206 protein-coding genes and 2 pseudogenes (2 of these 208 running past the window's edge) are annotated in these 230,082 nt (G+C 63.7%); 104 read left to right on the top strand and 104 right to left on the bottom strand.

The genetic code is table 11. From position 1 onward, the window contains the following. The 4 genes from AWB70_RS14205 to AWB70_RS14190 form a co-directional block, all read left to right on the top strand. A protein-coding gene (locus AWB70_RS14205) for an SDR family NAD(P)-dependent oxidoreductase (protein ID WP_053571471.1) crosses the window boundary here: on the top strand, window positions 1–522 show its 3' portion. The gene continues 318 nt to the left of window position 1, outside the view; 522 of the gene's 840 nt are visible here — the last part of the coding sequence; the start codon falls outside the window, past its left edge; it ends in the stop codon at window positions 520–522. Window positions 523–542: 20 nt separating this feature from the next. Further along, window positions 543–2,288: an FAD-dependent oxidoreductase gene (locus AWB70_RS14200; protein ID WP_053571472.1), complete on the top strand. Its 1,746-nt coding sequence runs from the start codon at window positions 543–545 to the stop codon at window positions 2,286–2,288. After that, a complete protein-coding gene (locus tag AWB70_RS14195) occupies window positions 2,285–2,620 on the top strand; it encodes an NIPSNAP family protein (protein ID WP_053571473.1) in 336 nt (111 codons plus the stop codon). Before AWB70_RS14200 ends, AWB70_RS14195 begins: the two co-directional genes overlap by 4 nt. A 66-nt stretch (window positions 2,621–2,686) precedes the next feature. Next, window positions 2,687–4,069, top strand: coding sequence for an MFS transporter (locus AWB70_RS14190; RefSeq protein WP_053571474.1), 1,383 nt, complete (start codon window positions 2,687–2,689; stop codon window positions 4,067–4,069). On the opposite strand, the gene AWB70_RS14185 is transcribed toward AWB70_RS14190, so the two are convergent. From AWB70_RS14185 to AWB70_RS14165, 5 genes are all read right to left on the bottom strand, one after another. Next, window positions 4,070–4,567, bottom strand: a complete 498-nt coding sequence (locus AWB70_RS14185; protein WP_053571475.1) for an Ohr family peroxiredoxin — start codon at window positions 4,565–4,567, stop codon at window positions 4,070–4,072. Between the two features lie 140 nt (window positions 4,568–4,707). After that, entirely contained in the window at window positions 4,708–5,715 is a 1,008-nt protein-coding gene (locus tag AWB70_RS14180; protein WP_053571476.1) for a LysR family transcriptional regulator, read from the bottom strand. Between the two features lie 73 nt (window positions 5,716–5,788). After that, window positions 5,789–6,199 carry a cupin domain-containing protein gene (locus tag AWB70_RS14175; RefSeq protein WP_014252507.1) on the bottom strand — a complete coding sequence of 137 codons (411 nt, stop codon included), beginning with the start codon at window positions 6,197–6,199 and terminating at the stop codon, window positions 5,789–5,791. A 39-nt stretch (window positions 6,200–6,238) separates the two neighbouring features. Then, a complete protein-coding gene (locus AWB70_RS14170) occupies window positions 6,239–6,718 on the bottom strand; it encodes a carboxymuconolactone decarboxylase family protein (protein WP_053571477.1) in 480 nt (159 codons plus the stop codon). A 119-nt stretch (window positions 6,719–6,837) separates the two neighbouring features. Continuing rightward, window positions 6,838–7,722, bottom strand: a complete 885-nt coding sequence (locus AWB70_RS14165) for an RNA polymerase sigma-70 factor (RefSeq protein WP_053571478.1) — start codon at window positions 7,720–7,722, stop codon at window positions 6,838–6,840. A 191-nt stretch (window positions 7,723–7,913) separates the two neighbouring features. Here AWB70_RS14165 and AWB70_RS14160 point away from each other — a divergent pair, with 191 nt between their 5' ends. Then, window positions 7,914–9,203: an MFS transporter gene (locus AWB70_RS14160; protein WP_053571479.1), complete on the top strand. Its 1,290-nt coding sequence runs from the start codon at window positions 7,914–7,916 to the stop codon at window positions 9,201–9,203. On the opposite strand, the gene AWB70_RS14155 is transcribed toward AWB70_RS14160, so the two are convergent. Further along, on the bottom strand, window positions 9,154–10,206 hold the full coding sequence (locus AWB70_RS14155) for an AraC family transcriptional regulator (RefSeq protein WP_053571480.1): 1,053 nt from the start codon (window positions 10,204–10,206) through the stop codon (window positions 9,154–9,156). The genes AWB70_RS14160 and AWB70_RS14155 overlap by 50 nt on opposite strands. A 271-nt stretch (window positions 10,207–10,477) precedes the next feature. Between AWB70_RS14155 and AWB70_RS14150 the strand changes: the two genes are divergently transcribed. Next, window positions 10,478–10,768 carry a hypothetical protein gene (locus tag AWB70_RS14150; protein WP_050878621.1) on the top strand — a complete coding sequence of 97 codons (291 nt, stop codon included), beginning with the start codon at window positions 10,478–10,480 and terminating at the stop codon, window positions 10,766–10,768. Window positions 10,769–11,019: 251 nt separating this feature from the next. Here the strand turns inward: AWB70_RS14150 and AWB70_RS14140 are convergent, their stop codons facing one another. Continuing rightward, a complete protein-coding gene (locus AWB70_RS14140) occupies window positions 11,020–12,174 on the bottom strand; it encodes an aldose epimerase family protein (protein ID WP_053571481.1) in 1,155 nt (384 codons plus the stop codon). 137 nt (window positions 12,175–12,311) lie between these two features. Between AWB70_RS14140 and AWB70_RS38270 the strand changes: the two genes are divergently transcribed. The 8 genes from AWB70_RS38270 to AWB70_RS14100 all read left to right on the top strand — a co-directional run bounded on the left by AWB70_RS38270 (window position 12,312) and on the right by AWB70_RS14100 (window position 20,937). Continuing rightward, window positions 12,312–12,497, top strand: coding sequence for a hypothetical protein (locus tag AWB70_RS38270; protein WP_041733430.1), 186 nt, complete (start codon window positions 12,312–12,314; stop codon window positions 12,495–12,497). Window positions 12,498–12,685: 188 nt separating this feature from the next. Then, window positions 12,686–15,310 (top strand): PAS domain-containing hybrid sensor histidine kinase/response regulator, encoded by a 2,625-nt coding sequence (locus AWB70_RS14130; protein ID WP_053571482.1) that lies wholly within the window; start codon window positions 12,686–12,688, stop codon window positions 15,308–15,310. Between the two features lie 48 nt (window positions 15,311–15,358). Continuing rightward, window positions 15,359–15,946 carry a peroxidase-related enzyme gene (locus tag AWB70_RS14125; RefSeq protein WP_053571483.1) on the top strand — a complete coding sequence of 196 codons (588 nt, stop codon included), beginning with the start codon at window positions 15,359–15,361 and terminating at the stop codon, window positions 15,944–15,946. A gap of 6 nt (window positions 15,947–15,952) precedes the next feature. After that, window positions 15,953–16,846: a LysR substrate-binding domain-containing protein gene (locus AWB70_RS14120; protein WP_053571484.1), complete on the top strand. Its 894-nt coding sequence runs from the start codon at window positions 15,953–15,955 to the stop codon at window positions 16,844–16,846. A 92-nt stretch (window positions 16,847–16,938) separates the two neighbouring features. Then, window positions 16,939–17,688 (top strand): SDR family NAD(P)-dependent oxidoreductase, encoded by a 750-nt coding sequence (locus tag AWB70_RS14115; RefSeq protein ID WP_053571485.1) that lies wholly within the window; start codon window positions 16,939–16,941, stop codon window positions 17,686–17,688. Window positions 17,689–17,756: 68 nt separating this feature from the next. Further along, window positions 17,757–19,085 carry an MFS transporter gene (locus tag AWB70_RS14110; RefSeq protein WP_014252519.1) on the top strand — a complete coding sequence of 443 codons (1,329 nt, stop codon included), beginning with the start codon at window positions 17,757–17,759 and terminating at the stop codon, window positions 19,083–19,085. Between the two features lie 29 nt (window positions 19,086–19,114). Next, window positions 19,115–19,957: a transketolase gene (locus tag AWB70_RS14105; protein ID WP_053571486.1), complete on the top strand. Its 843-nt coding sequence runs from the start codon at window positions 19,115–19,117 to the stop codon at window positions 19,955–19,957. Then, window positions 19,954–20,937, top strand: coding sequence for a transketolase family protein (locus AWB70_RS14100; protein ID WP_053571487.1), 984 nt, complete (start codon window positions 19,954–19,956; stop codon window positions 20,935–20,937). Before AWB70_RS14105 ends, AWB70_RS14100 begins: the two co-directional genes overlap by 4 nt. A 52-nt stretch (window positions 20,938–20,989) precedes the next feature. On the opposite strand, the gene AWB70_RS14095 is transcribed toward AWB70_RS14100, so the two are convergent. From AWB70_RS14095 to AWB70_RS14040, 12 genes are all read right to left on the bottom strand, one after another. Continuing rightward, window positions 20,990–21,565 carry a DUF2894 domain-containing protein gene (locus AWB70_RS14095; RefSeq protein WP_053571488.1) on the bottom strand — a complete coding sequence of 192 codons (576 nt, stop codon included), beginning with the start codon at window positions 21,563–21,565 and terminating at the stop codon, window positions 20,990–20,992. Next, a complete protein-coding gene (locus AWB70_RS14090) occupies window positions 21,558–22,205 on the bottom strand; it encodes an OmpA family protein (RefSeq protein WP_053571489.1) in 648 nt (215 codons plus the stop codon). The genes AWB70_RS14095 and AWB70_RS14090 overlap by 8 nt, the downstream gene beginning before the upstream one ends. Then, window positions 22,202–24,415 (bottom strand): DUF802 domain-containing protein, encoded by a 2,214-nt coding sequence (locus AWB70_RS14085; RefSeq protein ID WP_053571490.1) that lies wholly within the window; start codon window positions 24,413–24,415, stop codon window positions 22,202–22,204. The genes AWB70_RS14090 and AWB70_RS14085 overlap by 4 nt, the downstream gene beginning before the upstream one ends. Window positions 24,416–24,425: 10 nt before the next feature. Continuing rightward, window positions 24,426–25,121, bottom strand: a complete 696-nt coding sequence (locus tag AWB70_RS14080) for a DUF3348 domain-containing protein (protein WP_053571491.1) — start codon at window positions 25,119–25,121, stop codon at window positions 24,426–24,428. 76 nt (window positions 25,122–25,197) lie between these two features. Further along, window positions 25,198–26,283 (bottom strand): linear amide C-N hydrolase, encoded by a 1,086-nt coding sequence (locus AWB70_RS14075; protein WP_041733432.1) that lies wholly within the window; start codon window positions 26,281–26,283, stop codon window positions 25,198–25,200. Between the two features lie 165 nt (window positions 26,284–26,448). Beyond that, complete coding sequence (locus AWB70_RS14070; RefSeq protein WP_053571492.1) at window positions 26,449–27,912, bottom strand: alkaline phosphatase family protein; 1,464 nt, start codon at window positions 27,910–27,912, stop codon at window positions 26,449–26,451. Between the two features lie 152 nt (window positions 27,913–28,064). After that, the gene (locus AWB70_RS14065; protein ID WP_014252528.1) at window positions 28,065–28,436 is read right to left on the bottom strand and encodes a GFA family protein; all 372 of its coding nucleotides are present in this window, start codon (window positions 28,434–28,436) and stop codon (window positions 28,065–28,067) included. 28 nt (window positions 28,437–28,464) lie between these two features. Then, on the bottom strand, window positions 28,465–28,857 hold the full coding sequence (locus tag AWB70_RS14060) for a tautomerase family protein (RefSeq protein WP_053571493.1): 393 nt from the start codon (window positions 28,855–28,857) through the stop codon (window positions 28,465–28,467). 114 nt (window positions 28,858–28,971) lie between these two features. Continuing rightward, window positions 28,972–30,138: an ABC transporter permease gene (locus AWB70_RS14055; RefSeq protein ID WP_053571494.1), complete on the bottom strand. Its 1,167-nt coding sequence runs from the start codon at window positions 30,136–30,138 to the stop codon at window positions 28,972–28,974. A 9-nt stretch (window positions 30,139–30,147) separates the two neighbouring features. Then, the gene (locus AWB70_RS14050; protein WP_053571495.1) at window positions 30,148–31,302 is read right to left on the bottom strand and encodes an ABC transporter permease; all 1,155 of its coding nucleotides are present in this window, start codon (window positions 31,300–31,302) and stop codon (window positions 30,148–30,150) included. A gap of 6 nt (window positions 31,303–31,308) precedes the next feature. Continuing rightward, on the bottom strand, window positions 31,309–32,001 hold the full coding sequence (locus AWB70_RS14045) for an ABC transporter ATP-binding protein (protein ID WP_014252532.1): 693 nt from the start codon (window positions 31,999–32,001) through the stop codon (window positions 31,309–31,311). 1 nt (window position 32,002) lies between these two features. Continuing rightward, window positions 32,003–33,157, bottom strand: a complete 1,155-nt coding sequence (locus AWB70_RS14040; RefSeq protein ID WP_235516589.1) for an efflux RND transporter periplasmic adaptor subunit — start codon at window positions 33,155–33,157, stop codon at window positions 32,003–32,005. 351 nt (window positions 33,158–33,508) lie between these two features. Between AWB70_RS14040 and AWB70_RS14035 the strand changes: the two genes are divergently transcribed. From AWB70_RS14035 to AWB70_RS13965, 13 genes are all read left to right on the top strand, one after another. Continuing rightward, window positions 33,509–34,408 carry a DUF3800 domain-containing protein gene (locus AWB70_RS14035; RefSeq protein WP_053571497.1) on the top strand — a complete coding sequence of 300 codons (900 nt, stop codon included), beginning with the start codon at window positions 33,509–33,511 and terminating at the stop codon, window positions 34,406–34,408. 129 nt (window positions 34,409–34,537) lie between these two features. Beyond that, a complete protein-coding gene (locus AWB70_RS14030) occupies window positions 34,538–35,623 on the top strand; it encodes a tartrate dehydrogenase (RefSeq protein WP_053571498.1) in 1,086 nt (361 codons plus the stop codon). Between the two features lie 128 nt (window positions 35,624–35,751). Then, window positions 35,752–37,071, top strand: a complete 1,320-nt coding sequence (locus tag AWB70_RS14025) for an MFS transporter (protein ID WP_374730237.1) — start codon at window positions 35,752–35,754, stop codon at window positions 37,069–37,071. 174 nt (window positions 37,072–37,245) lie between these two features. Next, on the top strand, window positions 37,246–38,001 hold the full coding sequence (locus AWB70_RS14020) for a hypothetical protein (protein WP_235024244.1): 756 nt from the start codon (window positions 37,246–37,248) through the stop codon (window positions 37,999–38,001). A 425-nt stretch (window positions 38,002–38,426) separates the two neighbouring features. Beyond that, window positions 38,427–40,007 (top strand): sensor domain-containing diguanylate cyclase, encoded by a 1,581-nt coding sequence (locus tag AWB70_RS14015; protein WP_235024243.1) that lies wholly within the window; start codon window positions 38,427–38,429, stop codon window positions 40,005–40,007. A gap of 79 nt (window positions 40,008–40,086) precedes the next feature. Further along, on the top strand, window positions 40,087–40,731 hold the full coding sequence (locus AWB70_RS14010) for a LysE family translocator (protein ID WP_053571500.1): 645 nt from the start codon (window positions 40,087–40,089) through the stop codon (window positions 40,729–40,731). A 174-nt stretch (window positions 40,732–40,905) separates the two neighbouring features. Further along, window positions 40,906–42,849 carry a sigma-54-dependent Fis family transcriptional regulator gene (locus AWB70_RS14005; protein ID WP_053571501.1) on the top strand — a complete coding sequence of 648 codons (1,944 nt, stop codon included), beginning with the start codon at window positions 40,906–40,908 and terminating at the stop codon, window positions 42,847–42,849. 204 nt (window positions 42,850–43,053) lie between these two features. Further along, window positions 43,054–43,128, top strand: coding sequence for a pyrroloquinoline quinone precursor peptide PqqA (gene pqqA / locus AWB70_RS13995; protein WP_008347847.1), 75 nt, complete (start codon window positions 43,054–43,056; stop codon window positions 43,126–43,128). Between the two features lie 69 nt (window positions 43,129–43,197). After that, the gene (gene pqqD, locus AWB70_RS13990; protein WP_053571502.1) at window positions 43,198–43,479 is read left to right on the top strand and encodes a pyrroloquinoline quinone biosynthesis peptide chaperone PqqD; all 282 of its coding nucleotides are present in this window, start codon (window positions 43,198–43,200) and stop codon (window positions 43,477–43,479) included. A gap of 240 nt (window positions 43,480–43,719) precedes the next feature. Continuing rightward, the gene (locus AWB70_RS13980; RefSeq protein ID WP_053571503.1) at window positions 43,720–45,459 is read left to right on the top strand and encodes a methanol/ethanol family PQQ-dependent dehydrogenase; all 1,740 of its coding nucleotides are present in this window, start codon (window positions 43,720–43,722) and stop codon (window positions 45,457–45,459) included. 73 nt (window positions 45,460–45,532) lie between these two features. After that, window positions 45,533–46,750, top strand: coding sequence for a c-type cytochrome (locus AWB70_RS13975; RefSeq protein WP_053572092.1), 1,218 nt, complete (start codon window positions 45,533–45,535; stop codon window positions 46,748–46,750). Window positions 46,751–46,878: 128 nt separating this feature from the next. Next, a complete protein-coding gene (locus tag AWB70_RS13970; RefSeq protein ID WP_014252544.1) occupies window positions 46,879–47,064 on the top strand; it encodes a hypothetical protein in 186 nt (61 codons plus the stop codon). Between the two features lie 166 nt (window positions 47,065–47,230). Beyond that, a complete protein-coding gene (locus AWB70_RS13965) occupies window positions 47,231–48,280 on the top strand; it encodes an FUSC family protein (protein ID WP_053571504.1) in 1,050 nt (349 codons plus the stop codon). On the opposite strand, the gene AWB70_RS13960 is transcribed toward AWB70_RS13965, so the two are convergent. The 7 genes from AWB70_RS13960 to AWB70_RS13930 all read right to left on the bottom strand — a co-directional run bounded on the left by AWB70_RS13960 (window position 48,277) and on the right by AWB70_RS13930 (window position 58,233). Then, window positions 48,277–49,425: a DSD1 family PLP-dependent enzyme gene (locus AWB70_RS13960; RefSeq protein ID WP_053571505.1), complete on the bottom strand. Its 1,149-nt coding sequence runs from the start codon at window positions 49,423–49,425 to the stop codon at window positions 48,277–48,279. The genes AWB70_RS13965 and AWB70_RS13960 overlap by 4 nt on opposite strands. A 100-nt stretch (window positions 49,426–49,525) precedes the next feature. Continuing rightward, on the bottom strand, window positions 49,526–50,758 hold the full coding sequence (locus tag AWB70_RS13955) for a CaiB/BaiF CoA transferase family protein (protein ID WP_053571506.1): 1,233 nt from the start codon (window positions 50,756–50,758) through the stop codon (window positions 49,526–49,528). 1 nt (window position 50,759) lies between these two features. After that, entirely contained in the window at window positions 50,760–51,569 is an 810-nt protein-coding gene (locus AWB70_RS13950) for an enoyl-CoA hydratase/isomerase family protein (RefSeq protein WP_200826414.1), read from the bottom strand. 58 nt (window positions 51,570–51,627) lie between these two features. Next, window positions 51,628–52,929, bottom strand: a complete 1,302-nt coding sequence (locus tag AWB70_RS13945; protein WP_053572094.1) for an MFS transporter — start codon at window positions 52,927–52,929, stop codon at window positions 51,628–51,630. A gap of 256 nt (window positions 52,930–53,185) precedes the next feature. Continuing rightward, the gene (locus AWB70_RS13940; RefSeq protein WP_053571507.1) at window positions 53,186–56,224 is read right to left on the bottom strand and encodes an FAD-binding and (Fe-S)-binding domain-containing protein; all 3,039 of its coding nucleotides are present in this window, start codon (window positions 56,222–56,224) and stop codon (window positions 53,186–53,188) included. Window positions 56,225–56,251: 27 nt separating this feature from the next. Beyond that, entirely contained in the window at window positions 56,252–57,016 is a 765-nt protein-coding gene (locus tag AWB70_RS13935) for a 2-keto-4-pentenoate hydratase (protein WP_053571508.1), read from the bottom strand. Further along, window positions 57,013–58,233, bottom strand: a complete 1,221-nt coding sequence (locus AWB70_RS13930; protein ID WP_053571509.1) for a pyridoxal-phosphate-dependent aminotransferase family protein — start codon at window positions 58,231–58,233, stop codon at window positions 57,013–57,015. Before AWB70_RS13930 ends, AWB70_RS13935 begins: the two co-directional genes overlap by 4 nt. Before the next feature lie 163 nt (window positions 58,234–58,396). On the opposite strand from AWB70_RS13930, the gene AWB70_RS13925 reads away from it, so the two are divergent. Together AWB70_RS13925 and AWB70_RS13920 are read left to right on the top strand one after the other, a co-directional pair. Continuing rightward, window positions 58,397–59,158, top strand: coding sequence for a GntR family transcriptional regulator (locus AWB70_RS13925; protein ID WP_014252553.1), 762 nt, complete (start codon window positions 58,397–58,399; stop codon window positions 59,156–59,158). Between the two features lie 58 nt (window positions 59,159–59,216). Next, complete coding sequence (locus tag AWB70_RS13920) at window positions 59,217–59,579, top strand: hypothetical protein (RefSeq protein WP_014252554.1); 363 nt, start codon at window positions 59,217–59,219, stop codon at window positions 59,577–59,579. A gap of 14 nt (window positions 59,580–59,593) precedes the next feature. Here AWB70_RS13920 and AWB70_RS39010 read toward each other — a convergent pair whose 3' ends face one another. Then, window positions 59,594–59,761, bottom strand: coding sequence for a hypothetical protein (locus AWB70_RS39010; protein WP_167351018.1), 168 nt, complete (start codon window positions 59,759–59,761; stop codon window positions 59,594–59,596). Window positions 59,762–59,908: 147 nt separating this feature from the next. Here AWB70_RS39010 and AWB70_RS13915 point away from each other — a divergent pair, with 147 nt between their 5' ends. Then, window positions 59,909–60,832 (top strand): DNA-3-methyladenine glycosylase family protein, encoded by a 924-nt coding sequence (locus AWB70_RS13915; RefSeq protein ID WP_053571510.1) that lies wholly within the window; start codon window positions 59,909–59,911, stop codon window positions 60,830–60,832. 68 nt (window positions 60,833–60,900) lie between these two features. Here the strand turns inward: AWB70_RS13915 and AWB70_RS13910 are convergent, their stop codons facing one another. Then, window positions 60,901–62,049 (bottom strand): peptidyl-alpha-hydroxyglycine alpha-amidating lyase family protein, encoded by a 1,149-nt coding sequence (locus AWB70_RS13910; protein WP_053571511.1) that lies wholly within the window; start codon window positions 62,047–62,049, stop codon window positions 60,901–60,903. Window positions 62,050–62,188: 139 nt separating this feature from the next. On the opposite strand from AWB70_RS13910, the gene AWB70_RS13905 reads away from it, so the two are divergent. Both AWB70_RS13905 and AWB70_RS13900 read left to right on the top strand, forming a co-directional pair. Further along, a complete protein-coding gene (locus AWB70_RS13905; RefSeq protein ID WP_053571512.1) occupies window positions 62,189–62,605 on the top strand; it encodes a hypothetical protein in 417 nt (138 codons plus the stop codon). 57 nt (window positions 62,606–62,662) lie between these two features. Next, window positions 62,663–63,202 carry a TetR/AcrR family transcriptional regulator gene (locus AWB70_RS13900; protein WP_045461165.1) on the top strand — a complete coding sequence of 180 codons (540 nt, stop codon included), beginning with the start codon at window positions 62,663–62,665 and terminating at the stop codon, window positions 63,200–63,202. 6 nt (window positions 63,203–63,208) lie between these two features. Here the strand turns inward: AWB70_RS13900 and AWB70_RS13895 are convergent, their stop codons facing one another. Further along, window positions 63,209–64,162 (bottom strand): D-2-hydroxyacid dehydrogenase family protein, encoded by a 954-nt coding sequence (locus AWB70_RS13895; RefSeq protein WP_053572095.1) that lies wholly within the window; start codon window positions 64,160–64,162, stop codon window positions 63,209–63,211. A gap of 248 nt (window positions 64,163–64,410) precedes the next feature. On the opposite strand from AWB70_RS13895, the gene AWB70_RS13890 reads away from it, so the two are divergent. The 3 genes from AWB70_RS13890 to AWB70_RS13880 all read left to right on the top strand — a co-directional run bounded on the left by AWB70_RS13890 (window position 64,411) and on the right by AWB70_RS13880 (window position 68,619). Further along, window positions 64,411–65,520 (top strand): hypothetical protein, encoded by a 1,110-nt coding sequence (locus AWB70_RS13890; protein WP_053571513.1) that lies wholly within the window; start codon window positions 64,411–64,413, stop codon window positions 65,518–65,520. Between the two features lie 177 nt (window positions 65,521–65,697). Next, entirely contained in the window at window positions 65,698–67,038 is a 1,341-nt protein-coding gene (locus AWB70_RS13885) for a TAXI family TRAP transporter solute-binding subunit (RefSeq protein ID WP_374730236.1), read from the top strand. Window positions 67,039–67,065: 27 nt separating this feature from the next. Continuing rightward, window positions 67,066–68,619 (top strand): phospholipase D family protein, encoded by a 1,554-nt coding sequence (locus AWB70_RS13880; RefSeq protein WP_053571514.1) that lies wholly within the window; start codon window positions 67,066–67,068, stop codon window positions 68,617–68,619. 30 nt (window positions 68,620–68,649) lie between these two features. On the opposite strand, the gene AWB70_RS13875 is transcribed toward AWB70_RS13880, so the two are convergent. The 5 genes from AWB70_RS13875 to AWB70_RS13855 all read right to left on the bottom strand — a co-directional run bounded on the left by AWB70_RS13875 (window position 68,650) and on the right by AWB70_RS13855 (window position 77,723). Further along, window positions 68,650–69,627 carry an aldo/keto reductase gene (locus tag AWB70_RS13875; protein WP_014252563.1) on the bottom strand — a complete coding sequence of 326 codons (978 nt, stop codon included), beginning with the start codon at window positions 69,625–69,627 and terminating at the stop codon, window positions 68,650–68,652. Window positions 69,628–69,741: 114 nt separating this feature from the next. Further along, window positions 69,742–70,650 carry a DUF7164 domain-containing protein gene (locus tag AWB70_RS13870; protein WP_053571515.1) on the bottom strand — a complete coding sequence of 303 codons (909 nt, stop codon included), beginning with the start codon at window positions 70,648–70,650 and terminating at the stop codon, window positions 69,742–69,744. Between the two features lie 93 nt (window positions 70,651–70,743). After that, window positions 70,744–71,640, bottom strand: coding sequence for a transglutaminase family protein (locus AWB70_RS13865; RefSeq protein WP_053571516.1), 897 nt, complete (start codon window positions 71,638–71,640; stop codon window positions 70,744–70,746). 10 nt (window positions 71,641–71,650) lie between these two features. Continuing rightward, window positions 71,651–74,275, bottom strand: a complete 2,625-nt coding sequence (locus tag AWB70_RS13860; protein ID WP_053571517.1) for a circularly permuted type 2 ATP-grasp protein — start codon at window positions 74,273–74,275, stop codon at window positions 71,651–71,653. Window positions 74,276–74,312: 37 nt separating this feature from the next. Beyond that, window positions 74,313–77,723 (bottom strand): transglutaminase family protein, encoded by a 3,411-nt coding sequence (locus tag AWB70_RS13855; RefSeq protein WP_053571518.1) that lies wholly within the window; start codon window positions 77,721–77,723, stop codon window positions 74,313–74,315. Between the two features lie 107 nt (window positions 77,724–77,830). On the opposite strand from AWB70_RS13855, the gene AWB70_RS13850 reads away from it, so the two are divergent. Beyond that, entirely contained in the window at window positions 77,831–78,901 is a 1,071-nt protein-coding gene (locus AWB70_RS13850; protein WP_053572096.1) for a zinc-binding metallopeptidase family protein, read from the top strand. A gap of 10 nt (window positions 78,902–78,911) precedes the next feature. On the opposite strand, the gene AWB70_RS13845 is transcribed toward AWB70_RS13850, so the two are convergent. Continuing rightward, the gene (locus tag AWB70_RS13845) at window positions 78,912–79,934 is read right to left on the bottom strand and encodes an alpha-E domain-containing protein (protein ID WP_053571519.1); all 1,023 of its coding nucleotides are present in this window, start codon (window positions 79,932–79,934) and stop codon (window positions 78,912–78,914) included. 51 nt (window positions 79,935–79,985) lie between these two features. Further along, window positions 79,986–81,458 (bottom strand): circularly permuted type 2 ATP-grasp protein, encoded by a 1,473-nt coding sequence (locus AWB70_RS13840; RefSeq protein ID WP_014252570.1) that lies wholly within the window; start codon window positions 81,456–81,458, stop codon window positions 79,986–79,988. A 299-nt stretch (window positions 81,459–81,757) separates the two neighbouring features. Between AWB70_RS13840 and AWB70_RS13835 the strand changes: the two genes are divergently transcribed. From AWB70_RS13835 to AWB70_RS13820, 4 genes and pseudogenes are all read left to right on the top strand, one after another. Then, entirely contained in the window at window positions 81,758–82,465 is a 708-nt protein-coding gene (locus tag AWB70_RS13835) for a YceH family protein (protein ID WP_014252571.1), read from the top strand. Between the two features lie 3 nt (window positions 82,466–82,468). After that, a pseudogene (mnmC2, locus tag AWB70_RS13830) lies at window positions 82,469–83,179 on the top strand (tRNA (5-methylaminomethyl-2-thiouridine)(34)-methyltransferase MnmC2); the annotation flags it as partial. A gap of 20 nt (window positions 83,180–83,199) precedes the next feature. Then, window positions 83,200–84,135 carry an LLM class oxidoreductase gene (locus tag AWB70_RS13825; protein ID WP_053571521.1) on the top strand — a complete coding sequence of 312 codons (936 nt, stop codon included), beginning with the start codon at window positions 83,200–83,202 and terminating at the stop codon, window positions 84,133–84,135. 39 nt (window positions 84,136–84,174) lie between these two features. Further along, entirely contained in the window at window positions 84,175–85,635 is a 1,461-nt protein-coding gene (locus AWB70_RS13820; protein WP_053571522.1) for an amidase, read from the top strand. Between the two features lie 19 nt (window positions 85,636–85,654). On the opposite strand, the gene AWB70_RS13815 is transcribed toward AWB70_RS13820, so the two are convergent. After that, the gene (locus AWB70_RS13815) at window positions 85,655–86,233 is read right to left on the bottom strand and encodes an H-NS histone family protein (protein ID WP_235024242.1); all 579 of its coding nucleotides are present in this window, start codon (window positions 86,231–86,233) and stop codon (window positions 85,655–85,657) included. Between the two features lie 253 nt (window positions 86,234–86,486). Further along, window positions 86,487–86,927: a DUF3331 domain-containing protein gene (locus tag AWB70_RS13810; protein WP_235024241.1), complete on the bottom strand. Its 441-nt coding sequence runs from the start codon at window positions 86,925–86,927 to the stop codon at window positions 86,487–86,489. A 303-nt stretch (window positions 86,928–87,230) separates the two neighbouring features. Here AWB70_RS13810 and AWB70_RS13805 point away from each other — a divergent pair, with 303 nt between their 5' ends. Continuing rightward, window positions 87,231–87,641, top strand: a complete 411-nt coding sequence (locus AWB70_RS13805; protein ID WP_235024240.1) for a DUF1488 family protein — start codon at window positions 87,231–87,233, stop codon at window positions 87,639–87,641. Window positions 87,642–87,672: 31 nt separating this feature from the next. On the opposite strand, the pseudogene AWB70_RS13800 reads toward AWB70_RS13805, so the two are convergent. The 4 genes and pseudogenes from AWB70_RS13800 to AWB70_RS13785 form a co-directional block, all read right to left on the bottom strand. Further along, window positions 87,673–88,955: pseudogene (locus AWB70_RS13800) on the bottom strand (c-type cytochrome). Between the two features lie 10 nt (window positions 88,956–88,965). Next, entirely contained in the window at window positions 88,966–91,200 is a 2,235-nt protein-coding gene (locus AWB70_RS13795) for a xanthine dehydrogenase family protein molybdopterin-binding subunit (RefSeq protein ID WP_053571525.1), read from the bottom strand. Window position 91,201: 1 nt separating this feature from the next. After that, a complete protein-coding gene (locus AWB70_RS13790; protein WP_014252580.1) occupies window positions 91,202–91,657 on the bottom strand; it encodes a (2Fe-2S)-binding protein in 456 nt (151 codons plus the stop codon). A 254-nt stretch (window positions 91,658–91,911) separates the two neighbouring features. Continuing rightward, complete coding sequence (locus AWB70_RS13785; RefSeq protein WP_053571526.1) at window positions 91,912–92,778, bottom strand: LysR family transcriptional regulator; 867 nt, start codon at window positions 92,776–92,778, stop codon at window positions 91,912–91,914. 101 nt (window positions 92,779–92,879) lie between these two features. On the opposite strand from AWB70_RS13785, the gene AWB70_RS13780 reads away from it, so the two are divergent. Further along, window positions 92,880–93,896, top strand: coding sequence for a zinc-dependent alcohol dehydrogenase family protein (locus AWB70_RS13780; RefSeq protein ID WP_053571527.1), 1,017 nt, complete (start codon window positions 92,880–92,882; stop codon window positions 93,894–93,896). Between the two features lie 4 nt (window positions 93,897–93,900). Here AWB70_RS13780 and AWB70_RS13775 read toward each other — a convergent pair whose 3' ends face one another. From AWB70_RS13775 to AWB70_RS13745, 7 genes are all read right to left on the bottom strand, one after another. Further along, the gene (locus AWB70_RS13775; protein ID WP_053571528.1) at window positions 93,901–94,428 is read right to left on the bottom strand and encodes a chromate transporter; all 528 of its coding nucleotides are present in this window, start codon (window positions 94,426–94,428) and stop codon (window positions 93,901–93,903) included. A gap of 4 nt (window positions 94,429–94,432) precedes the next feature. Beyond that, a complete protein-coding gene (locus AWB70_RS13770; protein ID WP_053571529.1) occupies window positions 94,433–95,041 on the bottom strand; it encodes a chromate transporter in 609 nt (202 codons plus the stop codon). A gap of 30 nt (window positions 95,042–95,071) precedes the next feature. Then, window positions 95,072–96,058, bottom strand: coding sequence for an ABC transporter substrate-binding protein (locus AWB70_RS13765; RefSeq protein WP_085952690.1), 987 nt, complete (start codon window positions 96,056–96,058; stop codon window positions 95,072–95,074). A 35-nt stretch (window positions 96,059–96,093) separates the two neighbouring features. Next, entirely contained in the window at window positions 96,094–96,807 is a 714-nt protein-coding gene (locus AWB70_RS13760) for a class II aldolase/adducin family protein (RefSeq protein WP_053571530.1), read from the bottom strand. 31 nt (window positions 96,808–96,838) lie between these two features. Further along, on the bottom strand, window positions 96,839–97,912 hold the full coding sequence (locus AWB70_RS13755; protein ID WP_053571531.1) for a Bug family tripartite tricarboxylate transporter substrate binding protein: 1,074 nt from the start codon (window positions 97,910–97,912) through the stop codon (window positions 96,839–96,841). A 74-nt stretch (window positions 97,913–97,986) separates the two neighbouring features. After that, entirely contained in the window at window positions 97,987–100,197 is a 2,211-nt protein-coding gene (locus tag AWB70_RS13750; protein ID WP_053571532.1) for a tripartite tricarboxylate transporter permease, read from the bottom strand. Window positions 100,198–100,364: 167 nt separating this feature from the next. After that, entirely contained in the window at window positions 100,365–101,603 is a 1,239-nt protein-coding gene (locus AWB70_RS13745) for an aromatic ring-hydroxylating dioxygenase subunit alpha (protein ID WP_045461213.1), read from the bottom strand. A gap of 297 nt (window positions 101,604–101,900) precedes the next feature. Here AWB70_RS13745 and AWB70_RS13740 point away from each other — a divergent pair, with 297 nt between their 5' ends. The 4 genes from AWB70_RS13740 (at window position 101,901) to AWB70_RS13725 (ending at window position 105,902) form a co-directional block, all read left to right on the top strand. Then, on the top strand, window positions 101,901–102,455 hold the full coding sequence (locus AWB70_RS13740) for a MarR family winged helix-turn-helix transcriptional regulator (protein ID WP_053571533.1): 555 nt from the start codon (window positions 101,901–101,903) through the stop codon (window positions 102,453–102,455). Further along, on the top strand, window positions 102,452–103,624 hold the full coding sequence (locus AWB70_RS13735; protein WP_053571534.1) for a Gfo/Idh/MocA family protein: 1,173 nt from the start codon (window positions 102,452–102,454) through the stop codon (window positions 103,622–103,624). Before AWB70_RS13740 ends, AWB70_RS13735 begins: the two co-directional genes overlap by 4 nt. A 41-nt stretch (window positions 103,625–103,665) precedes the next feature. Continuing rightward, window positions 103,666–104,640, top strand: coding sequence for a PDR/VanB family oxidoreductase (locus tag AWB70_RS13730; RefSeq protein WP_235024239.1), 975 nt, complete (start codon window positions 103,666–103,668; stop codon window positions 104,638–104,640). A gap of 137 nt (window positions 104,641–104,777) precedes the next feature. Then, window positions 104,778–105,902 (top strand): VIT1/CCC1 transporter family protein, encoded by a 1,125-nt coding sequence (locus tag AWB70_RS13725; RefSeq protein ID WP_045461225.1) that lies wholly within the window; start codon window positions 104,778–104,780, stop codon window positions 105,900–105,902. Window positions 105,903–105,948: 46 nt separating this feature from the next. Here the strand turns inward: AWB70_RS13725 and AWB70_RS13720 are convergent, their stop codons facing one another. From AWB70_RS13720 to AWB70_RS13710, 3 genes are read right to left on the bottom strand one after another with little or no spacing between them, the layout of a single operon-like run. After that, window positions 105,949–106,941 carry a 4,5-dihydroxyphthalate decarboxylase gene (locus AWB70_RS13720; RefSeq protein WP_053571536.1) on the bottom strand — a complete coding sequence of 331 codons (993 nt, stop codon included), beginning with the start codon at window positions 106,939–106,941 and terminating at the stop codon, window positions 105,949–105,951. Between the two features lie 59 nt (window positions 106,942–107,000). Next, window positions 107,001–108,041, bottom strand: coding sequence for a 2Fe-2S iron-sulfur cluster-binding protein (locus AWB70_RS13715; RefSeq protein WP_053571537.1), 1,041 nt, complete (start codon window positions 108,039–108,041; stop codon window positions 107,001–107,003). 26 nt (window positions 108,042–108,067) lie between these two features. Then, window positions 108,068–108,886, bottom strand: coding sequence for an IclR family transcriptional regulator (locus AWB70_RS13710; protein ID WP_082378219.1), 819 nt, complete (start codon window positions 108,884–108,886; stop codon window positions 108,068–108,070). A gap of 493 nt (window positions 108,887–109,379) precedes the next feature. On the opposite strand from AWB70_RS13710, the gene AWB70_RS13705 reads away from it, so the two are divergent. The 6 genes from AWB70_RS13705 (at window position 109,380) to AWB70_RS13680 (ending at window position 115,102) form a co-directional block, all read left to right on the top strand. Then, on the top strand, window positions 109,380–110,516 hold the full coding sequence (locus AWB70_RS13705; protein ID WP_053571538.1) for a porin: 1,137 nt from the start codon (window positions 109,380–109,382) through the stop codon (window positions 110,514–110,516). A 212-nt stretch (window positions 110,517–110,728) separates the two neighbouring features. Next, entirely contained in the window at window positions 110,729–111,763 is a 1,035-nt protein-coding gene (locus AWB70_RS13700; protein ID WP_052485884.1) for an ABC transporter substrate-binding protein, read from the top strand. Window positions 111,764–111,772: 9 nt separating this feature from the next. Then, window positions 111,773–112,600, top strand: a complete 828-nt coding sequence (locus AWB70_RS13695; protein WP_014252599.1) for an ABC transporter ATP-binding protein — start codon at window positions 111,773–111,775, stop codon at window positions 112,598–112,600. Beyond that, a complete protein-coding gene (locus AWB70_RS13690) occupies window positions 112,597–113,430 on the top strand; it encodes an ABC transporter permease (RefSeq protein ID WP_143281638.1) in 834 nt (277 codons plus the stop codon). Before AWB70_RS13695 ends, AWB70_RS13690 begins: the two co-directional genes overlap by 4 nt. A 25-nt stretch (window positions 113,431–113,455) precedes the next feature. Further along, window positions 113,456–114,166 carry a class II aldolase/adducin family protein gene (locus tag AWB70_RS13685; protein ID WP_053571539.1) on the top strand — a complete coding sequence of 237 codons (711 nt, stop codon included), beginning with the start codon at window positions 113,456–113,458 and terminating at the stop codon, window positions 114,164–114,166. Between the two features lie 9 nt (window positions 114,167–114,175). After that, entirely contained in the window at window positions 114,176–115,102 is a 927-nt protein-coding gene (locus AWB70_RS13680; protein ID WP_053571540.1) for a CobW family GTP-binding protein, read from the top strand. Between the two features lie 23 nt (window positions 115,103–115,125). Here the strand turns inward: AWB70_RS13680 and AWB70_RS13675 are convergent, their stop codons facing one another. After that, window positions 115,126–115,452 carry a non-heme iron oxygenase ferredoxin subunit gene (locus tag AWB70_RS13675; protein WP_014252603.1) on the bottom strand — a complete coding sequence of 109 codons (327 nt, stop codon included), beginning with the start codon at window positions 115,450–115,452 and terminating at the stop codon, window positions 115,126–115,128. Window positions 115,453–115,622: 170 nt separating this feature from the next. On the opposite strand from AWB70_RS13675, the gene AWB70_RS13670 reads away from it, so the two are divergent. From AWB70_RS13670 to AWB70_RS13655, 4 genes are all read left to right on the top strand, one after another. Further along, the gene (locus tag AWB70_RS13670; RefSeq protein WP_045461245.1) at window positions 115,623–116,909 is read left to right on the top strand and encodes an aromatic ring-hydroxylating dioxygenase subunit alpha; all 1,287 of its coding nucleotides are present in this window, start codon (window positions 115,623–115,625) and stop codon (window positions 116,907–116,909) included. Between the two features lie 43 nt (window positions 116,910–116,952). Beyond that, entirely contained in the window at window positions 116,953–118,089 is a 1,137-nt protein-coding gene (locus tag AWB70_RS13665) for a zinc-dependent alcohol dehydrogenase (protein ID WP_053571541.1), read from the top strand. A gap of 149 nt (window positions 118,090–118,238) precedes the next feature. After that, window positions 118,239–118,580 (top strand): hypothetical protein, encoded by a 342-nt coding sequence (locus AWB70_RS13660; RefSeq protein WP_235024238.1) that lies wholly within the window; start codon window positions 118,239–118,241, stop codon window positions 118,578–118,580. A 47-nt stretch (window positions 118,581–118,627) separates the two neighbouring features. Further along, on the top strand, window positions 118,628–119,896 hold the full coding sequence (locus tag AWB70_RS13655; protein ID WP_053571542.1) for an MFS transporter: 1,269 nt from the start codon (window positions 118,628–118,630) through the stop codon (window positions 119,894–119,896). 611 nt (window positions 119,897–120,507) lie between these two features. Here the strand turns inward: AWB70_RS13655 and AWB70_RS13650 are convergent. After that, window positions 120,508–121,473: a PDR/VanB family oxidoreductase gene (locus AWB70_RS13650; protein WP_053571543.1), complete on the bottom strand. Its 966-nt coding sequence runs from the start codon at window positions 121,471–121,473 to the stop codon at window positions 120,508–120,510. A 42-nt stretch (window positions 121,474–121,515) separates the two neighbouring features. Further along, complete coding sequence (locus tag AWB70_RS13645; protein ID WP_053571544.1) at window positions 121,516–122,313, bottom strand: IclR family transcriptional regulator; 798 nt, start codon at window positions 122,311–122,313, stop codon at window positions 121,516–121,518. A 136-nt stretch (window positions 122,314–122,449) separates the two neighbouring features. On the opposite strand from AWB70_RS13645, the gene AWB70_RS13640 reads away from it, so the two are divergent. The 4 genes from AWB70_RS13640 to AWB70_RS13625 are packed head-to-tail and all read left to right on the top strand — an operon-like array spanning window position 122,450 to window position 126,385. After that, complete coding sequence (locus AWB70_RS13640) at window positions 122,450–123,793, top strand: Rieske 2Fe-2S domain-containing protein (protein ID WP_053571545.1); 1,344 nt, start codon at window positions 122,450–122,452, stop codon at window positions 123,791–123,793. A 21-nt stretch (window positions 123,794–123,814) separates the two neighbouring features. Further along, on the top strand, window positions 123,815–124,837 hold the full coding sequence (locus AWB70_RS13635) for an aldo/keto reductase (RefSeq protein ID WP_053571546.1): 1,023 nt from the start codon (window positions 123,815–123,817) through the stop codon (window positions 124,835–124,837). A gap of 53 nt (window positions 124,838–124,890) precedes the next feature. Beyond that, window positions 124,891–125,970 (top strand): ABC transporter substrate-binding protein, encoded by a 1,080-nt coding sequence (locus AWB70_RS13630; RefSeq protein ID WP_053571547.1) that lies wholly within the window; start codon window positions 124,891–124,893, stop codon window positions 125,968–125,970. Between the two features lie 49 nt (window positions 125,971–126,019). Then, window positions 126,020–126,385, top strand: a complete 366-nt coding sequence (locus tag AWB70_RS13625; protein ID WP_053571548.1) for a VOC family protein — start codon at window positions 126,020–126,022, stop codon at window positions 126,383–126,385. Between the two features lie 12 nt (window positions 126,386–126,397). On the opposite strand, the gene AWB70_RS13620 is transcribed toward AWB70_RS13625, so the two are convergent. The 7 genes from AWB70_RS13620 to AWB70_RS13590 are packed head-to-tail and all read right to left on the bottom strand — an operon-like array spanning window position 126,398 to window position 133,538. Beyond that, window positions 126,398–127,471: an alcohol dehydrogenase catalytic domain-containing protein gene (locus tag AWB70_RS13620; protein ID WP_053571549.1), complete on the bottom strand. Its 1,074-nt coding sequence runs from the start codon at window positions 127,469–127,471 to the stop codon at window positions 126,398–126,400. A 33-nt stretch (window positions 127,472–127,504) separates the two neighbouring features. Beyond that, a complete protein-coding gene (locus AWB70_RS13615; RefSeq protein ID WP_014252615.1) occupies window positions 127,505–128,542 on the bottom strand; it encodes an NAD(P)-dependent alcohol dehydrogenase in 1,038 nt (345 codons plus the stop codon). A 31-nt stretch (window positions 128,543–128,573) separates the two neighbouring features. Next, complete coding sequence (locus tag AWB70_RS13610; protein WP_053571550.1) at window positions 128,574–129,317, bottom strand: SDR family oxidoreductase; 744 nt, start codon at window positions 129,315–129,317, stop codon at window positions 128,574–128,576. Between the two features lie 10 nt (window positions 129,318–129,327). Then, the gene (locus AWB70_RS13605) at window positions 129,328–130,308 is read right to left on the bottom strand and encodes a sugar-binding transcriptional regulator (protein WP_014252617.1); all 981 of its coding nucleotides are present in this window, start codon (window positions 130,306–130,308) and stop codon (window positions 129,328–129,330) included. 32 nt (window positions 130,309–130,340) lie between these two features. Further along, a complete protein-coding gene (locus tag AWB70_RS13600; RefSeq protein WP_014252618.1) occupies window positions 130,341–131,192 on the bottom strand; it encodes a carbohydrate ABC transporter permease in 852 nt (283 codons plus the stop codon). 11 nt (window positions 131,193–131,203) lie between these two features. Beyond that, on the bottom strand, window positions 131,204–132,133 hold the full coding sequence (locus tag AWB70_RS13595) for a carbohydrate ABC transporter permease (protein WP_041733453.1): 930 nt from the start codon (window positions 132,131–132,133) through the stop codon (window positions 131,204–131,206). 34 nt (window positions 132,134–132,167) lie between these two features. Beyond that, the gene (locus AWB70_RS13590) at window positions 132,168–133,538 is read right to left on the bottom strand and encodes an ABC transporter substrate-binding protein (RefSeq protein WP_041733455.1); all 1,371 of its coding nucleotides are present in this window, start codon (window positions 133,536–133,538) and stop codon (window positions 132,168–132,170) included. Between the two features lie 180 nt (window positions 133,539–133,718). Between AWB70_RS13590 and AWB70_RS13585 the strand changes: the two genes are divergently transcribed. Together AWB70_RS13585 and AWB70_RS13580 are read left to right on the top strand one after the other, a co-directional pair. Further along, window positions 133,719–134,840, top strand: a complete 1,122-nt coding sequence (locus tag AWB70_RS13585; RefSeq protein WP_014252621.1) for an ABC transporter ATP-binding protein — start codon at window positions 133,719–133,721, stop codon at window positions 134,838–134,840. A gap of 348 nt (window positions 134,841–135,188) precedes the next feature. After that, window positions 135,189–136,073, top strand: coding sequence for an EAL domain-containing protein (locus AWB70_RS13580; RefSeq protein ID WP_053571551.1), 885 nt, complete (start codon window positions 135,189–135,191; stop codon window positions 136,071–136,073). A gap of 88 nt (window positions 136,074–136,161) precedes the next feature. Here AWB70_RS13580 and AWB70_RS13575 read toward each other — a convergent pair whose 3' ends face one another. The 3 genes from AWB70_RS13575 to AWB70_RS13565 form a co-directional block, all read right to left on the bottom strand. Continuing rightward, window positions 136,162–138,069: a M60 family metallopeptidase gene (locus tag AWB70_RS13575; RefSeq protein WP_053571552.1), complete on the bottom strand. Its 1,908-nt coding sequence runs from the start codon at window positions 138,067–138,069 to the stop codon at window positions 136,162–136,164. 189 nt (window positions 138,070–138,258) lie between these two features. Continuing rightward, complete coding sequence (locus AWB70_RS13570; RefSeq protein WP_053571553.1) at window positions 138,259–138,546, bottom strand: DUF4148 domain-containing protein; 288 nt, start codon at window positions 138,544–138,546, stop codon at window positions 138,259–138,261. A 106-nt stretch (window positions 138,547–138,652) separates the two neighbouring features. Next, the gene (locus tag AWB70_RS13565; protein WP_014252624.1) at window positions 138,653–139,096 is read right to left on the bottom strand and encodes a MarR family winged helix-turn-helix transcriptional regulator; all 444 of its coding nucleotides are present in this window, start codon (window positions 139,094–139,096) and stop codon (window positions 138,653–138,655) included. 103 nt (window positions 139,097–139,199) lie between these two features. Between AWB70_RS13565 and AWB70_RS13560 the strand changes: the two genes are divergently transcribed. Continuing rightward, window positions 139,200–140,741 (top strand): DHA2 family efflux MFS transporter permease subunit, encoded by a 1,542-nt coding sequence (locus tag AWB70_RS13560; RefSeq protein WP_045461275.1) that lies wholly within the window; start codon window positions 139,200–139,202, stop codon window positions 140,739–140,741. A gap of 124 nt (window positions 140,742–140,865) precedes the next feature. Here AWB70_RS13560 and AWB70_RS13555 read toward each other — a convergent pair whose 3' ends face one another. Both AWB70_RS13555 and AWB70_RS13550 read right to left on the bottom strand, forming a co-directional pair. Continuing rightward, entirely contained in the window at window positions 140,866–141,216 is a 351-nt protein-coding gene (locus AWB70_RS13555; RefSeq protein WP_053572099.1) for a BON domain-containing protein, read from the bottom strand. A 33-nt stretch (window positions 141,217–141,249) separates the two neighbouring features. Next, window positions 141,250–142,371 carry a porin gene (locus AWB70_RS13550; protein WP_053571554.1) on the bottom strand — a complete coding sequence of 374 codons (1,122 nt, stop codon included), beginning with the start codon at window positions 142,369–142,371 and terminating at the stop codon, window positions 141,250–141,252. A gap of 292 nt (window positions 142,372–142,663) precedes the next feature. Here AWB70_RS13550 and AWB70_RS13545 point away from each other — a divergent pair, with 292 nt between their 5' ends. From AWB70_RS13545 to AWB70_RS13470, 16 genes are all read left to right on the top strand, one after another. Then, window positions 142,664–145,495 (top strand): LuxR C-terminal-related transcriptional regulator, encoded by a 2,832-nt coding sequence (locus tag AWB70_RS13545; protein ID WP_053572100.1) that lies wholly within the window; start codon window positions 142,664–142,666, stop codon window positions 145,493–145,495. A 287-nt stretch (window positions 145,496–145,782) separates the two neighbouring features. Continuing rightward, window positions 145,783–146,922 carry an acyl-CoA dehydrogenase family protein gene (locus AWB70_RS13540; protein ID WP_014252631.1) on the top strand — a complete coding sequence of 380 codons (1,140 nt, stop codon included), beginning with the start codon at window positions 145,783–145,785 and terminating at the stop codon, window positions 146,920–146,922. A 39-nt stretch (window positions 146,923–146,961) separates the two neighbouring features. Continuing rightward, entirely contained in the window at window positions 146,962–148,146 is a 1,185-nt protein-coding gene (locus AWB70_RS13535) for a lipid-transfer protein (protein WP_045461279.1), read from the top strand. A 5-nt stretch (window positions 148,147–148,151) separates the two neighbouring features. Then, the gene (locus AWB70_RS13530) at window positions 148,152–148,586 is read left to right on the top strand and encodes a MaoC family dehydratase N-terminal domain-containing protein (protein WP_045461281.1); all 435 of its coding nucleotides are present in this window, start codon (window positions 148,152–148,154) and stop codon (window positions 148,584–148,586) included. 14 nt (window positions 148,587–148,600) lie between these two features. Then, window positions 148,601–149,017: a MaoC family dehydratase gene (locus AWB70_RS13525; RefSeq protein ID WP_014252634.1), complete on the top strand. Its 417-nt coding sequence runs from the start codon at window positions 148,601–148,603 to the stop codon at window positions 149,015–149,017. A gap of 33 nt (window positions 149,018–149,050) precedes the next feature. Further along, the gene (locus AWB70_RS13520; protein ID WP_053571555.1) at window positions 149,051–149,872 is read left to right on the top strand and encodes an SDR family NAD(P)-dependent oxidoreductase; all 822 of its coding nucleotides are present in this window, start codon (window positions 149,051–149,053) and stop codon (window positions 149,870–149,872) included. 139 nt (window positions 149,873–150,011) lie between these two features. Continuing rightward, entirely contained in the window at window positions 150,012–151,565 is a 1,554-nt protein-coding gene (locus AWB70_RS13515; RefSeq protein WP_045462357.1) for an acyl-CoA synthetase, read from the top strand. A 58-nt stretch (window positions 151,566–151,623) separates the two neighbouring features. Beyond that, a complete protein-coding gene (locus tag AWB70_RS13510) occupies window positions 151,624–152,397 on the top strand; it encodes an enoyl-CoA hydratase-related protein (protein ID WP_053571556.1) in 774 nt (257 codons plus the stop codon). A 121-nt stretch (window positions 152,398–152,518) separates the two neighbouring features. Beyond that, window positions 152,519–153,028, top strand: coding sequence for a 2,4'-dihydroxyacetophenone dioxygenase family protein (locus tag AWB70_RS13505; protein WP_014252638.1), 510 nt, complete (start codon window positions 152,519–152,521; stop codon window positions 153,026–153,028). 37 nt (window positions 153,029–153,065) lie between these two features. Further along, the gene (locus AWB70_RS13500; protein ID WP_060854097.1) at window positions 153,066–153,749 is read left to right on the top strand and encodes an SDR family NAD(P)-dependent oxidoreductase; all 684 of its coding nucleotides are present in this window, start codon (window positions 153,066–153,068) and stop codon (window positions 153,747–153,749) included. Window positions 153,750–153,789: 40 nt separating this feature from the next. Next, window positions 153,790–154,827 carry an alcohol dehydrogenase catalytic domain-containing protein gene (locus AWB70_RS13495; RefSeq protein WP_053572101.1) on the top strand — a complete coding sequence of 346 codons (1,038 nt, stop codon included), beginning with the start codon at window positions 153,790–153,792 and terminating at the stop codon, window positions 154,825–154,827. A gap of 67 nt (window positions 154,828–154,894) precedes the next feature. Then, complete coding sequence (locus AWB70_RS13490; protein WP_053571558.1) at window positions 154,895–156,199, top strand: MFS transporter; 1,305 nt, start codon at window positions 154,895–154,897, stop codon at window positions 156,197–156,199. A gap of 45 nt (window positions 156,200–156,244) precedes the next feature. Beyond that, window positions 156,245–157,936 carry an alkyl sulfatase dimerization domain-containing protein gene (locus AWB70_RS13485; protein ID WP_053571559.1) on the top strand — a complete coding sequence of 564 codons (1,692 nt, stop codon included), beginning with the start codon at window positions 156,245–156,247 and terminating at the stop codon, window positions 157,934–157,936. Window positions 157,937–157,949: 13 nt separating this feature from the next. Next, window positions 157,950–158,705, top strand: a complete 756-nt coding sequence (locus AWB70_RS13480; RefSeq protein ID WP_053572102.1) for an SDR family oxidoreductase — start codon at window positions 157,950–157,952, stop codon at window positions 158,703–158,705. Between the two features lie 50 nt (window positions 158,706–158,755). Next, the gene (locus AWB70_RS13475) at window positions 158,756–160,501 is read left to right on the top strand and encodes an alkyl sulfatase dimerization domain-containing protein (protein ID WP_053571560.1); all 1,746 of its coding nucleotides are present in this window, start codon (window positions 158,756–158,758) and stop codon (window positions 160,499–160,501) included. Between the two features lie 11 nt (window positions 160,502–160,512). Continuing rightward, entirely contained in the window at window positions 160,513–161,397 is an 885-nt protein-coding gene (locus tag AWB70_RS13470) for an alpha/beta fold hydrolase (RefSeq protein ID WP_053571561.1), read from the top strand. Window positions 161,398–161,467: 70 nt separating this feature from the next. Here the strand turns inward: AWB70_RS13470 and AWB70_RS13465 are convergent, their stop codons facing one another. The 10 genes from AWB70_RS13465 to AWB70_RS13420 all read right to left on the bottom strand — a co-directional run bounded on the left by AWB70_RS13465 (window position 161,468) and on the right by AWB70_RS13420 (window position 172,631). Then, window positions 161,468–162,589 carry an acyl-CoA dehydrogenase family protein gene (locus tag AWB70_RS13465; RefSeq protein ID WP_053571562.1) on the bottom strand — a complete coding sequence of 374 codons (1,122 nt, stop codon included), beginning with the start codon at window positions 162,587–162,589 and terminating at the stop codon, window positions 161,468–161,470. A gap of 9 nt (window positions 162,590–162,598) precedes the next feature. Then, a complete protein-coding gene (locus tag AWB70_RS13460; RefSeq protein WP_053571563.1) occupies window positions 162,599–163,792 on the bottom strand; it encodes an acyl-CoA dehydrogenase family protein in 1,194 nt (397 codons plus the stop codon). 16 nt (window positions 163,793–163,808) lie between these two features. Beyond that, on the bottom strand, window positions 163,809–164,603 hold the full coding sequence (locus AWB70_RS13455; protein WP_053571564.1) for a citryl-CoA lyase: 795 nt from the start codon (window positions 164,601–164,603) through the stop codon (window positions 163,809–163,811). Window positions 164,604–164,617: 14 nt separating this feature from the next. Then, window positions 164,618–165,130: a MaoC family dehydratase gene (locus AWB70_RS13450; RefSeq protein WP_053571565.1), complete on the bottom strand. Its 513-nt coding sequence runs from the start codon at window positions 165,128–165,130 to the stop codon at window positions 164,618–164,620. Between the two features lie 9 nt (window positions 165,131–165,139). Then, window positions 165,140–166,288: an acyl-CoA dehydrogenase family protein gene (locus AWB70_RS13445; protein ID WP_053571566.1), complete on the bottom strand. Its 1,149-nt coding sequence runs from the start codon at window positions 166,286–166,288 to the stop codon at window positions 165,140–165,142. Window positions 166,289–166,309: 21 nt separating this feature from the next. Beyond that, a complete protein-coding gene (gene fabG, locus AWB70_RS13440) occupies window positions 166,310–167,062 on the bottom strand; it encodes a 3-oxoacyl-ACP reductase FabG (protein ID WP_053571567.1) in 753 nt (250 codons plus the stop codon). A 180-nt stretch (window positions 167,063–167,242) separates the two neighbouring features. Continuing rightward, window positions 167,243–169,321 (bottom strand): putative bifunctional diguanylate cyclase/phosphodiesterase, encoded by a 2,079-nt coding sequence (locus tag AWB70_RS13435; RefSeq protein ID WP_053571568.1) that lies wholly within the window; start codon window positions 169,319–169,321, stop codon window positions 167,243–167,245. Window positions 169,322–169,427: 106 nt separating this feature from the next. Next, a complete protein-coding gene (gene cls, locus AWB70_RS13430) occupies window positions 169,428–170,699 on the bottom strand; it encodes a cardiolipin synthase (protein WP_053571569.1) in 1,272 nt (423 codons plus the stop codon). An 87-nt stretch (window positions 170,700–170,786) separates the two neighbouring features. Beyond that, window positions 170,787–171,590 (bottom strand): DUF4410 domain-containing protein, encoded by an 804-nt coding sequence (locus tag AWB70_RS13425; protein ID WP_053571570.1) that lies wholly within the window; start codon window positions 171,588–171,590, stop codon window positions 170,787–170,789. Between the two features lie 183 nt (window positions 171,591–171,773). Then, the gene (locus AWB70_RS13420; protein WP_053571571.1) at window positions 171,774–172,631 is read right to left on the bottom strand and encodes a hypothetical protein; all 858 of its coding nucleotides are present in this window, start codon (window positions 172,629–172,631) and stop codon (window positions 171,774–171,776) included. A gap of 212 nt (window positions 172,632–172,843) precedes the next feature. Here AWB70_RS13420 and AWB70_RS13415 point away from each other — a divergent pair, with 212 nt between their 5' ends. Continuing rightward, complete coding sequence (locus tag AWB70_RS13415) at window positions 172,844–173,632, top strand: SDR family NAD(P)-dependent oxidoreductase (RefSeq protein WP_053571572.1); 789 nt, start codon at window positions 172,844–172,846, stop codon at window positions 173,630–173,632. A gap of 21 nt (window positions 173,633–173,653) precedes the next feature. Here the strand turns inward: AWB70_RS13415 and AWB70_RS13410 are convergent, their stop codons facing one another. After that, entirely contained in the window at window positions 173,654–175,078 is a 1,425-nt protein-coding gene (locus tag AWB70_RS13410) for a UdgX family uracil-DNA binding protein (RefSeq protein ID WP_053571573.1), read from the bottom strand. Continuing rightward, window positions 175,078–176,289, bottom strand: a complete 1,212-nt coding sequence (locus AWB70_RS13405; RefSeq protein ID WP_053571574.1) for a putative DNA modification/repair radical SAM protein — start codon at window positions 176,287–176,289, stop codon at window positions 175,078–175,080. The genes AWB70_RS13410 and AWB70_RS13405 overlap by 1 nt, the downstream gene beginning before the upstream one ends. Before the next feature lie 104 nt (window positions 176,290–176,393). Here AWB70_RS13405 and AWB70_RS13400 point away from each other — a divergent pair, with 104 nt between their 5' ends. The 3 genes from AWB70_RS13400 (at window position 176,394) to AWB70_RS13390 (ending at window position 177,657) form a co-directional block, all read left to right on the top strand. Then, window positions 176,394–176,615 (top strand): hypothetical protein, encoded by a 222-nt coding sequence (locus AWB70_RS13400; protein ID WP_053571575.1) that lies wholly within the window; start codon window positions 176,394–176,396, stop codon window positions 176,613–176,615. A 118-nt stretch (window positions 176,616–176,733) separates the two neighbouring features. Beyond that, entirely contained in the window at window positions 176,734–177,054 is a 321-nt protein-coding gene (locus AWB70_RS13395) for a hypothetical protein (protein WP_041733940.1), read from the top strand. A 291-nt stretch (window positions 177,055–177,345) separates the two neighbouring features. Next, window positions 177,346–177,657 (top strand): hypothetical protein, encoded by a 312-nt coding sequence (locus AWB70_RS13390; RefSeq protein ID WP_235024236.1) that lies wholly within the window; start codon window positions 177,346–177,348, stop codon window positions 177,655–177,657. Between the two features lie 121 nt (window positions 177,658–177,778). On the opposite strand, the gene AWB70_RS13385 is transcribed toward AWB70_RS13390, so the two are convergent. The 3 genes from AWB70_RS13385 to AWB70_RS13375 form a co-directional block, all read right to left on the bottom strand. Next, complete coding sequence (locus AWB70_RS13385; protein ID WP_053571577.1) at window positions 177,779–179,200, bottom strand: MFS transporter; 1,422 nt, start codon at window positions 179,198–179,200, stop codon at window positions 177,779–177,781. 213 nt (window positions 179,201–179,413) lie between these two features. Further along, entirely contained in the window at window positions 179,414–179,668 is a 255-nt protein-coding gene (locus tag AWB70_RS13380) for a DUF6723 family protein (RefSeq protein ID WP_053571578.1), read from the bottom strand. Between the two features lie 222 nt (window positions 179,669–179,890). Further along, entirely contained in the window at window positions 179,891–180,868 is a 978-nt protein-coding gene (locus AWB70_RS13375) for a tetratricopeptide repeat protein (RefSeq protein ID WP_075644309.1), read from the bottom strand. A 471-nt stretch (window positions 180,869–181,339) separates the two neighbouring features. On the opposite strand from AWB70_RS13375, the gene AWB70_RS13370 reads away from it, so the two are divergent. Beyond that, window positions 181,340–186,193, top strand: a complete 4,854-nt coding sequence (locus tag AWB70_RS13370) for a response regulator (RefSeq protein WP_053571580.1) — start codon at window positions 181,340–181,342, stop codon at window positions 186,191–186,193. Between the two features lie 657 nt (window positions 186,194–186,850). Here AWB70_RS13370 and AWB70_RS13365 read toward each other — a convergent pair. Next, entirely contained in the window at window positions 186,851–187,969 is a 1,119-nt protein-coding gene (locus AWB70_RS13365) for a 3-deoxy-7-phosphoheptulonate synthase (protein ID WP_053571581.1), read from the bottom strand. Between the two features lie 167 nt (window positions 187,970–188,136). Here AWB70_RS13365 and AWB70_RS13360 point away from each other — a divergent pair, with 167 nt between their 5' ends. Together AWB70_RS13360 and AWB70_RS13355 are read left to right on the top strand one after the other, a co-directional pair. Next, on the top strand, window positions 188,137–188,811 hold the full coding sequence (locus AWB70_RS13360) for an HAD family hydrolase (RefSeq protein ID WP_014252666.1): 675 nt from the start codon (window positions 188,137–188,139) through the stop codon (window positions 188,809–188,811). Further along, a complete protein-coding gene (locus tag AWB70_RS13355) occupies window positions 188,789–189,850 on the top strand; it encodes an aldose epimerase family protein (protein ID WP_053571582.1) in 1,062 nt (353 codons plus the stop codon). Before AWB70_RS13360 ends, AWB70_RS13355 begins: the two co-directional genes overlap by 23 nt. A gap of 7 nt (window positions 189,851–189,857) precedes the next feature. Here the strand turns inward: AWB70_RS13355 and AWB70_RS13350 are convergent, their stop codons facing one another. The 6 genes from AWB70_RS13350 to AWB70_RS13325 all read right to left on the bottom strand — a co-directional run bounded on the left by AWB70_RS13350 (window position 189,858) and on the right by AWB70_RS13325 (window position 196,896). Continuing rightward, window positions 189,858–190,994 carry a porin gene (locus AWB70_RS13350; RefSeq protein WP_053571583.1) on the bottom strand — a complete coding sequence of 379 codons (1,137 nt, stop codon included), beginning with the start codon at window positions 190,992–190,994 and terminating at the stop codon, window positions 189,858–189,860. Window positions 190,995–191,214: 220 nt separating this feature from the next. Then, complete coding sequence (locus tag AWB70_RS13345; RefSeq protein WP_053571584.1) at window positions 191,215–192,723, bottom strand: ATP-binding cassette domain-containing protein; 1,509 nt, start codon at window positions 192,721–192,723, stop codon at window positions 191,215–191,217. Beyond that, window positions 192,720–193,646, bottom strand: a complete 927-nt coding sequence (locus AWB70_RS13340; RefSeq protein ID WP_053571585.1) for a branched-chain amino acid ABC transporter permease — start codon at window positions 193,644–193,646, stop codon at window positions 192,720–192,722. The genes AWB70_RS13345 and AWB70_RS13340 overlap by 4 nt, the downstream gene beginning before the upstream one ends. A gap of 2 nt (window positions 193,647–193,648) precedes the next feature. Further along, window positions 193,649–194,524, bottom strand: coding sequence for a branched-chain amino acid ABC transporter permease (locus tag AWB70_RS13335; protein ID WP_053571586.1), 876 nt, complete (start codon window positions 194,522–194,524; stop codon window positions 193,649–193,651). 46 nt (window positions 194,525–194,570) lie between these two features. Continuing rightward, a complete protein-coding gene (locus tag AWB70_RS13330) occupies window positions 194,571–195,836 on the bottom strand; it encodes an ABC transporter substrate-binding protein (RefSeq protein ID WP_014252672.1) in 1,266 nt (421 codons plus the stop codon). A gap of 163 nt (window positions 195,837–195,999) precedes the next feature. Further along, window positions 196,000–196,896 carry a LysR family transcriptional regulator gene (locus AWB70_RS13325; RefSeq protein WP_053571587.1) on the bottom strand — a complete coding sequence of 299 codons (897 nt, stop codon included), beginning with the start codon at window positions 196,894–196,896 and terminating at the stop codon, window positions 196,000–196,002. Between the two features lie 91 nt (window positions 196,897–196,987). Between AWB70_RS13325 and AWB70_RS13320 the strand changes: the two genes are divergently transcribed. The 5 genes from AWB70_RS13320 to AWB70_RS13300 all read left to right on the top strand — a co-directional run bounded on the left by AWB70_RS13320 (window position 196,988) and on the right by AWB70_RS13300 (window position 201,680). Beyond that, window positions 196,988–197,764: an NAD(P)H-dependent oxidoreductase gene (locus AWB70_RS13320; RefSeq protein WP_053571588.1), complete on the top strand. Its 777-nt coding sequence runs from the start codon at window positions 196,988–196,990 to the stop codon at window positions 197,762–197,764. 59 nt (window positions 197,765–197,823) lie between these two features. Continuing rightward, entirely contained in the window at window positions 197,824–198,450 is a 627-nt protein-coding gene (locus AWB70_RS13315) for a glutathione S-transferase family protein (protein WP_053571589.1), read from the top strand. Between the two features lie 14 nt (window positions 198,451–198,464). Continuing rightward, window positions 198,465–199,100 (top strand): glutathione S-transferase family protein, encoded by a 636-nt coding sequence (locus tag AWB70_RS13310; RefSeq protein WP_014252676.1) that lies wholly within the window; start codon window positions 198,465–198,467, stop codon window positions 199,098–199,100. Between the two features lie 143 nt (window positions 199,101–199,243). After that, window positions 199,244–200,887, top strand: a complete 1,644-nt coding sequence (locus AWB70_RS13305; protein ID WP_053571590.1) for an acyl-CoA synthetase — start codon at window positions 199,244–199,246, stop codon at window positions 200,885–200,887. A 13-nt stretch (window positions 200,888–200,900) separates the two neighbouring features. Beyond that, a complete protein-coding gene (locus AWB70_RS13300) occupies window positions 200,901–201,680 on the top strand; it encodes an enoyl-CoA hydratase (protein ID WP_053571591.1) in 780 nt (259 codons plus the stop codon). Window positions 201,681–201,683: 3 nt separating this feature from the next. Here the strand turns inward: AWB70_RS13300 and AWB70_RS13295 are convergent, their stop codons facing one another. After that, the gene (locus AWB70_RS13295; protein WP_014252679.1) at window positions 201,684–202,073 is read right to left on the bottom strand and encodes a DUF779 domain-containing protein; all 390 of its coding nucleotides are present in this window, start codon (window positions 202,071–202,073) and stop codon (window positions 201,684–201,686) included. Between the two features lie 68 nt (window positions 202,074–202,141). Beyond that, window positions 202,142–203,662 (bottom strand): aldehyde dehydrogenase, encoded by a 1,521-nt coding sequence (gene adh / locus AWB70_RS13290; protein WP_053571592.1) that lies wholly within the window; start codon window positions 203,660–203,662, stop codon window positions 202,142–202,144. A 212-nt stretch (window positions 203,663–203,874) separates the two neighbouring features. Between adh and AWB70_RS38265 the strand changes: the two genes are divergently transcribed. The 4 genes from AWB70_RS38265 (at window position 203,875) to AWB70_RS13275 (ending at window position 206,574) form a co-directional block, all read left to right on the top strand. Next, window positions 203,875–204,156 carry a hypothetical protein gene (locus AWB70_RS38265; RefSeq protein WP_143281637.1) on the top strand — a complete coding sequence of 94 codons (282 nt, stop codon included), beginning with the start codon at window positions 203,875–203,877 and terminating at the stop codon, window positions 204,154–204,156. 45 nt (window positions 204,157–204,201) lie between these two features. Continuing rightward, the gene (locus AWB70_RS13285) at window positions 204,202–205,599 is read left to right on the top strand and encodes an L-lactate MFS transporter (protein WP_014252681.1); all 1,398 of its coding nucleotides are present in this window, start codon (window positions 204,202–204,204) and stop codon (window positions 205,597–205,599) included. Window positions 205,600–205,615: 16 nt separating this feature from the next. Then, entirely contained in the window at window positions 205,616–205,744 is a 129-nt protein-coding gene (locus AWB70_RS13280) for an MFS transporter small subunit (RefSeq protein WP_014252682.1), read from the top strand. A gap of 524 nt (window positions 205,745–206,268) precedes the next feature. After that, complete coding sequence (locus AWB70_RS13275) at window positions 206,269–206,574, top strand: high-potential iron-sulfur protein (RefSeq protein ID WP_053571593.1); 306 nt, start codon at window positions 206,269–206,271, stop codon at window positions 206,572–206,574. Between the two features lie 7 nt (window positions 206,575–206,581). On the opposite strand, the gene AWB70_RS13270 is transcribed toward AWB70_RS13275, so the two are convergent. Then, window positions 206,582–207,088 carry a DUF4019 domain-containing protein gene (locus AWB70_RS13270; protein WP_053571594.1) on the bottom strand — a complete coding sequence of 169 codons (507 nt, stop codon included), beginning with the start codon at window positions 207,086–207,088 and terminating at the stop codon, window positions 206,582–206,584. Window positions 207,089–207,304: 216 nt separating this feature from the next. Here AWB70_RS13270 and AWB70_RS13265 point away from each other — a divergent pair, with 216 nt between their 5' ends. Beyond that, a complete protein-coding gene (locus AWB70_RS13265; protein ID WP_053572104.1) occupies window positions 207,305–208,177 on the top strand; it encodes an endonuclease/exonuclease/phosphatase family protein in 873 nt (290 codons plus the stop codon). Here AWB70_RS13265 and AWB70_RS13260 read toward each other — a convergent pair. The 3 genes from AWB70_RS13260 to AWB70_RS13250 all read right to left on the bottom strand — a co-directional run bounded on the left by AWB70_RS13260 (window position 208,174) and on the right by AWB70_RS13250 (window position 211,433). After that, window positions 208,174–209,238, bottom strand: a complete 1,065-nt coding sequence (locus tag AWB70_RS13260) for a M14 family metallopeptidase (protein WP_053571595.1) — start codon at window positions 209,236–209,238, stop codon at window positions 208,174–208,176. The two genes, AWB70_RS13265 and AWB70_RS13260, sit on opposite strands and share 4 nt — an antisense overlap. A 9-nt stretch (window positions 209,239–209,247) precedes the next feature. After that, window positions 209,248–210,441 carry a M20 aminoacylase family protein gene (locus AWB70_RS13255; RefSeq protein ID WP_053571596.1) on the bottom strand — a complete coding sequence of 398 codons (1,194 nt, stop codon included), beginning with the start codon at window positions 210,439–210,441 and terminating at the stop codon, window positions 209,248–209,250. 95 nt (window positions 210,442–210,536) lie between these two features. Beyond that, a complete protein-coding gene (locus tag AWB70_RS13250) occupies window positions 210,537–211,433 on the bottom strand; it encodes a LysR substrate-binding domain-containing protein (RefSeq protein WP_014252690.1) in 897 nt (298 codons plus the stop codon). Between the two features lie 170 nt (window positions 211,434–211,603). On the opposite strand from AWB70_RS13250, the gene AWB70_RS13245 reads away from it, so the two are divergent. From AWB70_RS13245 to AWB70_RS13210, 8 genes are all read left to right on the top strand, one after another. Continuing rightward, window positions 211,604–212,920 (top strand): MFS transporter, encoded by a 1,317-nt coding sequence (locus AWB70_RS13245; RefSeq protein ID WP_045461411.1) that lies wholly within the window; start codon window positions 211,604–211,606, stop codon window positions 212,918–212,920. A 542-nt stretch (window positions 212,921–213,462) separates the two neighbouring features. Further along, a complete protein-coding gene (locus AWB70_RS13240; RefSeq protein WP_014252692.1) occupies window positions 213,463–214,026 on the top strand; it encodes a (2Fe-2S)-binding protein in 564 nt (187 codons plus the stop codon). Window positions 214,027–214,037: 11 nt separating this feature from the next. Continuing rightward, window positions 214,038–215,042, top strand: coding sequence for an FAD binding domain-containing protein (locus tag AWB70_RS13235; protein WP_053571597.1), 1,005 nt, complete (start codon window positions 214,038–214,040; stop codon window positions 215,040–215,042). A 20-nt stretch (window positions 215,043–215,062) separates the two neighbouring features. Then, window positions 215,063–217,291 (top strand): xanthine dehydrogenase family protein molybdopterin-binding subunit, encoded by a 2,229-nt coding sequence (locus AWB70_RS13230; RefSeq protein ID WP_053571598.1) that lies wholly within the window; start codon window positions 215,063–215,065, stop codon window positions 217,289–217,291. Between the two features lie 157 nt (window positions 217,292–217,448). Next, a complete protein-coding gene (locus AWB70_RS13225) occupies window positions 217,449–218,162 on the top strand; it encodes a UPF0149 family protein (protein ID WP_053571599.1) in 714 nt (237 codons plus the stop codon). A gap of 129 nt (window positions 218,163–218,291) precedes the next feature. Next, on the top strand, window positions 218,292–218,534 hold the full coding sequence (locus AWB70_RS13220) for a nucleotidyltransferase family protein (protein WP_374730235.1): 243 nt from the start codon (window positions 218,292–218,294) through the stop codon (window positions 218,532–218,534). A gap of 3 nt (window positions 218,535–218,537) precedes the next feature. Continuing rightward, window positions 218,538–218,735 carry a HepT-like ribonuclease domain-containing protein gene (locus AWB70_RS13215; RefSeq protein ID WP_268760629.1) on the top strand — a complete coding sequence of 66 codons (198 nt, stop codon included), beginning with the start codon at window positions 218,538–218,540 and terminating at the stop codon, window positions 218,733–218,735. A 137-nt stretch (window positions 218,736–218,872) separates the two neighbouring features. Next, complete coding sequence (locus AWB70_RS13210) at window positions 218,873–221,050, top strand: malate synthase G (RefSeq protein WP_053571600.1); 2,178 nt, start codon at window positions 218,873–218,875, stop codon at window positions 221,048–221,050. 19 nt (window positions 221,051–221,069) lie between these two features. Here the strand turns inward: AWB70_RS13210 and AWB70_RS13205 are convergent, their stop codons facing one another. The 9 genes from AWB70_RS13205 to AWB70_RS13165 all read right to left on the bottom strand — a co-directional run. Next, the gene (locus AWB70_RS13205; RefSeq protein WP_041733945.1) at window positions 221,070–221,255 is read right to left on the bottom strand and encodes a 4-oxalocrotonate tautomerase; all 186 of its coding nucleotides are present in this window, start codon (window positions 221,253–221,255) and stop codon (window positions 221,070–221,072) included. Window positions 221,256–221,280: 25 nt separating this feature from the next. Then, a complete protein-coding gene (locus tag AWB70_RS13200; protein ID WP_053571601.1) occupies window positions 221,281–222,057 on the bottom strand; it encodes a class II aldolase/adducin family protein in 777 nt (258 codons plus the stop codon). After that, on the bottom strand, window positions 222,035–222,958 hold the full coding sequence (locus AWB70_RS13195; RefSeq protein ID WP_053571602.1) for an urea transporter: 924 nt from the start codon (window positions 222,956–222,958) through the stop codon (window positions 222,035–222,037). Before AWB70_RS13195 ends, AWB70_RS13200 begins: the two co-directional genes overlap by 23 nt. Window positions 222,959–223,090: 132 nt before the next feature. Continuing rightward, window positions 223,091–223,297 carry a hypothetical protein gene (locus AWB70_RS13190; RefSeq protein ID WP_041733470.1) on the bottom strand — a complete coding sequence of 69 codons (207 nt, stop codon included), beginning with the start codon at window positions 223,295–223,297 and terminating at the stop codon, window positions 223,091–223,093. Window positions 223,298–223,434: 137 nt separating this feature from the next. Continuing rightward, a complete protein-coding gene (gene gbd / locus AWB70_RS13185; RefSeq protein ID WP_053571603.1) occupies window positions 223,435–224,574 on the bottom strand; it encodes a 4-hydroxybutyrate dehydrogenase in 1,140 nt (379 codons plus the stop codon). A gap of 119 nt (window positions 224,575–224,693) precedes the next feature. Next, entirely contained in the window at window positions 224,694–225,605 is a 912-nt protein-coding gene (locus AWB70_RS13180) for a GNAT family N-acetyltransferase (RefSeq protein WP_053571604.1), read from the bottom strand. A 652-nt stretch (window positions 225,606–226,257) separates the two neighbouring features. Beyond that, window positions 226,258–227,091 (bottom strand): formyl transferase, encoded by an 834-nt coding sequence (locus AWB70_RS13175; RefSeq protein ID WP_053571605.1) that lies wholly within the window; start codon window positions 227,089–227,091, stop codon window positions 226,258–226,260. 19 nt (window positions 227,092–227,110) lie between these two features. Continuing rightward, window positions 227,111–229,297 (bottom strand): TonB-dependent siderophore receptor, encoded by a 2,187-nt coding sequence (locus tag AWB70_RS13170; protein ID WP_053571606.1) that lies wholly within the window; start codon window positions 229,295–229,297, stop codon window positions 227,111–227,113. A 49-nt stretch (window positions 229,298–229,346) separates the two neighbouring features. Continuing rightward, window positions 229,347–230,082: the 3' portion of a lysine N(6)-hydroxylase/L-ornithine N(5)-oxygenase family protein gene (locus AWB70_RS13165; protein WP_053571607.1), read on the bottom strand. Its footprint extends 626 nt past the window's final position; the window shows 736 of its 1,362 coding nt (coding positions 627–1,362); the start codon falls outside the window, past its right edge; it ends in the stop codon at window positions 229,347–229,349.

The following is a 230,082-nucleotide window of genomic DNA, read 5'->3' as shown; positions in this document are numbered from 1 at the left end:
CTGAGAGCGGGCGGCATCGAAGATATCGGACTCGATGCGTGGAACGCGATGCTCGCCGTCAATCTCACGGGCTATATGTTATGCGCGCAGGCATTCGGGCGCCGCATGCTCGCTCGCGGCGCGGGCAGCATCGTGCATATCGCATCGGTCGCGGCGCATCATCCGCAGACATGGAGTGGCGCCTATAGCCCGAGCAAGGCCGGCATCGCCATGCTTTCGCGTCAGATTGCCGCCGAATGGGGCGCGCGCGGCGTACGCAGCAACGCGATATGCCCCGGCATGATCCGCACGCCGCTCTCGAAAGCGTTCTATGAACAAGGCGATGTCGAAACGCGCCGCAGCGCAATGACCGCGAGCCGGCGCATCGGCGAACCGCGCAATATCGCGGAAGTCGTCGCCTTTCTCGCGAGCCATCGCGCGGCTTATGTGAACGGCGCAGAGCTTGCCGTGGACGGCGGCTTCGAATGCATGCTGATGGATCTCGTTCCGCGTCCGGGCTTCGAAGCCGCGCGCACTGTCTGAATCAATCGGAGGACAACATCATGACTACCGTAACGCGGTCGTCCGATCTCGCTTGCGACGTGCTCGTAATCGGCTCGGGCGCAGGCGGCCTCTCGACGGCCATTACAGCGAAGAAGCAAGGGCTCGACGTGATCGTCGTCGAGAAAGAAGACTACTTCGGCGGCACGACCGCGTTCTCGGGCGGCGTGCTGTGGATACCCGGCAATCGCCACGCGAAGGAAGCGGGCGTTCACGATACCCGCGAGGCGGCCGTGCGCTATCTGCGCGGCGAAACCGGCGCGATGTACGACGCGGCCGCCGTCGATGCATTTCTCGACAACGGCCCGCGCATGATCGATTTCTTCGAGCGCGAGACATCGGTGAAGTTCTTGCCGACGCTCTATCCCGACTATCATCCCGATGCGCCGGGTGGCGTGGACGTGGGGCGCTCCGTCGTCGCGAAGCCGTTCGATGCGCGTGAACTGGGCCGCGATATCGCGCGGCTGCGTCCGCCGCTCAAGACGATCACGTTCATCGGCATGATGTTCAATTCGTCGAGCGCCGATCTCAAGCATTTCTTCAACGCGACGAAATCGCTCGCGTCCGCGTGGTATGTCGCCAGGCGTCTTGCGAGTCATATCGGCGAACTCGCGCTTTATCGACGCGGCGTGCAGATCACGAGCGGCAACGCGCTTGCGGCGCGTCTCGCCAAGTCCGCCATCGATCTCGGCATTTCGATTCACACGCGAACCGGTGCGAAGGAACTCGTCACGGTGAAGGGCCGCGTGACCGGGGCCATCGTGATCGCCGATGGCCGCGAGATGCGCATTGCCGCGCGACGTGGCGTCGTGCTCGCTTGCGGCGGCTTCTCGCACGATATCGCCCGCGTTGCGAAGGCTTATCCCCATGTGCGGCGCGGCGGCGAACACGTATCGCCCGTGCCCGCGGGCAATACCGGCGATGGCGCGCGCATGGCCGAACGCGTGGGCGGACGTGTCGATATCCGCTATCCGCAGGCCGCCGCGTGGATGCCGGTCTCGCGCGTGCCGTTGAAAGACGGCCAATACGGCGTGTTTCCTCATTTGCTCGATCGCTACAAGCCCGGCGTGATCGGCGTGACACGCGGCGGCGTGCGCTTCACGAACGAATCGAATTCTTATCACGATGTCGGCGCGGCGATGATCGAAGCCTGCCGCGATGAAAAAGAAACGGCCATGTGGCTGATCTGCGATCACGCGACGATTCGCAAGTACGGTCTCGGCTTTGCGAAGCCCGCGCCGATGCCGCTCGGGCCGCATCTGAAAAGCGGTTACCTCGTCAAAGGCCGCACGCTGTCGGATCTCGCGATGCGCACGGGCATCGACGCCAACGCGCTGGAACCCACCGTGCGCGAGTACAACCGAGATGCGACTCAAGGCAAGGACAGCGCATTCGGCCGCGGCGCGACCTCGTTCAATCGCTATCTCGGCGATCCCGCGCACGAACCGAATCCTTGCGTCGCACCGCTTGGCGAAGGCCCCTATTACGCCCTCAAACTCGTGATGGGCGATCTCGGCACCTTCGACGGCATCGCGACGAATCCGTACGGCCAGGTTCTGCAAGGCAGCGAGCCGATTGCCGGCCTCTATGCCGTCGGCAACGATCGCGCGAGCGTCATGGGCGGCAACTATCCAGGAGCTGGCATTACGCTCGGCCCGATCATGACATTCGGCTATCTCACCGGATTGCATCTCGCAGGCCGAAGCGATGCCCGCGTCACCACGAACGAACTGAGGAGCGCGGCATGAGCAAGCCTTTCATCGATCACCGCATCTATACGATCAAGCCGCGCGGCATGGCCGAATTCATCGATGCATTCGATCGCCTCGCCATGCCGATCCAGCTCAAGTATCTCGGCGCGCCCGTCGGCTTTTATATGAGCGATATCGGCGCGTTGAATCAGGTCGTGCATCTCTGGGGCTACGAAAGCATCGCGGATTACGACCAGCGTCGCACCGCGCGCGACAACGATCCCGAATGGCCCGCCTATCTGCACGCCTCGGCGCATCTCATCGTCGCGCAGGAGAGCCGCATCATCCGGCGCGTGGAATTCAGAAGCCTTTCGCCTGCCGTGCGTTGAAGCGCAGGGCATAGCGGCACGAAGAAAGCCGCCATCGTTCTTATCAATCAATGGAGACATACCGGCATGGAGAAGACCATACGGACCATCGAGGTCCAGAGCTTCATCGACGGCGAGCGCTTCTCGCCGTATCAATGGATCATCCTGATCCTGTGCTTTCTGGTCGTGGCCGCCGATGGCTTCGATACCGCGGCGATCGGCTTCATCGCGCCGTCACTGACGAGCGACTGGGGCATCGCGCGCGCCGCATTGGGACCGGTGATGAGCGCGGCGCTCGTCGGGCTCGGCATCGGCGCGCTCGCGGCGGGACCGGCCGCCGATCGCATCGGACGTAAAGCCGTGCTCGTGCTTTCCGTGTTCTTCTTCGGCGTGTGGAGTCTCGCCTCGGCGCAGGCAACATCGGTCGAAGCGCTGACCGCGTGGCGTTTTCTCACGGGCTTAGGGCTGGGCGCCGCCATGCCCAATGCAGTCACGCTGATGTCGGAATACGCGCCCGCGCGCAGCCGCGCGGTCGCCGTCAACACGATGTTCTGCGGCTTTTCCGTAGGCCTTTCGCTCGGCGGTTTATGCGCGGCATGGCTTATTCCGCATTTCGGCTGGCAGAGCGTGCTAGTTGCAGGCGGCGTCGGTCCGATCGTGCTGACGGCGCTGCTGATCTTCATGCTGCCCGAGTCCGCGCAATTCATGGTCGTGAGAAAGCGCCCCGCGGAAAAGATCGCGCGTGTCTTGCGGCGCATCTCGAACGACGCGCGTCTCGCGCAAGGCGCATCCATCGCGTTCACCACGGCCGATACGCGCTCGGAAGGTGCGGACAAGTCTTCGCTCGCGCTCATCGTTTCGCGGCCCTATCGCTTCGGCACGTCGATGTTATGGCTCGCCTATTTCATGGGCCTGATGATCTTCTATCTGCTGACGAACTGGTTGCCGACGCTGTTCAAGGACGCGGGCTTTTCCGCCGAACGCGCGGCGCTCACGACATCGCTCTTTCCGCTCGGCGGCATTCTGGGCAACCTGTGTCTCGGCTGGGTGATGGACAAGGCCAACCCGCGGCGCGTGAATGCCTGCGCCTACGTGCTCGCCGCGGCGCTCGTGCTCACGATCGGGCGCGGCGTGGCGGATCAGTTCTGGCTCGCCGTGCTGATCTTCCTGACGGGCACCGCGGTAACGAGCGCGGTCACGTCGATGTCATCGCTCGCCGCATCGTTCTATCCCACGCAGAGCCGCGCGACGGGCGTCGCCTGGATGCTCGGCATCGGGCGCATGGGCGCGGTCGCGGGCGCGATGACGGGCGGCCTGCTCATGAGCATGGGCATGCAGTTCGGCGCGGTCTTCACGCTGCTCGCGATTCCCGCGTTCGTCGCCGCGTTCGCGCTCGGTGCATTGAGCCGGCGCGATGCATCGGCGCAGGCGCACACGCTCGATCAGGCCGCGCGCGTGCCGATCGAATGATCAGGGCATGTCGAGCGCGACGATGTTGACGATGCCCTTGCGCGTCATCTTCGTGTACGGGCAGAAGCGTTCCGTGTTGCGCACGAGCTCCTCCGCCACCGCGCGTTCGACGCCTTGCATCTGCACGCGCGTGTGCGCGGTGAGCAGGAAGAGCCCATCCATCGGATCGCGCGCGAATTCGATCGTGACGGAGACGCTCGCCGCCTCCACGACGATCCCCGCGCGCGCCGCCAGCAACACCAGCGCGCCATGAAAACACGCGGCATAGCCCGCCGCGAACAACTGTTCCGGATTGGTGCCGCCGCCAGGGCCGCCGAGCGCCTGCGGCATGCGCAGTTCGAGATCGAGGTTGCCGTCATCGGAGCGGGCTACGCCCGAAGCGCGGCCATGCCCCGCATCGCCGCCCGTGACGGTGACGGTCGTCGCATACAGCGGTTGGACCTCGTCGCCTCGATAGGCGTCGAGCAGGCTGACGGGCGGCGGTTCGAGTGGCTCCATGACGACCTCTTGTGCGAGCGATGACAGCGATGATCGCTCAGTGCGTCGCTCGTGTCTGCTCGTGGCTTGCATCGTAGGCGTGCGCGCATGCCTGCGGTAGCGTCGCGAGCGGACACGCCGTGTTGCCTTCGATGCATCAATCAACCCACCGGCGTCAGCGCCGGCGCGCTGGCGTTCGTGATCGTCGTGGTGAAGCAATGCAGATCGAGCGCGCGCGTCGCTTCCGTCATGTAATCGACGAAGACGCGCACACGCGCGGGCAACTGCTTGCGGCTGAGGTAGCAGAGATAGTGGCCGCCGTCCTCGGGCGCATATTGCGCGAGACACATCGCGAGCCGCCCCGCCTTCACGGCATCGCACACGAGATACGCGGGCAGTTGCGCGATGCCCTGCCCGTCGAGCACCGCCTGCAGCATCAGATCGATATCGTTGAACGTTTGCCGCGCGGCGGGCGAGCGGGTCTGCACCAGGCCATCGACCTTGAATTCCCACTCCGCGACGCGCCCGCTCGACGTGCGCAGATTGATGCAGCGATGCCCGTCCAGATCGTCGATACGGCGCGGCAGACCATGCTCGCGCGCATAGCGCGGCGAGGCGCACACGATCATCTGCATCGGGATCAATTGCTTCGCGACGACTTCGCTGTCTTCCATATGACCGTCGCGAAACGCGACATCGACGCGCTCCGCCGTGAAATCGCACGCCCGGTCGCTCAGCAGCAATTCGAGCGCGATGTCGGGATACTTCGCGTTGAAGGCCGAGAGCAGCGGCGCGACGACCTTGCGGCCGAAGCCCGGCGTCGACGCAATGCGCAAGTGTCCGCGTGGCGGCCCGTGGCGCAACTCGCGCATATCTTCGAGCGCCTGCACGATGCGTTCCACGCCCGGCTGGCAATTCTTGTAGAAGAGCTCGCCCTCGCGCGTCAGCGACGTGCTGCGCGTGGTGCGAAGAAAAAGCCGCGCGTCGAGCTGCGCTTCGAGCTTCTGCACGTTGCGGCTGACGGCGGAACGGCCGATGCCGAGGCGATCGCTCGCTTTCGCGAAGCTGCCTTCGTTGGCGACGGCCAGGAACGACACCACGCCCGCATAGCTGGTCGCGAAGCTATAGGCGAGCGAATCGTCGGAATGGAACGCAAGGTCTGATGGCATGGCGGCACGAAACGTAGTGGCTCTGATCCACTAGACGTTCGTGCCGCACGGTTTGTGACGCGCCACGCGCGATTTATTGTTGCACCGGCTTCAGCACGGGCGCGCCCGTGTCCTTCAGGAGCAGCACGATGAACTTCGCGCGTTTCGTCTTGCTCGCGTTGCGGCCCACCGTGTGCACATCGTCAGGGCCTTCGTAGAAGGTGTCGCCCGGCTTGAGCGTCACGGTCTTGCCGCCGTTGAGCTGCATGATGATGGTGCCTTCGAGCACGTAGACATAGGTGTGCGCGTCGTGACGATGCACAGGGTCCACCGCGCCCGGCGGATATTCCACGCTGATCATCAGCGCTTCCTTGCCGGGGTACTCGGGAAGCGGCTTCGTCATGAGCTCCTTGACGATGGCCTCCGGCGCGGCATGCGCCGTATTCGCGACGAATGCCGCACATCCGACGACGAGCGCCAGTCCCACGCGTTTGATGCTGTGCATGATCGGTCCTCCGTTGAGCGAATGACGGCGCGAAGGCGCTTACGACAGATTGGCCTTGTCCAGCCCGAAGACCTTGTCGGACGAGCCCGGCACCGTCTGGAACGCGACATTCGCGCGATTCCATCCGTTGATTTCGATGATGATGTAAGTCAGGTCCGACAACTCCTTCTCCTGAAACTGCTCGCGCACGCGTGCGTACAGTTCGTCGGGCACGCCGTGCTCGGGCAAGCGCGTCAGCACTTCCGTCCACGCCAGCGCGGCGCGCTCGCGCGGCGAGAACAGCGTCGATTCACGCCAGATCGCGACATGATGCGTGCGCAACTCGCGCTCGCCGTGGATCTTCGCTTCCTTCACGTGCATATCGACGCAGAAGGCGCAGCCATTCATTTGCGACGCGCGCAGCGTCACGAGGTCGCGTGTCGACTGCTCGATCGAGCACTCCTTCACCGCCAGGCTGAATTCATAGAACTTCTTGAACAGTTCGGGCGATTTTTGAACATAGTTGATTCGCTGCGTCATGATGGCTCCATGCGTGGTGGGTGTTCGGCATGGATGTCATCGTAGGTTTGGATGCGTTCTCCCGGTAGCCTCGCGAACGTGCGCACGCTGTTGCCTCGCACGCATCAATCGCCGGCGATTCATGATCCGCCGCCATGAATGGCCGCGATGCGCCGGAGCTTGTCCGGGTTGCGCTGCACCTGAACGCGCACGATGCGCTCGTCTTCGATATCGAACGTCTGCGCGGATTCGAGCTTGTCCTCAATGAAGCGCAAGAGCGCCCATTGATCATTGAGCATGACGAGCTCGAAACGCACGCCCTTTCCGTAGCGCAGGAACGCCGCGTAGAAAAGCTGCGCGATGCGCCTGCCGCCGAGAAGCGGTTTCGGGAAGCTGGGCACGCGCCCGCCGCCGTCGCCCACGAGCGTCGCTTCATCCGCGAGCAACGCGTTGATCGTGGCGAAATCGCCGGCCTCGATCGCGCGCGCGAAAGTATGCAACAAGCGCCGATAGACCTCGCGCGGCACCGAGCGGCGCGGACGTTGCTCGCGCAATTGCGCTTTTGCGCGGCTCACGAGCTGGCGGCACGCGGCCTCCGACTTGCCGATGATATCGGCGACTTCCGGATAATCCGCATCGAAGACTTCGCGCAGCAGAAACGCCGCGCGCGCCTCGGGCGTCAGGCGTTCGAGCAGCATCAGGAACGCGACGGAGACATCGTCCGCATGCTCGGTGACTTCCTCGGGCGTGGCGGGCGGCTCGGTGATCTGCGGCTCGGGCAGCCAGATGCCGGCGTAGTGTTCGCGCTGCGTTTTCGCGGCGCGCAGGCGGTCGATCGAATGGCGCGTGGTCACAGCGACGAGCCACGCCTCGGCGTTTTCGATCGCATCGCGCGCCGCCGCATGCCAGCGCAGCCAGACGTCCTGCACGATGTCTTCGGCTTCCGCAACCGAACCGAGCATGCGATACGCGATGCCCTGCAAGCGCGGGCGCAAACGGTCGAATTCGCGCGTGGCGTCATCCATGAAGACGAGTCCTCGTTCGTATGCGGGTTGGTAAGCCATCGATCCGAAGGGTCCACGAAAGGTGAACGTATATTACGCGCGCACGCGCGCGCGTGTATCGGTGGATGATCGCGACGAAACGCCAAAAGATCTGCACAATGCGGCCGTTAATATCGATAGCCAGGCTCAGATGCTTCAATCCTCGTTCATTCATGACTAAAAGTGATCCTCGAAACGCGTCGCCGAATCTGACGCGCATCATCGTGGCGACGGTCATCAGCAACGGCTTCGTCGCTTACGACTTCACCGTGTACGGCTTTTCCGCGGCGATCATCGGCCGGCTGTTCTTCCCCGCGCACGACGGCGCTTCGTCGCTGCTGCTTTCGCTCGCGACATTCGGCGCGGGTTTCGTGATGCGGCCGCTCGGCGCGGTGCTGATCGGCCGATACGCCGACCGGCGCGGCCGCGAGGCCGGCATGCGGCTGTCCATCGCCGCGATGGCCGCGGGCACCTGGCTCATCGCATGTCTGCCCACGCATGCGCAGATCGGCGCGAGCGCCACCGTGCTGATCGTGCTGGCGCGCCTGCTGCAAGGGCTCGCGGCGGGCGGCGAGATCGGCCCGGCGTCGGCGTTGCTGATGGAGTCCGTGCCTTACGAGCGGCGCTGCTTCATCGTCAGCTGGCGCGGCGCGAGCCAGGGCGCGGCGGCCTGCGTGGCGGCCCTTGTCGGCGCCTGCACGGCCGCGCTGCTCTCGCCCGCCGAACTCGCGCAATGGGGATGGCGCGTGCCCTTCGTCATCGGCGGCTTGATCGCGCCGCTCGGCTGGTTCCTGCGGCGCATGCCCGGCGAAGCGCAGGCTTCGAAAGCGCGCCTCCCGCGCGCGCCGCTTGCCATCGTGCTGCGCGAGCACGCGCGGCCACTCGTCTGCGGCATTCTGATGATGGCCGCGCCTTCGTCGAGCATCTACATCGCCGTGCTCTACATGCCGAGCTATCTGACGCACACGCTGCATCGGCCCGCGACGATCAGCCTGACGATCGCGTCGCTCTCCGGTCTCGTGATTCTCGTCGTCACGCCGCTCGTCGCGCTCGCGGCGGACCGGCTGAGGAGCCGCAAGACGCTGCAATACGCGTCGCTCGCGGCGGCGCTCGCCACGGTTTATCCCGCCTTTCACGCCCTCACGCAAGGCGCGCCCGACGACCTCGCGCTCGTCATCATCCTGCTCTATGTCGCGCTCGCGCTCAACAATGCGGGCGCGGGCTCGGTGCTCATGCTCGAAGCCTTTCCGAAGCACCGGCGCGCGGCGAGCCTCGCCGTGATCTACACATTCGGCGTCGTTATTTTCGGGGGCTTTTCTCCGCTCGCGGTCGTATGGCTCATCGGCGCGACCGGCGACGCGATGACGCCCGCGTGGTATCTGCTGGCGGCCAACTGCGTCACGCTCCTCGCGCTCAGCCGCTTTCCCGAACGCCCCGCGAGTGCGCGGCGCGCGAGCGCGTGAGGGGATCGTCCTGCGCGGCGCGCAGCAGTTCGAGCGCGCGCAGACGCATTTCCAGCGGACTCACGTCGAAGGCGCGGCGAAACGCGCGCGTGAAATCCGACGCGCTCTTGAAGCCGAGACCGAACGCGATATCCGCAATCTGCAGATTCGGAAAGCGCGCGATTTCATCGGCGGCCTCACGCAAGCGGCGATGCCGGATGTAGGCGGCGAGGCCGCCCTCCTGCTCGAACCATCGATAGATCGTCGCGCGCTTCAGGGCGAGCGCTTCGACGATCTTCGTCGGCGTGAGATCGGTCTCGTGCAGATGGGTCTCGACATATCGCTTCACCTGGCCCTTCACCGCCGTCTGTAACGCCGCGCGCGATTCGTGCAAGGCGTGCGGCCGGTCCGCGAACGCGGCGAGCAGGAGTTGCGCGCCGGCGTCGAACGCATCGATCGCATCGGGGCGTGCGAGCGCGGGCAAGGCGCGCGCGGTCGCATCGAAATGCTCGAACAGGAATCGCGCGAGCGGCGCGTCCTCAGGCACGACGCGCCCGTGCAACGCATCGCAATCGTCGACATGCGCGGCGACGATCGCGCGCGGCAGGAACATCGTCAACACGTGGCACGCCGGGCGCTCGACGACGAAGCGCTGATTCAGATCGAACGCGATGATGCCCCGCACCGAACCGCGCGCACTGCGCTTGACGCTCAGGCCGCTGACATGGCCCGTCTCGCCTTGCATGTAGACGTGAAACGCGAAATCGCGGCGCGTATCGGTCGAAACGCGCGCGATCGACCTTTCGAGCACGAGCGCTTCGGTGCGCGCCTCGGTGAAGACGAGCCCGCCCGCCGCATAAAGGTCGATGCTGCCCGCAAAGCCCCGCGCGATCTGATCCTTCGCCGGCAGGACATCCACGACATGCCCGACCCGGTCGCGCCATGCGAGCAGTTGCCGCTCGCGGGCAAACGCTTGCGTCGAAAAACGCGTGAACAGAACAGGCGGGTCGGAATCGGCGGGCATGGCGTCGGCGATGTATCGGTTCGTCCTTCGGGTGGATCGCGGCGCACGATATGTGCCGGCAAATGAGACGCATGGTAAAGCGTATTCGGCATGCCGGTATATCTTGGAGACAGGGAGCAGCGCGTGCCGCGTGGCGGACGTCAGGTCGGCGATTCCTGCCGTCAGGCTGCCGGCACGGCGCTGCCTCCTGCTTTTCTGTGGCTTACGGCCGCTTCACATCAAGAGCACAGCCACAGGCAACGCAAAAAAACACGACGTCGGGGCGTCACACATGGGAAAGTCGAAAGTCTTGCAAGTCGCGCGCACCGCGCAGGCGGCGCTCAAGCCGGCCCGCATGGCCGATGCGCAACTGGATCATCTCGAGCACATGATCCGCTCGCTCGCGCTATCGGGCGCGCCGGGAACATTCGCGTATCTGGATCGCGGTTACTGGAAAAAGCGGCTTGCCGCGCTTGGCGACGAAAGCGATCTCGTATCGACACAGCGTGCGCGCGTGCTGCGGCTGCTCGACCTTCTCGCGCAGGATCACGCGGACGCCGGCCCGAACAAGGCCGCCGCGTAATCCCCAACCGCCTGCATGCGAAATGCAAAGTACAAGTCGGCATTCTGCATGCTGTATTTTGCATTCAAGCCAATCCCGACCGAGGGCAGCCTGAGAGAGCACGATCGGCCGTGCGGTTTTGCGCCCGCCGCGTCGTGAAATGCGATTAGACGCGGCTTCGCGTCCCGCACCTGTTTCTCGCGCAACGCGTGAGGCCATGTGCGGGACGCGAAAGCTTCGCGCCCGCCCATCCACGAGTCCGCTTCAAAAGCTCACCGCACGCCGATCTTCCAGACCGTGACTTCGTGAAACTCGTCGCCGGGCCTGAGTTCGGTCGAGGGAAACGCCGGATGATTCGGCGAATCGGGGAAATGCTGGGTTTCGAGCGCGAAGCCATCGGTTTGCCGGTACGCCGTGCCCGACGCGCCGATCACGCTGCCATCGAGACCATTGCCCGTGTAGAACTGCAGGCCGGGCTGGGTCGTGTAGACATCCAGCACGCGTCCGCTCGACGGATCGTAGGCGCGCGCCGCAAAGGTCGCCTCGCCATTGTGCTGGCCATTCTTGTTGAGCTTCCAGTTGTGGTCGTAGCCGTGCGCGAAACGCATCTGCTGGTTCGACGACCGCAGCCGTGCGCCGATCGGCGTCAGCGCGCGCAGATCCAGCGGCGTGTTCTCGACACTCGCGATCTCGCCCGTCGGAATCGAATCGGGACGCGTCGGCGTATAGCCCGATCCCGCGATCATCACGAGTTGTCCTTCGACACTGCCGCTGCCCTCGCCCGCGAGATTGAAGTAGCTGTGATTCGTGAGGTTCACGACCGTCGGCTTATCCGTCTTCGCGCGGTAGTCGATGCGCACTTCGTTGTCGTCCGTGAGCGTGTACGTGACATCGACGGTCAGCGTGCCGGGAAAGCCGTTTTCGCCGTCCTTGCTCACATAACGAAGCTGCACGCCCGCGCCCTGTGTACCCTGAAACGTCCTGACCACGGTCCAGACTTTTTCGTCGAAACCGTGCGGGCCGCCGTGCAGCGTGTTCGGCGGCTCGTTGACGGGCAACTTGTAGGTGTGTCCATCGAGGTCGAAGCGTCCGTCGGCGATGCGGTTCGCATAGCGCCCGACCAAGCCGCCGAAATGAATCTTGCCGTTGTACTTCTCATAGTCGCCAAGCGAGCCGAAGCCCAGCACGATATCCGCGCGACGTCCGCGCCGGTCCGGCACATCGAGCCGCGTGACGATGCCGCCATACGTGATGCAGTTCATCGTCACGCCGCGCGCATTCGAGAGCGTGTATTGCACGACGGCCTGCCCTTGCTGCGTCGCGCCATACGGCGCGGAAGCAATCGACGCCGCCGCTGCGCGCAACGGCATCCACATTGCCGAGGCTAAAGCCGCGGAAACGATGAGCGCCTTGTTCGTGTTTGCCATACGCGATTTCAAAAGCTATCCGTCGCAGCATCGATAACATCGGGAAGGCGTTGCAGCATCGGCTATGCCTGATCGCGGACCGGGCACGTCCGATGCGAATCCCTATTTCATCGATGACGACTACCAGGAGCCTTGTCATGAGCGAACCCACCGATCGCGCGACGCCGCCGAAGCAGACGCCCGAGGACCCGAACGTTGCGGACCGGCGATTATCCGACGAGCAAAAGCGCGCCATGACGGACGAGCCCGCGCCGCCCGAGCGCCAGGACGAAAGCAAGGTGGGCGAGTTGCCGGATCCGAAAGACGTTGGCGAAGCGGGCTGATCGTAGAAGACAAAACAGCACGCGCGCAATTCATTAGAAGAATCGCGATTCGCGGCGCACGACGCGAATCGCGATGCCGTATCGCGGTTTTATAGATGCACTTTGTTGTATGGTATCCCTAAGCTATCGCAGCCGACGATGCCGCGCCGGGCGACGCGTCTCGCCCGCATAAGGAAGCAAGGACGCTCATGCACGATCCCGCCCATTTCCTGCCATCGTTCGTGTGGCGCGCGGCGCGCGACGGCGTGATTCAGTATGCGAACCCTTGGGCGTGCCGCTATCTCGGCGTCCCTTTTCCCGAGCTCGTCGGCCAGCACTGGAAAGCTTTTGTCCACCCCGACGATATTCAGCCTGTTCTCGACGCATTGCGCCAGATGAGCGGCGGCACGCTGCTGCGCAATGTCGATGTGCGCCTGCTGCGCAACGATGCCGCATTCCGCTGGCATACGCTGCATCTACAGGCACGGCGCGACGAAGAAGGCAACATCGCCGATACGGTCGGCGTCGCAATCGATATCCACGAGTGCCGTCACGCATGGGAGATGTACGAGGCGAGCGAGCGGCGTCTGCAGGCGGCTTTCGCGGGCGCACGCATGGGCGCGTGGGAATGGGACATGAAAACGCGCGTCGTGCGCATGACCGCGCAGACCGCCGCGCTCTATTCCTTTGCATCGGGCACCGAAGCCGTGCTGCTCTCGGAGCTATGGGACCGCGTCGCGCCGGAATATCGCGAGCCGTTTCAACGCAAGCTCACCGAGGCATTGCGCGATGGCGGTCCGTTCGAATTCGATTTCGTGCTCGAAGGCGATCAGGGCACACGCCGCTGGCTGCGCATGCGCGGGCATCCCGAGTTCGACCGGCATGGCGTGCTCACGCGCGTCTATGGCGTGAGCTTCGATATCAGCGCGCAACGGGCCGACGAAGAGCGTTTGAGCCTTTCTGAACGGCGTTATCGCGCGCTGGTCGAGACGACGGGCGCGCTCGTCTGGTCCGCCAATGCGAACGGCGAGATCCTTCCTTCGGGCGGCGAATGGGAGCAGTTCACGGGCACGCCGGCCGACGTGTTATCCGGGTGGGGCTGGCTCGACTACATCCATCCCGACGATCGCGAGCGCACCCATCAGGCATGGCTCGAGGCATTGCGCGAAGGCACTGCGCGCACGCTCACCTTTCGCATGTACCGGCGCGATGGCGTCTATCGCAGGGTCGAGGCGCATGCCGCGCCGCTCTACGACGACAAGGGCTGCCTGCAGGAATGGTTCGGCACGACGACCGATGTGACGCCGCGCTATGAAGCCCAGGCCGCGATCGAAGCGCGCAGCCTGCGCCTGACCGTTGCGATGCAGGCCGCGAACATTCACATCGCATCGCTCGAACTCGCTACATGGACGCTCTCGCTCGAAACCGGCGGCGAGCGTCAGATTGCCGAGACGCTCAGCTATGAAGCGGCGCTCGCGCGCGTGCATCCCGACGACAGCGCGACGCTCGACCGCTACGTGCGCAGCCTCGCGCATGGCGACGACCCGGATGGGCACTTCGAATTCCGCGTGCGCAACCGGCATGGCGAGCAGTGGATGCAAGGCAGCGCCCTGCTTCAGCGCAACAAGGAAGGCGAACCGTTGCGCATCATCGGCAGCGTGATCGATATCACCGAGCGCAAGCACATGGAACTCGTGCTGCGCGAAGCGGGACGCCGCAAGGACGAGTTCCTCGCCATGCTCGCGCACGAGCTGCGCAATCCGCTCGCGCCGCTGCGCACGGCCATTGCGCTATTGCAGAAGGACCGGGAGCAGAAGGATGGGGACGGCGAGACGCAACTGCGTGAGCTCATCGATCTGATGCGCAGACAAGTGGAGCACATGACGCGCATCGTCGACGACCTGCTCGAAGTGTCGCGCATCACGCAGGGACGCATTGCGCTGCAACTGGAACCGATACTCGTCGGCACGGCGGTCTATCACGCGGTCGAAGCAATCGCGGGCATGGTCGAATCACGCTCGCAGAACATCCAGGTCGATGTATCCGATGCGACCACCTGGGTCTGCGGCGATCCCACGCGGCTCTCGCAGATCCTCGTGAACGTGCTCAACAACGCGAGCAAGTACACGCCGGAGGAAGGCCGCATCACCGTGAGCGTGCAGGCGGACGACGGATGGGTTTCGATCGTCATCGCCGATACGGGCACCGGCATTTCCGCGGACCTGCTGCCGAAAGTCTTCGAGCTCTTCTCGCAAGGCGAGCGCACGCTCGACCGCTCGAACGGCGGCCTGGGCATCGGGCTTTCGCTCGTGAAAAAGCTCGTGGAAATGCACAAAGGCACGATCACCGTGCAAAGCGCCGGGCCCGGTCTCGGCACGACCGTGACCGTACGCTTGCCGCGTCTGCATCATCATGAACGGCATTCGGCGCTCGCGCTGTCGGAGACGAGCCTGCGCGAGGCGCGCACGGCGCTGCGCATTCTCGTCGTGGACGATAACCGCGACGCCGCCGATTCGCTCGCGATGCTGTGCGAGTCGGAAGGCCATGTGGCGCGCGTCGCGTATTCGTCGGCCGAAGCGCTGGAGTCCGCGCCTTTGCTGAAACCGGATGTGGCGCTGCTCGATATCGGCCTGCCGGATATCGACGGCTACGAACTGGCGCGGCGACTGCGCCGCAAGGGCGATACCACGCCGCTATTGATCGCGATCACCGGCTACGGACAAGCCGAAGACCGCTTGCGCGCGCAATCGGCGGGCTTCGATTATCACTTCGTGAAGCCGGTGAATGTGGACAGCCTGCTCAAGCTCTTATCGTCGCTGACGGTCACGCGCTGAACGCCGGCGCTCTACAATGAGCGTTCGATCAACGCCTTCGAGGACGTCATGACGCAACCGCCCATCAGCCGCTATCCCGTTCCCGATCCGCAAGACTGGCCCGACGATATCCGCGCGCGCATTCTCGAGGTGCAGGAAAAGGCGGGCTTCGTGCCGAACGTGTTTCTCACGCTGGCGCATCGGCCCGACGAGTTCCGCGCGTTCTTCGCCTATCACGATGCGCTGATGCTGAAAGACGGCGGCCTCTCCAAAGGGGAGCGCGAGATGATCGTCGTCGCGACGAGCGCGGTGAACGGTTGCCTGTATTGCGTCGTCGCGCACGGGGCCATTTTGCGGATCTACGAAAAGCATGCGCTAATCGCGGATCAGGTGGCGGTGAATCATCGCAAGGCGGATATCACGGCGCGTCAGAAGGCCATGCTCGACTTCGCGCTGAAGGTATGCCGCGACTCGGGCGCCGTGAACGACGACGATTTCGCCGCGCTGCATGCGCATGGTTTCAGCGATGAAGACGTGTGGGATATCGCGGCGATCACGGCGTTCTTCGGGCTCTCGAACCGCATGGCGAATGTGATCTCGATGCGCCCGAACGACGAGTTCTTCCTGATGGGGCGCGTGCCGAAGGCGCCGAAGTAAGCATCCATGCGCCTTCCCCCGCTGAAATCCATCATCGCGTTCGAAAGCGTCGCGCGCACCAAGAGCGTCAATCGCGCCGCCGACGAACTCGGCCTCACGCCTTCCGCGGTCAGTCATCAACTGGCGAATCTGGAAAGCATCGTGGGGCGCCCGCTGTTCACGCGGCTCGGCCGCGGCCTGGTGCTCACGCCGACCGGCACGCAATATCTCTCCGATGTCACCGGCGCGCTCGCCGAACTGAATCGCGCGACCGAGCGCGCATCGAGCGAAACATCGATCGAAATACTGCGGATTCATTCGAGCCCGAGCTTCGGCCTCATGTGGCTGCTGCCGCGTCTCGCCGCGTTTCAGGAAGCGAACGGCGACATTCAGATGAACCTCGCCTGCTCGTATGAAGACGTGTCGTTCACCTCGGGCTATTACGACATCGACGTGCGTCACGGCTATGCGCACTGGACCGATGTCGAAGTCAAAACGCTGCGTCACGAAACCATCGCGCCGCTCGCCTCGCGCGCGTATCTGGAGCGGTGTCCCGTGTCCGCGCCGGAGGATCTTCTCGAACGCCGCCTGATCTTTTCCGAATCGCCGCTCGTTCAATGGCAGCAATGGTTCGGCAAATTCGGCGTGGCCGTGAAGCGCAAGGCATTCGACTTTGCATTCGACCGCTCGTACATGTCGCTCGAAGCGGCGGCGCTCGGTCACGGCATCGCGCTCGAAAGCACGATGCTCGCCTCGGTGCATCTGGAACGCGGTTCGCTGGTGCCGGTATTCGGCAAGGACTACGCGGTCGAAGTCGGCGCGCATCATCTGGTTTACCCGAGCCAGAACGCGGGATTGCCGCGCGTGGCGAAGTTTCTCGCGTGGATGGACCGGCAAATCGAGCGCCGCGCCGATACCTGAAAATTTCTCAGCAATAGTTGAACCAAACTGCGTTGATCGTCAGGTCAAAGGCGAAGACACTGCCACTACACCAGACACCAACGGAGACAACGATGTTGCTCGAGAATCAGGTAGTGATCGTCACGGGCGCAGCTTCGGCGCGCGGCATCGGCAAGGCAACGGCAAAAGCGCTTGCCGCCCAGGGCGCGCGCATCGTCGTGCTGGACCTGAAGCAAGCGGACGCGCAAGCCGCCGCGAACGATCTGGGCGAAGGCCATCTCGGTCTAGCCTGCGACGTGACCGATAAAGCCGCATGCGTCGCCGCCGCTCACGCGACGATCGAACAGTACGGGCGCATCGATGCGCTCATCAACAATGCGGGCATCACGCAGCCCATCAAGACGCTGGAAATCGGCGCGGATAACTTCGATGCCGTCATCGGCGTGAATCTGCGCGGCACGCTGTATATGTCGCAGGCGGTCATTCCGCAGATGAAAAAGCAAAAGCGCGGCAGCATCGTGTGCATGTCGTCGGTGTCGGCGCAGCGCGGCGGCGGGATTTTCGGCGGGCCGCATTACAGCGCAGCCAAGGCCGGCGTACTCGGTCTCGCCAAAGCCATGGCGCGTGAATTCGGCGGCGACGGCATCCGCGTCAATTCCATCACGCCGGGTCTGATTCAAACCGATATCACCGGCGACAAGCTCACGCCCGAGATGCGCGCGGACATCATCAAGGGCATTCCGCTCGCCCGGCTCGGCGATGCCGCGGATATCGCCAATGCATGCCTCTTCCTTTCGAGCGAGCTGTCGTCGTATCTCACCGGCGTCACGCTCGACGTCAACGGCGGCATGTTGATTCACTGATCGCAGCACCGAGGCGCACTCGGAAAACCGGGGCGCCGCACCATCGACATGGCAGGAGACAAGCAATCATGAAATCCAAGTTGGCCGCATCGACGGCAACGGCCGAGTTCGCCTCGTCCGCGGAAGCTACGAGCTTCGAATCGAAGACCTATGCCAAGGTCGGACGCCGGCTCATTCCCTTTCTGATGCTGTGCTATCTCGGCGCGTATCTCGACCGCGTGAATGTCGGCTTCGCCAAGCTGCAGATGCTCAACGATCTGCGCTTCTCCGAAACCGTCTACGGCATCGGCGCAGGCATCTTCTTTCTCGGCTACTTCCTGTTCGAAGTGCCCAGCAACGTGATCCTGCATAAAGTCGGCGCACGCAACTGGCTCGCACGCATCATGCTCACGTGGGCCGTGATCTCGGCGAGCTTCGTGTTCGTCAAGTCGCCCACGATGTTCTATGTGCTGCGCTTTCTGCTCGGCGTCGCCGAAGCGGGCTTCGCGCCCGGCGTGATTCTCTATCTCACGTACTGGTTTCCCGCCGCGCGCCGCGCCAAAGCGCTTTCGCTCTTCTTCATGGCGATTCCGCTCGCGGGCATCGTCGGCGGGCCGCTTTCCGGCTACATCATGCATGCGTTCCAGAACGTGCACGGGCTCGCCGGATGGAAGTGGCTCTTCATGCTCGAAGCCTTGCCCTCGCTCTTTCTCGGCGTCGCGATCCTGTTCTATCTCGACAATGGCATCGCGGGTGCGAAGTGGCTCACCGATGCGGAAAAGGCGCTGCTCGCCCGCAACGTCGAGAAAGACAACGCGCAGACGGTCGAACACGTATCGATCCGTTCGTTCATCGGCGATCGTCGTCTGTGGCTGATGGCCGCGATCTACTTCTGCGTCGTGCTGGGTCAATATGGCCTGACCTTCTGGCTGCCGACGATCATCCGCCGCACTGGTGTAGCGGACCCGCTGTGGGTCGGCATTCTCACCGCGATTCCGTATCTCTGCGCCATCGTCGCCCTGCCGCTGATCGGCGCAAGCGCGGACAAGCGCCGCGAACGCCGCCTTCATCTCGCGATTCCGATGCTCATCTCCGCAGCCGGCTTCGCCACCTTGCCGATGCTCGGCAGCGTGGGCGCCTCGATTGTCTGCGTGAGCGTCGCGGCGGCGGGCATTCTCGCGTCGTCGTCGCAATTCTGGTCGTTGCCTACCGCGGTGCTCGGCGGCATGTCGGCGGCGGCGGGCATCGCGGCGGTGAACTGCTTCGCCAATCTCGCGGGCTTCTTCTCGCCGGCGATCGTCGGCTGGCTCAATGACTTCACGGGCAAATCGACCGCGGGTCTGATCTTCATCTCGCTGGCCGTCGTACTGGGTGCGGCGCTCGTGTTCTTCGTACCGGCCAAGACGGTCAATCGCTGAATCCAATCCACTACTCAAGGAGACAACACATGAGTACTCCCGTCATCGAGGAGGTGACGCTCGCCGAGCGCGCCTACCGCATTCGCCGCAACGCGCTTCTGATGGGCGAAGTGCAAGGCCAGGGCTATATCGGCCAGGCGCTCGATATCGCCGACGTGCTGGCCGTCGCGTACTTCGGCGCGATGAACTACCGCCCCGACGATCCCGAATGGGAAGAACGCGACCGCTTCCTGCTCTCGAACGGCCACTACGCAATCGCGCTGTACGCCGCGCTCTTCGAAGCCGGCATCCTGCCGCAGGAAGAACTCGAAACCTACGGCAGCGACGACAGCCGCCTGCCCATGTCCGGCATGGCGAGCTACACGCCCGGCATGGAAATGTCCGGCGGCTCGCTGGGGCAAGGTCTCACGATTGCGGTCGGCCGCTGTCTCGGCCTCAAGCGCAAGGGTTCGAAGTCCTTCGTCTACACGCTCTTCTCCGATGGCGAGCTCGACGAAGGCTCGATCTGGGAAGGCCTCATGTCGGCGGCGCACTGGAAGCTCGATAACCTCATCGCGATGATCGACGTGAACAATCAGCAAGCCGATGGCCCTTCGACGCAGATCATGGCGTTCGAGCCGCTCGTCGAGAAACTCGAAGCCTTCGGCTGGTACACGCAGCGCGTGAACGGCAACGATATCGACGCCGTGAAGCAGGCCTTCGACAACGCGCGCAATCTGAAGGAAGCGAAGCCGCGCATCATCGTGTGCGATACGAAGATGGGCTGCGGCGTGCCCTTCCTCGAACAGCGCGAGAAAAACCATTTCATCCGCGTCGATGCCCACGAATGGCAACTGGCGCTCGAAGCACTCGAAGCAGGGAGACAAGCATGAGCACGCGCCTCAAGACATCGGCGATGATCGCATCGATCGCAAGCGAAGGACAGGTCACGCGTTCCGCGCCGTTCGGCCATGCACTGGTCGAGCTTGCGCGTAAGAAGAGCAACGTCATCGGCATGACGGCCGATCTCGGCAAGTACACGGACCTGCATATCTTCGCGAAGGAATTTCCCGAGCGTTACTATCAGATGGGCATGGCCGAGCAATTGCTGATGGGCGCGGCCGCGGGCTTCGCGCATGAAGGCGCGCAACCGTTCGTTACGACCTATGCGGTGTTCGCGACGCGACGCGCGTACGACTTCATCCATCAGACGATCGCCGAAGACAATCTCGATGTGAAGATCGTCGCGGCGTTGCCCGGGCTCACGACCGGTTATGGCCCGAGCCATCAGGCCGCGGAAGACCTCGCGCTGATGCGCGCGATGCCGAACATGACGGTGATCGATCCGTGCGATGCGCTCGATATCGAGCAGATGGTGCCCGCGATTGCCGCGCATAAGGGCCCGGTGTATGCGCGCCTGTTGCGCGGCAACGTGCCCGCCGTGCTCGACGAATACGACTACCAGTTCGAACTCGGCCGGGCAAAGCTGCTGCGCGACGGCCGCGACGTGCTCATCATTTCATCCGGAATCCTGACGATGCGCGCGCTCGAAACCGCCAAGGCGCTGCAGGCCGATAACGTCGATGTCGCCGTGCTGCACGCACCGACGATCAAGCCGCTCGATACCGAAACGATCATCCGCGAGGCGAAGCGTTCGGGCCGTCTCGTCGTGGTGGCGGAAAATCATACGACGATCGGCGGGCTGGGTGAAGCAGTCGCGACCGCGCTGCTGACGGCGGGCGTCACGCCGACGTATCGCCAGATTGCACTGCCGGATGCCTTCCTCGATGCGGGCGCCCTGCCCACCTTGCACGATCGCTATGGCATTTCGACGAACGTGATGGCGAGCACGATCAAAGGCTGGCTGGCGTAATAACGCCACTGCGCCGTTGCGCCGCGCGATGGCACGCATCGCGCGGCGCGTTCTATTTCTTTCTGCGTCCGCCCTTCTTCGCGTTCGACGCCTCTTTCGATACGGCCGTGACGGGACCGTTCATCGCTTCCATCCATGAAAGCGCATCGATGTACGAGAGGAATTGCTGAAGATACGCCGGCGATAGCTCGCGCATGAGCGAGAGCGAACGATGCACGAGACTGCTGGAATTGAGCGGGCCCGCGTTCTTCGGCACCTGCGCGAACGAATCGCGCCACTGCTTCTCCGCGCTGACCTTCGACCACACCGCGCGAAAGTAATCGAGCAATTCCGCATGCGCCGCCGGGTTCATCGCCGATTGCTTCGCGATGTCGTCGACGAGTGCGGCAAGCGGACCGCGCGGCACCTCTTTAGTCGCGATAGGCACGTTCATCGCATCGATATCGCGCCGGTACGCATCGAGCAATTGCGCGATCCGTTCGTCGATCATGCGACGCGCTTCGCCTTCATGCGCCGCCGCGCGCCGGTCCAGCGCATCGATGAGATGAAAGCGCACGGGATTCGCGCGATCGTCGCCGTTCGCGCGCCACGCGTCGAGCATCGCGCGCGCGGATGCCGCGTTATTCATGAGCCTTCGCGACGCCGTTCGTCGGCCGCGGCACGGCCGAAATCTCGACGCGCCGGTTCTTCGCGCGCCCTTCTTCGTCCGCGTTGGAACTCACGGGCTGCTCGGAGCCGAAGGCCGCCGCGAACACCGATGGCGACGGCACGCCCGCATCGATCAGCGCGCGCGTCACCGTCAATGCGCGTTTCGCGGAGAGCTCCCAGTTGTCCGCGAAACGGCGGTTGTTCTCGTGGACCTGCTGATCGTCCGCGAAACCGCTCACCATGAGAATCTCTTCATGCGCGCGAAGATACGTGGACAGCGGTCCGGCCAGGCTCTTCAGCACGTCGCGGCCCTGCGGCTGCAACTGATCGGAATTGAGCGCGAAGAGCACGTTGCCGCTGATGCCGATGCGCCCGTTGACGAGCGTCACGCGTCCCGATGCGAGCGGCCCCGCGAGCGCCTGTTCGAGCGTCTGACGGCGCTGCGTTTCTTCCTGCCGGTGCTTCACTTCTTCGTCGAGCTTGGTCTCGAGCTGCAACTGCACGCCGATGACGCCGACGAGGATCAGCACGAACGCGCCCAGCAGCACCGACATCAGATCGGCGAATGCGGCCCAGATCGGTGCGGCGTATTCGGTGCCGCCGTCGATGTCCTCGTTCATGCCGCCCGTGCTCCGGCCACGCGCTGACCCGCGAGATGCTGCAAGTCCTCGACGATCTGCTTCTGCGACAGCATGCTCAGATCGATGACTTCCTTCGCCTGCGCGACGTAATACGCGAGTTGCTCATCGCTGCGTGCAAGCGATTTGCCGAGCGCGCTTTCGATGCGCTCCAGATGCGCGACGAGCTTGTCGTTCGATTCACCGAAGGCCTGCACCGCCGCGCCAAACGCATCCGACAGGCTCGCCGTTTCGACCGCGCTCGCCGTCACCTGCGCGGCCATCGCGTTGAGCTTGCCGGCTTCGGATTCGACCGTGCCCGTGAACTGAGTGCCGACACGTTCGAGCACGGTCGAGGAAGATTCGACCAGTGCGTCGATGGCGGCACGCTGCTCGTTCGATGCGTGATTCACCGCATCGAGCAGGGTTTCGACCGTCGCCAGCAGACGACTGCGTTCTTCGAGCATCGCGGTATCGCGCACCATCGAATCGGAGAGCTTCTGACGCATTTCGGCGACGACTTCGGCCGCCGCTTTCGGCGCCTCCGACGCAGCCTGCACGAGACGCCCGATCTCCGCCATGGTCGCGCTCGCGTGCGCCTGCGATTGCGCGGACATGTCGCGCGCGGTTTGCGCGAGCGCGTCGCAGATCTCTTTCTGACGATCCGCCGTCGCCGCGCTCGCTGCCTGCCAGTGCTCGCGCAGCGACGCGGCCATCGTGTCGAGCGTATCGCTCCATGCATCGAGACGCGCTTCGCTGCGCTGATCGACCGATTGCACGAGCGCTGCCGCGTGTTCTTCGAAGCTCGCCACCGCCGCCGTCAGTGCACCTTGGTTCTGCGCGGCTGTCTGCTCGCTGGCGCGCACGTGCTGGGCGAGCGCATCGGTCCAGGCGTGCGACATGCTGCCCGTCGCCGCTTCGAGACGGCTCGAGACGCCATCGATCAGGCCGGAAGAACGCGCATCGAAAGTCTGCGCGAAGCGATCCAGCGACGCCTCCATGCGCACGACGAGCGCATCGTTCGATTGCCCGTGTTTCGCAACCGACGACTCCAGCCCGCTCGACACGCGCTCCATCTGCGCGGACACGCCATCGACGAGACTCGCCGCACGCTGATCGAAGGCCTGCGCGAAACGATCGAGCGATGCGCCCATCTCGCCGGCGAGCGCCGCGTTCGACTGCGCATGCTCCGCAACCGATGCGTTCCAGATCTCCGCGACCTTCGCCGAAGACGCCTCGAATCCGCTCGACAGCCCTTCGAGTTGTTGCGTGACCGCCTGTTCGACGTTGCCGTGCAAAGCGCTGACTTCGCGCGCGATGCCGTCCATCGTCGTCTGCATGATGGGCTGGAGCGCGGCGCTCGCGGCCCGCGCGCTGTCCGCGACGCTCTGCTTCAGGGACAACTCGACCGAGGTCGCGAGCCGCCGGTAAGCCGTCTCCGTCTTCGCGTGGAACGCATCCTGATTCGCGAGTTGCCGCTCGTTCGCGGCAAGGCTTTGCTGCTCGATCGCGAGCGTCATCGACTGAAGGCGATCGACGAGCTTGGGCATCAGTTCCGTCTGGAGCCGAAGCATCTTGAACGTCTCTTCGCGCTGATGCGCCTGCGTGAAGACACGCAGCGTGCCCGCGATTTTCGCGTCGAGTTGCTGCGTTACATGCAGACGGTCGCGCCGGCACAAGGTGGACAAGAGGCCGAGCATCGCGGAGCCCGCGACGCCCGCGATCGACGTGCCGAACGCGAAGCCGAGACCCGTGACCGGCGCGGCGAGCGATGCGCGGATCGCCGTGAGGTCCGATGCGCTCTGCAGCGCGGTGCCCGTGCCGCGCAAGGTCGCGACCATGCCGAGCAGCGTGCCGAGCATGCCCAGCAACACCAGCAGGCCGACGAGATACGGCGCGAGCGCCGGACCGGGCAAGGCCGCGCGTTCGCCTTCGATTCGCAGGCGCACCGCATTGCGCAGGCTCGGATGCAGCGTATCGAGCCACACGGCGAGGCTGCGCGGCGCGCTCGCGAGTTGCGCGATGGCCTGCTCCAGCGTGCCGGTGATCTGGTGAAAGCGGCGCAGTTCGGCCGCGCCCGCGAGATAGCATGCGGCGATCACGACGCTGACGGCGAACGCGACCGCATTCGAGCCGATATAAGCGATACCGATGCCGCAGATCGCGGCGAGACCAATCGAGAAGACGGCGATGTTCAATAGATTTCGGGGCATAGCGAGCCAGTTAGCGGGTGCGAAGAGCCGCGAGCAAGCCTTCGATCGGTTGAAAACGAACATCCAGTTCGGCGAGCACGACGCTTTGCAGATCCTTGCGGAACACGTCGAGCCACGCGCCGGGCGCGGATGTCTCCGCTGAAGCGTGCGCGTGCTTCAGGCGCTCGAAATGCTTGCCGAGCAGCGCGGGCACATTCGCGAGCAGAGCACGCTCGCGCGCGCTCAGTGCCTGTTCCATCACGGCATCGACGACGGCGAGACGCGCCATCTCGGGCGATCTCGCCGCGAGCATCGATCTGAGACGCGTGCGCAGCGCGCCGATATCGGTGTCCATGGCTTGCTGCAGGGACACATAGCGCTGACGGAAGTCCGCGAAATCGGCGTCAGGCTGATCCGCTGCCGGCTGCACGGCGGCGCGATGCCTGCGGCGCGCGGCCGCATCTTCGCGCGCGAGCGCGCCGGCGAGCGATGTCCGCACGCGCGCGCACTCGTCTTCCACGTTGCGCGCGGCGGATCGCGCGCCGGAGACGGCGGGCGGATCGGTCGCGAGCGCGGTCGAGAGCGCGATCGCATCGGTCCAGCCGAGCCATTGGCTCAGACGGTCCGACAGCGATTGAGCGGGTTCTTGTACGTCGAGATCGGCAAAATGTGCCAGCAGGCGAACGAGCGCCGGGCCGCTGAATGCCGTGCGCTTCGAGCCTTGCACAGGTTCCCCGGGGGCAAAAGCTCGCTATTTTACCTGCGCGGGCGAGGTCGATGCCCCGTTTCGTTTCGATAGCCCTTCAAGGCGCCTTCGCGGGCATGAACGCGAACGCGGGCGTGGCGACGAAATTGCCCGCTGTTTCGCCGGAAAAAACCTGCCCCGCATCGATCGTGAGCTTCATCACCGGCGCGCCCGGATTCAGGTTGAGCTTCTTGAGCGAGACCCAGAACGTATCGGGCCGCGTCGCCGAATCGAAGTAATAGATCATGTTCTGCTGATCCGAGACCGTGCGCCATATCGTCGAAGAAAGATTCGGCTGCTCCGGCGTGCTGATGCCAAGCGGCACGCTCACCGACCGCATCACGCTCATCACGCTCGCCACGGCCTGAAACGAATACGAGCCCTGCGGCACGCCCGCCATGTAGTTCGGATCGGCCTGCTTCGGGATGGCGTCGAGCAGAAAGGACGCGCGCACGAAGCGGTCCGCCGCGCGGTTCGTGCCCGGCAGGAAGCCCAGGCCGCCGACGCTCTTCCAGTACGTATCGATCGCGAGTTGCTCGTCGTAGATGGGCGAGTTCGTCATGACCTTGTACTTCTTGCCCTGATGGATGATCAGCTTGCCGTTGATGTATTCGAAGATCGCGGAATCGCCGCGCGCATCCGACAAGGACAGGTGAATGGTCAGCGGCTTGCCGTTGGGCAGCGGCGGCGCGATGATCTGGAACGGCTCGCGCGACATCACGTAGACCGCTTGCCCGACGGTCGCGAAGTTATCGAGCGCGTATTGCGCCCACAGGCTGATCGACATCGGATCGCGCTTGGGATCGGGCTTGCCGTAGTCGGTCTCCGCGAGATAAAGCGCATTGGCGACGAGCCCGCGTTCGTTCATGCCGTCCACCGTGCCGATCTCATAGCCCGATACCACGACACTGCCGTACTTCGACTTCCACTTGATCGAGCGCGGGCCCGCGTTACCGTCGCGATCGATCCCCGCGGGCATCACCCAGAGATTCGAGCGCATGTCTTCGGACCAGTCCATCGTGCGGCCCGTTATCACGAGGCCCTTGTCGCCGACGTACAGCGCGCGCGTGCAAGCGAGCGCGAGCGACGTCGAGAGCAGTGCGAGGGCGACGATGCATGCGAGCTTTCGGGCCAGTCGGGTCATGTCATGTTTCCTCATCGTGTATCGCGACGCCTTCGTGTCTTCGTGTCTCTGGACGCGAAGGCCCCCTCACCAATAGGGCAATGCCGCGGCTTTGTAAAGGCGCGCGGCGCGTCTAATGCGGGGCTTTATTTCCAATCGCCGATGTGAGAGGGAGCGCGCGCCGTGTCAGGAAGGAAAGCCCAGCACGGTCGCCTTGGCGCGCAGATCGGTGAAGCGCCCGCCCGGCGTCGGCGTTTGCGACGCGCCTTCGGCAGCCTTCGCGGTCCGCGATTTGTCGATGGCGCCGAGGCCCGTTCCGACCGAGGGCGTGTTCGAGCATTCGAGACCGAACGGACCCGGCGGCACCGCGAGCGCGGGCGCATCGGCGCGCGGCGCAGCGCTCAGATCGAGCGCATAGGCCATGTTGAACGTGGTCGGATCGCTTGCCCGCACGCCCAGCGGATCGAGCCCGAAGCGCCATGCGAGCAGTTGATGGATCGAGCTCGGATCGAACGGATAGCGCGCCACGTTATTCGCCGGCACGCGTGGGCCTAGCAGCATGCAGGGCACGCGAAAGCCGAGACGCCCGTCGTTGCCGAGCTTCTGTTCCGCCGCCGAAAGCGACTTGACCGGCGGCGCGACGTGCTCGAAGAAGCCGCCCCACTCGTCGTAGACGACGATCAAGAGCGTCGTGCTCCAGTTCGGGCTCGTGCGCAGCGCTTCGTAGATCTGCCCGAGCAGCGCCTGGCCGTTGCGCACGTCGGCATGCGGATGATCGTCGTTGGACGTGCCGTTCGCTTCGCCGCCGAAACTCGGATCGACCATGCAGAAGGACGGCAGATTGCCGCCGGCCGCATCGGAAAGAAAATCGGAAAAGAGCTTCGAGCGGCCCACATAACGCGTGCCGTACAGCGCGGTGAACGGCACGTCGTGAAAGTAGTATTTCGACGAGATGTTCTTCGCATCGAGCCGGTCCCAGATCGTCGAGAGCGACGAGGTATCGATCGTGTCGCTCAGGCGGTCCGTCTCGCCGCTATGCAGATAGATGCGGTTCGGAAACGTGTCCGCGAGAATCCCGCTCATGTAGTAATCGCAGACGGTGTATTGCGCGACCGCCTGCCGATAGAACTCGAGATCGCTGTCCGTGAAATAGCCGATGGGCAAGAGGTCGCCGCGCGTCTTGTTCGTGTCGGGCGTGAGCAGAAAGCCGTTCATCGCGCCATTGGCGAGATGCGCGCGGCCCGCGTCGTACTGGTGATCGGGGTCCGCGAACTGACAGCCCTGAAAGCCGTAGGCGGCGTTGGCCGAAAGCACGAAAGTCGGATGCGTCTCGCCGAAGGCATCCGTGTACTGCCGGCCCGTCTGCCCGCCTTCCGCGCCCGGCACCCAGCCGAGCATGTGATCGAACGAGCGGTTCTCCATCGTCACGAGCACGATGTGGTCGATGCCCGAGGTCGCCGGCGCGGGCAATGCGGGGCGCGGCAGGTTCGCGCGATCGGGCGGAATATTGCCGATGGGGCTCGTCGGCGTGACGGTGCCGGAGTCGTCGTCGCTGCCGCCGCCGCACGCGGACAGCATGGCCGTGCTGGCGAGCGCGGCGAGAAGACGCCGGCGCACCGCATCGGGTTCGTTCGAGGAATGTCGGGCCATGCCGGCGCTCCGTGTGAGTGTTGTTGTCGAACGCCGTTCGTCGGCCAACGGTTGCGCTTCGGAACGCGAAGGCGAACGGCTTGGGGGTGCCGGGACATAGCACATCGCGTTCCCGGCCCCGCATTCCGTTTATTTCTCACACAGCGGCGGCGCTATTCATCCGTCACGACGGAACTGCTTGCGCCATCCGCGACGGACGACGCGAGCGCATAGGCGTTCACGCCTTCGATGCAGCCGAGGTTCACGCGCCACTCCTGCGGATTCGAACGCGTCTGGTGGAACGTGTAAATTCCACAGTGCTTGCAGAAGAAATGTTTCGCCACGCGCGTGTTGAACTGATAGAGCACGAGCGCGTCCTCGCCCGACAGAATGCGCAGCCTGTCTCGCGTGAACGGCGGCGACATCACCGCGCCGCGCCGCCGGCACAAGCTGCAATTGCAGCGCTTCGCGGGTTCGGCCGGCGTATCGGCTTCGAACGTGACTGTGCCGCAATGGCACGCACCTTTCAGGGTCGTCGGGTTCATCGTGGCTTTGTCTCCCTCCTGATTGTGTTCAGCCCGCGTCCTCCACGTACTGCGCGATGCCGCGGCCGAACGACCAGTCTTCTCGTCGATTCGGCGCCAGCGCGATCATCACGTCGTCGGGTCGCAGGCCGGGCGATGCCTCGAGCTTCGCGACCAGCGTCTTGTAGAACGCCTTCTTGGTCGCGAGGTCGCGCCAGTCGCTCGCGGTGATGTGGATGAACACGAGATCGTCGCTTCGTTCCACGCCGAGATAGGCTGGATCGTAGATGAAATCGTCGCGCTCGCGCTGTTCGATCAACTGGAAACGATCGTCGGCGGGGACTTTGAACGCTTCGACGAGCGCTTCGTGAACGCTGTTGGAAATGGCGCGGATGTGATCGCGCGGCTTGCCTTTGATGAGCGAGATTCTGACGAGCGGCATGATGCGTTTCCTTCCAGAATGAAGTTCGGGTCAGGCAACTCTACGCCGCGCCGCCCCTTCCGAATATTTGAAAGTTCGGCACGAACGATTCCAGAAAATCGAACCGTTGCGGCGTCAACGCGCGCGCAAGGCGTCGACGATATTCATCCGCGAAGCCCGCAGCGCCGGCAGAAAGCCGCCGACCAGGCCCATGACGAGCGAAAAGGCGAGTGTCCGTGCGATCACCGAAGGCGTCAGAATAAATCGGAACGAAAGATCCGCGAAGGTCTGAAAATTGGTCGTGGAAAACGACGCGAACTGCATGAGCGCGGCACAGCCGAGCCCCGCGATGCCGCCGACGAGGCCGAGCAGCAAGGCTTCGAGCAGAAACGCCCCGAGCACGTCGAAGCGCTTGAAGCCGAGCGCCCGCAAGGTCCCGATCTCCGCGACGCGATTCGCCACCGACGCGTACATCGTGATCATCGCGCCGATCATCGCCGCGATCGAGAAGATGGTCGAGAGCGTGATGCCGAGAATATTGATGAACGAGGACAGCGCCTTCGACTGATCGCCGTAAAAGACCTGTTCGCGCTTCGCCTCGTCGGCGAGACGCGGGTCCACGTCGATATCGGCGCGAAAGCGCTCGAACGCGTCGCTGCGCGCAAGGCGCACGACCATCGACGAATAACTGGTGCGCCGGAACGATTGCATCAACTGATCGACATCGCCCCAGATCTCCGAATCGAAACCGCTGCCGCCTGCGTCGAAGTGGCCCACCACGGTCCAGTCGCGCTGCGCGAAACGCAGGTGATCGCCGATGCGCGTGCCGCCAAATCCCTTCGCGATGCTGCTGCCGACGATGATCTCCGACGATCCGCTCCTGAACATGCGACCCGCCGTGAGTTGCACTTGCGGACGCAATTGCACGCCCATCGGCGAGACGCCGCGTATCACCACGTTCGCGGGCGTGTTCGTGCCGAGCTTGGTGAGCGAGATCAGCACGACGGTTTCCTTCGAGGCGAGCGGCGCGCCGTCGCCGTTCATCGCGACCGATGGATGCATCTCCATCACATTGGCCTGATTGCGGTCGATGGCGCTTTGAATCTCGGTCTCCGCGCCCTTGCGGATCACGACGACGTTATCGCGCTCGCCCGTCGAAACGAGCGTTTTCTTCAGACCCGCATCGAGCATCAGCACGGTCGCGAACACGAACACGACGAGCGCGAGCCCGCCCGCGGTGAGCATCGTCGTGAGGCGGCGCGCCCAGAGATTGCGTGCGACGTAGGAAACGGGAATCGCCATCGCGTGCCCTCAGCCGATCGCCCGCAGGCCTTCGACGATGCGCACGCGGCTCGCCTGCACCGCCGGCACGATCGCCGCCGCGAGCGCCACGACGAACGCGCATGCGGCCTGCAGCAGCATCGTCTCGTGCGACACCATGAAGACCGGGAACACGCCGCCCGTCGCGCGCTTGAAGACTTCGGCCATCGGCGGGGTGGCGAGAATGCCGATGCCGCCGCCGATCGCGCAGATCGCGAGCGATTCGCCGAACACGAGCGCGCACAGAAACGCCGGGCCGAAGCCGAGCGCCTTCAGCGTGGCGTATTCGGTGATGCGCTCGCGCGCGCTCATCGCCATCGCGTTCGCCATCACCGCCATGATGATCAGGATAACGACATAAGAGACGACGCGTATCGCCGCGATAATCTGATTCGACATCGCGACGAAGCCGAGTTGAAACGCCTGCTCGGTCTCGGTCAGCGTTTCGGCGAGCGAGTTCTTGAAGACGCCATCGATATTGCGCGAGACCGCGGCCGCTTCGTCCGGGTCCTTGATGCCGACCACATACACGCCGACCTGATCGACATTGCGTTTCGTTGATTTTCGAATGGTCTCGTTCAGGTAATCGTAGTGAAAAATCAGTTGCCGCGTAATGGTCGATTCATCGCGGCCTTCCATGATGCCGCGCACGACGAAGTCCCACGTGCCTGGGTAGATCGTGCCTTTGAGCGGAATGACGTCGCCGACCTTGAAGCCGTACTGATCCGCGAGTTGCCGCCCGATCAGGCAGCCTTTCCGGTCCCGTTGATAATCAGAACGCGCCTTTTCGGAAACGATGAACTCGGGATACAGATCGAGATAGTTGTCCGACACGGCGAACTGCGCGAAGAAGTTCTTCGGATCGCGATAAACGCCGCCGAACCAGTTCGAGCGCGCGACGAGCGTCACGCCATCGACGCCGCGTATGCGGTTCTCGTAGGCGAGCGGCAAGGGAAACACGAGCGAGATCGCATTGCGCGTGACGAGCCGCGCGTTCGACGCCGCCGCCGCGCCCGCGTACCACGCATCCACGACCGTATGCAGCAGGCCGTAGGCGAGCACGGCGACGGTGAGACCGAACACCGTCAGCGTGGTGCGCAGCTTGTGACGCAGCGCGTTGCGCAGGATCAGCTTGAGCACGGTCATAGTGGCTTAGCGCGGCGTTCCATCGATCAGTTCGCCCTTCTCCAGATGCACGAGCGCCTTCGCCGCGCCCGCCGCGTGCGCGTCGTGCGTGACCATGATGATGGTCTTGCCGAGCTTGTCGTTCAGGCGCTGCAGCATCGCGAGGACATCGGCGGCGGAATTGCGGTCGAGGTCGCCCGTGGGCTCGTCGGCGACGATTAGCGTCGGGTCCGTAATGAGCGCCCGCGCGATCGCCACGCGCTGCTGCTGCCCGCCCGACAGCTCCGACGGAAAGTGGCTCATGCGATCGGCCATGTTGACCATGTCGAGCACCATCGCGACACGTTCCTTGCGCTCGTGGCGCGTGAGGCGCGTGAGCATCAGCGGCAGCTCGACGTTCTCGAACGCGGACAGCACCGGCATCAGGTTATAGAACTGGAAGATGAAGCCGACGTGCGCCGCGCGCCAGTCCGCGAGCGCCGCTTCGGGCAGGCGCGTGATATCCAGCCCGCCCACGAGCAACTCGCCGCTGTCGGGCCGGTCGATGCCCGCGATCAGGTTCAGCAGCGTGCTCTTGCCGGAACCGGACGGCCCCATCAGCGCGACGAAATCGCCTTGTGCGATGGACAACGTGATGTCGGTCAGCACCGGCACCGTCTGCACCCCGCGCCGATACGACTTCGCCACGTGGCTGATCTGAACGAGAGGCGGCGTGCTCACGCTATTTCTTCGCCACGGTGACGCTGGCGCCGTCCTTGATCTTGTCGCCGGGCGACAGCACCAGAATGTCGCCAGGTTTCACGCCCTGCACCGCGAGCAGATCGCCGATGCGCTCGCCCGTCGTCACGGGCGTTTCGCGCGCGGTGTCGTGATCGATGACATAGACCACTTTCCTGCCGCCGCGCGTGACGACCGCCGAAGGCTGCACGGCCACGACCGCCTTTTTTTCCTCGGGCGGCACGGGCTTCGAGAGGAAGGCGACTTTCGCGGACATGTCGGGCAGCACGCGCGCGTCGCGATCGACGAAGCGCACTTTCACGAGCACGGTGGCTTTCGAGCGATCGACCGTCGGCACGATGCGCGACACGCGGCCCGCGAAGCGCGCATCGGGCAGTGCGTCGAGCTGAATCTCGCACGGCTGGTCCACGGCGATGCGCGAGATGTTCGACTCGGCGACATCGGCTTCGACTTCGAGCGTTTTCATGTCGGCGATCGTGACGACCGCCCCCTTGCTGTCCGATGCCGACGAGAACGGCGTGATGTTATCGCCCACGTTCGCGTGCTTCACTAGCACGACGCCGTCGAAAGGCGCGCGGATCACGGTCTGATCGACGGCCACTTGCGCGGCCTGAGCGTTGGCCTGCGCGGAGGCGATCGCGGCTTCGTCGCTGTTGATGGAGGCCTTGGCCTTGTCGAAGCGGGCGAGCGCCGCGTCGAATTGGGTCGCCGGAATCGCGCCCTGCGGAGCGAGGATTCTGAACCGCTTGAGATCGACTTCCGCGTTCTTCAGCTCGGCGCGCTGCAGTTCGAGATTCGCCCGCGCGACCTTCACCTGCGCTCGCGCCTGCGCGAGCGAGGCGGCGACGTCGTCGCTCTCGAGCCGCGCGATGATCTGCCCTTCCTTCACCACCGAGCCTTCCAGCACACCGAGCCATTCGACGCGCCCCTGTCCTTTCGACGCCACCGCCGCCTTGCGCTGCGGCACGACGTAGCCGGTCGCGTTCAGGAGCGTATAGCTTTGCGATGGATAGACGGACGTGACGGTCGCCGTTTCCACCGCCTGCGGGCCGGTCATGCGCAACGCCACGGCGAGGAGCGCGAGCAGGAGCGCCACGATGACGGCGTAGCGAAGCCAGTTTCGCCGGCGCCTTGGCATGGCGGCGGACGGTCCCCGGTCGATTTTGAGTTTGTCCAGATCGTGTTCAGCCAATTTTTGGGCTTGCGCCGCGGGAGGTTCCGCGATTCGGGTAGGGGTGAAAGGATCGTCAGTATAGCGCCGGAGTTTGAGCGCGGAATATGCGGTCGCTGGCCATTTGGACGATGCTCCCGTTACTGGAAATCAGACAAGCCGGCGTTGACAATGCAATTCAGCGGCAACTAGTATTTCAAGCACGTTTCGGCAACAACGAGACGATCGTCGAACGGGGATCCACCGCGCGACAAATACGGTCCAGGACCGCCAAACAGCCGCTCCAGCGGCTGTTTTCATTTCCAGGGAAGAAAACGCGTGTCGTACATCTGCTATATCGACGAAGCAGGGTGCAGTACAGCCCTGCCCCACCGGAACACCGACATCCAGCCGCTTCTCGCGATCGCCGGGCTGATCGTGCATCGGGAAGCGGTCGCGACACTGACGCGCGAATTCCTGAAAATCAAGCGCACCTATTTTCCCGGCGCGCTCTCATCGAATCATCCGCTCGATGACGTGCGGCAGGAAATCAAAGGTTCGGATCTTCGCAGCGCCATCCGAAAACGCGGACATCGGGCAACGACTCAACTGCGATTCATTGACGATACGCTGGCTCTCCTGGAGCATCTCGAGTGTCGAGTGCTTGCGACGATCTGGATCAAGGGAATTGGCGCCCCTTTCAAGGCGCGTGAAATCTATACCCAATCGGTTCAGCACGCATGCCGCGCATTTCAGTCCTTTCTCGCTGATAAACGCGCAAGCGGCATGGTGATCGCAGACTTCCGCACGACTCAATTGAACGATCAGGTCGCTCATTCGATTTTCACGCAGAAGTATCGTGCGCGAGGCGACCCGTTCGATCGTCTGATCGAATTGCCGACCTTCGCTGTCAGCAACAACCACGTAGGACTTCAGTTGACCGACGTTCTGTGCAGCGCGCTTTTGTTTCCGATGGCCTCATCCGTCTATTGCTTCGGGCATGTCGTTGGACAGCATGTCAACGGACGCGACCTGTTGATTCGGCGACGCTACACGAAGCACCTCAAGCGTCTGCAATTTCGCGCCGATGCGCGCTGGAGCATCCGGGTCGTCGATCGGCACTCCCGGCGCTCGTCGGCCGATCTGTTCGTCGTTCCGCCCGTGCAGACGCGCGTCGAAAGCGATGTGATCAGACTGGAAAAAGCCGACTTCCTGCACGAAATTGCAAGTCCGGGATGAACATCTCGCTCAGCTCACTTGTGAATCAAAGTTAAAGATGCTTTGAGTTCCGCGCCGGTCACAACGCCGCCAGTTGGGTACAGTGGGATCACACCGCGGCACACCCCAAACATCGACGGAGACGCCCCCATGAAGACGTATCGCATCGCAACCATTCCCGGCGACGGCATCGGCAAGGAAGTCGTGCCCGCTGGCCAGCAAGTCCTCGAAGCGATTGCACGCAGCACGCAAAATTTTGAATTCCAATTCGAGAATTTCGACTGGGGCGCGGACTATTACCGCCGGCACGGCGTGATGATGCCCGCCGATGGCCTCGATGCGATCCGCGACAAGGACGCGATTCTCTTCGGCTCGGCCGGCGACCCGGACGTTCCCGATCACATCACGCTGTGGGGACTGCGCCTGAAGATCTGCCAGGGCCTCGACCAGTACGCCAACGTGCGCCCGACGCGCATCCTGCCGGGCATCGACGCGCCGCTCAAGCGCTGCAAGCCCGAAGACCTGAACTGGGTGATCGTCCGCGAGAACTCGGAAGGCGAATACTCCGGCGTCGGCGGGCGCGTGCATCAGGGCCATCCGATCGAGGCCGCGACCGACGTGTCGATCATGACGCGCGCCGGTGTCGAACGCATTATGCGTTTTGCATTCAAACTCGCGCAGTCGCGTCCGCGCAAGCTGCTGACCGTCATCACGAAGAGCAACGCGCAGCGTCACGCGATGGTCATGTGGGACGAAGTCGCGCTGGCGATCTCGAAGGAATTTCCGGACGTGAAGTGGGACAAGGAACTCGTCGATGCCGCCACCGCGCGCATGGTCAACCGCCCCGCCACGCTCGACACCATCGTCGCGACGAACCTGCACGCCGATATCCTCAGCGATCTGGCCGCCGCGCTCGCGGGCAGTCTCGGCATCGCGCCGACGGGCAACATCGATCCCGAACGCCGCTATCCATCGATGTTCGAGCCGATCCACGGTTCCGCGTTCGACATCATGGGCAAAGGGCTCGCGAATCCGATCGGCACCTTCTGGTCGGTCGTGATGCTGCTCGAACATCTCGGCGAGTTCGACGCCGCAAAGCGCGTCATGGCCGCGGTCGAAGCGGTCACCGCCGATCCCGCGCTGCATACCGGCGATCTCGGCGGCAAGGCGACGACCGCGCAAGTGACGGCCGCCGTGTGCGCATACGTCGAGCGCGTGGAAGCCGCCGCGGCTTAAAGATCGAGCGAGTTTCATCCGAGTTAAACGCGACTGACCCGCGACGCCATGCACGTCGCGGGCGGCGGGGACGCCTGCGCGCCCTTTCAATCGAGAGCGCAACGCTCTGCCTCCCGAGGAGGAGACACATGCAATCCAGCATCGAATCCAGTGTCGAAGCGCGCGTCTCGCGCAAGCTCGCATGGCGCATCATTCCGTTCGTGATGCTGCTCTACTTCATCAGCTTTCTCGACCGCGTCAACGTGGGCTTCGCCGCGATGACGATGAACAAGGCCATCGGGCTTTCGCCCACCGCGTTCGGGCTTGGCGGCGGGTTGTTCTTCATCGGCTATTTTCTGTTCGAGGTGCCGTCGAACCTGATCCTGCACAAAGTGGGCGCGCGCATCTGGATCGCGCGCGTGATGGTGACGTGGGGCATCGTGTCGGTGGCCTCCGCGTTCGTCACGGGACCGACGAGCTTCTACGTGCTGCGCTTTCTCCTCGGCGTCGCCGAAGCGGGCTTCTTTCCCGGCGTGATTTTGTATCTCAGCCTGTGGTTTCCCGCGAAGCAACGCGCGGTGGCGGCCGCGTGGTTCATGGCCGCCGCGCCGATCTCGACCGCGATCGGCTCGCCGCTCTCCGGCGCGATCATGCAACTGCCGCCGATGTTCGGTCTCGCCGACTGGCAGATCCTCTACGTCATCGAGGCGCTGCCGGCGATCGTGCTCGGCTTCGTCGTGCTCAAGTTCCTCACCGATACGCCTTCGAAAGCGCACTGGCTCGCCAGCGATGAGCGCGAATGGCTCATCGCGAAGCTGAAGAGCGAAGCCGATGCAAAGCAGTCTCACGCGCGTCACACCGCGGGTGCATGGAACGCGCTGCGCGATCCGCGCGTGCTCGCCCTCGCACTGATCTACTTCGGCACGTCGGCGGGTCTCTACACGCTGGGCTTGTGGGCGCCGCTCATCATTCGCCAGTTCGGCTTCAGCGCGCTGGAGACGGGTCTCATCACCGGCATTCCGAGCGTGGTCGCCGTCGTCGCGATGATTCTCTGGGCGAAGCATTCGGACCGCACGCAGGAACGCACGTGGCACGTCGTGATTCCCTGCGCGCTGGCTTGCGTCGGCTTCATCTTCGCGGGTCAGGCGAGCACGGCGCTCTTCGTGATTCTCGCGCTCGTGGTGGTGAACGTGGGCATCAGCGCGGCGAAGGCGCCGCTCTGGGCGATGCCGAGCATGTTTCTCTCGGGCGCGGGCGCCGCGGCGGGCATCGCGATGATCAATTCGATCGGCAACCTCGGCGGCTTCGTGGGCCCGTTCGCGATCGGCTGGCTCAAGAACAGCACCGGCAGCTATGCGGCCGGCCTGTATGTGGTCGGCGCGACGCTCGCGATGTCCGCGGTCATCACGCTTCTCTTGAGCCGCAAGACCAGGAACGAGGACGCGCATGCGGTGACGGCAAAGACGTAATGGCCATCGAGATTGAATTCATCATCACGCATGCAATATGCCAATTTGCCCGCTTCGTTTTAAGATAGCCGCTTCATCGTGACCCCGCTCGATGCGCGAGGAGTGGCAGTGTTCTTATTGAAACGTGGGCATGGCGCGGTATTTTGTGTGGCCATTGCCTTGTCATGCGGCAGCGTGTCCGCTCTGGCCGCCACGGCATCCGCGGGCGATGCAACAAGCGGCGCATCGGTGCCGAGCATCCTTTCAGCCGTCTCGCTTGCGCCGAACTTTATGGGCGACGATCCCGAGCATGTCCGCGACGCGCTCGCGGGCCATCCGTCGCCTGGACAACCGTCGTCGATCACAAGCCGCGTGCGGGCGTTTCTGTCGCATCCGTTCCGCAAGACGCCGCAAGGCGCGTCCGGCGCCGCGGGCGCGAGCCAGGCCCGCGCGCAAGCGGAGCGCACCTTCGCGTTCGTCATTCCGGTTTCATACGGCGTGCGCTATCTGTCGAAGAAGAAGGTGCTCACGGTGAACGTGTCGCTGGCCGCGCCGGACCATCCGGACGCCATCCTGCTCAAGCAGACGGTGCAGGGACAAAGCGGCCGCAAGCTCGTCGTTGCACCCGAGGCGAAGGAGAAGGGATTCGTCCAGACCTTCGACGTCATCCAGTTGCAGCCGCAAAGCGGCATCAAGACGACTGTGCGCGGCCGCATGACGCTGCCTACTTTCGACCGCGAGCGTGGCACCGGCGACTTCGCCATCGTGCTGATCTGCACGCTCGCGCCGCCCTATCTGATGGATGACATCGAGCACAGCGCGCCCACCGACGAAGAGCCGACCGACATCACGCGCAGAACTTCGACGCTCAATGGCAACGTCGATGCCGCGTGGCTCATCGACCGCAAGGACGGCTCCATCATCACGAAGCGGCTGCACCTCGTCAAATGACGCGTGCGGAATCGGGTAGACAACTTCGTCTACTTCGGGCGCGACGAGCCGACGCCGCTCGCCGATTCGCGGACGGGCGTGCTAAATCGATGCAACGCGACGGACTACAATCCAAGGGTCTGTTCGCAAATAAAACGTGCATGCGAACGCCCGAAATCGGCTGCAGTGCAAGGAGCGCGGCGCGCCGTTTGGCCTCCCCAAACAAGCGACGCGCGACGCCGCAATGCGGCCGATTTCGGGCGTTCCCCAAATTGGAATTTACAGCTAGGGGTTGCCCCGTAAAGGGCCGCTCGCCGCGTCATGCTCCTCGCGAATACGCCTGTATTGGCTTCGTCGCATTCCTTGCGATCGGCCCTTTACGGGGCAACGCATGCACGTTTTATATGCGAACAGACCCTAGACAAATGGCGCCGCGGAGAACCTGAATGCCCGCCAGATTGAATGCCGTTCGCAAGACCGGACGCGTGGTCAGTCGGCGGCTGTTGCGACGCAACAGCACCGCTGCGATGCGGTTCGCCGAGTCCTTCTCGCGGTTTCCGGTGCTCGCCGGACTTATCGGCACGGCCATCGCCATTTCCATGGCCACGCTGTCATTCGCCGCGCTCTGGCAAGGACGCGCGCAAGCCCTGCAAAACGCGCATCAGGCATCGGCCAATCTGGTCGCCACGCTGAGCGCCGACATCGCACGCAATATCGAAGCGAGCGACCTGTCGTTGCGCACCATCGTAAGCGGCGTGGAGAATCCCGCCGTGATGGCGCTCCCGCCCGACCTTCGCAAGCTCGTCCTGTTCGATGGCGCGACCGGCATGAACTACGTCGGCGGCGCTTTCGTGATGAATCGCGAAGGACGGATCATTCTCGAACGCGATGCTTCGCAGCACGCCGCCCTCGTCTTCAGCGATCGCGATTACTTCAAGGTTCACGCCGAACACCCGGGCGCGGGCCTGTTCATTTCCGGTCCCTACGCGTCGCGGTTGCGCGATGGCACCACCTCGCTGGCGGTGAGCCGGCGCATCGACGGGCCGGACGGCTCGTTCGCGGGCGTCGCCGTCATCGCGCTGAACGTCGATTACTTCGATAGCCTGCTTTCACGCGTGAGCGTCGGCGCTCGCGGCTCCGTGTTCATCGTGCAGCAGGACGGCGTGATGATCGCGCGCAAGCCCGCGTTGCGGCGCGACGAAGCGGGATATGTCGCGAAGTCGCCGAGCTTCGCCGCGATGAGGGACGCAACCTCGGGTTCGTACATCTCCAGCTCGCCGATCGACGGCGTGCGGCGGCTCTATACCTTCCAGCGCGTGCCGGGCACGCATCTGATCGCGGCGGTCGCGCCCGCGGAAAACGACGTGCTCGCGGCATGGCGCCAGCGCAGCCTCCTGATAGGCGGCCTGACGCTGATGTTCGGCGGCGGTTTCATCATCATCTCGTGGCTGCTTGCGATCTCGCTGCGTTCGCGTGGGATCGCGCAGGAAAAACTGCAGCGGCTCGCGGGCACCGATGCGCTCACCGGCCTGTGCAATCGGCGCGCGCTCGATCGCCGGCTCGACGAGGAATGGCGGCGTGCGCGCCGCGCCGATCAGCCGCTCTCCGCGCTGTTCGTCGATGTCGATTACTTCAAGCTCTATAACGATACGTACGGTCACGCGATGGGCGACGATGCGCTCACCGCGGTAGCCGATTGCCTGCAGTCTTCCACGAAGCGTCCTGGCGATATCGTCGCGCGCTACGGCGGCGAGGAATTCGTGGTCGTGCTGCCGGGCACCGCGGCGAACGGCGCGGTCACGTTCGCGGAACGCCTGCGCGGCAGCGTGGAAGGGCTCGCCATTGCGAACAGCGCCGCGCCCAGGGGCGTACTGACCATCAGCATCGGCTGCGCCACCGCCTCGCCGCGTCTGAGCGACAATGCGCTCAAGCTGCTCGATAGCGCCGACACCGCCCTCTATCTCGCCAAACGCGCCGGGCGCAATCGCGCGATCCACGAAAACAGCGTCGCAAGCGGCGGCGCGTAGCGCGCGCGGCATCATGCATTCTGCATGCAATCGCACCTTTGCATGCCACATACAAAACAGGTTCGACGGAGACAAGCCGATGACCGCATCCAACGCCGTGCTCGCCATTCTTTTCTCGCTGCTGCTGGGCGCGATGATCCCCGGTCCGAGTTTCGTGATCGTGGCGCGCAACGCTATCGGCATCTCGCGCGCCGATGGTCTCGCGACCGCGCTCGGGATGGGTGTGGGCGGCATCGTCTTCGGCGGCGTCGCGCTCGCGGGGCTTTATACGCTGCTCGTCGCGGTCGAATGGCTTTACATCGGGCTGAAGGTTGCCGGCGGCCTGTATCTGATCTATATCGCGTCGAAGATCTGGCGCGGCGCCGCGCAGCCGATGTCCATGCCGGCCAGCGACGACGCCCCCATGCCCGCGCGCAGCGCGCGCAAATCGTTCTGGCTCGGTCTCTCGACGCAACTGAGCAATCCGAAGACCGCCATCTGGTACGGCAGCATTTTCGCCGCACTCTTGCCGCACCACCCGCCGCTGTGGTGCTACGTCGTCTTGCCGCCGATGGTCTTCGCCATCGAGACCGGCTGGTACACCATCGTCGCGCTGGGATTCTCCAGCGAGCGCCCGCGCGAGATGTATCTGCGCGCGAAGAAGTGGATCGACCGGATCGCCGCGAGCGTGATCGCCGCGCTCGGCCTGCGCCTCGTGCTCACGGCGGGTAAAACCGGTTTGTGATCCGGCATGCAAAAGGCATAACGCCATTTGGTATTTCGAGTGCAAAGAACCGGTGACGCGGCCTTCCTTTCGTTTCGCTGACGCACTGTCCGCACGCTTCCTCCTTGGCGCAGGACTTGCTTTTGTCCGCCCAGCATCCGGCGATACGACCGGCACTTGCACAAGGAGGAGACGATGCAAGACGATATCCGTGAGATCACGGCTTCCCACGACGACCGGCACAATGCCTGGCTCATTCCGTCGATTCGCAAGGCGCATGAACGCTCGGAGACGTTCGGTCTGAACGCCACGACGCGGCCCGACTACGATGTGCTGACCGAAGGCGAACTCCTGCTCAAGCTCGAACAGAATCGCGTGTTGTGCGCGCACGCGACGCCGGTGATGGAAACGCTGCGCGAACAGATCGTCAACACGCAAAGCATGATCGTGCTGACCGACGCGCAAGGACTCATCCTGCATTCGACGGGCGACGACGACTTCCTCGCGCGCGCTGAAAAGGTCGCGCTGCGAGCCGGCGCAAACTGGGCCGAGGAGCGCCAAGGCACCAACGCGATCGGCACGGCAATCGCGGAACGTTCCGCGACCGTCGTGCATGGCGACCAGCACTATCTCGCCGCGAACCGCTTTCTCACGTGTTCGAGCGTGCCGATCCTCGATCCCTACGGCGACCTCATCGGCGTGCTCGACGTAACGGGCGACCATCGCAGCTACCATCGCCACACGATGGCGCTCGCGCGCATGTCCGTGCAGATGATCGAAAACCACCTGTTTTCCAGCACGTTTCAGGGCATGTTGCAGATCGCGTTTCATGGCCGCGCCGAATTTCTCGGCACACTGATGGAAGGCATCATGGCCTTCACCTGCGACGGGCGCTTTCTTTCGGCCAATCGCAGCGCGCAGTTTCAGTTCGGCCTGCCGCTCTCCGCGCTGCGCGCGCATACGCTCTCGTCGCTGTTCGGGCTGACGAGCGCGCAACTGATCGACCGTTCGCACGCGAGCCGCGCGCCGCATATCACGCTCGACCTGAACAACGGAACCGTCGTGTGTGCGCGGGTGCGCCTCAATCGCACGCCGATCGCCGAGATGAGCTCCGCTCCGGCAACGGTCCGGCCCGCGCCGCGCGCCTCGGCTCCGGTCGATGCATCGTCGAGGCTCGCGTCGCTCGACACGGGCGATCCGAAAGTGGCCGCCGTGATCGGCAAGGTGCGCAAGGTGATCGGCAAGGACATCACGGTGCTCATCACCGGCGAAACGGGCACGGGCAAGGAACTGCTCGCGCAGGCCATCCATAGCGATTCGCCGCGCCGCGCGGGGCCGTTCGTGGCCGTGAATTGCGCATCGATTCCCGAGAACCTGATCGAATCGGAGCTCTTCGGTTACGAGGAAGGCGCGTTCACGGGCGCACGGCGCAAGGGCGCGGCCGGCAAGCTGTTGCAGGCGAACGGCGGCACGCTCTTTCTCGACGAGATCGGCGACATGCCCTATCCGCTGCAAGTGCGCCTCCTGCGCGTGCTGCAGGAACGCGTCGTCGATCCGCTCGGTTCGAGCAAATCGATACCGGTCGATGTCGCCATCATCTGCGCGACGCATCGCAACTTGCGCGACATGATCGAGCAGAACCGCTTTCGCGAAGACCTGTATTACCGGCTGAACGGACTCGTCGTGAAGCTGCCGCCATTGCGCGAGCGCACCGATCTCGCGGCCGTCATCACGAAGATGCTGCACGCCGTGAGCGCCGACGAAGCGTGCGGCATGCGCCTGTCCATCGACGACGAAGTGATGGCGCTCTTCGAGCGTTACGCGTGGCCCGGCAACTTCCGGCAACTATGCAATCTGCTGCGCACCGCCGCCGCAATGGTGGACGGCGACGGCTGCATTCGCCGCGAACATCTTCCCGAAGATTTCTTCGACGAGCCTCGCATCAGCGCGCAAAGCGTGTCCGAAGCATGTGCTTCATCGGCCCTCGGATCAGGACGTCTGGAGGAAGTCACGGCATCGGTGATCGCGGCCGCGCTCGCGCGTCATCGCGGCAATGTCTCCGCCGCCGCGCGCGCATTGGGGATTTCCCGCAACACGATCTATCGAAAGATGCCGGCCTGTTCAGCAATGGAGCAATGAGTTGTTCCATGCGGTGTTCCACTTCGATACACCCTCGTTCCGAAGAGACACAGTGCCGCTATATCGGCTCGACACCATCGAAAAGGAACTGAAAGCGATTAGCGTGTGCACGCGCGGCACCTTCATGGAAGGCATGGAGTTTGCGTTTTCGACGTCCGGTTGCGAAACGGTTCGCGATCTCGCTCGATCATCAAGGAGATGAACATGCAATGGACGACGCCCGCCTTCACCGATCTGCGCTTCGGCTTCGAGATCACGATGTATATCGCCACGCGATGATGCATCGATGAAGGCAAGCCCGGATGCTCCGCGGCTTCCGGGCTTGCGCCCTTTCCTTCCCTCTCACCCATGAACCCCACGACCCCGCATGCGGGCGCACCCTCGCGCCCGCGTTTGCGCGCGCCATTGAAGCTGCACTGGCACGCGGACATGCGCTCGTGCGAGATCGTGCATCCGCGCGGCAGTGTCGAGCTCAACCGCAGCGCGGGCGAAATACTCGCGCGCTGCGACGGCACGCGCGAACTCGACGGCATCATCGGCGAAATCGAAGCGCGCTTTTGCATGTCGGGTCTTGCCGCCGATGTGTATCGCTTCATCGACGAAGCGCGGCGTCTCGGCTGGCTCGACTGATCCCTGCGCTGTCACATCGGGCAACACGCCCAACGTTCCATTGCTCCACGATGCAACACACACGCCTGTGCGCCACAGGCCGCGCGCATGCGTCGCTTCGCGCGTGAGATCCGCACGCAGCAAGGCGCGCCCGCGCGTGCACCGTCAATGGCACATGACTTGCCTCGATGAGGCCGCAACTGCTTCGCATCGCTATCGATATTCGAAAGGCGTCGTACCGACAATACCCAGGAGACAACGATGAAGACTCGCTTCAGTCCGGCCATGCGCATCGCGGCACTCGCAGCAGGCGCCGTCGCGGCGTTCGGCGTGGCGCAGCATCAGGCCATCGCGGCGGGCGGCACGCCGGCGCAGTATCCGGATGTCAGCTATGAACGCCTCACGAGCGCGCAAGACGATCCGGGCTGGCTCACGTACTACCGCACGTATAACGGTCACGCGCATTCGCCGCTCAAGCAGATCGACACGAGCAACGTGAAGGGCCTGAAGCAGGTCTGGAGCTACAAGTTTCCGAAGGAACTTCAGCAAGGCTTCGAAGCGACGCCTATCGTCAACGGACGCTATCTCTTCGTGACCACGCCCAAGGACAACGTCTACGCATTCGATGCCGCAACGGGCAAGCAGCTCTGGAAATACGAGCCGAATCTCGATGCGCGATCGTTCAAGACCGCCTGTTGCGATGTGATCAATCGCGGTGTCGCCTTGTACGGCAAGAACGTCTATGTCGCGATGCTGAACGGTGAAGTGGCCGCGCTCGATGCGCAAACCGGCGCGCTCGTATGGAAGAAAGCGATGTTCGATCCCGGCGTCGGCTATGCGTTCTCGCTTGCGCCGCTCGCGCTCGACGGCGCGCTCGTCGTCGGCAGTTCGGGCGGCGAGTATGGCGCGCGCGGTTTCATCGCGGCACTCGATCCCAACGACGGCAAACTACTGTGGAAACGCTATACCGTGCCCGGCGCGAAGGAACCCGGCGGCAACACCTGGCCCGATGGCATGCAGGAGCATGGCGGCGCGCCCGCATGGCTGACCGGCACCTACGACGCCAAGAGCAGGACGCTCTACTGGGGCGTCGGCAATCCGGGGCCGTGGCTCGCCGATCTGCGGCCCGGCGACAATCTCTATTCCGATTCGCTGCTCGCGCTCGATCCGAAAACGGGCGACCTCAAGTGGCACTATCAATACACGACGCACGACACCTGGGACTACGACGGCGTTAATACGCCGGTTCTCGCGAACATCAAGTATCAGGGCAAGGATTACGACGCGATCATTCACGCGGACCGCAACGGCTTCTTCCATGCGATCGATCGCAGCAACGGCAAGCTGATCTACGCGCGCCCCTTCGTCACGGCGACATCCGTCACCGGCTATACCGACGATGGCAAGCCGATTCAGGACCCCGCCAAGTATCCGAAGACGGGCACCACCATCGAAACATGCCCGAGTTTCCTCGGCGGCAAGAACTGGTGGTCGGTTTCGTACGATCCGGAGACGCATCTCGCGATCGTGCCGGCCTTGCATGCGTGCATGTCGCTGTCGGGCAAATCGGTGACGTACATGGAAGGCCTGCCCTATCTCGGCGAAGGCTTCGAGATCAAGCCCGAGCCCAACAGCAAGGGCTATGGCGAACTGCAGGCGATCGACGTCGATACGGGCAAGAAGGTCTGGAGCCACTGGACCAAACTGCCCTGGAACGGCGGCGTCGCGACGACGGCGGGCGGCCTCGCATTCAGCGGCTCGCTCGACGGCCATCTCTACGCGTTCGATGAAAAGACCGGCAAGGTCTTGTGGCAAAGCCCGAAGCTCGCGAGCGGCATCATCGCGCAGCCTTCGGTCTACGAGATCGACGGCAAGGAATACGTCGCGATTCTCGCGGGCTACGGCGGCGCCAACCCGATCTGGGGCGGACCCATGGCGAAGGCCGCGGACAAGGTGCCGCGCGGCGGCACGCTCTATGTGTTCGCGCTCAATCGCGCCTGACCCATTCGATCGAACCGCGAGCGCGTTGCAGCGCGCGTTCGCGGTGTTCACACACCTCTTCGGACGTATCGACATGAATCATCCATTTCACTCCATTCGCGCGGCGGGCATGCTGGCCGCATGCATCGCGCTCGCGCCCTCGCCCTCCGAAGCCGCCGTGAAAATCTGCACGTTTCCCGGCAGTCCTTCGGCGGCGCTGGATCGCGGTGTCGCGCAAGCCGTCTTCGCGCGGGCCAGAATTGCGGCGACGTTCGTTGCGGACGGCATCGGCGAAGGCGACGACGACGGCGTATCGCTCAAGGAACTCGACAGGACGCTCGCACGCAACTGCGATGTGATCGCGGGCTTTCCGCGCTCCGCCGTCGCCGATGCGGCCGACAGCAGGATGCGCTTCTCACGCGGCTATCTGCGCGCGGGCTATGTGAGCATCGAAGCGCCCGGCGCCGAACTGAAAGCGGCCGCGAAGCGCACCATCGCCGCGACGTATGCGAGCCCGGCGCAATTGATCGCCGTGCAGCAGCAGGACGTGACGCTCGATCTCGAGAACACCTCGGCGGCGACGGTCGAAGCCGTGGCGAACGGACGCGCGCAACGCGCGATCGTCTGGTATCCCGCGGTCGTCGCTTATCGCAACGCGCATCCGGAACGCAGCTTCGCCGTGGCCCCCGCCGATTCGCCGTACGCGGACTGGCAACTGACCTTCGCGTTCGGCGACAAGACGGCGGCCTTGCGCTCGCGCATCGACGATGCGCTCGCGTCCCTGAGCAACGAGGGCCGCCTGCAGGCATTGACGAAGCCATGGAGCTTGCCGGCGCAAACGGCATCGGCCGCGCGCTATCTCGACGCGCCTTCGACCTCATCGTTCAGGCATGCCGGCATCGTCCTCGCGGACATGAACGCCGCGCGCGCGGGCCGCGTCGTGAAGATCGCGAACGAAGGGAGCATCGCGCCGCCATCGTTCGAGCAGGCGCAAACGACGCACGGCAAGACGCTCTATTCGAGCGCGTGCGCGAAGTGCCACGGCGCGCAGCTTCAGGGCGTGACGGCGCCCGCGTTGCAAGGCCCGTCGTTCGCACCGGCATCGAATTCTCATCTCACGGTGGGCGGCATCTTCAACTACATGGCGACCAACATGCCGGCGGATCGTCCGGGCAAGATGAAGGATCAGGATTACGCCGACATCATGGCCTTCCTGCTGCTATCGAACGGCTACAAGCCGGGCGCATCGAAAATGACCGCCGACAGTGCGCGCGCGTCGGCCTTGCCGCTGAATGCCGGGCCGGGCCGCTAAGTGCGTCATGCTTGAATACATCACAACGTGATATATACTGAAAGTGTCGCGCGGGCGGACCGACACGTGCCGCAGCGCGGCGCAATGTGCGAGTCAGCCGGTTTTCGTGCCGGCGGGAGGCCAGCGTCGTGCTTATCAATAACGAGTTCGAAATCGGCTATCTGGTGGTGGTTTTCGCTTTGCTCGGCGTCATCCTGATCGGCGCGCTGCTCACGGCGCTGCATCTGGATCGCTGGCATCCGAAGCTCATCGGCGCGACCCTCGGGGCGTTACTCGGGCTTGCGCTGATCGAAGCGGTGCCGATGCTCACCTGACGACACACCCTGACGTTTCGTCGAAAGCTTCGGTTCGTTGCGATACCAGGGCGGCAGCATGCTCCGCAAGCGGGGGCATGTGCGCCGCCTTGTCTCTCGTTGCCTCGTCGGCCCTTCCGCGGTTCTTCTTCCGTTTCGCCGCGCGCTGCATTGGCATAATGCACGCATGGCAGCGATATCCCCTTCCTCATTCAGCTTGCAGGCCTTCTTCGGCGCGCCCGAAGCAAGACGGCTGCTGCGCACCCTCATGAGTTGCGCGATCAGTTACGGCGCTGCGCGGCTCGCCGCGTTGCCCGAAGGATACTGGGCGCTCATCACGACGCTCGTCGTGGTGACGCAGCCGAGCCTCACGCAAGCGGTCAATACGGCGCGCGACCAGATCATCGGCGCATTCATCGGCGCGGTCGCGGGCGTGCTCGGCATCGTCGCGATGCAGCGCGGCGCGCCGCCGCTTGCCGTCTTCAGCGTCGCGCTGCTGCCGCTCGCCGCGTTGAGCGCCAAGCAGCCCGCGTTCAGGCTCGCCTGCGTGACGCTCGTGATCGTCGTGCTGATTCCCGCGGGACCGGGCTCGCCATTCGAGCGGCCAATGCATCGCGTGCTGGAGATCTTGATCGGCGCGGCGTCGTCGTTCGTCGTGTCGGCGCTGTGGCCGAATCGCGCGCTCGACGCCGCGCATCGCAGCGTCGCGGATACCTTGAGCAGTCTCGGCCGTCTGATCGGGCTGTATCTGTCGGGAGAACCGGACGACGCCCGTGCGCAACACCTCGAAACGCAAAGCACCGACGCGCAACAAGCGCTCGACGACGCGTTGAAGGAAGCCGCGCGCGAACACATCATCGTGCTCGTGCAGAATCGCCGCTCCGACGCCATCGACAAAGCCGCGCCCTTTCTGCGGCGTCTACATAGCGATGCGCTCTTTCTTGCGAAGGCGGTATCGCGTTCGGATCGCGAGGCGTGTGCCGCGCGCCTCGGCGCAACGGGCCGCGAATTGCAGGCCGCGTTCGAGGCGCTTGCGGGCGTGCTTGCGTCGACGCGTCAGGACGATGAGAAGCTTGCGCGCGTGCGTGCTTCCGTGAGCGGGCTCAAGCACATGCTCGCCACGCAGGAACCGACGCACGGTGCGCAGGAAGTGGCGCAGTTCGTCGTCGGTCTGATCGTCGCGGATCTCGATGCGCTGATCGCGACGATCTATCCGCCCAAGGAACGCGCGGCCTAGCGCGAGAGACCGCGCGCATCGATCGGCCAGATGTCCGTCACGCGCTCGCCTCGGTAACACACGTACTCGTCATAGAGATTCACGGTCGGATCGCAATGTCCGGGCGGCAACAGCAGACGCTGGCCGACGAGCGGCGCGAAGTCTTCGCCGGGCGCATGCTGCGCTTGCAGCATGCCGTGCTCGTCGTTCGCGCTGCAGTAGGTCAGCGCGGCCTCGATGGTCGCATCGAGCCATCGCTCGCTGCGCGGCAAGCCTGAATCGACCGCGAGACCTTTCAGGCCGACGTCGCACACGGCCATGCCGGGCCGCGTCGCGCTCATGATCGTCGACAGCACGAAAAGGCTGTGACGCCAGCGCAACTCGCCACCCCAGCCGATGCCGCCGTAGTCGCCGTCCATGAACAGATACGAGCCGGGCTGCAATTCGGTGAAGACGCCGCTCGCCGCATCGAATTCGACCGTGCCGGTGCCGCCGCCCGTCACGATGCCGCATTGCACGCCGCGTGCATCGAGCGCGCGCAGATAGCGTGCGGCAATGTCCGCGGCGCGCTGCGCTTCGAGCTTGCGCGCGCTCCAGTCGGCGACGTGCTGGATGCCGCCGTGATACGCCTGAATGCCCGCGAAGCGCAATGCGCTATGCGCGGCGATGCCGTCGACGAGCGCGAGCAGCGCATCCTCGCTCGTCACGCCGCAGCGATGCTGACCGGCATCGATCTCGGGCAGCACGTCGATCGTCACGCCGGCGCGCGCGGCCGCTTCGCCGAGCGCGCGCACTTGCGGCAACGCATCCACGCACACCGAAAGGCGCACGTGCGATGCGAGTTCGACCGCCATCGCGAGCTTGTCCACGCCGACGAACTCGTTGCTCACATGAATGCTCGCGATGCCCGCCGCCGCGAACGGATACGCCTCCGACAACTTCTGGCAGCACACGCCGACCGCGCCCGCCGCGATCTGACGCTTCGCGATCTCGCTGGACTTGTGCGCCTTCGCATGCGGCCGCAAGGCGACGCCATGCTGTGCGGCGAATCGGGACATGGTCGCGAGATTGGCGTCGAACGCATCGAGATCGAGCGTCAGGGAAGGCGTGGCGACGGATGCGAGGGCGTCGCCCACGCGGGCGGCAGGAGGAGGTGCGAGCGTCATGGCGAGTCGTGGCGTTGAAGTGGGATCAGGCATCGATCATAGCGCCGCTGCATTCTGCATGATGAATGATGCATGCATAAAACCATCGGCTCGCACGGTGTCATGCCGGAACCCCGGTTTCGAGAATCGCGCCTTCGTCCTTGAGCGCCTGGATGCGCGCCTCGTCGAAGCCGTACTCGCCGAGCACCTCGCCTGTGTGCTGTCCAAGAAGCGGCGCGGGACGCGACGCCTTCGTGCATCCCTCGGAGAAATGAATCGGCAAGCCGATGCCGCGCATCGGGCCCGCGAGCGGATGCGCCGTCTCGACGATCATCCCCCGCGCGATGGCCTGCTCATGCGACGACGCCTCGGGCACGCCGAGCACCGCGCCGCTCGGCAGGCCGATTTCGTCGAAGCTCGCCAGCCACTCGCCGGTCGTGCGTTCCGCGAGCCGCGCGCTCAGGATCTCGACGAGCGCCTCGCGATGCTTGAGCCGCCCCGCGTTGGTCTGAAAGCGCGCATCGTCGGCGAGACCGGGAATCTTCAGCACGTCGACGAGACGCTCGTAGTTGCTTTGATTCGCCGCGCCGATATTCACCCAGCCGTCGCGGGTGCGAAACGCCTGATACGGCGCACTCGTCGGATTCGCGGAACCCGCTTTCGGCAGCACGGTGCCATCGGCGAAGTAGTTCGCGAAGGCCCAGTACATCTGCTGCAGGCCCGCTTCGAAGAGCGACGTATCGACCATCTGGCCGAGACCCGTCGCCTGCTTTCGCGCATAGGCCGCACTGATGCCGAGCGCCGCCAGAATGCCCGCGTTGATATCGGTGACGGGCGAGCCCGCCTTGATCGGCGCCTGCCCCGGCTCGCCGGTCATGCTCATGAGGCCGCTGAGCCCTTGCGCGATGAGATCGAAGCCGCCCTTGTCGGCCATCGGCCCGCTGCGGCCATAGCCCGATATCGCGCAATAGATGAGGCCGGGATTCGCCGCCCTGAGCGTGTCGTAGCCCATGCCGAGCTTTTCCATCGTGCCGCGCCGATAGTTTTCGGTCACGACATCCGCGCTCGCGAGCATCTTCCTCAGCACTTCCTTGCCGCCTTCCGTTTTCAGATTCAGCGCGATGCCCCGCTTGTTGCGGTTGACGATCATGAACGAGGCCGACTCGCCGCTCGCGAGAATCGGCGCGAAACGCCTGCAATCGTCGCCATTCGGAATCTTTTCGACCTTGATGACATCCGCGCCCATGTCCGCGAGCATCATCCCGCAGATCGGCCCCGACATGATGTGCGCGAGCTCGATCACCCGCATGCCCGCGAGCGGCCCCGCGCCCGCCGCCAGTTTCGTGTCCGCCATGTCAACGCCCCTTGAATTGCGGTTGGGTCTTGTCGAGAAACGCCTGATAGCCCGTGCGGAAATCCTCGGTGCCGAAACAGGCGAAACCTTCGTCGCGTTCCGCTTCGGTGAGCGGCGCCGCGTCCATCACGCGGCGCACGAACTGCTTGTGCCAGCGCGCGACGAGCGGCGCGCCGTCCGCGATGCGCCGCGCGGTTTCGTAAGCGTGCGCGGTGACGTCCGCGTCAGCGACGATGCGCGTGACGAGCCCTTTCGCAAGCGCTTCCCTGGCGTCGAAAATGCGGCCTTCGAGCAGTATCTCCAGCGCGGCGGCCGGTCCCGCAAGACGCACGAGCCCCTCCATTTCCGCATGCGCCATGACGAGACCGAGATTCTTGATGGGCACGCCGAAGCGGCTCGATTCGCCGCAGATGCGCAGATCGCACATCGCCGCGATTTCGAGGCCGCCGCCCACGCAGATGCCGTGAATCATCGCGACGATCGGATGCCGGCATTCGCGTAATGCATGCAAAGTGCGATGCATGATCGCGCCGTAGCTGCGCGCCTGCTCGACATTGGCGCGATCCGTGCGGAATTCGCCGATGTCGTTGCCCGGCGAGAACGCCTTTTCGCCCGCGCCGCGCAGCACGATGCAGCGCAGCGCATCGTCGCCGGACAGCGTCTCGATGGTTTCGCCCAGCGAGCGCCAGAGATGCTTGGTCATTGCGTTGAGCTTCTCGGGCCGGTCGATGACGACCGTCGCGATATCGCCGTCGCGCTCGGTCAGGATGGATGGTTCCGCCACATCGCCTCCTTGGATTGAATGCTGCATGCGTTATTCGATGCGGTTCATTGCATGCAGAATGCATAGAACCGCTCCGCTGGCAAGGTCACACGAACTTGCGCCCGTGCGCCGGGTCGTCCTTTTCCTTGTCCTTTTCCTCCTCCACCTCGAGCGTGCGATCCGGTCGCATCGTGAACGAGAGGACGATGCCGACGGCCATGAGAATCATCGACACCGTGAAGGGCAGGTTCCAGTTGCCGGTGCGATCGATGAGCCAGCCGCCCAGAACCGGACTGATGATCGCCGCGAGCGCCGAGCCGGAATTCATGATGCCGGCGGCCGTGCCCGCATGCTTCGGCGCGATGTCCATCGGCACGGACCACATCGGACCGATCGTCATCTCGTTGAAGAAGAAGCCGGCGGACAGGCAGACTGCGGCGAGCGTGATGGAGATATTGGAGACCAGCATGATCGGCGCGAGCGACAGCAGCGTCAGCGCCATGCATACGCCCACCATCACGTTGCGCGCGAGGCGCACGTTGCCGCTATTTCTCAGGATGCGGTCCGTCACCGAGCCGCCGAGCCAGTCGCCGAGCACGCCCGCGAAGAACACGCCGGACGCGAACAGCGCCGACTTGCCAAGCTGCATGTGATAACTGTGCAGGAAGTACTGCGGAATCCAGCCGAGAAAGAGCCACAGCACCCAGCCGTAGCAAAAGTACACGGCGGTGACGGGCGCCATTCGGCCGAGCAGCGTGCGCCACGGCACCGGCGCGCGTTGCTTCACGCCCGAGTAGCTCGCGAGCGTCGCGCATTCCGATTCCGTAATGCGCGGATGATCGCGCGGATTGTCGCGGAAGTAGAAGACCCACGCCACCGCCCACAGGAAGCTGATGATGCCCGTGATGATGAACGCGCCACGCCAGCTCGTCGCGACCATGAGCCAGACGATGAGCGGCGGCGCCACCGCATTGCCGATGCGCGATGCCGCATGCGTAATGCCCTGCGCAAAGCCGCGCTGGTCGGCGGGCATCCAGTTGGACATGGCGCGCGTCGCGGTCGGAAAGGTCGCGCCTTCGCCGAGGCCGAGCAGCACGCGCGCGACGATCAGCGAGAAGAAGCCGCCCGCGAGACCGGTCAGCACGGTGGCGCCTGCCCAGATGATCGCGCACAGCGTGAGCGTGCGGCGCGGCCCGAAGCGGTCGCCCACCCATCCGCCGATGATTTGAAACACGAGATACGGATAGGCGAATGCGGAAAACACGAAACCGACCTGCGTGTGCGAAAGACCGAGCTCGGCGCCGAACTGGCTGGCCGCCGTGCTGACATTGACCCGGTCGATATAGGTGATGAAATACATCGCGCATAGCAGCAGCAAAACGCGCGTGGTGGCTCGACGGAACATCATCGTCTCCTGGTGTAGCCGCGTGCGTGCGCCGGACGCCTTCGTCATGCAAAGGCGCCGGGTGACGGCATGCGGAACTTCGCGTGGGGTACGTCGGATGAGCGTTGCTCGAACTGCGTGCTATTTGCTACTGCGTGCGGCGGCGCAGTTTGCGGATGCGTGGTTTGCGCGGTGAAGTCATCGGCTTGTCTCCTGGTCGCGGCTCGTGTGTCCGCTTTAGTGCTTCGGTGAATGAAGGAACGCTGGTTGTCGCTTGCCGTCAATCCTTTGCATCGAGCGCCATGTCGAGCACGCGTGCAACATGCAGCGCTTCTCTTTGCGCGCCGTCCGCGATCTGATGACGGCAACTCGTGCCGTCCGCGACGATCAGCGCATCGTGCGCCGCCCGCACGGCCGGCAGCAGCGACATCTCCGCCATCGCCTGCGATGCGTCGTAATGCTCCGCTTCGTAGCCGAAGCTGCCGGCCATGCCGCAGCACGACGATTCGATCGTCTTCACGTCGAGGCCGGGAATCCAGCCGAGCACTGTCTCGACGGGACGCACGGCATCGAATGCCTTCTGATGGCAGTGTCCGTGCAACATCGCCGTGGGCCGGTCGAGCGCTTTGAGTGCGAGGCGCAAACGCCCCGCCGCTTCTTCGCGCACGAGAAATTCCTCGAACAGGAACGAGGCTTCCGATAACTTCCGGGCGGCGTCGCCATAGCCATATCCGAGAAACTCGTCCCGCAGGGAAAGCAGGCACGACGGCTCCAGTCCGACGATCGACACGCCGCGCTCGACATACGGCAGCAGCGCATCGAGCGCGCGGCGCGCTTCGGCCTTCGCTTCATCCACGAGACCGGCGGAGAGAAACGTGCGGCCGCAACAGAGCGGCCGCTCGCCCGCCTTCACGTTGAGATGAACCGTATAGCCCGCGGCTTCGAGCACGCGTTTGGCCGCGCGTGCATTGTCGGGCTCCATGTAGTTGTTGAAGGTATCGACGAAGAGCAGCACTTCCTTGCTCGCCGATACCGCTCGCGTGCGCTGCGCGCTCTGCAGAAAAGGCTTCGTGAAGCGCGGAAAGGCGCGCTGCGGCGCGAGGCCGATCTTCGTCTTCAGCCAGCGCGCAACGCCCGGCATGCTTTCTTCGACGACGTGCGCGAGCGCCGGCATGCGGCTCGCATACGGCGCATAGCGCGGCAGAAATGCCACCAGCCGGTCGCGCAGGCGCACACCGTGACGCGCTGTCCATGCGGCCCGCGCCTCGATCTTCATGCGGGCCATATCGACGCCAGTGGGACAGTCGCGCTTGCAGCCCTTGCACGATACGCACAGATCGAGCACGTCTTTTACATCGCGGCTTGCCAGGCCGTCATCGCCCAACTGTCCCGACAGAGCCAGCCGCAAGGTATTCGCGCGGCCGCGCGTGAGATGCTGCTCGTCCTTCGTGATGCGATAGCTCGGACACATCGTGCCCGCGTCGAACTTGCGGCAATGGCCGTTGTTGTTGCACATCTCGACCGCTTTCGCGAGCCCGCCGGACAGATCGCCGCCGGAGTTGGCCGGGCCTTCCTCGCCCGTCAGCGGATCGCGTGTGACGTTCCATGCGGACCAGTCGAGATGCGGCGTCAATGCGCGCTCGCGATACGAAGGCGGAAAGCGAAAGTTGGTCGTATCGTCCATCTTCGGCGGCGCGACGATACGGTCCGGGCTCAGGCGGTTCTCGGGATCGAAGAGCTGCTTGATGTCGCGAAACGCCTCGTTGATGCGCGGGCCGTATTGCCACGCCACCCACTCGCCGCGGCACAGGCCGTCGCCATGCTCGCCCGAGAACGCGCCCTTGTATTCGCGCACCATCGCCGCCGCCTCTTCCGCGATCGCGCGCATCTTGACGGCCCCGTCGCGGCGCATGTCGAGAATCGGCCGCACGTGCAGGGTGCCCACGCTCGCATGCGCGTACCACGTGCCTTCCGTTCCGTGCTTCCTGAAGACTTCGGTGAGACGGCTCGTGTATTCGGCGAGATGTTCGAGCGGCACCGCGCAGTCTTCGATGAAGGACACCGGCTTGCCATCGCCCTTCATGCTCATCATGATGTTCAGGCCCGCCTTGCGCACTTCCCACAGGGCCTTTTGCGGACCGGCATCGGGCATCTGCACGACCGCGCCGGGCAAGCCGAGTTCGCTCATCAGTTCCACGAGCTGCGCGAGCTTCGCAATCTGCATGTCGCGATCCGCGCCCGCGAATTCGACGAGCAACACCGCTTGCGGACGGCCGACCAGCGCTTTCTCGATGACGGGCCTGAAAGCCGGATTCGACATCGCCAGATCGATCATCGTGCGATCGACCAGTTCGACCGCGACGGGCCCGAGCTTCACGATGTGCTGCGTCATGTCCATCGCATCGTAGAAGCTCGGGAAGTTCACCACGCCAAGCGTCTTGTGCGTCGGCAAGGGCGCGAGCTTCAATGTCAGTTGACGGCTGAATGCAAGCGTGCCTTCCGATCCGACGAGCAGGTTGGCCAGGTTCGGTTCGCCGTCTGCGCTGAAAGGCAGCGGGCTCTGACAATCGAAGAGATCGAGGTTATAGCCGGCCACGCGCCGCAGCACCTTCGGAATGCGCTCGCGCATCTCCTGTTGCTCGCGCATGGCGATGCTGCGAATGCCATCGACGAGATCGCGCACGCGGGCATCCGCCGTCATGGACGAGAGCGTGCCGAAAGCGGCTTCATGACCGTCGGCGAGGATCGCGTCGATGGCATCGACGTTGTGCACCATGATCCCGTATTCCATCGAGCGCGAGCCGCACGAGTTGTTGCCCGCCATGCCGCCGATGGTGCATTGCGCGCTCGTCGACACATCCACCGGAAACCACAGGCCGTGCGGCTTGAGCCACGCGTTCAGATGATCCAGCACGACGCCCGGCTCGACCGTGACCGTGCGCGCGTCCTTGTCGAAGCGAACGATGTTGTTGAGCCACTTGGTCGTGTCGATGACGAGCGCCTCGCCCGTCGTCTGCCCGCATTGGCTGGTGCCCGCGCCGCGCGCCAGCACGCTCGCGTGGCTGTCGCGCGCGATCTGCAGCGCGACGCGCAAGTCGTCCTGATCCTTTGGCACGACGACGCCCGCCGGCATGATCTGATAGATCGACGCATCGGTGGCGTAGCGTCCGCGCGATGCACGGTCGAACAGCACATCGCCCTTCAGTTCGCGCTGCAAGCGCGCTTGCAGCGGCGTCGGCGCGGAGGCGAGCCGCGCACGCGCGGAAGCGGGCATCAGATGGATCGGCTTGACGAGACGGTCGGTGGGGGAATTGAGCATCGTCGCTTGTGTGGCCTTATGAATGCGTTATGCGAAATGCAATTCGACGGCGGGCAAGCCTTCGATGACGCCGGTCGCCGTGCCGGGTCTGCCGGGAAACGCGAGGCCGGTGTACGAACCCGCCGTGATCACGGTTCCGCGTTCCACGGCGAGGCCGCGCGACACGCTGTGATTCACCGTCCACGCGAGCAGGCGGCGCGGGTCGCCCGCCGGGTTCGCGGGTGCGCCCTGAAAGAGCGGCGCGCCGTCGAACGTGAAGGTCATCGCGGGAGACACGAACGGGAACGCGGCCTCGTAGGGCACGCCCTCACCCACGATCAGCGCGCCGTGGTTCTGCAGGTCCGCGAGCTGCCAGGGCTTCTCGACATCCGGCCACGCGGCGAAACGGCTCGCGACGACTTCGATCGACGCATGCACCGATTCGATCGCGGCCAGCACGTCTTCATCCCGATACGGTCCGCTGCCGGGCTCGAAACGCCGCCCGAGCCTGAATGCCACTTCGAGTTCGAGCCCCGGCTTGCCGAACGCATCCAGCGCGAGACGCGCGCCGGTTTTATGCATGCCATCGGCGGGGAGCGGCGCGCCCTGAATCGGCCCATCGGACGACTTCGCGCCGACTTTCCATCCGCCGATGTCCGCGCGCAGGGATCGCACGGTCGCTTCCTGCGCGGCATAGGCTTCGTCGGCGCTGGCCGGGCGTGCGCCTTCCGGCAGCGTATCGAGCGTTGCGCGATGCGCGCGCGCCTCGACGAACAGCCTCGCAAGCGCGTCGGCGTCGAAGGCCGCGCTCATGCCGCCGCCTTCAGCGCGGGCTTCGCGACATGGCTCGTCAGATAATCCATCGCCGCCGCGACACCGCTGCCCTTCAGTTCGACGCCCGCGAGCTTCAGGCCCATCTCGCAACCAGCGAGCGCGGCCATCAGCGTGAGATCGTTGCAATCGCCCAGATGCCCGATGCGGAACATGCGGCCCTTCGCCTTGCCGAGCCCCGTGCCGAGCGACATGTCGAAGTGTTCGTAGATGAGCTTGCGCACCGCGTCGGCATCCACGCCCTCGGGCATCATCACGCCCGTGAGCACCGGCGAATAGACGGACGGGTCCGCGCATTGAATCTCGAGTCCCCACGCGTTGACCGCCGCCCGGCACGCCGCCGCAAGCCGCTGATGGCGCGCGAACACGTTGTCGAGCCCTTCGCTCAGGATCATGTCGAGCGCTTCGGAAAGCCCGTAAAGCAGGTTGGTATTCGGCGTATAAGGCCAGTAACCCTGCTTGTTCATCTCGATGATGTCGGCCCAGTCCCAGAATGCGCGCGGCAGCTTTGCCTGTTTCGATGCCTCGCGCGCCTTCTCCGAGACCGCGTTGAAGCTGATCCCCGGCGGCAGCATCAGGCCCTTCTGCGAGCCGGAGACGGTCACGTCCACGCCCCATTCGTCATGGCGATAGTCGGCCGAGGCGAGACCGGAGATCGTATCGACCAGCAGCAGCGCGGGATGCTTCGCGGCATCGATGGCGCGCCGCACCGCGGCGATATCGGACGTCACGCCCGTCGACGTTTCGTTATGCACGACGCAAACGGCCTTGATCGCGTGCTGCGTGTCGTCGCGAAGGCGCTTCTCGATCATGTCGGCCTGCACGCCGCGCCGCCAGCCTTCGATGCCCGGCAAGCCCAGAAACTCCGGCTTCAGGCCGAGGTTCTCCGCCATCTTCTTCCACAGCGTCGCGAAGTGGCCGGTCTCGTACATCAGCACCGTGTCGCCGGGGCTCAAGGTATTGCACAGCGCCGCCTCCCATGCCCCCGTGCCCGATGCCGGATAGATGACCACCGGCTGATTCGTCTTGAAGATTTTCTTGATGCCGTCGAGCACTTTCAGGCCCAGCACGCCGAACTCGGGGCCGCGATGATCGATCGTCGGATAACTCATTGCCCGCAGGATGCGATCGGGCACGGGGCTGGGCCCCGGAATCTGCAGAAAGTGACGGCCGGCAGGATGAGAGTCGAGCTTCAGCATAGGTCCGCGTCCTTTAAAATGTAATTTTGCATGCAAAATACAATAACGCAGCAAGCCGGGCACGTAAAGGAATACATAGACCGAATGGCCTAGGGATAACCCGCTGGCGGTTTTTTCCGCTTACGCTGGGCTAAAATTGCCGAAAACGAGTTCGAGGTATTGAATGCAAAATCCCGATTTGCCAGAAACGCATATGTCGTCGGCGCTGCCGAAGGTGGAACGGCTGCGCCTGCACGACACCGTCGTCGATCACTTGCGCGGCTTTATCGTCGAAGGTCTGCTCGCGCCTGGCGTGAAGCTCAACGAGCGCAAGCTGTGCGAGACGCTCGGCATATCGCGCACCCCGCTGCGCGAAGCGCTGAAGGTGCTGGCCGCCGAAGGGTTGATCGAGATTTCGCCGAACCGCGGCGCGTCGGTCTCGCAGATGAGCGAGTTCGACATTCGCGAGATGTTCGAATTGATGAGCGGGCTGGAAGCCTTCTCCGGCGAACTGGCGTGCGAGCGCATCACGCCGCTCGAAATCGCGGAGATCAAGGCGCTGCACTACGCGATGCTCGCCTGCCGCGCGCAGAACGACCTGTCCGGCTACTACAGCCGCAATCAGGCCATTCACGACAAGATCAACGAAGCCGCGCGCAATACGGCCTTGCGTCAGACGTACGTGTCGATCAACCGGCGTCTGATGGCGCTGCGCTTTCGCTCGAACTTTCAGACGCCGAAGTGGGACAGCGCCATTCGCGACCACGAAGAAATGATCGAAGCGCTCGAAACGCGCGATGGACGGCGCATGGGCGACATTCTGCGCAAGCACCTGCTATCCAAGCGCGATGCGGTGCTCGCCGAGCGCACGCTGGCGACGGTCAAGCCCGAAGCGCCCAGAAAGCGCGCGGCGAACAAGCGCCACGGCGTGAGCGATAGCGAATAGAATGCTCGCCCGTTTCCCCTGAAAGTGAGGCTGTCAGAGCCTTCGATCGGGGGAGACAGTGAACAAGATCCGAAGTGCATGCCTCGTGCTCGGCGCGGCCCTCGTCGTCACGGGCTTTTCTTTCTATCACTCGCCGGACTTCGACACGGCGCAGGCCGCCATGGACCGCGCGACCGTCGATTGCCTCACCCGCGGACTCACGCACGGCGAGAAGGTCCGCATCGCCCGGATCACCGAGATGTCGGACAGCGAGATCCTCGATCCCGTCTACGCCGATTTGCTCGCGCGCTGCGTCGTGCGCTCCGACCAATGGGACCGCAGCCCGCAACTCGTCACGAGCGCGCGCCAGATGCTTTCGCATGATCCGGAATTCAGGCAGTTGCTGAACGCGCGCACGATGGAAGTGGCGCAACGCCCCTGACCCGCGCGCGGTGTTCAGGCCGCGAGCCCGCTGCCCGCCGCGGGCTGAGGCTGGCTGCGCGCGCTCGCGGCATGCGCGCTCAATACCGCGAACTCGTGTTGCGTATAGCGCGTGACCGGCGCGACGGCTGCCAGCGCGGCGACGATAACAATGGCGAAGATGCTGATCGAAAAGGCATTCATGTCCGGCTCCTGACTGGTTGGCGGTGACGTTTTGCTGGTTCGTTGCTGCCGATGTGAAGCATTCTGGCCGCCGAGACTTAGCCGGGAATGAGCGCCTGCCAGAGTAAGATCGCATGCAATCGACCACCGCAGTAATCGGCATTCAAAATGCATTCGACATTCGACACCTCGACCGCCACGCTGGAGCTTCCGTTCAAGCGGCCTTTCGACTGGACACGCATGCTGAAATTCATCGGCGGGCGCGCGTCGGCGGGCGTCGAGTCGGTCGAGGACGGCGTGTACCGGCGCGCGATCGCCTGGCGCGGCGACGACGGCGCTGTCGAAGTGCGTCCGCATGCGCGCAGGCAGCGGCTTGTCGTGAGCGTCGAAGGCGCGGCGGCCCGCCATGCGGAAGAACTCGCCACGCCGATCGCGCGCATGTTCGACCTGCATGCCGATCCGCGCGAGATCGCCCGATGCCTCGGCGGCGATCCGCTGCTCGCGCCGCTCGTGGCAGCCGCGCCCGGTTTGCGCGTGCCGGGCGCGTGGTCCGGTTTCGAACTCGTGGTGCGGACCATCGTCGGGCAACAGGTGAGCGTGAAAGGCGCATCGACGATCATGAACCGCATCGTGCAGCGCGCGGGGCGACGGATCGAAGGTCATCCGCACGAAGCCACCGCATGGCGCTTTCCGACGCCCGCCGAGCTCGCCGCCGCCGATCTCGACAAAATCGGCATGCCGACGAAGCGCATCGAGACCGTGCAGCGCTTCGCGCAGGCGGTCGCGACAGGCGCGCTGCCGCTCGATGAACCGGGCGCCGATCCGGACATCCTGAAACGCGACATGCTCGCGATGCCCGGCATCGGACCGTGGACCGTCGGCTATGTGGCGATGCGCGCGCTGCGCGATCCCGACGCGTGGCCCGACGCCGATCTCGTTCTCATGCAGTCCATCGCGCGACACGATCCATCGCTTGGCAAGCCCGCGCAGCAGCGCGCCCACATCGAACGCTGGCGGCCGTGGCGCGCCTATGCGGCGATGCATCTGTGGAACGGCGTCGCGATGGAAACCGGGCTTGCGCGCGGCGGCTGATATGGCGATTGCATGCAGCATCACGCATGCAAAATGCCATCGGCTCGCGGCGAACGGTTAATGCAAACTCACGCGTGCAAGACGAGTTTCTGCACGCGCCAGTTCAGCAACTCGGCAACGTACAAGGTGTTCTCGGACGGACACGCCATTTCATGAATCCATCCGAACTGCTTCGGCTGCTTGCCGGATCGTCCGAGCACGCCGAGCAATTTTCCATCGAGCGATAACTTGTAGATGCGCCCGGGAAACGCATCGGCGGAATACAACACCGGGTTCGGTCCCGGCGATATGCAAATGGCCCACGGCGAACCCGGCGCGAACGTGCCCGCCGCAATCGCCGCTTCATCGGGCATGTTGCCGATTGCCGGCCGCGCATCGGGCGGCACGGGCACGTCGATCGTGAACTGGCGCTGGAAATTGCCTTCGCCGTCGAACACCTGAATGCGGCGATTGCTGCGATCGGCGACATAGACCATGCCGTTCGCATCGACGGCAATGCTATGCGGCGTATGAAACTGCCCCGGCCCCTTGCCGCGCTCGCCCCAGGACTTCAGCCAGTTGCCGTCGCGGTCGACCTTCGCGACGCGCGAGTTGATATAGCCATCACTGATATAGGTGTTGCCCGCCGCATCCCACGCGACATCGGTCACTTGGCGGAAGCGGCCGGGCTCGGATGGCAACGGCGGATTCGGATGTTTGAGCGGCGCGGTCTCTTCGTCCGATGCTTCCTGCTTGCGGCCGAACACCATCGCCACGCGCCCCTCCGGCGTGAACTTGATGATCATGTCCGAGCCCTTGTCGGTGACCCAGACGTTGTCCTGCCGGTCCACCTTGACCGTATGCGCGAACGACCACGCATACAGGTTATGCCCGATCTCGCGCACGAAGCGGCCATTGCGGTCGAATTCGAGCAACTGGGCTGCGGCCGCGCCATAGGCCGGCCCCGTGCTATTGCCGCGCGATAGCACGAAAATATGACCCGCCGAATTCAGCGCGACGCCGGAGCATTCGCCGAAGTACACATCGCGCGGCAGGCGCACCGGATCGGGAACGGAATCGTAGGGGATGGAGGGCACGTCGCCATCGGCGTACGCGAAGCGGGGAGTCAGCGCGAGCGCGGCAGCGCTCTGGCCCGCGAGCGCGAGAAAGGCGCGGCGGCTTGCGCTGCCCGGCGCGGTATCGCAACATGCGCAATACATCGAATGCCGAAGACTCATCGTTACCCTCCGCTTGTTCGTCGCCCGCAATGATGAACGTCGATGGCCGGACTGCTTCGCGATGCGAGAGGAAGTGTAGTGCATGAATCGCCCGATCCGCAGGCGCGCGTTCAATCGCTTTCAACCCTGAAAGGACATCATGACCGACTCGTGGCAATACCAGGTTCGAATCCGGCTCGCGCCCGAGCATGCGGCACTCGCGCGCCATGATCCCGCCCACGAAAAGCTCGCGCCGATCAATGCGCTGCTCATCAGGCACGATGCGCAAATGAAATGTCAGTACGACGCCTTCGCCGATTACGTGGCGCAAGCGGAGCGCGATGGCGTCGAGCACTATCCGCTCTATCGGTGGACACGCGAAACCATCGAAAATCCCGCGAAAAAAGCGAAATATCTCGAAGCGTTCACGCTCTACGTGAATGGCGATGAAGTCTATGACAAGGCGCTCGCCGACGCGCTCGAAGCCGATCTTCGCGCGCTTGCAAGCGAGGCGATCCTGGATATCCGCAAGTACGATACGAACCCCGCGCATAACCCGCAGCCGCCTTCGGGTTGACGACGTGCATCGCTCAGGCTAAGGTTGGTAAATCAACCAAATTGCGGATCACGTCCCGTGCAGGATCGCCGACAAAGCATACTCGACGCCGCGCTCGCCACATTGCGCGAAGAAGGCTATTCGGGCTTCACGCAACCGCGCGTGGCGGCGCGCGCGGGCATGCGTCAAAGCCATCTGACCTACTATTTCCCGACGCGTCTTGCGTTGATCGAAGCCGTCGCGCGCGCCGCGATCGACGGCCAGCTTGCCGCCGTCGATGCCTTCGCGGGCGAAACGTCGCCGAAAATCACGGCCGCATCGATCGCCAACGTCGCGATGCGCCACGAGAACACCCGCGTGCTGATGGCGCTCGCGCAAGCCGCCGACGAGGAGCCGACCATCCGCAATCTCTTTCGCGAACTGGCCGAAGGCGTCGCGGTGCGCATCACGCGCATGCTCGAAGCAATGGGCCTTGCCGTCACGAAAGAGCATGTGTCGATGGTGCACGCGCTCGTCGTCGGGCTCGCGGTCATGGATCTCGCTCTGGGACGCCCAGACGGCAAGCGCCGCGCGAGCACGTCCATCGAGACGCTCTTTTCGCTGCTGCCGCCTGCCTGATGTGATTCAGGCATCGCGCGCGTCCAGCCATTCGACGATATTGCGCACCGTATCGCCATAAAACGTGCGATACAGCTCTTCCGACACATAACCGATATGCGGCGTGGCGAGCACGTTGGGCAGCGAGCGCAGCGCATCGTGGGCGGCGAGCGGTTCTTCGTCGTACACGTCGATGGCCGCGCCCGCGAGCGTGCCCGAGCGCAACGCGGCGACGAGCGCCGCGCTATCGACGATAGGCCCGCGCGAGGTATTCACGAGACGGCTCGTGGGTTTCATCTGCGCGAACTCGCTTGCGCCGACGAGATGATGCGTGCGCTCGCTCAGACGCACGTGAATCGAGAGCACGTCGGAGGTCGCGAAGAGCGTGTCCTTATCCACGAGTTGCGCGCCCTTTTCTTCCGCGCGCTCGCGCGTGAGGTTCTGGCTCCACGCGATCACGTTCATGCGAAACGCGCGGCCGATCGCGCCGACCGCCGAGCCCACGCGCCCGAGACCGAGCAGTCCGAGCGTCTTGCCCGCCAGCTCCGTGCCGACCATGGTCTGCCAGCCGCCGTCCTTGAGCGAGCGGTTTTCGGCGGGCACGTGGCGCATCATCCCGAGAATCAGCGCCCATGTGAACTCGATCGTCGGCGTGGACGCATAGCCCGTGTGGCGCACGTCCACGCCGCGTTCGGCCGCCGCATCGAGATCGATCGATGCGTTCGCCGCGCCCGTCGATGCGATCAGCCTGAGGTTCGGCAGGCGCTCGATGAGGTCGCGCGGGAACGGCGTGCGCTCGCGCATCGCGCAGACGATCTCGAACGGACGCAGGCGTTCGAGCAGCGCGTCGCGCCCGGAAACGTGATCGTTGAATACGGTGATGTCGGCGCGCCCGGCGAGCGGCGACCAGTCGGCCATGGAAAGCGCGACGTTCTGATAGTCGTCGAGGACGGCGACCTTGACCGGAGTGGACGTTGGCATGGTGATGTCGTTTGTTGTGAAGAATGAGGCGAAGCGCAGCCATGAGTGTGACGCAATGCGCCGATTCATGTCGCGACGGTCCGCGGGCGCTCGCGTCGAAATCCCGCAACGCCTTGTGCGGCAAGGCTAAGCGCGCGTGACATGACTTGAAATAAGTTACGGCGGGACTTCACCGGGGGCTTTATTTATAGTCACTTCCGTCGCCACTCGAAACGCAACGTGGCCTAAGGAACCGAGAAGGACATCCCGTGAAAAACGAATCGACTTTCGCTTCAAACGTCCGCGTTGCGTCTTCCTCCGGCGCGAATTCCGGCAAGCGCCGCGCGCGTCATCTGCTCGTGATCGCCGCGGCCGCCGCCCTCACGCTGTGCAGCAGTTCCGCGTTCGCCGGCTGGGCGCGCGGCGGCACGGCCTACACGGGCCGCGGCGAATATCAGGGCGCGCACTTCGGCTCCTGCGGCGGCGGCAGCTGCTCGCATGCGGGCGGCGTCGAAAATCCGTGGGGCCGCGTGGCGACGAATTCGGGCACCGTCACGCGCACCGCGCCGGGCCAGTTCTCCAACTCCGGCACGGCCTACGGCCCGAATGGCCGCTCCGTGCAGCACGCGGGCGACACGAGCTGCGCCAATGGCAGCTGCGCACACACCGGCAGCGCGACCGGCCCGAACGGCAAGACCGCGACCGGCAGCGATACCGTGACGCGCACCGCGCCCGGCCAGTACACGTCGTCGGGCTCGGTGACGGGGCCGAACGGCAACACGTCGACGCACTCAGCAGCGACGAATTGCGGGGGCTACACCTGCAACCGCTCCGGCACGGTCAACACGGCGAACGGCGGCAGCGTGACGCATTCGGGCAGCGCAACCAGCGTGGCGCCGGGCGTCGTGACGACTTCCGGCACCGCGACGGTCACGAACGGCTCGCATAGCACGACGGTCGTCGGCGGCGGCACGGTGACATCGAGCACGACGGTTGCGGTCGCGACGGCGCCGGTCGTCACGGGCACCACGGTGATCGCCGCGCCCGTGATCGTGCCGCCGCCCCCGCCGCCTTCGACGACCGTGGTGGTGACGCCGCCGCCGGCTTCGTCGACGGTCGTGGTGACGCCGCCTCCGCCGCCGCCCGCGAAGACCGTGTATGTCGCGCCGCCTCCGCCGCCGGTCAAGACCGTGTATGTCGCGCCGCCCCCGCCGCCGGTCAAGACCGTGTACGTTGCGCCGCCCCCGCCGCCGGTCAAGACCGTGTACGTCGCCCCGCCCCCGCCGCCGGTCAAGACGGTCTACATCGTGCCGCGCCGCGCGATCTGGATTCCGGGCCATTTCGTCGGCGCGGTATGGGTCCCCGCGCACTGGGCTTGAGCAAACCGCATCGGAACAGCAAGGCCGGCCGCACGCGCGCCGGCCTTGTCGTTTCATCGGCAGACGGCGTTACACTGCGAGTCAACGCGGCTTCCGACACAGGCACGACATGCTCCCTGTCTTTCGCGACGCACAAGCACAAGTAGTGAAAACCGTTCGCTCATGACGAGGCACCGCATGAAGCGCCCGCATCTGCCTCGCGATCATGCCAAGGGTGTCCTGCACGACATCACCTGGACCGCCGGTCCTGTCGTGCTCGTCATTGCGCTAGTCGTCGCGCTCGTCTACTGGCTCGTCGATCCCGCGCCGCCCAAGACCATCACGATGAGCGCGGGTCAGACCGACAGCTCGTTCTATGTCGTCGCGCAGGAATACGCGAAGATCCTCGCGCGCAACGGCATCACGGTGAAGGTGCTGCCTTCGGACGGCTCGGTGCAGAATCTCGAACGTCTGCTCGACCCGAAGCAACACGTCGATCTCGCGCTCGTGCAAGGCGGCATCGCGACCAAAGAGCAGGCGTCGGAGTTGATGTCGCTCGGCAGCGTGTCGTATGTGCCGCTCGTGGTGTTCTATCGCGGCAAGGGGCTGACGCTGCTGTCGCAACTCGAAGGCAAGCGCATCGCGATAGGCCGCGAAGGCAGCGGCACGCGCATGCTGTCGCTCAAGCTGCTGGCGGCGAACGGCATCTATCCTGGCGATGCGACGCAGCTTCTGCCGACCGATGGCCTGCAAGCCGCGACACAGCTCGTCAGCGACGAAGCCGACGCCGTGTTTCTTTCCGGCGATTCGGCCACACGCGGACTCATGCTGCGCCTCTTGCGCGTGCCCGGCATTTCGGTGATGGACTTCAAGGAAGCGCGCGCCTACACGCGCCTTTTCCCCTATCTCGACGAGATCGAATTGCCGCCCGGCGTGCTCGATCTCGGCCGGCGCATTCCGCCCGAGACGGTGCATCTGATCAGCCCGACGGTCGAGCTCGTCGCGCGGCAGAGCCTGCATCCCGCGCTATCCGACCTGCTTATCGAAGCTGCGCAGGAAGTGCATGGCTCGGCCGGCCTGCTGCAGCGCGCGGGGCAATTTCCGAGCCCCGTCGCGCATGAATTTCCGATCAGCGAGGACGCGAGCCGCTATTACCGCTCGGGCAAGAGCTTTCTGTATCGCATGCTGCCGTTCTGGCTCGCGAATATCGCCGATCGCGCGCTCCTGCTGCTGCTGCCTGTCGCCGTGCTGGTCTTTCCGGCGCTGCGTGTCGTGCCCGCGATGTATCGATGGCGCGTGCGTTCGCGCATCTATCGCTATTACGGGGCGCTGATCGCGGTGGAACGCAGCGCCATGCGCATCAAGAACGAGGAGGAGCGGCGCGCGCTGCTCGTCGAGCTCGACTACATCGAGGAATCGCTCGACACGCTGAAGCTGCCGCTCGCCCATGCCGATGCGCTCTATGTCCTGCGCGAGCATGTCAGTTTCGTGCGGGCGCGTCTCGCCGACCCATCGAGGCGCGAACATGGCGTGGCCTGAGTTCGATCCGCCGCGCGGAGACCCACGATGAAACTTCGTAGCTGGCTCATTGCGTTGACGCTGCTGATGACGGCCTGCGCGAGCCTTCCGCCGCAAAGCGCACGCGTGCAGACTCACGCATTAACCGATACGGCGAACACGCGTCTCGGCGCCGCGTTCGCCTCGAGCGAAGCCGCGCATCCCGGCGACAACGCGTTCCACTTGCTCATCGACGGCATGGATGCGCTCATCGCGCGCGTGATCCTGAGCGAGCGCGCGGAGCGCACGCTCGATCTCCAGTACTACATCTGGCATGACGATCTGACGGGCCGCGAGATGGCCGCATCCATCATGCGCGCGGCGGATCGCGGCGTGCGCGTGCGCCTTCTGCTCGACGATCTTGGCACCAACGCCGACGATCAGTTCCTGCTCGCCCTCGCCTCGCATCCGAACGTGCAGGTGCGCCTGTTCAATCCGGTCGCGAACCGCACCTTCAAGCGACTCGGCTCCGCGGTCGAGTTCTTTCGCGTGAACCGGCGCATGCACAACAAGGCGCTCATCGCGGATAACCAGGCGGCGATTCTCGGCGGACGCAATATCGGCGACGAATACTTCGGCGCGTCGAGCACCGTCTCGTTCGGCGATCTCGATGTGCTCGTGCACGGGCCTGTCGTGCGCGAGGTATCGAGCGCCTTCGACCTGTACTGGAACTCGGACGCAGCCTATCCCATCGAGAATCTGATGGGACGCAAGGCCGATCCCGATGCGCTCGCGGGTTATCGCGAGAAGCTCGATGCGTATCTGCTGTCGGAGCAGCATTCGCCTTATGTCGCGCAAGTGCGCGAGCGTCTCGCCACGGTGATTCAGGCGCACGACACCGCCTTCTCGTGGGGCAAGGCGACACTGCTCTACGACGATCCCGCGAAGATCACGCGCGCGCCCGGCGACACGGAAGGGCATCTGATGTCGCAATTCAAGGCCCTGAATCTCGAACCCGATACGGAGCTGCTGATCGTGTCGCCTTACTTCGTGCCGCGCAAGGAAGGCGTGCGATGGCTGCGCTCGATGACATCGCGCGGCGTGCGCGTGACCGTGCTCACGAATTCGCTGGCCGCCACCGATGTCGCCGCCGTGCATGCCGGCTATCAGCGCTATCGCAAGGCGATGCTCGAAGCGGGTGTCACACTGTATGAGCTGAAACCCGTTGCATCCACAAAAGACGATAAAGCCGCGAAGAAGTCCACGTTCGGATCGTCGAAGGCGTCGCTGCATGCGAAGACATATGTCTTCGATCGCAAGCGCATTTTTATCGGCTCGATGAATCTCGATCCGCGCTCGGTGGAATTGAATACGGAGATCGGCGTGTATTGCGAGAGCGAGGCCGCCGCGAGCCAGGTGGCGGACGCTATCGGAAGCAATATCGATCGCATCGCGTGGCGTGTCGAATTGCGCGACGACGGCAATGGCGGCACGCGCATGGTGTGGATCGACACCAATGCGCAAGGCGACACGACCGTGCTCGATAAAGAGCCGGACGTATCGGGGCTGAAGCGCGCGGGAATCTGGATGCTCGGGCTATTGCCGATCGAGTCGCAGTTATGACCCGCGCGCTTGAGTACCGCTATCGCCGCATCACTTGAAGCCCGCGACCGCGTGCGGCACATACGGCGCTTCGAGCTGCGCGATCTCCTCCGCCGTGAGATTCAGCGAAAGCGCCGCGACCGCATCGCTCAGATGATTCGGCTTCGATGCGCCGATGATCGGCGCGGTGACAGGCGTCTTCTGCGCGACCCACGCGAGGGCGACCTGCGCACGCGGCACGCCGCGCGCTTGCGCGACGGCGGCCACGGCTTCGACCACGGCGCGATCCGCGTCGTCGGTGCGATACAGCGTGCTGCCGAAGGCGTCGGACTCCTGCCGTGCGCTCGTCGCATCCCAGTCGCGCGTGAGGCGGCCTCGCGCGAGCGGACTCCACGGCAGCATGCCGATGCCCTGATCCTTGCACAGCGGCGCCATCTCGCGCTCTTCCTCGCGATACAGCAGATTCAAGTGGTTCTGCATCGTCTTGAACTCGGTCCAGCCGTGCGCACGCGATGTGTACAGCGCCTTGCTGAACTGCCACGCATACATCGACGACGCGCCGATATACCGCGCCTTGCCCGCCTTCACGACATCGTGCAGCGCTTCGAGCGTTTCCTCGATCGGCGTCGTGTAGTCCCATCGGTGAATCTGGTAAAGATCGACGTAATCGGTGCCGAGGCGCTTCAGGCTGTTATCGATTTCATTGAAGATCGCCTTGCGCGATAGTCCCGCGCCGTTCGGGCCGGGACGCATGCGATTGAATACCTTGGTCGCGATCACGATATCGTCGCGCTTCGTGAGCTCGCGCAACGCGCGTCCGACGATTTCCTCCGAGGTGCCATCGGAATAGGTATTGGCGGTGTCGAAGAAATTGATGCCCGCTTCGAGTGCCTGCCTGATGAGCGGGCGGCTCTTTTCTTCGTCGAGCGTCCACGGATGCGTGCCGCGATCCGGCGCGCCAAAGGTCATGCAGCCAAGACACAAACGCGATACATCGAGACCGGTCGAACCGAGTTTCACGTATTCCATCGTGCGAATCTCCTTGCAGAATGAAAGGGCATGCGCTCGCGCATGAGCGACGAAACCCTGAACATTACCGCAGGTTCCCGCGGCGTGCATGACGCTCATGCGTGCAACCGGGCGTCAGTGCGGATAACCGGCGCGGCGCTTCACTTCGTCAACGGACACGGCGGCGAGCCAATGGCAGTATTGATTGATGAAGCTCGGATCGAGCGCATCGACGTCGGCGCTGTCATACGCGCCTTTTCGATACTCGCTCTTGGAGAAGAAGTCGTCCGTGTGCACGGCATGGATATGGAACACCAGGTTATCGATTTTCTCCTGGCAAAAGCTCTCGACATCGAGAATGCGCTCGCGGCCTAACCAGATGAAGTCGTTACCCGCCTCCTGCGCGGCTATTTCCGCTGCATACATGCTCGACACGCCGCGAAACCAGCCCGGCCACGTTCCCCAGTTCGCCGGATCATGGCCGAATTCGCGCAGCAGCACCTCGCACCAGTGGATCTGCCGGCGCAGCAAGTGCACGACCAGATGCGCTCGCGCAAGCAGCGAATGCCCGCATCCGAAATGATTGTGATGCGGCACGCCATGGCGCCGGCAGAAATCCACCATCGTCTCGCGGAAATCCGCGCTATGGTGATAGTGCCCGCGCCCATGCACCGGATAGCTCGGGCGAAAATCCACGAGATGCTTCGTGAGAAAAACATCCGCGTCAGTGCGCAAAAGATAGGGATAGCGCAACGCGATCTCATCGATATGCGGCCCCGAGAGGCAGCCGATGGAGTTCATGAAGTGATAGCCTTCGAATGCGCTTCCGGGCGTCGCGAACGGAAGGCACGGCACGCCGACGATGCCCTCTTCATGCAATGGAAGCGCATGCGCGATGGCGGGATGGTGCACGACGATCAAATCCGACGTGGTCCAGTTCCCGCTGTGAATCCAGCTCTTGTAGATCCACTCGAACTCTTGCAGCATGCTCGGATGATTATCGACATAGATCATCACGCCCAGCGTTTTACTGCTTACCGGCATTGGAGAAACCTCGAATAGAATGGGCCACGGTGCCTGCGGCTCATTCTATTCGTGCGGTCATGCCGATCTTTTGCTTTGTGTCATAGCCTGCGCTCAGAGCGTCAGCACATTCACTGCTACATCGACATGATGCGCGCCGCCGCCGAGAATCATCCCGCGCAGCAATGACACATCGCTGTAATCGCGCCCCGTCGCGAGCGTGACATGATCGAGGTCCGCGAGCACGTCGTTGGTCGGATCGAGATCGATCCATCCGCTTTGCGGGCAATGCACCGACACCCACGCATGCGAGGCATCCGCACCGATCAGACGCGCATGGCCCGGCGGCGGATCGTTGCGCAGATAGCCGCTCACATAGCGTGCCGGCAATCCGAGCGCGCGCAGGCAACCGATCATCACCTGCGAGAAATCCTGGCACACGCCATGGCGCAGATCGAACGCGCGCGATGCGGGCGTATCGAACGCGGTGGCCGATGGCCGGTACTCAAAATCCGCGTGAATGCGATGCATCAGATCGATCGCGCCCGCAACGAGCGGCGTGCCCGCGTCGAAGCTCGGCCGCGCGTAATCGCGCAGTTCATGATCGAGCGACACATTGGGCGAGGCATAACAAAACTCGCTTTCCGGATGGAACGATCCGCCCGCGCAATAGCGCAACCGTTGCGCGACTTCTTCCCACGGCGGCGTGGCATCCGCGTCGAGCGAATGCCAGCGCGGCGTCAGACGCACCGTGGTTTCGCTCGTCATCGAAAGGCGTTCGTGCGGTGCATCGAGCGAAAAGTACAGCACGTCGTTGCCGAATGCATCGACACGGCTATGCACGTACGACGGCACCGGCTCGATGCGTTCCGTGTGCGAGATGACCTGCTGCCACGGGCAATGCAGCGGGCGAATGGTCGCGAGATGCTGCGCGATCTCGACCGGCGTCGAATAGCGATAGGTCGTGCGATGCGTGACCGCGAGCACGGTGGCGTTCGCGCCAGGATTCATGACCTCGTCCTCATGGCGTCACCTGCGCGGCCAGTGTATTCGCATGGCTGAAATAGCGCGCGCTGACTTCGTTCGATGCCGCGCTCGCCGATGCAACCAGTCTGTCGCATAGCGCGACCAACGCGTCGTGGCGGCCGTCTTCGCGCACGTCGCAAAGGGCGGCGAGGTCCGGCAATGCATCGGCTTGAACGAGCAGGTCCGCGAAACGCATCGCCTGTGCGCGGCGCGCGCCGCCCGCCGCCGCCGCGATCTCGTCGAGCTTCGTGCGCAGGCGCGCGTACACGCCATACAGCCCGCGCGGGTTGGTTTCATCGACGACGATCAGATCGATGAGCGCCGGCACTTCGAGCCGGCCGGGATAAAGCGATCGATACGTGAGCGTGCTGTCGAAGAGCTGCAACAGCAGATCGAACGCAGCGGGCGAAGCGAGCGTGCCGCGCTCGGCGACGACGCGCAGGAACGTGGCCATCGTCGAGACGCGTTCGATATGCCGCCCGATGAAAATCAGCCGCCATGCTTCGTCGCGCGTCATGCGATCGCCCTGCGCACCGCTGATCGCGCACAGTTGCGTCGCGAGATGTTCGAGCGCGCTTGCAAGCATCAGGCGATCGTAATCGCGGCCGATGCGGACCACGCCTTCCGCTTCGGCATCGGCGAAAGCGACGCGCGCGAGCGCATCGCGGAAGTCGTTGCGCGACGCGAGGATCGTGCGCCAGTGATCGGTCGAGAGCCTGTCGCGTATCTCACCGCTGGCACGCGCCTGATCCGCGAGATTGCTGCCGATGCTCGTCGCCCGGCTCGTTTCCGGCAGCCCCGCGACGAGCGCGCGCTCGAACGCTTGCGGCGTGGCGTGGGCGAGCTTGTCGTCCGGGGCGATCAGTCCGCATTGCGACGCGAGCTCGGTGAGCGTGGGAAAGAGCGCTTCGGCGTCGCTGCCGTCGAGCATGCCGAGCAACAGACGGCACAAGCGCACGTTGTTTTCCGCGCGCTCGCTGTAACGTCCTGCCCAGAAGAGATTTTCCGCGGCGCGGCTCGATACGGTCCGATGCTTGCGCAAATCGCCGGGCTTCATCGGCGCGGGGCGCAACGATACGCTGCCGCCGGGCTGGCTCGACATGACCCATGTATCGACGCTGCTGCCGCCGAACTGCATCGATACCGTCGCGCGCTTGTCGGCGGCGAGGCGAGTAAAGCCGCCGGGCATCACGCTCCAGCTTCCATCGATATTGGCGATCGCATACGCGCGCAGCACGCAGGGCCGCGCGCCGAGCGCGTCGTCATGAAAGCGCGGCGTCGTGGAAAAGGGCAGATTCTCCTGCACCGTGAACACGTCCGGCGCGCGTTCGATGCGTGCTTTCCACGCCGCGAGCCGCTGCACGCCCGCATCGATGCCCGGCGCCTGATCGGCTTGCGCGCCCGGCCACGTGGGCGCAAGGAGCGCGCTGTCGAGACGCTCGAATGCTTCGCTGCGCGCGGCTTCCTCGCCGCACCACCATGTCGGCACGGTCGGCAGTTCGAGCGTTTCATCGAGCAATGCTTTCGCAATGCCCGGCAAGAACGCATTGAGCGCCGGCGATTCGGTGAAGCCCGCGCCCGGCACGTTCGAGACCATCACGTTGCCCGCGCGCATCACCTGCAAAAGACCCGGCACGCCGATGGTCGAATCCGCGCGCAATTCGACGGGATCGCAAAAGGCGTCGTCGAGACGCCGCAAAACCGCATGCACGCGCGACAGACCCGCCAGCGTCTTCAGATACAGCTTGTCGTGACGCACCGTGAGATCCTTGCCTTCGACGAGCGTCACACCGAGATAGCGCGCGAGAAACACATGCTCGAACCACGTTTCGCTGAACGGGCCGGGACTCAGCAACGCAATATGCGGCGCATCGTTCGATGCATCGTCCCGGCCGCCTTCGTCTTCGCGCATCGTCGCGCGCGCGCCTTGCGCGATGGTGGCGATGAGTTGCGAATAGATCGGCGCGAGACGGCTCACGCGCATCGCGCGAAACGGATCGGCGAAGAGGCTCGCGACGATCAGCCGGTTTTCGAGCACATAGCCAAGACCCGAAGGCACTTCCGTGCGATGCGCGATGACCGTCCACGCACCCGATGGCGAACGCGCGAGATCCACCGCGACGATCTGCAGGAAGCTGCCCGTGGAAGGCATGAAGCCCTTCATCGCGCGCAGATAGCCGGGATGCCCGAACACGAGCGCGCCCGGCAACAGACCGCGATGCAATAGGGTCTGCGGACCGTAGACGTCGGCGACGATGGCTTCCATCAGCCGCGCGCGCTGCGCGACGCCGCGCTCGATCGCCGCCCATTCGTGCTCGTCGATGATGAGCGGCAGCAGATCGAGCGACCACGCGCGCGGCTTGCCGTTATCGGCATAGACGTTGTACGTGATGTCGTTGTCGCGTATCTGCTGCGCGACGGCGGCCACGCCATCGCCGAGGCGTGCAATGCCCTGCTCGCCGAGCAGCTCGAAGAAGTGCCGCCAGGGCTCGCGCAACTGGCCCGATGGATCGCGCAGTTCGTCCCAGTGCCCTTCGCGCGCCGGCAGCGTGCGCAGCAACGCGAGCGCATCGATGCGCGCCGCGGCGATGTCGAAAGGCAAGCTCGATTGATAAGCCAAAGTCGTCCCGGTTCTTTATTCGAATGATGATTGCACGTCAACGATAGCGCAGGTCGAGCGTGAACGGAAATTCGAGGCTGCGTTCGCGCGTGGCCGCGTGCATCGTGCCGGGCGTATGACCCGTGGCGAAGAACCGCGCGCGTCTGCGGCTTTCGGCTTCATAGGCGTTGACCGGGAACGTCTGATAGTTGCGGCCGCCCGGATGCGCGACGTGATACTGGCATCCGCCGATCGCGCGCCCCGTCCAGGTATCGACGATATCGAATGTGAGCGGCGCATGCACGTCGATGGTCGGATGCAGCGACGCCGCCTGCGACCACGCGCGAAAGCGCACGCCCGCGACGTATTCGCTCGCGCGTCCTGTCGGCTGCAACGGCAGCGTCTCGCCGTTCACGGTCACGACATGACGATCGCCGTTCAGGCCGAGCACGCGCACTTCCAGACGTTCGACCGACGAATCGACATAGCGCACCGTGCCGCCGGTCGAGCCCTCTTCGCCCATCACATGCCACGGCTCCAGCGCATTGCGGATCGTGAGCGCGATACCGTTCGTGTCGTATGCGCCGACGAGCGGAAAGCGGAACTCGAAATGCGGCGCGAACCAGCTTCGCTCGAACGCGAAGCCCGCGTCGCTCAACTCGGCGAGCACGTCGTCGAAGTCCATCTGCACGAAGGTGCCGAGCATGAAGCGGTCGTGCAGTTCCGTGCCCCAGCGCGTGAGACGCGCGGTGTAGGGCGTCTCCCAGAAACGCGCGACGAGTGCGCGCAACAGCAGTTGTTGCGCGAGACTCATGCGCGCGTGCGGCGGCATCTCGAAGCCGCGCAGTTCGAGCAGGCCGAGGCGCCCTGTCGGGCCATCGGGCGAATACAGCTTGTCGATGCAGAATTCCGCGCGATGCGTGTTGCCCGTCACGTCGATCAGGATGTTGCGCAGAATGCGGTCGATGAGCCACGGCGGCACGCTCGCACTGTTACGTCCGCCGAGCCGGTCGAGCTGGTGCTGCAATTCGGCGAAGGCGATCTCGAGTTCGTAGACCTGGTCGTTGCGCGCTTCGTCGACGCGCGGCGCCTGACTCGTCGGGCCGATGAAAAGCCCCGAAAACAGCATCGACAACGACGGATGGTTATGCCAGTACGCGATCAGGCTCGCGAGCAGATCGGGCCGGCGCAGGAACGGGCTGTCGGCGGGCGTCGCGCCGCCGAGCACGAAGTGATTGCCGCCGCCCGTGCCGGTATGGCGGCCGTCGAGCATGAACTTCTCCGGGCTCAGATACGTCTCGTGCGCCGCGCCGTAGAGAAACTCGGTATGGTCGACGAGTTCGTTCCAGTTCGCCGCCGGATGAATGTTCACCTCGATCACGCCGGGGTCGGGCGTGACCTGCAGCATCTTCAGGCGCGCATCGCGAGGCGGCGGATACCCTTCGACGATCACGGGAATGCCGAGATCGGCCGCGGTCGCTTCCACGGCGGCCAGCAGATCGAGATAGTCGTCGAGCGCGGCGAGCGGCGGCATGAATACGTGCATAAGCTTGTTGCCGTTGCCGAGCCGCTCCAGTGCGTCGGCTTCCGCTTTCGGGCCGGCCGCGCGCGCCGGGTCGCGCGCTTCCACGCACACCGCCGTGCGCAGGGTCTCGGCAGCCGACTCGCCCCGTCGTGGCCTGCGCTTGCGCGATTCGCCGGACGCGTCGGCATTTTGCATGCGTGATTCGATATCCAGATCCGCATATTGCATGCGTAATTCAGTCGCGGTGCGCAATGGCGCCGGCGGCCCGAATGGATCGTGGGCGTACTGCCACGGATAATCGGCCTCCGATACCCACGGCAGCGAGTCGAGCGGCAGGCGATAGCCCATCGGCGAATCGCCCGGAATCAGATACATGCGCTCGTCGCGGAAGAACCACGGTCCGCTCACCCAGCGGCCCGGCTGCGTCGCGTCATCATCCTCGCGCGCGACCGGCAGCGCGTAACCCGTGACGGACGGCAGGCCTGCATCGAACACGCGGTGCAGGCGCGCCCGTTCGAGTTCGTCGTCGAGACGCGAATCGAACGGATCGACGTTCACCGGCAGGCGGCGCTCGCGCCACAGGTAGTACCACGTGTCTTCGTAAGCCGGTTCTATGAATTTTGCATTCAAGGACAGCTTGCCCGCGAGATGGCGAATGAACCGCGCGGCGTCGTCCGACGTATAGGAGGCGGGCTGCCGCTCATCCGCGAAGAGCGACGGATCGTGCCAGCACGGCTCGCCGTCCGCGCGCCAGTACAGAGACAGCGCCCAGCGCGGCAACTGCTCGCCCGGATACCACTTGCCCTGTCCGATATGCAGAAAGCCGTTCGCGCCGTATTGTGAGCGCAATTTGTCCATCAGCGACACGGCGTAGGCGCGCTTGGACGGGCCGAGCGCGTCGGTGTTCCATTCGGGCGCGTCGCGGTCGCGAACCGATACGTAGGTCGGCTCGCCGCCCATCGTCAGGCGCACGTCCGATGCGCTCAGCCGCGCGTCGACTTGCTCGCCCATGCGCAGCACCGCGTTCCAGTCATCCTCGGTGTAGGGTTTCGTCACGCGTGGCGTTTCGAGCACGCGTTCGATGGACATCGTGTGGACGAATTCGACTTCGCACTTCTCGACCGCGCCGGAAACAGGCGCGGCGCTGTCCGGCTCCGGCGTGCACGCGACCGGAATATGTCCCTCGCCCGCGAGCAAACCCGATGTCGGATCGAAACCGATCCAGCCCGCCCCCGGCAGATACACTTCGCACCACGCATGGAGATCGGTGAAGTCCACTTCCGTGCCGCTCGGGCCATCGAGCGATTTGGTATCCGGCGCGAGTTGCAGGAGATAGCCTGACACGAAGCGCGCGGCCAGACCGAGATGACGCAGCGTTTCGACGAGCAGCCAGCCCGAATCGCGGCACGAACCCGCCGCGCTTTCGAGCGTTTCCTCCGGCGTCTGCACGCCCGGCTCCATGCGAATCAGATAGCGAATCTCGCTGGCCAGGCGCTGATTGAGCTCGACGAGAAAATCGATGGTCGTGCGCGGCGTCAGGTCGATACTTTCGACGAATGCGGCAAAACGCGGCGTCGGCTCGCGCTTGACTCTGTACGGCGCGAGATCGTGCAGCAAGTCCGGCGCATACGTGAAGGGAAACTTCTGGGCCGTGGGTTCGAGAAAGAAGTCGAACGGGTTATAGACGGCCATTTCGGCGACGAGATCGATCGTCACCTTGAATTCGCGGGTTTTCTCGGGGAAAACCAGCCGCGCCTGATAGTTCGCGAACGCGTCCTGCTGCCAGTTGATGAAATGATCGCCGGGCTCGACGCGCATCGAATACGAGACGACAGGCGTACGGCAATGCGGCGCGGGCCGCAGACGCACGACTTGCGGCGACAGGCCGACGAGCCGGTCGTATCGATAATGCGTGACATGGTTCAATGCAACACGAATGGACACACCGGACTCCTTTGTTCGAATGACGCCGTGCCTGCGGCATGATGTTTGCGAAGCACGACAGCGCGTGCACGGAACATTCCGCGTTTCTCACCTCTACCGGCCACACGATGAAGACCTTTCACTGCAACCGCTGCAATCAGCTGGTGTTCTTCGAAAACACGCATTGCGAAAAGTGCGGCGCGCGGCTCGGCTATCTGCCCGAAATCAATCAGATCAGCGCGTTCGAGGAAACGGAGGACGGCCGCTGGCGTAGCCTTCATCCGCTCGCGAAAGATTCGCTTCATCGTCCGTGCCACAACTACGCGGTCGAAAACGTATGCAACTGGGTCGTGCCCGCCACCGAGAGCGATGCGCCCGACGCGCTGTGCCGCTCCTGCCAGTTGACGAGCACCATTCCGAACCTCTCGAACCCCGATAACCGCGTCTACTGGTATCGCATCGAATCCGCCAAGCGCCGCCTTCTCTACACCTTCGCCGAACTCGGCCTGCCCGTGGCGTCGCGTCAGGAAGATCCCGAGCGCGGCCTCGAATTCCAGTTTCTCGAAGGCGATGCGCAAGGTCACGGTGTGATGACCGGTCATAACAACGGCATCATCACGTTGAACATCGCCGAAGCCGACGATGCGCATCGCGAGCACACCCGTTCCGCGCTGCACGAGCCGTATCGCACGCTGCTCGGCCATTTCCGTCATGAATCCGGGCACTATTTCTTCGACCGCCTGATTGGCGATACCGCGCGCATCGCGCCGTTTCGCACCGCATTCGGCGACGAACAGGCCGACTATGCCGCCGCGCTCGATCGTCACTACAAGGAAGGCCCGCCCGCTCAATGGGAAGACAATTTCATCAGCGCCTATGCCACGATGCATCCGTGGGAAGACTGGGCGGAAACCTGGGCGCATTACCTGCATATCGTCGATACGCTCGACACCGCGGTTTCGTGCGGCCTCGTGCTCGTGCCCGACAGCCCGCACGAGCCCACGCTCACCGACCAGACGCCCATCGAGGAAACCACGTTCGATAACCTGATGAACCGCTGGTTTCCGCTCACTTATGTGCTCAACAGCCTGAACCGCAGCCTCGGCATGCCGGACGGTTATCCGTTCACGCTCGCGCCCGCCGTCATCGACAAGCTGCGCTTCGTTCATCGCGTCGTCGCGGCGGCTGCCCGGCGTTAAGCGCACGCGTTCAACTTTTGCTTTGCGTCTGAGTTTGCGACTGAGTCTGCGTTTGCGTTTGCGTTTGTTCCGGCGCGGCAGGCGCTTCCGGTGCAATCGGCAAAAGAAACTCGCGGCTCACCAGGCTCGCGAGATCGTTCACGCGCGCGAGGAAATTCACGAGATACGCGTGCAATCCGCCTTTTAGAATGTCGGCGATGCGTCCGTTCCTCAGTTCCGCGCTCAACTGCGCCGCCAAGCGCGCCGCCTCCGTATCGCGCCCCTTCGTCACGTGACCGATCAACTGTTCCACTTCGGCAATGCTGGCCGCAAGCGAACGCGGCCAGTCGCCATAGAGAATCAGCAAGCCCGCGACACGTTCCGGCGTGACGACATCGCGATACACGCGCCGATACACTTCGAAGCCCGATACGGAACCGAGCACCGCGACCCAATGGTGATAATCGAACGGTTGTGCGGAGGTATCGGCGCGTTGCTCCATCATTTCGAACTTCACGTCGAGAATGCGCGCGGTGTTATCCGCGCGCTCGATGAACGTCCCGAGGCGCATGAAGTAGAACGCATCGTCTTTCACGAGCGTGCCGAGCTGCACGCCCCGCGATAGATGCGAGCGGAACTTGACCCATTCGAAAAAGGCGTAAGGCTCGCGTTCGAGAATGCCATCGGCGAGCATGCGCTGACAATCGAGCCACGTCGTGTTGAGCGACTCCCATAGCTCGCTGTTGGTGGAACTGCGCACGGCTCGCGCGTTCTCGCGCGCGGCGCGCAGACAACTGACGATCGACGACGGGTTCGACAGATCGCGCGCCATGAAGTCGATCACTTCGCGGCTTTTCATGCCGTGATGCGCAGCCGAATAGATGCCGCTCAACTCCGATATCGACAGCATGGCGCGCCAGCCCAGCTCGGCGTATTCGTCGGACTGCGGCAAGAGCGAAAGCTGATGGTTCGCATCGAGCATCCGTGCGGTGTTTTCAGCGCGTTCGGTATAGCGCGCCATCCAGAAGAGATGATCCGCGGTACGGCTCAGCATGGGTATTCCCGATTTGTTTGTCGTTGTCGTCAGAGCGGCAAAGAATGTTGTCTAGCGCTCCAGTACCCAAGTATCCTTCGTGCCGCCGCCTTGCGATGAATTCACGACCAGCGATCCTTCCCGCAACGCGACGCGCGTCAGTCCGCCCGGCACCATCCGCACTTCGGTCCCCGACAGCACGAACGGACGCAGATCGATATGACGCGGCGCAATGCCCGCCTCCACATAGGTCGGGCAGGTCGACAGCGCGAGCGTCGGCTGCGCGATGTATTTCTCGGGATGCGCTTCGAGCACCGCGCGGAATTCGGCGATCTGCGCCGCCGTCGACGCGGGGCCGACGAGCATGCCGTAACCGCCCGCGCCATGCGTTTCCTTCACGACGAGCTCGGGCAGATGATCGAGCACATACGCGAGATCGTCGGGCTTGCGGCACATCCATGTCGGCACGTTGTTGAGAATCGGCTCTTCGCCGAGATAGAAACGCACCATGTCGGGCACGTAGGGATAAATGGATTTATCGTCGGCGATACCCGTGCCCACCGCATTGCACAACGCAACATTGCCCGCCCGGTACGCGCCGATCAATCCAGGCACACCGAGCGCCGAATCCGGGCGGAACACGAGCGGATCGAGAAAGTCGTCGTCGATGCGCCGATAGATCACATCGACGCGCTGCGGGCCTTGCGTCGTGCGCATATACACATAGTCGTTCTCGACGAAGAGATCCTGCCCTTCCACGAGTTCGACGCCCATCTGCTGCGCAAGGAACGCATGCTCGAAATACGCCGAGTTATACATGCCGGGCGTCATCACGACGATGGCCGGATTCTCGGCGGCGGCAGGCGCGGCCGCACGCAAGGTATCGAGCAGCAAGTCCGGATAATGCGCGACCGGAGCAACGCGATTGCGCGCGAAGAGATCGGGAAAAAGCCGCATCATCATCTTGCGGTTTTCCAGCATGTACGAAACGCCGGACGGCACGCGCAGGTTATCTTCGAGCACATAGAACTCGCCTTGCCCCGCCCGCACGATATCGATGCCCGCGATATGCGCATAGATATCCCGCGCGACATCGACGCCACGCATCTCCGGACGATACTGCGCGTTGCCGAGGATTTGCGCTTCCGGAATGATGCCCGCCCGGATGATGCTCTGCTCGTGATAAATGTCGTGGATGAAGCGATTGAGCGCATTCACGCGCTGCCGCAGACCGCGTTCCAGCGCGCGCCATTCATCGGCGGGAAAGATGCGCGGAATGACGTCGAAGGGAATCGTGCGCTCGGGAATGATGCCGGGCAGATCGCTCGTGCCATACACCGCGAAAGTAATGCCGACGCGCCGGAAGTTAAGATCCGCCTCGGCGCGCTTGATATCGATCTGTTGATCGTTCTGCGTGGCGAGCCAGATCATGAAGTCGCGGTAATGCGTGCGCGGATTGGCCACGTCACGAAAAGCCGCCGCCGGTACGCCACGCGCTTCAAAATCACTGCGCTCGAACATCTCGTTGAAGAATGCTTGCGTCATAGCCGGTCTTCCATATGAAGTGCATGAGGTGGCGAATTCCATTTCGCTCGTCGTGCTGGTTGCACTCGCAAGACGCTTTGAAGTATCGACTGCATGGCAGCCCAGTGCCGGAAATCAAAAAGCAACTTCAATGCCAATATAACGAAGACGTTTGCGCCGTGGGGCGCACGGTATTTGCACCAAAAACGATCATCCTCCAGACCGAAGCAGCGTTGAGATGCCGCATGACGGTGCGCGAGTTTCAGAACCGCGCCGCCACGCCGGTATCATAGGCGTCTCATCGCACGTTACCGACATCCATGAACACGCCTGCCGAAGCCGCACCCCGTCCTGCCCTGCGCGAACTCACGCCCCTCGAAACTCGCGTGCTCGGCGTGCTCGTCGAAAAACAGCATACCGTGCCGGACACGTATCCTCTTTCGTTGAATTCCCTAACTTCGGGCTGCAATCAGAAGACCGCGCGCGCGCCCGTGATGAACGTCAGCGAAGACGAGGTGCTGACGACCATCGACGGCCTCAAGCGTCTGAGCCTCGTCTTTGAAGGCAGCAGCAGCCGGGTGCCGCGTTTCGAGCATAACGTGAACCGTGTGCTCGGCGTGCCGAGCCAGTCGGTTGCGCTGCTCGCGACGCTCTTTCTGCGCGGTCCGCAAACCGCCGCGGAACTGCGCGCGAACAGCGCGAGACTGCATTCGTTCGCGGACATATCATCGGTCGAAAGCTTTCTCGATGAACTCGCCTCGAATGAGCCGCCGCGCGTCGTGAAGCTGCCGCGCACGCCCGGCGAGCGCGAAAGCCGATGGATGCATCTGCTGTGCGGCGAAGTGAACATCGCCGACATGCCTGTGCGTGAAGCGCAAGGCGGCGAGTCGTATTCGTTATCCGAATTCGAATCGTTGAAGTCGGAGCAAAAGCGCCTCGCTCACGAAGTCGCCCAGTTGCGCGCGATGGTTCAGCGCATGGCAGGCGAACTCGGCATTGAGCTCGATCAGCCTTCGCCCGATGCCTGAATCATGGACGAGCCGCTGATTTCAGCATCGCTCGTCTTTCGCGGCGATGGAACGCCGTACTCGCCGCGTCACGACGATATCTATCACAGTGCGGCGGGCGCGCTGGCCCAGGCGCGCCATGTCTTTATCGAAGGCAACGGCTTGCCTGAACGCTGGCGCGGCAAGTCATGCTTCAGCGTGATCGAGACCGGCTTTGGCATGGGCATCAATTTCCTTGCGACGTGGGCGGCCTGGCGTAACGACGCTTATCGCACGGCGACGCTCGACTTCGTTTCGATAGAGAAGCATCCGTTCAGCGCAAACGATTTGCGCGCGGCGCATGCGGCGATCATCGACGACCGCGCCGTCGCTCCGCTCGCCGATTCGCTGGCCGCGGCATGGCCGCCGCTCGAACCCGGTCTGCACCGGCTTGCATTCGACGCGGGCGCGGTCACCTTGACGCTCGCTTTAGGCGACGCCGCCCAACTCCTGCCGCGGCTGGCCGATCATGGCGTTGCGGCAGACGCCATCTATCTCGACGGTTTCGCGCCGGCGAAGAACCCGGATATGTGGACGCCCGCGATTTTCGCGTCGCTCGCGCGCATCGCGAGACACGATACGACGTTCGCCACCTATACCAGCGCGGGTTCGGTCAAACGCGCGCTCATGCAAAACGGATTCGCCTATCGCAAAGTCGCGGGCTTTGGCGGCAAGCGTGCGATGCTCGTCGGCAAGCGCTCTTTTCACGGTGCGTCATGACCTCAAGCATCGCGAATGCCGTATTCGCGCCCGGCAAGCTCTCGATCGGCATGACATTGCCCATCACGGACGACGAGCAAGGTGTCGTCGATTTCAGCGAGCAGATCGCGCTCGCGCAACTCGCCGACCGGCTCGGCTTTCGCGCGCTCTGGGTGCGCGACGTGCCGCTCAATAGCATCGATTATCCCGATCCGGTCGGGCATCTCGATCCTTGGGTCTTGCTTGGCGCGCTTGCATCGAATACGGAGCACATCGCGCTTATCAGCGGCGCGATCGTGCTGACGCTCAGGCATCCGCTGCATGTCGCCAAGGGCGCGATCTCCGTCGCGACGCTCGCTAAAGAGCGTTTCATTCTCGGCGTTGGTTCGGGCGATCGTCCGCCTGAATATGCCGCATTCGGCCGCGATCCCGATAATCGGCGCGATCTCTACCGGCGACATTGGGAAACGCTCGCCGCAGCCGTCACCGTGCCTTCGCGCGTGATTCCGGATAACGTTCCCGAAGGCGCGCCCGAGTTCTATCTGTTGCCGCGCCCGAATGCATCGATTCCGCTGCTTGCCGTGGGTTCGGGCGGTCAGAGCGTCGACTGGATCGCACGTCATTCGCTCGGCTGGATGACTTATCATCGCGAGCCGCCAGCGCAGCGAGGCCGCCATAGCATGTGGCGCGCGGCGGTGGATCGCGCGGCCTCCGGCGACTTTCGCGCGTTTGGCGTCGCCATGCGGCTCGATCTCGGCGAAGATCCCGACGAGCCCGCAGCCGATATCCCGCTCGGCTATCGCACGGGACGTCGCGGGCTTATCACGGTGTTGCGGGACATGCGCGAAAGCGGCACGCATCACGTCACGCTCAACATAACATCGGAACGCCGGCCGGCGCGCGATATCATCGAAGAAGTCGCGGCTGATGTGCTTCCCGAGTTTCATCGCTGAATCCGCTCGTTCATCGCAACAAGAATTCACGACAAGATCATGACTTCAACTTCCACTCACGATATTGTTTCGCTCGACGCCGTTGCGCTCTCGCAAAGGATTCATGCACGCGAGATTTCCTGCGTCGAAGTGATGAACGCCTATCTCGCGCAAATCGATCGCCTGAACCCCACGGTCAATGCAATCGTCGCGATGCAGGATCGCGATGCGGTGCTTGCACTTGCCAACGAACGCGACGCACAGTTATCCAGAGGCGAAAGCCTGGGTCCTTTGCATGGCTTTCCGCAAGCGCCCAAGGATATCTTGCCGGTCGCCGGCATGGTCACGACCAAAGGCTCGCCCATCTATGCAGGCGAAACCAGTCAGGTCGATGCAGTCGTATTCGAACGCGCGCGCAAGGCGGGTGCAATTTTTATCGGCCGCACGAATTCGCCTGAATTCGGTCTGGGCGGTCACACCTATAACCCGGTTTATGGCACCACGCGCAATGCATTCGACCCGTCGCGCTCGGCGGGCGGCAGCAGCGGCGGCGCGGCGGTGTCCGTCGCGCTGCGCATGCTTCCGTGCGCCGACGGCTCGGACATGATGGGTTCGCTGCGCACGCCCGCCGCATTCAACAATGTCTTCGGCTTTCGCACGACGCCCGGATGCGTGCCCTATGCGCCCAGCGACGATGTGTTCTTCCAGCAATTCAGCGTAGCCGGTCCGATTGCGCGCACCATTCCCGATCTTGGCTTGCTGCTGTCCGTGCAAGCGGGCTTCGATACGCGCGCGCCGCTATCGCGCAGAAGCGATAACCCTGCCGCGTTCGTCGATTCGCTGGAGCGCGCAACACACGATACGCGCGATACGCGCATCGGCTGGCTTGGCGATCTGAATGGACACTTGCCGACCGAAGCCGGTTTGATGGATACGTATGCGTCGGCGCTGCGCCACTTCGAGAGCGCGGGTTGCATCGTCGAGCCTGCGCGTATCGACTTCGATTTCGATGTTCTCTGGGACGCGTGGATGGATCTGCGCAGCCTGACGTTCTCCGGCACGAATGCGCCGCTCTATCGCGACGCTGCAAGGCGCAAGCTGCTAAAGCCCGAAGCAATATGGGAAATAGAACGCGGCCTGAAGTTATCGGGAGAAGATGTATCGCGCGCGGTTCGCGCTCGCGCTGCGTGGTATCAGGCGATCAATGCGCTGTTCGATCGCTTCGATTATCTCGTGATGCCTTCCGCTCAGGTATTTCCATTCGACGCCGCGCTGGATTGGCCTCACGTCGTCGCGGACCGGGAGATGGATACGTACCATCGCTGGATGGAAACCGTGGTTCCGGCTACGATGGCTTCGTTGCCCGCCCTGAGCGCTCCGGCCGGCTTCGGACCGAACGGCCTGCCCGCTGGATTGCAGATCATCGGCCCGACGCAGGACGATCTGGGCGTATTGCAAATCGGGCTCGCCTACGACCGCGCAAGTGGGTATTCGAGCGTGCGCAGTCCGTTGCTTGGCTGACCCATCGCGGTTATCACTATCAGCCCGCAGCGCTCCGGCCGTTCTTGCGCGTGGCTTTCTTGGCCGTCTTGCGGCCGGTTCGCTTGGCTGCCTTCTTGGAAGCTGTGCGGCCGGCCCGCGATGCCGCCGATACGGCGCGTCCCCGCCGGGCACTTTTCCTTGCACTCGAACCCGATGCGGCGCCGTCGATCAAAAACGCGCTGCGGTCAGGCGCATCCTTGATCCATGCGGGCGGGCGCGCATGACCGCTCCACGTCGCGCCCGATACGGGATCGCGATACTTCGGCGGAAGTCTGGATGCCGCCTTTTTCTTTGCACTGGACGCATTCCCTGCGCCTGCCGGACGGCCTCGCTTCTTGCCGGTGCCTGAACCGGCTTTCGCGAGATCGTCTGTCGTAATGCCGAATTCGTCCATCATGGCCCGAATCTTAGCGATAACTTCCCCTGACTTTTTCTCGCGCAATGCGTCCGCACGACGCTGCAATTTCTGAATCTGGCCTTCCAGTTGCGCCAGCGTAGCCATCTTCCCTCCTTTAACGTCCTGCATAACCTGACCTGGCCGCGCAACGAAAGCGCGCGACACGGGCAAGACGTTCATCTAATGAATCATTCGACATTTTATTTCCACCACACGCGCATCTTAGCCGCGCAATACGATGATAAGCACTCTTGTGCAAAGTTTATTTGCCTGCACGGGTAAATTTCCAAAGTGCATATCATCAGCGTCAAAGCGCGCGATTCAAGCGCCGCTTGACGTGATCAGGAAAATGACGCGCACGCGCGATCGGCGCACCGGCGCGTGCGAATGAAAACGCGTGCGTTGCGCACGCGTTACGACACTCCTCAGTCCATCAATCGGAAACGATGTCCGATTCCTCTTCGGCAGGCGTCAACGCAAGCGCGAGAATCATTGCACCGCTATTGAGCGGCACCGAGCTGCCGACTCGCCTTGGCCGATAAACCGGCTGTCCGCGCCTGATGGCCTGCCCGCTCAGCGCACAGGTTCCACGCTTGCGGGCGGTGCAGAGCGCCCACACCTGCTCCGAGTAATTGAACGAGGTGGGATCGTGCCAGGACAAGGCGAGTGTCGAATCGCTCAGCCGCTCCAGCACGCGAATATTGACGCAATGTCCCTCCGCCGCTCCTGTGCATGCGCTCTTGTCGGGCACATTGCGTACGAGCGATCGTGTCATCAACGCAAACTTCTCATTCACTTCCAACGGGCGGCTCGAACGGCTGTCGAGCATGGCCAGGGTACGGCTCCAGGGATCCATCAACGATGGATGCTTCATGTTCCGCTCCTGGTGGCGACAACGCACGCCGCAACAGAAGCCGGGGTGGACGTTGCCGGTGGAGTTCCGGGGAATGCGCCGCACGACCCGCTTCCTGAGCCGGTTTGCCGCGCCGCTTCGGATGATCGTTCCTAGAGTAGTACACCTCAGCATGCTTTTGCTTTCATTTTTTCGTGGACAAGCTAGAACATCGCGTCTGCGCGCCGTCCCGCATAGCCGGTGACGTCATGAATCCGTAAAGGTGCGGAGTCGAACTAATCAGCAGGCAATTAATGCAGATAGCTATGCACGAACGTTCGATTTTTGGCGGGAACCAATGTGGGGCGTGCGCGTGCCCGATTTCGTTTGACCGTTTGCGCACGTTTCGTCCGCATTCGAGGATGCGCGAACTCGCCGATTTCTGACACAATAAAAACCAGTGAACCGCATTTCTCCTGTCGAATCATGACGAGCAAGATCACGATCCATGCCACCATTTCGGCGGACCGCGCGTCCGTCAGCTTCGTTGCGTTCTCCCGCGAGCAGGCGGTTCAGTGCAACATCACACGCAAGGCATTGGAACAGTGCTTCTGGGCGCCCACAGGCGCAAGCGACGAGCGCTTGCTAAAAGCCCTGAGCGATGGCTATGAGCGCATCAGCGCGCGCGTGCACCGAAAGTTTCTTGCGCATCCGTCCAGTTCGGTTCATCTGGACGTCGTCGATTTTGCGTCCTGAAGCCGTACCCGCCTGACCCAAGCGGCGCGTGTTAGCGCGCCGCTTGGGTCGCCTTGCGCAGCTTGGCGACATCCTCGGCCTGTACCGCCGGCGTGTTGTTATTCCACGCGCCGCGAACGAAGGTCAGCACGTCGGCGATCTGCCTGTCGTTCAGCACGGGCGCGTAACGCGGCATCGGATAAGGCGCGGGCACGCCATGCAGCACGAGATCGTCGGTGCCGTTGAGCGTCACGTTGATGAGCGACGATGCATCCTTCTCCAGGACATTCGGATTGCCCGCGAGCGGCGCGAGCATCGGCGCAAAGCCGCGGCCGTCCGCACCGTGGCAATGCATGCAGTAGACGGTATATAAGCGCGCGCCCGAATCCGTTGCCGCCGGGCGCGTCAGCGATACCTTGCTCGCCTTCGCATCATATGAATAAGGCGCGCGGCTATCGCCGCCCGATGCGGGCAAGGACTTGAGATAGCGCGCCATCGCGCCGATATCGGCGTCGCTCAGTTCCTGCGTGCTGTTGTGATGACGCTCGTCATCGAGCCGAACGCCGACGCATGCGCATTCGCGCCGGTCTTGAGGAAGGTCGCGATATCCTGCTCGGACCATCGTCCAAGACCGGTATTGTGTTCACCCGTCAGGTTGGACGCGAACCAGTTATCGAGCAGGCCGCCGGTCAGATAAGCGCCGCTGCTTTCGTCCAGTCCTTTTTCCTGAAACGCGATGCCGCGCGGCGTATGACACGAGCCGCAATGGCCGAGCCCCTGAATCAGATAAGCGCCACGATTCCACGCAACATCTTTTCCGGTTTTGTTCTGATAAATGCCCTTGTCGAGAAAAACCGCATTCCATACCTTCAATGGCCAGCGCATGTTGAGCGGCCATTTCATGTCCGGTTCGCGATTGGCCTGTTTCACCGGCGTCACGCCTTGCATGAAATACGCGTAGAGCGCATGCATGTCTTCGTCGTTGATCTTTGCATACGACGGATACGGCATCGCCGGATAAAGGTTATGGCCATCCTTCGCCACGCCTTCGCGCAAGGCGCGCGCGAATTCTTCTTCCGTATAGCGGCCAATGCCGGTTTCGGGATCCGGCGTGATATTGGTCGTGTAGATCGCGCCCACGGGCGTCATCATCGGCAATCCGCCCGCGAGCGGCTTGCCGCGCGGGGCCGAATGGCAGGCAATGCAATCGCCCGCCTTGGCGAGATACGCGCCGCGCGCGACGAGCGCGTCGTCTGCCGCGCGCGCCGAAGACATCATGCCCAATGCGCCCGACGCACACAGCGCCGCAACGAGAGGCTTGAATGCATTTCTCATGACGGCCTCCTCACGCGCTGCGCAGTTGATCGCCGACGGGCAACTTCCTCAATCGCTTGCCCGTTGCGGCATGGATAGCATTGGTAATGGCGGGTATCAACGCGGCCGTGCCCGGTTCGCCGATACCGCCGGGCGCTTCGGTGCTTTTGACGATATGCACTTCCACCGGCGGCGTTTCGTGAATCCGCAGCATTCGATAATCGGTGAAATTGCTTTGCTCGACGCGCCCGTCCTTGATGGTGATTTCGCTATAGAGCGCCGCCGTCACACCGAATAGAATGCCGCCCTGCACTTGCGCTTCGACCGTATTGGGATTCACGACCATGCCGCAATCCACCGCGCATACGATACGCTTCACCGCGACCGCGCCGTCCTTATCGACCGCCACATCCGCGACGACCGCAAAGAAGCTGCCGAAAGCGTGCATCACCGCAACGCCGCGCCCTTCTCCCTGCGGCATGGATTGCTGCCCCCATCCCGCCGCCTGTGTCGCGACATCGAGCACGTTGAGCGCGCGCGGCGACTTGCCGAGCAGATCGCGCCGGTACTTGACCGGATCGACCTTGGCCTGCACCGCTAGCTCGTCGATGAAGCTCTCGACGACGAAGGTCCCGCGTGTCGGGCCTACGCCGCGCCAGAACGCGGTGGGCACGTTGCGCGGTTCGAGCCGCACGTAATCGATCAACTGATTGGGCAGATCGTAGGGAAGATCGGCTGCAACCTCCACCGCGTCGGGATCGACGCCGTCTTTCACGGCGGGCGGCGCGAAACGCGCGAGGATCGACGACCCGACGATGCGATGCGTCCATGCCACCGGCTTGCCGTTGGCATCGAGTCCCGCCGATATCTTGTCGTAATAGCAAGGGCGATACATGTCGTGCTGAATGTCTTCTTCGCGCGACCACGTCACCTTGACGGGCACGCCGAGCGCCTTGCCGACCTTGAGCGCCTGCGTCGCCATGTCGAATTCGAGCCGCCGCCCGAAGCCGCCGCCAAGCAGATGGTTATGCACGAAGATCTTGTCCGCGGGCAGGCCGGTCGCCTGCATGCCGGCATCGCGAATACGCGTGGGCACTTGCGTGCCGAGCCAGATATCGCAGCCATCGGGCCGCACATGCACGGTGCAGTTGATCGGCTCCATCGTCGCGTGCGCGAGAAACGGCTGGACATAGACCGCATCGACGCGCGTCTTCGCCTTGCCGAACGCGTCATCGACATTGCCTTCCTTGCGCGCGACGGCGCCGCCACGCTGCGACGCATTCGCCATGTCATCGACGAGCTGCTTCGTCGATACGCTGTCGCTCGCGCCTTCGTTCCATTCGATCTTCAAGGCGGCCGCGCCGCGTTTCGCGGCCCAGGTATGATCGCCGATCACCGCGACGCCATTGTCGAATCGCACGACCTGACGCACGCCGGGAATCTTTTTCGCATGGCTGTCATCGACGGATGCGAGCGTGCCGCCGAATACCGGGCAATTGACGATCGCCGCGTACACCATGCCGGGCAGGCGCACGTCGAGACCGAACATCGCCGTGCCATCCACCTTCTCCGGCGAATCCAGCCGCCTGACCGGCGTTCCGACGATCCTGAAGTCCTTCGGGTCCTTGAGCTTGATATCCTGCGGCACCGGCATTTTCGCGGCCGCTTCGGCGAGCTCCCCATAACTCGCGCTGCGATCTCCCGATGCAAGCATGACCTTGCCATCCTGCGCATGACACGACGATGGATCGCATTGCCATTGCTGCGCCGCTGCCGCCACGAGCATCATGCGCGCGGCCGCGCCGGCCTTGCGCATCGGCTCCCATGCATAGCGCACGGAAGTCGAGCCGCCCGTCAACTGACCGCCCAATAGCGGGTCCGTGAAGAGCGCTTCATTGGGCGGCGCATGATCGATCGTGACGTTGTCGAGCGGCACGTTCAATTCTTCGGCGATCAGCATCGGCAGCGCGGTATAGACGCCCTGCCCCATTTCGACTTTCGGCACGATGAGCACGACCTTGCCGCTCTTGTCGATCTGCACGAAGGCATTCGGCGCGAACACGCCTTCTTGCGGCGTCTCGATGCCATCTCCGCCGATCACGGACTTGCCCTTGCCTTGATCCTGACTCGCAGCGGGCAAGCTGAAGCCGATCAGCAAGCCGCCGCCCGCAGCGACGCCCGCCGTCACGCCGAACTTGAGGAAGGCACGGCGCGAAAACCCTGCGCGCGCCGCATGACGCCCCGCTTCGATCAATCCTTGCGACATGTCACGCCTCCTTCGCGGCCTGCTTGATGGCGGCGCGGATGCGGTGATAGGTGCCGCAGCGGCAGATATTGCCCGCCATCGCGGCATCGATATCGGAGTCGTTGGGATCGGGGACGGTCGTGAGCAAAGCGGCTGCGGACATCACTTGTCCGGACTGACAGTAACCGCATTGCACGACATCGAGCTTGCGCCAGGCTTCCTGCACTTTCTTGCCTGCGGGCGTCGCGGCAATGCCTTCGATCGTCGTGACTTTGCGATCGCCGACGGCTGCGATCGGCAATACGCACGAACGGACGGCGGCGCCATCGAGATGCACCGTGCATGCGCCGCATTGCGCGATGCCGCAGCCGAATTTGGTTCCGGTGAGACCGACGATATCGCGCAATACCCAAAGCAGCGGCATGTCGGGCGGCGCATCGACCGTATGGGTCTGGCCATTGATGGAAAGCGTGGTCATGAGCGCTCCGGCTTATAAGTGGTGTCGGCGGATATCGCAAATGGCCGGCTGCGTGGGGACAGTCGGCTTTTAAGGCTTGGGGATTGTAGCGCCGCTTTTAAAATCGAGCTTGAATGGCGATGTTTCAAGAAACGATTTGTTATTGCATTGCCTGAAAGTCCGGCGTGCTTTTTCTCGTTATGCGGCTATTGCCTTTGAAGGCGGGTGAAGAAAAAGACGGTTAGTTGCAACGTAAATGCAAAAGCTATGCGAAGTTATCGCTCGCCGAGGCTCATGGTTTCATCGAGCAATGCGCGCAAGCGGGCGACCCGTTTCAGATCGCGGTGATAACCGAGCCATACGTCGCGTCCCGGCGGCGCTTCGCCGAGATCGAAGCGCACGAGACGCTTATCGGCATCGCCGAGGCGGCATGGCAAGACCGCGAAGCCCGCGCCCAGCGCGCACATCCGCGCTTGCGCTTCGCGGTTATTGCTGCCGAAAACGATGCTCGCCCTGGGCAACATGCGCTTGATCCAGACCACATCCGGCAAATGATCGAACGCGCTATCCATGCTGATCAGCGTCTGCCCTTCTCCATTGCCTATTTCGGGCGAGCCGAGATGCGCGCAGCCGTACAGCGCGTAGTCCATATGCATGAGCTTGCGCTGCACGATGTCCGGCTCGTCGAACGGCGTGATGCGAAAAACCAGATCCGCTTCGCGCCGCGCAAGGTTATAGCGGCGCGCATCGGTAACGAGCTCGATCGATACTTCCGGATGCTTCGCCAGAAAGCGCGCGAAGACCGGCGTGAGCACATGCACCCCAAACCAGTCCGACGACGAAACGCGCAGCGAGCCGGTGAGCTTGGCCTCCTGCCCCGCGAGTGCGCGCGTAAAGCCGAGCGCCTCTTCCTCCATGCGCTCCGCGTGCGAGAGCACGGCCGCGCCTTCGTCGGTGAGCACGAAGCCGTCGCTCGTGCGCTGGAACAGCACATGGCCCAGCGCTTCTTCGAGCGCGCGCAGACGCCGTCCCATGGTCGGCTGCGTCTGGCCGATCATGCGCGCAGCCGCGCCCAATGTCCCGCATCGCGCGATCGCGAGGAACACGCGCACATCGCTCCATTCGAGATTCGACCCATTCATTTTCGTATGACCGTCGTGCGCGTTTGTCGATTTACATGCTTCGCTGCATGGCGGAGTATGAACGTATCGCAAGCAACGTTCAATCTTCTCGGGAGCCTTCAATGTCCACCATGCAAGCACTCGTTCTAAATCGTCATCAGGGTCCGCTCGAGCTCACCGAGCTGAATCGTCCCGAACCCGGGCCCGGCGAAGTACTCGTGCGTATCGCGGCGAGCGGGCTGAATCCGCTCGACATGAAGATTCGCGCGGGCGAAGCGGCTCACGCGAAACATCCGCTTCCGCTCGTGCTTGGCATCGATATGGCGGGCATCGTCGAAGCGGTTGGCGCGGGCGTCGATGCATTCAAGCCGGGCGATGCGGTCTATGGCATGACGGGCGGCGTCGGCGGCATTCAGGGAACGCTCGCGCAATACGCCGCGGTCGATGCAGCGCTGCTCGCGCATAAGCCCGCGAATCTTTCGATGCGCAGCGCGGCCGCCTTGCCGCTTGCGTTCATCACGTCTTATGCGGGCATCGTCGATCGCGCACGGTTGCAGGCGGAACGCACCGTGCTCGTGCAAGGCGGCGCGGGCGGCGTGGGTCATGTCTCCGTGCAACTCGCACGCGCACTCGGCGCGAGCGTATTCGCGACCGCGAGCGAGCGCGATCACGATTACATTCGAAGTTTGGGCGCGACGCCGATCGATTATCGCGCGGCGAACGTCGAGCAATACGTGGCCGCGCATACGGGCGGCGCGGGTTTCGATCTCGTCGTGGATACGGTGGGCGGCCCTTCGCTCGATGCTTCCTTCGCGGCGGTCAGACACTTCGGTCATGTCGTGAGCGCACTGGGATGGGGCACGCATGCGCTTGCGCCGCTGTCGTTTCGCGAGGCCAGCTATTCGGGCGTCTTCACGCTGTATCCGCTGCTGACAGGACAGCATCGCGCGCATCATGGCGAGATGCTGCGCGAAGCAACGCGGCTTGCCGAAGCGGGCGCACTCACGCCACGCATCGATGCGAGACGTTTCGCTCTGCGCGATACAGAGCGGGCTTACGAAGCGCTAGCGGATGGCACGGCGCGCGGCAAGATCGTCGTCGATGTCGATGCAGGTATCGATACCGCGCTCGCCGGATGAAGTCTCAGCCGAACACGCCCGCGAGACCGAGCAACGCGCTTGCGGCGACGAGGTAGATCGGATTGAGCTTGCTGCGATACGCCACCGCCGCGCATACCACCGTGCACAGCGTGCGAGACAGGTTCACATCGGTTTCGCGCGCGAACACATAAGCCGCCGATACGAGCAGCCCGACCGTCACGGGCGCGAGCCCTTTGCGAACCGCGGTCACGATGCGCGAATCCTGCCGCCGCTCCACCCATGCGCTCACGAAATACGCCATCAATGAAGAAGGCAGGATCTTGGCGACGGTCGACACCAATGCGCCGGCGAGTCCCGCCGCCTGAAAGCCGATGAGCGCGACAGCCATGCCGTTCGGCCCCGGCGCGGCCTGCGTGATCGAGAAGAACGTGACGAACTGCTCGCCCGTGACCCAGTGACGCGTATCGACCGCATAGCGCTGGATATCGGCGAGTGTCGCATTCATGCCGCCCACGGCGAGCAGCGACCAGATCGCGCCATGCACGAAGAGATCGGCGAGTGTGCTCCACATCGCGTCACTCCTTGCGCGCGCGGCGCAGCATTGCGATCGTGCCGAGCGGGCCGAGCACGGCAAGCACGATGAGCAAGGGAATCTTCATGATGGCGATGGCGATGAACGTCCCCGCCACGAGCACGATGCTCGCCGCGCCGCGCGGCAGACTCGTCACGAGCTTCAATACCGTCGCAATGACGAGCCCCGTCGCCGCGGGCATGAGACCCGCGAAAAGATGCGCCGTGACGGGCGCATGTCCCCATCGCGCATAGGCGTAGCCGACGCCGATCGTGATGATGGTCGGCGCGAGATACAGCGCGAACACCGCGATCGCCGCGCCCTTTGCGCCATGATATTGCCGCCCGAGCACCGTCGCGATGTTCGCGACGTTCGGCCCCGGCAGCAATTGCGCAAGCGGCAATAACTCGGCGAATTCGCGATTCGTGAGCCAGCCCAGTCTTTCAACCAGCATGCGCCGCGCCCACGGCAACACACCGCCGAAGCCCGTCAGTCCAATGAAAAAGAAAGCTTTGAAAAGCGCGAACGAAGTGGGCGTAGGCGGCGTGCCGATTGGTGTCACTTCGCTAGAAACGGCGGCGGGCGATACCTCGTCGATCGTATGGGCAGTCATCGCGATGCGTGCGGTGTAAGAGAGGCGCGCCTATATCTTGGCCGTTTCGAACGTGGCCGGATGAAAGACCTCTTCGATCGTGAGGCGGCGCTTCGATAAGCCTTGCGAATGATGATGGCGCAGGAAGGTCTCGAGTGTATCGCGGTTCGCCTCGATACCGTACGACCAGTGATCGTCGCCCATCAGTTCGCGCGCGGCTTTCAATTGCTCTTCGACGAAAGGCAGCGTGACCTTGGTCGCCGATGTATCCGAGAGACGCGCGAGCGCCACGCGCTTGGCTTCGGTGAACGCCTTGAGAACCGCGGCCGGCAGCCAGGGATGCGCTGCCACGAGCGTCTTGCGAATGCCCACGACATGCATGATCGGAAACACCCGCGTGCGACGATAATAGTCCTTCGCCGCCGAGGTCGGATCGCGAAACAGCCAGCCGACGTTCGGATTGGTCGCCGCGCAGCCGGGCGGGCGCGGCGCCATGAAGCCGTCGATATCGCCGCGGTCGAGCATCGCCGAAATCGTGTCGTTTTCGGGCGCGGCTTCGAGACGGATATCGGACGGCAGATCGAGTTTGATCTTCTCCGGGCGCCCCGGCTCGTCGATGCCGCCGCGCACCCACTGCACATCGGCCGGCTTCACGCCGAAGTCGTCTTCGAGCACGGCGCGCGCCCATACATTCGCCGTCAGTTGATATTCAGGCAGGCCGATGCGCTTGCCTTTCAAATCCTCCGGCCGCTCGATGCGGTCCCTGCGCACATAGATGGACGTATGGCGAAAGGCGCGAGAAAGAAACACCGGTATCGCAACGTAAGGACACGAACCCTCCGCCGTCTTCACCGCATAGCTGGAAAACGACAGCTCGCTGATATCGAACTCTTCGTGGCGAAAGGCGCGAAAGAACATCTCTTCGGGCGTGAGCGTCATGAAGACGGGCTCGGCGCCGTCGATCTGCACCTGGCCGTCGAGCAGCGGACGCGTTCTGTCGTAGTCGCCCATCGCGACGGAGAGTTTGAGGTTTCCGATCATCGTGTGAATCTCCTGCAGTGTGCGTACATGGATCAGACCAGGGAATGCAACAGGCCGCGGTTGACCTTGCGGCGCAGGAATTCGAAGTTGATTGCGAACTGCTCGGCGCGCGTCACGGCGTCGTGCAGACGCTCCACGTCTTCCGGCGAGAAGGTTTCGCCCGTGCCCCCCGCCGCCTTGGTCAGCAATTGAATGCGGCAGGCATTGTCCAGAAGAAGCGACAGCACGACCGATTCCTCGATCGAGCGCCCCACCACCGCGACGCCGTGATTGCGCATCAGCACGGCCTTGCTCGACCCGAGCGCAAGCGCCACGCCCGCGCCCATCTCCTGCGTGCGGATCAGGTTCATGGTGTCCGTGTAGTACGGCAGGCCATCCGCGAAATGCACGCTCGGCTGGCTGATCATTTCGAGCGGCTGGCCTGTTGCCGAGAGCGCGACCGCATGCGTCGGATGCGCGTGAATCACGCTCGTCACACCGGGCCGCACCCTGAAGATCTCCGAGTGAATGAAGACCTCGCTATGACGGCGTCCGCCGCCGCTCACCTTCTCGCCTTCGAGATTGCAGACGACGATGTTGTCTTCGGTGATCTCGTCGAAGCCGTGGCTATGCGGCTTCATCAGGAAATGCGTGGGATCGCCCGGCACGCGCACGGAAATGTGCCCGCGCGTGAGATCGCCCTGGCCTTCCGCTTCGAGAATGCGGCCGGCATCGATCAGTTTCTGCTTTGCTTCGTTGAGAGTCATGGTGTCGTCCTGCGTTCGAGTAATGAAACGGCTAGTAGCGCCCGCCCACCGCGGCCTTCGCTTTGGAAAGCACATCGGGCGGTGTCTTGTAGAGCTCGTCGAGCAACTGGTCCATGCGCTGCCACGAAACGGGGCGCACTTCGAGGCCCATGCGTTTCGCTTCGGCGAGGAATTGCGGGTCTTTCACGGTCTGCTCGAACGCCTGGCGCAACGCGGCCGTGCGTTCCGGCGGAAGGCCAGGTGGGGCCGCGAAAGGACGCGCGAACACCTGGCTCGCGACGATCACCTTCAGCACCTGGCGGGTCTGATCGTTGGGCGCGAGATCGAGAAGCAGCGGCACGTCGGGCAGTTCGGGATGCTTCTCCAGCGCGACCTGCACGAGGATGTTGATCTTCTTGCCCGAGATCCAGTCGGGATGCCGCGTTTGAATCGTGCTCCACGACACGCCGCATTCACCGTCGATTTCGCCGCGCTCCATCGCCAGCGCGGTTTCGTTGCTGCCCGGATAACCGGTGACGAGCTTCAGTTTCGAGTTGAAGAGATTCTTGATCGTGGAGGCGATCACGTCAGGGTCGGAGCCCGCGCCCTGTCCGCCCATGCGCGCTTCCTTGTCGACGAGATCCTTGAACGTCTTGACCGGCGACGTATTCCACGTCACGCACAGACTCACGTCGCTCGTGATGCTGCCGAGCCACGTGAGCTTGCGCGCATCGAAATTCGCATCGCCGAGAAGCGGCTGTTCGGGCATCGTGCGCCCGAACGTGCCGAAGGTCGCGCCATCTTTCGGCGCGATGCCGTAGAGATAATTCACGGCTTTCAGACTGCCCGCGCCCGGCATGCTTTGCGGCGTGATCGTCGGCTTGCCCGGCAGAAAATTGCCGATGTACTTGCCGAGCAGACGCGCATATGTGTCGTAGCCACCGCCGACGGAATAGCCGATCGTCATCGTGACATTGCGGCCGTTATAGAAGTCCGCTACCGATTCGGCGGCCGCGCGGCTCGCGAGCGGCGCGCACAGCATCATGCCCGCGAACGTGAAAGCCGCCGCGCGTGCAGCCGTTCGAAAGCCCGTGCGCGATGGGAACTGCGAGAGTCGATCGTTCATGGTTTTGTCTCCACCAGTGATGACCGGCTGGCCAAAGCGATCCTGCCGCCGGTGTCTTGTGATTGCATGCGTCATCAGACCAGGCCGCCGAGTTGGCGCAGCGCCGGCCACCAGTCGCCGATCAGCGCTTGCGGCCACGGCGTCGAAAAGATGCGGCCGAATACGAGCCATAAAGCGAGCGTCATCGCGATCGACAACACGGCCGATGTGCGCCAGCGCTCGCCGAACTCGAAGCGCGCGACGAGCAGCATGAAGATCAGCAAGCCAGGCAGCAAGCCGATGACGGCGGCCGTGCCGAGCGCGCCCGCGATCCATCCGAAGAAGCGCACGCCGCGCAGATAGATGGTCCGCGTATCGAGCGACGATGCGAGGCCGTCGTGCAGCGAAGGATCGCCGTGCGCGCCGAACGCTGCGCTTGCCGTCGAGCCCGCATGAGTCTTTGCCATCGCGTTGGTCGCGGTATCGCCCTGGCTTTGCAGTGCGTCGAAGGGCGCGCCCGCGCCGGCCAGCGCAAGCTCGCCCATCGGCGCGGAGGTGTCGAACGAAGGCGATGCTTTCGTTTCGACGCTGACCGCTTCACGCGTGAACAACTGCTCGATCAGCACGATGCAGCAGAACACGAGCGCGGCTGCGGCGCAGGTCATCGGCATGAGGCTCGCGGCAAAGGCCCAGTCGCGCGCGACCGTCATCGCGACGATCACGAGGGCCGTGAGTATCAGCGTGAAGACGATCTGCCAGTCGAAGCCGCGCAGCCGCAGCTTGAACGAAGGCGCGAGCGCTGCGCGCGACGACGCGCCCGAACGCGTGCGCCAGGACTTGCGCAGACCCTTGATCGTGGGGCCGAGCACGACCCACAGCGCGGCAAGCAGAATCACGATCACGACGGGCCGCGTGAACAGGCCGATGCCATAGATCTCGTGAGAGATGAAGTAATAACGCTCGAAGATGCTGCCGAGCACAAGCCCGAGAATGAGCGGCGGACGCGGCCAGTTCAGCCGCTTCATGATCCAGCCGACCGCGCCGAACAGCACGAGCGAGCACAGATCGCCCCAGCTCTGACTCGCATTAAACGAGCCGAGATAGACGATTGCGACGACGAGCGGAATCAGGATGCCGACACGCACCGTCGCGAGCCGCGAAAACAGGCTGCTGCTCGAAAGACAGATCACCGCGCCCATGATGTGCGAGATGGTCAGCGTCCAGATGATCGTGTACGTCACGTCGAGATGCTTGGTCAGCATTTCGGGCCCCGGCGTGAAGCCGTGCATGATGAAGGCCGAGAGCAGCAGCGCCATCGACGCGCCCGCCGGCATGCCGAACGCGACGGTCGGAATCAGATGGCCGCCCTCCTTCGCGTTGTTCGAGCTTTCCGATGCAATGACGCCGCGAATATCGCCCTTGCCGAAGTTCTCCGCGTTCTTCTCGGTGCGAATGGCATGACCGTAGGCCATCCAGTCGATGACCGCCGAACCGATGCCCGGCACCGCGCCGAGCAGCGCGCCCAGACCGCTGCATCGCAGGATGAGCCACCAGTGACGCGCCGCGTCCATCACGCCGTCCCATTGCGTGCTCGCGCGCACGCCGGGCTGCGGTTGCGCACGCGCGATGCCGGTGCGCTCGATCGCCATGTCGGCGAGTTCGGGCAACGCGAAGATGCCGAGCGTGACCGGCACGATCGGCAGATGGTCCCACAGATACAAGGTGCCGAAGGTCCAGCGCAGCGTGCCCGTTTGCGGATCGGAACCGATCAGCGAAAGCATCAGGCCGAACGAGGCCACCGCGAGACCTTTCATCGGCGCCTTGCCCGAGAGGGTCGCGACCATCGAAAGCCCGAAGATGCACATCGCCAGCAATTCCGCCGAGCCGATGTAAAGCACGATCAGGCGCAATACCGGAATCGCGAGCGCGAGCAGCAGCGCGCCGAAGATGCCGCCCGCGAGCGACGACGCGTAGCCCGCGCCGAACGCGCGCCGCGCATGGCCCTGCTTCGCGAGCGGATGCCCGTCGAGCACCGTGGCCGCGGCGCCCACGGTGCCGGGCACGCCGAACAGCACGGCGGGAATGAAGTCGGACACCGTCGTGACCGCGGCCATGCCGAGCAGCAGCGCGAACGCGGTATAGCCGTCGAGGTGATAGGTGAACGGGATGAGCAGCGCGAGCCCGACGATCCCGCCCAGGCCCGGCACGACGCCGAGCGCGAGTCCGAGCAGCACGCCGCCCAGCATGATCCCGAGACGCAGCGGATCGAGGATCAGGGTGAGCGCATGGAGGGCGGCGTCGAGCATCAGCGCGCCTCCGCTTGAGCTTGCAGCGCGGCACGACAGCGGCCGTGACAACGCGATCGGGTGCTTGTGGGTCGCATCTCGAGTCTCCGGTGATCGCCCGGCTGCGTGGCCGGGCGTTTATAGTCGAACCGCCTGTCTTTCTGCTCGCCGCAGCGCGACGTGCGCCGCTATTCGAAGATGCGCACCAGATCCTGCGCGATCGGCGAATACTTCGCGTGCGTGCGCAGCATGAAGCTCGAAAAACCGTCGCTGTTGTGGTGCTTCTTGCGTTCGTTCGGCAAGTCGATGCATGCGTTGCGAACCGGATCGCGCACGAGGCCCATCGGGTCTTCGCCCGCTTCGACCTTCTTCAGCTCGCGGCGCAGCATGCGGCGATAGATCGCGAGGCCCTGATCGGACGCGCCGAGGTTCTCGCGCGTGCGGTCCGCAATCGCGCCCTGCGTGATCCACGCCATCATGTCCTGCCCATCGACGTTATCGACGATGAACTCGCCGTCTTCGTCCCTGAACGGCACGTCGTAGGTATGCAGGCGCTCGGTGAGACGCGCGGGTACGTCGATGCCCTTCGGCGGAAGATAGGCGTTGTACCAGAGGTGCAGCGTATGCTCGTCATCGACCGGCACGCGAATCTGGAACGAGTAGTAGCGCGAAGCCTCGTCGCCATTGCCCACGGCGAGCATGTTCGGGAACACGATCGGATGACCGATGCGCCAGTCGTCCGAGTCTTCCGAATGCCCCGCGAGCAGACGATGCTTCGTCACGCCGAATTCGAATTCGTTGAAGGCGATCTTCTCGTGCTTCGCGCTGATCGCCACCTTCACGCCTTCCTGCTCTTTCTGGAATTCATAGTGATGACCATGCAGCCACTCGGTATGAATCGGATCGACCGAGTTCTCCATGATCTGCAGCCAGTTCACCGGCAAAAGCGCGCGGCCCATCATGCGGATCGCGCCCGGCGCGACGAAGCCGTCGAAGCGCGGCAAGAGCGGACGCGGCTCCGGTCCCATATACGCAAACAGCACGCCGCCGAGCTCTTCGACCGGATACGCATCGGTCGCGACCTTGTCGCGGAACGCGCAGTTGTCCGGCTCGTTGGGCTGATCGAGGCACTTACCCTCTGCGCTAAACTCCCAGCCGTGATACGGGCAACGGATGCCCTGCTCCGTGGGAATGCCGTGCGCGAACGACGCGCGCCGATGCGGACACTGCTCCGCGATCAGGCCGCGCCTTCCCTGCCGGTCCCGAAAGAGCACGAGATCCTCGCCGAGCAGACGCACGCGCTGGGTCCACTTGTCGTCGAGTTCCGATGCCGCCGCGAAGGGTTGCCAGTAACGACGCAACAACTTGCCCATCGGCGTGCCTGGTCCGATGCGCGTCAATGTTTCGTTTTGTTCTGCCGTGAGCATGAATCGATTCCCGTATGTTTGGAGAAAGCCGCCGGAGGCACGCGACGCCGCCGGCCTTGAAATCCATACTATGCTTAGGTACCTAACTTAAAAATCATGGAAAGTACTAAGTGGGATCGCGCACGCCTGAAAAAGCCGTCGCGCGCAATACGGCTCTATATATAGGCGATGTTTTGCGTAATTGACCGTCGCACGGCGGGATCCGGATTCACCCTAACATACGGATCGTTGACAAATTTAACTTAGTTATCTAAGTTTACGAAAAGGCATCCACGCATGCCGGAGACAGGTGAGAGGATGAACAAGAGCGAGCAAAAGATTCCACGCGACCCGCAACCGGGCACGCTCAAGCACTGGCGCGAGGCGCTGCCCGAAGAGCGCATGGCGCATCTCGTCAAGGATGCGGCGCGCGGCTTTTCGCGCTCCTTACAGGCTCGTCTCAAAGAGCATTCGGTGCTCTATGGCCACTGGACGTTTCTGCGCATCCTCTGGCAGACCGACGGCCTCACGCAGCGGCAGTTGAGCGAGCAGGCGGGCGTCGCCGAGCCGACCACGTTTTCCGCATTGAAGACGATGGAGAGTCTCGGCTATCTCACGCGCCAGAAGCTGCCCGACAACCGCAAGCAGGTGCGCGTCTTTCTCACGCCGAAGGGCGTCGCGCTGCGCACCATGCTCGTGCCTTATGCGATCGATGTGAACCGCATCGCGCTCGCGGGCATCACGCAGGAAGACATCGCGGCGACGCGGCGCACGCTCCTCGCGATGATCGAGAACCTGGCCGCCGACGACGTCGCCGCGCCGAAGAACGGCCGCGATCCGGCCAATGGCGAACTCAGCGAGGATTCACTGTGACCAACTCGAACGCCGCAGCGAAGACCGTGCGTATCGGCATCGTCGGCTTCGGCACGGCGGGGCGCGCGTTCGTTCCCGCCATCATCGGGCATCCGGGCTTCGTGTTCGCCGGGTTCGCCGATCCGTCCGCGACGGTGCGCGAGACGGGCGCGCGCGAGTTCGGCGTGACGGCGTATGAGAGCATCGACGCGCTGATCGAACACGGCGCGCTCGATGCGGTCTATGTCGCTTCGCCGACCACGCTGCATCGCGTGCATGTGGAGCTTGCGGCGGGCGCGCGCAAGCATGTGCTCGTCGAAAAGCCGATGGCCGCGAATCTCGACGATGCTCGCGCGATGGTGCACGCCGCCGATGCCGCGGGCGTCGTGCTGCTCGCCGGCCATTCGCACAGCTATGACCAGCCGATTCATGCGATGCGCGCGCTCATCGACTCGGGCGAACTGGGCCGCGTGCGCATGGTGCATACGTGGTGCTTCACCGACTGGATCTACCGCCCTCGCCGCCCGGACGAACTCGATGCATCGCAAGGCGGCGGCGTCACCTTGCGCCAGGGCTCGCATCAGTTCGACATCATTCGCCTGCTCGCGGGCGGCGCGGCGCGCAGCGTGCGCGCGAAGACCTTCGACTGGGACCCGGAGCGACGCGCGATCGGCGCGCACACGGTGTTCATCGAGTTCGACGACGGCGCGGCCGCCACGGCCGTCTATAACGGCTATGGCCGATTCGCGAGCGCGGAGTTGTGCTTCGACATCGGCGAATGGGGGTTTCCAGCGCAATCCCTCGCGCGTGCGAACGTGACAAAACCTGCGAGCCTCGAAGACGAATTGCGCGCGAAAGCCGAGCGCGCGCGCCATGCGATTCCCGCGAGCGCGCCGCATCAACCCTTCTTCGGCCTGACGCTCGTGAGTTGCGAGCGCGGCGAGATGCGCCAGTCGCCGAAGGGGCTATTCGTTTATACGCGCGACGGAAAACGCGAAATCGAACTGCCGACCGACGTTTCGCCGCGCGAACTCGTCATGCGCGAATTCCACGACGCGATCAGCGGACACAAGCGCGCGATTCACGATGGCCGCTGGGGGCTCGCGAATCTCGAAGTCTGCGCGGCGGCGATCGCGTCGTCCGAACGTGGCGAAGAGGTTTATCTGAAGCATCAGGTCGCACTCGCGTGACCGCCTGATTACCTGATCGAACTGTGATGAATACACTTAGCATGCCTGAACAATCGAGTACCACCGATGCGATGCTCGCGCTCACCGTCACGGACAAGCGCGAGATCGCCGAAGATATCTTCCTGTTCGAATTGCGCGACGCCGGCGGCGCCACGCTGCCGCCCTTCACCGCCGGCGCGCATGTGCTCGTGCACACGCCCGCGGGTATCGCGCGGCGTTATTCGCTGTGCAACGATCCCGCCGAACGCGACCGCTATGTGATCGCCGTGAAGCGCGATACCGCGGGCGGTGGCGGCTCGGTCAGCATGGCGCGCGACGTTCACGCCGGTGCGCGGCTCGACGTGTCGGCGCCAATGAACTACTTCGCGCTCGAACACGATGCCTCGCGCTACTTGCTGATCGCGGGTGGAATCGGCATCACGCCAATGCGCGCGATGATGGCGGAACTCGCCGCGCGCCATGCCCATTTCGATGTGATCTATTGCACGCGCTCGCCCGAATCGACGGCATTTCTCGAAGAACTCAAGACCGGCGATTTCGCTGCGCGCATACGCGTGCATCACGATTTCGGCGATCGCGCGCAATCGCTCGCCATCGCGCCGCTCCTGGCCGTTCGTTCCGGCAATACGCATATCTACTGCTGCGGCCCGCGTCCTCTGATGCAGGCAGTGCGCGACGCCGCTTCGCACTGGCCCTCCTCCGCCGTGCATTTCGAGGACTTCGGCACGAGCGCCCATGAAAACGCCGCGGGCGAAAAGCCGTTCACGGTGTGGCTTGCGCGCACGGGCGGATGCGTGAACGTCGCGCCCGGCGAAACCATTCTCGACGCCTTGCGCGCGAACGGCATCGACACGCCAAGTTCATGCGAAGCGGGCACCTGCGGCTCGTGCAAAACGCGTCTGCTCGCGGGCGAAGCGGATCATCGCGATTTCGTGCTTGACGACGACGAGCACGCCTCGGAGATCATGATCTGCGTATCGCGCGCCTGCTCCGACGAACTCGTGCTCGACCTCTGAGCGCGTCTGTCTGAACGATGACGACGATGAGACGCGATTCCATTCTCACTCATCGCGAATCGTGGGGGTATTAGCGCCGTGACATGCGCTTCGTCTTTACTCTTGAAAGTATTAGACGAACGATAAAAGGTGACGTCATGGCGTCCCAGACGGAACTCAGGCGCTTTACTTCCAATCTTGCCGACGAACTCGATAGCGCGGCGCTCTACGATACGCTTGCCCAAGCCGAAAAGCAGGAGGACAAGCGCCGTGTCTACGCGGAACTGGCAGCGGCCGAACGCCGCCATGCCGATATATGGGCCGCGAAACTCAAGGCGAATGGCGTGCCGGTGCGAGCGCATCGGGTCGGTGCAAAAACGCGCATGCTTCGCGCGCTCGCGCGTGCGTTTGGCCCGGACTTCGTGCTGCGCTCCGTCGCCGCGAGCGAAATGGCGGACCGCGACAAATACGCAGGGCAACCCGATGCGGCGCAGATGTCGGCGGAAGAGCGGCATCACGCGGACATCGTGCAGGAAGTGGCGAACCGCAACAAGGGCTTGAGCAAAGGCGGCGCGATTGCGGCGGCGGAGTCGTGGCATCGCGGGGTGGCGTCGGGCAACGACTTGCGCGCCGCCGTGCTCGGCGCGAACGACGGCCTCGTATCGAACTTCTGTCTCATCATGGGCGTCGCGGGCGCGGGCACCGACAGCAAGACGGTCCTGCTCACGGCGTTCGCCGGACTGATAGCGGGCGCGGCGTCGATGGCCCTCGGCGAATGGCTATCCGTCACGAACGCGCGCGAACTTGCGCGCACGCAGATCGCCAAAGAGCGCGACGAACTCGATCACATGCCCGATGCGGAGCGTCACGAACTCGCGCTCATCTATCAGGCCAAAGGCATCGACGCGGCCGAAGCGAGACGCGTTGCCGCGCAGATCATGCGCGACAAGGACAAGGCGCTCGATACGCTCACGCGCGAAGAACTCGGCCTCGATCCGCGCGAGCTGGGCGGCAATCCGTGGACAGCCGCGCTTGCGTCGTTCACGCTGTTCGCCATCGGCGCGATGTTTCCGGCGATTGCGTTTCTATGGGCGAGCGGCGCGCAAGGCATCGCGCAGTGCATCGTGCTGAGCGGCCTCGGGCTCGCGGGCATCGGCGTGTTCACGTCGCTCTTCAACGGCCGCGGCGCGCTCTTTTCCGCCGTGCGCCAAGTGCTGATCGGGATGATCGCCGCGGGCTGCACATTCGGCCTCGGCAAATTGCTGGGCGTATCGCTTTCATGAACGATACGCCGCGCAATCGCACGCGCGGCGCACCGTGTTCAAGCACTCAGATCTTGAACGACTCGAACGTTTCCGGCGCGAAGATTTCTTCCGGTTCGAGCAGGCGTTTCGACAAACCTTGCTCGAACGAATAACGCAGGAACGTGCGCAGATTTTCGCGATTTCGGTCGAGCCCGTACGGCCAGAAATCGTCGCCCATTTCCTTGCGCGTCGCTTCGACATGCGCATTCAGCCACGGCAGCATCGACTTGAGCGCGGCCGTTTCGTTGAGATCCGCATACGTGCGCCGCTGCGATTCGATCAACGCCTTGTAAAGCGATTGCGCGGCCCAGCGATTCGCTTCATAGACCTCGCGCCTGAGCACGACCGTATGCATGATCGGGAACATCTTCGTGTCGCGGAAATACTGGCGCTCCACGTCGATATAGTTTTCGAACAGACGCTTCACGCGACCCTTGCCATTCACATACGACGACGGCATGCGCGCGGTATAGAGCGCATCGATTTCACCGTCGAGCAGCATCTGCGAGAGCGTCTTGTCCGGACCGATCTGTTCGACGCGAATGTTCGAAGGCAGATCGAGCTTCAGTTTCTCGGGGCGATTCGGTTCCTCTTCGCCGCCGGTGTAATACGTGACGCTATCGACGGGCACGCCGTAATGGTCCGACAGAATGCCGCGAATCCACACAGGCGCGGTCATCTGATACTCCGGATTGCCGATGCGTTTGCCGATCAGATCCTGCGGCTTTTCGATGCCCGAATCCGCATTCACATAGATGCACGAGTGACGGAAGAAGCGCGACGGAAACACCGGAATCGCGATGAACGGGCGCGGCTCGCGAAAGCACGACATCGTGTACGACGACAGCGACATCTCCGATGCATCGAACTCGTGATGCCGCAGCATGCGAAAGAACGTCTCTTCCACCGGCATGTTCAGATAGTTGAGATCGATGCCGTCCGGCTGCACGCTGCCGTCCATCAATGCGCGCGTGCGGTCGTAATTCCAGCATCCGAAGGTGAGTCTCAGTTTGGACAAGGTCTGCTCCTGGCAGCGTGGTAGGAATTCATGCGGCGCACTTCAGTGCGATGCGCGGATCAATAGAACTGATCGAAATGCACCTGCTCGAACGGCACCTTCAACGCGACGAGCGCTCGCTGAATCGCTGCGCCCATCGCGGGCGGGCCGGCGAAGTAGATCTCCATGTCGCGCAGGTTCTCGCCGAAAAGCGATTCCGCCACCGTGTGCACGAAGCCGACGTGGCCGTCCCATGCGGTTTCGCTGTCGGGCGCGACATCGGACACGGCGGCCTGGAAATGCAGACGCTCGGCCCATCCCGGCAATGCTTCGAGCATGTCGCGGCCGCAGACGTCGCGCGGCGTGCGGCCGCCATAGAGGAAGTGCAATTTGACGTCGTCGAGCACGGGCTCGGCCGCGACGCCGCGCGCGATCGAGATCATCGGCGCGAGGCCCGAGCCGCCAGCGATGCAGAGAATGTCGCGCTTCACATCGCGGCGCAGATAGGCCATGCCATAAGGCCCGTCGATATCGATGCGCGTGCCGATCTCGATGGAGTCGAAGAGCACGCCCGTGCCCTGCCCGTTCGGCACGCGGCGAATCTGAAAGTGCAGTTCGCGCGGGCCGGCCGTGTCATCGGCGATATTGCTCATGGAGTACGCGCGCGGGCCTTCGACGCCAGGCAGCATCAGAAGCGCATACTGGCCCGGCTCGAAAGGCATGTCGCCCGACAGCGTGAAGCGGAATTCCTCGATGTCATGCGTGATCGCGCGGCGCTCGCTGAGCGTGGCGCTCACGCGGCGCGGCGCGTGCCTCGGTGCGTATTGCGCGGAAGGACGCAGCTTGATCGTGCAATCGCCGCGCGGCGCGCTTTGACAGCCGAGATAACGGCGGCGCTCGCGGTCCTTCGCGGTCCAGCCCGGCGCGTCCGGCCAGGCTACATCGACCTCGCCTTCTATCAGCTCGAACTTGCAGTTGCCACATGCGCCCACGTTGCATTCGTAAGGGAACGCGATGCCCGCGCGCAACGCCGAGCGCAGCATCACATCGCCGCTCGCGCATTCGTACGTTTGATCAGATGCTGCGAGCGTGATGCGATGTGCGTGGCCGTCCGAATGCATGAATCCACCTTGTTTGATGAGTTATTTCATAGCGGCCGGTGGTATCCGAGGGTTGCGGAAATGCCTTCGGCCGCGGTAAGCAAATGCGGCACCGCTGCGCGCAGCGCCTTCTTCGTGAGCCGTTGCGACGGCCCGCCGACACCCACGGCCGCCACCACGTTGCCCGTGATGTCGCGCACGGGCGCGGCGATGCCGCGCATGCCGACCTCCGACTCTTCGTCGTCGATCGAATAGCCGTCGCGCCGCGCCGCTTCCAGCGTCTTCAGGAAGACCTGCGTGTCGGTGTTGGTCTTCGGCGTGCGCGCGGCGAGCCCTTCCTTCAGCACGCGGGAAATCACATCGGGCGTGCGCGACGCGAGCAGCACATGACCTTCGGCGGTGCAGAACGCGGGCTTGCGCACGCCGATATACGACCGCATGCGGATGGCCTGATCGCTCTCGAGATTGAACAGGTACACGATGCTCGTGTCGTCCAGCACGGCGAGATGCACCGTTTCGTCGGTGTGCTCGCGCAGCACGTGCAGAAACGGCACCGCCTGCTTCGCCACGTCGAAGCGCCGCCGCACGAGCGCGCCTAGCGTGAACAACTGGATGCCGAGGCGATAACGCCCGTTGTCCGCGTTCTGCTCCAGCATGCCTTCGGCAAGCAGCGCACTCGCAAGCCGATGCGCGGTGCTCTTCGCGATGCCCATGCGCTTCGCGAGCACGCTGATGCCGATTTCCGGCTCATGCTCCGAAAACACCTTGAGCAACTGGAGCGCCGCTGTCACCGACGAGAGGCGCTGCGGTCCTTCGTCCTTTTCCTGCGTCTTGCCTGCTTCGTTCTGCATGACTTCAGATTTCATCGAAATATACTCCACGAAATACACAAATGGAATAGCGTTCCGTATAAAGGAACGCACAGAATTAGCCCTTCGACTCTCCCTTTGTTGATTGCGGCGCAGCGCGAAAACAACGAATCGTTCGAAATTCGGACGCTTGCGCTCGGCAAGGATGCGGAATAACCCTGACTGGCTTTCGTTCCGCTTGACTTAGGAACCTAAACAAAGGGAAACTCGTTTCGTCCCATTTTAACAGACCATCGTTCTGTATAGCGGAACGAAATTGCACTCTCCCGGTTTTAATCGCCAACGCTGCGGCAGCGCGGCTCCCTCAGTACCGGCGCGGAAGAAACCGAACATTCGTTATAAAAAGACGCGCGAGAAAGCGCGAAAGACGCTCATACGGTTAGGTATCCATATCAATTGGCGTCACTACAACACGACCAGAAGATTCCGCAGCAAAGCATCCCGGTTCGGTTGAAACCGGCATCGTTATGAATCAAGGGACGGAGACCCCATGAAAAAGACAGCGTTGTTTCTCGCACTTCCCATGCTGGCCGGCGCCGGCGTGGCGCACGCCCAGAGTTCGGTCACGTTGTATGGCCTGCTCGACGCCGGTCTGGTCTACATCAATAATCAATCGGGCCACTCCAACATCGAGACGGTGACGGGACAGACGAACGGCAGCCGCTGGGGCTTGCGCGGCGCCGAAGATCTCGGCGGCGGCATGAAGGCGATTTTCACGCTCGAAAACGGCTTCGATACGTCCAACGGCAAGTTGCTGCAAGGCGGACGCGAGTTCGGCCGGCAAGCCTTCGTCGGCCTGGAAAGCCCTTACGGCGCGCTCACGCTCGGCCGCCAATATGATCCGATGACGCAATGGATCGGCGAGATCGCGGCGACGTCGCTGTGGGCATGGGTCGGCACGCACCCCGGCGACTTCGACAACCTGAACTCGAACTTCCGCGTTAACAATTCGCTCAAGTACATGTCGCCGAATATGTACGGGCTGCGCGTGTCCGGCATCTTCGCGCCGGGCGGCGTCGCGGGCAACTTCGGTTCGAACCGCGTCTATACGCTTGCGGCTTCGTATGCATACGGTCCGATCAGCGCAGCGATCGCGTACGACAACGTGAACAACCCGTCCGTGACCGCGTATGACGGCACCGTGAATCCCGGCCAGCCCGGCTACACGTCGCCGGGCAAGAGCCCGGTGTACAGCGGCTATGCATCCGCGAATTCGCTCGAGATCTTCGGCGCGGGCATTGCGTATAACTTCGGCCCCGGCAAGATCGGCTTCGTCTATACGAACACGCGCTTCAACGACATCCTGCGCACGCCGACCACGCCGAATAGCGGCAAGGCCACCTTCAACAGCTATGAAGTCAACGCACGCTGGTTCGTGATTCCGACGCTGCAAATCGCCGCCTCCTTCGACTACACGAAAGCGCAGACCGCGAAATACGAGCAGGTCGATTTCGGACCCGACTACTTCTTCTCGAAGCGCACCGACCTGAACCTCGTCGGCGTATGGCAGCACGCATCGGGCATCGATTCGACCGGCAAGCGCGCCGTCGCCGCGATCGGCTCGCTCGGCCAGTCCTCGACATCGAATCAGGTGGCGGTCAAGCTCTCGCTGCGTCATCGCTTCTGATGGCTTTTACATTGACACCATGATTTCGCGGATGCTAATGTTGTTCCATACAACGACACGTTGTTCCGTATAAAGGAACGACAAGAAAGACGCAGTAGGCAAGACCCTCGGCGCCCCACGCTGCTCCCCTGATCGACGAACTAGGGCACGGCGCGCGGGCGCCGCGGCTCATCAGGTAATGCGCAAAAGAAGTTCGATCAAGGAGACAAGCAGTGAAAGCAGTCAGGCTAGTGGGCGCGGCGCTCGTCGCGTGTGTCGTATCGGGATCGGCGGCCGCGGCCGATCTGACGACGGTGCGCATCGGCATTGCCAACGCGAGCAGCGACGTGGCGTTCTTCATCGCCGAGAAAAAGGGCTATTTCCGTCAGGAAGGTCTCGACGCGAAGTTCATTCCCTTCGACTCCGGCGCGAAGATGGTCGCACCGCTCGGCGCAGGCCAGCTCGATGTCGCGGGCGGCTCACCCTCCGCGGGGCTCTATAACGCGGTGGTGCGCGGCATCGGCATCAAGATCGTGGCGGACAAGGGCTCGACGCCGCCGGGCTATGGGTATCAGCCGCTGCTCGTGCGCGCCGATCTGGTCGCCAACGGCCGCTACAAGTCGCTCGCGGACCTGAAGGGCATGAAGGTCGCGGGCAGCGCGACGGGCAGCGCATCCACCTCGACGATGAACGAGGCGCTCAAGAAAGCCGGCCTCAAAACGAAGGATGTCGAGCGCATCTATCTGTCCTTTCCGCAGCATGTGATGGCGCTGCAGAACAAGGCCGTCGATGCGGCGCTCACGACCGAGCCTTCCGCCACCGAAGCCGTGAAGCGCGGCGCGGCCGTGCGCGTGATCGGCGACGATCAAATCTATCCGAATCATCAGCTCGCCGTCGTGCTGTATTCGACCGGCTTCATCAAGGATCATCCGGACGCGGCCAAGGCTTTCATGCGCGCGTATCTGCGCGCGGTGCGCGACTACAACAACGCGCTTCTGAACGGCAAGATCGCGGGACCGAACGCGCCTGAAGTGATCTCGATCCTCACCGAATACACGCCGATCAAAGACCCGAACGTGTATCGCACGATCGTGCCGCAAGGGACCAGCCCGGACGGCAAGCTCAACGTCGCGAGTCTGGAGAACGATCTCGCGTTCTTCAAGAGCGAAGGCGTGGTGAAGGGCAACGTGACGGTCGCGCAAGTGCTCGACACGTCGTTCGCAGAAAGCGCCGTGAAGGAACTCGGCCCGTACAAACCTCTCAAGTAAGGAGCCGGCATGTCGATTCCCTCGCCTGCCGCAGACGATCCGCCCGTCAAGATCCGCCTGCGCAATCTCACCAAGTCGTTTCAGTCGGGCGGCGGCACCGTGACCGCGCTCGACAACATGTCGCTCGATATTCCGACCGGCTGCTTCTTCATGATCGTCGGGCCGAGCGGATGCGGCAAGTCCACGCTTCTGCGCATGCTCGCGAATCTCGACGAGCCGACGAGCGGCACCGTCGAGATCAGCGCGCCTTCAGAAAAGCGCCCGAGCAATTCGATGGTCTTTCAGGGCGATTCGCTCTTTCCGTGGATGACCGTGTGGGACAACGCCGCTTACGGCCTCAGTCTGCGCGGCGTGCCCAAGGCGCAGATTCGCGAAGTAGTCGGGCATTACCTCAGCCGCACGGGTCTCACGCGCTTTGCGAAGGCATATCCGCATCAACTGTCGGGCGGCATGCGCCAGCGCGTATCGATTGCACGCGCGTTCGCGAACGATCCCGACATTCTCCTGATGGACGAGCCCTTCTCCGCGCTCGACGAGCAGAACAAGGTGCTGCTGCAGGAAGAACTGCTGCGCATCTGGGAAGAAACGCGCAAGACCGTGCTCTTCATCACGCACAGTGTCGATGAAGCGGTGACGCTCGGGGACCGCGTGATGATCATGACGGCGCAGCCGGGCACGGCCAAGCAGATCGTCGATGTGCCTTTCGAGCGTCCGCGCTCCGTGCTCGAACTGCGTTCGCGTCCCGAGTACGGCGAGTTCGTCTATTCGATCTGGGGGCAACTGCGCGAGGAAGTCCAGCGCGCCCGTTCACGCGACCTTGGCGAGATTCACGCATGAAAACAGCACAAAAACTACCCGCCCCGGCGATGCCATACAAGTCCTCTCCTTCCAGGCTCAAGCGCTGGTTCTCGGGCAATAACCGCGACCGCATGATCAGCATCGCCTCGCCGGTCGTGCTTCTGATCGTCTGGCAGATCCTCGCGGAAACGGGCGTGATCGACGAGCGCTTCTTTCCCGCGCCGTCGAAAGTGTTCGGCACGTTCATCGCGCTCATCAACGACGGCTCGCTATGGGACAACACCTGGGCCACGCTGCAGCGTCTCTTCTGGGGCACCCTCGCGGGCGGCATTCCGGCGTTGCTGCTCGGCGTCGCGATCGGTCTTTCGCGTCCGCTGCGCGCCGTGTTCGATCCGCTGATCGCGGCGACGTATCCGGTGCCGAAGAGCGCGATCTTTCCGCTGCTGCTGCTGATCTGCGGCCTCGGCGAAGCATCGAAGATCGTGATGGTCGCGATCGGCGTGTTCTTTCCGGTGCTCATCAACACCGCCACGGGTGTGCTCGAAATCAACAAGATCTATCTCGACGTGGGGCGCAATTTCCGCGCGAGCCGCTGGCAAGTGTTTCGCACCATCGCACTGCCGGGCGCCGTGCCGCACATCATGAGCGGCATCAAGCTCGGCATCGGTCTGGGTCTCATGCTGATCGCAATCGCGGAGATGATCGGCTCGAAGAGCGGCCTCGGCTACATGATCTGGAACGCGTGGGAACTGCTCTCCGTCGAGCAGATGTACGTGGGCCTGCTCGTCATCGCCGCGCTCGGCTACTTCATCTCCGTCGTGCTGACCGAGCTCGAACGCAAGCTGATTCCCTGGAAGTCGTCGCGTTGAACGCGCCTCAACATTACGTCACGTCATGAATTCGACCGTAACGAGTCAAACGCAAAACCATACCGGCCAGAAGCGCATGCTGGCCGATGCCATCCTCATGCTGGAGCGCGCCGAAGTCATCGACTTCAATGGGCATGCAAGCTGGCGCGTGCCCGGCCAGGAACGCATGCTGATCAACTCCGGCGCGTCGGTGCGCAGCGCGCTCACGGCGGCGGATATCGTCATCGTCGATTTCGACGGCAATCTGATCGAAGGCGATGCCGCGCCGCCGATGGAGTTTCATATCCATTCCGAGATCTATCGCAGGCGGCCGGATGTCGGCTCGGTCATTCATGCGCATCCGTTATGGTCCACGCTCTTTTCCATGACGGGCAAGCATGTGTTGCCCGTCATCATGCAGGCGGCCGTGCTCGGCGAAATCCAGCGCTTTCCGAAGACCGCGTCGATCAATCGCAAGGCGCTCGGCGAAGAGCTCGCCGAAGCGCTCGGGCCGCACCGCGTCGCCATGCTGAAGTCGCATGGCTCCGTGATCGCGGCGGCGAGCATCCTGGAAGCGTTCGTGCTGGCGTTCTATCTGGAAGAGAACGCGCACCGGCAATATCTCGCGAGTCAGCTCGGCGAACCTGCCGTGCTCGATGCCGGCCAGATCGAAACGATCCGGCGCAACCTGTGGAAGCCGAATCTGCTGCAGAAGGTCTGGGACTATCACGCGGGCAAGCTCGGCGCGCGCGACTGAGCGGTTCTCATGAATCGCGAACGCATACCGGTCTATGTGATGACCGGTTTTCTCGGCAGCGGGAAGTCCACGCTGCTCGCGCGCTGGCTGAAGGAAGCGCCCTTCTCCGGCGCCGCGCTCATCGTCAATGAAATCGGCGAGGTCGGCATCGATCATGCAACGCTCGGATTCTCGGGCGATGCATCGGTGCTGCTCGCCGATGCGTGCGTCTGCTGCAGCGGCCTGCCCGCGTTGAACGAAGCGCTGGAGCAGTTGTTCTGGGCGCGGCTGCATCGCAGCATCGCGCGCTTCGAGATGGTCGTCATCGAGACGACCGGGCTTGCCGATCCGGGACCGCTCGTGGCTTCGCTCAGCCTCAATCCGTTGGTGAAGGAGCGCTATCGCATCGCGGGCACATTCACGGCCCTCGCCGCGAACCATGCGCTCGATACGCTCTCGCGTTTTGCGGAAGCCAGCGCGCAATTGCGCGGCGCGGATGCGGTGATCGTGACCAAGACGGATCTCGTCGGCACGCGGGAACTCGCGGCGGTGGAAGCGCGATTATCCGGCGCGCGCATCGCGCATTCGGCCCATGCCAGTCTGGCGTTAAGTGATGCGCTCGCGCTGCTTGCCGAACCCGCGCCGCGTGCGGAACGCGCCGTTGCGCCGCCCTCGCCGCCCTTCTCGCGCCCGCGTTCGCACGATGCGATCACGCGCTTCATCGCAATCGAACCAACGTCCGATATCGATGCATTGCATGCACGCGTGAGCGAACTCAAAGAGCGCTATGGCGACGCGCTATTGCGTCTGAAGGGAATCGTGCGGCTGAAGGACTGCGTCGCCGTCGTGCAGTTCGCGCGTGGCGATGCGCGCGCGCAGATCACGGCCGCGCCCGCCGATATGAGCGATGTGAAAAGCGGACTGACCCTGATCGTGAAGCCAGGCGCGGCACGCTGAGCGCGCGCGCCTCGATGGCCGCGTCATTCTCCATCGATCTCGATGGTCACTTCGCCCTCTTCGACATGCGTCTTGTAGGTCTTGAGCGGAATCATGCAGGGCGGCGCAACCACCTCGCCCGTCTTGATGTTGAACGAGCCGTTATGGAAATCGCACTCCACCACGTCGCCGTCGATATAGCCCTCGGACAACGATCCCGGACCGTGCGTGCACGTGTCGTTGGTGACGAAGTATTCGCCCTCGATGTTGAACACGGCAAGCGTCAGACCGTTCTTTTCGATCTTGATGGCCTGACCTTCGGCGACGTCGCCGGCTTTGCAGAGGCGGGCAAAAGCACAAGCTTGATGCATCGGTTCGCTCCTTGTTTCGTTTGACATGGAATGGGTCCAATGATAACTTTGTTCCTGTTTGATGAACAGCGTTCCTTTATACGGAACCCATAAAAGCGACACACTAAACGACGCGAAGGCAAGGTCCACACGAACACGTCGAGAGACGGGAGCACACTGAGGCAAGCACTATGTTGAGAAAAGAGCAAAACGATCTGGTCACGCAAACCGGCCCCGGCGCCCCGATGGGCGAACTGTTCCGCCGCTTCTGGCTGCCCGCGCTGCTGTCCGAGGAACTCGCGGAGCCGGGCGGCGAGCCGGTGCGCCTGCAACTGCTGTCGGAACGCATGCTCGCGTTCCGCGATTCGGAGGGCAAGCTCGGCCTCATCGACGAGTTCTGCGCGCATCGCGGTGTCTCGCTCTGGTTCGGACGCAACGAGGAAGGCGGCATCCGCTGCCCGTATCACGGCTGGAAATACGATGTGAACGGCCAGTGCGTCGACGTGCCGTCGGAACCGGCTGCAAGCGGCTATTGCAACAAGATCAAGCTGAAGTCGTATCCGCTCGTCGAACAGGGCGGCGTGATCTGGGTCTACATGGGGCCGAAGGACGAACAGCCGCCGCTGCCCGCATTCGAGTTCTCGACGGTACCCGCCGGCCAGTCGTTCATGACCAAGCGCCTGCAAGAATGCAACTGGCTGCAGGCGCTCGAAGGCGGCGTCGATTCGAGCCACGTCTCGTTTCTGCATAGCGGGAGCCTCAATACGGACCCGCTTTTCAAGGGCTCGCGCGGCAACCAGTACAACCTGTCCGACCTGAGCCCCGTGTTCGAAGTGGTGGAATCGGACGGCGGTCTTTTCATCGGCGCGCGCCGCAATGCCGAAGACGACCAGTACTACTGGCGCATCACGCCGTGGGTCATGCCCTGCTTCACGATGGTCCCGCCGCGCGGCGATCATCCGGTGCACGGCCACTTCTGGGTGCCCATCGACGACGAAAACTGCTGGGCCTGGAGCTTCGACTACCATCCCACGCGCGATCTCACAGAAGCTGAAGTCCAGGCGATGAAGGACGGCAAGGGCATTCACGTGCGCTACATCCCCGGCACGTATATTCCGCTGCAGAACAAGACCAATAACTATCTAATGGATCGCGCGGCGCAGAAGGCCGGCATCACGTATAGCGGCGTGGAAGGCATTGCGATGCAGGATGCGTCGCTGCAGGAAAGCATGGGCCCGATTCAGGACCGCACGCGCGAGAACCTGGTATCGACGGACAACGGCATCATCATGGTGCGCCATCGCCTGATGAAAGCGGCGCGCGCGCTCGCCGAAAAAGGCATCGCGCCGCCCGGACGCGATCCGGAATCGCAGAAGGTGCGTTCCGTCGCGATCGTTCTGCATCGCGACAAGCCGTTCAAGGAAGGCGCGCACGATGCGCTGCACGCCGAAGCCGGCAAGGCCCACACCACCATCTGACGAGGAGGCGCACGGTTTGTCATGAATCGCGCGCCATTCATGCATGAACGAAGCACATCGACATAGCGAGTCTTCGCGCACGTTCAAGGCCGCGGTTGCGGTCGAACCGTCGCGCACGGAGATCCAGACGTTCGAACGGCCGGCCATCACGGCATCGACGGGCCTGTTGCGCGTCGCGATCACGGGCGTGTGCGGCAGCGATGGCCCCTACTATCGCCAGCTGCCGCAAAGCCGCGGGCCGCTCATTCTCGGGCACGAGACGGTCGGGCATATCGAGGAAGCGGGCGAGCTCGCACGCGCGCGGTGGGGCCTGAAGGAAGGCGATTACGTCGCGCTGGAAGAGTACGTGCCGTGCGGTCATTGCGAATACTGCCTCTCCAACGAGTTCCGTCTTTGCGATGCAACCGACTGGCGTCTCAATGGCTTGCGCTACGGCGCGACCGGCTTGCGCACCGCGCCGAGCTTCTGGGGCGGTTTTAGCCAATATCAATCTTTGCAACTGAACACGGTGTTTCATCGCGTGCCGTCGAACGTTGCGCCGAAACATGCGGCGCTTGCGCTTCCGCTTGGCAACGGCATCGAGTGGGCCTATCTGCAAGGCGGCGCGGGGCCGGGTCAGGCCGTCGTGATTCAGGGGCCGGGACAGCAAGGCCTGTCGTGCGTCGTCGCGGCGCGTGAAGCGGGCGCGGCGAAGATCATCGTGGCGGGGCTTTCGACGCAAACCGACCGCGATCGTCTGGAACTCGCGAAGCGTCTCGGTGCGGATCACACCATCGAAGTCGATCAGGAAGACGTGCTCGAACGCGTCGCCGATCTGACCGGCGGCGCGATGGCCGATCTCGTGATCGATTGCGCATCGGGCGGGCCGGCGACGGTCACGTCCGCCATTCAGCTTGCGCGCAAACGCGGCACGGTCGTGCTCGGCGGCCAGAAGCGCGTGCCGATTCCCGAGTTCAACAGCGACATGATCATCGCGCGCTTTCTCACGGTGAAGGGCATGCGGGGCCACAGCTATCAATCGGTCGAACTTGCGCTGCAACTCATCGCTGCGAATCGCCACGACGTCACGCGAATGAGCACGCACACCTTCGGCCTCGGCGATACCGATCTCGCGCTGCGCACCCTGCACGGCGAAGGCGTCGAAGGCGCGATTCACATGACGATCGACCCATGGAAGTGACCGTGCCCGATCGTCGCGCACCGCCGGAGGTGCGGTACAGAGTACGCGACCCGAATTCCGCGCCGCGCCGTATCAGGGTCATCGCGCTTACCGATGACAATACGGAAGTGAGAAGATGCGCCGAGCACGCGCACGCAGGCGTGCAATTCGTGAGCGCACGCGAACTCGGCGCACTATTGCAGACGGAAGGCTCGGATGCCGCGAGCATTCTGCGCCGCGTCGATGCGAACGCGGCGGCGCTCGATGCGTGGCTCGGCACACCGGATATCGTCGTGATCGCGGGCCGCGAGGGCGACGACGCGCGTGCGGGCGCGATCGCGGCGCAGGCGTATCGAAGCCGCGGCGTGACCGTGTCGGGCGTGGTCGGGCCTTCCGTCGATGAGCGCAAGCACGGCGTCACCGCCGACCTGTTGCGCCCTCATTGCACGATGCTGATTCTTCCGGTGAGCGCGGGCTATCTGGACGATCTGCTCGCGGCGCTCGGCGCATAAATATTCGCATTCGTCCGCCCACACGCGGACAGGCAGGAGACAAGGCTTTGAAGCAAGACATCAATCGATGGTGGACCGTCGTTGGCGGCGCGATCTGCCTTTCCGTGGGCGCGGGCGTGATATCGGCGTTCATGTTCGGCACCTTCATCAAGGCGATTGCGGCGGAGAATGGCTGGAGCCGCGCGCAGGTATCGCTCGGCCTCACCATTTTCGAATTCGCGATGGGCCCCGGCACGATCGTGCTCGGCTCGCTGATCGATCGCTTCGGGGTGCGCCGCCCTACGCTCGTGTTCCTGTTGCTTTTTGCTGGAGCGATTGCGCTCGTCGGCGTGATTCCGGTGTCGCTTGCACTCTTCTGCCTCGTGTTCGTGATGGTTGGCTTCTTTGCGCCGGGCAGCAATGCGTTGCCGTATGCGAAAGTCGTTTGCGCGCGTTTCGATCATCGGCGCGGGCTGGCGCTGGGCCTGACCGTGGGCGGCACGGCTATCGGCGCGATGCTGATGCCGCAATATGCGGGCTATCTATTGCGTCATTTCGGCTGGCGCACGGGTTATCTCGGCGTTGCCGCGTTGATGGTCGTGCTGTCGATTCCGGCGCTGTACTTTCTCGTGAAGATGCCGCCTGGCGTCGATGAAGCGATCTCGCGCCGTGCGCGCGAAGCACGTGCCGATCTGCCTTCGCTCTGGAGCATCTTTCGCCACGATCGCACGTTTCGTTTGCTGGGCATTGCGATCTTCTGCATGTCGGGCGTATTGCTTGCGCTGCTTTCCCAACTCGTACCGATGATGACCGATCGCGGCGAGACCGTGCGCACCGCCGGGACGATGTTATCCGTGGCGGGCCTTGCCTCGGCTGTCGGGCGCCTGTTCGCGGGTTATCTGATGGATCGCATTCATGCGCCTTATGTCGCGGCGATGTCGTTCGGATTGACGCTATGCGGCGTGCTCATTCTCGCCGCGGGCGCGACGGGCGATACGGCGATGATCGCATCGGCGATGATTGGCGTGAGCATTGGCGCGGAAGCGGACATCATTACGTTCATCGTGAGCCGTTACTTCGATCTGCGATTGTTCGGGCGCGTTTGCGGTGGGATGTGGGCGTGTTGGGGCTGGGGGGCGGGGATCATGATTTTCCTGTCGGGGCTTTGTTATGACCTGACGCGGTCTTATCATTTGGCGCTTTGGGTGTTTTCGGGGTTGGTGGCCGTGTCGGTGATTTCTATTGTTCGGCTTGGGCCATATGGGTATCCGGAGCAGGCTGATCCTCGGAAGGCTGTTGCGCATGGTGTTGCTGCTGCGCTCGATAAGTCGGTTTAGGCTCAATTTCGTGGAACTTGCTTTCGTGTTGGTTTATTAGCACTGCCCCTCCCCGGGGCGGGGGTAACTTTCTTTGCTGCTGCAAAGAAAGTTACCAAAGAAAGCAGCTTTCTCACCGCCCGCGGTCACACGCACGTTGGCCATTTTTCTCCTCGGGGATCGGCCCTCGCCTAAGTGTCGCCCTCGAAGGACCCACCGGGCTTGGATCGCGCACGGTCCGTCACATCGCGCCACTTAGTTCATTGGTACAGCCATTTCAAGCTCCGGCCCGCTTTGCGGCCGATGGGTTAATCGGGTATGCGTGGGTTTCCCCTGCATACCCCACGGCAGCGCGTAGCGCTGTGCCGAAGCTATTTCGTGCTGAACCAGCGCGCTAAAGGTTATGGCGAGTCAGACCGTGCGCGATCCAAGCCCGACTGGGTTTATGAGGGCACTCTTTAGGCGAGGGCCGTTCCCCGAGGAGAATAGTGGCCAAACTGCGTGTGACCGCGGGCGGTGACAAAGCTGCTTTCTTTGGTGACTTTCTTTGCAGCAGCAAAGAAAGTTACCCCCGCCCCGGGGAGGGGCAATGCTAATAGACCAACACGAAAGCAAGTTCCACAAAAGAAAACTCAAAAATCAATAACAAGCCTCTGACTCTTCGCCCCAGAACAACAAATCAACATCGTATCCCCCGCGACTTGCTCGCCCTCACTGAGCACACTATCCCGATGATCCGGCGTCCCCTCGATCACATCGACCTGGCAGGCACCGCAAATCCCCTCCTCACAGGAATACGGCGCCGCCACCCCAGCCTCCCGCAAAACTTGAAGAATCGTCTTGCCAGCCGGCACGTCAAACTGCTGCCCTGTGCGATGCAACTGCACGACAAACCCGCCTTCGCATGCAGCAACCGCCCGCGGCGCAAAATACTCCGCATGCACGCATTCCGGATCGACCGATGCCGTCGCAGCTTCATAGCCGGCAAGCATCGGCTGCGGCCCGCAGCAATAAAAATGCGACCCCTCGCGCGCACGGCCGACGATCGCCGCAATATCAAGCACGCGACCTTCATGCTCCGCATCGAAATGCAATACCGCCTGCGGCAACGCACTCAACGTGTCGAGAAACGCAGCGTCGCCACGCTCCCTGCACGCATAGTGCAACTCGAACGAACGATTCAAGCGCATCAAACGCTGCGCCATGCACCAGATCGGCGTAATGCCAATGCCACCCGCAATCAGCACCGTATGCGCAGCCGTCTCGCAGAGCGGAAAGTTATTGCGCGGCCCGCCGATATCGAGCATCTGCCCGACACGCAACTGCTCGTGCATGAATCGCGAACCGCCCCGGCTCGAACGATCGCGCTTGATGCCGATGAGATACGCGCGCTCGTCGCCATCGGCGGTGACGAGCGAGTACTGACGCATGAGGCCGCTCGGCATGTGAACGTCGATATGGGCACCCGGTTCCGCGCGCGGCAAGGCCGCGTTGTCCGGACGGCGGATTTCGTAGACGTTAATATCGTCCGCGGCGTAGCGGATCGCCGTCACGCGCATGTTCACCGGCCCATCGACTGCACTCGTCTGCAAAGACATGAAACCACTCCTCCATACGTGCGGCTTAGTCGCGCCGCGAGTTCAATCTTGATTGGCGCGACGCGTCACGCTCGTGAGCACGCTCTTCATCGGCAGCCGCGGCTTGAGCGCGGCAGCCGTATCGAGCAGCATCTTGCGGAACACCTTCACCTGATCCGTCGTGAAGCGCGTGAGCAAGCCCGATACCGTCAGCGCGCCAAGCAATTCGCCGCGCTCGTTCAAAAGCGGAACCGCGACCGCGGCAAGATCGGGATCGCGATCGCCCTTCGATACGACCCAGCCGCGCGAGCGCACCGGCATGCTCGATTCCTCGCCGCGCGACTGCGGATCGAAAGCCCACAACACGCGGCCCGCCGCGCCGCCCTTGAGCGAATGCCGCGAGCCTTCGTCGAGGTGATGCCGCGCCGAACGCGGCGAATTCACGCGATAAAGACAGATGCGCTCGTCGCCATCCCGCACGTAAAACGATGCGGTCTCGCGGGTGAAAGTCGATAGCTTTTGCAAGGCGGGACGCACCAGGTCTTCGAGACTCACATCGGCCTGGCTCAGTGCGCCGAGGCGCCGCAATTCCGGCCCCAGCGTGAACTGGCCGCTCGCGTCGCGCTCCAGAAAGCGCATATGCACGAGCGATGCGCATAGCCGCAGGATCGTGCTCTTGTAGAAACCGGAGCGCTGCGCGAGCACCGCGAGTGAAAGCGCTTCGCCGGGAAGCCGGAAGCATTGCAGAAGCGCGAGCGAACGTTCGACCGCTTCGACGCGCGGGCGCTTGTCGTCGGCTTCGTGGGTGTCATCGAATGATGCGTCCGTCTGCACTGCCTGCATCGGGTGTTCGAGGTTCATCGCTTCGTCTCCTCAAAAGCTGATTCATGACGCAATTTATAGCCCGCGACCGTGGTTCTGTCCAACAGAATTTGTGCCGCTTGTCAGAACGCCATGCGAACCCTAATCTGCATCCACCTGAACACGGAGACGGAACATGCTGAGTGCAGCGATGAACGAACGACTCACGCGCGTCGGCCCGGGCACGCCGGGCGGCGAACTGATGCGGCGCTACTGGATTCCCATTGCGCCCTATTCGCAGCTCGACGAAGAAAACCCCGTGCACAAGGTGCGCGTGCTCGGCGAGGATCTCGTGCTCTATGAGGACAAAAGCGGCACGCTCGGCCTGATCGGCGATCGTTGCCTGCATCGCAATGTCGATCTGAAGTTCGGTATTCCGGACGAGTGCGGTCTGCGCTGTCCGTATCACGGCTGGCTCTTCAACCAGGAAGGCAAATGCGTCGAGCGGCCGATGGAGGCCACGCCGCGCGGCGAGATCAGGCAGAAGCTGAAGGCGTATCCGGTGCAGGAACTCGGCGGTCTCGTGTTCGCGTATCTCGGCCCGCAGCCCGCGCCCGCGCTGCCTCGCTGGGACCTGTTCGTGTGGCCGAATGCGATTCGCCAGATCGCGATCATGAAGATCGACTGCAACTGGCTGCAATGTCATGAGAACACCGGCGACCCGACGCACAGCGCATGGGCGCACGGTCACATGTTCCAGTACGTGCTGGAAAAGCAGGGACGTTACGAAGAAGCCGCCGCGCGCGCGGAGCACACCTTGCATACGCGGTTGAAAACGGGCATCGGCATCAAGGAGCTGTATGCGAACCCGAGCCAGCACGGCATTTCAAAGGGCGTGCGCTATTCGAAGGATCTCGGCGCGGACGAAGACTACACGCGCGAGCATTCGACGGTGATCTTCCCGTTCTTCACGCAGACGGGCAAGACCGGCGCACCGCGCAGCGAGTATCAGATTCGCGTGCCGATCGACGACGAGCATACGTATCACATCTGCTACCAGGTCTATGCCGCGCCGCCGGGCGTCGAAGCGCCCGCGCAGGACAGCGTGCCGTGGTACGAGCCGCCGCGTCATGACGAGAACGGCAGGCCGATCCTCGATTATGTGCTCGCACAAGACGCGCTCGTCTGGGACGCGCAAGGCGCGATCACCGATCGCTCGCAGGAACTGCTCGGCCGCACCGACATTCCCATCGTGCTGTTGCGCAAGCAGCTCGACGAGCAGATTCGCCGCGTGGAAGAAGGACTGGAGCCGATCAACTTCTGGCGCGATGCGTCGCCGGACATCATCTACGGTTCGGGCGAAGCACCGGATTACAGCAAGCCGCTGCTCAAGCATAACTTTCGCAAGCTCTATCATCGCGGCTTCTTCAATGACGACGCGGACCGCTATGGCCCGATCATCGAAGACGTGAAGGACTTGCATCGCCGCATCGAGGAAGCGGAGATCGCCGCGCGCGAAGCCAGCGCGAGCACGACCTGATCACGCACAGCGAGGCTCGCGATGAAATACAGAAGCATGGGCCGCACCGGTCTGAAGGTGTCCGAGATCGGTTTCGGCTGCGGCGGCAATGCGGGTCTGATGGTGCGCGGCAGCTTCGACGAGCAGTTGCGCATCGTCGAGGCTGCGCTCGAAGCGGGCATTAACTACTTCGATGTCGCGCCCGACTATATCGGCGCCGAAGCGAACCTTGGCCGCGTGCTGCACACCTTGAGCGCGCGGCCGCTCATCAACTCGAAAGTCGAAATACGCGCGGAAAATCTCGACGATATCGCGGGGCATGTCGTGCGTTCGGCGGAATCGAGCCTGAAAGCACTGGGCGTCGATCGTCTGGACGTGTTGCAGATTCACAATGCGCCCGTTGCAGGCGCGCACGCGCCCGTGGACCGCGACTATCACACGCTGGGCGTGCAGCATTTTCTCGGGCCGCGCGGCGCGCTCGAAGGCATGCGTCGTCTCGTCGATGCGGGCAAGGTTGCGCACGTGGGCTTCGTCTGTCGCGGCAACGATGCGCCTCATGTGCGTGAACTGCTCGCAAATTTTCAATTTGGCATGCTAAATGTTCCCTATACGCTGCTCAATCCCAGCGCGGGCATGGTGCTGCCCGCCAACCTCGCCGTCGATAAAGACGGCGGCGCCGTACTCGACGATGCGCGCAAAGCCGGCACGGGCGCGGCGATTTACAGTGTGCTCGCGCGGGGCTTTCTGTCGGATCAAAGTATCGCGGGCGAGGCGCATCATCCGCTTGCACGCGATATTTCCGGTAACGCTTCCGACGCAACCAGGATGCGCGAACGCGCCGCACGCGTAAGCTTCCTCGCGCGCGAATCGGGCATCACGCTCGCCCAGGCCGCGTTTCGCTTCGTGCTCGCGCATCCGGGCGTAACAACAGCGCTCGGCGGATTCTCGTCGATGGAACAATTGAAAGAGCTCTGCGCCGTCTCCGGAATGGGCCCGTTCCCCGACGATCTCAACGCGCGGCTCGAACGCGTATGGCAAAGCAATTTCGCCGAAACGGCGTCATGATGACGAGTGTCTCGCGCCTACAATCAAACCGACGCAAAGGAGATGAGCGCCCCATGTCAACGACGAGAAGAGACGTGATGCGTCTTGCCGGCGCTGCGCTCGCGCTCGGCGCTGCGGGCCTGCCGCTCGCGGCGTGCGCGAAGCAATCGCAGCCGCAGCCGAACCTCGCGCTCGCATCCTACGAAGGCCCGGACCGCGCCGAAAAGATTCTCGCCGCCGCAAAGGAAGAAGGCGAGCTGAACTTCTACACGTCGATCGCACAGCCGGACGTCGCGCCGCTTATCGATCCGTTCGAGGCGCGCTATGGCATCAAGGTGAATATCTGGCGTGCCGGCGACGAGCAAGTGGTGCAGCGTATCGTCGCGGAATCGCAGGGGCATCGCTATATCGTCGATGCGGTGCATACCGGCTCGTCGTATCTCGATGCCTTGCGGCGCGAAAAGCTGCTCACGCCGGTGTCATCGCCGGTGCTCGCGGAACTCGCGCCCCACGTGGTGCCCGTGCATCGGCAATGGGCATCGACGATGCTGTCCGTCTGGGTTCAGGCGTACAACACGCGTCTCATCAAACCCGCCGATCTGCCGAAAAGCTATGACGACCTGCTCGCCTCGCACTGGAAAGGCAAGCTCGGCATCGAAGCAAAAAGCGCCGACTGGTTCGCGACGGTCGCGACGCAGATGGGCCGCGACAAAGGCATCGAATTTTTCCGCACACTCGTCGATACGAATGGCGTGGCCGCGCGCACGGGCAATTCGCTTTTGAATAACCTCGTGGTCGCCGGCGAAGTGCCGCTCGCGCTCGAAGTCTATAACTACATGCCCGCACAGGCGAAGCGCCGAGGCGCGCCAATCGACTGGTTCGTGTTGCAGCCGGCGGCGGCCCGCGCGAACGGCGTCGCGCTGCTCACGCATGCGCCGCATCCGGCCGCCGCGCTGCTGCTCTACGACTATCTGCTTTCCGTCGATGCACAGCGCATTCTCGTCTCGCGCGATTATGTACCGACCAATCGCAATGTCGCTTCGCCGATGCAGGGCGTCAACGTCGCGCTCGTCGATCCCGCCATGACGATGCAGGAGCGCGGCCAGTGGAACAAGATGTTCAATCAGATCTTCCTGCACGCATCGGGGCTTTGAGCGGGCGGGGGCGTTACACTGTGCGCTCCCGTCACGCTGAGCTTTCACGATGAGCCAAATTCTCGCGCTGCGCCCTTTCGTTCCGGCACAAGACTTCGCACTGTCCAAACGCTTTTACGAAGCCCTGGGGTTTCGCATCACGCATCAGGACGACGACATTGCGATGATGAAAGCCGGCAGCTTCAGCTTCATTCTTCAGAATTTCTATGTGAAGGAATTCGCGGAAAACTGCATGCTGCAACTGCTCGTGCGCGATGTCGACGCCTGGTGGCGCGAGATGAATCCCGAGGCACTCGCGAGCGAGTTCGGCGTCAATCCCGCGCGGGCGCCCGCGATGCAGAGCTGGGGCATGAAAGTCGGCTTCGTGTTCGATCCGTCCGGCGTGCTGTGGCACGTCGGCGAAGTGCCCTTCTGAACGCGCCTTCGCTCACTTCGGCTTGAGCAGCACCTTGATCGAGTCGAGCGAATTCGCGATCTTGATCGCCTCGTCCCATTCATCGAGCGTGAAGCCGTGTGTGACGATGCCCTTCGACGTCACCAGGCCGCGCGCGAGCAGATCGATCGCAATGGGATAGCAATACGGCCCGAGATGCGCACCGCGCACGTCGAGTTCCTTTCGATCGCCGATGATCGACCAGTCCACCGTCGTATCGGCGCCGAACACCGAGAACTCGACGAAGCGGCCGAGCTTGCGGATCAACTCCAGCCCCTGCGACACGCCCGCCGGCACACCCGTCGTTTCGATATACACGTCGCAGCCGTAGCGATCCGTGATCGAGCGAGTCGTTTCCAGCGCGTCGTCGGTCTTCGGATTGATCGTGATATCCGCGCCATATTCGCGCGCCAGCGCAAGACGTTCCTCGACGAGATCGATCACGACGAGCTTCTTCGGCGTCTTGAGATGCGCGACCTGCGTCATCATCAGCCCGAGCGGCCCCGCCCCCGCGATCACGACGACATCGCTCAACTGGATATCGCCGCGATTCACCGTATGAATCGCGCATGCGAGCGGCTCGATGATCGCCGCGTCTTCCAGCGAAATGCCGTCGGGAATCTTATGCACGATGGCCGTCGGCGGAAAGCGCATGTATTCGGCCATGCCGCCATCGGCCACTTCGCGCTGAAAGCCGAAGATGTTATGAACCTCGCACATCCAGTATTCGCCCGATTTGCAATAGCGGCACTTCGCGCACGGCACGATCTGCTCGGCGATAACCCGGTCACCCTTTTTCACGCCGAAATGGTCTTCCGCGCCTTCGCCTAGCTCGTCCACATAACCGAAGAATTCGTGCCCCGGAATCACCGGCGCTTTCACCCACGGATTCGGGCCGCCCCAGAACATCTTCGCGCCCGACCAGCATTTGCAGTCGCTCGCGCAGATGCCGCATGCGGCAATGCGAATCACGACTTCGTTTCGCGCGGCACGCGGGCGCTGCACGCGTTCCACACGATAATCCTTCGGCGCGCGGCATACGATCGCCGTCATTTGTTCGTCGGCCATGACGTGTCTCCCTGTTGTGATGTGCGTTGCGATTCACGCTTCCAGTACGATCTGCACCTTCACATCGGTCGGCACGCCGCTCGCCGCTTCCTCGAAAGCCTTGATGCCTTCCGCGAACGGGAACGTGCGCGAGATGAACGGCTTCACGTCGAGCTTGCCCGACGCGATCAACTGGATCGCGCGCGGGAAGATATTCGCGTAACGGAACACGGATTCGATGCGCGCTTCCTTGATCTGGACCGCGACGACATCGAGAGGAATCGCATGCTGCGGCATGCCGACGAGCACGAGACAGCCGCCCGGACACAGCAGATCGACGATGCCGTCGAATGCCTTTTCGTTGCCGCTCGCCTCGAACACGATATTCGCGCCCCAGCCATCGGTCAGTTCATGCACCACGTCGAGCACGCGTTTATCGCGGATATTCACCGCGGTCACGCCCTGCACGCCGCCGATGAGTTCGAGCTTCTCCGGCACGAGATCGCACACGATCGCGCGGCTGCATCCGCCCGCGAGCGCGGCCAGCGCGCACATCATGCCGATGGTGCCCGCCCCCAGCACGACGGCGACATCGCCCGGCTTGATCGCGGCCTTCTTCGCAGCCTGCAAGCCAATGGATAGCGGCTCGACGATCGCGCCTTCCGCGAAGCTCACGTTATCGGGCAGCTTGTAGGTGAACGCAGCCGGGTGCACGACGTAGGGCGCGAGGCAGCCATGCACGGGCGGCGTCGCCCAGAAGCGCACTTTGGGATCGAGGTTATAGAGGCCTTCGCGCGACGCGCGCGATTCCATGTCCGGCACGCCCGGCTCCATGCACACGCGATCGCCCGCTTTCAGATGCTTCACCTCATCGCCGACCTCGACGACCGTGCCCGATGCTTCGTGCCCGAGCACCATCGGCTCGTTCACGACGAACGGCCCGATGCGGCCATGCTGATAGTAATGAATGTCGCTGCCGCAAATGCCCACCGTATGAATTTTGATGCGCACGTCGCGCGGTCCCACGACCTGCGGCAAGCTGAACGGACGCAAGCTGATGCGTTTCGCTTCCTCGAGAACCAGTGCTTCCATCGTCGTTCCTTTGATAGAGAAATAGGCGGGTTCAGCAGGACTGGAATCCGCCATCGACCAATAAGCTGACACCGCTCACCATGCTCGAATCGTCGCCAAGCAGATAGGCGATGGTGCGCGCCACTTCCACCGGCTCGACGAAACGGTTCATCGGAATGCGCGCGAGCATGGGCGCGGATTTGGCGGGATCGCTCCAGGCGCGCTCGCCCATCGGCGTCATCGTGACGGTCGGCAGCACGGCGTTCACGCGAATGCCATGCGGGCCGAGTTCGGTCGCCATCACGCGCGTCATCGCGTCCAGCCCGCCTTTGGATGCGCAATACGCCGCATGCAGCGCGAAGCCGACGTTCGCGGACAAGCTCGACACATTGACGATCGAGCCGCCCGCGCCGCGCGCGATCATGCTTTTCGCGCACTCTTGCGCGACGATCATCGCGGCGCGCAGGTTCACGTTGATCGTGAGATCGAAGGCTTCGACGCTCGTGTCGAGAAACGATTCGAGCACGGCGATGCCCGCGTTGTTCACGAGCAGATCGACGGGCTGCACGGCGCGCGCGGCCTCACGCGCGGCGTGCGCATCGGCGAGATCGACGGCGATGGTGTCGCAGCCCGCTTCCGCCTTCAGGGCATCGAGATCGGCGGCGCTGCGGCTCAGCGCGATCACGCGCGCGCCGCGTTCGATCAGCAAATGCACCGTCGCATGGCCGATGCCCTTGCCCGCGCCCGTGACGAGCACGGTCTTGCCCGCGAACTCGCGGTTTCTGTCGATGGTCATGGTGTGGTCTTCAAGGCTCGTCGCACAGACGCCGCGCCGTGTCTTCGTCGGTCACGAGCACGGACGGATAGCGCCCGCGCAACGCCGCGCGCGTCACATGAAATTTCTTCTTGCCGCCGCTCACGAGAATCACGCGCTTGATCTTGCGCAGGTCGTCGAGCGCGATCGCCACCGTGCGGCGATTCAGCGGATGATCGATCAGCTCGCCGTCTTCATCCATGAAATGACCGAGCATGTCGCCGACCGCGCCCGCTTTTTCCAGCGTGCGCAACTGCTCGGGATTGTCGATGCCGTACGTCACCACGAGCGATTCGGTGAGATCGCCGCACGTGAGCAGCGCGAGATTCGCGTTGCGTGCGAGTTCGTAAGTCTCGCGCACGGTCTCTTCCTGCAGGATCACATCGCGCGCCTTCTGACTGCTCACGTAGATGGGCGCGGCGAAGAGATAACCATCGGCGCGGCAGATGTCCGCGAAGTCGGAGACGATATCGAACGTGTTGATGCTCGGGCAATGCGACAAGCCGCCTTGCAGCGACACCGCCGACACCGCTCCGTACGAGCGCTGCGGCATCGCGCGCAGCACCGCGCGAATCGTGCGGCCCCAGCCGAGCCCGATGGTCTGCCCCGCGACGATCTGCTTGGCGAAGTACGCGGCCGCGCCGATGCCGAGCGCCGCGTTGTTCGCCTCGTTGTTCGCGCCGGTGGGCACGACGACCGCGCATTCGAGCCCGAAGCGCCGCGCGAGCGCTTCTTCCAGCGCAACGCACGGCGCGATCTTGCTGTTGATCGTAATCTGCACGAGGCCGGACTCGCGGCTCGCGGCAAGCAGGCGGTTCACGCGCACGCGATTGCTGCCGATGCGCTGCGCGATCTCCTGCTGCGTCAGATTGCCGACGTAGTAATGCCACGCGACGCGCGCCTGCAGCTCTTCCTCCGAATCGATGGAATCGTCCGCTTCAGCGACGGCGATGGGCGGTGCGCTCTTGCTCATGTTGCTCCGGTGTTCAATCAAAAGCGGCGATTTTATTTCACGGCGCCCATCGTCAGGCCTTGCACCAGCCGGCCCGAAACAGCCAGCGCGAACACGACCATCGGCAGCACGATCAGCGTGCCCGTCGCCATGATTTCGCCCCACGGCAATTCATAGCCGCTCATGTAGCTCGTCGCGGCGACGGGCGACGTGATCGCGTCGCTGCGCGTCAGCACGAGCGCGTAGAGCAGATCGTTCCACGAAAAGATGAACGCGAAGATCGCCGAGACGACGATGCCCGGCATCGCGAGCGGCAGATTGATGCGCCAGAACACGCGCCACGGCGATGCGCCGTCCAGACGCGCGGCTTCATCCAGCTCGACCGGAATGTTGCGGAACTGGTCCGTGCAGATCCACACGACGATCGGCAGCGAGAACGTCAGATAGAGCAGGATCAGCACGATATGCGTATCGACGAGCTCGAGCTTGGTCGCGATCAGGAAGAACGGCACGGCCAGCACGACGGGGCTCACCATGCGGTTCGAGATGAACCAGAACCACAGGTCTTCCTTGCCGCGGAACTCGTAGCGCGCGAGCGCATACGCGGCAGGCGCGCCGAGCAGAATGGCCAGCACCGTCGTGCTGCTCGCGATGATGAGCGAGTTCAGAAGGCTGCCCGCCACGTCGTGCTCGAAGAGCGCCGCCGAATAATGATGGAACGTCGGCGAGAAGAGCCACTTCGGCGGATACGCGAGCGCGTCGGACTGGCTCTTCAGACTCGTCGTGACCATCCAGTAGAACGGAAACACCGACGACATGAACACGATCACAAGGCCGATGAAGTGCCATACCGTGGCGCGTTTTCTTGCGGCGCGTGCGCGCTTGGCGCGTTGCGTGGTCTGCATGCTGGTCGAACTCACGCGGCCTCCCGATACACGAAACGGATATAAAGACGCGACAGCACGATCGTCAGAATCAGCAGAATGATCGCCTGCGCGGACGCCATGCCCTGATCGAAGAGACGAAAGCCCACGCGCTGGATATAGACGCTGATGAACTCCGTCGCCGCGCCCGGGCCGCCGCGCGTCATCGTGAAGACGGCATCGAACATCTTGAGCATGTCGGCGGAGCGCAGGATCAGAATCGCGGTGAGACCGGGCAGCAGATAAGGCCGCTGCAGGTGCCAGAGAATCATGCTCCACTTCGGCGTTTCGAGGCGCGCGGCTTCCTCGGCTTCTTTCGGCACCATCGAGAGCCCGGCGAGCAGAATCAGCGCGCAAAACGGCGTCCATTGCCAGACATCCATGATCATCACGGAGACGAACGCCAGCGTCGGATTGGCGAGCCAGTCCTGCGGCGGAATGCCGATCAGCCCCGTCAGATAGTTCGCCACGCCGAACTGGCGGTTGAAGATCAGGCGGCCTATGAGACCCACCACCGCATAAGTCGTCGCCATCGGAATGACGAGACTCACGCGCGCCGCCGCACGCAGCCAGGGCAACTCCATGCGATGCAGCAGCAGCGCGGCGAACAGGCCGAGCGCCACTTCGATGGGCAACGTGAGGCACAGGAACAGCGCGGTGCGTCCGAGCGCTTCCCAGAAGGTCGGATCGGTGAGCGTGGCGATGTAGTTGTCGAGCCCGATGAACGGCGTGCCCGAACCCAGATCCGCGAGCTTGTACTGATGAAACGAGTTGTAGAGCGCGAGCAGCAGCGGATAGATGCCGATGATCGCGAGCGCGGCTATCGCGGGAATCAGGAACCAGAAGGCGGGCGAACGCGGCAGGACGCCGAAGTAGCGCGTGGGCTTGCGGGGTCCGCGCGCGTGCAGTGCGGGTGATGCCATTCGATCGCCTCCTGTTTCCTGTATGTCGAGCGCGTTATTTCAACAAGGGCTTCTTGCCGTCGTAATAGCCCGCTTTCTTCAGGATGTCCTCGGTCTTCTGACCGATGGTCTGCGCGCCCTCCTTCACCGTCACCTGGCCGAGCATCATCTTGCTGCCCCATTCGCCGATGACTTCCGAGACCGCCGGCCATTCCGGGAAGCGCGGACGATAATCCGGCACGCCGCCCTGCCACGATTCGACCATCGGCTTCACGAACGGATACTTGTCCTGCACGGCCTTGTCCTCGTAGACCGCTGTGCGCGCCGGCACGCCGCCCGCTTCGAGATACGGCTTGGCCATGGCTTCGGACGTGATCCATTGAATGAAGAGCCACGACGCGGCCTGCTTCTTCGCATTGGACTTGGCGTTCACCGCGAGCGAGAAGCCGCCGAGCGCGGGCTTGAGGCCTGCGGGGCCCTTCGGTTCGGTCGTGATTGCGAGACAGTTGCCGAGCTTGGACTTGCTGGGATCGGTGAGCGTCGGATAGAACGCGGACCATTCGGTGATCATCGCGACCTGGCCTTGCGCGAGCGCATTCACCGCTTCGGCGTGGTCGAAATCGACGATGCCCGGCGGCATGTACTTCATGAGCTTCTGCCGGTATTCGAGGCCCGCCTGCGATTGTGGCGACATCAGGTTCGACTTGAACTTCGCGTCGAGCAGCGAGCCGCCGTTGGGCCACAGCACGCGCATGAAGCTGTCCGCCGACTGTGTTTCGCCGCGCCGCGATTGCAGCGCGAAAGCGAACTTGTCGCCCTTCGTGAGCTTCGGCGCGTAGGTGTTGAGCAGATCATCCCAGGTCTTCGGCGGCTCGTCGAAACCGGCGTCCTTCAACATGCACTTGTTGTAGAACATCAGGCCCGAGTAGTTATCGAACGGCAGGCCGTAGGTGACCTTGTCCCACGTGCCGAACGAATCGAGCAGGATCGGGAAGAAGCCCTTCAGATTGAGATTCGGGTCGGCGAGCTTGGGGTCGTCGGTGAACTTCTTGATCGGCACGAGCCACTTGTTGCTCGCGAATTCGCCGATCCACACGACATCGACGAGCACGATGTCCTGATCGCCGCCGCCGACGAAGTTGAGCACTTCCTTCTCGCGCGTGTTCTCGTACGGAATCACTTCCCAGCGCACCTTGATGCCCGTCTCTTTCTCGAACTGCGGAATGAGCTGTTGCGCCGCCTTGTAGCCGGGACGGTCCAGGAAAATGGCCTTGATCGTGGTGCCCGAATACGGCTGCGCCGCTTCCTTGAGCGTCCAGGCCTGCGCGTTCGATGCGGCGAACGCCGCGCTCGCCGCCAGTAGCGCGACCGCCGCGACGTGTTTGATCGGGCCGAGCTGCCGGGCCGGGATGAAGCGCTTCTTCATGCCTGTCTCCTTGGTTTTTTTCGAGCGGGTGTGACTTGCGGATGCGTCCTGCGGCTTGCCTCGTTTCACTTGTAATTTCGGTTTTACAATTGTATATTTTGGCGCGAACAGGTTGTCAAGAACAAATTCAACGATGCATCCGATGCTGCGCTGCCGCAGCGGCACACTGGAGACAACGTAATGAGCGCAGTTCACTTGCAGCAGATCCGCAAGGCCTTTGCAGGCGTCGATGTGCTGAAGGGCGTCGATATCGAAGTGACCGACCGCGAGTTCATGGTGTTCGTCGGTCCTTCGGGCTGCGGAAAATCCACCTTGCTGCGCACCATCGCGGGCCTTGAGCGCAGCGACTCGGGGCAAGTGATGATCGGCGGCGAAGACGTGACCGATCTCGAACCGTCGCAACGCGGCGTGGCGATGGTGTTTCAGTCGTATGCGCTCTATCCGCACATGACGGTGTACGAGAACATCGCGTTCGGGCTGCGCATGCTCAAGCTGCCGGAGGCGCAGATCAAGGAACGCGTGCATCGCGCGGCGGAGATTCTGCAGATCGGCCAGTTGCTCGAACGGCGTCCGCGCGCGCTTTCAGGCGGGCAGCGTCAGCGCGTCGCGATCGGACGCTCCATCGTGCGCGAGCCGAAAGTCTTTCTCTTCGACGAACCGCTTTCCAATCTCGACGCCGCCTTGCGCGTGCAGATGCGCCTGGAGCTCATCAAGCTGCACAAGCAGCTCAACGCGACGATGATCTACGTCACGCACGATCAGACCGAAGCGATGACCATGGCCGATCGCATCGTCGTGCTGAATCATGGGCGCGTCGAACAGATCGGCTCGCCGCTGGAGCTGTATCGCACGCCGCACAATCGCTTCGTGGCGGGTTTCATCGGCTCTCCGAAGATGAACTTCATGGACGTGCGCGTGACGCGCGTGGATGCCGCGGGCGTCACCATCGAACTGCCCGGCGGCGACGCGCTCACGCTGCCGTTCGCGGCGGCGGCGGTGAAGGCGGGCGAGACGCTCACGCTCGGCATCCGGCCTGAGCATTTCATCGAATCGTGCGGCGGCGATATCGACAGCGGCCTCACCGGCGAAGTCATGGTGATCGAGCATCTCGGCGGCGAAACGCTCCTGCATGTGCGTCTGCCGAACGAACTCGTGATCCAGGTGAAGGGCTCGGGCGAATCGACGGCGGTCGAGGGCCAGCGCCTCAACGCGGGCTTCAGCATTCGTCACGTGCATCTGTTCCGCGAGGATGGCAGCGCGCTCGAACGCATGCGGCCAGTGGCCGAAACCGCGACCGTCTAAATGACGCATCAGCAGTACTTGTTATTGCGATCATGAATGCGGCCGTTATCGGCAGTAGTCGGGATTACAAAAGTTCCAGAAAGCACGCGCCAAAAGTGCAAAACGGCGAGAAGCGCCGGTCATCGCCTTGTGTGCGGCGCCGCACATATCCGGTGATGCGTCCCGGATTCGATACGCTTCGCGGTTGAATCCGGGATATCCTGTCGCGCAATCGTGACAGCATCGTTCCGCGCCCAGCATTCGCATCGCGCTCGATCGCGTTCACAGACCGATCGGAGCCGTCCGCAGCGACTCTGGCACGACTCGTGCGACCGCTTCCACGACCAACTGGCAGGGGATGGTTAGAGCATGAAAAGAACGACTGACGGCTCGCATGTCGCGAAAGCCGCGCCGAACTCGAATCATGCATTCAGGCATCGCGTGCTCGAAGGCCTCAGGGCCGGAGAATTCTGCATCGCCTATCAGGGAATCTACCGAGTCGGAAGCGGCGAGCTCGCGCAAATGGAAGCGCTCATTCGCTGGCGTCATCCCGAGTACGGCGTGATGCTGCCGGGCGCATTCAGCGATGCGTTCAAGGACGCCGAGATCATGCGCGAATTCACCTGGTTCGTGCTGGACGCGGTGGCGGCGGAAATCGCGGCGTGGCGCAGCCGCGGCGGCGCGCAGTATTCGGTGGCGGTGAACGTGCCGCCATCGGTCGCGGCGTTGCCGGGCTTTGCCGGCCGCCTGGAATCGATCTGCCGCGCGCACGGCGTCAAGCCGGAGTGCATCGAACTCGAATTGCTGGAAAGCGAAGATCTGGCGCGCATGCCGTCGATGCCCAAGGTCGTGCAGCGCCTGAGAAACAAGGGCGTGAGCGTCGCGATGGACGACTTCGGCACGGGCTATTCGTGTCTCGCCGCGCTCGGTCCGATCGACTTCGGCACGGTGAAGATCGCGAAGGAACTGCTTTCCGGCGCGCCGCGCTGCCCGAACGCGTGTCTGGTGTTCTCCTCGGTGCTGGCCCTGCTCACGCGGCTGAAGGTGGCGATCGTCGTCGAAGGCGTCGAGACGGCGGCGCAGGCGCAGTGGCTCGCACAATGGCCGCACGTGCTCGCGCAGGGATATTTTCTGGCGCGGCCCGCATTCGGCATCGGCAACGTGCCCGGCGCGCAGTCGGCGAGCGCGATGGCGCAGCGCAAATCGGCGCGCCGCGAGGGACCGCGCACGATCCGCCTCGCCGATGCCGCGTAAAGGACTCATCCCATTCTGGCAGCCCTCGTAAGCCAGGATTTCGCCGGCGCATGGCGTGTGCCGGCGTTTTTTTGTGCTTTCTCGTGCGTCAGATACGCGTTCGGGTCAAATCCATCGGCGGCGTCTTCAGCTTCATCCCGGCGACGGCCGCGCGCGTCGCGTTATCCACCGGCAAGCCCCATCGCGAGAAGAATTCCGTGAGATCGAGATTCGCCGCGATACACGCGCGCAGCACGAAGGTCTGCACTTCGTTGCGGTCGCCGCCTTCATCTTCCGTCAGCGGATGCAGCCGATACGCCTTGTGCAGCCGCGCATAAAAAGCGTCGCCGAGCGCGCGGCGCAACTGCTCGTACATCACGAGCCGGACCCAGAGCGCTTCGGACGGCACGGGAAACGACGCATCGTCGAGAAAATTGCGTGACGGCTGCGCGAGATAGCGTGTCGCGAGATCGAGCCGGCTTTTTGCGCCATGCGCGTCGACGGTTCGCAGCAAGGGCGACACCATCGGCGTGCCGAGGCGCTGAAGCGCATGCAGCGAATAGATGTTGACCGTCGTTTCCGTGACGCCCGGCCAGGTCCAGTCCCATTGCTGATACATGTGGCCGAGTTCGTGCCACACGCCCCATTCCTCGGATTTCGCGGGCTTGAGCAAGGTTTCGGCCGCGCTGTCGAGCGGCAGGCCGATCATGTAGTAGGTCGCGTACATGTAGGCATCCTGCAACTCCGCGTGCGTGGAGATCGCGTCCTGTACGAAATGCACGCGCAACGGCGAAGGCGTGTCGAGCGCGCTCGATCCATCGAGCCCGGAGATTGCGTCGTAATAGCCCATGACGCGCTCGACATAGCCGAGCAGCATCGCCGGGTCGGCGGCGCCCGCCTTGTCGTACATCGCGCGCGAGACGGTGAACATCGTCCTTTTGCCCGTCATTTCGATGAGCGGCGCGTCGGCGTGGCGTTGCAGCATCGCGCGCCATTCGCCGGGCGTCGTCACGCCTTCGACATAGAACGGCGCCGGCCGCCCGCCTTCGCGCACGAATACATCGATCGATGCGCGCGGCCGCTCGTTGAAGCCGCTGTCGGTATATTCGAAGTACAACAACCCGTCACGCGAGGCGACGAACGTGTTGCGCCCTTCGGTTGCGAGAACCATCTGCGGATCGCCCGCGGGCTGACGCCGGTAGAAGCCGTTCTTGTTGCCGACCAGGATGACGAGACCATCGGGGCCGTCGTCGGCGAGACCCGTTACGTCGATCACGACGGACTCGCCCTTCGACACATAAAGCCCCGACGGATGGTAGTCCGTCCAGCGAAAGCCGCGCAGCCGGTCGGCCTCGATCGCATCCGGCGCGAACGCGTTCAGGTGATAGCGCCTGTTCGCGTTGTCGTAGGTCGAGCGGGCGGCCGCATCGAGCGGGCGATAGGCATGATCGGCGCTGGGGTTGCCGACTTCGTACAGACGCCACTGCCCGGCCTGCGCGTTGACTTCGACCCGCGCGCCATCGCGCAGCGCCTGATGCTCGATGGCGATGCCCGTCTTCGTGCCGGTCGCCGCGATCGTCACCGCGTTGGCATCGGCTTCGATGCTCCAGTTTTGCCGCGCTTCGCCGGACGCCTCGTCGAGATCCACGCGCGCGCCGAGCGTCACGTATCGTTCATGCAGCCTGGAGTAAAGGCGAAAGCCGCTGCCTTCTTTCGTGACGGTCCAGATCTGGCTCGCGGCGAGCTCGGGCGTCCATTTCGACTGCACGAGCACGATCGTGCCGTCGCTTTGCACCTGCGCCGTCAGCGCCTTGAACGAAGCATTCGAAACGACGTAGAACTCGCCTTCCCTGACCTTCGCGCCCGCGCCATAGGGCACCAGCATGGCGCCGGGCGTCGAGGCGAAGCGCGAGACGCGCACTGCATCGTGCGGATAGAAGGTGATCGGCGCGTAATAGCGCGAGGCGGCGTGCGCATCGCACAGCACGAACATCAACAGCCAAGAAAGCCAGCGCATGTTCGCGCCCTCCCCGTTTCAGCGGCCGTGGTTCCGGTTCTTTCGCCATCTGCGAAGACGGTACGGCAACTCGGGCGGCGCGTCGAGCGCTTCGTGGAGGGTAGAGGGGAATCGTAGAAGGTGAGCCGGCGACCGGCGTCACCTGTCCTTGAGCGGATCGTGGCGCGGACAGCGCGTCCGCGCCATTCATCAGGGCGCCGACGCCGCAGCCGGCTTGGCCGCCTTCTGCGCGTTGATTTTCGATTGGGCGTTCTGCAGATTCTGCGGATAGTTGGTCTGCTCGCCCGCCGGGTTGTAGCCGTTCTTTTCCAGTTCCTTCAGCTCGGCGTTCTTCTTCGCGCGCGCCGCTTTGCGTTCCGCTTTCTTGATCTGCTTCGGCGTGGAGGCGGCCGTGTCCTGCGCCTGCGCGACGGGCGCGGCGACGAGCGCGGCGACCGACAGGGCGAGGATGGCCAACGGTGCGGTGCGTTTATTCATGATCGATCTTCTCCGGGATGGATGATGACGGTTGACGACGCTTGCGCGAATCGCGTGAGCAATCTGCGATCCACGCGCGGCACGTTAGCACGGCTCGCGCGATCCGTCAGCGATCCACGATGCGGCTCAGATTCCCGCGCACGCGTTGCAGCAGCGCGATCAACTGCTCGCTTTCCTGGCGGCTGAAACCGGCGAGCGCCTCCGACGCGATCTCGTCGCCGACGCGCCGCGCCCTGTCCAGCGCCTTTTCGGCCTTCGCGGTCATGCGCACCTGCCGTTCGCGCCGGTCGTCGGGATTGAGCCGCCGCTCGATCCAGCCGCCCTCTTCCATGCGATCGAGCAGCCGTCCGGCGGAGATCGGCGCGACTTCGAGCAGCCCCGCGAGCCGCGCCTGATTGACCTCGCCGTAATGCGAGAGATACGCGAGCACGCGGCATTGCGCGCGTGTGAGATTGAGCGACGACTTCGCCAAGACGTCGAAACGATTGCCGCACAGGCGGTCCACGTCCGCGACCAGGAAGCCGAAGCGTTTGTCGAGTTGGGTTTCCATCGCGCGATTATATGTAAGACGCGCGCGCCGTTGCCGACTCGGTATAATAAGCCTGCTTACTATAACCCTACTCATGAAAAGCCGCTTTCCCGCGGCCGCCCCCATGTCCTCCGAAGCCTCCACGGAAAGCGCCGCGGCGCCCCTGAACCGCGGCATGCTGACCGTTTCGATCATGCTCGCGACGCTGATCCAGACACTCGACAGCACCATCGCGAACGTGGCGCTGCCGCATATGCAGGGCAGCCTGTCGGCATCGCAGGACGAGATCACGTGGGTGCTGACGTCGTATATCGTCGCGGCGGCGATCGCGACGCCGCTCACCGGCTGGCTGTCCGACCGGCTGAGCGTGAAAAAGCTGCTGTGCATTTCGATTGCGGGCTTCACGGTGGCGTCGGCGCTGTGCGGCTTGTCGGAGACGTTGGCGCAGATCGTCGGCTCGCGGCTGTTGCAGGGCATTTTCGGGGCGTCGCTCGTGCCGCTGTCGCAGTCGATCCTGCTCGACATCAACCCGCGCGAAAAGCAGGGCCAGGCGATGGCCGTGTGGGGCATGGGCGTCATGGTGGGTCCGATTCTCGGTCCGACGCTCGGCGGCTGGCTCACCGACAGCTACAACTGGCGCTGGGTGTTCTTCATCAACGTGCCGATCGGCGCCTTCGCGCTCTTCGGCGTTTCGACGTTCCTGCCGACGCAAGCGGCGAAGCGCGCCGTGAAATTCGATGCGTTCGGTTTCGCCACGCTCGGTCTCGCAATCGGCGCGTTCCAGGCCATGCTCGACCGCGGCGAGCAGCTCGACTGGTTCGGCTCGATCGAAATCCGCATTGAGGCGCTGCTCGCGGCGGTCAGTTTCGTTTTCTTCATCGCGCATACGGCGACGGCCGGCGCGCGTTCGTTCTTCAAATATCAGCTTCTGAAAGACCGCAACTTCGCGACCGGCACCTGCTTCATCTTCGTGATCGGCGCGGTGATGTACGCGACGCGCGCGCTTCTGCCGCCGATGCTGCAGAACCTCATGAACTATCCGGTCGCGACGACCGGCCTCGTCACGGCCCCGAGCGGCGCGGGCACGATGATCGCCATGCTGGTCGCGGGGCGCATGCTGAAGCACATCGATGCACGCGCGCTGCTGCTCGCGGGCTTTCTGATTTCCGCGTTCGCGCTGTGGCAGATGATGCATTACACGATCGTGCTGTCGGCATCGGATATCGTGTGGCCGGGCGTGATTCAGGGCTTCGGCCTCGGGCTCGTGTTCGTGCCGCTGTCGGCGCTGACGTTTTCGACGCTCACGCCCGAACTGCGCGCCGACGGCACCGCCACCTATAGCCTGATGCGCAACATCGGCAGCAGTATCGGCATTTCGATCGTGCAGACGCTGATGACACGCAACACGCAGGTCGCGCATGCCGACCTCGCGGCGCAGGTGACGCCCTTCAATCCGGCGGTGCAGCCGATGCTCTCGGGCGGCTCGATGCAGGACATGGCCATGTTGAATCAGACCATCACCCAGCAGGCTTCGATGATCGCGTATCTCAACGACTTCAAGCTGATGTTCGTCGCGACGTTGCTGGTGGTGCCGTTGTTGTTGCTGATCCGGCCAGCGGGGAAGAGTGCGGCCGAGGAGTCGGTCGCGCATGCGGCGATGGATTGAGCGATTGAGCGGACAGCTTGATTATTGCTGCTCTTGTTACCCTTGTCGGCATTGATGCATCCCGCGTAAAAAGCGGCTGGCGAGACAATCCATCGCGCTCCCGGCGATGGACCGCATCCTCTCGTCAGAACGTCGACAAGGTCAGCGCGCTTTTCACCGAAGTTACGCCGGGCACGCTCGCCGCCGCACGCGTCGCAAGATCCATTTGCGCCTGTTCAGGCACCGCGCCTTCCAGAATGACCGCGCCGTTGTTCGCCCGCACGGTAATGGCGTTGCTCTGCAAGCCCTTCGTCTTGGTGAGCGCACGCACGACTTCCTTGACGAGCGCGCGGTTGGCCTGCTTCGTCGCCTTCGTGCTCGACGCCGCGCTCGCCAGCGGCGCTTCCGGTGTTGCGCTGGATTGCGCGTTCGCGTCAAACGAAACGGAAGCCATCAGCAATCCGAAACATAATGTGCATGATACGATCGATTTCATATTCATTCCCGATAAGTTCGCTCAAAAGCACGCTTAGAAGCGGTGCGTCATGCCGAGCGCGCCAATGACCTGCTTCGAGCCCGGCGCGACCGGCGTGATGCCCGGCCAGCTTGCGTTGCCCGAGCCGTTGTTCTTGATGTAACCCGCGCGCGCGTACAGCGTCGTGCGCTTCGACAGCGCGTGATCATAGCCGAGTTCGAAGGCGACGTTGTTGTCATGGACACCGCGCACCGCGCGCTGCAAACCCGCGATCTCGATCGTGTCGAACGGCGTCGCCTGAATCGTCGCGCCGACTTCCATGATCGAGAACGAATGCACCGCGTTCAGCCGCGCCGCCAGCGAGCCCACCGGCGCGTCGTCCGGACGGTTGTACGAGTAGTTCGCCTGCAGGTTCACGATACCGATGCGGTAAGCGATCGCGGCCGTGAAATGCTCGGTGCTCAGCATGTTCAGCGTGCCCGGCAAGCCCGGAATGTTGGCCGTTCCGCCGTGCTGGTTCGAATAGGCCAGCCCGCCGTAGAAGCCATACCCGGAATACGTCGCCGCGACGTCGAGATAGTTGCCGGTCTTCGTGGGATACGGCTGCGTCGTCGAATCGGAAAAGGCATAGAGGCCGCGCAGCGTCAGGCCCGCCATGTTCGGCGACACGTAGACCACCGTGTTGCTGAGACGCCCCGGCTGCCGCTGGGTCGCAAGCGTATTGCGATCGGTTCCGGTCGACACCGACAGCGCCGCGAGCGGCGACAGAACCTCGTCGGCGCGAAACGGCTCGCTCGGATAGATCGCCCAGAACGTCGGCTGATATTGCCGCCCGAACGTGAGCGTGCCGTACTTCTCATGCGAGAGTCCGACCCACGCCTGCCGATAGAACATCGTCGAGCTGTCCGCGAAAAACGCACCGTTGTTGGTGTTGAATCCGCCTTCGAGCGTGAAGATCGCGGACAAACCGCCGCCGAGATCTTCCTTGCCCTTGAAGCCGATCATCGAGCCCGTGTTGCCGCCGCTTCGTTCCGATACCGAGCTTTGACCGCCGTTGTTCAAATACTGCATCCAGACGTCGACCACGCCATACAGCGTGACGCTCGACTGCGCCGACGCCGCACTCGTGACGAGCGCTAATGTCGCACCGCAAATGCCTTTACTGATGCTGCGCATGCAGGTCTCCTCTCCATGTTGACGCCACCGACGATGCCGGTGCGCCCCAATGTTGACGAAACCGCGGTTCGCCTCCCCCACCCCGGATGGGGTAGGCACGGGAATACCCGAGGGATGGCGAAAAGCAGACCGGCGTCAGACATCGCGGGACTTATCAGCGAATGCAGAAAAGGACACCTCTCGGCTTTACCTATATGGGTGCGGGCAACTCGACGTTACAATGCCCCCGCATCATTTCGCCGTCTGGTGGCGTCGCATCTCAACGCGCCATCACTGCAAGTCGAAGGTCGCCATGCCGCAAACCCATCCGAGCATCGAAGCACTTCCGCACCGTCCGTCCGGCATGGAATTCCAGCCCAGTCCGAAGCTCAGCCCGCCTCGCAACGCGGCGCGCGTCGTCGTGCGCAACCGCCTGCTGAGCCAGTTGCTCGACGCGCGGCGCAGGCGCTGCATCGTGCTTCAGGGCCCGGCCGGGTGCGGCAAGACGACGACGCTTGCCAACTGGCGCGAGGAATTGCTGCTTCTTGGCTTCGATGTGCCCTGGCTCACGCTGACCGCGGAAGACAACGACATGTCCGCGTGTCTCGGCTATCTTGTCGCGAGTCTTTCGCAGATCGATCTCGCGTTGACGCGCGATGCGACGCTGCTCGGCGGACGCGGCGTCGACGAGGAAGCCGTGGAGCGCACGCTGATCGCGCTGGTGAGCGCCATCGCGAGGCATCCGAACGAACTGGTGCTGATCCTCGACGACTTCCACCACGTCACCGACAGCCGCGTGCACGGCGTCTTCCAGTGGCTGCTCGACTACGGCCCGCAGAACCTGCATATCGCGCTGATGACGCGCGCCAACCCGCCGCTTTCGCTCGGCCGGCTGCGCGACCAGTCGCAGCTTCTCGAACTCGACATGCGCGATTTGCGCTTCACCCTCAGCGAGTCCGAAGCGTTTCTCATGACGCAGTCGAACGCGATCGACGAACGCGAGGCCCGGCGGCTGCACGAACTCACCGACGGATGGATCGCCGGCCTGCAACTGCTCGCCTTCGGCCTCAGGAAAAACCGCAAGGTCGGCGCGGAACTCGCGCCGCCGGACGAATGCGTGCATCCCGCATTGCGCGACGCCTCCTCGTTCTCCGACTATTTCCAGAGCGAAGTGCTGTCGCGTCTGCTGCCGCTCGAAGTGGAACTGCTCGTGCGCATGTCGATCTGCTCGCGCGTGTGCCCTTCGCTGTGCGCCGCGCTGATCGCCGACGAACCGGGCATGACGCACGTCCTGCCGTTGCTGTCCAAGCTCACCGCCGATAGTTTCTTCATCACGCTCATCGAGCGTCCGGGCGACGAAACGTGGTATCGGCTCAACCCGCTGTTTCGCGAAACGCTGCTCGCGCGTTTCCGTGCGAGAAGCGAAGCGCAACAGCGCGACATCCATCGCGCGGCGTGGATATGGTTCCGCGAACATCATCTTCCGGACGAAGCGGTGCGTCACGCACTCATGGCCGGGGAATCGTCCGCGGCGGCCAACCTCGTGCAGCAGGTTGCGCGGAACATGCAGCGCCAGGGCAATCTGCGCAAGCTCATGCGCCTGATACGGCTTTTGCCGCTCGCGGAAGTCCAGGCGCGCCCGTTTCTGCAGTTGTGGACGCTGCAACTCGATCTCTACGCGCGCGATTTCGATACCTGCGCGGCGAGCATCGCGCGGCTTCGCGTCACCATTCCGGCAGACGACGAATGCTCGCGGTTCCGGCTCGTGCTGCTTGAAGCGGGCCTGGCGATCCAGCGCGACGACATCGAAACGGCGCTCGCCACCGCACCGCGCCTGCTCGATATGCCTCACGATGCGGACGGATGGCACGACACCGCGCGCAATGCCATCCTCTCGTGGATCCATCTGCGCACGGGACGATATGCGGAAGCACGCTGCGTCCAGGAGAAATCCGCACAAATCCTGATAGACGGCGCGCCGCTTCTCGGCACATCCGGCGGCGTGCTCAACGGGCGCTGCATCGCGGGCTTCAGTCATGCCATGGAAGGCAACCTTCAGGAAGCGGAGCGCATCAGCCGAGACGTGCTGTCCGAAGCGGAAAAGCTCGGCAGCTCGGGCATCGAAGCGACATGCTTCGCCGCGGCCCTGCTCGCCGAGGCGCAATACGAATTCAACGAGCTCGAAGCGGCGCGCAAGCTGCTGGAAGAACGCGTCGATGTGCTCGAACGCGTTTCGATCCCCGATTCGGTGTTGCGGGTGCTGCTCGCGCTGGCCGGCGTTCATCGGGTCGCGGGACACGATCTCGATGCCTTCGCCTATCTCGAGCGTCTCGAAGAATATGCGGTCAAATCGGGCGTTGACCGTCTGCTCGCGTATAGCCTGTCCGAACAGGTGCGCCAGCACGCACACTCCGCCCACTTCGATACGGCGGAAGCGGTCCTCGCGCGGCTCGACGCGCTCTGCGTCCGCAACGAATCGCGCAACGCCGACGCCTCGGCGGAAATTCGCCTCATGACCGAGCGGGCGCAGATCGACTGGTGCATCGCGCGAAAGGACAACGACGAAGCCGCCACGCGGCTCGACGCGCTGATCGAAGAATGCGCGCGACATGGCTGGCAACGGCACGTCGTGCATTTCCAGATGTGCGCCGCGATGGTCGACGCCCGCCGCTACGGCGCCAACGCCGCGCGCAACGCGGTCATGACGGCGCTGCGAAGCGGCCATCGCCTCGGCCTGATCCGCAGCATTCTCGACGTCGATGCGGGCATCCTCGACCTGATCGAACGCGTCATGGAAAGCGAGCCGGCCGATCCCGTGCTGAGCTTCTACGTGCGGCGCCTGCGAGCAGCGGAAGAAGCCGCGCGCGCGATCGTCGATACGCCTTCCGTGACCGGCTGCAAGAGCGCCGCGTCTTCCGGGCCGTCGATCCTGAGCGAGCGCGAATCGGCCGTGGTGCGTCTGCTCGGCCAGGCGCTGCCGAACAAGAAGATCGCGCGCACGCTCGGCATTTCGCCTGAAACGGTCAAATGGCATCTGAAGAACATCTACAGCAAGCTCGGCGTCTCGTGCCGCGACGAAGCCGTCAAACGCATGCGTGATTTCGAGCTCGAAGCCGCCGCCGACGACGGCCGCGCACGCCGCTAACCCCGCCAGCACCGCCGCCCGCCACCCCGCGCGGGTGGTTACCTCCCTCTCCCCGACGTCCTATTCTCAGTCTCATGGGAGATCGCGTTACGCGTTTCTGATCGAGACCGCGCCGGGGCTTCGTGCCCGCGCATCGAGCGCAATCCGTCGTAGCCGCTTTCCCTCCGTACTCCGTATCGAACCACGATCCGACGGCGATGGCCCAGCCGCGCACTATCGCTTCGTCGCTTCGTCGAAGGCAAGCACGGCGGTCAGGATTTCATCCTTCATGTTTCAGGACATAACACATGCACATCAACCGCACCGTTCTTCGCGACGATCATGAAATGCTTCGCACCACGGCCCGCCGCTTCTTCGAGCGCGAATGCGTGCCGAGACAGGCGGAGTGGGACAAGGCGGGCCGCGTCGATCGCGAGACCTGGCTCAAGGCCGGCCGCGAAGGTCTGCTGTGCGTCACGCTGCCGAGCGAATATGGCGGCGGCGGCGGCGATTTCGGCCACGCGGCGGTGCTCAACGAGGAAGTGAACCGCGCGGGCCTGAGCGGGCTCGGCTTCGGCGTGCATTCCGACATCATCGCGCCCTACCTCGTGCGTCTGGGCGACGAAGCGCAGAAGCAGAAGTGGCTGCCCAAAGTGTGCTCGGGCGAAGCCATCCTCGCGATCGCAATGACCGAGCCCGGCACCGGCAGCGACCTCAAGGCCGTGCGCGCCACCGCCGTGCGCGACGGCGACGAATACGTCATCAACGGCAGCAAGACCTTCATCAGCAACGGGCTCACGGCGGATCTCGTCATCGTGATCTGCAAGACGGACCCGGCGGCGGGCTCGAAGGGCGTGAGCCTCATCGTGGTCGAAGCGGACCGGCCCGGCTTTCGCCGCGGCCGCAAGCTCGAGAAGGTGGGCATGCATGCGCAGGACACCGCCGAGCTTTTCTTCGACGACGTGCGCGTGCCCGTGAGCAACCGTCTCGGCGAGGAAGGCAAGGGCTTCATGTATCTGATGGGCGAGCTGCCGCAGGAGCGCCTGAGCATCGCGATCGGCGCGGCCGCGAAGCTCGAAGCGTGTCTGGAGCACACCATCAACTACGTGAAGGAGCGCAAGGCCTTCAACCAGACCGTGTGGGATTTCCAGAACACGCGCTTCAAGCTCGCCGACATCAAGGCGCAGGCCGTCGCGGTGCGGCTCATGGTCGATCACTACCTGAGCGAGCACGTGCGCCGCCGCCTCACGCTCGAAGAGGCGGCCATCGTCAAACTCTTCGCGACCGAAAGCCTCGGCAAGGCGCTGGACGACATGGTGCAACTGCATGGCGGCTACGGCTACATGCTCGAGTATCCGGTCGCGCGCGCGTTCGCCGATTCCCGCGTGAACCGCATCTATGGCGGCACCAGCGAAGTCATGCGCGATCTCATCGCGCGCAAGCTGTGATTCCACATCCATCAATCGAAGTCAACAGGAGCAACGCACATGAGCCGCAAAGTCTTCGTCGCCGGGGTCGGCATGATTCCCTTCAAGAAGCCGGGCACCAGCGACACGTATGACGTGATGGGCGGGAACGCGATCCGCGAAGCGCTGGCCGACGCCGGCATCGAGTACGCCGATGTTCAGCAGGCCTATGCCGGCTACGTCTACGGCGATTCGACGTGCGGCCAGAAGGCGCTGTATCGCGTCGGCATGACGGGCATTCCGATCATCAACGTCAACAACAACTGCGCGACGGGCTCGTCCGCCCTCTTCCTCGCGCGTCAGGCCGTGCAAAGCGGCGAAGTGGACTGCGCGCTGGCCGTCGGTTTCGAATTCATGCAGCCGGGCGCGCTGGTCTCGCGCTGGAACGACCGCGCGCCGGCCATGGAGCGCTCGCATCAGCTCGTGCGCGAACTCGTGGGCGCCACCGATCTGCCGCCCGCGATTCTTCAGTTCAGCGGCGCGGGCCGCGCGCATATGCAGAAGTACGGCACCAAGCTCGAAACGTTCGCGAAGATCCGCGCGAAGGCGAGCCAGCATGCCGCGCGCAATCCGCTCGCGCTGTTCCGCAACGTGCTGAGCGTGCAGGACGTGATGGAAGCGCCGATGCTCTGGGACGGCGTCATCACGCGCCTCATGGCGTGCCCGCCGACCTGCGGCGGCGCGGCGGCCATCATCGTGTCGGAAGCGTTCGCGCGCAAACGCGGCCTGCGCACCGACGTGTTGATCGCCGGTCAGTCGCTCACCACCGACCTGCCGAGCACCTACGATGCGCGCGACATGATCCGCGTCGTCGGCTTCGACATGACGCGCACGGGCGCGCAGAAGGTGTACGAGCAGACCGGCGTGGGCCCGGACGACATCGACGTGATCGAACTGCACGACTGCTTCGCGCAGAACGAGCTGATCACGTATGAAGGTCTCGGCCTGTGCGGCGAAGGCGAAGCCGAAAAGCTCGTCAACGACGGCGACAACACGTATGGCGGCAAGTGGGTCGTGAACCCGTCGGGCGGGCTGCTTTCGAAGGGTCATCCGCTCGGCGCGACCGGCCTCGCGCAATGCTACGAGCTCACGCATCAGTTGCGTCACACGGCGGGCGACCGTCAGGTGAAGGATGCGAAGGTGGCGCTCGCGCACAACGTCGGGCTCGGCGGCGCATGCGTGACGACGCTGTATCAATCGGCGTGACCGTCATGATCGATAAAGCCAATATCGGCAAGCAGTTGCCGGTTTTCAGGGCGAGCGCGGACGCCTGGCGTCTGCGTTTTTTCGCCAAGGCGATCGGCGAAACCAGCCCGATCTACTTCGACGAATCCGCCGCCCGCGATGCGGGCCATCCCACGCTGCCGCTGCCGCCCACGTTTCTGTTCTCGCTGGAGTTCGAGCAGCCGTCCTCGTCCTGGCGCGACGAACTCGGCCTCGTCGTGTCGCGCATCCTGCACGGCGAACAGTCGTTCACGTATCACCGCATGGCCTATGCGGGCGACGTGCTGCAGTTCGAGAGCCGTATCAGCGACATCTACGAGAAGAAGGGCGGCGCGCTGACCTTCGTGGTTCGCGACACGAAGGTCACCAATCAGCGCGGCGAGCATGTCGCCGATCTGCGCAGCATCATCGTTCAGCGTTAATCCGGAGCATGCAGATGAGCACCCTCACCTTCGACACCGTCAACGTGGGCGACACGCTGCCCGCGCTGGCCCTGCCCGCGATCAACCGCACGACGCTCGCGCTGTTCGCGGGCGCGTCGGGCGATCACAACGCCGTGCATATCGATCTCGACTATGTGCGCCGCGCCGGCATGCCCGATGTCTTCGCGCACGGCATGCTGTCGATGGCCTATCTCGGACGCCTGCTCACGCAGTGGGTGGAACAGCGTCAGTTGCGCCAGTTCGGCGTGCGCTTCGTCGGCATCACGCAACTCGGGCATCAGATCACGTGCACCGGGAAAGTCGTCGAAAAATTCGAAGCGGAAGGCGAAAAGCGCATCAGGCTCGAAATCCAGACGGCGAATCAGTATGGCGAGCCGCGCATTCTCGGCGACGCGGTCGTTGCCCTTTAACCCCCATTCAATGAAGTCTTGAGATTCGACACCATGAAAAAACTCGACGGAAAAGTAGCATTGGTCACCGGCTCCGGCCGCGGCATCGGACGCGCGATTGCGCAGAAGCTCGCGAGCGAAGGCGCACGCCTCGTCATCAACGATCTCGACGAGGAACCGGCGCAGGAGACCGTCGAACTGCTGAAGAAGCAAGGCGTGGATGCGGTGGCGTGTGTCGGCAACGTGGCCGCGGCGGATTTCGCGGATCGCTTCATCAACACGGCGATGAAAACGTATGGCGGCATCGACATCATCGTGAACAACGCCGGTTTCACGTGGGACGACGTCGTGCAGAAGATGACCGACGAGCAATGGTACGCGGTGATCGACTGCCACATGACCGCACCGTTCCGCATCCTGCGCGCGGCGTATCCGCACATCAAGGCGCTCGCCGCCGCCGATAAGGAAGCCGGCCGCGAGATCTATCGCAAGATCGTCAACGTGTCGTCCACGTCGGCGCTCAACGGCAACGCGGGCCAGATGAATTATTCGTCGGCGAAGGCGGGCATCATCGGCATGACGCGCGCGCTGGCGCGCGAGTGGGGCCGCTTCAACGTCAACGTGAATTGCGTGGCGTTCGGCCTGATCCATACGCGCATGACGGTCAGCACGGAAGCAGCGCAATCCGTGAAGATCGATGGCCGCGACATTCGTGTCGGCCTGAACGCGGAAATGCTCAAGGGCCACGCGCAACGCAATCCGATGGGACGCGGCGGCACGCCCGAAGAAGCGGCCGGCGGCGTGTACTTGTTCTGCTCGCCCGAGTCGAACTACATCACTGGCCAGACGGTCGCGGTCGCGGGTAACATCCAGTAAGAAGGCGCGGCACATGACGCTTCGGGCATCCGCTTAATTGTTCGCGGATGCCCGAAGCGATGCACGCCGCATGCGGCACAACGCGCGAGGCATGGCCGCACTGCCCGCGCGCAGAACAGATAAAAGTAAGGAGACGAGCGTGTACCTCACCAATTGCCTTCACCGCGCGCTGCAGCAGACGCCCGATCAGCTCGTCACGAGTTTTCGCGGCCGCACGCGCACTTATCGCGAGTTCTGCGATCGCGTCGCACGTCTTGCTCACGCGTTGCTGGCGTTGGGCATGCAGCCGGACAGCCGCGTAGGCATGCTCGCACTCAACTCCGACCGTTACTTCGAGTACATGATGGCGGTCTGGTGGGGCGGCGGCGTGCTGAATCCGGTCAATATCCGCTGGAGCGTGCCCGAGATCGTCTATTCGCTCGACGACTGCAATACGCGCATTCTCATCGTCGACGAACACTACGCGCACCTCGCGGCCTCGATTCGCGGGTCCGCCGCCTGCCCCCCCAAGCTGATCTACGCGGGCGACGGCGAAGCGCCCGCCGGCATGCTGTCGTTCGAAAGCCTGATCGCGAGCCATGCGCCGGTCGAAGACATGCGGCGCGGCTACGAAGACCTCGCCGCCATCATGTACACCGGCGGCACGACGGGTTCGCCCAAGGGCGTCATGCTGAGTCACCGGAACCTGTGGACGGGATGCGTCAACCGTCTCGTCGACGCCCCGCCCATTCCGAACGGAAGGACGCTGCACAGCGCGCCCTTCTTTCACATCGCCGCAATGACGCGCGCGCTGTTGCAGTTCATCCGCGGCGACATGAACGTCATCATTCCGATGTTCCAGCCCGCCGAAGTGCTGGAGACGATCGAGCGCGAGCGTATTACGGACATCGCGCTCGTGCCTATCATGATTCAGGCGACGATCTCCCACCCCGACTTCCAGCGCCGCGATCTGTCGAGCCTGCAACGCGTCGCCTACGGCGCATCGCCGATGACGGCGGCCGTGCTGGAGAAGACCATCGCCATGCTGCCCAACGTCGAGTTCAATCACTCGTACGGCCTGACCGAAGGGATGATCGTGTCGTCGAATCCCGCCGACAATCATCATGAAGCGGCTCGCAAGAAGGGCTTGCATACGTCGGCGGGGCGCTCGATCTGCGGCACCGAAATCAAAATCGTCGACGGCCAGGATAACGAAGTGCCGCGCGGAACGGTCGGCGAAATCATCGTGCGCGGCCCGACGGTGATGCAGGGCTACTGGAACAAGCCCGAAGAAACGGCGCAGACGCTGCGCGGCGGCTGGCTGCACACCGGCGACGGCGCTTACATGGATGCGGACGGCTACGTGTTCATCGTCGATCGCATCAAGGACATGATCATCAGCGGCGGCGAAAACGTCTATTCGGCGGAAGTGGAGAACGCGATCGCGCGTCATCCGGCCGTCGCGATGTGCGCGGTCATCGGCATTCCGCACGAGATTTGGGGCGAAGCGGTGCACGCGGTCGTCGTGCTCAAGCCGCAGTCGACGTTGAGCGAAAACGATCTGCGCCTTCACTGCCGCGAGCATATCGCGGGCTACAAGTGTCCGAAGAGCATCGAGTTTCGCGCCGAGCTGCCGATGTCGGCGGCGGGCAAGATCCTCAAGCGCAACCTGCGCACGCCCTACTGGGAAAACAAGTCTCGCGCTGTGAACTAAAACGCGCGCGGCCTTCTGGCCGTGCGCTTTCGCGCTGGTTCTTTCCATAGGATTCCAAATGAATGACCTCGTGACCTACCACGCGGATGCCGGCGTTTGCACCGTGACGTTGAACCGGCCCGATGTGCTCAATGCGCTGAACCGGCCGCTCGTCACGGCGCTGCGCGACGCCTTCGAGCGCGCCTCGGAGGATCGCGCGGTTCGCGCCGTCGTCGTGACCGGCGCGGGCCGCGGCTTCTGCGCGGGCGCGGACGTGCGCGCACTGAACGAAGGCGGCGATCCCGTCGCCGCGTTGCGAGATTTCTTTCATCCTCTGGTGCTCGCGCTGCGGAACATGCCGAAGCCCGTGATCGTCGCGGTCAATGGCGCGGCGGCCGGAGCGGGCATGAGTCTCGCCCTCGCAGGGGACATTGTTCTGGCGGCGCAATCCGCGACCTTCCTGCAGGCGTTCACGAAGATCGGCCTCATTCCCGATGCGGGCAGCACGTATTTCCTGCCGCGTCAGGCGGGCGAGATGCGTGCGCGCGCGCTCGCCATCCTCGGCGAAAAGATCGACGCATCGGAGGCCGAGCGCATGGGCCTCGTCTGGAAGGTCTTCGATGACGACGCGCTCGCCGCCGAAAGCATGAAGCTCGCGCGCCATCTCGCGAGCATGCCGACCACCGCGTATGCGCTGACCAAGGCGGCGCTCAACGTGAGCCTCGACCAGGACCTCGCGCATCAGTTGGAACTGGAAGCGTCGCTGCAGGCGCGCGCCTACCGCACCGACGACGCGCGCGAAGCACTCAGCGCCTTCGCGCAACGCCGCACGCCCTCTTTCAAGGGAAGCTGAACGCGCCGTAAGGGTTAATCCGCCCCCCGCGTAAGGGAGGTCGATTGTGACGGCAGATGCCGGGCGGTATCGTGACTGCGTCGGCCACCGTGCGCCGAAACTCGACTCGTAGGAGATAACCATGGCATTGCCCAAGCATCACAAGCAGGATAAGGATCTGTTCACCATCGACTCCAGCAAGGAGCCGTGGGTCAAGGATTTCCCGCATCCGGGCTCCGACGTCTGCCCGCTCTTCCTCGATGCGCAAAACGGCATTTGGGTGCTGCGCGCGCGGATCGCGCCGGGCATCGTGCTGCCGAATCATTTTCATACGGGCACCGTGCATCTGTTCACGATCGCCGGTCAATGGAACTACACGCAGTATCCGCATCAGCCGCAAACCGCCGGCAGCTATCTCTACGAACCGGGCGGCGCGATCCATCAGTTCACCACGCCGTCCAGCAACACGGAGATGACCGACATGTTCATGGTCATTCACGGCGCGAACGTCAACTTCGACGACGAAGGCAACTTCATCAACATCGCCGATGCGGGCTTCATCGAGACCATGATCAACAAGGCCGCCAAAGACCGCGGCATGTCGCCGTTGAACTATGTCCGCGCCCTCGGCGCGCGTTCCACCGCGATGTAATTCCCGAGTCTGCCTCCCGAACCACCGGAGTCTGAAAGTGCCTGATTTCAACGTAGCCGGAAAACGCGTGCTGATTACCGGCGGGACGGGCGGCATCGGCGGCGCATTCGCCCGCGCCTTCGCCGATCTCGCCGCGCCGCCCGCCGACGCCGATGCGCGCATTCGCCACGAGCCGCTCGACGTGCGCGATGACACCGCCGTCGAAGCGCTCGCCGCGCGCATCGATACGCTCGATGTCCTGATCCACTGCGCGGGCCGCGCAAGCCCCAGCGAATACGAACCGGATATCTTCGCCGATGTTCTGGACGTGCATCTCGTGGGCGGCCTGCGGCTCGTCAACGCGTTTCACCCGCATCTGAAGGCGAGCGCGGGTTGCGTGATCAACATCGCCTCGATGTATTCGTTCTTCGGCTCGCCGATGACGCCCGCGTATGGCGCGGCCAAGGCCGGCGTCGTCGCGCTGACGCGTTCGCTCGCGCTGCGCTTCGCCGCCGATGGCATTCGCGTCAACGCCATCGCGCCGGGCTGGATCGACACGGCCCTGACACGCGCGGTGCGCGACAACAAGGCGTTTTTCGAGAACACGCTGAGCCGCATTCCCATCGGCCGATGGGCCGAACCGGACGAAGTGGCCGGCGCCGCGGTGTTCCTCGCTTCCCCTGCTGCGCGCCTCATCACCGGTATCACCCTTCCCGTCGACGGCGGTTATTCGGCGGCCTGATCGCGTTGCGCACGCCTCAATCATTCACCTCATGCCGATCATGAAAGTCATCGCCTTTGAAAGTATCGACAAGCCGCTCAGGATGGCGGATGTGCCCGTTCCCGCCCCCGCCGCGGACAGCCTCACGGTCAGAGTTCACGCCTGCGGCATCTGCGGGTCCGATCTGCACGCCGCGCAGACACCCGGCATGTTGCGCGAAGGCTCCGTGCTGGGTCACGAGTTCGCCGGGGAAGTCGTCGGAGTCGGCGCGGACGCGGGCGCGGACTGGCGCACGGGCGACCGGATCGTGGCGCTGCCCTTGCGCGCGTGCGGCACATGCGCGCCGTGCCGCGACGGACGTCAGGCGTCGTGCGAAGCGCCCGCGACGCAGGGCTTCCATCCCGCATTGCCGGGCGCGTACGCGGAATACGCTTCGTGCCAGGCCGTCATGGCGATGAAGATCCCCGACACGATGAGCTACGACGAAGCGGCCATGATCGAGCCGTTCGCCGTCGCGCTCAACGCGTACAAGATGGCGAAGGTGCCGCCGGGCGCGGACGTGCTGATCGTCGGCGCGGGCGTGATCGGGCTGGCCATTGCAACGTGGGCGCGCTTTTTCGGCGCGGGCGACATCGCGATCAGCGATCTCGTGCCCGAACGGCTCGCGCGCGCACGCGACGCGGGCGCGGAAATACTCATCGACGCGTCGAATGTCGCGGACCCGGTCGCCGAGCTACGCCGCGCGACCGGCCGGCCGCCCATGTTCATCTTCGAATGCGTCGGCCGGCCGATCTTGCAGAAGCTCATCAACATGGCGCCGCCGAAGGCGCATCTCGTGATCGCGGGCGCGTGCCTCGAACCTGAAAAGGTGTCGGTGCTGAGCGCGACGATCAAACGCCTGCGCGTGAGTTTCGCATTTACCTACGAACGTGAGGACTTCGAATTTTCGCTGCGCATGCTGGCGGACGGGCGCATCCGCGCGACGCCGTTCATTTCGTCGGTGATCGGTCTCGACGAGGTTCCGGCCACCTTCGAAGCGCTCAAGAAGCCGAACACGCACTGCAAAGTCATGATCCGAAATCAGGCATCGGCCGCATGAGGGCGCGCCCTCGCCCTGCCTTTTTTGCTTCGTCCACCTACGCCACGCGAGATACCCGTCCGAGATCATGAATACATCGACCGAATACCCGTCACGCACCGCATGGCGCGTGTCCGCGCTACTGACTAGCCTCGCGCTCATCAACTTCATCGACAAGATTTCCCTCGGCATGGTGGCGGTGCCGCTCATGGCCGAGCTGAAGCTGACCTCCGCCCAGTTCGGCGTGCTGGCGGGCAGCATCTTCTGGCTGTTTTCGCTTTCGAGCATCGTCGTCGGATTTTTTGCGAACCGCTTTCAGACGCGCTGGATTCTGTTGGTGATGGCGGCAAGCTGGGCGCTGCTGCAATTGCCGCTCGTCTACGCCACCGCGCCGCTCACGATCCTGGTCTGCCGTGTGTTGCTCGGCGCGGCCGAAGGGCCCAGCGCGCCGCTTTCGATGCATGAGCTGTTCAAGTGGTTTCCCGACGCCAAACGCGGCCTGCCCGTCGCGATCCTGAACCAGGGCGCGGTCATCGGGCTGATCGTAGCCGGGCTGATCATTCCGGTCGTGTCGCGCAACTGGGGATGGCGCATGAATTTCGTGCTGCTCGCCGTGATCGGCGCGGTATGGTGCGTGCTCTGGCTCATCTTCGCGGAACGCCGCGAGCCGCCCGTGTTCGCGGCCCCGGCTCACGTGATTTCCCGCACCGATGCCGCGCCCCAGACTCTGCTGCCGTACCGCAAGCTGCTGCTTTCGCCGCCTGTGCTGATCGTCATCCTGCTCGGCTTTTCCGCCTACTGGTCGTCGGGACTGATGCTGACGTGGCTGCCCGCCTACCTCGAAAAAGGCTACGGCTTCGATCACGTCACCGCCGGACGGATCTTCGCGCTGGTGATTCTCTTCACGATGCCGTACACGCTCTTTCTGAGCTGGTACTCGCAGCGCTTGCAAGCGCGCGGCGCGTCGAGCCGTCAGGCGCGCGTGCAGATCATCAACGGGGCTTTCATCACAGGCGGCGTGTTGCTTCTGCTGCAGCATTTCGTCGCGATGCCCGCCGGGCTCAAGCTCACGCTCTTCGCCGTGGGCAACGGGCTTGCCACCATCTGTTTCGCGCTTGCGCCGGCGATCCTCGGCGAACTCGCGCATGAACGTCAGCGCACCGCGCTGCTCTCGGTGTACGCGGCGCTCGTCACGTCAGCCGGGGCCATCGCGCCCGCCGTCGCGGGACGGTTCATTCAGGCGAACGGCGGCAATAACATCGCCGGCTATGAAACGGCTTTCGTCATCGGTGCGGGCATGTTGCTGTTGTCCGCCGCGCTGAGCATGCGATATCTGCATCCGGAACGCGCTCGCGAAAGACTTTCGGCGCTCGGCGTTTCGCGCTCGGCGTAATCCCCCGACGCCTTCGCTCACTCACACTTCACAGGTACGCATCGCATGAAGAACCCCGCCGCTCATCAAGCCGTGTCCGCGGTCAATGGCGCGCTCGTCAATCGCAGCGTGCTCGAAAACGAACGGCTCGTCAGGCACCAGGACACCACACCCTACGAGCTGACCGATCGCGTCTGGGTGCTGCCGGGCACGGCGCTGAACGCGGCGGTCATCGTCGGCGACGACGGTCTCATCGTGTGGGAATCCGGCGAGCATCTCGAACACGGCAAGCAGTATCGTGAAGCGATCCGCCGCATCAGCACGAAGCCGATCAAGGCGATCATCTACAGTCACACGCATTACGCGCTGGGTGCGCGCGCGATCCTCGAAGGCGAGGACAACGTGGCGGTCATCGGCCATGCTCGCCTCAACGAAAACATGCGCGTGGCGGCGCTCGGAAGCTACTTTCCCGAGATTCAGCCGCTCCAGCACGCGCGCGCCATGCAACATGCGCAAGCCCTGCTGCCCCAATCGGGCGACGACGCGCAATATGGCTTCGTGATCGAACACGGGCCGACGGGTTTCGTGCCGGTGAATACGCCGGTCGCGCATGGGGAGATGCTCACGATCGCCGGCGTGCGCATGCAGTTCTTCACCGAAGGCGGCTCCGACACCGACGACTGCGTAACCGTCTGGCTGCCCGATCAGAAAGTGGCGCTGAACAACATTCTGTGGCCGTGGCAGCCGAACTTCTATACACCGCGCGGCGCGAAGTTTCGCGATCCACGCGTGTGGTCGGAGGCGCTCCGGCATCTGCTCGCGCTCGAACCCGCGTATCTCATCAGCCAGCATGCCCGCTCGATCACCGGCGCGGCCGAGATCGAACGCACGCTGCGCAATTACCTCGATTTCACGATGCTGGTGCTCGATCAGACCTTGCGCGGCGTGCTCGCGGGCAAGGGGCCTGACGATCTGCGCGGCTTCATCGAGTTGCCGCGGCATCTCAAGGAAGAGCCGTGGCTCTTCGAAGCCTATGGCCGCCTCGACTGGCACGCGCCCTACATCATGAATCACGCGCTCGGCTGGTGGGACGGCGACGCCGCGACCCTCGAACGCCTTGCGCCCGCGGAGATCGCCGGGCGCATGACGACGCTGCTCGGCGGCCGGGCGCGCGTGCTCGATGCGGTTCACGAAGCGCGCGCGCAAGGCGACTACGCCTGGGCGCTCGAATTGCTCAACTATCCGCTGAAGCTTTCGCCGGACGACGCCGAACTGCGCCAGCTCAAGGCAAGCCTTCTGCGCAGCAGCGCGCAGGCGACGACCGCGAGCATCGCGCGCGGCTTCATGCTGAGCCAGGCGCTCGCGCTGGAAGGCAAGATCGATCTGCCGCGTCTCGTGCCGCCTTCGAAGCGTCAGATCGCCGCCGATCCCGCGACCTATGTCGATCATTTGCGCGTGCGCGTGAATCCGGTTCAGGCGCAGCATATCGACGCGATCATGCGCTTCGATTTCATCGACGGCGCGCGCCCTTCCGTTGCGCTGCACGTGCGCCGGGGCGTCGCCGAATTCATCGCGCGGCCGCACGAACTCTCGCGCCACGCCGATTTCATTCTGACGCTCGACGGCAGGACCTTCGCGCAGCTTTTCGTGAGTCCGTCGTCGCTGCGAACGTTGTTGAACGAGGAAGCCCTGCGACTCACAGGCGATGCAAGCGCCGCCTGCGCGGTGCTCGCGACGTTCGACGCGCTTCGCGCATGATGTCGAGGGCATCATGAACACTACTTCATTTGCACGAGACAAGGGCGCGGCCCCGCTCGCCGGCAAGGTCGCGGTGATCACCGGCGGCGGACGCGGCATCGGGCGCGCGATCGCACACGCTTACGCGGACGCGGGCGCGGCCGTCGTGGTCGCCGCGCGCAGCAGCGAGGAACTCGATGCCGTCGTGCGGTCCATCGAGGCGCACGGCGGCAAGGCGCTCGCATGCCGTGTCGACGTGACCGACTACGCGAACGTCGAAGCGATGTACGCGCAAGCCGTCGAGCATTTCGGCGGTGTCGATATCGTGCTCGCGAACGCGGGCCTCGGCACGCCCGGCGGCCCGATCGAAACCGCGAATCTCGACGCATGGAAGCGCACGTTCGAGGTCAACCTCTACGGCGCGCTGCACACGGCGCGCGCGGCCATTGCGCCCCTGCGCAAGCGCGGCGGCGGCAAGCTCATCATGACGGGCTCGGGTTCGCGCCATCGCCCGATGCCGGGGCTCTCCGCTTACGCCACATCGAAGCTCGCGTTGTGGATGCTCACGCAGACGCTCGCCATCGAGGTGCAAGACGCGAACATCAGCGTCAACGAACTCATTCAGGGCCCGGTCAGAACTGAAATGACGGGCTTCGGCAAAGTCGCGTTTCCGCCCGGCGAGTGGATGAAAGAACCCGAAGACGTCGTGCCGCTCGCGATGTTCCTCGCAACACAACCGCTCGTCGGCCCGACAGCGCAAAGCTTCAGCCTGATGCGCCGGGCCGGATGAAATCAGGCGCGACGGAGACCCACATCACCGACACACATGAGGACAGAAGCGTGAACAGCGAAGCCTTTTATCGCGGCGGTCAGGATCACAACAAGATGGCCGCGCCGAACGGCGCGATCGTCAATGGCGATTTTCTGCGCTTTGCCGCAAAGACGCAGTCGAGGATGCAGGTTCATCAGGTATGCGAGGGCCTTCGCGTCATCACCGGCTATCACAGCGTCAATTGCATCGTGGTCGAAGGGCTGACGGGGCTGATCGTCATCGAGACGGGCACGAAGTTCGGTCACGGACGCGATCTGCGCGCGATCATCCGAAGCTTCAGCGACAAGCCTGTCAAGGCGCTCATCTATTCGCACCATCATTACATCGGCGGGGCGGCGGGACTGCTCGACGGCGAGCGCATCGAAGAGGTCCAGGTGTTCGCGCATCCGCAGACGGAGCAACTGGCCGCCACCACGTCGAACATGCTCGGCCCGATGCAGCTCAGGCGCATCGGCATTCAGTTCGGCGCTTACCTGCCCGATCGCGGCCCGGACGCGCGTCTCGGCAAAGGCGAGAAATCTTTCGACGATCCGCACCTGAATGCCTTCGCGCCGTTGGCGGTCACGCATGCCGTCGCGGATGGCGAGTCGATCACGGTCGATGGCGTGAGCATGCGCTTTCATCACATCATCGGCGATACGCGCGATTCGCTCGCGATCGAATTCCCGGACCTCGATGCGGTGGTCGCGAATTCCGCGCTCGCGCCGATGGCTTATCCCATGTACACGCTGCGTGGCGATTTCTTCCGCACTCCAGATGAACTGATCGCCGCGCTCGACCTGCTGCGCGATCTCGACTACACCCACGTGATTCCCGTGCACGGCAATCCGTATCTCGATCGCGCGAGCGCGCAGGCGGCGCTCACCGCACATCGGGACGCTTATGCCTTCATCTGGAATCAGTGCCTGCGCGCGATCAATCGCGGCATGACGCCGGACGAGATGGTCGCGAGCATTCGTCTGCCCGAGCATCTGCTGAACGATCCCGTGTTGTATCCCGGCTATGTGGACTGGGAGTACGGCATTCGCGGCATCTATCGCGGGCTGGTGGGCTGGTATAGCGAAGACGGCGCGGATCTTCATCCGCCCGCACGCGGCGAACTGGGCGGCGTGCTCGTCGAAGGCTTCGGCGGCGCGAGCGCCTTTCTCGACCGCGCGCGCACCGCGATGGACGAGCGCAAATACAACCTGGCCGCGAGCCTCGCAAGTCTGCTGATGGCGGCGGAGCCGGACAATCGGGCCGCCAGACAGTTGAAAGCCGCCGCGCTGCGCGCGATGGCGCAGAGCACCCGCACCGGCATTCAGACGCGCAACTTCATGCTGACCGAGGCGCTGCACCTCGAAGGCAAGACGGACTGGCACATCCCGTCGCCGCATTCGTTCTTCGGTGCGCCGAGCGTCGATTCGCTCATGCAGCGGCCGCCGCAGGAACAGGTGAAGCTGCTCGAACAGCGCGTCGATGCGAACGCCGCGGCGGCTTTGCGGGCGAACGTCGCCTTTCGCTTCGACGGTCACGGCGAGTGCGGTCTCCTGCTGCGCCCGTCTGTCGCCGAATTCCGCAGCGAAGCGCCCGCGCATGCCGACGTCACGTTCTCCCTCGATGCGCGAACGATGGCCCGCCTGAGCCTGCGCGAGACCGGCCTGGCCGAGGCCATCGAGGCCGGCGACGTTCGCGTGAGCGGCAACGAAACGTTGATCTCCAAAATCGAAAAGGCATTGACGCTCGCGTCATCTGCCGTGTCGTCGGAACGATAAAAGGGCTACCCATGTCATCGAAAATCGAACATCACTACGCTACGCTCAACGGATTCAAGTTTCATTACGCGACCTGCGGCCAGCCCGGCAAGCCGATGCTGCTATGCGTGCACGGCTTTCCCGAAGGCTGGTTCGCATGGCGCGGCGTGATGGAGTCGCTCGGCGAGCAGTATTACGTCGTTGCGCTCGACACGCGCGGCATCAACGAATCCGCCGGACCGACTGACATTGCCGGTTATCGTGTCTCGAACATGGTCAGCGATCTGGTCGCGCTGCTCGATCATCTCGGCCAGCGCAAGTGCATCCTCGCCGGGCACGACTGGGGCGGCGCGATCACGTGCTCTTTCGCGATTGCGCATCCGGAGCGTCTGCATGGGCTCGTGATGATCAACACCACGCACCCGGGCGTGTTTCTTCGCGAACTCGCGCGCAATCCGCATCAGCGCAACGCGAGCGCCTACATCAACCTCTTTCTGAGTGAGAGCGCCGAAGCCACCATCAGCGCGCACGGTTTCGCCGCGCTGCGCGCCGGGCTTGGCGTGGACCCGCGCACGGGTGCGTCGCCCGAGTGGCTCGACGATTCGCTGCGCGATCTCTACACACGTTCGTGGTCCACGCCCGGCTCGCTGCGCGCGGGCCTCGCCTACTATCGCGCGACGCAAGCGCGCGGCGCAGAGAAATCGTATGCCGACGATGCATGCTATCGCGTCAGCGTGCCGACGCTCTTCATCTGGGGCGAACAGGATCGCTATCTGCTGACCGGCTGCGTCGAAGGGCTCGATTCCTTCTTCTCGGATGTCCGCGTCGAGCGCATTCCCGAAGCCACCCACTGGATCATCCACGAACAGGGCGGACGCGTGAGCGCGTCGATGGCGAAGTTCATCGAATCGATCTGAAGAAGAGTGATGCAATGAAAAACGCCCGCGTTTGAATGACGCGGGCGCGAGAGGCGAGAGGCGAAACGGCTCAGATAGCCTGAGCGTAGAGATCCGTATGATGACTCGCGTCGCCGAACATCTGCCCGGCCGCGGTGAGAAACTTGAAGTAATCCCCCACAGCAAGCTCAGCCGTCACGCCGATTCCGCCGTGCAACTGAATGGCCTGCTCGCCAACGAAACGCCCCGCCTTGGCGACGACCGTCTTCGCCGCGCTGATGTCGCGCCGCCGCTGCGCCGCATCCTGCTGTTGCACGGCGGCGATCGCGCAATAGGCCATCGAAAGCGCCATTTCCTTCTGCACCATCATGTCGGCCAGGCGATGACGCAGCGCCTGGAACGCCGCGAGCGGCTGCCCGAACTGACGGCGCGTGTTCAGATACTCGGCCGTCATTTCGATGAGGCGCTCCATCGCGCCCACCGATGCACCGCACAACGCCGCGATGCCTCGCCCGATGCCCGCTTCGAGAATGTCCGCGCCGTCGCGCGCATGGCCAAGCATGTCCGCTGCGCGCACGATGACCGCATCGAAATGCACTTCGGCCGCCTGCTGGCCATCGACAGTTGGATACGCGCGCACGGTCACGCCCTTCGCGTTCGCGGGCACGATAAAGAGCGTTACCGCCTCTGCATCCGCATTCCACGCCGAGACGATGAACGCGTCCGCCGCCCCGCCATGCCACACATGCACCTTGCTGCCGTCGATGCGAAAGCCCTCGCCCTCTTTCGATGCGCGCGCTTTCGGCGCGCGGAAGTCGTAGCGCGCGTCGCGCTCCTGCCAGGCCGGCACGACGATCTTGCGGCCATCCGCCAGCGAGGGCAGCCACGTGTCCTTGAGTTGCGTGCTGCCATGCGCCGCGAGCATGCTCGCGCTCATCACGCTGCTCGCGATGACCGGTTCGAGCAACAACGCGCGGCCCGCTTCGCGCTGAACGGCGAACACATCGGCGGCGCCGTTGCCGAATCCGCCGTATTCTTCGGGCACGTCGAGCCCGAGCACGCCGAACTCCGCATATGCGCGCCACGCATCGCGGCACAGGCCCGCGTGATCGCGCGTGACATTGCGCCGGTGCTCCGCCGTGTATTCGTTCTCGCTGAAGCGCCGCAGCGTATCGGCCAACTGGCGCTGCTCTTCGGTGTAGTTAAAGTCCATGTTGCCGCCTCACTGTTCGAGGATTGCCTTCGCGATGATCTCGCGCTGCACTTCGTTGGTGCCGCCATAGATGGTCGGCTTGCGCAACTCCAGATAGCTGCCCGTCACGCCCGCCGCATGCGCGGGGCCGGGCGTCCAGCCGTCGAAGCCGCCCGCGAGCCACGCCGATGCATACGGCCACGCATCCGGACCGAGCACATCGAGTTGCAGCGCGGCGATTTCCTGCTGCAACTCCGAGCCGCGAATCTTCAGGATCGACGCCTCCGGGCCCGCTCCACGGCTGCGCGCCTCGGTCGCCACGCGCAGCAACAGCATCTCCAGCGCGGTGATCTCCATTTCCACGCGCGCGATCTTCTCGCGCACGCGGATATCCTCGATGAGCGGCTTGCCGCCCGACTGCGCGACTGCCGCGTAATGCTTGAGCAGGTTCAACTCGCGCAGACAATTGCCGACGCCCGCAATGCCGGTGCGTTCGTGACCGAGCAGATACTTCGCGTAAGTCCAGCCCGCGTTTTCCTCGCCGACGAGATTCTCAAGCGGCACTTTCACGTCGTCGAAAAAGACTTCGTTGACGTCGCACGCGCCTTCGAGCGTCGTGATCGGACGCACGGTGATGCCCGGCGTTTTCATGTCGATGAGCAGCAGCGAAATGCCCGCTTGCGGCTTCGCTTGCGGATCGGTGCGCACGAGACAGAAGATCCAGTTCGCGTACTGCGCATACGACGTCCACATCTTCTGGCCGTTCACGACGTAGTGATCGTCCTTGCGCACGGCGCGCGTCTTGAGCGATGCGAGGTCCGAACCCGCGCCCGGCTCCGAATAGCCCTGGCACCACAGCTCATCCGACGACAAGATGCCCGGCAGGAAGCGCTTTTGCTGCGCTTCATTGCCGAATTTCATCAGCACGGGACCGATCATGCTGAGACCGAACGGCAACTGCCGCGGCGCGCCCGCGAGCGCGCATTCCACTTCGAACAGATGGCGTTGCAGCGTGGTCCAGCCCGTGCCGCCGAACGCGACGGGCCAGCCCGGCGCGCCCCAGCCGCGCGCGTGCAGGATGCGCTGCCACTGCACGAAGTCCTCGCGCCCGAGATGACGATGACCCAGCACCTTGTCGCGAATGGATGCCGGAAGCTTTTCCCGGACGAAGCCCTTCACTTCCTCGCGAAAGGCCAGATCTTCTTTCGAATACGTTATGTCCATATGCAATCCTTATCGTTCACGAAGCGCGCTTCTGCGCACGCACCGGAATCTCGTTGCGCGGGTCCTGCGTCAGAACCAGATCCCAGAGCGCCTGCCCGACCGGCTCCTTGCGCTCTTCATAAAGATGGCCGATCAACCCCGCCGCGCGCCCAACCAGCATGAAGCCGCGCGCGAGCAGCGGGTCGAGCCCCATGTCGCCGATGATCGCGCCGATCGCGCCCACCGCGTTGATCGGCAGCGCCTTGCCGCGCTCCTCGCGAAACACGCGCTCGATCGCGAACATCAGGCGCCAGTGCTTGCCAAAGTAGCCGTTCTCGCGCGAGACGCCCGCGAGCGTCGCCACGCGCGGATCGCCGTTCACATGGATCGGATGGCCCACGCCGTAGATCGGCTGCTTCTTCTCCCGCGCGCGCGCCAGCGCCTCACGCGCGCATTCGAGCACGGCTTCGTCGCTGGCGTCGTCGCTCAGGTCCTTTGCCGCTTCGATCAGCATTTCCGCCGCGTTCTGCGTCGTGCCGAGAAACACGCTGCCCGCGCCGAGCAGACCGGCCGCGACCGCCGCCTGCATCGCCTCGGGCGCGCCGAGATAGGTCAGCCGCGCGCTCATTGCGCTCGGCGTGAGACCGTGATCGCAGGCCGTCACGAGAATCAGGTTGATCATGCGTTTCTCGCGCGCGTCGGGCACGCGGTTCAGGATGGTCAGCATCATCGTTTCGATGAAATCCATCTTGCCGAGAATCTCGTTCGACAGATCCTTGCCGCGCACGGTGATCGTGTCGATGGTCGTATAGCCGATTTCCGTCTTTATCATGAATCGTTCCCTGTTCATTGAGCGGCAGGCGTCGCGCCGGGACGCCTGCTCACCATCATCTTCACGAGGCATTCGCACACCATGTCGCCATGCTGGTTGAGCGCGACGCGCCGGAATTCGACGATGCCCCGCGCCGCATTCGAGGTCTCGCGCCGCGCCGTCACTTCGATGCTGACCTTGATGGTGTCGCCGATCAGCGTCGGACGCGGAAAGCGAAAGCTCGTTTCGAGCATGCCGACGAGCGACGGCTCCAGCAATTGATTGATCACCGTGCGCGTATTGAGCCCCGACATGATCGACGCCACCAGCATGCCGTGCGCGATGCGCGTGCCCCACGCGGTGCCCGCCGCATACTCGGCATCGACATGCACGCGGTTATAGTCCGCGCTCAAGGCCGCGAAGCTCACCACGTCCGCTTCGGTGACGGTGCGGCTCGACGTTTCGAATTGCAGGCCGGGCGTCATGTCTTCCCAGTAAAAGCGCAGCGCCGAGACATCGTGCGGTGCGCAGACTTCCATCGTGCTCATGACGTGCTCCTAGACGATGGCCGACATGCCGAGCACTTCGCGCCCGACGATGAGCGTCTGCACCTCGGCGGTGCCTTCCGGAATGACGCCGCCGCTCGTGTCGCGGAAAATCCGTTCGAGCGGGTATTCCGTCGAATAGCCGAGGCCGCCGTGCACGGCGATCGCGATCTTCGCCACTTCGTGCGCGGCTTCGGCGGCATAGAGCTTGGCGATCGAGCATTCGATGCGCGACGGCAAGCCCTTTTGCAGCGAGACGGCCGCCTTGTAGCCGAGCGCGCGCGCCGCTTCCGTGCGCACCATCATGTCGACGATATGCTTTTGCACGAGCTGGAACTGGCCGATCGGCTTGCCGAACTGCTTGCGCGTCTTCGCATATTCGACCGACAGGTCGAGCGCCGCCTGCGCCGCGCCGACCGCGCCCATCGCGATGTTCATGCGGCCGTAGTTCAGGCCGATCGCCATGGACTTGAGCGCCGTGCCTTCTTCGCCAAGCAGATTTTCTTTCGGAATGCGAAGGTCTTCGAGAAAGAGTTCCGACGTGCCCGACGCCTTCAGCACCATCTTGTCGACGAGACGCGCATCGATGGGCGTCGCCGCTTTGTCGACGAGGAAGAGCGAGGGCTTGCCGTCCGAGGTCGCGCTGTAGGTGCGCGCGAGCACGATCACATAGTCCGCCGCGACGCCGTTGGTGATCCACAGCTTCGTGCCGTTGAGGAGGTAGTGATCGCCCTTGTCTTCCGCGCGCGTCTCGACGCCCGCCGGGTTGGAACCGTGATTCGGCTCGCTGAACGCCACGCAGGCGGCCTTCTCCGAGGCAAGCACGGGCGCGAGAAAATGCGCTTTCTGCCGCGCGTCGCCGTGCTGGCTCACGAGCCGCAGGAACACGTTGGTGATATTGACGATGGTGCGCAGCGAGCCCCAGTAATAGCCGGCTTCCTCCAGCATCATCGCCCAGGTGACGAAGTCGAGCCCCATGCCGCCCGATTCCTCGGGCAACATTCCGCCGATATAACCGAACTGGCTCACGCCCGCGAGCACGTCGAGGGGAATATGCCGCGCCTTCTCGCATTCGTCGATGCGCGGCGCGACTTCATTGCGCAGATAGCGGCGGATGCTGTCGCGCAGCGTGATCTGATCCGCGTCGAATTCAAAGTCCATCGTTGATCTCCGGTGCGAGTGTCAGGAAGAGAAACGTCCGCCGGTCACGTAGAGCGTGACCCCGGAGATATAGCGTGCGCGCTCCGACGCCATGAACGCCACCGCGGACGCGATGTCGTCCGGCACGCCGAGAAAGCCCACGGGCGTTCTTGCGACAGCGTTCTCGCGCAGCGTTTCGTAGGTGGGATTGGCGCGCATCAGCTCGGTTTCGACGAAGCCGGGCGCGACCGCGTTGACGGTGATGCCGAACTTCGCCTGCTCCAGCGAGAGCGCGCGCGTGAAGCCGACGAGGCCAAGCTTGGCCGCGCTGTAATTCGTCTGCCCCGGATTGCCGAAGACCGAGCGCGACGCAATGTTCACGATGCGCCCCCACTTGCGGGCCATCATGCCGCCCAGCACGGCGCGGCTGCAGTGGAACGCGCCCTTGAGGATGGTGTCGATCACGGCGTCCCACTCCGTCTCGTCCATCTTCGTGAGATAGCGGTCTTTGTTGAAACCCGCGTTGTTGACGAGAATATCGACCGCGCCGAATGCTTCCGATGCCTGCGCGACCATGCGCGTCACGGCGTCGCGATCGCATACGTCGCAGCGCGTTGCGATGGCGCGCGCGCCGCTCGCCTCGATCTCGGCCGCGACCTGCTCGGCGGCGGCGAGATCGATGTCGGATATGACGACGTGCGCCCCTTCACGCGCAAGCGCGCGCGCCACTTCGGCGCCGATGCCCCGGCCGCTGCCGGTGACGAGCGCGGTCTTGCCGCTGATGCCCAAATCCATGTCTTGCGTCTCCCGTTTCTGTCTTCTCGAAACGCGCGGCGCGACCTCTTGCGCCACTCGTGCGGATACAGACTACGAGTTGGGAGCGCCGCGTTCAACGCGGAAAACGGGTGGTGGGCGGGGAGATTCGGGTGGGAGGAAGAGAAAGCGCGCCCTTACGAACGAAGGGCGCGCCGCGGATCAGGCGGTGAGTTCGCTGACGGCGCCGCTTTCCAGCATCACGCCGAATGCGTCCGCGGAAAGCGGCATGGCGAGCAGAAAGCCCTGCATTTCATCGCACATCATGTCCTGAAGCCGGTCGAGTTGCGATCCGGTTTCGACGCCTTCCGCGACGACGTCCATATCGAGCGAATGCGCGAGCGCGATGATCGCCGAGACGATCGCGCGCCCTTCCTGCCCGTTTTCGTCGAGTCCGTTGGTGAAGAAGCGGTCGATCTTCAACTGCTTGGCGCGAAAACGCTGCAAATACGCGAGGCTCGAATAGCCCGTGCCGAAATCGTCGATGGCGATCTCGAAGCCATTGTCCTGAAACGCGCGGATCATGTCGATGGTGCGCGGCGCGTCCTGCATCGCCACCGTTTCGGTGATCTCGAACATGAGCTGCTCGCTCTCCACGCCTTCCTCGCGGACGATTCGCAGAATATGCGCGACGAGGTCCGCCTCGTGCAACTGCCGCGGCGACAGATTGATCGCCACCTTCACAAGCGGATGGCCCTCGCCGCGCCATTTCGCGAGTTGCCGGCAGGTCTCGCGCACGACCCAGTAGCCGATCTCCACGATCTGCCCGGAACGTTCCGCGATCGGAATGAATTCGATCGGCGTCAAGGTGCCGATCTGCGGATGATCCAGCCGGATCAGCGCCTCCGCGCCCGCGAGTTCGCCGCTCTTGCCGCGAAACTTGGGCTGGAAGAGCAGATAGAAATGACCGGCGTTCAGCGCCTCGTGCAGCGCCTGCTGAATCTGCATCGTACGCAAGGCCGCTTCGTTCATGCTCGCCTCGAAGAAGCGATACGTGCTGCGTCCGCCGCGCTTGGCCTCGTACATCGCGACATCGGCGTGCTTGAGCATCGACTCGACGCTCTCGCCGTCCTGCGGATACAGCGCAATGCCGATGCTCGGCATCACCTGCAACGGATGATTGCCCGCGTGCAGGCCCTTTCGCATGGTGTCGAGAATGCGCTCGGCCATTTTCTCGGCGTCGGCCGGCGCGTTGAGGTTTTCCAGCATCACGACGAACTCGTCGCCGCCCAGCCGCGCCACGGTATCGCCGCCGCGCACGCATTCCTGCAGGCGTCGCGCGAACGCCTTCAGCACTTCGTCGCCGACCGTATGGCCGAGCGAATCGTTGATGGTCTTGAAGCCGTCGAGATCCATGAAGAGAATCGCGAAACGGCTGCGGTCGTGCCGCGCGTTCCTGATCGCGCGGTCGATGCGCTCGTTCATCGTGCGGCGGTTCGGCAAATCCGTGAGCGTGTCGAAGGTCGCCATGCGCACGATCTGCCCGTTCAGGCGCGACACGGACCCGGCGAGCAGCGCCGTGCGCGCATCGAAGCGCGACAGGACGAGCGTGATGATCAGGATCGCCAGCGTGAACATCGCGATCGTCGTGGCGAGCCAGCGCGCATCGACGTCGTTGGCCGCGCCGCAAATCGAGCCGGGCAGAAACTGCGCCGCCGCGTTGCCCGTGTAATGCATGCCGGTGATCGCCATGCCCATCACCACGGCCGACGCGATGCGCTTGCCGAGCACGTTCTTCTGGCTCGCGTCGGCCAGCGTGTGCGCGATCCACAGCGCCACGCCCGACGCGACCACCGCGATCACGATCGACGCCGCGAAGAGCCACGGATCGTACTGGATCGCCGGCTGCATGCGCATCGCGGCATCGCCCGTGTAGTGCATGGTCGCGATGCCCGCGCCCATCAGCAGGCTGCTCGTGAGAATGCGGCGCGCGGTCAGCCGCCTGCTCGTGATGACATGGAGCGCGAAAAACGACACGAGCACGGCGATGCCGAGCGACGCGGCGGTGATCTTCAGATCGTAGCCGAGCGGAATCGGCAGTTCGAACGCGAGCACGCCGATGAAATGCATCGACCAGATGCCGATGCCCATCGACGCCGCGCCGCCCGCGAGCCAGACATGGCGCATGCGCGACTGCGAAAGCATCGCGATGCGGCCGGAGATATCGAGCGCGGTGAAGGAAGCGAGCGTCGCCACGACCAGCGATGCCGCGACCAGCCAGAAGTTGTAGGTGCCGTGCATAGCTGCCAGTAGCCGGAGACTTGTTTGCGTGAGCGTCTTATCGGCTTGCAGGCGTGCTTCTTTAGGCTCGAAACGGTGAATATTCGCGGCGCGTGGCGCGCAAACGTCAAAGCTGCGAATCGAGCAGCGCGACGATGCGTTCTATGAGCTTTTCAGCAAGCGGACGGCGGCGCCAGTCATCGAGCGTGATGCGCTTCGCATGGGTGACGTCGTCGTCGAAAATCGCGGTCTGCTGCCGCGCGAAATCGCGATCGTAGATATTGAGGTTGGCTTCGTCGTTGAGCTTGAACGAGCGGCTGTCGAAATTGGTCGAGCCGACCGACACCAGATACTCGTCGACGACGATGAGCTTGCAGTGGAACATCGTCGGCTGATACTCGAACATTTCGACGCCCGCCGCGAGCAGATCGCCCCAGCACGCGCGCGACGCCTCGCGCACGGTATGCGTGTCGATGCGCTTGCCCGGCGTGATGATGCGCACCTCGACGCCGCGCCGCGCCGCCTCGACGATCGCGTTGATGGTCAGCTTGTCCGGCACGAAGTACGCGCTCGACAAGTGGATTGAACGCGTCGCGGCGGTGATCGCCATGAGATACATCAATTGCATGTCGTCGCTGCCGCCCGAGGGCGAACTGCTGAACATGTGCGCGAGACCGTCGCCCGCGGCGTCGATTTCCGGAAAATAGTTCGCGCCGTGCAGCACGTTGCCGGTCGCCTTGACCCAGTTGTCCATGAAGACGGCCTGCATCTGCCCGACCGCCGGGCCTTCGAGGCGAAAATGCGTGTCGCGCCAGTGTTTTTCGTCCTGCGCGTGCCCGGTCCATTCCTCGGCGATACCGACGCCGCCCGTGAAGCCGATACGCCCGTCGATCACGAGCAGCTTGCGGTGCGTGCGGTCGTTCATGCGCCCGAGGCCGGTCCAGTGCGGCTTGTGATACTGGATCACTTCCGCGCCCGCCTCGCGCAGCATGCGCAGATAGCGCTTGTCCATCTTCGACGAGCCCACCCAGTCGAGCAGGACATGCACGGCGACGCCCTCGCGCGCCTTGTCCGACAATGCGCGGGCAAAATCCTCGCCGATCGCGCCCGACCAGTAGATGAACGTCTCGAAGGTGATCGACGCCCGCGCCGAGCGGATGCCTTCGAGCATCGACGGGAAAATCGCGTCGCCGTTCACGAGCACCTGGAAGCGGTTGCCGCCGATCACCGGCGGGCCGAGCAGCAGGCCCATCGAGCGGATGAATTGCGGATCGTGGCTGCCGTACAGGCGTTCGATCTTGTGCTCGATTTTCTTCTCGCCGCTCGTCAGGTTCGCGATCACGAGCACGACGGCGAGCGTCGCCACCACCGTCAGGACTATCAGGGCAATCGTCGGCATGCGCGGCCTCGCGAAGCGAACATTCGTCCGGAAGTCTAGTTTAAGCACGTTCCGGACCGCGCGTTCCGTGCTTGCCTGATCCGCCCCTTAACTCTTCGCCGGCATCCAGCCCTGATCCTGGCCGAGTTTGGCGATTTGCTTGGCGATGCTGTCGCCGAGGCGCTTCTCGTCCGACGACACATCCGCGTGCTTCTTCTCCGACAGGCCGTGCACCCCGCCCGAGACCGCGAGCGAGGTCGCGACATGCCCGGCCACCGCGCCGACGCCCGCCATTTCCGCCACGCCCGGCATGTGGCCGCTGTCGGCGTTCGCGTCGAACTGTTCGAGCAATTGCGGCGTGCCGTGCGCGGGCTTGTAGACGAGCTGGACGGTCGCGCCGACCTTGCTTTCGCCCGCGCCGAGGCCGATCAGCACGCGGCGGCGGCGATTGCCGGCGTCGATCGTGCTGAAGTTGCCTTCCACGACGAGCACGTTCTGGTCTTGCGGCGGCGGCACGTCGGCGCGCACGGCGCGCAGGCCCATCGACTGAAGTTTCGCGACGATTTCGTTGGCGACTTCCTCGCGCGCCGCGATGGCGTCCTGCGCTTCTTTCTGCGCCTGCGAATCGCCGGAAAACGCCGAGCCGATCTTCGAGATCATGCCGTGATTGTCGAGCTTGACCTCGCTTGCGTCGCTGGCGAAGGGGTAGACGTAAATGGTGTCGGGGCGTGCGGGCGCGGCGGCGGTCTGCACGTATTGGCCGGCGCTCTGGTTATATTGAGTCGCGGCTTGCGCGGGATTGCTCGCGAAACCCGCGAACGCCGCCGTGCCGACGATGAGCCCGGCCAGCGCCGCGCCACGCGCCTTGTTGACGATTGCCCCGAGCGACGAGAATTTGATCGAGTTGGACATGTTGCATCTCCGTGCCGGCCGCGCCGGGAATATGAGTGGATGGATGCGTGATGCGGCTCTCGTTTCTCGCTGCTGCTTCGTTTTTCGATCACGCAGGCGCACTATGAACGACGGCTGCGCGCGCGGCTATCGAGCATTTATGTCGCGGGGTTTCATCGGGCGCAAAGGCCCGTGGCGCAAGGCTCAGCGGCGTATCGGACCATACAGACCGAGCTGCTCGATCTGCGCGGATTCGCCCGTGCGGGGAACGATCGACGCGCGCTGTGCGGCGAACCAGCGGCCGAAATCCCCTTCGAACTTCATGCCGCCCTGATGAACGAGATTCGACCGGGTATCGATGACGGGACGCACGCCCAGCGCCGCGACGCGGCGGCAAAACGCGTAATCCTCGGACAGATAAAAGCCCGTTTCGGGATCGATCATCGTGTCGAAGAAGGTGTAGTGGAAATCGGCGTTCGCGGCACGCGCCGCTGTGCCGAACTCGCTCGGATAAGGCTTGTATTGCAGCTCCGGGAAACGTTGCATGAGTGCGAGCAGCACTTCCCGCTTGATCATCATGAAGCCAGTGGGCACATCGACGACTTCCAGGAAGCCGTCTGCGTCGGGAGAGCCGGATGCGGCGTGCGGGCTCACCGGGAAGCGCGAGAAGCGCGCGCGGAAATCGGCGCGGCGCGTGCCCGCGGGCAACGCTTCGGCCAGGCCGGATGCCGGCCAGCCGTCGGCTTTCAGCGGATAGACGCCTGCCGCGACGGACCGGTCCGCATGCAGGAGCCGGAACACGTCCGCAGCCGTGAAGCCGATGTCGCTGTCGATCCACATGAGATGCGTGAAGCGTTCATCGGCGAGAAAGTTGGCGACCATCACGTTGCGCGCACGCGTGATGAGACTTTCGAAATTGTTGAAGCCAACGGTAAAGGTCAGTCCTTCTCGGGACCCAGTGTGGGTCAGATCGAGCAGGCCGTTGATGTAGCACGTGGCGGCGGTCCCGCCGTAACTGGGCGTCGCGATATATAGATGCGCTGGCGTGGGGGAATCGCTCATGGTCTCTTTGAATCGATGGACGTGCCCGGAATGGACCGCAAAGTATAGCGGCCTCTATTTGTCATCCTAACTAGATAGTTCCTAAGCGGTGTCGCCATAAAGACGACGTTCGGCATGTTTTGTGCACAACAGGCTGCTTCTGGTTAACATCGTCGGAACGCGTCGCGCACGTTCTCGACGCATTCCGCAACACCTTTCCCAAAGGAGCACACATGGATCTCAAGATCGCCAACAAGCTCGCGCTCGTATCCGGATCGACGAAGGGCATCGGCCACGCCATCGCCGTGGCGCTCGCGCGCGAAGGTGCGCGCGTGATCGTCAACGGGCGCTCGCAGGCGTCCGTCGATGCGGCGCTCGCGAAGCTGCGCGAGCTCGTGCCGAACGCGCAGGCCGAAGGCTTCGCGGGCGACGTATCGGACGCCGCACAGGTCGATGCGCTCGTGCAGCGCTTTCCGCACGTCGATATCCTCGTGAACAACATGGGCATCTTCGATCCGAAGCCTTTCGAGGAAATTTCCGACGACGAATGGCTGCGCTTTTTCAACGTGAACGTGATGTCGGGCGTGCGGCTCTCGCGCGCGTATCTGCCGAAGATGAAAGAGAAAAACTGGGGCCGCGTCGTGTTCATCAGCAGCGAGAGCGGCATTCAGATTCCCGTCGAGATGATTCATTACGGGCTCACGAAAACCGCGCAACTCGCGCTTTCGCGCGGACTCGCGGAAACGTGCGCGGGCACGGGCGTCACGGTCAATTCGGTGCTGCCGGGGCCGACGAGTTCCGAAGGCGTCACCGATTTCGTCGAAAAGCTCTCGGGCGGGCAAAGTTTCGACACGTTCGAAAAGCAGTTCTTCGAAGAAGCGCGTCCGACCTCGATTCTCAAGCGCTTCATCACGCCCGAGGAAATCGCCAACACGGTGGCGTACGTGTGCTCGGAATTGTCGTCGGCGACGAACGGCGCGGCCTTGCGCGCGGACGGCGGCGTCGTGCGCGCGGCGTTCTGAGCGCGCGCCGCTGTTTCGACGTTATTTCGACGCGAGTTCGCGCGCCTGGTCGAGCGCCGCGACGATGGCCGCGACGGTTCGCTCGCGCGCGGCCTCGTCGTTCTGCCGCAGCGCATACGACGGGTGATAGGTCGCGACGACGAGCCTGTCGCCATACGGCACGACCCGCCCGATGTGGGCCGAGAGCGTCGCCCGCCGGCCGAACAGCGCCGAGAGTGCGGTGGCACCGAGCGTGACGATCACGCGCGCGCCGGTGCGCTGCAATTCCTGATCGAGCCAGTAGGAACACGCCTCGACTTCCTGCTGCGCGGGCGTCTTGTGCAGACGGCGCTTGCCGCGCGGCTCCCATTTGAAATGCTTCACGGCGTTGGTCAGATAGACCTGTTCGCGCGGCACGCCAGCGCGTTGCATCGCGCCGTCGAGCAATTGTCCCGCCGGCCCGACGAACGGCTCGCCCTTCAGATCCTCCTGATCGCCCGGCTGCTCGCCGAGCAGCATGATGCGCGCATCCGCCGGCCCCGCGCCGCCCACCGCCTGCGTCGCGTTGCGCCACAGATCGCAGCGGCGGCACGTATCGAGCGAGGTGGGCGCATCGCGTTCGGGCTGCGCCTCGTTCGCTTCGACCTGAACCGCCTTGCCGCCGAGCGCGCCCACGCGCGGCGCCTGCGCGACGCGCCGTGCGCCGCCGCGCGCATCGCTCACGAGTTGCGGAATCAGCGCGCCTTCGGGCAAGCCTTTCCAGAAGCGCACGGGCATGTGCTGTTCGAGCGCGGATTCGTTCAGGCGCGCGGGATTGAAAATGCTGCGGTAATACGTCATCCAGAGCGCTTCGGCGGCGTCGGGCGTATCGGGATGTTGGCTCGCGTGTTCCGATGCCAGCGCGCGGCGGCGCTCCAGTTGCAGGCGTTCGCCGTCGAACATGGCCGCGCCGTCGGGCGTCGCGATGAGCCACGTCGAGCGGCCCATGCGCGCCGCGAAATGCTCCGCGCCCCAGGCGAGCACGTCGTGATCCGGCTCGTACCAGGCAACGTACTCGGGCGCGCCGAGCGATGCGTCGCGCTGGCGAAAGCGCACATACGCGATCATGTCGTGCTGCGCGCGGCGCACGGCCTTCGCCATTTTGTAGAGGCGCGCGCCGTCTTCATCCGCGGGCGATGCCGCCGCGCGATCGCCCCGCGCCCAGCGCCACAGCACGCGATACAGAAAACTCCAGCGGCGCGCATCGCGGAAATGGGCGGCGTCTTTCAATAGCGCCGCGAGCTCGCGCGACACGCGGATCTGCGGCGCGTCAGCCGAAGCGGCATGCGCCGCGGTGTCGCCGAACAACGCGGGCGCCGCCTGCGACGTGCGCCAGTCCACCGACTCGGGCGCAAGCCCTTGCGCGAGCGCATCGAGCGCGGCGGCGCGCCAGGCGTCGAAATCGTCGTCGATGGCGATGACGCGCATCAGATCAGCGAAAGCTGCACCGGGCCCGTGGCGAGCGCGCGCCGCAAATCGTCCGACGACGCCTCGGTGAGCGGCGGCCGGTAATCCGCCGTGACGATGAACGGTTTCACCTTGTCCATGCCGCAGCGCAGCCGCACGAGATCGTGATAGCGCACGCGTCGCGCGCGCCGCAATTCGACGATGCGCTTCGCGTTGCGCATGCCGATGCCCGGCACGCGCGCGATCATGCGCGCGGGCGCCGCGTTCAGATCGACGGGAAAGCGTTCGCGATGCGCGAGCGCCCACGCGAGCTTGGGATCGACATCGAGCGGAAGGTTGCCGGCCTCGCCGAGCAATTCGGCCGCGCCGAAGCCGTAGCCGCGCATCAGAAAATCCGCCTGATACAGCCGATGCTCGCGCAACAGCGGCGGCGCTTTGGACGGCACGCCCGACGGGCTGTCGGGAATCGGGCTGAACGCCGAGTAATAAACGCGCTTCAACTGATACGAGCCGTACAGTGTTTCGGCGGTGCCGAGGATGGTGCGGTCGTCGGTTTCGTCCGCGCCGACGATCATCTGCGTGCTCTGCCCCGCCGGCGCGAAACGCGGCGCACGCGGCTCCGCTTCCGATTCCTCTCGCGCGACGCGGATATTGCCCATTGCCAGCTTGATCGTGCGGCCGCTTTTTTCCGGCGCAAGACGTTCGAGGCTGATCTCCGTCGGCAATTCGATGTTCACGCTCAGGCGATCCGCGTAACGCCCCGCCTGCGCGATGAGTTCGGGGTCGGCGTCCGGAATCGTCTTCAAATGGATATAGCCGCGAAACTGGTGTTTCTCGCGCAGCGTCTTCGCAACGAGCGCGAGCTGCTCCATCGTGTAGTTCGACGAACGAATCACGCCGGAACTCAAAAACAGGCCGTCGATGTAATTTCGGCGGTAAAAATCGAGCGTCAGGCTGACGACTTCTTCGGGCGTGAAGCGCGCGCGCGGCACGTTGCTCGAACGGCGGTTGATGCAATAGCGGCAGTCGTACAGACAAAAGTTCGTCAGCAAAATCTTGAGCAGCGAGACGCAGCGCCCGTCTGGCGTGAAGCTGTGGCAGATGCCCGAGCCGGTGCTGGCGCCAAGGCCGTCTATGCCGCGCGACTCGCGCTTGGGCGCGCCGCCGCTCGCGCACGACGCGTCGTACTTGGCGGCGTCGGCGAGAATTTCGAGCTTTTCGGAGAGATCCATCTTGAAGGCTATACTGTATGTATATACAGTATCTCATAGGGGTATTCGAGTCAACGGTTGCGCACACTTCGCGCCTGCCCACGAACTCATCACCGGAGCCGCTCATGCGTTTCGACTACAAGACGTTCCATATCGACTGCACCGCGCGTCATGACGAAGACGGCAGCTACTACGCGCACGCGCGAATCACGCGGTCGCCCGGAGATCACATCGGGCATCTGGAGGTGTTCGAATCAGGCGAACTCGATGCCTTCGCAAGCGAATGGGACGCCGTGCATTGCGCACGCGCGTGGGCGATCGAATGGTGCGACGAAGCGGTGGCCTAGCGCATCGTCAGCGCGCGGGCACTGCCGCGCGGCACGGCGATTGCGGAAGATGGTTGGCGGCGGCGCATTCGTTTGTCAGGCGGCGCGTACCAAGACCATCGATCAACGGGAGGACACCATGAAGAACGCGAAGAGAAGCTTGCTTGTTTCGGCCATGATCCTGAGCCTGTCGGGCGCGGCGTTCGCGCAGGGCGCGGGCGGCGGCGGAGGGGGTGGAGCCGGCGCTGGCGGCGGCACGGCGGGCGGCAATGGCGCTGGCCAGGGCGGCACCGGCATGAGCACGCCGAACAGCGGCGGCGTGACGGGCTCGACCTCGGGCGCATCGGGCGCTAACACCATGGACTCGTCGCAAGGCGGCAAGATGCACAAGAACAGCAAGAGCGGTTCGAGCAGTTCCGGCTCGGGCTCATCGAGCGGCGGCGCTTCTAAGTCGTACTAAGCGTATCGGCTTGCGCCGTGCGTGTTTTGTGAATTTGCTCGCGCTCGGGTTTCGCAACGAACCCGAGCGCGTTTTTAACGTCGTCTGTCGGCTTACCCCTCCAATGCATCCCTGCGGAATAGGGATTTCCTGCTCGCTCGCATCGCCGTAACTTGGCTCCTGAGCGCTTTCGTCGTTCAGACGCGGCTGCATTGCCGTTTTCAGCGCTCGATCCTGTTTATCGACCAGGCTGCAAGGAGTCCGAGAATTGCGTTCCCGGCTGCTTGTGCGTTCGTTTCAAGGAGCTGGAACATGAAGGCGAAACTCAATCCGAAATTTTTCGCGATGATGGCCGCTTGCGCGCTCGCGACCAGCGTCGCCACTATCGGCGCGGCGCGGGCTCAGGGCATGACGGAGGCGCAACAACAACTGATTCAGACGATGCGCCCGATGGTCATGGCGCAGGCCACGCCCGATCAGCAGCAGACTGCCGCGATGCCCGCGGCGCAAACCGACGAGACCGCATACGGCGGCATGTCGGCAGGCATGAGCGCTTCCGCGGGCGGCCGCGGTCAGGGCGGCTGCAGCGACAAGCCGCGTTGCGACATTTTCTTCGGTCAGTGATGTAACGAGGCTTTTGCGTCGCGGGCGCGCGTCGTCGCCGCTCGCGATTCGTTACCTGGTGCGGGTCGCCAATGGCCCGGCGCACACACGCCGGGCCATTGTTCATTCGACGCCAGAAGAATCAGGCGTGCCGATGCTCCGTCATCCCCTCATGCACCGCACCCTCGGAAGCGTGACGCGCCATCCCAGCCTTCTTCGCCCCCGGCGTCTGCCGCCCACGCAGCGAGCACCCCACCGTCTCGGTGACGAACACCAAGGCCACCGCGCCCACCGCGCACGCGGCCATCATGTAATACGCCGGCACCAGCGTGCTGCCCGTGCGGCCGATCAGCCAGTCGGTGACCATCGGCGCGGTGCCGCCGAAGATCGACGTCGACACGTTATAGGCGATCGCCATGCCCGCATAACGCGCCTGCGTCGGGAACATCGCGGGGAACATCGCCGAGATGCTCGCCAGTTGCGGCACGTAGAGCAGACCCAGCACGGCGAGTCCGATCAGCGCCCCCGCGATGCCATGCGACATCAGCGTGAACATCGGCACCGCGGCGACGAAGAGGCCGACCAGCGACAGCCACCACACCTTCTTGCGCCCGATGCGATCCGACAGCGCGCCCGCGAACGGCAGCAGCACCATCATCGACAACATGCCGATCAAGGGCAGCAGCAGCGAAAGATTGTCGCTCATGCCGAGCTCCTTCTTCATGAAGGTCGGCATATAGGCGAGCAACACATAGTTCACGACGTTGAGCGCCACGACGAGGCCGCCGAGTTGCAGCAATGGCTTCCAGTACTGCGAGAACAGTTCGCGCAGCGGCACGCCCTTGTGCTGCTCGCGCTCCGCCGCTTCGGCGCATTCGCGGAACACCGGCGTGTCTTCCATCTTCGAGCGCAGATACAGGCCGATCAGACCGAGCGGCGCCGCGACGAGAAACGGCAGGCGCCAGCCCCATGCGTGCATCGCGTCGTTGCCGAGCAGGACCGAGCAGCCGAGCATCAGGAACGCGCCGAGCGAGAAGCCCGCGAGCGTGCCGAATTCGAGGAAGCTGCCGCAAAAGCCGCGTTTGTGATCGGGCGCGTACTCGGCCATGAAGGTCGCCGCGCCGCCGTACTCGCCACCCGTCGAGAAGCCCTGGATCATGCGCAAGGCGATCAGCGCCACGGGCGCCCATATACCGATGCTCGCATACGAAGGCAGCAGGCCGACGACGAGCGTCGCCATCGACATGATGAGAATGGTCAGCGCGAGCACATGCTTGCGGCCGAGCCGGTCGCCGAGCGGTCCCCAGAACAGTCCGCCGAGCGGCCGCACGAGAAAGGAAATCGCGAAGGTCGCGAGCGCGAAGAGCGTCGCCTGCGCGGTGCTGCCGGGAAAGAGCGCGGCCGAGATGTAGGTGAGGCCGTAGCTGTAAATACCGTAGTCGAACCACTCGGTCGCGTTGCCGATGGCCGATGCCGCCATCGCGCGTCGGATCGGGCCGCGCGCGTGGGCATCGCCGGACGATGCCTGCGCGTCCTGCCTCGTGGTGGGTTGCACGTAACTCATAGTCGTTTTCCGGATGCGTCAGTGACCCGGTGCCGCGCTCGAATTCGCGCATCGCACCGCCTTGAGGTCAAGATACAGACGCATGCCGCCCGCCCGGCATGTCCTAGGACGATTAGCGCGCTGGGGTTTTCCCCGAAGCCCGGCCGATTCTCGCCGCCCGCCGAGCAACGCGAGCGCGTGTCATAGGACATTCAGCGCCCCGCCAGACGGCGATCACGGCTCGGGATTGGCGACGTCCGCCGCGACGATACGCCCGCCAAGCGCCTCGGCCGCGCGCCGCGCATCGTCGCTCGACTCGAACGGGCCGATGGTCTCGCAGCCGTCGAATGGATAGAGCACGCGCTTGTCGCGCTTTCTCACGACTTTCAGGGTGCCGATGTGCATGCCCGTCGCGTTCACTACGTAGGACGCGTAGATGTCGAAGCCTTCGTGGGTCCCGGCTTCGGATGTCGGTGTGGTTCTGGGCATCGGTCTGGACATGTTTCGCTTGGGACGGGTCGGCAAAAGTGATGGCGAGAACGGTCGCATCTCGTCGATGCGACGCGTCTGCGTTCAGCGACACGTCCAGCAAACTGCGTTCCGCGCCATGGGCGGCGGCGACCAATAGACAGGGGGAAGAGAGAAATGAAGCCGGCGAGCCATGTCGCGGCGTGATGCCGCGGCGTGGCTCGCCGTGAACCGCTGGATGGCTTATGCCCGCTGGCTGGCATCCTTTGCGACCGGATTCAGCTTGGGATGGCCGCTCGCGTAAAGCACCTGCTTGTTGGTGTCGATCTGTCTCGCCAGCACGAAGTTCAGCGCATTGCTTGCGACAGCATCGCCGGGCTGAATCGACAAGGCGTTCCGAAGCGCGGCTTCCGCCTCGATGAAATGTCCGAGATCGATCAGCGCGAGGCCGAGGCCGCGGCTCGCTTCGAAGAAAACGGGCCGCATCGACAAGGCCTGCCTGAACTGCGCCTCGGCTCCCGCAAGATCCATACGACGGTGCGCGACGTTACCCAGGCCGCAATGCGCCTCGGCAGAAGCGGGTCGCATCGCGAGAGCGAGTTCGAAGGCGGCGTCGGCGTCCGCGAGCTTGCCGGCGGCACAGTGCACGTCCCCGAGCCCGAGATGGCCGTCGATTCGCTGGGGACTCAATTCGACGCTGCGGCGGAACGCGGCTTCGGCCTCGGCAAGTTTGCCCTGCTTGCGCAGCGTATCGCCGAGCGCCAGATGCGCGTCGATGAACGCCGGTTCGCTCGCGATGACCTGGCCGTACACATCCGCTGCTTCGTTCAGGCGGCCCCGCAAATTCAGAACGCCGCCGAATATATATTTGACGGACACGTCGTCCGGAGCAAGCTTCAGGGCGTGGGTCGCCTCCGCCTCGGCCTCGGCGCCGCGTTGCAAGCTCATCAATACGAGCGCGTGATTTGCATGGATCAGCGCCGCGTCCGGCGCAAGTTGCAGCGCGCGCTGCAAGAAGGTTTCAGCCTCGGCGAGCCGGCCGAGTTGCCGCAACACGAGTCCCAGGTTGTTATGCGCCGCCGCCGAATCCGGCTGCTCGGCCAGATCTTGACGCAGTGCTTGTTCCGCCTGTTCCAGACTCATTTCGGGACGGCTATTCGTTTGATTCATGTGACTCTCGTGCAAGCAAAGGATGGATATGAATGGCGAACGCCGCGCCATCGGCACAGGGCTTTCACCGCGAAAGCCAGTCTAGGTAAGGAGGCGGCGCGCAACGATAGGAACGTTCAGAAAATGTCTTAGCTCCCCGGGCGAGGCACATTAAGCAAAACCTTGTCTCACGGCCTTTCCGCCGTCTCGTGCATGAATTCCGTAACAGACATTTTCGAATTGGCACATGGAACGCAGCCAGACCGCCCGATCCGCTAGCGGATCAGGTCGGCAAATTGCTAGTGATCCCTGCGCGATTCGCCGCATCGATTTCTTTGTCGCCGGGCGTCCCGCAGCGCCTTTAGACACGGGCCTGCCGCGCAAGGCCTGCGCGAACGCAAGCGTTTTCCGTGCGAGAATCCGAGAATCGTTTCGCCCGCCGCAACAGGGGCGCGCCGCGAGATCGATTCGAACCCAACATGGGCGCCGTTGCGCGCCGGAGCGCCGCCCCATCGAGAGACAGGGCGAGGAGATCAAGCGTCGATGAAAGCTGACAATCTGATCGCGGATACGAGGATGAGCGGGCTCGACCCGAGCTTCCTGCTGGGCGGCGGCGAAATGGGCGCGCTCATCCGTGGTTTCGACTGGACGCAAACGTCGCTCGGCACGCCCGCGCACTGGCCGCAAAGTCTGAAGACAGCCATCCGGATCATGCTGACGTCGCGCCAGCCGATCTGGGTCGGCTGGGGCCCCGACCTGCTGTTCTTCTATAACGACGCGTACAAGTCGATCATCGGCGGCAAGCATCCACAGGCGCTCGGCCAGCCGACGTCCGCCGTGTGGCGCGAAATCTGGAGCGAGATCGGCCCGCTGCTGGACACCGCGCTCACGGGCATCGAAGGCACTTATGTCGAGCAAAAGCTCCTCATCATGGAGCGCAACGGCTTTCCGGAGGAAACGTACTACACGTTCTCCTACAGCCCGATTCCCGATGACCGCGGCGGCGCGGGCGGCATCATCTGCGCGAACAGCGACGATACCCAGCGCGTGCTCGGCGAACGGCAGTTGAACGTGCTGCGCGAGCTCGCAGCGTCGGCAACGGATGCCCGCAACTGGCGCGAGGCGTGCGAGCTGTCGATGCAGGCGCTCGAAGGCGCGTCGCGCGACATGCCCTTCGCCCTGCTCTACGCCGCCGAGCCAGGCGGTGCGACGGCGACGCTCGTCGGCCGCTGCGGCATCGAAGCGGGACATCCGGCCGCGCCGCCGGTACTGGATGCGGCGCATGCGCATCCGTGGCCTGTCGCCGACGTGCTGCGCGACAACGAAGCGCGCCTCGTCACCGACCTCGACCCGCGCGTGAGCGCACCGCTGCCGGCAGGCGCATGGCGCACGCCGCCGAACAGCGCGATTCTGCTGCCCATCGCGCCGTCGGGCGAGACGGGCCGCGCCGGCGTGCTGATCGCGGCGCTCAATCCGCACCGGCTCTTCGACGAAAGCTATCGCGCTTTCATGAATCTGGTCGCGAGCCAGATCGGCGCGGCGATCGGCTACGCCCACGCCTACGATGAAGAGCGCCGCCGCGCCGAAGCGCTCGCCGAAATCGACCGCGCGAAAACCACGTTCTTCTCCAACATCAGTCACGAGTTCAGGACGCCGCTCACGCTGATGCTCGGTCCGCTGGAAGAACTGCTGGCGAGCCCCGAGCGCATCGGCCGCGAGGATGTGCGCATCGTCGAGATCATGCATCGCAACGGCTTGCGGCTGCTCAAGCTCGTGAACGCGCTGCTCGACTTTTCGCGCATCGAGGCGGGGCGCATCGAGATGCATCGCCAGCCGACCGATCTCGCCGTGTTCACCGCCGAGCTCGCGTCGCTCTTTCGCTCGGCGATCGAAACGGCTGGCCTGCGTCTCGAGATCGACGTTCCGCCGACACCCGTGATCGCGGACATCGACCGCGACATGTGGGAAAAGATTGTCATGAACCTGCTGTCGAACGCGTTCAAATTCACGTTCGATGGCGCGATCCGCATTGCGTTGCGCGCGAACGCCGATGGCATCGAGCTGTGCGTGCGCGATACCGGCATCGGCATTCCTGAAGACGAACTCTCGCGCGTGTTCGAGCGCTTTCACCGCGTCGCGGGCGCGGCGGGACGTTCGGTCGAAGGCAGCGGCATCGGCCTCGCGATGGTGCAGGAACTCGTGAAGCTGCACGGCGGCTCGATCCGCGTGCAAAGCACGCTCGGCGACGGCGCGTGCTTCACGATCGCGCTGCCCGCGCCGGCCGGGCTCGCCAGCGCGGAACACGGCGCGCCGCACGCTGAGGCGAGCGTGCGCGCGCGCTCATATGTCGATGCCGCCATGCGCTGGATGCCCGATGCGCGCGCGCCGTCCGACCTCGAGAGCGAGGACGACGCGTCGCTCGGCGTGAGCGCCGCCGACGAGCCCGCGCCGCCCGGCGCGACGCCCGGCCGCGTGCTGATCGTCGATGACAACGCCGATCTGCGCGACTACATGCGGCGCATGCTCGCCGCGGTGGGTCACGACGTGAGCGTCGCCGCCGATGGCGAAGCCGCCCTCGCGATGGCGCGTGAAGTGCGCCCGGAAGTGATCGTCTCCGACGTGATGATGCCGCGCCTCGATGGCTTCGGGCTGCTCGCCGCGCTGCGCGAAGACGAGGTGCTGCGCGAGACGCCGGTCGTGCTGCTCTCGGCGCGCGCGGGCGAGGAAGCGCGCGTGGGCGGCCTCGAAGCCGGCGCGGACGATTATCTGACCAAGCCGTTTTCCGGGCGCGAGCTGCTGGCGCGCGTGGCGAGCAATCTGCGGCTCGCGCGCTTGCGTCACGCGACGGAACAGAAGCTGCGCGACGAATCGCGCACGCTGGAGATTCTCAATCGCGTCGGCACGACGGTCGCGGGCGAGCTCGAACTGAGCCGCGCGGTGCAGGTCGTCGTCGATGCCGCGACCGAACTGACAGGCGCCGCATTCGGCTCGTTCTTCTACAACGTGCTCGACGACAAGGGCGGCCGCTACACGCTTTACACGCTGTCGGGCGTGCCGAAGGACACGTTCTCGAAGTTTCCGATGCCGCGCAACACCGCCGTGTTCGGGCCGACGTTCGAAGGTGTCGGCATCGTGCGCTCGGACGACATCACGAAAGATCCGCGCTACGGTCACAACTCACCGCATCACGGCATGCCGAAGGGCCATCTCGCCGTGTGCAGCTATCTCGCCGCGCCCGTGGTTTCGCGTACCGGCGAGGTGCTCGGCGGGCTGTTCTTCGGGCATCCGGAGCCGGCGGTCTTCAACGAGCGCGCGGAGCGCATCGTGACGGGCATCGCATCGCAGGCGGCGATCGCCATCGACAACGCGCGTCTCTTTCAGGCCGCGCAGAGCGAGATCGCCGAACGCACGAAGGCGCAGGACGCGCTGCGCGATCTGAACGAAACGCTGGAACGCCGCGTGGCCGATGCCGTCGCGGACCGCGACCGTCTGTGGGAGTTGAGCGAAGACCTCTTCTACGTTGCGAGCTTCGAGGGTGCACTGTTGCGCGTGAGCCCTTCATGGACGAATCTGCTCGGCCTCGATTTTCAGCGCCTGCATTCGCATACGGTGATGGACCTCGTGCATCCCGACGATGCGCGCGCCGCGGCCGCCGCGCTCGACAAGCTGCGCGTGAGCGGCCTTCCTGTGCGCTACGAATGCCGGCTCTCCCGCGCCGCGGGCGGCTGGCGCTGGATCGCGTGGACGGTGTCGCTCGATCCGCGCACGCGGCGCATCCACGGCGTGGGCCGCGATGTCACCGCTGACCACGAAACTGCCGACGCGCTGCATCACGCGGAAGAAGCGTTGCGCATGGCGCAGAAGATGGAAGCGATCGGCAAGCTGACGGGCGGCGTCGCGCATGACTTCAACAATCTGCTGCAGGTCATCGGCGGCAATCTGCAATTGCTCGCGAAGGACGTCGCCGGACAGGACAAGCCCGAACAGCGCGTGAAGAGCGCGCTCGCAGGCGTCGCACGCGGAGCGAATCTCGCTTCGCAACTGCTCGCATTCGGGCGGCGTCAGCCGCTCGCGCCGAAGGTGGTCAATCTGGGGCGCTTCGTGCGCGGCCTCGACGACATGTTCCGCCGCGCGCTCGGCGATGGCATCGAGATCGAAACGGTGGTGTCGGGCGGCTTGTGGAATACGCTCGTCGATCCGTTTCAGGTCGAGAACGCGCTGCTCAATCTCGCGATCAATGCGCGCGACGCGATGACCGGTCACGGCAAGCTCACTATTGAAGCGGGCAATGCATCGCTCGACGAAGCCTACGCGATGCGCAACGCCGATGTCTCGCCGGGTCAGTACGTGATGGTCGCCGTGACCGACACGGGCTCGGGCATGTCGCCCGAAGTGCAGGAGCGCGCGTTCGAGCCGTTCTTCACGACCAAGCGCGAGGGCCAGGGCACGGGCCTCGGCCTCTCGATGGTGTACGGCTTCGTCAAGCAATCGGGCGGGCATGTAAAGGTGTATAGCGAACAGGGACACGGCACGACGGTGCGCGTCTATCTGCCGCGCGCGCGTGCGGAAGAGGATCTGGAAACGAACATCGATGCCGGTCCGGCGAAGGGCGGCAGCGAGACCATTCTCGTCGTCGAGGACGATGAGGAAGTACGCGCGACGGTCGTCGAGCTGCTCGCCGATCTCGGCTATCGCGTGCTGCGCGCGAAAGATGCGCAAAGCGCGCTGGCGATCGTCGAGAGCGGCGTGCCGGTCGATCTGCTTTTCACCGATGTCGTGATGCCCGGACCGTTACGCAGCACGGAGCTTGCGCGGAAGGCGCGCGAGCGGGTGCCGGGTATCGCGGTGCTGTTCACATCGGGTTATACCGATAACGCGATCGTGCATGCGGGGCGGCTCGACGAAGGCATCGATCTGTTGAGCAAGCCTTATACGCATGAGGCGCTGGCGCGCAAGGTCAGGCTCGTGTTGGGGCAACGCGTTCCGGTGGCGGTCGATGCGAGCGTGCCCGACGTCGCGCAGGATGATGCGCTTTCGCGCATGCGTGTGCTGTTTGTGGAAGACAACGAGCTTGTGCGTGCGAGCACTGCGGAATTGTTGCGCACGTTTGGGCTCGATCTCGTGGATGCTGGGGGTTTCGATGAAGCTATCGGCTTGTTGCGCGAGCAGCGGTATGACTTGCTGCTGACTGATGTCGATCTTGCGGGGCAATCGGGGGTCGAGTTGGCCATTGCCGCTTGTCGCGAGACGCCGGGGTTGGGGGTCGTGTTCGTGACGGGTTATGAGCTCGCGCTCAGCGAGGATCAACGGAAGGCTTTGCCGAAAGCTGTGCAGTTGAGGAAGCCTTTTGATCCGCTTGCTTTGATTAATGCTTTGAATTTGGCGGGGGGGAGGTAGGGGGTTTGTTGTTTTTTTTGCTTGCTTGCGCTGAGGGGAATCCTGTTTTGTTGTTGGTCTATTAGCACTGCCCCTCCCCGGGGCGGGGGTAACTTTCTTTGCTGCTGCAAAGAAAGTCACCAAAGAAAGCAGCTTCTCACCGCCCGCGGTCACACGCACGTTGGCCATTTTTCTCCTCGGGGAACGGCCCTCGCCTAACGAGTGCCCCCATAGGCCCAACCGGGCTTGGATCGCGCACGATCCGTCACATCGCGCCACTTAATGGCTTGGTACAGCCATTTCAAGTTCCGGCCCGCTTCGCGGCCGATGGGTTAATCGGGTGCGCGAGTGCACTCGTGTTCGTTGGTTTCCCTCGCATACCCAGCGGCAGCGCGTAGCGCTGTGCCGAAGCTATTTCGTGCTGAACCAGTGCGCTTCGCGCACTGGTTTGTCAGACCGTGTGCGATCCAAGCCCGATTGGGCCTATGGGGGCACTCTTTAGGCGAGGGCCGTTCCCCGAGGAGAAGAGTGGCCAACGTGCGTGTGACCGCGGGCGGTGAGAAAGCTGCTTTCTTTGGTGACTTTCTTTGCAGCAGCAAAGAAAGTTACCCCCGCCCCGGGGAGGGGCAGTGCTAATAAACCGACACGAATACGGGATCCGGCAAAAAAACAAAAACCTCACACCCCCCGCCGCTTCCTAACAGCCCCAGCAAGCAACTCAAGCACAGGCTCACTCTGAGCCCACCCAAGACATGCATCGGTAATCGACACACCGCGTCGCAAAGCCACGCCAGGCTTCAAATCCTGCCGCCCTTCTTCCAGATGACTCTCGATCATCACACCGGTAATGCGGCGCTCCCCCGCTTCAAGCTGCCGCGCAATATCCTCAGCAACCTCCACCTGCCGCAGATGCGACTTGTTCGAATTCGCATGCGAGCAATCGATCATCACCTGCTCGCGCTGTCCGAGCGTACCGAGCGCGCCGCACGCCGCCGCGACGCTCGCGGCATCGTAGTTCGGTCCGCGCGTGCCGCCGCGCAAAATGACGTGGCAGTCGTCGTTGCCGCGCGTCTCGAAGATCGCCGCCATGCCCATCTTCGTCATGCCCATGAACGCGTGGCTCGCGCGCGCCGCGACGATCGCGTCCGCCGCCACTTGCACGCCGCCATCGGTGCCATTCTTGAAGCCGATCGGACAAGAAAGCCCCGATGCCAGTTGCCGGTGGCTCTGGCTCTCGGTCGTGCGCGCGCCGATCGCGCCCCACGCGATCAGATCGGCAATGTACTGCGGGCTCAGCAGATCGAGAAACTCGGTCGCGGTCGGCAAGCCAAGGCCGCTGATGTCGAGCAAAAGTTCGCGCGCGCGGCGCAGGCCTTCGTTGATGCGGAAGCTGCCGTCCAGACGCGGATCGTTGATATAGCCCTTCCAGCCGACCGTCGTGCGCGGCTTCTCGAAGTACACGCGCATCACGATGAAAAGATCGTCGCGCAGCCGGTCCGCGACGGCTTTCAGGCGCTGCGCGTATTCCATCGCCTGATCGTGATCGTGAATGGAACACGGGCCGACTACGACGACGAGCCTGTCGTCGCGGCCGTGAAGAATATTCGCGATATGCGCGCGGCTCTCTTCGACGAGCGTCTGCACGCCAGGCGTGACGGGCAGTTCGTCGAGCAGGAGCGCGGGCGAAATCAACGGGCGCACCGCGCCGATGCGCGTGTCGTCGATGCGGGTCGTGTCTTGCGTGGAATCGGCCACGCCTGCCTCCTGATCGCGGGAGGGATTGTCGATGCGGGTCAAGATAGGCTCCGTGATGCGTGATTGATGCAAAATACAGGGACTTTATGCGCGTTTTCCGCGCGCTAAGGGCGCTTCGGCGCAAACATCGATTATCGCATTTGCGGCCTCGCGCGCGCTCGATCGTGCGTATGATGATGTCCATACGACACACTCGAATGGAGCCTGCCATGCGCATCGAAACATCGTTTCTGTTCGACCTCGACGGCACGCTCGTCGATAGCGTCTATCAACACGTGCTGGCATGGAAGGAAGCGCTCGACGCCGAAGGCATCGAGCTTTCCGTGTGGCGCATCCATCGCAAGATCGGCATGAGTGGCGGCCTCTTCACCAATCAGTTGCTGCGCGAAACGCACGGTGAAATCAGCGCGGATCGCGTCGAGCATCTGCGTCAGTTGCATGCGGAGGCGTACAAGCGTTTGCGGGCGCAAGTGTGTCCGCTGCCGGGGGCGCGCGAGTTGCTCGAAGCGCTCACGAACGCCGGCACGCGCTGGGCCATCGCGACGAGCGGCCGCATGGAAACCGCGCAGGTGAATCTCGAAGCACTGGGCGTCGATCCGGCGAAGCAGGTGGTCGTCACGCGCGACATGGTGAAGTACGCGAAGCCCGATCCCGATCTGTTCCTCGCCGCCGCCGCGCGCCTGAACGTGCCGATCGAAAATACGGTCGTCGTCGGCGACAGCATCTGGGACATGCTGGCCGCGCGGCGCTGCCGCTCGCTCGGCGTCGGCCTGCTATCGGGCGGATACGGCAGCGACGAACTCGAACGCTCCGGCGCGCTGCGCGTCTATGAAGATCCCGCCGATCTTTTGCTGCATCTCGATGAAGTCGCCGCGCGGCCATGAGATCATCGCAAGCATGACGACATCTTCCATCGACGTGCGCCCGTGGGGCGACGTGCATCTCTACACGCTGCGCAATGCATCGGGCATGCGCGTGGCGATCAGCGATCTCGGCGCGACGCTCGTGTCATGGCTCGCGCCGGATCGCGAAGGCCGTTTCGCCGATATCCTGCTCGGCCACGACACGCCCGAGCAATATCGCAACGGCAGCGCGTTCCTGGGCGCGATCATCGGGCGCTGGGCCAACCGCATCCGCGATGGGCGCTTCGTGCTCGATGGGGTCGCTTATCAGGTCGAGCGCAACGAAGGCGCGAATCATCTGCATGGCGGTGCGGAAGGCTTTCATCGGCAGATGTGGCATGCGGAGATGCATGACGGCGCGCTCGTCATGACGCTGCATTCGCCCGCGGGCGCGGCGGGGTTTCCCGGCAATCTGAGCGTGACCGTGCGCTATGCGCTCGCCGATGACGGCACGCTTTCCATCGACTACACCGCGCGCACCGATGCGGCAACGCCCGTCAATCTGACGAACCATGCGTACTTCAATCTGGGCGAAGACGCGAGCATACGCGAGCATGAAATTTCGATCGCCGCCGATACGTACTTCGCGATCGATGCATTATCGATTCCTGTCGCGCGCGAAGACGTGACGAACACAGTGTTCGATTTACGCGAGCCCGCATCGATCGGAGCGAGGCTCGAAACGTCGAACGCGCAGTTCGCCATCGCGGGCGGCTTCGATCATTGCTATGCATTGGGCGACGACGATGCGAGCGAGCCGCGCCACGTAGCGCTGCTGTTCGATCCATCGAGCGGACGCGAACTGAGCGTCTCGACCGACGCGCGCGGCCTGCAGTTTTACTCGGGAAATTACCTGGAAGGTGTGCCCGCGCGCAATGGGGCGCGCTATCGCAAGCAGGCGGGGCTATGTCTCGAAGCGGGCGGATTTCCGAACGAGATCAACATGGACGGCGAGCGCGCCATCCTGCGTCCTGGCGACGTGTATCGTCAGCGCACGCGCTATACGCTGCGCGTGCGCTGACGCGCGATCAGAAGAGGTTGCGCAAGCCGATCGATACGCCGGTCTGATTCGAGCGGCCCGGCAATTCGACGTCGCCCGCGCCCGTGACCTTGTTGAAGTCCACGGTGCCGTAGACTTCGGTGCGCTTCGAGAGCGCGTACTCCGCAAGCGCGACGCCCGTGTAGCGATTGCCGCTGCCCGTCGCGCCGCCGCCAATGGCCGCGTTCTTCATGTGGTCGTAGTAGAACGCGCCCGTGAGCAGGAGCGCGGGCGTGACCTGATACGTGATGCCCGCGAACGGACCGTCGTCGCGGCGGCCCGAGCCCTTCTGGATGTCCGTGCCCGCAACGAGGCCGCGCTGCTGCAGGATGCTGTCGACGAAGCCGGTGTCGTCCGTCGAATGCAGATAGCCCGCGTACAGCTTCGCCGGTCCGATCGTATAAACGAGGTTGGCGTTCCAGATCTTCTGCTTGTTCGACGAGTTGTCGCTGTTCTGCTGATAGCCGCCGCCGATCGAAAGCGGGCCCATCGCATACGAAGCCGTGAAGCCGTACATGTTGCCCGCGCCCAGATGGCCCGGCACTTGTCCCGAGAAACCGCCCGCGCCCGTCGCCGTGTAGTTCGTGCCGAACGAATACATCGCACCAATGGTGAGGCCCGCGAACGTGCCGTTGTACTTCACGGCGTTATCCGCATACAGGCCCGCGCCGAGCGCAACCGGCAGCCATGCATTCTCGAAGTAATTGCCGACGGTGAGCGGGTCATACGTATCGCCCAGCATGTCGAAGAGCGGCGTCTTCTGGCGGCCGAGCGTCAGCGTGCCATAGTGGCTCGCGAGACCCACGTAGGCAGCGCGATTGAATGCGCGCGAAGGATCGGCGAACTGGCCATTCTCCAGCTCCACGCCGCTTTCCAGGCGGAAAATCGCCTGCAGCCCGCCGCCGAGATCTTCGGCGCCCTTCAGGCCGAAACGGCTATTGGTGATCGCGCCGTTCGTCATGAACAGCTTGCCGTCGTTATTGGCGTTGGCGTTCGTCAGATAGCGCACGCTCACGTCGGCGACGCCGTAGAGCGTGACCGAGCTTTGCGCGAATGCGGACTGGCAGGCGAGCGCGATGACCGATGCGCCGATGCCGGCAACGGCGCGCGATGCGATTGTCTTCATGATGTGTAGGACGCGTTCAATTATGAGCGATTATTTTTATGAGCTTCGATGCGTCGCCTTACGGTTCATCGTTCGTGAGCGAAGAACGCATTCGGCTTACGCATGAATGCACGCGGTTTTAACACATCCAATATCGGAATGCGCGATTCGGTGCAACACCGTGTGGTGTTTTACGCAACAGCGGCGGATGTTTAGCGGCGGCGCATGCGATTCAGCCGATTCAAACGCGCGCCTGCACGGGTTCCGACGGCACCGCTTCGAGAAACCCGCGGCCCATCTCCTTCTCGAAGCGCGCCGGACTGCCTTCCCACACGATGCGCGCATGCTCCAGCACATACACGCGGTCCGCATGCGGCAGTGCAAAAGTCACGTTCTGCTCGCCCAGCAGCACGGTGATCGGCGTGGTCTTCTGCATCAGTTCCATCGCCTTCGAGAGTTGTTCGAGAATGACCGGTGCGAGGCCGAGCGTGGGTTCGTCGAGGATGAGAAGTTTCGGCTGCATCATCAGCGCGCGGGCGATGGCAAGCATCTGTTGCTCGCCGCCGGATAGCGTGCGCGCGGTCTGCGCCTGGCGTGATTCGAGAATCGGAAAGAGTTCGAAGAGCCACGCGAGCTGATCGGCGCGCAGGGTGTCGGAGAGATGATAGCCGCCGAGATCGAGATTCTCGCGCACGGTCATGTCGCCGAAAAGCTCGCGCGTTTCGGGACATTGCACGATGCCCGCGCGCGCGATGGCAGCGCCCGTCATGCCCTTCAGGTCCCGCGCGCCGTAGCGGATGGCGCCTTCATACGGCACGAGCCCCGAGATCGCATTGAAGAGCGTGGTCTTGCCCGCGCCGTTCAGTCCGACGACCGACACGAACTCGCCCTCGCGCACATGCATGTCCACGCCTTCGAGCGCGCGCGCCTTGCCGTAGAGCACGCCGACGTTCTCGACCTGAAGTATCGACGGCCTGTTGTTGATCTCGACTTCCGCGCCGCGCTCGCGCGCCTCGATCTTGCCGCCGAGATACACGCGCCGCACGGTCTCGTTCTTCATCACCTCGTCGGCGGTGCCTTCGGCGACATACTCGCCGAGATACATCGCGAGCACGCGGTCAGCGAGCGCCGCAAGACTCTTCACGTTGTGATCGACGAGCAGCACCGCGCGCCCTTCCGCGCGAAAGCCGCGAATCAGTTCGGAGAACATCTCCGATTCGGCGGCGGTGAGACCCGCGAAGGGTTCGTCGACGAGCACGACACGCGGATCGCGCGCGATCGCTTTGGCCATCTCCATGCGGCGCAGGTCGGCGAAAGGCAGCGTCGCCGGATGACGATGCATCACGCGGGCGAGGCCCACGCGCTCGGCAATTTCGCGCGCGCGGCGATTCACGTGCGGATCGGCGGCGAGCTTCACGAGCGAATCCGGCAGCAGCGCGAGCTTGATGTGTTCGAGCACCGTCTGCCGATGCAGCGGCCGCGAATGCTGAAACACGATACCCACGCCCGCACGCGCGATGCGATGCGGCAGCCAGCCCGCCATCTCGACATCATCCACCTTGATCGACCCGGCGTTCGGACGCTCGATGCCCATGATGAGCTTCATCACCGTCGACTTGCCCGAGCCGTTCGGGCCGATCAGGCCGAGTATTTCTCCGGGCCGGATATCGAAGCCGATATCCTTCACCGCGACAAGGCCGCCGAAGCGCTTCGTCAGCCCGCGCACGGAGAGCAACGGAGATGCGTTCATTCGCGTTCCCTCACGCGCAGGATGTTGCCGAGCAATCCATCGGGAAAGAACAGGATGACCGCGAGCGCGACGGCCGCGACCACGAACGTGTTGATCTGCCCGAGCGGACGCAGGAATTCGCCCGCGACGATGAGAAATATGGAACCGAGCACGGCGCCGAGTATCGTGCGCCTGCCGCCGAGCACCGCCGCGATGATGATCTGCACGCCGATGCCGATATCGACCACCGTGCTTACCGACGCCGTGCCCTGATAGAACACGAGCATCGCGCCCGCGACGCCCGAGAACACCGCGCTGATGCAGAACGCCGCGAGCTTGTGCTTCACGACGTTGAAGCCGAGCGCCTGCGCGCCGACGGTGTCCTGGCCGCTCGCCTGCAGGATGAGGCCGATCGCCGAGCGCGACAGCCCGAAGAGAATGACCGCGCAGACGATTAGGAAGGCGAGCGCGATCCAGTAGTTGTGGTCCGCATCGACGGACAGGACATCGGGCACCATCATGCCGATCTCGCCGCCCGTGATGCCCGCGAAAATCACGATCGCGTTCTGCAACAGCAGCACGGCAACGAGCGTGACGAGGCCGAAATACGGCCCGCGCAGGCGCAACGCGGGCACCGCGAGCAGCAGGCCGCCGACGAGCGCGACGAGCCCGCCCGCCATCACGCATACCGGTATCGGGGCGGCGGCGTGCGCATTGAGTATCGCCGCGGAATATGCGCCGAGTCCGATCAGGAACGTCGGGCCGAAGTTGACTTCGCCCGCGAAACCGAAGAGCAAGTCCCACGACATGGCGAAGACGCCGAAGTAATAGGCGACCGTGAGCACGCCGAGAATGTAGCCGGTGAGCCACCACGGCAGCGTCGCGGCGACGACCGCGAGCAGCACCGCGATCCAGATCGCACGCGAGCGAACGATGTCTTTCATGATCAGCGCCGTCCGAGAAAGCCTTGCGGCCGCACGTACACGACGAGCACGAGCAACAGCAGCGCGGGCAGCGGCCGCAGCGTCGGCGAGATGAGATACGCGGTGACGGTCTCCAGATAACCGACCACATACGCGGCCATCAGCGAACCCGACACGCTGCCGAGACCGCCCAGCACGACGATGGAAAACGCACTCGCCGTAAGCTGTCCCGTGTTGTTCGTGCTCACGCCGAGAAACGATGCGAGCAGCACGCCAGCGATGCCGGCAAGCACGCCGTAGATCGTCCACGCAAGCAGATAGATGCGCGAGAGCTCGAAGCCGAGCAGCGTGAGGCCGCGCGGATTCATCGACGCCGCGAGCAGCGCCTTGCCCGCCTTCGTGCGATTCACGAAGAGCCACAACAAGCCGATGACCACCCAGCACACCACGGCGATCATGATCTCGTTGTACGGCACGCGCACGCCCGCGATGCTCGCGACGCCGGGGATCAGCGGGCGCATCGTGATCGGGTTATCGGAGAACAGATACGCCATGCCCTGCTGGATCATGATGCCCCACAGCAGCGTGCCCGTGAGCACGAAGATTTCCTTCTCTTCGCGCGGAATCGCGGTGGAACGCTGAATGGGCCGCACCACCATGAAATACGTGATGAAGGCGGCCCCCATGCCGCAGAGCACACCGAGCGGCGTGCCGAGATACGTGCCCAGTTCCGCTTCGCCGGCCAGCGCCCAGCCGAGCAGCGCGGCGATCAGCATCACGCCGCCGTGCGCGAGATTGAGCACGCCGGATACGCCGAATATCAGCGTGAAGCCGATCGCGCCGAGTCCGTAGAGCGAACTGATCGCGAAACCGTCGATGAGTATCTGCAATGGCAACATAGGCGGCCCTCGAATGGTCAGCCTGAAACGCACTCACGCGATACACCTAGTTCGCGGCCGCTTGCACCTTCACGAAAGCGGGAAACTTGACCTTCGCGTTCGCCACCGACTTAGGCCAGATCGCCACCTGCTTGCCGTTCTGCCATTGCAGATTGATGCCGGTGATATACCCTTCGCCGTACTTCAACGCGTGCGTGAACTGATCGCTCTTGCCATAGAACTGCCAGCGCCCGATCGTGCCGACGTAATCGGTCTTCTCGAGCGCATCGACCATCTTGTCGGGATCGGTCGAGCCTTGGTTGCGATGAATCGCATCCGCGATGATGTACACGAGGTCATAGCTCGTAAAGCCGTCATAAGCAGGCGATACGCCGTTGAAGTGCTTCTGATACGACTCGACGAAAGGCACGGTCTTCGGCGTCATCGCGACGCCGGGCGCCGCGGCCGATGCGGTGATCACGCCTTCGGTCGCGCCGTTGGTGTCCTTCCAGAAGCTCGTCGTCGTGGCTTGCGAACTCTGGCCCGTCATGGGAATCGGCACTTGCTGATCGTGCCATTGCACGGTGGGCTGAACGCCGACATGACTGATGCCCGTCGTGATCGTGTCCGGATGCTTCGCTTCGATCTGATTGAAGATCGGCGTGAAGTCGGAGGTGTCCGGATTGAAGCGGATATGATCCAGCACCTTCAAGCCCGCTTTCGGCAGGCATTCGAGGAAGCGTTCGTCGAGCGGCTTCGTCCACGCGGCGTCTTCGCTCATTACCACGGTCGTCTTCATCTTGAACTCGCCGACGAGCACGTCATGCGAGAAATCGCAGATGGATTGCGCGATGAACGCCGATGTCATCCAGCCGTGGAACGTGTACTTGTAATGATCGTAGTCGTCGTGCACGCGCTTCGAAATTTCGTTGCTGGCCGCGCCCGGCGTGATGAACGGCATCTTCAGGCGCGCGGACCACGGCTCCATGGCGAGCGCGACTTCACTAATATAGCTGCCGATGATTGCGACCACCTTGTCCTGACTCGCCGCGCGCTGAAACGCGCGCACGCCGTCCGACGCCGAGGAATGGTCGTCATACGCGATGATCTGGATGGGCCTGCCGTCGACGCCGCCCTTCGCGTTGATCTCTTCCGCCGCGAGCTGCGCGGCCTTGCTGATGGAAGCGCCCGCGACCGCGGACTCTTCGCTGATGACGCCGATCTTGATCGGCTCTCCTGCTGCGTTCGCCGTGGCCGAGAGGCCAAGTCCAGCCATCGCCATGCCCGTTGCGATGACGGTGCTCACTCCCCGCCACGACTTGCGTTTTGACATCATCAGTCTCCCTTTTTTAATCGATCGTGGAGTGACGCAGCCAAGCACATGCAGCAATTAAGGATTTGCCGACAAACAGTAGCACTCGCTTTTAGCGCACTGAATCGGTAATAACGCGATAAAGACGATCATGCGAAAACATCATGAATTAGGCACTATTCTTTCAAACGGCTTGCGCAATGAATTCACGTAGCCATCGATGCGCGGGGTCGCGATGCACGCGTTCATGCCAGTACATCGACATCTCGTAGCCGGGCACATCGATGGGCGGCGCGACGCCGCGTAGCTCGGGCCAGTGCTTCACGAGCCGCAAGGGCTGCATCGAAACGAGATCGGTCGTGGCGAGCACGGAGCGCACGAAGAGGAAATGCGGCACCGAGAGCGCGACGCGCCGCTTCATGCCGAGCGCGGCGAGCGTCTCATCGGTGGGTCCGAAAAAGCCGCCGCCATCGGGCGATACGATCACATGCTCCAGCGCGCAGAACTGCGCGAGCGTTGGCCGCCGCTTCAGGCGCGGATGATCCTTGCGCCCCACGAGCGCATAGCTTTCCGTGAAGAGCGGCTGCTGATGAAAGTTATCGGCGTCCGGCGACGTGATGTGAAACGCCAGATCGATCTCGCCCTGCTCCGCCTGCTTCGCGAGACGCGGCGGATTGATCTCCAGCACCGCGATGCGCGTATGCGGCGCGGCGGCCCGCAGGCCGCCCAGCGCGGGCAGGAGCACGGTGGATTCGCTGTAGTCCGTCGCGGCGATGCGCCATGTGTCGTCGGCGGTGGCGGGATCGAATGCCGGCTCGGACGACACCGCGCGTTCGAGCGACGCCAGCGCATCGCGCAGCGGCTCGCGCAGGCTCTCGGCGCGCGCCGTGGGCCGCATGCCGCGCGGTCCCGGCAACAGCAAGGGATCGCCGAAGATATCGCGCAGTTTCGCGAGATGCACGCTTACCGAAGGCTGCGAAAAATGAAGCCGCTCGGCGGCGCGCGTGACATTCTGCTCGGCGAGCAATACGTCGAGCGTCACGAGCAGATTGAGATCCAGCCGCCTCAAGTTATTAGCCATGATAATTCCTGCAATTCTAGATATTCATTTCCAATATACCCGACGAGTCTCTATGCTGGCCTCCATTCCCGAAACGAAGTGGAGAAGCCTCATGAAAGTCCTGATCGTCTATGCCCATCCCGAACGCCGCTCGCTGAACGGCGCACTCAACGATTTCACCGTCGAACGCCTGCGCGCGAACGGCCATGACGTGCAAGTCTCCGACCTGTACGCGATGAACTGGAAAGCCCAGATCGATGCGAGCGATGTCCGCGACCGCAGCACCGACGCGCCCTTTCACGCGGCGCTCGACTCGAAGCACGCGTTCGAGAACGGCCTGCAAAGCCGCGATATCGAAATCGAACAGGACAAGCTGCGCTGGGCCGATGCCCTGATCCTGCAATTTCCGATGTGGTGGTTCTCGATGCCCGCGATCATGAAAGGCTGGGTGGAACGCGTGTACGCTTATGGCTTCGGCTATGGCGTGGGCGAGCATTCGGACGCGCACTGGGGCGACCGTTACGGCGAAGGCGTCATGGCGGGCAAGCGCGCGATGATCGTCGTGACCACCGGCGGCTGGGAATCGCACTACGGTTCGCGCGGCATCAACGGACCGATCGAAGATGTGCTGTTTCCGATCCAGCACGGCGTGCTCTTTTATCCCGGCTTCGACGTGCTGCCGCCCTTCGTCGTCTATCAAACGAACCACGTGGACGACGCGCGGCTCGACACGATCCGCGGCGCGCTCGGCGAGCGTCTCGACCGCCTCTGGGACGACGCGCCAATCGCATTTCGCAAGCAGAATCACGGCGATTACGCGATTCCGCAGCTTACGTTGCGCGAAGAACTCGCGTCCGGTCAGACGGGTTTCGCGGCGCACATCGGCTGAAGCGAAACACAAAACGCGGCTAAGATGGACGCCTCGACAAAAACGAAAGGCGACATCGAATGCTGACGATCTGGGGCAGAGCCAACTCGGTCAATGTGCAGAAAGTGCTGTGGTGTTGCGAGGAGCTCGGCCTCGCGTACGACCGCATCGACGCGGGCCTGCAATTCGGGCGCAACACAGAACCCGACTACCTCGCGATGAACCCGGCGGGCCGCGTGCCCACGCTGGTCGACGGCGATTTCGTGCTGTGGGAATCGAACGCCATCATCCGTTATCTCGCGATGCAATACGGGCCGAACAGCACGCTCTACCCGGCCGAGCCGAAAGTTCGCGCGAGCGCGGACCGCTGGCTCGACTGGTCGCTCTCCACGCTGCAACCCGCCGAGCGTCCCGTCTTCTGGGGTTATATCCGCACGAATCCGGCCGATCGCGACATGGCCCAGCTCGCCGCCGCGGCGAGCGAAGTGGACAAGCTCTGGCGCGTCGTCGATACCCATTTGAAAGGCCGCGACTATCTCGAAGGCGATAGCTTCACGCTCGCCGATCTCGTCATCGCCGCCTATGCGCGCCGCTGGTTCGGCATCGCGGAACTGGCGCGGCCCGCCCTGCCCGAACTCGAACGCTGGTATATCGGCATCACGCAGCGCGCGGGTTTTCAGCGCTACGTGTCGCCCGCATTGACCTGAACGGGACTGACGCCATGACCATCGAACTGCATACCTGGAATACGCCCAACGGACGCAAGATCAGCGTCGCGCTGGAAGAGATGCAACTGCCCTACGCCGTGAAGACGGTGAACATCACGAAGGGCGAGCAGCATGCGCCCGGCTTTCTGCGCATCAGCCCGAACAACCGCATTCCGGCGATCGTCGATCCGGACGGCCCCGACGGCCAGCCGATCAGCGTCTTCGAGTCCGGCGCGATCCTGCTTTATCTCGGCGAGAAGACCGGCAAGTTTCTGCCCGCGAGCCTGCGCGATCGCGTGCCCGTGCTCGAATGGCTGATGTGGCAGATGGGCGGCTTCGGCCCGATGCCCGGACAGGTGCACCACTTCCGCATGGTCGAGGCGGAATGCGACCGGCGTTATGCGCTCAAGCGCTATTCCGATGAAACGCGCCGCCTGTATGGCGTGCTCGACAAACGTCTCGCGCAAGTGGAATTCGTCGCGGGCGAATTGTCCGTCGCCGATTTCGCGATCCTCGGCTGGGCGTGGCGGCATGAACGCCATGAGGTTTCGCTCGACGACTATCCCAACGTCAAGCGCTGGTATGAAGCGCTGTTCGCGCGGCCCGGCGTCAGGCGCGGCTTCGACGTGAAGCTGGACGATCTCGCCTGACGCGTCATCGAAATCCCGAATGGCTTCGCGAAGTTCTCGCGAAGCGTGTCTTTGTCTACAGCATCCGGTTGCTCCGATTCCCTCATGGTCACCGCCGTTAGGCGCGCGTAATATAGGCACGAAACCAGAAAAAGGAGACGCCGATGACCGCCGGCATGTACGACGATGGCCTTCCCAAAACGGCCGCCAACTTCGCGGCGCTGACGCCGCTCAATTTCATCGAGCGCGCGGCATCCGTTTATCCGGCGCGGCCCGCCATCGTGCACGGCGAAGTGCGGCGCAACTGGGCCGAAACGTATGCGCGCACGCGGCGGCTCGCATCGGCGCTCGCGGCGCGGGGCATCGGCGTGGGCGACACGGTTGCGGCGATGCTGCCGAACACGCCCGAAATGGTCGAAGCGCACTTCGGCGTGCCGATGACGGGCGCCGTGCTCAACGCGCTCAACACGCGGCTCGACGCCGGCACGCTCGCCTACATGCTGACGCACGGCGAGGCGAAAGCGGTGCTCGTCGATCGCGAGTTCTCGGAGACGATGCGCCGCGCGCTCGCGGACGTTCCGCAGAAAGTGCTCGTCATCGACGTGGATGATCCGCAGTACGCCGGCGCGGGCGAGCGCATCGGCGAAATCGACTATGAAGCGCTGCTCGCGAGCGGCGATCCCGCATACGAATGGCAGCCGCCCTCGGACGAATGGAACGCGATCTGCCTGAACTACACGTCGGGCACGACGGGCAATCCGAAGGGCGTCGTGTATCACCATCGCGGTGCGTACACGAATGCCATCAGCAACATCCTCGAATGGGACATGCCGACGCACTCCGTGTATCTATGGACGCTGCCGATGTTCCATTGCAACGGCTGGTGCTTTCCGTGGACGGTCGCGGCGCGCGCGGGCGTGAACGTGTGCCTGCGCAAGATCGAGGCGAAAGCCGTCTTCGATCTCATACGGGACGAAGGCGTCACGCATTACTGCGGCGCGCCGATCGTGCAGAACCTGCTCATCAACGCGCCCGACGAACAGAAAGCCGGGATCACGCAAAAAGTCTATGCGATGGTCGCGGGCGCCCCGCCGCCCGCCACGATGATCGAAGGCATGGAGCGCATGGGCTTTCAGTTGACGCACGTGTACGGCCTGACCGAAGTGTATGGCCCGGCCACCGTCTGCGCGCATCAGGACGAATGGAGCGCGCTCGACGTGCACGAGCGCGCCCGCCTCAACGCGCGGCAAGGCGTGCGCTATCACTTGCAGGATGCCGTGACCGTGCGCGATCCCGCCACGATGGAGTGCGTGCCCTCGGATGGCGAGACCATCGGCGAGATCATGTTTCGCGGCAACATCGCGATGAAGGGTTATCTGAAGAACACGGCCGCCACCGAGGATGCGTTTCGCGGCGGCTGGTTCCATACGGGCGATCTCGCTGTCGCGTATCCGGACGGTTACGTGCGCATCAAGGATCGCAGCAAGGACATCATCATCTCGGGCGGCGAGAACATATCGAGCATCGAAGTGGAAGACGCGCTGTACCGGCATCCCGCCGTGCTCGCGGTGGCCGTCGTCGCGAAGCCCGATGCGCGCTGGGGCGAAACGCCCTGCGCCTTCGTCGAACTGAAGCCCGGTGCGCATGCGACCGCGGAGGAACTGATCGCGCATTGCAAGACGGAACTCGCGGGCTTCAAGGTGCCGCGCGCGATCGAGTTCCGCGAATTGCCGAAGACTTCGACCGGCAAGATCCAGAAGTTCGAGCTGCGCAAGATCGCGGGCTCGGTCGCGGCCATCGACGTTTGAAGGGCGCATAGCCATGAGCGAACTCGTTCTGATCGAACGCCATGCCTATGACGTCGATGGCGCCGTCCTGCTGACGTTGAATCGTCCCGATGCGTTCAACGCGTTATCCGAAGCCATGCTCGATGCGCTCGAGCGCGCGTTCGAGGAGATTGCCGCGTCGGATGCGCGCGTGGTCGTGCTGGCGGGCGCGGGACGCGCGTTCTGTGCGGGCCACGATCTCAAGGAAATGCGCGCCGAACCTGCGCTCGCCTACTATCGCGCGCTGTTCGAACACTGCTCGCGCACGATGCTCGCGATCCAGCGCATGCCGCAGCCCGTGATTGCGCGCGTGCATGGCGTCGCGACGGCGGCGGGCTGTCAGCTCGTCGCCATGTGCGATCTCGCGGTGGCGTCGAGCGATGCGCGCTTCGCCGTATCGGGCGTGAATCTCGGGCTTTTCTGCTCGACGCCGAGCGTCGCGCTGTCGCGCAATGTATCGCGCAAGGCCGCGTTCGAAATGCTCGTGACCGGCGAATTCATCGATGCCGCGACGGCGCATGAACGCGGCCTCGTGAACCGTGTCGCATCGCCGGACGAACTCGACAATGCCGTGCGCACACTGGCCGCGACCATCGCCGCCAAACCGCGCGAGGCGGTCGCGGCGGGCAAGGGCCTGTTCTATCGGCAACTCGAAAGCGGCATCGAGGCGGCATACGCGCTCGCGTCCGAAACGATGGCCTGCAACATGATGGAAGACGCCACGCTCGAAGGCACGCAGGCGTTCGTCGAGAAGCGGCCGCCGCGCTGGAAATAAACCTCAACTCACGTGCTCGACCGGATGCCTGTCGAGCCACGCATTCTCTTCGTCGCTATAGAGCCGCGAGCGTGTGAGAAAGCGCAGACCGGTCGGGCGTTCCAGCGAAAACATGCCGCCATTGCCCGGCACGGCATCGATGATCAGTTGCGTGTGCTGCCAATACGCGTATTGCGATTCGGTCATGTAGAACGGCACGCCGCCGATCGCGCCCAGCTTCACGTCCGAACCGCCGACCATGAATTCGTTCACCGGAAAGCACATCGGCGCGCTGCCGTCGCAGCATCCGCCGGACTGATGGAACAGCACGTCGCCGTGCTCGGCCTTGAGCTTTTCGATGAGATCGATCGCGGCGGGCGTCGCTCTCACGCGCTGCACTTCCTGTTCGCTCATGATGTTCTCGTTGTTTTGGTTGGCGGCCGCCGCGCGATGCCGCGGCGGCCGTAGGCTACGAACGCGCTTTAGAAGAAGCCGAGCGGCTTGTCGCTATAACTGACGAGCATGTTCTTCGTCTGCTGATAGTGATCGAGCATCATCTTGTGATTCTCGCGCCCGATGCCCGACTGCTTGTAGCCGCCGAACGCCGCGTGCGCCGGATAAGCGTGATAGCAATTGGTCCACACGCGGCCCGCCTGAATCGCGCGGCCGAAGCGGTATGCACGCGTGCCGTCGCGCGTCCACACGCCCGCGCCGAGACCGTAGAGCGTGTCGTTGGCGATGTCGAGCGCTTCTTCCTCGGTCTTGAAGGTCGTCACCGAGAGCACCGGCCCGAAGATTTCCTCCTGGAAAATGCGCATCTTGTTGTGGCCTTTGAAGACGGTCGGCTTGACGTAATAGCCGTTCGCAAGTTCGCCGTCGAACGCCGCGCGCTCGCCGCCGCTCAAACATTGCGCGCCTTCCTGCTTGCCGAGATCGATATACGACAGGATCTTTTCGAGCTGCTCGCGCGAAGCCTGCGCGCCGATCATCGTCTTCGTATCGAGCGGATGGCCCTGTGCGATAGCCGCGACGCGCTTGAGCGCCCGTTCCATGAAACGCTCGTAGATCGATTCCTGCACCAGCGCGCGCGACGGGCACGTGCACACTTCGCCCTGATTCAACGCGAACATCGTGAAGCCTTCGAGCGCCTTGTCGAAGAAGCTGTCGTCGGCGTTCAGCACGTCCTCGAAGAAGATATTCGGGCTCTTGCCGCCCAGTTCCAGCGTGACCGGAATCAGGTTCTGGCTCGCGTACTGCATGATGAGCCGGCCCGTCGTGGTCTCGCCGGTGAACGCGATCTTCGCGATGCGCTTGTTCGACGCGAGCGGCTTGCCCGCTTCCAGACCGAAGCCGTTCACGACATTGAGCACGCCCGGCGGCAGAATGCCTTCGATCACTTCGAGCAGCACGAGAATCGACGCGGGCGTCTGCTCCGCGGGCTTCAGCACGACGCAGTTGCCCGCCGCGAGCGCGGGCGCGAGCTTCCATACGGCCATCAGAATCGGGAAATTCCACGGAATGATCTGCCCGACGACGCCGAGCGGCTCATGGAAGTGATACGCGACCGTATCGTGATCGATCTCCGAAATGCCGCCTTCCTGCGAACGCGCCGCGCTCGCAAAGTAGCGGAAGTGATCGATGGCGAGCGGAATGTCCGCGGCCATCGTCTCGCGCAGCGGCTTGCCGTTGTCGATGGATTCCGCTACCGCGAGCCGCGCCAGGTTCTGCTCCATGCGATCGGCGAGCTTGAGCAGCAGGTTCGCGCGATCGGTGACGGAGGTCCGGCCCCACGCAGTCTTGGCCGCATGCGCCGCATCGAGCGCGGCTTCGATGTCGGCTTCGCGCGAACGCGGAATCGACGTGAAGGGTTCGCCCGTGATCGGCGAGATGTTGTCGAAATACTCGCCGCCCGCGGGCGGAACCCACTTGCCGCCGATGAAGTTGCCGTACTGCTTTTTATACGGATATTCCGTGTTCAGGAACTGCATCTCTGCGTGATTCATTGTGTGTGCTCCTCGCATGTCGACGTGACTGGCCGGCACAGCCGATCTCCGGCGCCGGTGGCCCTTGTCTGCGAGTTCTGTGCCATCGCACGCGCGGCGGGGCTCCCGTCGCGTCGGCCGCATCGGCACGCGGGTGAGCGGCCACGGCTAAGGGTTTTCACGGAGCCGCCAGGCGTTGTTCACATTCAGAACACGTGCGCCGCGCTGTAGCGATGCGATACACGTCGTCGGATTCCGGGGTGCGTGCCGATTGCCGCGTCGGGCGCGATAAACGCTGCGGGCAAACGCTTATGGCACGAGTGTTCATATTGCAAACCCTTTCACCTTTGACTATGGTCATGCCAGCCGTGGCAAAGCGCCGCACTCATATGTGGTTCCATCGCATGTTTGGGCGGCGCGAAATGGCCTTGCGAGCGCGCGACGCCGACATCGTCGCCGAGCGCATGAACCACGGCGGGCTGCATTCCGGCGAACCCGGGCTGCACCTCAAGTAACGATGTGCGCGCACGTGAGAGACATGACGCGCCACGGAGACCACGATGAACAGCACACTCAATCAAGGGGCCGCGCACGGCCCGACAGGCTTTTTCTCCAAGGAGGCGACCATCGCCCGGCCGGGATTCTCGCGCTGGATGGTGCCGCCCGCCGCGCTGGCTGTTCACCTGTGCATCGGGCAGGCGTACGCATTCTCGGTGTTCAATGCGCCGCTGACGAAAGTCATCGGCATCACGAAGTCCGCGCCGGACGACTGGTCGCTGACCACGCTCGGCTGGATCTTCTCGCTCGCGATCGTGTTTCTCGGGCTTTCGGCGGCGTTCGCCGGCAAATGGCTGGAGAAGGTCGGCCCGCGCCGCACGATGTTCACGGCGGCCTGCTGCTTCGGCGGCGGCTTTCTCGTTTCCGCGCTCGGCGTCTATCTGCACCAGATCTGGCTGCTGTACCTCGGCTATGGCGTGATCGGCGGCATCGGGCTCGGGCTCGGCTATGTCTCGCCGGTATCGACGCTGATCCGCTGGTTCCCGGACCGCCGCGGCATGGCGACCGGCATGGCGATCATGGGCTTCGGCGGCGGCGCGATGATCGCCGCGCCCGGCTCCGTCGCGCTGATGAACCACTTCAAGAGCGCGACGAGCGTCGGCGTGACCGAAACCTTCCTCGTGCTCGGCGTGCTCTATTTCATCTCGATGACGATCGGCGCGCTCGCGATCCGCATTCCCCCGCCGGACTGGAAGCCGGCCGGCTGGACGCCGCCCGCGACCGCGAACAAGATGATCACGAAGAACCACGTGCATATCGATCAGGCGCTGAAGACGCCGCAGTTCTATCTGCTGTGGCTCGTGCTGTTCCTGAACGTGACGGCGGGCATCGGCGTGCTGGGTCAGGCTTCGGTGATGATCCAGGAAAGCTTCAAGACGTCGATCACGGCGGGCGCGGCGGCGGGCTTCGTCGGGCTGCTGTCGCTGTTCAACATGGGCGGACGCTTCGTGTGGGCATCGGCGTCGGACTGGATCGGCCGTAAAAACACGTATTTCGTGTTCTTCGTGCTGGGCGCGGTGCTGTATTTCCTGGTGCCGCAATTCGCGAGCGCCGGCAACATCGCCCTCTTCGTGCTGGCGTACGGCGTGATTCTGTCGATGTACGGCGGCGGCTTCTCGACCGTGCCCGCGTATCTCGCGGACATGTTCGGCACGGCGTTCGTCGGCGGCATTCACGGCCGGCTGTTGACGGCGTGGGCGGCGGCGGGCGTGGCGGGACCGGTGGTCGTCAACTATGTGCGCGCGTATCAGGTGGCCCACGGCGTCGCGGGCGCGGATGCGTACACGATGACGCTGCACATCATGGCGGCGCTGCTCGTTATCGGCTTCCTGTGCAATCTGCTCATCACGCGGGTGCATGAGAAGCATCACATGAACTTGTCGGCGCAGGCCGCGAACTGAGACAAAGGAGACCGCGATGAATACTCAGTACGAAGGCGCGTCGTCGAATAAGGGATTGCTGCTCGTGTTCTGGGCGTATGTGCTGATTCCGCTCGCTTGGGGCGTCACGAACACGCTCACGCAGGCGATCAAGCTGTTCCAGTAAGCGTCAGGACATGCCACGCGCGCCGGAGGGCCGATGAGTCGATCGGTTCACGGCGCGCGTTTTTGTTTGCGGCTCGATATTGCTTTCGCAAGCCGCGGTCAGTTCTCAACGCCCCCGCTCTTCAACGCGGTTCAGGCTGCGACGCGCGAGCACGCTCATGAAAAGCGTGCCGCACACGAGCGCTGCGAGATACACGCCAGCCATCATCCATTCCATATCATTCACGGTTGTTCTCCTTCGAATTGAGCCGCGGCCGGGGTGCCGCGGGAGTGATCCACGCGATTCAACTACGTTCTGGCCTGATTTACGGCACGCGCGCGCAAAGGTTTAGCGGCGCGCGGAATGAACGACGTTGGATGCACGTTGAAGGAGGAAGCGAAAACAGCACGCAGCGAAAACGATCGGGCGTTCTCTTTCGCAAACGTATGCCGCAGCGCGCGTGTTGGGCACGCCGCGAAGCGTCGGCGTATCGTTCGACTTGCGCCTTGAGCGCGTTCCCCACACACAAAAAACGCATCCCGACAATGAATCCGACCCGCCGCAGCTTCATGATTTTCAGCATCGGCATGGGCTCGGCGCTGTGGCTCGCGAAAGCCCGCGCCGACGTCCCGCATCTGAGTGAATCCGATCCGGCCGCGGTCGCGGTCGGCTACAAGGAGGACGCCGCGAAAGTGGACAAGGCGAAGTATCCGAACTACGCCGCCGAACAGACGTGCGCGAACTGCTCGCTGTATCAGGGCAAATCGACGGACGCCTGGGGCGGCTGCACCCTCTTCAACGACAAGCTGGTCGCCGGCAAGGGATGGTGCGCGTCCTACACGAATATGTGATGCTCGCTCAACGCAACGAGTATCCGACGAACCGCCAGACGTTGTCCGCGTCGAGGATGAACGTGACCATCTCGCGCGACGACTGGCGGGCCTGACTGTACTGCGTATCGAACAGCACGTTGATGTACGCGCCGGCGGGCATGTTGCCGGTGCCGTCGTAGCGATAGTGCTTGACGCCCATCGGCATGCGAAGGCCCGGCGTGCCGAGCGGCGCCCGGTCGTGCGCGACTTTCCTGATGAAGTCATCGCGCGAAATGATCTGTTTCGCGATGGGCGAGGCGTCGTCCCACACCTCGCCCGCCTTGTTCTGATCGATCAGCCCGACGATAGCCAATGCGGCCTGCGCGATGTCCTGGTCCTGCTTGTCGAGCGCGGCCTGTTGCTCCTTCGTGAGCGATCGGGCGGCGGCGGATGGTTGCTGCTGCGGTGCCGGCTGAGTTTGCTGTGCCTGGCACGCGATGCTGGAAGAGATCAGCAAGAGTGTGCCGAGCGAGAGGGTAATGCGAGCTTTCATGTGGCGGACAACGGTGAGTTCTACAGCGCAGGATTGTAACGCCGTCTGCGTGCGAGACAGTAAGAAATACTGAGTTTCGGAAAGTGTGCTGGAAGCCTATGGGCTACGCACCCGCACGCCGCCGCTATCTCGAAATAGCACGCTTACGCACCGATCAAGCACATTCCTTGCTGCCATGAAAATAGCTCGACTGCTGGCGCGATTGCCGGGGTGAACATGAGACTCGTGGACTGGAACATCCAATGGGGACGCGGCGTGGACAAGCGCGTCGATCTCGCGCGCATCGTCGCCGAGGCCAAAGCGCTGCACGACTTCGACGTTCTCTGCCTGCAGGAAGTCACGCGCGGCTTTCACGAAAGCGAACAGGCGGGCGGGCTCGCGGGACGGCCGTCAGCCGATCAGTTCGCCGAACTCGAAGCGCTGATACCGGGCGCGACTGTCATGGACGGAATCGGCTCCGATCTGCCGCCTGTCGGCGCCGGTCTCGCGCGCCGCCAGTTCGGCAACGCCATCGTCAGCCGTCTGCCGGTGCGGCAAGTGCTGCGTCATTCGCTGCCATGGCCCGCCGATCCCGCGAAGCCGTCGATGATGCGCGTCGCGCTCGAAGCCGTCATCGATACCGATGTCGGTCCGTTGCGCATCGTCAGCACGCATCTGGAGTTTTACTCGGAGAAGCAACGGGTCGCGCAAGTCGCGCGTCTGCGCGACCTGCATGCGGAAGCCTGCGCGCATGAACGCGCGCCCGCGAAGGCCGAAAGTCAGGCGAGCCCGTTCGCCGATACCGCGCGGCCGCATTCCGCGATCGTCTGCGGCGACTTCAACAGCGCGTTCGACGCATCGGCGTATCGCGCGATGCTCGAACCGATCGCCGGTGCGCCAACGTTCGTCGATGCCTGGACCTGCGCGCATCCGGACGATCCGCGCGCGGCCACTGTCGGTCTGTACGATCACGATCAGTGGCCCGATGGCCCGTTTGCCTGCGACTTCATCTTCGTGACGGAAGACTTGCGGCCGCGCATCGTTGGCTGCGAGGTGGATCAGTCGAGCCGGTCATCGGATCATCAGCCAATGTGGCTCGAACTGCGCTAGGCCTGCTCGCGCGACAGGCCGTATAACGCCTGCAACGCGGCCGCGCGCGCCTGACCTACGATCATGCCGCGCCAGAGATCGTCGTCGATGTAAAACGCCGCGCGTATCTGCCGGCGAATGTCGGCTTTCAACGCCTCGGGCGCGTCCGGATGATGCCGCACCCAGACATCCGCGCGCAGCATGTCGAGCATGTCGGTGAGCGGCACGGTGCCGTATTCGATCGCAATCGACGCATTGGCCGCATGCGGACACGTCTGCCGCAACGTGTCGAGCAAGGGACCGGCGACATCCGCCGCGATCGACGTGCCGTCCGATGGGCTCGTCACGTCCGCGCCCCACCAGCGCCGCGCGCGCGTCACGTCGCCGATGCAGATCTTCGCGCCGAAGCCGCTCGGCCCGAGTCCCGTATGAAAGTCGATCCATCCGATCGCGTCGCACGGCTCGCCGTATTCCGCGAGCAGCGCGCGCATCGTGCGCGTGCTCCATGCGGGCTCATCGCCGCCATAGAACATGCCGTGCGCATGCGTGTACTGCCCCTTCGTCACCGCTTGCTGATACGCCCATTCGCCGCGTGTTTCGATGTAAGCGCGAATCGCCGTGAGATTCGCTCCGTCGGGCGGCCAGTGCGCGGGAATCAGCAAGTCGTGCAACTCCGCATAGCCCGCGTTCACCGGCAAAGGCCTGCTGAAATCCACGCTGTTGCGATTCAGATCGACATTGCCTTCGGTCGTGCGGCTGAGGTAGGAGAAGCCATAGGGATTGATCGCGTGAACGAGCAGCATCGCGACGCCGAGTTTCTGCATCGATGCGAGCAGCGCGTCGTCGCGCATCAACGCGATCTGTGCGCCCGAGCCGCAAAAGCCTTCCACGCCATGCGTCGCCGACGTGAGCACGAGCAGGCGCTTCGCATCGGCGGGACCGATTCGCACGACATCTGTCGCGAGGGTTTCGCCTTCGAGACCCGCGATGCCTTCGAGCAAGCGCGTATCGACGGCGAGCTTGCGCTGCGCGGCCGTATCGAGAAATCGCTGCCGCGCTTCCTTATAAGTCGATGAGAACATTTCGGCTCCTCAGGCGCGCGCGAGAAACTTCTCGACGAGCCGCACCCAGTAGGTCGAGCCGAGCGTGAGCACGTCGTCGTTGAAGTCGTAGCTGCTGTTGTGCAGCATGCACGGCCCGAGGCCATGACCGTGCTCGCGATGATCGCCCGATCCATTGCCGATGTACGCATAGCATCCCGGCCGCTCCAGCAGCATGAACGAGAAATCTTCCGCGCCCATCGTCGGATCGACGTTCGTGTTCACGCGATCCGCGCCGGCGATGTCCTGCATCACGCCCAATGCGAAATGCGTTTCCGCTTCGGTGTTCACGGTCGGCGGATAGTTGCGCACGAACTTGACTTCGGCCTTGCATCGATACGCCGCCGCCGTCGCCGCGACGATCTCCTTCATGCGCGTCTCGATCAGATCGAGCACATCGACGGAAAACGTGCGCACGGTGCCGGCGAGCGTCGCGGTGGTCGGGATCGCGTTGACCGCATGCCCCGCCTGCATGCGCGTGATCGACAGCACGGCGGCGTCGATGGGCCGCTTGTTGCGCGTCACGATGCTCTGCAGGCCCGTGCCGATCTGCAACGCGGTGAACACGGGATCGACGCCATCGTGAGGTATCGCGGCATGCGCGCCCACGCCTTCGATGCGAATCTCGAACTCGTTGCTCGACGCCTGCGTCGCGCCGACGCGCGCACCGAACTGGCCCGCGGGCATGCCCGGCCAGTTATGCAGCGCGAACACGGCATCGACGGGAAAGCGCTGGAAAAGGCCATCGTCGATCATGGCTTTCGCGCCGCCGCCGCCTTCCTCTGCGGGCTGGAAGATGAAGACGACCGTGCCGTCGAAATCGCGATGCTTCGCGAGATAGCGCGCAGCGCCGAGCAGCATCGCGGTGTGGCCGTCGTGACCGCACGCATGCATCTTGTTCTCATGGCGCGACGCATGCGCGAAGGTGTTCGATTCGGGAATCGGCAATGCGTCCATATCGGCGCGCAGGCCGATTGCGCGCTTGCCCGAGCCTTTTTTCAGCACGCCGACGACACCGGTCTTGCCCAGCCCGCGCGTCACTTCGATATCCCAGCTTTCCAGCTTTTGCGCGACGAGTTCAGCGGTGCGCGCTTCTTCGTAGCAGAGCTCGGGATGGGCGTGGATATCGCGGCGAATGGCCTGAATCTCGTCGCGCGACTCGGCGATCTCGGGAATGATCGACATGCTGTCCTCGTTGATGAATGATCGAACGAAGCATTGTCGATGGCCGCAAAGAACAGCGAAAGCTGATATTTCTTGTCCGTCACTTAAGCAAAGCTTTAGCTTTCCGCAGGCGGCACGACGCCATGCGAACGCAGGCGGATGCGCTCCTGCACGACGCTCATCACCGCGTGCCGGTCGTGGATCTTGCGCTCCAGCATGCCGACCACGCGGCGCGGCGTGTTCTTCGCGAGCGGCGTCACGCGCAATGCGGGATCGCTCGCCCACGAGCCGTATTCGAGCAGCGGCACGACCGATACGCCCGCATCCTGCCGCACGAGCTCGACGATCACTTCCAGCGAATTCAGTTCGAGAAACTCGTTCACGGCGAGACGATTGTGCTTCAGCGCGCGTTCGATCAGCGCGCCGGTGCGCTGCGCGCGATCGAAGCGCAGAAACGGACGGCTCGCGAGCATCTCGGCGGCGCCCGACGATCCATTGCGCGGCGAACCGATCACCACGAGCGGCTCGGAATAGAGCGGCGTCCAGTTGAGGCTCGCCGGCGTCTTGCCGGCCATTTCCACGATCACGGCCGCATCGATTTCCCCGGCTTCCACTTGCGGCGCGAGGGCGAGCGCCTTGCCGGTGAAGAGCCGTACATCGAGCCGCGGATACTGGCCTTTCAGTTCGGTGACGACGGATGCCAGCGCGCCCATCGCCGAATCGACCGCGCCGATGGAAACCGAGCCGGCGATTTCATCGTCGAGGCCGGTGAGACGCATGCTGTCGTAGAGCGCGACGATGCGCTCCGCCTGCGGCAACACCTGCTTGCCGATGCTCGTCAGCCGATTGGTGCGGCCCACGCGGTCGAAGAGCGGGCGCTTCAGATCGTCTTCGAGCGATTGCATCTGCATGCTCACGGCGGCCTGCGTAAGCGCGACTTTCTCGGCGGCGGCGGCGAAAGAGCCGTAGCGCGCCACCGCGATGAACGTGCGCAAGAAGCGAATGTTGCTCATAAGGCTAGGGTCAACCCGGATCCTTCGATCAGGTTTCCTTGAGTGTCAGTTCAGAAATTCTATATTTTCTTATTTCACTTCGGCGTAATGTTTGCTTGTTGCAGCGGCTCGCGCGAGCCTCGAAAGAGCGGATGTCGTCAACCAGCGAGAAACCTCACGGAGTGCATTCGATGAGCACCGTACTACCTGCAGCCCACGCGGCCCAAGACAACGCCGCATCGAACCTGTCCGGCCGACGAGCCATCGTGGTATCGACCATCGGCAACGCGCTCGAATGGTTCGACTTCATGGTCTACGGCTTTTTCGCCGTCATCATCTCCAAGCTCTACTTTCCCGCCACCAATCCCACGATTTCCCTGCTCGCGACCTGGGCGACCTTCGGCGTCGGCTTTCTCACGCGGCCGCTCGGCGGCATCGTGCTCGGCGCGGTCGCGGATCGCGTCGGCCGCAAATCGGCCCTCACGCTCACGATTTCGCTGATGGCCGTGGGCATCGCGATCATCGCGTTCGCGCCGACGTATGCGGCGATCGGCATTGCCGCGCCCTTGCTGATGCTGCTCGGCCGCCTCATTCAGGGCTTCTCCGCGGGCGGCGAAGTAGGCTGCGCCACGGCGTTCCTCGTCGAATATGCCCCGGCCAACAAGCGCGGCTACTTCGGCAGCTTCCAGATGGTCGCGCAGGCCGCCGCGAGTCTCGCGGGCTCGTTCTTCGGCGCGGTGCTCACGCGCACGCTCAGCCCCGAGCATCTGAATAGCTGGGGCTGGCGCATCCCGTTCGTGATCGGTCTCCTGATCGTGCCGGTCGGCCTGTATCTGCGCTCGAAGCTCGACGAATCGCCCGTGTTCGTCGAGAAGGCGCAGAAGAACGAACTGAGCGCGCGGCCGATCCGCGATACCGCCACGAAGCACGGGATGGCCGTGCTCGCGGGCTTCGGCCTGACGGTGTTCGGCACCATCGGCACGTACATCTTCCTGCTGTATCTGCCGACGCACGCGACGCGCGTGCTGCACATGGCGCTCACGGATGGCCTCATCAGCTCGACGATCGGCGCGCTCGTCTATCTCGTCTGCTGCCCGTTCTTCGGCCGCCTGTCCGATCGCGTCGGCCGCAAGAAGCTCATGGCGACGGCGCTCGCGCTCTCGCTCGTCACCGCCTATCCGATCTTCGCGGTGCTCACGGCGCATCCCAGCTTGCCGATGCTGATCGTCTGCCAGGCGCTCTTGATGACCTACCTCGGCATCTTCCAGGGCTGCTATCCGGCGTTCATCTCGGAGCTGCTGCCTTCGAGTGTGCGCTCGACGGGCATCTCGGTGAGCTACAACGTCGCGGTGATGATCTTCGGCGGCTTCGCGCCCGCCATCGTGTCATGGCTCACGATGACCACCGGCGACCCGCTCTCGATCTGCTACTACGTGATCTTCGGCAGCGCCGTCGCCTTGCTGACGATCTTGCCGTTGCGCGACCGTTACAGCGAAGCCTTGCGCTGATGCTGCAGCGTGTGCGCAAAGGATGGACAATGGGGCGGCCCGCACGGAAGCCCGGTGCGCTTAAGTCTGATTTAAGAAAGCGCGCTTAGCCTGAAGTCTGACCGACCCACCCTCCTTCCGGCCGCGCAAGCGGCCATTTTTTTTGGACCGACGCGATGCAGCTAAGTCTTCGCCTGATCCTGATCCTCGTGGTGCTCGTCGCCTTCACGACCGTCGGCGTGTTCCTTCTTTCGCTTGTCGCGCGCGCCGTGCTGACACACTGACGGCGCATCTGCGCGGCACGGGCATGCTTCGTGCGAACGTGGTGTCCCGGTGCCCTCAGTGGCCCGCGTGAGCTTTCCTGCCTATACTGGCTGAGTGTCGTCTTTCGCCGCGTCGTCCGCGCCTGAAAGTCCTGCGTCCCGTCGCGCAGACCCTTTTCCGCCGCTCTTCCCCGCGCTTCCCGGCGCGCGACACGCCGCCGCATCTTCGCCTCTCTCACGTTCCGCCGCCTTTGCCGCATCTGTGCAGCAGCTTGCTGCGCAATTCCAGGAGAATGCTCGATGCCACAACGTCCCGTCCCCCAAGCCAAAACAACGCACACCGATACGCCCAACAAGCTCGCGCCCGCGCCGGCCAAGACCGACGGCGCGAACATCGCCTTCACGATGACCGTGAACGGCCAAAGCCATAGCCTTTCGCTCGATCCGCGCACCACGCTGTTAGATGCATTGCGCGAGCATCTTCATTTGACCGGCACGAAAAAGGGCTGCGATCACGGCCAGTGCGGCGCATGCACCGTCCATGTGAACGGCCGCCGCGTGAACTCGTGCCTGTGCTTCGCCGCCGCATGCGATGGCGACACGATCACGACGATCGAAGGCATCGGCGAAATCGAGGCACTGCATCCGCTGCAGGCCGCGTTCGTCGAATGCGATGGCTATCAGTGCGGCTACTGCACGGCCGGCCAGTTGATGTCGGCGGTCGCCTTGCTCGACGAACCCATCGGCCCGAGCGACGCCGACGTACGCGAAGCGATGAGCGGCAACCTGTGCCGCTGCGGCGCGTATCAGAACATCGTCGAGGCGATTCAGTCGGTGCGCGCCAGCAAGCCGTCGGCCAAATAAAGGAGCGCGACATGGACATGTTTCAGCTCTCCCGCGCGCGCGACATGCGCGAGGCGATCAATGCCGGCGCGCTCGCGCATACCGCGCAGCAAGGCGCGGAAGTGCGCTTTCTCGCGGGCGGCACGACCCTGCTCGATCTGATGAAGCTCAACGTCGAGCGTCCGATGCGCGTGGTCGATATCAGCCGCCTGCCGCTCGATGCGATCGAGGCGACGCAGGACGGCGGCGTGCGCATCGGCGCGACCTCGCGCAACTCGGATCTCGCGCATCATCCGCTGATTCGCGAGCGTTATGCGGTGCTGTCGCAGGCGGTGCTCGCGGGCGCATCCGTGCAGTTGCGCAACATGGCGACGACTGGCGGCAACATTCTGCAGCGCACGCGTTGCGTGTATTTCCGCGATACGACGTCGCCGTGCAACAAGCGCGAACCGGGCAGCGGCTGCTCCGCGATTCAGGGCGTCAATCGCATGATGGCCATTCTCGGCACGAGCGAATCGTGTATCGCGAGCAATCCATCGGATATGTGCGTCGCGCTGCAGGCGCTCGAAGCGACGGTGCATGTGGAAGGCACCGGCGGCAAGCGCGCCATTCCCATCGACGAGTTTTTCCTGCTGCCGGGCACGACGCCCGATCGCGAGAACGTGCTCGATGCGGGCGATCTCGTCACGCATGTCACGTTGCCGCCGGCGGTCGAGGGCGCGCGCTCGTTCTATCTGAAGCTGCGCGATCGCGCGTCGTATGAGTTCGCGCTGGCGTCGGCGGGCGTGGTGATCAAGGTCGAAGACGGACGCATCGCGCATGCGCGCGTGGGTCTCGGCGGCGTCGGCACGAAACCGTGGCGCGCGCGCGAGGCGGAGAAGGAACTGCAAGACGCGGCGCCCGACGAAGCGACCTTCAGGCGCGCCGCCGATGCCGCACTCGCCAATGCGAAGCCGCAAAGCGAGAACGGCTTCAAAGTCGAGCTATCGACGCGCTGCATCGTGCATGCGCTGAAGATGGCGACGCAAACGTCCTGACCACGACCGAGGAACCGAACATGTCCACCGCGCCCGACATCACGCAGTCCTTCATCGGACGGCCCCAGTCGCGCATCGACGGACCGCTGAAGGTCTGCGGCCGCGCGACTTACACATCCGACGTCGACTTGCCCGGCATGCTGACTGCCGTGCCGGTTGGCGCCACCATCGCGAGCGGCAAGATCACGTCGCTCGAATTCGCCGCCGCGCAAGCCATGCCCGGCGTGAAGCTGATTCTGCATCGCGGCAATATCGGCCGCTTCTATCGCATCTCGGGCAACTCCATCGACACGGGTTTCGTCGATGAAAACCGTCCGCCCTTCGAAGACGACGTCATTCGCTATTACGGGCAATACGTCGCGCTCGTCGTCGCCGATACATTCGAGCAGGCGAGCGCCGCGGCCGCCGCGATCAAGATCGGCTACGACAAGACGCCGCACGACGTGAGCGCGACGTTCGATCTCGACAGGAAGCTCGATACGCACAGCGAGCGCGGCGACGCCGACAAGGCGTTCGACGACGCACCCGTGAAGATCGACGAGACCTATGTGACGCCCGTCGAAACGCATAACCCGATCGAACTGCACGCGACCATCGCGCACTGGAACGGCGAAAGCTATACGTTCTACGAAACGAGCCAGGCCGTCGCGAATCATCAGGGCACGCTGATGCAGATGATGGGCCTGCCGAAAGACAAGGTGCGCGTGATCTCGCGTTATCTCGGCTCGGGCTTCGGCGGCAAGCTATGGATGTGGCCGCATTCGCTGCTCGCCGCTGCCGCCACGCGTCAGCTCGAACGGCCCGTCAAGCTCGTGCTGTCGCGCAAGATGATGTTCCAGAACGTCGGGCATCGGCCCACGACGCAGCAGCGCGTGCGGCTCGCCGCCACGCCGGACGGCAAGCTCGTATCGCTGCGGCACGACTTCGTGAATCACGAGGCCATTGCCGATGTCTACGCGGAAGATTGCGGCGAAGCGACGCCGTCCATGTACAGCACGCCCAATCTTCGCGTGACGGGCGGCACGGTCAAGCGCAATGTCGGCTCGCCCACTTCGATGCGCGGTCCCGGCGCCGTGCCCGGCCTGTACGCGCTCGAATCGGCGATGGACGAGCTCGCCATCGCGTTGAAGATCGATCCCGTCGAACTGCGTCTGCGCAACGAGCCGAAAGTCGACGAAAGCAGCGGCCTGCCGTTTTCGTCGCGTCATTTCGTCGAATGCCTGAAGACCGGCGCGGAGAAATTCGGCTGGAGCCAGCGCACGCCGGAAGTCGGCTCGATGAAGCGCGACGGGCTCACGCTCGGCTGGGGCGTCGGCGCGTGCAGCTGGCCGGGCTTGCGCTTCTCGGCGGAGGCGACCGTCGATCTGCGCGCGGACGGCACGGCGCGCGTCGCGTGCGGCACGCAGGACATCGGCACGGGCACGTACACGATCCTCGCGCAGCTGGTCGCGGAGCACACGGGCATTCCGCTCGACAGGATCGAAGTCGGTCTCGGCGACACCGACTTGCCGCTCGGCCCCGTGTCGGGAGGATCGGCGGCGACGGCATCGGTGATACCGGCGGTATCGGATGCGGTGCGCGCGGCCATCAAGACGCTGCTCGCGCGGGCGTCGAAGGTCGAAGACATGCCGTTCGCCGGCGCGAAGGCCGAAGAACTCGCGATGAGCGGCGGATACGTGCATCGCAAGAACGAGCGGCCGGAGAGCGGCGTGCCGTATGCGCGCATTCTCGACGCGGCGAAGCTGCATGCCGCGTCGGGCAGCGGCAGCGCGAAAGGCGGCTTCGACGATCCGCTCAAGAAGAAGTGGTCGATCCACTCGTACGGCGCGCATTTCGCCGAAGTGACGTGGGAACCCGCGACGGCGCGTCTGCGCGTGAGCCGTGTCGTCACGGTGATCGATGCGGGCAAGATCCTGAATCCGCGGGCCGGCCGCAATCAGATCGAAGGCGCGGTGGTGATGGGCGTCGGCATGGCGCTTTTCGAGCACACCGTCTACGACGAGCGAAGCGGCGCGCCGGTCAACAGCAGTCTCGCGGATTACGTCGTCGCGACGAACGCGGATACGCCGAAGATGGACGTCACCTTCCTCGATCATCCCGATACGGTCTTCAACGAACTCGGCGCGCGGGGCATCGCGGAGATCGGGCTGGCGGGCATCGCGGCGGCGATTACCGGCGCGGTGTATCACGCAACCGGCGTGCGGGTGAGAAAGCTGCCGGTGATGATCGAGGATTTGTTGAAGGCGTAGCGTCGGGCTGCTTGCTCGTTTCGTGAGGCCCGGTTGTCGTGCAGTTCATTGGCGCGGCAACCGGGCTGTTTTGCGTGACGATGTGCAGTCCGACGGGTTCGTATAATGAGGCACGGAGCGAATCGGGTGTCGAATCGCGCAATCATCGGGAAATACATTGAAAGACCCCAACGCGGAACCACTGACTGAACGCGAACTCGACCGCGTCGAAGCCTTCCTTCATACCCTCGGTGACGAAGCGATGACCGTCGAGATGGTCGATGGCTTTTTTGCAGCGTTGATCTGCGGCCCTGAGTTGGTGCCGCCGCACGAATGGCTCCTCGGCGTACTGGGGAAAAACTTTTCGCTGGTGAACGAAAAGGAAGCCGAGAAGATCGTGCAACTGCTGATTCGTCACTGGAACACCATTGCGGACACGCTTGAACTCACGCTGACCGAAGAGACGGGTTATCTGCCGGTGCTGTCGCTGGACGAGGAAGATGACGTCGCTTACGCCAGCGAATGGGCAGAGGGATTCATGGCCGGCATCGACATGCGCCGTGAAAGCTGGCAGGAATTGTTCGACGACGAAGATCACGCGGGATCGTTGATCCCGGTTTTGATGCTTTATCACGAGGACGACCCGGACCCGGCGCTGCGCACCGATCCCCAAGCGCTGGAGGATCGCGACAGCGTGATTCAGGACTTGATCACCTGCCTGAATCATATTTATCGATACTTCGAAGTACGCCGGCACGAGAACGCACTGCGTGATGTGCCTGAGCCCATGCGGCGTTCAAGTGCCAAGGTCGGTAGAAACGAACCATGCCCGTGCGGCAGCGGGCGCAAGTACAAGCAGTGCTGCGGGGCGAGTTCTGCCGCGCCGCATTGAGCGGCCCGCAGCGGGCGGATCGGTCGAAAACGCTATGCTAGACTGAGTTGGCAATATCTTGGACCCATACGCGCAAAAGCCATGAAACCATCCGTCGCCCTGCAAGCTCATCGTGAGGAGATTCGTCGCGTGGTCGAGGCGCATCACGCGTCGAATGCGCGCGTCTTCGGTTCCGTCGCTCGCGGAGAAGATACCGACGAAAGCGATCTCGACCTCCTTATCGACCCATCCCCGGATACGACGCTCTTTGATCTTGGCGCCATTCGACACAAACTGCGCGTCTTGCTCGGCGTACCGGTGGACGTGCTGACTTCGGGCGCGATTCCCGCTGGCAAGCGCGACGCCATTCTCGGAGGCGCGCAGCCCGTATGATATCTGGCGTTCGCAGCGGCGCATCCGGATGTCGATTTCTCGTCCGCGTATGAAATGCGGAACGTACTTGCGCACGGCTATCACGAGGTAGAACCGGAAATCGTCTGGAAGACCATCGTCAAGAGCTTGCCGCCATTCAAACGGCAGATTCAGGCGCTCACGGCGACGATAGCAGACGATAACTCGGCCGCGTCTACCTAACGGCGAGATCCCCCTCAGGCACACCGCTTGCACCTCCCCCGCGCTTCGATCCTCCCCCAAGACGCGCTAACATAGGGATCAGCCCATCCCCAAAACCCCTGTGTAGCAGCAACTCAGCAAAATCAGCCGGAGTGCCCATGAACGACATGATCAAACAACACGGCCTGCAGGTCGACGCGAGCCTCGCGAAGTTCGTCGATGAAGAAGCCATCCCCGGCACGGGCGTCGACAGCGCGTCCTTCTGGAAGGGTTTCGATGCGATCGTGCACGACCTCGCGCCGAAAAACCGCGCCCTGCTCGCCGAGCGCGACCGACTTCAGACCGCGCTTGACGACTGGCATCGCAGCAATCCCGGCCCGGTGCGCGATCCGCGCGCGTATCGCAAGTTTCTGGAGGAAATCGGCTATATCGTGTCCGCGCCCGCGCATGTGCAGGCGAGCACCGCCAATGTCGATCGCGAAATCGCCGAGCAGGCCGGCCCGCAACTCGTCGTGCCGCTTTCCAATCTCCGCTATGCGCTCAACGCCGCCAACGCGCGCTGGGGCAGCCTCTACGACGCGCTCTACGGCACCGACGCCATCGACGAATCCGGCGGCGCGGAGCGCACCGCGCAATTCAATCCGAAGCGCGGCGCGAAAGTGATCGCCTACGCGCGCGCCTTCCTCGACGACAACGCGCCCCTCGCCCACGGCTCGCACGCCGATGCGACGAAATACAGCGTCGAGCAGGGCAAGCTCGCCGTCACGCTGAAGGACGGCGCGAAAAGCGGTCTCGCGAACGCCGAACAATTCGCGGGCTATCAGGGCGATGCGAAGGAACCGTCCGCCATTCTGCTCAAGCACAACGACCTGCACTTCGAGATCCAGATCGACGCGAACCATTCCATCGGCAAAACGGACGCCGCGCACGTGAAAGACGTGCTGATGGAAGCGGCCGTGAGCACGATCATCGATTGCGAAGACTCGGTCGCGGCCGTCGATGCCGCCGATAAAACGCAGCTCTATCGCAACTGGCTTGGCCTGATGCAAGGCCATCTCTCCGAACAGGTGACGAAGAACGGCAAGAGCTTCACGCGCAGCATGAACCCGGATCGCGAATACGCCGCGCCCAATGGCGGCACGATCAAGCTGCACGGACGTTCGCTCTTGTTTATCCGCAACGTCGGCCATCTGATGACGAATCCCGCCGTGCTCGACCGCGACGGCAACGAAATTCCGGAGGGCATTCTCGACGGCGTGATGACCACGCTCGGCGCAATGCACGATCTCAAGAACAAGATGAACTCGCGCACGGGTTCCATCTACATCGTGAAGCCGAAGATGCACGGCCCGGCGGAAGTCGCGTTCGCGGACGAACTCTTCTCGCGCGTCGAAGACCTGCTCGGCCTGCCGCGTCACACGATCAAGATGGGCATCATGGACGAGGAACGCCGCACGAGCGTCAACCTCAAGGCGTGCATCGCGGCGGCGGGCGCGCGCGTCGCGTTCATCAACACCGGCTTCCTGGATCGCACCGGCGATGAAATGCATTCGTCGATGGAAGCCGGCCCGATGATGCGCAAGGGCGACATGAAGTCGTCGAAGTGGATCGGTTCGTACGAGCGCAGCAACGTGCTGGTCGGCCTGAACACGGGCTTGCGCGGACGCGCGCAGATCGGCAAGGGCATGTGGGCCATGCCCGATCTCATGCACGCGATGCTCGAACAGAAGATCGCGCATCCGCGAGCGGGCGCGAACACCGCGTGGGTGCCCTCGCCCACGGCGGCCACGCTGCACGCGCTGCACTATCACATGGTCGATGTGCAGCAGGTCCAGCAGGAGCTCGAAAGCATCGACTACGACAGCCAGAAAAACGAGCTGCTCGATGGCTTGCTGACGATTCCCGTCGTCGATAAACCGTCGTGGTCGGAAGACGACATCAGAAATGAAATCGAGAACAATGCGCAGGGCATTCTCGGTTACGTGGTGCGCTGGGTCGATCAGGGCGTCGGCTGCTCGAAGGTGCCGGACATTCACGATGTCGGCCTGATGGAAGACCGCGCGACGCTGCGCATTTCCAGCCAGCACATCGCGAACTGGCTGCGGCATGGCATCGTCACGGAAGAGCAGGTTCGCGCGACGCTCGAACGCATGGCCGCCGTGGTCGACAAGCAGAACGAAGCCGATCCGACCTATACGCCGATGGCGCCTGCGTTCGACAGCTCATTCGCCTTCAAGGCCGCGTGCGCGCTCGTGTTCGAAGGACGCACGCAGCCGAGCGGCTATACGGAACCGCTGCTGCACAAGTTCCGTCAGGCCGTGAAGCAATCGATGTAAAGCGCCGCGCGGCGGCGGGTTATTGCTCCGACCAGAGCTTGCCCGCCGTCGCCCAGTTCTCGCGTTTCACGTCGGTCAGAATGATGTCCACGGAGCCCGGCTCGCAGCCGAGCGTCTCGCATGTCGTGCGCGTGATCGCTTCGACGAACTTGCGCTTTTCTTCCTGCGTGCGGCCTTCGAACAGTTGAATGTTGAATGTCGGCATGGCGTCGATCTCCGTTGAGTTGAATTCAGTCGCGATACGAGGCATCGATGCGATCGAGCTTGCGCAATAGCGCCGGCCATTCGAGCGCGCCTTCGATAGCGTCATCGTCGTGCAATTGCGCCGCGGTGCGCGTGACGACTTCGGGCGTCGGCACGATCATCTTGCCCACACCCGCGAGCGCGCGAAGCTGAATATCGCATGCCTTGACGAGCATATCCATCAGCACATAAGCCTCGGCGATCGTGCGCCCGAGCGTGAGCGGCCCGTGATTGCGCAAGAGCATCGCGCGATGCGCGCCGAGACTTTGCACGAGACGTTCGCCTTCCGCCGGCGAAAACGCGAGCCCTTCGTAATCGTGATACGCGAGATGGCTATGAAAGCGCATCGCGTGCTGCGACGCGGGCAGCAGGCCATGCGGCTGCGTCGATACCGCGATCGCCTCGCGCACATGCAGATGCATCACGCACACCGCATCCGCGCGCGCGGCATGCACCGCGCCGTGCAGCGCGAAGCCCGTCGCATTCACCGGATGCGCGCTTTCGCCGATCACGTTGCCGTCGATATCGATCTTGACGAGATTGCCCGCCGTGACTTCATCGAACGAAAGCCCGAACGGGTTGATGAGAAAGCGCCCCGGCTCGCCTGGCACGCTCGCGGAAATGTGCGTATAGACGACATCGTCCCAGCCGTTGAGCGCGACGAGCCGGTACGCGGCGGCGAGATCCACGCGCGCGGCTTGCTCGGCTGCCGAGCGCGGCCCGCTTTCCGCGATCCTGCGTTCAGGCGTGTGGGTGAACGACATGCGAGTCTCCTGTTTCCGGTCCTTGTTTCGATGTGCCCGACGAACGGCGCGCGAGCACGATCGTCGCCCACGACGCCAGCACGAACGGCGCGGTGAGCGCGGCGATGCCGGCGCAATCGATCGCGCGTTCGATCAGCACCGCCGCCACGATCGCGGCGAGCGCGTAGCGTTTGCCGAGCGGCGCGGCCGCGAGCGCCGCCAGCGCCGCGTTGAACCCGCACGCGCCCGACAGCACGACGGCGTCGTTCGCGCCGCCCAGCGCGTGCAGCGTCGCGCCGAGCGCACTGCCCGCGATCGCCCAGCCCGCCTGCGAAGGCCTCGAGGCGAAAAGCCCCGCCGCGATCAGCGCGCCCGCGAGCGCGCCGGTCGCGAACGTGATCGGCGCGAGACCCGCGAATGCGGCCTGCAGCATCGGGATGAAACCGGCGGCCACCTGCGGAATCGCGCCGGTGTCGCCGCGATCGGCGAAAAGCGGCAGCCAGCACCAGGTCACGATGATCGCCGGGCTGGAGAAGATCGGCAACCGGTAGCGCGAAAGCGCGCGGGTGAGTTTAGCGGCGAGAAAGGTGGCGAACATCGCCGCGACGATCGCGACGGCCGCGGCCTGCGATGCGTCGCCGATGAACGTGAAGGCGGCGAGCGCGGCGAGCGCGCCGTTGAAGCCGTAGAGATCGTCGCGGAAAGCGGGCGCATCGCGATCTTCGACGATCACGTTAATGACATTGCCCGTCACCGTGCCTATCAGAAGCCCGCAGGCGAGGCGCGGGCTCGCGCACAGGACGGCGAGAAACAGCAGCGCGCCGGTCGCGGCATTGCGCTGAAGTACGATTTGCCCGATCGCGCGGGCAAAGCTGCGGAGCTGGTCGCCGAAAGCGGCGGAGGAATCGAGAGCGGAAGACATGCTGGGCGGCGACGGCATGCAAAGCCGCCAGCATAAAGCAGCCGGCGCGCGCCGTGCGGCGGCGGGCCGAATAACCTGTATGTGGCTTGAAGCGAAAGGCGCGGCGAACGTCGCGCCGGAAGTGCGGAAAGCTTAGTTGAACGCCAGGGGAACCAGCGGCGTCGGCTCGCCGACTCCCGGATTCGCCAGCGACAGTTCCGAACTCAATCGGACCATTTCCGTGACGTTTTCGCGGAAGTTGGGGTGTTTTTCCCAGGTGATATAGCTCGCATCCATGACGGCGGACAGCGTGAGCAGGGCAAAAGCGACTTTTTCGAGCACTTCGTAGCGGCGGCGCATGATCTTTTCCTCAAACTTTGCAACATTGTAACACCCTTAAGGGTTTTCCCCTAAGAGTCTGTTGCATCGCCGCAAATCGCCCGCCGGATAAGCGCGTGCGCTCCGGCCCTCTTGGCGCCGGAGCGAATTTGACTCGTTTACATCGACGCTTCGAGCATCGCTTCGTAATCCGCGCTCGACGCCTCGCGCGGATTCGTCTTATGACTGTGATCCTTCAGCGCGCCCGCGATGATGCGTGGAAACAGTTCGCGCGTGACGCCGAGTTCGCCGAGGCCGCGCGGCAGGCCGAGCGTCGCGGTCATCGCGCGCACCGCGTTGCCGACTTCGTCGCCCGATTTCAGGCCCATTGCCTGTGCGATGCGGCCGAGCTTGCTCTCCTCCTGCATCGTCGGCGAGCTGCTGTTGAACGCGATGACCGCCGGCAGAAAGATCGCGTTGAGCGTGCCGTGATGCAGTGTCGGATCGATGCCGCCGAGCGAGTGGCTCAGGCTGTGCACGCAGCCGAGGCCTTTCTGAAACGCGAGCGCGCCCTGCATCGATGCGCTCATCATGTTCCAGCGCGCCGCGCGGTCCGAGCCGTCGCGCGTCGCACGTTCGATGTGACGCCACGCACGCCACAGGCCGTCGAGCGCGATGCCGTCGGCGGGGGCGTTGAACGCGGGGGCCATGAAGGTTTCGAGGCAATGCGCGATCGCGTCCATGCCGGTCGCGGCGGTGAGCTTCGGCGGCAGGCCGAGCGTCAGTTCCGGATCGCAGATCGCGACTTTCGGCACGACATGCGGCGAGATGACGCCGACCTTGCGGCCATCGTCGAGAATGAGGATCGCGCCGCGGCCCACTTCGCTGCCGGTGCCCGCGGTGGTCGGAATGGCGATGACGGGCGCGGTCTTCGCCGTGATGCGCGCGAGGCCGCCTTCGATCACCGCGAAGCTTTGCAACGGGCCGTCGTGCGTCGCGCAGACCGCCACGCCTTTCGCGAGATCGATGGACGAGCCGCCGCCCGCCGCGATCACGCCATCGCAGTGATTCTCCTTGAACATCGCGACAGCTTCGCGCACGGCCGCTTCGTTGGGATTCGGCGGCGTGCCGTCGAACACGGCCACGGGCGCCGACGAGCCCAACGCATCGAGCACCTTGTCGAGCAGGCCGGCTGCGCGAATGCCGGCATCGGTCACGACGAGCGGACGGCGAATGCCGATGCGCTCGCACTCGCTTGCAAGCAGGCGCACCGCGCCGAAATCGAACTGAATCTGCGTGATGTAATTGATGAGGGGCATGGTGACTGACGGGAAGTTATAGCCGTCAGTATAAAAGCCGTTGCCCCCGCGCGATATTGATTAGTTTCGATAGCGTGATAACTTTTACTCAACCCAGACTCGCTTTTGGCATCGCCGCGTCAGAAGCGGAAGTCGTCGAAGAACTTCTTGCGTTCTATCACCGTGAGCGCGGCGCGTTTGTGCGGGAAGTCGAATTCCTTGAGCGTGTAAAAGCCCATGCGATGCATAAACGCGATATGCCGTACGTGATCCACGCGCGGTTCGCCGACGAGCCGTTCCGTGCGCGGATCGTCGATGAACATGTAGTGCAGCACGCCGCTCCACCATGCCTTGAGCTTGCCCGCGCTTTGAAATTGCGCATCGCCGATGAGCAGATGCAGGCCGCGGTCGAAGTCGCCGGCATCGTAGAACGGTCCGAGACGGTCTTCCTTCGCCCAATAGAATTCGAAGTAGCCGAAGGGATGGTCATCGAAATAACCGATCATCGGATGCATGTGCGGATCGTTGCGGCGTTCCGCGAGATACGCGGCGTGTTCGGCGCGCGTGCCGCGCTGGTCCCAGAAGTGTGCGACGCGGTCGAGGTTCATCCATGCGCTGAAGACTTCCGAGTCGGCGTCGGGGTCGGCGGTGCGCAGGCTGAAGGTCATGTCGATCTGCGGAAAGTGGCGTTCGTAGATGGTGCCTTCGGTGTTGGTTGGCCTCACCGGGTGACGTGTGCCGTTGCTTTCCATGTATTGCAGCGGGGTTTCGCTCGATGCTGGTGCTTTTAGCCACGGTTGGGGGCTTTGCCAGAAGGTTTGGCGCGATGTGGTCAGGAGGATTTCATCGTCGCGATGTTCTGCGTTGTCGATGATGTTTTCCGCTTTTGCTTGCTGTATGACGAGTTCGGCTTCTTTCGCGTACGGCAATGTGATGGTTGCCGTGCGGCGTTCGGGGTCGTTGCAGTAGATATCGCAGAGGGCCTTGCGTAACGCTTCCGGGTTTAGCGTTGCAGGCAATGCGGCTATGGTTGGGTCGAAACGGATGTTCATTGGTTGGTTCCTTTTTTGCGCTTTATTGCGCGGCGAAGGTTTGGTTGGATTCCCGTTTTTGCTTTTGTGGAATCCTGAATTCGTGTCGGTTTATTGGCGATGCCCCTCCCCGGGGCGGGGGTAACTTTCTTTGCTGCTGCAAAGAAAGTCACCAAAGAAAGCAGCTTTGTCACCGCCCGCGGTCACACGCACGTTGGCCACTTTTCTCCTCCATGGCGGCACTCGCCTAAAGAGTGCCCCCACAAAACCCATCGGGCTTGGATCGCGCACGATCCGTCACGTCGCACCACACAACAAACCGGTACAGCCATTTCAAGCTCCAGCCCGCTTCGCGGCCGATGGGTTTTTCCCTCGCATACCCAGCGGCAGCGCGTAGCGCTGTGCCGGAGCTATTTCGTGCTGAACCAGCGCGCTTCGCGCACTAGCTTGTCAGACCGTGCGCGATCCAAGTCTGGTTAGTCCTTCGAGGGCGACACTTAGGCGAGTGCCGATCCCGGAGGAGAAAAGTGGCCAAACTGCGTGTGACCGCGGGCGGTGACAAAGCTGCTTTCTTTGCCTACTTTCTTTGCAGCAGCAAAGAAAGTAGGTGCCGCCCCGCACAGGGGCAGAGCTAATAGACCACCCCCAATACGGGATCCGGCGAAAAAAACAATCAAACCAAACTCTCAGCCATAGCCAAAAGCCCCCCTTCGAGCGCAGGAAACAAGCTCCGCTGAAAGTTATTCCACCGCAACTCCAGAATGGAATCCGCCGGATCAATACTCGTCCCGAGCACATCGAAAATCACTTCCCCCGAATCGATCCCGTTATCCACGAAATGAAACGAAGCCCCTGTCCGGTCGATCACCGGCGCGGGTTGAACCCGCATCGTGTTCCAGTCGACCACGCGTTCGCCCCGCGCGCCATACAGCGCATCGAGCGTCGCATACGCTCCGCGCCGCTCGAACGGCGAGCCCAGCCGCGTCACGCCCGGATGAATATTCGCAATGCGCCGGCAGAACTCCGCCTCCGGCCGAACCAGTTCATCGAGAATCACGAGCAGCCCATCGAGCACGACGAAATCCGCATCGAGCGCATGAAGCTTGTCGAGCAAACGGCGCTCGAACGCACGCTTTTGCACCGCGCGTTCGGCGACCGCATCCATCGGCAAGCGCCGGTAAGCGGACGGAATCGCATGAAAGAGACTCGTCACCGGCACGCCCTGCACCGCGAGTTCCGGCGGATGAATCCACTGCCCGCCCGGCGCGTAGCGAAAGCCATAAGCGCCGAGCTTTTCACGGTCTCGCGGCGAACCCTCGTCATCGTCATAGATCACGCCTTCCAGCGAATACAGATCGCCCAAAGGTGAAGCGTTCAGTTGCTCGACGAGATACTCCAGCGGCGACTTCATGTAGCGCGTGCCGCCCTTGTACTCGATATGCTGTCCCGCGCGATCCGCAGCCGCGTTGCGCAAGGACATGATGTAGGCCAGCTTTATCTTCGTCATCGAATCCTGCTCGAAAGAATCACCAGTTATAACGGGCGCTCGCGATCACCGTGCGCGGATTGCCATAGAAACAGGCCGAGTCCGACTGGCATCCGCTCACGAACGTGCGATTGAAAATGTTCGACGCATTCACCGCGAAGCGCCAATGCGGCATGTCGTAATGAATCGCCGCGTCGTAGACCGTATAGCTCGGGATATAGAGCGAGTTATCCGCCGCGCCCGCCAGGCCGCTCTGATAGCGAATGCCCGCGCCAAAGCCCAGGCCGTCGAGCGGCCCCGAATGCCACGTCCAGTCCGCCCACAGCGAGGCCATCTGACGCGGCAGCGGAATCGATACCGGCCACTTGCCGAGCGTCACGTCGTTCGCCTGGATGTTCTTCACATCCTGATAGACATATGCCGCGATCACCGACAGATTGCGCGTCACGTTGCCCACCGCCGACAGCTCGATGCCGCGCGAGCGCACCTCGCCCGTCTGCACGGAGAACGTGCCGGTGGGATCGGTCGGATCGGGCGTGAGCACGTTGGTCTGGTTGATCTGATAGACCGCCGCGCCGAGCATCAAATTCTTGCCGGGCGGCTGCCAGCGCAAGCCCGCTTCGATCTGCCGGCCTCGCGTGGGCGAAGGCAGGCCGCCATCGGCCATCTTCACGCCGATGATCGGATTGAACGATGTCGAATAGCTGATGTAAGGCGATAACCCATAGTCGCCGAGATACGTGAGGCCGACGCGGCCCGTGAACGCGCTGTCGTTCTGCTTCTGCTGCGTGCCGCCGACGATATCGTCCTGCCTCGTATTGCTCCAGTCCTCGCGGCCGCCGATAGTCAGCATCCAGCGATTCCACTTCACCTGATCCTGCGCATACAGACCGAAGCTATCCAGCGTCGTGCGCGTGTTCGTCTGGCCGAACGAATCGGGACCGCTGAAAATCGCGGTCGATACCGGCGTATAAACCGGGATGTACATGTTCAGGCTCGGACCGAGCGCGAGCCATTCGCTATCGGTCGAATTCTGACGGTTGTACTCGAAGCCGAGCAGCACGGTATGTTCGAGCGGCCCCGTGCCGAAGCGCGCCTGCGCCTGGTTATCGATATCGAAGCGGCTGTAGTTCGGCTGGAACAATCCGGCAAATCGCGCGAGCGTCTGCTCGCTCGGATCGCTCGTATCGAGGCCCGCGCCCCACACCGCGCCGTTATCGAGTGACAAATGCATCCAGCGCGTGTTCTGCCGGACTGTCCAGATGTCGTTGAACTTGTGCTCGAACTGATAACCGACCGACCATTCCTTCTTGCGATAGTACGAGTAAGTCGGATCGCCCGTATAAAGGTTCTCCGATATCTTTCCGTTCGGATTGGGCAGCACCGTGCCTTGCGCGGGCAGAAAGTTATTCGACGCGTCGCCCCAGTCCTGCAGATAACTCGCCGCGATGGTCAGCGAGGTATTCGCGCTCGGCTGCCAGCGCACCGAAGGCGAAATCGCGAAACGCTGCTCGTCATGCGGACCGGTCAGCGAATTGCCGTCGCGTCCCACGGCCAGCACGCGATACGACAGCGTCCCGTCCTTGTCGATCTTGTCGCCGATATCGAACATCACCTGCTTGCGCGCATAGTTGCCGATCTGCACGCCCGCTTCGCGATAGCGCCCGCCATCGGCAAGCTTGCTTTGCACATCGACGATCGCGCCAGGATCGCCCTGCCCGTAAAGCACCGAGGTCGGCCCGCGCAGAATCGTGATGCTGTCGATCATGTACGGGTCCACGCGCCAGCTCGACAGATTCAGCGTGTTAGGCACCTGAAGCCCGTCGACGAAGACCGTGGGCGTGAAGCCGCGCAACGCCGAATACCAGTCGGAACGCACGTCCGCGCCATACGACGAAAAGCCCGGCACGTAACGCAATGCTTCGTTGATGCTCGTCGCGCCCGTTTCCTCGATCTGCGCCGCCGTGACCACGTTGATGGTCTGCGGAATCTCGTCGATGGGCGTATCGGTCTTCGTGCCCGTGCGGCTCTTGCGAGCGACGAGCCCGACCGTATCGTCGCTATCCGCCGATGCATTCACGCGAACGGCGGGCAACGTGCTCGCCTGCGATGCGTCCTGCGATTGTGCTTCCTGTTGCTGCGCCAGCGCGTGATCGGCCGCCGCCAGATAAAACGTTGCGCCCACCGCCGCGGCAATCGCGCGGCGCTGCCCTCTTCCCCACGTCATTCTTCTTATCTCCAATCGCAATGCGGCTTATTCGTTCGCCGCGGACTTGTCAAAGAGCCACGGCCACGCGGCCGTTGCTCACCCCGGTTCGTCTTTCATCCGCCGCGTGTTGTGCGGCGTGGTTCTTTCCCGCATCCGCGAGCGATGCGGCGATCTCGTCGGAGCGCACCGCGAGCACGGAAAGCAGCGTGTCCGAGAGGCCATGGCTGTCTTCGCAGCAGCCTTGCAGATAGATGCGCGCCTTGAAATTCGAAGGCGTCCCGAGCCGGTAATCGCGGCCCACGCTCTGCTCGGCGAGCGCATCGCCGAGATGCGGCGCGAGGCCGTCGAGCAGCGCGAGATGCGTGTCGCGCCGATAACCCGTCGCAAGCACGAGCGCGTCGAAACGCTCGGCGTGCGCATGGCCGCTGAGGATGTCGCGCATCGTCAGCTCGATCTCGCCATTCGCGCGGCGCGCCGCGTTCTCGATCACCGTATTCGCCATCAGGCGATGCCGCGTTTCATCCGCCACCTTCTGCAGATAGAGCATCTCGTAGATCTGCTCGATCAGCGGACGATCCACGACCGCATAGTTGGTGTCGCGAAAGCGCTCGATCAGCGAGCGTCGTCCGTCTTCCGATTGCGCGAACACGACATCCGTGAACTCGGGACTGAAGATCTCGTTGACGAAAGGCGTGTCGTCGGCGGGCTTGAGCGCGCTTGCACGCATCACGAGCGTCGCATCGACATGCGGAAAACGGCGCGTGATGTCGGTGAAGACTTCGGCCGCGCTTTGTCCCGCGCCG

It is taken from the genome of Caballeronia cordobensis (genome assembly GCF_001544575.2).
Classification (GTDB): Bacteria; Pseudomonadota; Gammaproteobacteria; order Burkholderiales; family Burkholderiaceae; genus Caballeronia; species Caballeronia cordobensis.
Note: the sequence above shows the minus strand (reverse complement) of the source record. Positions and strands in the feature narration are given on the sequence as shown.

Bases quoted from the DNA above. Each gene is read 5' to 3' on its own strand.
- AWB70_RS14200 (WP_053571472.1), top strand. From the start codon at position 543: ATGACTACCGTAACGCGGTCGTCCGATCTCGCTTGCGACGTGCTCGTA.
- AWB70_RS14195 (WP_053571473.1), top strand. From the start codon at position 2,285: ATGAGCAAGCCTTTCATCGATCACCGCATCTATACGATCAAGCCGCGC.
- AWB70_RS14190 (WP_053571474.1), top strand. From the start codon at position 2,687: ATGGAGAAGACCATACGGACCATCGAGGTCCAGAGCTTCATCGACGGC.
- AWB70_RS14185 (WP_053571475.1), bottom strand. From the start codon at position 4,567: ATGGAGCCACTCGAACCGCCGCCCGTCAGCCTGCTCGACGCCTATCGA.
- AWB70_RS14180 (WP_053571476.1), bottom strand. From the start codon at position 5,715: ATGCCATCAGACCTTGCGTTCCATTCCGACGATTCGCTCGCCTATAGC.
- AWB70_RS14175 (WP_014252507.1), bottom strand. From the start codon at position 6,199: ATGCACAGCATCAAACGCGTGGGACTGGCGCTCGTCGTCGGATGTGCG.
- AWB70_RS14170 (WP_053571477.1), bottom strand. From the start codon at position 6,718: ATGACGCAGCGAATCAACTATGTTCAAAAATCGCCCGAACTGTTCAAG.
- AWB70_RS14165 (WP_053571478.1), bottom strand. From the start codon at position 7,722: ATGGATGACGCCACGCGCGAATTCGACCGTTTGCGCCCGCGCTTGCAG.
- AWB70_RS14160 (WP_053571479.1), top strand. From the start codon at position 7,914: ATGACTAAAAGTGATCCTCGAAACGCGTCGCCGAATCTGACGCGCATC.
- AWB70_RS14155 (WP_053571480.1), bottom strand. From the start codon at position 10,206: ATGCCCGCCGATTCCGACCCGCCTGTTCTGTTCACGCGTTTTTCGACG.
- AWB70_RS14150 (WP_050878621.1), top strand. From the start codon at position 10,478: ATGGGAAAGTCGAAAGTCTTGCAAGTCGCGCGCACCGCGCAGGCGGCG.
- AWB70_RS14140 (WP_053571481.1), bottom strand. From the start codon at position 12,174: ATGGCAAACACGAACAAGGCGCTCATCGTTTCCGCGGCTTTAGCCTCG.
- AWB70_RS38270 (WP_041733430.1), top strand. From the start codon at position 12,312: ATGAGCGAACCCACCGATCGCGCGACGCCGCCGAAGCAGACGCCCGAG.
- AWB70_RS14130 (WP_053571482.1), top strand. From the start codon at position 12,686: ATGCACGATCCCGCCCATTTCCTGCCATCGTTCGTGTGGCGCGCGGCG.
- AWB70_RS14125 (WP_053571483.1), top strand. From the start codon at position 15,359: ATGACGCAACCGCCCATCAGCCGCTATCCCGTTCCCGATCCGCAAGAC.
- AWB70_RS14120 (WP_053571484.1), top strand. From the start codon at position 15,953: ATGCGCCTTCCCCCGCTGAAATCCATCATCGCGTTCGAAAGCGTCGCG.
- AWB70_RS14115 (WP_053571485.1), top strand. From the start codon at position 16,939: ATGTTGCTCGAGAATCAGGTAGTGATCGTCACGGGCGCAGCTTCGGCG.
- AWB70_RS14110 (WP_014252519.1), top strand. From the start codon at position 17,757: ATGAAATCCAAGTTGGCCGCATCGACGGCAACGGCCGAGTTCGCCTCG.
- AWB70_RS14105 (WP_053571486.1), top strand. From the start codon at position 19,115: ATGAGTACTCCCGTCATCGAGGAGGTGACGCTCGCCGAGCGCGCCTAC.
- AWB70_RS14100 (WP_053571487.1), top strand. From the start codon at position 19,954: ATGAGCACGCGCCTCAAGACATCGGCGATGATCGCATCGATCGCAAGC.
- AWB70_RS14095 (WP_053571488.1), bottom strand. From the start codon at position 21,565: ATGAATAACGCGGCATCCGCGCGCGCGATGCTCGACGCGTGGCGCGCG.
- AWB70_RS14090 (WP_053571489.1), bottom strand. From the start codon at position 22,205: ATGAACGAGGACATCGACGGCGGCACCGAATACGCCGCACCGATCTGG.
- AWB70_RS14085 (WP_053571490.1), bottom strand. From the start codon at position 24,415: ATGCCCCGAAATCTATTGAACATCGCCGTCTTCTCGATTGGTCTCGCC.
- AWB70_RS14075 (WP_041733432.1), bottom strand. From the start codon at position 26,283: ATGACCCGACTGGCCCGAAAGCTCGCATGCATCGTCGCCCTCGCACTG.
- AWB70_RS14070 (WP_053571492.1), bottom strand. From the start codon at position 27,912: ATGGCCCGACATTCCTCGAACGAACCCGATGCGGTGCGCCGGCGTCTT.
- AWB70_RS14065 (WP_014252528.1), bottom strand. From the start codon at position 28,436: ATGAACCCGACGACCCTGAAAGGTGCGTGCCATTGCGGCACAGTCACG.
- AWB70_RS14060 (WP_053571493.1), bottom strand. From the start codon at position 28,857: ATGCCGCTCGTCAGAATCTCGCTCATCAAAGGCAAGCCGCGCGATCAC.
- AWB70_RS14055 (WP_053571494.1), bottom strand. From the start codon at position 30,138: ATGGCGATTCCCGTTTCCTACGTCGCACGCAATCTCTGGGCGCGCCGC.
- AWB70_RS14050 (WP_053571495.1), bottom strand. From the start codon at position 31,302: ATGACCGTGCTCAAGCTGATCCTGCGCAACGCGCTGCGTCACAAGCTG.
- AWB70_RS14040 (WP_235516589.1), bottom strand. From the start codon at position 33,157: ATGCCAAGGCGCCGGCGAAACTGGCTTCGCTACGCCGTCATCGTGGCG.
- AWB70_RS14030 (WP_053571498.1), top strand. From the start codon at position 34,538: ATGAAGACGTATCGCATCGCAACCATTCCCGGCGACGGCATCGGCAAG.
- AWB70_RS14025 (WP_374730237.1), top strand. From the start codon at position 35,752: ATGCAATCCAGCATCGAATCCAGTGTCGAAGCGCGCGTCTCGCGCAAG.
- AWB70_RS14015 (WP_235024243.1), top strand. From the start codon at position 38,427: ATGCCCGCCAGATTGAATGCCGTTCGCAAGACCGGACGCGTGGTCAGT.
- AWB70_RS14010 (WP_053571500.1), top strand. From the start codon at position 40,087: ATGACCGCATCCAACGCCGTGCTCGCCATTCTTTTCTCGCTGCTGCTG.
- AWB70_RS14005 (WP_053571501.1), top strand. From the start codon at position 40,906: ATGCAAGACGATATCCGTGAGATCACGGCTTCCCACGACGACCGGCAC.
- pqqD (WP_053571502.1), top strand. From the start codon at position 43,198: ATGAACCCCACGACCCCGCATGCGGGCGCACCCTCGCGCCCGCGTTTG.
- AWB70_RS13980 (WP_053571503.1), top strand. From the start codon at position 43,720: ATGAAGACTCGCTTCAGTCCGGCCATGCGCATCGCGGCACTCGCAGCA.
- AWB70_RS13975 (WP_053572092.1), top strand. From the start codon at position 45,533: ATGAATCATCCATTTCACTCCATTCGCGCGGCGGGCATGCTGGCCGCA.
- AWB70_RS13965 (WP_053571504.1), top strand. From the start codon at position 47,231: ATGGCAGCGATATCCCCTTCCTCATTCAGCTTGCAGGCCTTCTTCGGC.
- AWB70_RS13960 (WP_053571505.1), bottom strand. From the start codon at position 49,425: ATGACGCTCGCACCTCCTCCTGCCGCCCGCGTGGGCGACGCCCTCGCA.
- AWB70_RS13955 (WP_053571506.1), bottom strand. From the start codon at position 50,758: ATGGCGGACACGAAACTGGCGGCGGGCGCGGGGCCGCTCGCGGGCATG.
- AWB70_RS13950 (WP_200826414.1), bottom strand. From the start codon at position 51,569: ATGCAGCATTCAATCCAAGGAGGCGATGTGGCGGAACCATCCATCCTG.
- AWB70_RS13945 (WP_053572094.1), bottom strand. From the start codon at position 52,929: ATGATGTTCCGTCGAGCCACCACGCGCGTTTTGCTGCTGCTATGCGCG.
- AWB70_RS13940 (WP_053571507.1), bottom strand. From the start codon at position 56,224: ATGCTCAATTCCCCCACCGACCGTCTCGTCAAGCCGATCCATCTGATG.
- AWB70_RS13935 (WP_053571508.1), bottom strand. From the start codon at position 57,016: ATGAGCGCGGCCTTCGACGCCGACGCGCTTGCGAGGCTGTTCGTCGAG.
- AWB70_RS13930 (WP_053571509.1), bottom strand. From the start codon at position 58,233: ATGCTGAAGCTCGACTCTCATCCTGCCGGCCGTCACTTTCTGCAGATT.
- AWB70_RS13925 (WP_014252553.1), top strand. From the start codon at position 58,397: ATGCAAAATCCCGATTTGCCAGAAACGCATATGTCGTCGGCGCTGCCG.
- AWB70_RS39010 (WP_167351018.1), bottom strand. From the start codon at position 59,761: ATGAATGCCTTTTCGATCAGCATCTTCGCCATTGTTATCGTCGCCGCG.
- AWB70_RS13915 (WP_053571510.1), top strand. From the start codon at position 59,909: ATGCATTCGACATTCGACACCTCGACCGCCACGCTGGAGCTTCCGTTC.
- AWB70_RS13910 (WP_053571511.1), bottom strand. From the start codon at position 62,049: ATGAGTCTTCGGCATTCGATGTATTGCGCATGTTGCGATACCGCGCCG.
- AWB70_RS13905 (WP_053571512.1), top strand. From the start codon at position 62,189: ATGACCGACTCGTGGCAATACCAGGTTCGAATCCGGCTCGCGCCCGAG.
- AWB70_RS13895 (WP_053572095.1), bottom strand. From the start codon at position 64,162: ATGCCAACGTCCACTCCGGTCAAGGTCGCCGTCCTCGACGACTATCAG.
- AWB70_RS13885 (WP_374730236.1), top strand. From the start codon at position 65,698: ATGAAGCGCCCGCATCTGCCTCGCGATCATGCCAAGGGTGTCCTGCAC.
- AWB70_RS13880 (WP_053571514.1), top strand. From the start codon at position 67,066: ATGAAACTTCGTAGCTGGCTCATTGCGTTGACGCTGCTGATGACGGCC.
- AWB70_RS13875 (WP_014252563.1), bottom strand. From the start codon at position 69,627: ATGGAATACGTGAAACTCGGTTCGACCGGTCTCGATGTATCGCGTTTG.
- AWB70_RS13870 (WP_053571515.1), bottom strand. From the start codon at position 70,650: ATGCCGGTAAGCAGTAAAACGCTGGGCGTGATGATCTATGTCGATAAT.
- AWB70_RS13865 (WP_053571516.1), bottom strand. From the start codon at position 71,640: ATGAATCCTGGCGCGAACGCCACCGTGCTCGCGGTCACGCATCGCACG.
- AWB70_RS13850 (WP_053572096.1), top strand. From the start codon at position 77,831: ATGAAGACCTTTCACTGCAACCGCTGCAATCAGCTGGTGTTCTTCGAA.
- AWB70_RS13845 (WP_053571519.1), bottom strand. From the start codon at position 79,934: ATGCTGAGCCGTACCGCGGATCATCTCTTCTGGATGGCGCGCTATACC.
- AWB70_RS13840 (WP_014252570.1), bottom strand. From the start codon at position 81,458: ATGACGCAAGCATTCTTCAACGAGATGTTCGAGCGCAGTGATTTTGAA.
- AWB70_RS13835 (WP_014252571.1), top strand. From the start codon at position 81,758: ATGAACACGCCTGCCGAAGCCGCACCCCGTCCTGCCCTGCGCGAACTC.
- AWB70_RS13825 (WP_053571521.1), top strand. From the start codon at position 83,200: ATGACCTCAAGCATCGCGAATGCCGTATTCGCGCCCGGCAAGCTCTCG.
- AWB70_RS13820 (WP_053571522.1), top strand. From the start codon at position 84,175: ATGACTTCAACTTCCACTCACGATATTGTTTCGCTCGACGCCGTTGCG.
- AWB70_RS13815 (WP_235024242.1), bottom strand. From the start codon at position 86,233: ATGAACGTCTTGCCCGTGTCGCGCGCTTTCGTTGCGCGGCCAGGTCAG.
- AWB70_RS13810 (WP_235024241.1), bottom strand. From the start codon at position 86,927: ATGAAGCATCCATCGTTGATGGATCCCTGGAGCCGTACCCTGGCCATG.
- AWB70_RS13795 (WP_053571525.1), bottom strand. From the start codon at position 91,200: ATGTCGCAAGGATTGATCGAAGCGGGGCGTCATGCGGCGCGCGCAGGG.
- AWB70_RS13790 (WP_014252580.1), bottom strand. From the start codon at position 91,657: ATGACCACGCTTTCCATCAATGGCCAGACCCATACGGTCGATGCGCCG.
- AWB70_RS13785 (WP_053571526.1), bottom strand. From the start codon at position 92,778: ATGAATGGGTCGAATCTCGAATGGAGCGATGTGCGCGTGTTCCTCGCG.
- AWB70_RS13780 (WP_053571527.1), top strand. From the start codon at position 92,880: ATGTCCACCATGCAAGCACTCGTTCTAAATCGTCATCAGGGTCCGCTC.
- AWB70_RS13775 (WP_053571528.1), bottom strand. From the start codon at position 94,428: ATGTGGAGCACACTCGCCGATCTCTTCGTGCATGGCGCGATCTGGTCG.
- AWB70_RS13770 (WP_053571529.1), bottom strand. From the start codon at position 95,041: ATGACTGCCCATACGATCGACGAGGTATCGCCCGCCGCCGTTTCTAGC.
- AWB70_RS13760 (WP_053571530.1), bottom strand. From the start codon at position 96,807: ATGACTCTCAACGAAGCAAAGCAGAAACTGATCGATGCCGGCCGCATT.
- AWB70_RS13755 (WP_053571531.1), bottom strand. From the start codon at position 97,912: ATGAACGATCGACTCTCGCAGTTCCCATCGCGCACGGGCTTTCGAACG.
- AWB70_RS13750 (WP_053571532.1), bottom strand. From the start codon at position 100,197: ATGCTCGACGCCGCCCTCCATGCGCTCACCCTGATCCTCGATCCGCTG.
- AWB70_RS13745 (WP_045461213.1), bottom strand. From the start codon at position 101,603: ATGCTCACGGCAGAACAAAACGAAACATTGACGCGCATCGGACCAGGC.
- AWB70_RS13740 (WP_053571533.1), top strand. From the start codon at position 101,901: ATGAACAAGAGCGAGCAAAAGATTCCACGCGACCCGCAACCGGGCACG.
- AWB70_RS13730 (WP_235024239.1), top strand. From the start codon at position 103,666: ATGCCTGAACAATCGAGTACCACCGATGCGATGCTCGCGCTCACCGTC.
- AWB70_RS13725 (WP_045461225.1), top strand. From the start codon at position 104,778: ATGGCGTCCCAGACGGAACTCAGGCGCTTTACTTCCAATCTTGCCGAC.
- AWB70_RS13715 (WP_053571537.1), bottom strand. From the start codon at position 108,041: ATGCATTCGGACGGCCACGCACATCGCATCACGCTCGCAGCATCTGAT.
- AWB70_RS13710 (WP_082378219.1), bottom strand. From the start codon at position 108,886: ATGAAATCTGAAGTCATGCAGAACGAAGCAGGCAAGACGCAGGAAAAG.
- AWB70_RS13705 (WP_053571538.1), top strand. From the start codon at position 109,380: ATGAAAAAGACAGCGTTGTTTCTCGCACTTCCCATGCTGGCCGGCGCC.
- AWB70_RS13695 (WP_014252599.1), top strand. From the start codon at position 111,773: ATGTCGATTCCCTCGCCTGCCGCAGACGATCCGCCCGTCAAGATCCGC.
- AWB70_RS13690 (WP_143281638.1), top strand. From the start codon at position 112,597: ATGAAAACAGCACAAAAACTACCCGCCCCGGCGATGCCATACAAGTCC.
- AWB70_RS13685 (WP_053571539.1), top strand. From the start codon at position 113,456: ATGAATTCGACCGTAACGAGTCAAACGCAAAACCATACCGGCCAGAAG.
- AWB70_RS13680 (WP_053571540.1), top strand. From the start codon at position 114,176: ATGAATCGCGAACGCATACCGGTCTATGTGATGACCGGTTTTCTCGGC.
- AWB70_RS13675 (WP_014252603.1), bottom strand. From the start codon at position 115,452: ATGCATCAAGCTTGTGCTTTTGCCCGCCTCTGCAAAGCCGGCGACGTC.
- AWB70_RS13670 (WP_045461245.1), top strand. From the start codon at position 115,623: ATGTTGAGAAAAGAGCAAAACGATCTGGTCACGCAAACCGGCCCCGGC.
- AWB70_RS13665 (WP_053571541.1), top strand. From the start codon at position 116,953: ATGAACGAAGCACATCGACATAGCGAGTCTTCGCGCACGTTCAAGGCC.
- AWB70_RS13650 (WP_053571543.1), bottom strand. From the start codon at position 121,473: ATGTCTTTGCAGACGAGTGCAGTCGATGGGCCGGTGAACATGCGCGTG.
- AWB70_RS13645 (WP_053571544.1), bottom strand. From the start codon at position 122,313: ATGAACCTCGAACACCCGATGCAGGCAGTGCAGACGGACGCATCATTC.
- AWB70_RS13640 (WP_053571545.1), top strand. From the start codon at position 122,450: ATGCTGAGTGCAGCGATGAACGAACGACTCACGCGCGTCGGCCCGGGC.
- AWB70_RS13635 (WP_053571546.1), top strand. From the start codon at position 123,815: ATGAAATACAGAAGCATGGGCCGCACCGGTCTGAAGGTGTCCGAGATC.
- AWB70_RS13630 (WP_053571547.1), top strand. From the start codon at position 124,891: ATGTCAACGACGAGAAGAGACGTGATGCGTCTTGCCGGCGCTGCGCTC.
- AWB70_RS13625 (WP_053571548.1), top strand. From the start codon at position 126,020: ATGAGCCAAATTCTCGCGCTGCGCCCTTTCGTTCCGGCACAAGACTTC.
- AWB70_RS13620 (WP_053571549.1), bottom strand. From the start codon at position 127,471: ATGGCCGACGAACAAATGACGGCGATCGTATGCCGCGCGCCGAAGGAT.
- AWB70_RS13615 (WP_014252615.1), bottom strand. From the start codon at position 128,542: ATGGAAGCACTGGTTCTCGAGGAAGCGAAACGCATCAGCTTGCGTCCG.
- AWB70_RS13610 (WP_053571550.1), bottom strand. From the start codon at position 129,317: ATGACCATCGACAGAAACCGCGAGTTCGCGGGCAAGACCGTGCTCGTC.
- AWB70_RS13605 (WP_014252617.1), bottom strand. From the start codon at position 130,308: ATGAGCAAGAGCGCACCGCCCATCGCCGTCGCTGAAGCGGACGATTCC.
- AWB70_RS13600 (WP_014252618.1), bottom strand. From the start codon at position 131,192: ATGCAGACCACGCAACGCGCCAAGCGCGCACGCGCCGCAAGAAAACGC.
- AWB70_RS13595 (WP_041733453.1), bottom strand. From the start codon at position 132,133: ATGGCATCACCCGCACTGCACGCGCGCGGACCCCGCAAGCCCACGCGC.
- AWB70_RS13590 (WP_041733455.1), bottom strand. From the start codon at position 133,538: ATGAAGAAGCGCTTCATCCCGGCCCGGCAGCTCGGCCCGATCAAACAC.
- AWB70_RS13585 (WP_014252621.1), top strand. From the start codon at position 133,719: ATGAGCGCAGTTCACTTGCAGCAGATCCGCAAGGCCTTTGCAGGCGTC.
- AWB70_RS13580 (WP_053571551.1), top strand. From the start codon at position 135,189: ATGAAAAGAACGACTGACGGCTCGCATGTCGCGAAAGCCGCGCCGAAC.
- AWB70_RS13575 (WP_053571552.1), bottom strand. From the start codon at position 138,069: ATGCGCTGGCTTTCTTGGCTGTTGATGTTCGTGCTGTGCGATGCGCAC.
- AWB70_RS13570 (WP_053571553.1), bottom strand. From the start codon at position 138,546: ATGAATAAACGCACCGCACCGTTGGCCATCCTCGCCCTGTCGGTCGCC.
- AWB70_RS13565 (WP_014252624.1), bottom strand. From the start codon at position 139,096: ATGGAAACCCAACTCGACAAACGCTTCGGCTTCCTGGTCGCGGACGTG.
- AWB70_RS13560 (WP_045461275.1), top strand. From the start codon at position 139,200: ATGTCCTCCGAAGCCTCCACGGAAAGCGCCGCGGCGCCCCTGAACCGC.
- AWB70_RS13555 (WP_053572099.1), bottom strand. From the start codon at position 141,216: ATGAAATCGATCGTATCATGCACATTATGTTTCGGATTGCTGATGGCT.
- AWB70_RS13550 (WP_053571554.1), bottom strand. From the start codon at position 142,371: ATGCGCAGCATCAGTAAAGGCATTTGCGGTGCGACATTAGCGCTCGTC.
- AWB70_RS13545 (WP_053572100.1), top strand. From the start codon at position 142,664: ATGCCGCAAACCCATCCGAGCATCGAAGCACTTCCGCACCGTCCGTCC.
- AWB70_RS13540 (WP_014252631.1), top strand. From the start codon at position 145,783: ATGCACATCAACCGCACCGTTCTTCGCGACGATCATGAAATGCTTCGC.
- AWB70_RS13535 (WP_045461279.1), top strand. From the start codon at position 146,962: ATGAGCCGCAAAGTCTTCGTCGCCGGGGTCGGCATGATTCCCTTCAAG.
- AWB70_RS13530 (WP_045461281.1), top strand. From the start codon at position 148,152: ATGATCGATAAAGCCAATATCGGCAAGCAGTTGCCGGTTTTCAGGGCG.
- AWB70_RS13525 (WP_014252634.1), top strand. From the start codon at position 148,601: ATGAGCACCCTCACCTTCGACACCGTCAACGTGGGCGACACGCTGCCC.
- AWB70_RS13520 (WP_053571555.1), top strand. From the start codon at position 149,051: ATGAAAAAACTCGACGGAAAAGTAGCATTGGTCACCGGCTCCGGCCGC.
- AWB70_RS13510 (WP_053571556.1), top strand. From the start codon at position 151,624: ATGAATGACCTCGTGACCTACCACGCGGATGCCGGCGTTTGCACCGTG.
- AWB70_RS13505 (WP_014252638.1), top strand. From the start codon at position 152,519: ATGGCATTGCCCAAGCATCACAAGCAGGATAAGGATCTGTTCACCATC.
- AWB70_RS13495 (WP_053572101.1), top strand. From the start codon at position 153,790: ATGAAAGTCATCGCCTTTGAAAGTATCGACAAGCCGCTCAGGATGGCG.
- AWB70_RS13490 (WP_053571558.1), top strand. From the start codon at position 154,895: ATGAATACATCGACCGAATACCCGTCACGCACCGCATGGCGCGTGTCC.
- AWB70_RS13485 (WP_053571559.1), top strand. From the start codon at position 156,245: ATGAAGAACCCCGCCGCTCATCAAGCCGTGTCCGCGGTCAATGGCGCG.
- AWB70_RS13480 (WP_053572102.1), top strand. From the start codon at position 157,950: ATGAACACTACTTCATTTGCACGAGACAAGGGCGCGGCCCCGCTCGCC.
- AWB70_RS13470 (WP_053571561.1), top strand. From the start codon at position 160,513: ATGTCATCGAAAATCGAACATCACTACGCTACGCTCAACGGATTCAAG.
- AWB70_RS13465 (WP_053571562.1), bottom strand. From the start codon at position 162,589: ATGGACTTTAACTACACCGAAGAGCAGCGCCAGTTGGCCGATACGCTG.
- AWB70_RS13460 (WP_053571563.1), bottom strand. From the start codon at position 163,792: ATGGACATAACGTATTCGAAAGAAGATCTGGCCTTTCGCGAGGAAGTG.
- AWB70_RS13455 (WP_053571564.1), bottom strand. From the start codon at position 164,603: ATGATAAAGACGGAAATCGGCTATACGACCATCGACACGATCACCGTG.
- AWB70_RS13450 (WP_053571565.1), bottom strand. From the start codon at position 165,130: ATGAGCACGATGGAAGTCTGCGCACCGCACGATGTCTCGGCGCTGCGC.
- AWB70_RS13445 (WP_053571566.1), bottom strand. From the start codon at position 166,288: ATGGACTTTGAATTCGACGCGGATCAGATCACGCTGCGCGACAGCATC.
- fabG (WP_053571567.1), bottom strand. From the start codon at position 167,062: ATGGATTTGGGCATCAGCGGCAAGACCGCGCTCGTCACCGGCAGCGGC.
- AWB70_RS13435 (WP_053571568.1), bottom strand. From the start codon at position 169,321: ATGCACGGCACCTACAACTTCTGGCTGGTCGCGGCATCGCTGGTCGTG.
- cls (WP_053571569.1), bottom strand. From the start codon at position 170,699: ATGCCGACGATTGCCCTGATAGTCCTGACGGTGGTGGCGACGCTCGCC.
- AWB70_RS13425 (WP_053571570.1), bottom strand. From the start codon at position 171,590: ATGTCCAACTCGATCAAATTCTCGTCGCTCGGGGCAATCGTCAACAAG.
- AWB70_RS13420 (WP_053571571.1), bottom strand. From the start codon at position 172,631: ATGAGCGATTCCCCCACGCCAGCGCATCTATATATCGCGACGCCCAGT.
- AWB70_RS13415 (WP_053571572.1), top strand. From the start codon at position 172,844: ATGGATCTCAAGATCGCCAACAAGCTCGCGCTCGTATCCGGATCGACG.
- AWB70_RS13410 (WP_053571573.1), bottom strand. From the start codon at position 175,078: ATGCGCGTCATCGCCATCGACGACGATTTCGACGCCTGGCGCGCCGCC.
- AWB70_RS13405 (WP_053571574.1), bottom strand. From the start codon at position 176,289: ATGGATCTCTCCGAAAAGCTCGAAATTCTCGCCGACGCCGCCAAGTAC.
- AWB70_RS13400 (WP_053571575.1), top strand. From the start codon at position 176,394: ATGCGTTTCGACTACAAGACGTTCCATATCGACTGCACCGCGCGTCAT.
- AWB70_RS13395 (WP_041733940.1), top strand. From the start codon at position 176,734: ATGAAGAACGCGAAGAGAAGCTTGCTTGTTTCGGCCATGATCCTGAGC.
- AWB70_RS13390 (WP_235024236.1), top strand. From the start codon at position 177,346: ATGAAGGCGAAACTCAATCCGAAATTTTTCGCGATGATGGCCGCTTGC.
- AWB70_RS13385 (WP_053571577.1), bottom strand. From the start codon at position 179,200: ATGAGTTACGTGCAACCCACCACGAGGCAGGACGCGCAGGCATCGTCC.
- AWB70_RS13380 (WP_053571578.1), bottom strand. From the start codon at position 179,668: ATGCCCAGAACCACACCGACATCCGAAGCCGGGACCCACGAAGGCTTC.
- AWB70_RS13375 (WP_075644309.1), bottom strand. From the start codon at position 180,868: ATGGCGCGGCGTTCGCCATTCATATCCATCCTTTGCTTGCACGAGAGT.
- AWB70_RS13370 (WP_053571580.1), top strand. From the start codon at position 181,340: ATGAAAGCTGACAATCTGATCGCGGATACGAGGATGAGCGGGCTCGAC.
- AWB70_RS13360 (WP_014252666.1), top strand. From the start codon at position 188,137: ATGCGCATCGAAACATCGTTTCTGTTCGACCTCGACGGCACGCTCGTC.
- AWB70_RS13355 (WP_053571582.1), top strand. From the start codon at position 188,789: ATGAAGTCGCCGCGCGGCCATGAGATCATCGCAAGCATGACGACATCT.
- AWB70_RS13350 (WP_053571583.1), bottom strand. From the start codon at position 190,994: ATGAAGACAATCGCATCGCGCGCCGTTGCCGGCATCGGCGCATCGGTC.
- AWB70_RS13345 (WP_053571584.1), bottom strand. From the start codon at position 192,723: ATGAACGCATCTCCGTTGCTCTCCGTGCGCGGGCTGACGAAGCGCTTC.
- AWB70_RS13340 (WP_053571585.1), bottom strand. From the start codon at position 193,646: ATGAAAGACATCGTTCGCTCGCGTGCGATCTGGATCGCGGTGCTGCTC.
- AWB70_RS13335 (WP_053571586.1), bottom strand. From the start codon at position 194,524: ATGTTGCCATTGCAGATACTCATCGACGGTTTCGCGATCAGTTCGCTC.
- AWB70_RS13330 (WP_014252672.1), bottom strand. From the start codon at position 195,836: ATGTCAAAACGCAAGTCGTGGCGGGGAGTGAGCACCGTCATCGCAACG.
- AWB70_RS13325 (WP_053571587.1), bottom strand. From the start codon at position 196,896: ATGGCTAATAACTTGAGGCGGCTGGATCTCAATCTGCTCGTGACGCTC.
- AWB70_RS13320 (WP_053571588.1), top strand. From the start codon at position 196,988: ATGAAAGTCCTGATCGTCTATGCCCATCCCGAACGCCGCTCGCTGAAC.
- AWB70_RS13315 (WP_053571589.1), top strand. From the start codon at position 197,824: ATGCTGACGATCTGGGGCAGAGCCAACTCGGTCAATGTGCAGAAAGTG.
- AWB70_RS13310 (WP_014252676.1), top strand. From the start codon at position 198,465: ATGACCATCGAACTGCATACCTGGAATACGCCCAACGGACGCAAGATC.
- AWB70_RS13305 (WP_053571590.1), top strand. From the start codon at position 199,244: ATGACCGCCGGCATGTACGACGATGGCCTTCCCAAAACGGCCGCCAAC.
- AWB70_RS13300 (WP_053571591.1), top strand. From the start codon at position 200,901: ATGAGCGAACTCGTTCTGATCGAACGCCATGCCTATGACGTCGATGGC.
- AWB70_RS13295 (WP_014252679.1), bottom strand. From the start codon at position 202,073: ATGAGCGAACAGGAAGTGCAGCGCGTGAGAGCGACGCCCGCCGCGATC.
- adh (WP_053571592.1), bottom strand. From the start codon at position 203,662: ATGAATCACGCAGAGATGCAGTTCCTGAACACGGAATATCCGTATAAA.
- AWB70_RS38265 (WP_143281637.1), top strand. From the start codon at position 203,875: ATGCGATACACGTCGTCGGATTCCGGGGTGCGTGCCGATTGCCGCGTC.
- AWB70_RS13285 (WP_014252681.1), top strand. From the start codon at position 204,202: ATGAACAGCACACTCAATCAAGGGGCCGCGCACGGCCCGACAGGCTTT.
- AWB70_RS13280 (WP_014252682.1), top strand. From the start codon at position 205,616: ATGAATACTCAGTACGAAGGCGCGTCGTCGAATAAGGGATTGCTGCTC.
- AWB70_RS13275 (WP_053571593.1), top strand. From the start codon at position 206,269: ATGAATCCGACCCGCCGCAGCTTCATGATTTTCAGCATCGGCATGGGC.
- AWB70_RS13270 (WP_053571594.1), bottom strand. From the start codon at position 207,088: ATGAAAGCTCGCATTACCCTCTCGCTCGGCACACTCTTGCTGATCTCT.
- AWB70_RS13265 (WP_053572104.1), top strand. From the start codon at position 207,305: ATGAGACTCGTGGACTGGAACATCCAATGGGGACGCGGCGTGGACAAG.
- AWB70_RS13260 (WP_053571595.1), bottom strand. From the start codon at position 209,238: ATGTTCTCATCGACTTATAAGGAAGCGCGGCAGCGATTTCTCGATACG.
- AWB70_RS13255 (WP_053571596.1), bottom strand. From the start codon at position 210,441: ATGTCGATCATTCCCGAGATCGCCGAGTCGCGCGACGAGATTCAGGCC.
- AWB70_RS13250 (WP_014252690.1), bottom strand. From the start codon at position 211,433: ATGAGCAACATTCGCTTCTTGCGCACGTTCATCGCGGTGGCGCGCTAC.
- AWB70_RS13245 (WP_045461411.1), top strand. From the start codon at position 211,604: ATGAGCACCGTACTACCTGCAGCCCACGCGGCCCAAGACAACGCCGCA.
- AWB70_RS13240 (WP_014252692.1), top strand. From the start codon at position 213,463: ATGCCACAACGTCCCGTCCCCCAAGCCAAAACAACGCACACCGATACG.
- AWB70_RS13235 (WP_053571597.1), top strand. From the start codon at position 214,038: ATGGACATGTTTCAGCTCTCCCGCGCGCGCGACATGCGCGAGGCGATC.
- AWB70_RS13230 (WP_053571598.1), top strand. From the start codon at position 215,063: ATGTCCACCGCGCCCGACATCACGCAGTCCTTCATCGGACGGCCCCAG.
- AWB70_RS13210 (WP_053571600.1), top strand. From the start codon at position 218,873: ATGAACGACATGATCAAACAACACGGCCTGCAGGTCGACGCGAGCCTC.
- AWB70_RS13205 (WP_041733945.1), bottom strand. From the start codon at position 221,255: ATGCCGACATTCAACATTCAACTGTTCGAAGGCCGCACGCAGGAAGAA.
- AWB70_RS13200 (WP_053571601.1), bottom strand. From the start codon at position 222,057: ATGTCGTTCACCCACACGCCTGAACGCAGGATCGCGGAAAGCGGGCCG.
- AWB70_RS13195 (WP_053571602.1), bottom strand. From the start codon at position 222,958: ATGTCTTCCGCTCTCGATTCCTCCGCCGCTTTCGGCGACCAGCTCCGC.
- AWB70_RS13190 (WP_041733470.1), bottom strand. From the start codon at position 223,297: ATGCGCCGCCGCTACGAAGTGCTCGAAAAAGTCGCTTTTGCCCTGCTC.
- gbd (WP_053571603.1), bottom strand. From the start codon at position 224,574: ATGCCCCTCATCAATTACATCACGCAGATTCAGTTCGATTTCGGCGCG.
- AWB70_RS13180 (WP_053571604.1), bottom strand. From the start codon at position 225,605: ATGAACATCCGTTTCGACCCAACCATAGCCGCATTGCCTGCAACGCTA.
- AWB70_RS13175 (WP_053571605.1), bottom strand. From the start codon at position 227,091: ATGACGAAGATAAAGCTGGCCTACATCATGTCCTTGCGCAACGCGGCT.
- AWB70_RS13170 (WP_053571606.1), bottom strand. From the start codon at position 229,297: ATGACGTGGGGAAGAGGGCAGCGCCGCGCGATTGCCGCGGCGGTGGGC.